At 50.6% G+C, this 222155-nt stretch carries 198 protein-coding genes, 2 tRNA genes, 1 other RNA gene, 1 pseudogene, 2 riboswitches and 2 other annotated features; of the genes and pseudogenes, 32 read left to right on the top strand and 170 right to left on the bottom strand.

The window, feature by feature from the left end; genetic code table 11:
• Nucleotides 1–433: 433 nt before the first annotated feature.
• Nucleotides 434–1795 (bottom strand): alanine/glycine:cation symporter family protein, encoded by a 1362-nt coding sequence (locus LKD71_RS02190; RefSeq protein WP_227614170.1) that lies wholly within the window; start codon nt 1793–1795, stop codon nt 434–436.
• A gap of 121 nt (nt 1796–1916) precedes the next feature.
• Nucleotides 1917–2012: riboswitch (glycine riboswitch) on the bottom strand.
• 706 nt (nt 2013–2718) lie between these two features.
• Between LKD71_RS02190 and trpE the strand changes: the two genes are divergently transcribed.
• The 7 genes and pseudogenes from trpE to trpA all read left to right on the top strand — a co-directional run bounded on the left by trpE (nt 2719) and on the right by trpA (nt 9188).
• Complete coding sequence (trpE, locus tag LKD71_RS02185) at nt 2719–4206, top strand: anthranilate synthase component I (RefSeq protein WP_227614163.1); 1488 nt, start codon at nt 2719–2721, stop codon at nt 4204–4206.
• Nucleotides 4203–4763: pseudogene (locus LKD71_RS02180) on the top strand (anthranilate synthase component II); the annotation flags it as partial. The gene trpE and the pseudogene LKD71_RS02180, both read left to right, overlap by 4 nt.
• A 67-nt stretch (nt 4764–4830) precedes the next feature.
• Nucleotides 4831–5841, top strand: a complete 1011-nt coding sequence (gene trpD / locus LKD71_RS02175) for an anthranilate phosphoribosyltransferase (protein WP_227614162.1) — start codon at nt 4831–4833, stop codon at nt 5839–5841.
• Nucleotides 5838–6623, top strand: a complete 786-nt coding sequence (trpC, locus tag LKD71_RS02170; protein ID WP_227614161.1) for an indole-3-glycerol phosphate synthase TrpC — start codon at nt 5838–5840, stop codon at nt 6621–6623. The genes trpD and trpC overlap by 4 nt, the downstream gene beginning before the upstream one ends.
• 7 nt (nt 6624–6630) lie before the next feature.
• On the top strand, nt 6631–7233 hold the full coding sequence (locus tag LKD71_RS02165; protein ID WP_227614160.1) for a phosphoribosylanthranilate isomerase: 603 nt from the start codon (nt 6631–6633) through the stop codon (nt 7231–7233).
• Nucleotides 7234–7237: 4 nt separating this feature from the next.
• The gene (gene trpB, locus LKD71_RS02160) at nt 7238–8422 is read left to right on the top strand and encodes a tryptophan synthase subunit beta (RefSeq protein WP_178047257.1); all 1185 of its coding nucleotides are present in this window, start codon (nt 7238–7240) and stop codon (nt 8420–8422) included.
• Nucleotides 8415–9188, top strand: coding sequence for a tryptophan synthase subunit alpha (gene trpA / locus LKD71_RS02155; RefSeq protein WP_227614159.1), 774 nt, complete (start codon nt 8415–8417; stop codon nt 9186–9188). Before trpB ends, trpA begins: the two co-directional genes overlap by 8 nt.
• A 24-nt stretch (nt 9189–9212) precedes the next feature.
• Here trpA and LKD71_RS02150 read toward each other — a convergent pair whose 3' ends face one another.
• The 4 genes from LKD71_RS02150 to LKD71_RS02135 all read right to left on the bottom strand — a co-directional run bounded on the left by LKD71_RS02150 (nt 9213) and on the right by LKD71_RS02135 (nt 14134).
• The gene (locus LKD71_RS02150; RefSeq protein ID WP_227614158.1) at nt 9213–10211 is read right to left on the bottom strand and encodes an ABC transporter permease; all 999 of its coding nucleotides are present in this window, start codon (nt 10209–10211) and stop codon (nt 9213–9215) included.
• Nucleotides 10211–11317 (bottom strand): ABC transporter permease, encoded by a 1107-nt coding sequence (locus LKD71_RS02145; protein WP_178047254.1) that lies wholly within the window; start codon nt 11315–11317, stop codon nt 10211–10213. The genes LKD71_RS02150 and LKD71_RS02145 overlap by 1 nt, the downstream gene beginning before the upstream one ends.
• A complete protein-coding gene (locus tag LKD71_RS02140) occupies nt 11307–12812 on the bottom strand; it encodes an ABC transporter ATP-binding protein (RefSeq protein ID WP_227614169.1) in 1506 nt (501 codons plus the stop codon). Before LKD71_RS02140 ends, LKD71_RS02145 begins: the two co-directional genes overlap by 11 nt.
• Nucleotides 12813–12931: 119 nt before the next feature.
• Complete coding sequence (locus LKD71_RS02135) at nt 12932–14134, bottom strand: BMP family ABC transporter substrate-binding protein (protein ID WP_227614157.1); 1203 nt, start codon at nt 14132–14134, stop codon at nt 12932–12934.
• Nucleotides 14135–14255: 121 nt separating this feature from the next.
• Nucleotides 14256–14355: riboswitch (purine riboswitch) on the bottom strand.
• A gap of 218 nt (nt 14356–14573) precedes the next feature.
• Here LKD71_RS02135 and LKD71_RS02130 point away from each other — a divergent pair.
• Nucleotides 14574–15635 (top strand): GGDEF domain-containing protein, encoded by a 1062-nt coding sequence (locus tag LKD71_RS02130; RefSeq protein ID WP_227614156.1) that lies wholly within the window; start codon nt 14574–14576, stop codon nt 15633–15635.
• Nucleotides 15636–15685: 50 nt separating this feature from the next.
• Here LKD71_RS02130 and LKD71_RS02125 read toward each other — a convergent pair whose 3' ends face one another.
• From LKD71_RS02125 to sufC, 9 genes are all read right to left on the bottom strand, one after another.
• Complete coding sequence (locus tag LKD71_RS02125; RefSeq protein WP_227614155.1) at nt 15686–16579, bottom strand: ABC transporter permease; 894 nt, start codon at nt 16577–16579, stop codon at nt 15686–15688.
• Entirely contained in the window at nt 16576–17487 is a 912-nt protein-coding gene (locus tag LKD71_RS02120; protein WP_227614154.1) for an ABC transporter ATP-binding protein, read from the bottom strand. The genes LKD71_RS02125 and LKD71_RS02120 overlap by 4 nt, the downstream gene beginning before the upstream one ends.
• A gap of 11 nt (nt 17488–17498) precedes the next feature.
• Nucleotides 17499–17885, bottom strand: a complete 387-nt coding sequence (locus tag LKD71_RS02115) for a PD-(D/E)XK nuclease domain-containing protein (RefSeq protein WP_331466353.1) — start codon at nt 17883–17885, stop codon at nt 17499–17501.
• Nucleotides 17882–18037, bottom strand: a complete 156-nt coding sequence (locus LKD71_RS02110; protein WP_227614153.1) for a hypothetical protein — start codon at nt 18035–18037, stop codon at nt 17882–17884. Before LKD71_RS02110 ends, LKD71_RS02115 begins: the two co-directional genes overlap by 4 nt.
• Nucleotides 18038–18194: 157 nt before the next feature.
• Complete coding sequence (gene sufU / locus LKD71_RS02105) at nt 18195–18632, bottom strand: Fe-S cluster assembly sulfur transfer protein SufU (protein WP_227614152.1); 438 nt, start codon at nt 18630–18632, stop codon at nt 18195–18197.
• Nucleotides 18622–19833, bottom strand: a complete 1212-nt coding sequence (locus LKD71_RS02100) for a SufS family cysteine desulfurase (RefSeq protein WP_227614151.1) — start codon at nt 19831–19833, stop codon at nt 18622–18624. Before LKD71_RS02100 ends, sufU begins: the two co-directional genes overlap by 11 nt.
• Nucleotides 19820–20863 (bottom strand): SufB/SufD family protein, encoded by a 1044-nt coding sequence (locus tag LKD71_RS02095; RefSeq protein WP_227614150.1) that lies wholly within the window; start codon nt 20861–20863, stop codon nt 19820–19822. The genes LKD71_RS02100 and LKD71_RS02095 overlap by 14 nt, the downstream gene beginning before the upstream one ends.
• A gap of 21 nt (nt 20864–20884) precedes the next feature.
• A complete protein-coding gene (gene sufB, locus LKD71_RS02090; protein WP_227614149.1) occupies nt 20885–22291 on the bottom strand; it encodes a Fe-S cluster assembly protein SufB in 1407 nt (468 codons plus the stop codon).
• A 2-nt stretch (nt 22292–22293) separates the two neighbouring features.
• On the bottom strand, nt 22294–23058 hold the full coding sequence (gene sufC, locus LKD71_RS02085; RefSeq protein ID WP_178046294.1) for a Fe-S cluster assembly ATPase SufC: 765 nt from the start codon (nt 23056–23058) through the stop codon (nt 22294–22296).
• Nucleotides 23059–23286: 228 nt separating this feature from the next.
• On the opposite strand from sufC, the gene LKD71_RS02080 reads away from it, so the two are divergent.
• Nucleotides 23287–24201, top strand: a complete 915-nt coding sequence (locus LKD71_RS02080; protein WP_227614148.1) for a patatin-like phospholipase family protein — start codon at nt 23287–23289, stop codon at nt 24199–24201.
• 80 nt (nt 24202–24281) lie between these two features.
• Here LKD71_RS02080 and LKD71_RS02075 read toward each other — a convergent pair whose 3' ends face one another.
• The 21 genes from LKD71_RS02075 to LKD71_RS01975 form a co-directional block, all read right to left on the bottom strand.
• Nucleotides 24282–26153 (bottom strand): heavy metal translocating P-type ATPase, encoded by a 1872-nt coding sequence (locus tag LKD71_RS02075; RefSeq protein WP_227614147.1) that lies wholly within the window; start codon nt 26151–26153, stop codon nt 24282–24284.
• Nucleotides 26154–26220: 67 nt separating this feature from the next.
• Nucleotides 26221–26439 carry a cation transporter gene (locus LKD71_RS02070; protein WP_178046870.1) on the bottom strand — a complete coding sequence of 73 codons (219 nt, stop codon included), beginning with the start codon at nt 26437–26439 and terminating at the stop codon, nt 26221–26223.
• Between the two features lie 265 nt (nt 26440–26704).
• On the bottom strand, nt 26705–27487 hold the full coding sequence (gene pflA / locus LKD71_RS02065; RefSeq protein WP_331466352.1) for a pyruvate formate-lyase-activating protein: 783 nt from the start codon (nt 27485–27487) through the stop codon (nt 26705–26707).
• On the bottom strand, nt 27453–29705 hold the full coding sequence (gene pflB / locus LKD71_RS02060) for a formate C-acetyltransferase (protein ID WP_227614146.1): 2253 nt from the start codon (nt 29703–29705) through the stop codon (nt 27453–27455). The genes pflA and pflB overlap by 35 nt, the downstream gene beginning before the upstream one ends.
• A gap of 456 nt (nt 29706–30161) precedes the next feature.
• A complete protein-coding gene (locus tag LKD71_RS02055; protein ID WP_227614145.1) occupies nt 30162–31034 on the bottom strand; it encodes a phosphoribosylaminoimidazolesuccinocarboxamide synthase in 873 nt (290 codons plus the stop codon).
• Nucleotides 31035–31183: 149 nt separating this feature from the next.
• Nucleotides 31184–31257 (bottom strand) — tRNA-Met (locus tag LKD71_RS02050).
• A 196-nt stretch (nt 31258–31453) separates the two neighbouring features.
• The gene (locus tag LKD71_RS02045; RefSeq protein ID WP_227614144.1) at nt 31454–32839 is read right to left on the bottom strand and encodes a phosphodiester glycosidase family protein; all 1386 of its coding nucleotides are present in this window, start codon (nt 32837–32839) and stop codon (nt 31454–31456) included.
• An 11-nt stretch (nt 32840–32850) separates the two neighbouring features.
• The gene (locus tag LKD71_RS02040; RefSeq protein ID WP_227614143.1) at nt 32851–33180 is read right to left on the bottom strand and encodes a hypothetical protein; all 330 of its coding nucleotides are present in this window, start codon (nt 33178–33180) and stop codon (nt 32851–32853) included.
• Between the two features lie 106 nt (nt 33181–33286).
• Nucleotides 33287–34573 (bottom strand): bifunctional phosphoribosyl-AMP cyclohydrolase/phosphoribosyl-ATP diphosphatase HisIE, encoded by a 1287-nt coding sequence (gene hisIE, locus LKD71_RS02035; protein WP_227614142.1) that lies wholly within the window; start codon nt 34571–34573, stop codon nt 33287–33289.
• Between the two features lie 2 nt (nt 34574–34575).
• The gene (hisB, locus tag LKD71_RS02030; protein WP_178046965.1) at nt 34576–35163 is read right to left on the bottom strand and encodes an imidazoleglycerol-phosphate dehydratase HisB; all 588 of its coding nucleotides are present in this window, start codon (nt 35161–35163) and stop codon (nt 34576–34578) included.
• A 3-nt stretch (nt 35164–35166) separates the two neighbouring features.
• A complete protein-coding gene (hisD, locus tag LKD71_RS02025; RefSeq protein ID WP_227614141.1) occupies nt 35167–36471 on the bottom strand; it encodes a histidinol dehydrogenase in 1305 nt (434 codons plus the stop codon).
• A 12-nt stretch (nt 36472–36483) separates the two neighbouring features.
• Nucleotides 36484–37119: an ATP phosphoribosyltransferase gene (gene hisG / locus LKD71_RS02020; protein ID WP_178046967.1), complete on the bottom strand. Its 636-nt coding sequence runs from the start codon at nt 37117–37119 to the stop codon at nt 36484–36486.
• 15 nt (nt 37120–37134) lie between these two features.
• Nucleotides 37135–38334, bottom strand: a complete 1200-nt coding sequence (gene hisZ, locus LKD71_RS02015; protein WP_255632912.1) for an ATP phosphoribosyltransferase regulatory subunit — start codon at nt 38332–38334, stop codon at nt 37135–37137.
• 91 nt (nt 38335–38425) lie between these two features.
• On the bottom strand, nt 38426–38968 hold the full coding sequence (locus tag LKD71_RS02010) for a Holliday junction resolvase RecU (RefSeq protein ID WP_178046968.1): 543 nt from the start codon (nt 38966–38968) through the stop codon (nt 38426–38428).
• Complete coding sequence (locus LKD71_RS02005; RefSeq protein WP_178046969.1) at nt 38941–39936, bottom strand: RluA family pseudouridine synthase; 996 nt, start codon at nt 39934–39936, stop codon at nt 38941–38943. The genes LKD71_RS02010 and LKD71_RS02005 overlap by 28 nt, the downstream gene beginning before the upstream one ends.
• 20 nt (nt 39937–39956) lie before the next feature.
• Nucleotides 39957–40526 carry a hypothetical protein gene (locus LKD71_RS02000; RefSeq protein ID WP_178046970.1) on the bottom strand — a complete coding sequence of 190 codons (570 nt, stop codon included), beginning with the start codon at nt 40524–40526 and terminating at the stop codon, nt 39957–39959.
• Between the two features lie 6 nt (nt 40527–40532).
• Entirely contained in the window at nt 40533–42491 is a 1959-nt protein-coding gene (locus tag LKD71_RS01995; protein WP_227614140.1) for a YgiQ family radical SAM protein, read from the bottom strand.
• A 1-nt stretch (nt 42492) separates the two neighbouring features.
• Nucleotides 42493–43230 carry a pseudouridine synthase gene (locus LKD71_RS01990; RefSeq protein ID WP_227614139.1) on the bottom strand — a complete coding sequence of 246 codons (738 nt, stop codon included), beginning with the start codon at nt 43228–43230 and terminating at the stop codon, nt 42493–42495.
• Nucleotides 43227–44573, bottom strand: a complete 1347-nt coding sequence (locus LKD71_RS01985; protein ID WP_227614138.1) for an RsmF rRNA methyltransferase first C-terminal domain-containing protein — start codon at nt 44571–44573, stop codon at nt 43227–43229. Before LKD71_RS01985 ends, LKD71_RS01990 begins: the two co-directional genes overlap by 4 nt.
• 22 nt (nt 44574–44595) lie before the next feature.
• A complete protein-coding gene (locus tag LKD71_RS01980) occupies nt 44596–45396 on the bottom strand; it encodes a GTP pyrophosphokinase (RefSeq protein ID WP_178044642.1) in 801 nt (266 codons plus the stop codon).
• A 90-nt stretch (nt 45397–45486) separates the two neighbouring features.
• A complete protein-coding gene (locus LKD71_RS01975) occupies nt 45487–46308 on the bottom strand; it encodes a M23 family metallopeptidase (protein WP_227614137.1) in 822 nt (273 codons plus the stop codon).
• A gap of 114 nt (nt 46309–46422) precedes the next feature.
• Here LKD71_RS01975 and LKD71_RS01970 point away from each other — a divergent pair, with 114 nt between their 5' ends.
• Nucleotides 46423–47346, top strand: a complete 924-nt coding sequence (locus tag LKD71_RS01970; RefSeq protein WP_227614136.1) for a nucleoside recognition domain-containing protein — start codon at nt 46423–46425, stop codon at nt 47344–47346.
• On the opposite strand, the gene LKD71_RS01965 is transcribed toward LKD71_RS01970, so the two are convergent.
• From LKD71_RS01965 to LKD71_RS01935, 7 genes are all read right to left on the bottom strand, one after another.
• Nucleotides 47343–47963: an ATP synthase subunit B family protein gene (locus tag LKD71_RS01965; RefSeq protein WP_178044644.1), complete on the bottom strand. Its 621-nt coding sequence runs from the start codon at nt 47961–47963 to the stop codon at nt 47343–47345. The two genes, LKD71_RS01970 and LKD71_RS01965, sit on opposite strands and share 4 nt — an antisense overlap.
• Nucleotides 47964–47978: 15 nt before the next feature.
• Nucleotides 47979–48473 (bottom strand): pantetheine-phosphate adenylyltransferase, encoded by a 495-nt coding sequence (coaD, locus tag LKD71_RS01960; RefSeq protein WP_178044645.1) that lies wholly within the window; start codon nt 48471–48473, stop codon nt 47979–47981.
• A complete protein-coding gene (gene rsmD, locus LKD71_RS01955) occupies nt 48470–49039 on the bottom strand; it encodes a 16S rRNA (guanine(966)-N(2))-methyltransferase RsmD (RefSeq protein ID WP_178044646.1) in 570 nt (189 codons plus the stop codon). The genes coaD and rsmD overlap by 4 nt, the downstream gene beginning before the upstream one ends.
• A gap of 157 nt (nt 49040–49196) precedes the next feature.
• Nucleotides 49197–51020: an ABC transporter ATP-binding protein gene (locus LKD71_RS01950; RefSeq protein ID WP_178044647.1), complete on the bottom strand. Its 1824-nt coding sequence runs from the start codon at nt 51018–51020 to the stop codon at nt 49197–49199.
• Nucleotides 51017–52801: an ABC transporter ATP-binding protein gene (locus LKD71_RS01945; protein WP_227614135.1), complete on the bottom strand. Its 1785-nt coding sequence runs from the start codon at nt 52799–52801 to the stop codon at nt 51017–51019. Before LKD71_RS01945 ends, LKD71_RS01950 begins: the two co-directional genes overlap by 4 nt.
• Nucleotides 52802–53215: 414 nt before the next feature.
• Nucleotides 53216–54892 (bottom strand): Na/Pi cotransporter family protein, encoded by a 1677-nt coding sequence (locus LKD71_RS01940; RefSeq protein ID WP_227614167.1) that lies wholly within the window; start codon nt 54890–54892, stop codon nt 53216–53218.
• Nucleotides 54889–55281, bottom strand: a complete 393-nt coding sequence (locus LKD71_RS01935) for a methylglyoxal synthase (RefSeq protein WP_178044649.1) — start codon at nt 55279–55281, stop codon at nt 54889–54891. The genes LKD71_RS01940 and LKD71_RS01935 overlap by 4 nt, the downstream gene beginning before the upstream one ends.
• 296 nt (nt 55282–55577) lie before the next feature.
• Here LKD71_RS01935 and LKD71_RS01930 point away from each other — a divergent pair, with 296 nt between their 5' ends.
• A complete protein-coding gene (locus LKD71_RS01930) occupies nt 55578–55826 on the top strand; it encodes an alpha/beta-type small acid-soluble spore protein (RefSeq protein ID WP_178044650.1) in 249 nt (82 codons plus the stop codon).
• 72 nt (nt 55827–55898) lie between these two features.
• On the opposite strand, the gene LKD71_RS01925 is transcribed toward LKD71_RS01930, so the two are convergent.
• The 4 genes from LKD71_RS01925 to LKD71_RS01910 form a co-directional block, all read right to left on the bottom strand.
• On the bottom strand, nt 55899–56324 hold the full coding sequence (locus LKD71_RS01925) for a DUF6465 family protein (RefSeq protein WP_178044651.1): 426 nt from the start codon (nt 56322–56324) through the stop codon (nt 55899–55901).
• A gap of 129 nt (nt 56325–56453) precedes the next feature.
• On the bottom strand, nt 56454–58508 hold the full coding sequence (gene recG, locus LKD71_RS01920) for an ATP-dependent DNA helicase RecG (RefSeq protein ID WP_178044652.1): 2055 nt from the start codon (nt 58506–58508) through the stop codon (nt 56454–56456).
• 13 nt (nt 58509–58521) lie between these two features.
• On the bottom strand, nt 58522–60183 hold the full coding sequence (locus LKD71_RS01915) for a DAK2 domain-containing protein (protein WP_178044654.1): 1662 nt from the start codon (nt 60181–60183) through the stop codon (nt 58522–58524).
• A gap of 20 nt (nt 60184–60203) precedes the next feature.
• On the bottom strand, nt 60204–60560 hold the full coding sequence (locus LKD71_RS01910; protein ID WP_178045521.1) for an Asp23/Gls24 family envelope stress response protein: 357 nt from the start codon (nt 60558–60560) through the stop codon (nt 60204–60206).
• Nucleotides 60561–60772: 212 nt separating this feature from the next.
• Here LKD71_RS01910 and rpmB point away from each other — a divergent pair, with 212 nt between their 5' ends.
• Nucleotides 60773–60961, top strand: coding sequence for a 50S ribosomal protein L28 (rpmB, locus tag LKD71_RS01905; RefSeq protein WP_178045522.1), 189 nt, complete (start codon nt 60773–60775; stop codon nt 60959–60961).
• 58 nt (nt 60962–61019) lie between these two features.
• On the opposite strand, the gene LKD71_RS01900 is transcribed toward rpmB, so the two are convergent.
• From LKD71_RS01900 to spoIVA, 23 genes are all read right to left on the bottom strand, one after another.
• Nucleotides 61020–61184: a hypothetical protein gene (locus LKD71_RS01900; protein WP_227614134.1), complete on the bottom strand. Its 165-nt coding sequence runs from the start codon at nt 61182–61184 to the stop codon at nt 61020–61022.
• Entirely contained in the window at nt 61169–61414 is a 246-nt protein-coding gene (locus LKD71_RS01895) for a hypothetical protein (RefSeq protein ID WP_227614133.1), read from the bottom strand. Before LKD71_RS01895 ends, LKD71_RS01900 begins: the two co-directional genes overlap by 16 nt.
• A 608-nt stretch (nt 61415–62022) precedes the next feature.
• A complete protein-coding gene (locus LKD71_RS01890; RefSeq protein WP_227614132.1) occupies nt 62023–63969 on the bottom strand; it encodes a DUF2207 domain-containing protein in 1947 nt (648 codons plus the stop codon).
• A 15-nt stretch (nt 63970–63984) separates the two neighbouring features.
• Nucleotides 63985–64122: a hypothetical protein gene (locus LKD71_RS01885; RefSeq protein ID WP_178045526.1), complete on the bottom strand. Its 138-nt coding sequence runs from the start codon at nt 64120–64122 to the stop codon at nt 63985–63987.
• Nucleotides 64123–64249: 127 nt separating this feature from the next.
• Complete coding sequence (locus LKD71_RS01880) at nt 64250–64633, bottom strand: GerW family sporulation protein (RefSeq protein ID WP_178045527.1); 384 nt, start codon at nt 64631–64633, stop codon at nt 64250–64252.
• Between the two features lie 12 nt (nt 64634–64645).
• Complete coding sequence (locus tag LKD71_RS01875; protein WP_227614131.1) at nt 64646–65764, bottom strand: DUF2953 domain-containing protein; 1119 nt, start codon at nt 65762–65764, stop codon at nt 64646–64648.
• A gap of 3 nt (nt 65765–65767) precedes the next feature.
• Nucleotides 65768–66097 (bottom strand): hypothetical protein, encoded by a 330-nt coding sequence (locus tag LKD71_RS01870; protein WP_227614130.1) that lies wholly within the window; start codon nt 66095–66097, stop codon nt 65768–65770.
• Nucleotides 66098–66261: 164 nt separating this feature from the next.
• Nucleotides 66262–66714, bottom strand: a complete 453-nt coding sequence (locus LKD71_RS01865) for an NUDIX hydrolase (RefSeq protein WP_117765684.1) — start codon at nt 66712–66714, stop codon at nt 66262–66264.
• 92 nt (nt 66715–66806) lie between these two features.
• Nucleotides 66807–68363 (bottom strand): peptidoglycan D,D-transpeptidase FtsI family protein, encoded by a 1557-nt coding sequence (locus tag LKD71_RS01860; protein WP_227614129.1) that lies wholly within the window; start codon nt 68361–68363, stop codon nt 66807–66809.
• A complete protein-coding gene (locus LKD71_RS01855; RefSeq protein WP_227614128.1) occupies nt 68317–70017 on the bottom strand; it encodes an FtsW/RodA/SpoVE family cell cycle protein in 1701 nt (566 codons plus the stop codon). The genes LKD71_RS01860 and LKD71_RS01855 overlap by 47 nt, the downstream gene beginning before the upstream one ends.
• 7 nt (nt 70018–70024) lie before the next feature.
• Nucleotides 70025–72373: a peptidase U32 family protein gene (locus LKD71_RS01850; RefSeq protein ID WP_227614127.1), complete on the bottom strand. Its 2349-nt coding sequence runs from the start codon at nt 72371–72373 to the stop codon at nt 70025–70027.
• Nucleotides 72374–72442: 69 nt separating this feature from the next.
• Nucleotides 72443–72853: a cell division protein ZapA gene (gene zapA, locus LKD71_RS01845; protein WP_178046289.1), complete on the bottom strand. Its 411-nt coding sequence runs from the start codon at nt 72851–72853 to the stop codon at nt 72443–72445.
• Nucleotides 72854–72942: 89 nt separating this feature from the next.
• Nucleotides 72943–73935: a Holliday junction branch migration DNA helicase RuvB gene (gene ruvB / locus LKD71_RS01840; RefSeq protein ID WP_178046290.1), complete on the bottom strand. Its 993-nt coding sequence runs from the start codon at nt 73933–73935 to the stop codon at nt 72943–72945.
• 164 nt (nt 73936–74099) lie between these two features.
• Nucleotides 74100–74711 (bottom strand): Holliday junction branch migration protein RuvA, encoded by a 612-nt coding sequence (ruvA, locus tag LKD71_RS01835; protein WP_178046291.1) that lies wholly within the window; start codon nt 74709–74711, stop codon nt 74100–74102.
• Nucleotides 74708–75208 carry a Gx transporter family protein gene (locus LKD71_RS01830; RefSeq protein WP_227614126.1) on the bottom strand — a complete coding sequence of 167 codons (501 nt, stop codon included), beginning with the start codon at nt 75206–75208 and terminating at the stop codon, nt 74708–74710. Before LKD71_RS01830 ends, ruvA begins: the two co-directional genes overlap by 4 nt.
• A gap of 9 nt (nt 75209–75217) precedes the next feature.
• Nucleotides 75218–75589, bottom strand: coding sequence for a NusG domain II-containing protein (locus tag LKD71_RS01825; protein WP_178045326.1), 372 nt, complete (start codon nt 75587–75589; stop codon nt 75218–75220).
• Nucleotides 75590–75629: 40 nt separating this feature from the next.
• A complete protein-coding gene (locus LKD71_RS01820; RefSeq protein WP_227614125.1) occupies nt 75630–76211 on the bottom strand; it encodes a histidine phosphatase family protein in 582 nt (193 codons plus the stop codon).
• Complete coding sequence (locus LKD71_RS01815; protein WP_178045328.1) at nt 76208–76606, bottom strand: bifunctional adenosylcobinamide kinase/adenosylcobinamide-phosphate guanylyltransferase; 399 nt, start codon at nt 76604–76606, stop codon at nt 76208–76210. Before LKD71_RS01815 ends, LKD71_RS01820 begins: the two co-directional genes overlap by 4 nt.
• A gap of 4 nt (nt 76607–76610) precedes the next feature.
• Entirely contained in the window at nt 76611–77372 is a 762-nt protein-coding gene (locus LKD71_RS01810) for an adenosylcobinamide-GDP ribazoletransferase (protein WP_178045329.1), read from the bottom strand.
• Nucleotides 77369–77896, bottom strand: coding sequence for a bifunctional adenosylcobinamide kinase/adenosylcobinamide-phosphate guanylyltransferase (locus LKD71_RS01805; protein WP_227614124.1), 528 nt, complete (start codon nt 77894–77896; stop codon nt 77369–77371). The genes LKD71_RS01810 and LKD71_RS01805 overlap by 4 nt, the downstream gene beginning before the upstream one ends.
• Entirely contained in the window at nt 77897–78946 is a 1050-nt protein-coding gene (gene cobT, locus LKD71_RS01800) for a nicotinate-nucleotide--dimethylbenzimidazole phosphoribosyltransferase (protein WP_227614123.1), read from the bottom strand.
• A gap of 151 nt (nt 78947–79097) precedes the next feature.
• Nucleotides 79098–80483: a VgrG-related protein gene (locus LKD71_RS01795; RefSeq protein WP_227614122.1), complete on the bottom strand. Its 1386-nt coding sequence runs from the start codon at nt 80481–80483 to the stop codon at nt 79098–79100.
• A 208-nt stretch (nt 80484–80691) separates the two neighbouring features.
• A complete protein-coding gene (gene spoIVA, locus LKD71_RS01790) occupies nt 80692–82164 on the bottom strand; it encodes a stage IV sporulation protein A (RefSeq protein ID WP_227614121.1) in 1473 nt (490 codons plus the stop codon).
• A gap of 136 nt (nt 82165–82300) precedes the next feature.
• Here spoIVA and LKD71_RS01785 point away from each other — a divergent pair, with 136 nt between their 5' ends.
• Nucleotides 82301–83998, top strand: coding sequence for a S8 family peptidase (locus LKD71_RS01785; protein WP_227614120.1), 1698 nt, complete (start codon nt 82301–82303; stop codon nt 83996–83998).
• A gap of 58 nt (nt 83999–84056) precedes the next feature.
• Nucleotides 84057–84329: a hypothetical protein gene (locus LKD71_RS01780; RefSeq protein WP_227614119.1), complete on the top strand. Its 273-nt coding sequence runs from the start codon at nt 84057–84059 to the stop codon at nt 84327–84329.
• Nucleotides 84330–84352: 23 nt separating this feature from the next.
• On the opposite strand, the gene LKD71_RS01775 is transcribed toward LKD71_RS01780, so the two are convergent.
• Nucleotides 84353–84496 carry a hypothetical protein gene (locus LKD71_RS01775; RefSeq protein ID WP_227614118.1) on the bottom strand — a complete coding sequence of 48 codons (144 nt, stop codon included), beginning with the start codon at nt 84494–84496 and terminating at the stop codon, nt 84353–84355.
• 118 nt (nt 84497–84614) lie between these two features.
• Between LKD71_RS01775 and LKD71_RS01770 the strand changes: the two genes are divergently transcribed.
• Both LKD71_RS01770 and LKD71_RS01765 read left to right on the top strand, forming a co-directional pair.
• Nucleotides 84615–85079, top strand: a complete 465-nt coding sequence (locus tag LKD71_RS01770) for a hypothetical protein (protein WP_227614117.1) — start codon at nt 84615–84617, stop codon at nt 85077–85079.
• Nucleotides 85057–85341, top strand: a complete 285-nt coding sequence (locus LKD71_RS01765; RefSeq protein ID WP_227614116.1) for a hypothetical protein — start codon at nt 85057–85059, stop codon at nt 85339–85341. Before LKD71_RS01770 ends, LKD71_RS01765 begins: the two co-directional genes overlap by 23 nt.
• Here LKD71_RS01765 and LKD71_RS01760 read toward each other — a convergent pair.
• The 10 genes from LKD71_RS01760 to LKD71_RS01715 form a co-directional block, all read right to left on the bottom strand.
• Complete coding sequence (locus LKD71_RS01760; protein WP_178046882.1) at nt 85338–86132, bottom strand: glycyl-radical enzyme activating protein; 795 nt, start codon at nt 86130–86132, stop codon at nt 85338–85340. The two genes, LKD71_RS01765 and LKD71_RS01760, sit on opposite strands and share 4 nt — an antisense overlap.
• 11 nt (nt 86133–86143) lie before the next feature.
• Entirely contained in the window at nt 86144–88669 is a 2526-nt protein-coding gene (locus LKD71_RS01755) for a glycyl radical protein (protein WP_227614115.1), read from the bottom strand.
• Between the two features lie 80 nt (nt 88670–88749).
• Nucleotides 88750–90003, bottom strand: a complete 1254-nt coding sequence (locus LKD71_RS01750; RefSeq protein WP_227614114.1) for a competence/damage-inducible protein A — start codon at nt 90001–90003, stop codon at nt 88750–88752.
• A 64-nt stretch (nt 90004–90067) separates the two neighbouring features.
• Entirely contained in the window at nt 90068–90604 is a 537-nt protein-coding gene (gene pgsA, locus LKD71_RS01745) for a CDP-diacylglycerol--glycerol-3-phosphate 3-phosphatidyltransferase (RefSeq protein WP_227614166.1), read from the bottom strand.
• A gap of 2 nt (nt 90605–90606) precedes the next feature.
• Nucleotides 90607–91935, bottom strand: coding sequence for a 30S ribosomal protein S12 methylthiotransferase RimO (gene rimO, locus LKD71_RS01740; RefSeq protein ID WP_178044828.1), 1329 nt, complete (start codon nt 91933–91935; stop codon nt 90607–90609).
• Nucleotides 91936–92057: 122 nt separating this feature from the next.
• On the bottom strand, nt 92058–92405 hold the full coding sequence (rpoZ, locus tag LKD71_RS01735) for a DNA-directed RNA polymerase subunit omega (RefSeq protein WP_178044829.1): 348 nt from the start codon (nt 92403–92405) through the stop codon (nt 92058–92060).
• Nucleotides 92406–93050: a guanylate kinase gene (gmk, locus tag LKD71_RS01730; protein ID WP_227614113.1), complete on the bottom strand. Its 645-nt coding sequence runs from the start codon at nt 93048–93050 to the stop codon at nt 92406–92408. It lies immediately after the preceding gene.
• On the bottom strand, nt 93043–93318 hold the full coding sequence (locus LKD71_RS01725; protein WP_178044831.1) for a DUF370 domain-containing protein: 276 nt from the start codon (nt 93316–93318) through the stop codon (nt 93043–93045). The genes gmk and LKD71_RS01725 overlap by 8 nt, the downstream gene beginning before the upstream one ends.
• Nucleotides 93319–93330: 12 nt before the next feature.
• Nucleotides 93331–94209, bottom strand: coding sequence for a YicC/YloC family endoribonuclease (locus tag LKD71_RS01720; protein WP_227614112.1), 879 nt, complete (start codon nt 94207–94209; stop codon nt 93331–93333).
• Nucleotides 94210–94327: 118 nt separating this feature from the next.
• A complete protein-coding gene (locus LKD71_RS01715) occupies nt 94328–94804 on the bottom strand; it encodes a hypothetical protein (RefSeq protein WP_178044833.1) in 477 nt (158 codons plus the stop codon).
• A gap of 291 nt (nt 94805–95095) precedes the next feature.
• Here LKD71_RS01715 and LKD71_RS01710 point away from each other — a divergent pair, with 291 nt between their 5' ends.
• Nucleotides 95096–96832, top strand: coding sequence for an Rqc2 family fibronectin-binding protein (locus LKD71_RS01710; protein ID WP_227614111.1), 1737 nt, complete (start codon nt 95096–95098; stop codon nt 96830–96832).
• Nucleotides 96833–97530: 698 nt separating this feature from the next.
• Here LKD71_RS01710 and LKD71_RS01705 read toward each other — a convergent pair.
• Nucleotides 97531–97869, bottom strand: coding sequence for a cyclic-di-AMP receptor (locus tag LKD71_RS01705; protein WP_227614110.1), 339 nt, complete (start codon nt 97867–97869; stop codon nt 97531–97533).
• A 48-nt stretch (nt 97870–97917) separates the two neighbouring features.
• The gene (gene leuS / locus LKD71_RS01700; RefSeq protein ID WP_227614109.1) at nt 97918–100329 is read right to left on the bottom strand and encodes a leucine--tRNA ligase; all 2412 of its coding nucleotides are present in this window, start codon (nt 100327–100329) and stop codon (nt 97918–97920) included.
• Between the two features lie 160 nt (nt 100330–100489).
• Between leuS and LKD71_RS01695 the strand changes: the two genes are divergently transcribed.
• Nucleotides 100490–101137, top strand: coding sequence for a TIGR01906 family membrane protein (locus LKD71_RS01695; RefSeq protein WP_227614108.1), 648 nt, complete (start codon nt 100490–100492; stop codon nt 101135–101137).
• Between the two features lie 18 nt (nt 101138–101155).
• On the opposite strand, the gene LKD71_RS01690 is transcribed toward LKD71_RS01695, so the two are convergent.
• From LKD71_RS01690 to scfA, 6 genes are all read right to left on the bottom strand, one after another.
• Complete coding sequence (locus LKD71_RS01690) at nt 101156–102640, bottom strand: sensor domain-containing diguanylate cyclase (RefSeq protein ID WP_178046753.1); 1485 nt, start codon at nt 102638–102640, stop codon at nt 101156–101158.
• A gap of 42 nt (nt 102641–102682) precedes the next feature.
• Nucleotides 102683–103798, bottom strand: a complete 1116-nt coding sequence (locus tag LKD71_RS01685) for an AI-2E family transporter (RefSeq protein WP_227614107.1) — start codon at nt 103796–103798, stop codon at nt 102683–102685.
• Nucleotides 103785–105548 (bottom strand): single-stranded-DNA-specific exonuclease RecJ, encoded by a 1764-nt coding sequence (gene recJ, locus LKD71_RS01680; RefSeq protein ID WP_227614106.1) that lies wholly within the window; start codon nt 105546–105548, stop codon nt 103785–103787. Before recJ ends, LKD71_RS01685 begins: the two co-directional genes overlap by 14 nt.
• A gap of 74 nt (nt 105549–105622) precedes the next feature.
• Nucleotides 105623–107773 carry a protein translocase subunit SecD gene (secD, locus tag LKD71_RS01675; RefSeq protein WP_178046999.1) on the bottom strand — a complete coding sequence of 717 codons (2151 nt, stop codon included), beginning with the start codon at nt 107771–107773 and terminating at the stop codon, nt 105623–105625.
• 4 nt (nt 107774–107777) lie between these two features.
• The gene (gene scfB / locus LKD71_RS01670) at nt 107778–109151 is read right to left on the bottom strand and encodes a thioether cross-link-forming SCIFF peptide maturase (RefSeq protein WP_227614105.1); all 1374 of its coding nucleotides are present in this window, start codon (nt 109149–109151) and stop codon (nt 107778–107780) included.
• A gap of 70 nt (nt 109152–109221) precedes the next feature.
• Complete coding sequence (gene scfA / locus LKD71_RS01665; RefSeq protein WP_117765758.1) at nt 109222–109365, bottom strand: six-cysteine ranthipeptide SCIFF; 144 nt, start codon at nt 109363–109365, stop codon at nt 109222–109224.
• Nucleotides 109366–109519: 154 nt separating this feature from the next.
• Here scfA and tig point away from each other — a divergent pair, with 154 nt between their 5' ends.
• Nucleotides 109520–110701 carry a trigger factor gene (tig, locus tag LKD71_RS01660; protein WP_227614104.1) on the top strand — a complete coding sequence of 394 codons (1182 nt, stop codon included), beginning with the start codon at nt 109520–109522 and terminating at the stop codon, nt 110699–110701.
• A gap of 61 nt (nt 110702–110762) precedes the next feature.
• On the opposite strand, the gene LKD71_RS01655 is transcribed toward tig, so the two are convergent.
• Nucleotides 110763–111581: an HAD family hydrolase gene (locus tag LKD71_RS01655; RefSeq protein WP_227614103.1), complete on the bottom strand. Its 819-nt coding sequence runs from the start codon at nt 111579–111581 to the stop codon at nt 110763–110765.
• A gap of 83 nt (nt 111582–111664) precedes the next feature.
• Entirely contained in the window at nt 111665–113752 is a 2088-nt protein-coding gene (locus LKD71_RS01650) for an elongation factor G (protein WP_227614102.1), read from the bottom strand.
• Nucleotides 113753–114081: 329 nt separating this feature from the next.
• On the opposite strand from LKD71_RS01650, the gene aroF reads away from it, so the two are divergent.
• The 3 genes from aroF to aroA are packed head-to-tail and all read left to right on the top strand — an operon-like array spanning nt 114082 to nt 117492.
• On the top strand, nt 114082–115098 hold the full coding sequence (aroF, locus tag LKD71_RS01645; RefSeq protein ID WP_178046688.1) for a 3-deoxy-7-phosphoheptulonate synthase: 1017 nt from the start codon (nt 114082–114084) through the stop codon (nt 115096–115098).
• Nucleotides 115095–116192 carry a prephenate dehydrogenase gene (locus tag LKD71_RS01640; RefSeq protein ID WP_227614101.1) on the top strand — a complete coding sequence of 366 codons (1098 nt, stop codon included), beginning with the start codon at nt 115095–115097 and terminating at the stop codon, nt 116190–116192. The genes aroF and LKD71_RS01640 overlap by 4 nt, the downstream gene beginning before the upstream one ends.
• Nucleotides 116193–116205: 13 nt before the next feature.
• The gene (gene aroA, locus LKD71_RS01635) at nt 116206–117492 is read left to right on the top strand and encodes a 3-phosphoshikimate 1-carboxyvinyltransferase (protein WP_227614100.1); all 1287 of its coding nucleotides are present in this window, start codon (nt 116206–116208) and stop codon (nt 117490–117492) included.
• Nucleotides 117493–117548: 56 nt separating this feature from the next.
• Here the strand turns inward: aroA and LKD71_RS01630 are convergent, their stop codons facing one another.
• The 9 genes from LKD71_RS01630 to ssrS form a co-directional block, all read right to left on the bottom strand.
• Nucleotides 117549–117962, bottom strand: a complete 414-nt coding sequence (locus LKD71_RS01630) for an acyl-CoA thioesterase (RefSeq protein WP_227614099.1) — start codon at nt 117960–117962, stop codon at nt 117549–117551.
• A gap of 79 nt (nt 117963–118041) precedes the next feature.
• Entirely contained in the window at nt 118042–119079 is a 1038-nt protein-coding gene (gene queA / locus LKD71_RS01625; RefSeq protein ID WP_178046878.1) for a tRNA preQ1(34) S-adenosylmethionine ribosyltransferase-isomerase QueA, read from the bottom strand.
• Nucleotides 119076–119696, bottom strand: coding sequence for a histidine phosphatase family protein (locus LKD71_RS01620; RefSeq protein WP_178046877.1), 621 nt, complete (start codon nt 119694–119696; stop codon nt 119076–119078). The genes queA and LKD71_RS01620 overlap by 4 nt, the downstream gene beginning before the upstream one ends.
• Before the next feature lie 11 nt (nt 119697–119707).
• The gene (pheT, locus tag LKD71_RS01615; protein WP_227614098.1) at nt 119708–122125 is read right to left on the bottom strand and encodes a phenylalanine--tRNA ligase subunit beta; all 2418 of its coding nucleotides are present in this window, start codon (nt 122123–122125) and stop codon (nt 119708–119710) included.
• 17 nt (nt 122126–122142) lie between these two features.
• The gene (pheS, locus tag LKD71_RS01610) at nt 122143–123162 is read right to left on the bottom strand and encodes a phenylalanine--tRNA ligase subunit alpha (RefSeq protein WP_178046879.1); all 1020 of its coding nucleotides are present in this window, start codon (nt 123160–123162) and stop codon (nt 122143–122145) included.
• 132 nt (nt 123163–123294) lie between these two features.
• Nucleotides 123295–123522, bottom strand: a binding site (T-box leader).
• A gap of 35 nt (nt 123523–123557) precedes the next feature.
• Complete coding sequence (locus LKD71_RS01605; protein ID WP_227614097.1) at nt 123558–124379, bottom strand: YihY/virulence factor BrkB family protein; 822 nt, start codon at nt 124377–124379, stop codon at nt 123558–123560.
• Nucleotides 124330–125748, bottom strand: a complete 1419-nt coding sequence (locus LKD71_RS01600; RefSeq protein ID WP_227614096.1) for a SpoIID/LytB domain-containing protein — start codon at nt 125746–125748, stop codon at nt 124330–124332. Before LKD71_RS01600 ends, LKD71_RS01605 begins: the two co-directional genes overlap by 50 nt.
• An 84-nt stretch (nt 125749–125832) precedes the next feature.
• Entirely contained in the window at nt 125833–126888 is a 1056-nt protein-coding gene (locus LKD71_RS01595; protein WP_227614095.1) for an aldose epimerase family protein, read from the bottom strand.
• A 255-nt stretch (nt 126889–127143) separates the two neighbouring features.
• Nucleotides 127144–127326, bottom strand: a non-coding RNA gene (ssrS, locus tag LKD71_RS01590) — 6S RNA.
• 157 nt (nt 127327–127483) lie between these two features.
• Between ssrS and LKD71_RS01585 the strand changes: the two genes are divergently transcribed.
• Entirely contained in the window at nt 127484–128851 is a 1368-nt protein-coding gene (locus tag LKD71_RS01585; protein ID WP_227614094.1) for a citrate/2-methylcitrate synthase, read from the top strand.
• A 74-nt stretch (nt 128852–128925) separates the two neighbouring features.
• Here the strand turns inward: LKD71_RS01585 and thrC are convergent, their stop codons facing one another.
• From thrC to LKD71_RS01560, 5 genes are all read right to left on the bottom strand, one after another.
• Nucleotides 128926–130416 (bottom strand): threonine synthase, encoded by a 1491-nt coding sequence (gene thrC, locus LKD71_RS01580; protein ID WP_227614093.1) that lies wholly within the window; start codon nt 130414–130416, stop codon nt 128926–128928.
• 180 nt (nt 130417–130596) lie between these two features.
• Nucleotides 130597–131445, bottom strand: coding sequence for a cell wall hydrolase (locus LKD71_RS01575; protein ID WP_178046824.1), 849 nt, complete (start codon nt 131443–131445; stop codon nt 130597–130599).
• A 426-nt stretch (nt 131446–131871) separates the two neighbouring features.
• Nucleotides 131872–133560, bottom strand: coding sequence for an acyl-CoA dehydratase activase (locus tag LKD71_RS01570; RefSeq protein ID WP_227614092.1), 1689 nt, complete (start codon nt 133558–133560; stop codon nt 131872–131874).
• Nucleotides 133557–134831 carry a 2-hydroxyacyl-CoA dehydratase subunit D gene (locus LKD71_RS01565; RefSeq protein ID WP_227614091.1) on the bottom strand — a complete coding sequence of 425 codons (1275 nt, stop codon included), beginning with the start codon at nt 134829–134831 and terminating at the stop codon, nt 133557–133559. Before LKD71_RS01565 ends, LKD71_RS01570 begins: the two co-directional genes overlap by 4 nt.
• Nucleotides 134832–134982: 151 nt before the next feature.
• Nucleotides 134983–136659 (bottom strand): 2-isopropylmalate synthase, encoded by a 1677-nt coding sequence (locus LKD71_RS01560; protein WP_227614165.1) that lies wholly within the window; start codon nt 136657–136659, stop codon nt 134983–134985.
• A gap of 73 nt (nt 136660–136732) precedes the next feature.
• Nucleotides 136733–137003 (bottom strand) — a binding site (T-box leader).
• 184 nt (nt 137004–137187) lie between these two features.
• Between LKD71_RS01560 and LKD71_RS01555 the strand changes: the two genes are divergently transcribed.
• Nucleotides 137188–138579 carry an MATE family efflux transporter gene (locus LKD71_RS01555; protein WP_227614090.1) on the top strand — a complete coding sequence of 464 codons (1392 nt, stop codon included), beginning with the start codon at nt 137188–137190 and terminating at the stop codon, nt 138577–138579.
• A gap of 230 nt (nt 138580–138809) precedes the next feature.
• Nucleotides 138810–140597, top strand: coding sequence for an aminopeptidase P family protein (locus LKD71_RS01550; protein WP_227614089.1), 1788 nt, complete (start codon nt 138810–138812; stop codon nt 140595–140597).
• Between the two features lie 51 nt (nt 140598–140648).
• Here the strand turns inward: LKD71_RS01550 and LKD71_RS01545 are convergent, their stop codons facing one another.
• The 11 genes from LKD71_RS01545 to LKD71_RS01495 form a co-directional block, all read right to left on the bottom strand.
• Nucleotides 140649–142478, bottom strand: coding sequence for an ABC transporter ATP-binding protein (locus LKD71_RS01545; protein WP_227614088.1), 1830 nt, complete (start codon nt 142476–142478; stop codon nt 140649–140651).
• Nucleotides 142471–144639: an ABC transporter ATP-binding protein gene (locus tag LKD71_RS01540; RefSeq protein ID WP_227614087.1), complete on the bottom strand. Its 2169-nt coding sequence runs from the start codon at nt 144637–144639 to the stop codon at nt 142471–142473. Before LKD71_RS01540 ends, LKD71_RS01545 begins: the two co-directional genes overlap by 8 nt.
• Nucleotides 144615–145115 carry a MarR family winged helix-turn-helix transcriptional regulator gene (locus tag LKD71_RS01535; RefSeq protein ID WP_178046163.1) on the bottom strand — a complete coding sequence of 167 codons (501 nt, stop codon included), beginning with the start codon at nt 145113–145115 and terminating at the stop codon, nt 144615–144617. The genes LKD71_RS01540 and LKD71_RS01535 overlap by 25 nt, the downstream gene beginning before the upstream one ends.
• A 201-nt stretch (nt 145116–145316) precedes the next feature.
• Nucleotides 145317–145390: transfer RNA gene (locus LKD71_RS01530), tRNA-Pro, on the bottom strand.
• Nucleotides 145391–145567: 177 nt separating this feature from the next.
• Nucleotides 145568–146587, bottom strand: a complete 1020-nt coding sequence (ilvC, locus tag LKD71_RS01525; RefSeq protein ID WP_227614086.1) for a ketol-acid reductoisomerase — start codon at nt 146585–146587, stop codon at nt 145568–145570.
• Between the two features lie 93 nt (nt 146588–146680).
• Nucleotides 146681–147178 (bottom strand): acetolactate synthase small subunit, encoded by a 498-nt coding sequence (gene ilvN / locus LKD71_RS01520; protein WP_227614085.1) that lies wholly within the window; start codon nt 147176–147178, stop codon nt 146681–146683.
• A gap of 70 nt (nt 147179–147248) precedes the next feature.
• Nucleotides 147249–147686 (bottom strand): CBS domain-containing protein, encoded by a 438-nt coding sequence (locus LKD71_RS01515; protein ID WP_227614084.1) that lies wholly within the window; start codon nt 147684–147686, stop codon nt 147249–147251.
• 127 nt (nt 147687–147813) lie between these two features.
• On the bottom strand, nt 147814–150624 hold the full coding sequence (locus LKD71_RS01510) for an AAA family ATPase (protein WP_227614083.1): 2811 nt from the start codon (nt 150622–150624) through the stop codon (nt 147814–147816).
• Nucleotides 150621–151784 (bottom strand): exonuclease SbcCD subunit D, encoded by a 1164-nt coding sequence (locus LKD71_RS01505; protein WP_227614082.1) that lies wholly within the window; start codon nt 151782–151784, stop codon nt 150621–150623. Before LKD71_RS01505 ends, LKD71_RS01510 begins: the two co-directional genes overlap by 4 nt.
• 13 nt (nt 151785–151797) lie before the next feature.
• On the bottom strand, nt 151798–152415 hold the full coding sequence (locus tag LKD71_RS01500) for an ABC-2 transporter permease (RefSeq protein ID WP_227614081.1): 618 nt from the start codon (nt 152413–152415) through the stop codon (nt 151798–151800).
• Nucleotides 152412–153260 (bottom strand): ATP-binding cassette domain-containing protein, encoded by an 849-nt coding sequence (locus LKD71_RS01495; RefSeq protein ID WP_227614080.1) that lies wholly within the window; start codon nt 153258–153260, stop codon nt 152412–152414. Before LKD71_RS01495 ends, LKD71_RS01500 begins: the two co-directional genes overlap by 4 nt.
• A gap of 169 nt (nt 153261–153429) precedes the next feature.
• Here LKD71_RS01495 and LKD71_RS01490 point away from each other — a divergent pair, with 169 nt between their 5' ends.
• The 3 genes from LKD71_RS01490 to LKD71_RS01480 are packed head-to-tail and all read left to right on the top strand — an operon-like array spanning nt 153430 to nt 156661.
• Nucleotides 153430–153783 carry a hypothetical protein gene (locus LKD71_RS01490; RefSeq protein ID WP_227614079.1) on the top strand — a complete coding sequence of 118 codons (354 nt, stop codon included), beginning with the start codon at nt 153430–153432 and terminating at the stop codon, nt 153781–153783.
• Nucleotides 153784–153795: 12 nt separating this feature from the next.
• Nucleotides 153796–155199: a vWA domain-containing protein gene (locus LKD71_RS01485; RefSeq protein ID WP_227614078.1), complete on the top strand. Its 1404-nt coding sequence runs from the start codon at nt 153796–153798 to the stop codon at nt 155197–155199.
• Nucleotides 155189–156661, top strand: a complete 1473-nt coding sequence (locus LKD71_RS01480) for an ATP-binding protein (RefSeq protein WP_227614077.1) — start codon at nt 155189–155191, stop codon at nt 156659–156661. The genes LKD71_RS01485 and LKD71_RS01480 overlap by 11 nt, the downstream gene beginning before the upstream one ends.
• A gap of 7 nt (nt 156662–156668) precedes the next feature.
• Here the strand turns inward: LKD71_RS01480 and LKD71_RS01475 are convergent, their stop codons facing one another.
• From LKD71_RS01475 to LKD71_RS01415, 13 genes are all read right to left on the bottom strand, one after another.
• The gene (locus LKD71_RS01475; RefSeq protein ID WP_227614076.1) at nt 156669–157187 is read right to left on the bottom strand and encodes a dCTP deaminase/dUTPase family protein; all 519 of its coding nucleotides are present in this window, start codon (nt 157185–157187) and stop codon (nt 156669–156671) included.
• A 19-nt stretch (nt 157188–157206) separates the two neighbouring features.
• A complete protein-coding gene (nrdG, locus tag LKD71_RS01470) occupies nt 157207–157698 on the bottom strand; it encodes an anaerobic ribonucleoside-triphosphate reductase activating protein (RefSeq protein WP_227614075.1) in 492 nt (163 codons plus the stop codon).
• Nucleotides 157699–157916: 218 nt separating this feature from the next.
• Nucleotides 157917–158690, bottom strand: coding sequence for an ABC transporter ATP-binding protein (locus LKD71_RS01465; protein ID WP_178045843.1), 774 nt, complete (start codon nt 158688–158690; stop codon nt 157917–157919).
• A complete protein-coding gene (locus LKD71_RS01460; RefSeq protein WP_227614074.1) occupies nt 158683–159564 on the bottom strand; it encodes an ABC transporter permease in 882 nt (293 codons plus the stop codon). Before LKD71_RS01460 ends, LKD71_RS01465 begins: the two co-directional genes overlap by 8 nt.
• A gap of 30 nt (nt 159565–159594) precedes the next feature.
• Nucleotides 159595–160593 (bottom strand): ABC transporter substrate-binding protein, encoded by a 999-nt coding sequence (locus LKD71_RS01455; RefSeq protein WP_227614073.1) that lies wholly within the window; start codon nt 160591–160593, stop codon nt 159595–159597.
• Nucleotides 160594–161162: 569 nt separating this feature from the next.
• On the bottom strand, nt 161163–162980 hold the full coding sequence (locus LKD71_RS01450; RefSeq protein ID WP_227614072.1) for an ABC transporter ATP-binding protein: 1818 nt from the start codon (nt 162978–162980) through the stop codon (nt 161163–161165).
• A 66-nt stretch (nt 162981–163046) separates the two neighbouring features.
• Entirely contained in the window at nt 163047–164825 is a 1779-nt protein-coding gene (locus LKD71_RS01445; protein ID WP_227614071.1) for an ABC transporter ATP-binding protein, read from the bottom strand.
• 36 nt (nt 164826–164861) lie between these two features.
• Nucleotides 164862–166625 carry an ABC transporter ATP-binding protein gene (locus tag LKD71_RS01440; protein ID WP_227614070.1) on the bottom strand — a complete coding sequence of 588 codons (1764 nt, stop codon included), beginning with the start codon at nt 166623–166625 and terminating at the stop codon, nt 164862–164864.
• Complete coding sequence (locus tag LKD71_RS01435) at nt 166594–168423, bottom strand: ABC transporter ATP-binding protein (RefSeq protein ID WP_227614069.1); 1830 nt, start codon at nt 168421–168423, stop codon at nt 166594–166596. The genes LKD71_RS01440 and LKD71_RS01435 overlap by 32 nt, the downstream gene beginning before the upstream one ends.
• 81 nt (nt 168424–168504) lie before the next feature.
• A complete protein-coding gene (locus LKD71_RS01430; RefSeq protein WP_178047110.1) occupies nt 168505–169131 on the bottom strand; it encodes an ABC transporter ATP-binding protein in 627 nt (208 codons plus the stop codon).
• 53 nt (nt 169132–169184) lie between these two features.
• A complete protein-coding gene (locus tag LKD71_RS01425) occupies nt 169185–169508 on the bottom strand; it encodes a hypothetical protein (RefSeq protein ID WP_227614068.1) in 324 nt (107 codons plus the stop codon).
• Nucleotides 169509–169782: 274 nt separating this feature from the next.
• The gene (locus LKD71_RS01420; protein WP_227614067.1) at nt 169783–171633 is read right to left on the bottom strand and encodes a helix-turn-helix transcriptional regulator; all 1851 of its coding nucleotides are present in this window, start codon (nt 171631–171633) and stop codon (nt 169783–169785) included.
• Nucleotides 171633–172115 carry an acyl-CoA thioesterase gene (locus LKD71_RS01415; RefSeq protein ID WP_178047107.1) on the bottom strand — a complete coding sequence of 161 codons (483 nt, stop codon included), beginning with the start codon at nt 172113–172115 and terminating at the stop codon, nt 171633–171635. Before LKD71_RS01415 ends, LKD71_RS01420 begins: the two co-directional genes overlap by 1 nt.
• A 127-nt stretch (nt 172116–172242) precedes the next feature.
• On the opposite strand from LKD71_RS01415, the gene LKD71_RS01410 reads away from it, so the two are divergent.
• Together LKD71_RS01410 and LKD71_RS01405 are read left to right on the top strand one after the other, a co-directional pair.
• Nucleotides 172243–173157 carry a LysR family transcriptional regulator gene (locus LKD71_RS01410; protein ID WP_227614066.1) on the top strand — a complete coding sequence of 305 codons (915 nt, stop codon included), beginning with the start codon at nt 172243–172245 and terminating at the stop codon, nt 173155–173157.
• A 123-nt stretch (nt 173158–173280) separates the two neighbouring features.
• Nucleotides 173281–174225, top strand: coding sequence for an AEC family transporter (locus tag LKD71_RS01405; RefSeq protein WP_227614065.1), 945 nt, complete (start codon nt 173281–173283; stop codon nt 174223–174225).
• Between the two features lie 482 nt (nt 174226–174707).
• Here LKD71_RS01405 and LKD71_RS01400 read toward each other — a convergent pair whose 3' ends face one another.
• The 10 genes from LKD71_RS01400 to rsxC all read right to left on the bottom strand — a co-directional run bounded on the left by LKD71_RS01400 (nt 174708) and on the right by rsxC (nt 183943).
• A complete protein-coding gene (locus tag LKD71_RS01400) occupies nt 174708–175718 on the bottom strand; it encodes a GGGtGRT protein (protein ID WP_117765848.1) in 1011 nt (336 codons plus the stop codon).
• Between the two features lie 19 nt (nt 175719–175737).
• A complete protein-coding gene (locus LKD71_RS01395; RefSeq protein ID WP_178047104.1) occupies nt 175738–176430 on the bottom strand; it encodes an iron-sulfur cluster assembly scaffold protein in 693 nt (230 codons plus the stop codon).
• A gap of 250 nt (nt 176431–176680) precedes the next feature.
• On the bottom strand, nt 176681–177565 hold the full coding sequence (locus tag LKD71_RS01390) for a DMT family transporter (protein WP_227614064.1): 885 nt from the start codon (nt 177563–177565) through the stop codon (nt 176681–176683).
• Between the two features lie 18 nt (nt 177566–177583).
• Complete coding sequence (locus tag LKD71_RS01385) at nt 177584–178951, bottom strand: MATE family efflux transporter (protein ID WP_227614063.1); 1368 nt, start codon at nt 178949–178951, stop codon at nt 177584–177586.
• 44 nt (nt 178952–178995) lie between these two features.
• Nucleotides 178996–179787: an RnfABCDGE type electron transport complex subunit B gene (locus tag LKD71_RS01380; RefSeq protein WP_227614062.1), complete on the bottom strand. Its 792-nt coding sequence runs from the start codon at nt 179785–179787 to the stop codon at nt 178996–178998.
• A 15-nt stretch (nt 179788–179802) separates the two neighbouring features.
• The gene (locus tag LKD71_RS01375) at nt 179803–180378 is read right to left on the bottom strand and encodes an electron transport complex protein RnfA (protein ID WP_178045490.1); all 576 of its coding nucleotides are present in this window, start codon (nt 180376–180378) and stop codon (nt 179803–179805) included.
• Nucleotides 180375–181058, bottom strand: coding sequence for an electron transport complex subunit RsxE (gene rsxE / locus LKD71_RS01370; protein WP_178045489.1), 684 nt, complete (start codon nt 181056–181058; stop codon nt 180375–180377). Before rsxE ends, LKD71_RS01375 begins: the two co-directional genes overlap by 4 nt.
• A complete protein-coding gene (locus tag LKD71_RS01365) occupies nt 181051–181671 on the bottom strand; it encodes an RnfABCDGE type electron transport complex subunit G (protein ID WP_227614061.1) in 621 nt (206 codons plus the stop codon). Before LKD71_RS01365 ends, rsxE begins: the two co-directional genes overlap by 8 nt.
• A complete protein-coding gene (locus tag LKD71_RS01360) occupies nt 181668–182615 on the bottom strand; it encodes an RnfABCDGE type electron transport complex subunit D (RefSeq protein WP_227614060.1) in 948 nt (315 codons plus the stop codon). Before LKD71_RS01360 ends, LKD71_RS01365 begins: the two co-directional genes overlap by 4 nt.
• Before the next feature lie 11 nt (nt 182616–182626).
• Entirely contained in the window at nt 182627–183943 is a 1317-nt protein-coding gene (rsxC, locus tag LKD71_RS01355; protein WP_227614059.1) for an electron transport complex subunit RsxC, read from the bottom strand.
• A 243-nt stretch (nt 183944–184186) separates the two neighbouring features.
• On the opposite strand from rsxC, the gene LKD71_RS01350 reads away from it, so the two are divergent.
• Entirely contained in the window at nt 184187–185173 is a 987-nt protein-coding gene (locus LKD71_RS01350) for a ribonuclease H-like domain-containing protein (protein ID WP_227614058.1), read from the top strand.
• Nucleotides 185174–185443: 270 nt separating this feature from the next.
• Here the strand turns inward: LKD71_RS01350 and rpsA are convergent, their stop codons facing one another.
• The 27 genes from rpsA to LKD71_RS01215 form a co-directional block, all read right to left on the bottom strand.
• Nucleotides 185444–186526: a 30S ribosomal protein S1 gene (gene rpsA / locus LKD71_RS01345; RefSeq protein WP_227614057.1), complete on the bottom strand. Its 1083-nt coding sequence runs from the start codon at nt 186524–186526 to the stop codon at nt 185444–185446.
• Nucleotides 186519–187358 (bottom strand): 4-hydroxy-3-methylbut-2-enyl diphosphate reductase, encoded by an 840-nt coding sequence (ispH, locus tag LKD71_RS01340; RefSeq protein WP_227614056.1) that lies wholly within the window; start codon nt 187356–187358, stop codon nt 186519–186521. Before ispH ends, rpsA begins: the two co-directional genes overlap by 8 nt.
• A complete protein-coding gene (gene cmk / locus LKD71_RS01335; protein WP_227614055.1) occupies nt 187355–188026 on the bottom strand; it encodes a (d)CMP kinase in 672 nt (223 codons plus the stop codon). The genes ispH and cmk overlap by 4 nt, the downstream gene beginning before the upstream one ends.
• Before the next feature lie 10 nt (nt 188027–188036).
• Entirely contained in the window at nt 188037–189263 is a 1227-nt protein-coding gene (locus LKD71_RS01330) for a BaiN/RdsA family NAD(P)/FAD-dependent oxidoreductase (protein ID WP_227614054.1), read from the bottom strand.
• Nucleotides 189264–189276: 13 nt separating this feature from the next.
• Complete coding sequence (locus LKD71_RS01325) at nt 189277–190035, bottom strand: MurR/RpiR family transcriptional regulator (RefSeq protein WP_227614053.1); 759 nt, start codon at nt 190033–190035, stop codon at nt 189277–189279.
• A 47-nt stretch (nt 190036–190082) separates the two neighbouring features.
• Nucleotides 190083–190628 carry a hypothetical protein gene (locus LKD71_RS01320; protein WP_227614052.1) on the bottom strand — a complete coding sequence of 182 codons (546 nt, stop codon included), beginning with the start codon at nt 190626–190628 and terminating at the stop codon, nt 190083–190085.
• 137 nt (nt 190629–190765) lie between these two features.
• Nucleotides 190766–192178 (bottom strand): oxaloacetate decarboxylase subunit alpha, encoded by a 1413-nt coding sequence (locus LKD71_RS01315; protein ID WP_227614051.1) that lies wholly within the window; start codon nt 192176–192178, stop codon nt 190766–190768.
• Between the two features lie 68 nt (nt 192179–192246).
• Complete coding sequence (locus LKD71_RS01310; protein ID WP_227614050.1) at nt 192247–193395, bottom strand: sodium ion-translocating decarboxylase subunit beta; 1149 nt, start codon at nt 193393–193395, stop codon at nt 192247–192249.
• A 19-nt stretch (nt 193396–193414) separates the two neighbouring features.
• Nucleotides 193415–193786, bottom strand: coding sequence for a biotin/lipoyl-containing protein (locus LKD71_RS01305; protein ID WP_117765882.1), 372 nt, complete (start codon nt 193784–193786; stop codon nt 193415–193417).
• A gap of 21 nt (nt 193787–193807) precedes the next feature.
• Complete coding sequence (locus LKD71_RS01300; protein WP_227614049.1) at nt 193808–194548, bottom strand: OadG family transporter subunit; 741 nt, start codon at nt 194546–194548, stop codon at nt 193808–193810.
• Between the two features lie 26 nt (nt 194549–194574).
• On the bottom strand, nt 194575–196011 hold the full coding sequence (locus LKD71_RS01295; protein ID WP_178045188.1) for an acyl-CoA carboxylase subunit beta: 1437 nt from the start codon (nt 196009–196011) through the stop codon (nt 194575–194577).
• A 150-nt stretch (nt 196012–196161) separates the two neighbouring features.
• Nucleotides 196162–197361 (bottom strand): D-alanyl-D-alanine carboxypeptidase family protein, encoded by a 1200-nt coding sequence (locus tag LKD71_RS01290; RefSeq protein ID WP_227614048.1) that lies wholly within the window; start codon nt 197359–197361, stop codon nt 196162–196164.
• Nucleotides 197362–197421: 60 nt separating this feature from the next.
• Nucleotides 197422–197991 carry an SMC-Scp complex subunit ScpB gene (scpB, locus tag LKD71_RS01285; RefSeq protein ID WP_227614047.1) on the bottom strand — a complete coding sequence of 190 codons (570 nt, stop codon included), beginning with the start codon at nt 197989–197991 and terminating at the stop codon, nt 197422–197424.
• Nucleotides 197992–198003: 12 nt separating this feature from the next.
• Nucleotides 198004–198792 (bottom strand): segregation and condensation protein A, encoded by a 789-nt coding sequence (locus LKD71_RS01280; protein WP_178045191.1) that lies wholly within the window; start codon nt 198790–198792, stop codon nt 198004–198006.
• 71 nt (nt 198793–198863) lie between these two features.
• A complete protein-coding gene (locus LKD71_RS01275; protein WP_227614046.1) occupies nt 198864–199646 on the bottom strand; it encodes a metallophosphoesterase in 783 nt (260 codons plus the stop codon).
• A 31-nt stretch (nt 199647–199677) separates the two neighbouring features.
• Entirely contained in the window at nt 199678–200880 is a 1203-nt protein-coding gene (locus tag LKD71_RS01270) for a D-alanyl-D-alanine carboxypeptidase family protein (RefSeq protein ID WP_227614045.1), read from the bottom strand.
• Nucleotides 200881–201004: 124 nt separating this feature from the next.
• A complete protein-coding gene (rpsU, locus tag LKD71_RS01265; RefSeq protein WP_004054229.1) occupies nt 201005–201181 on the bottom strand; it encodes a 30S ribosomal protein S21 in 177 nt (58 codons plus the stop codon).
• 137 nt (nt 201182–201318) lie between these two features.
• Nucleotides 201319–203961, bottom strand: a complete 2643-nt coding sequence (alaS, locus tag LKD71_RS01260) for an alanine--tRNA ligase (protein WP_331466347.1) — start codon at nt 203959–203961, stop codon at nt 201319–201321.
• 26 nt (nt 203962–203987) lie between these two features.
• Nucleotides 203988–205220 carry a tyrosine--tRNA ligase gene (gene tyrS, locus LKD71_RS01255; protein WP_178047075.1) on the bottom strand — a complete coding sequence of 411 codons (1233 nt, stop codon included), beginning with the start codon at nt 205218–205220 and terminating at the stop codon, nt 203988–203990.
• Nucleotides 205221–205328: 108 nt separating this feature from the next.
• Nucleotides 205329–205802: a ribonuclease HI gene (gene rnhA / locus LKD71_RS01250; protein ID WP_227614044.1), complete on the bottom strand. Its 474-nt coding sequence runs from the start codon at nt 205800–205802 to the stop codon at nt 205329–205331.
• Nucleotides 205803–207512: a MutS-related protein gene (locus tag LKD71_RS01245; RefSeq protein WP_227614043.1), complete on the bottom strand. Its 1710-nt coding sequence runs from the start codon at nt 207510–207512 to the stop codon at nt 205803–205805.
• A 75-nt stretch (nt 207513–207587) separates the two neighbouring features.
• The gene (locus tag LKD71_RS01240; protein ID WP_178047078.1) at nt 207588–208628 is read right to left on the bottom strand and encodes a 3-deoxy-7-phosphoheptulonate synthase; all 1041 of its coding nucleotides are present in this window, start codon (nt 208626–208628) and stop codon (nt 207588–207590) included.
• A gap of 196 nt (nt 208629–208824) precedes the next feature.
• A complete protein-coding gene (locus LKD71_RS01235) occupies nt 208825–211860 on the bottom strand; it encodes a glycoside hydrolase family 2 TIM barrel-domain containing protein (RefSeq protein WP_227614042.1) in 3036 nt (1011 codons plus the stop codon).
• A 72-nt stretch (nt 211861–211932) separates the two neighbouring features.
• On the bottom strand, nt 211933–212739 hold the full coding sequence (locus LKD71_RS01230) for a carbohydrate ABC transporter permease (RefSeq protein ID WP_227614041.1): 807 nt from the start codon (nt 212737–212739) through the stop codon (nt 211933–211935).
• Nucleotides 212736–213617, bottom strand: a complete 882-nt coding sequence (locus tag LKD71_RS01225; RefSeq protein ID WP_227614040.1) for a carbohydrate ABC transporter permease — start codon at nt 213615–213617, stop codon at nt 212736–212738. Before LKD71_RS01225 ends, LKD71_RS01230 begins: the two co-directional genes overlap by 4 nt.
• A 116-nt stretch (nt 213618–213733) precedes the next feature.
• Nucleotides 213734–215020, bottom strand: coding sequence for an ABC transporter substrate-binding protein (locus LKD71_RS01220; protein ID WP_227614039.1), 1287 nt, complete (start codon nt 215018–215020; stop codon nt 213734–213736).
• Nucleotides 215021–215339: 319 nt separating this feature from the next.
• Nucleotides 215340–216272, bottom strand: a complete 933-nt coding sequence (locus LKD71_RS01215; protein ID WP_227614038.1) for a helix-turn-helix domain-containing protein — start codon at nt 216270–216272, stop codon at nt 215340–215342.
• A gap of 167 nt (nt 216273–216439) precedes the next feature.
• Between LKD71_RS01215 and LKD71_RS01210 the strand changes: the two genes are divergently transcribed.
• A complete protein-coding gene (locus tag LKD71_RS01210) occupies nt 216440–216913 on the top strand; it encodes a precorrin-2 dehydrogenase/sirohydrochlorin ferrochelatase family protein (protein WP_227614037.1) in 474 nt (157 codons plus the stop codon).
• Between the two features lie 46 nt (nt 216914–216959).
• Here the strand turns inward: LKD71_RS01210 and xerD are convergent, their stop codons facing one another.
• From xerD to recA, 5 genes are all read right to left on the bottom strand, one after another.
• The gene (gene xerD / locus LKD71_RS01205) at nt 216960–217844 is read right to left on the bottom strand and encodes a site-specific tyrosine recombinase XerD (RefSeq protein ID WP_178047083.1); all 885 of its coding nucleotides are present in this window, start codon (nt 217842–217844) and stop codon (nt 216960–216962) included.
• Nucleotides 217845–217996: 152 nt separating this feature from the next.
• On the bottom strand, nt 217997–218566 hold the full coding sequence (locus LKD71_RS01200) for a hypothetical protein (protein ID WP_178047084.1): 570 nt from the start codon (nt 218564–218566) through the stop codon (nt 217997–217999).
• A gap of 101 nt (nt 218567–218667) precedes the next feature.
• Complete coding sequence (gene rny, locus LKD71_RS01195) at nt 218668–220224, bottom strand: ribonuclease Y (RefSeq protein WP_227614036.1); 1557 nt, start codon at nt 220222–220224, stop codon at nt 218668–218670.
• Nucleotides 220225–220296: 72 nt separating this feature from the next.
• Complete coding sequence (locus tag LKD71_RS01190) at nt 220297–220920, bottom strand: regulatory protein RecX (RefSeq protein WP_227614035.1); 624 nt, start codon at nt 220918–220920, stop codon at nt 220297–220299.
• The gene (gene recA, locus LKD71_RS01185) at nt 220917–222023 is read right to left on the bottom strand and encodes a recombinase RecA (RefSeq protein ID WP_227614034.1); all 1107 of its coding nucleotides are present in this window, start codon (nt 222021–222023) and stop codon (nt 220917–220919) included. The genes LKD71_RS01190 and recA overlap by 4 nt, the downstream gene beginning before the upstream one ends.
• Between the last annotated feature and the right edge of the window lie 132 nt (nt 222024–222155).

Here is a 222155-nt window from a genome sequence, read left to right as displayed (position 1 = left end):
TTTGAGCAGATATGCTCAGATGTGCAATTCATCTCACCACCTGAAGAGGTGGGAGAATTCTTGCTACATTTGTTAAATTTGCCCCGCTCTTTGAGAGAAAAAACGCTTTTTTGTCCAAAGAGCTAGTGTAATCAGTGCTTCTGGGCGCTATAATTGACTCAAAATAGTCAAAATTGCAGTCATGATTTTTGGGAGCATAAATGACTTAAAACAGATAAAAGAGTAATTGCGGTCATGGTTTTGGAGGGGTATAGATGACCTAAAATAGAAAAAAGGCAATTGCGGTCAATACTCCTGCCAATTTAGCATGACCTAAAACAACTAAAAGGCCGATTACAGTCAATTTTCCTGCCAGACGACCGCATGAAACAAAAGAACTGCCAGACGAAATTTTGCCCCGGGTCCATTTACTGAACCCGGGGCTTTTGTGCTCCTATTTTTTTCTAAACTCCGCCGCTGCTTTCGCCACCACGCCGCTCAGTGCCAGCAAAGCAATCAGGTTCGGAATAACCATCAGGCCATTGAAGAGGTCGGAAAGATTCCAGACCAGCTCCACCTTCAGAAGAGAACCCAGGAAAACGAAGGCCACCACAATGATGGAGAAAGGAAGCACTGCTTTGGCGCCCCAGAGATATTTCACATTCTGGCGGGCGAAGAAGTACCAGCCAATAATCGTGGAAAAGGCGAAAAACAGGAGGCAGACTGCCACAAATTTGGGGCCGAAGCCTTTAAATCCGGTGGCAAAAGCTGCCTGGGCCACGGGAGTTCCTGTGGTGCCCGCATCGATCATCTCATCCAGGACACCGGAAGAAAGAATCACAAGAGCGGTCATGGTAAGTACCACAAAGGTATCGATGAAAACACCGATCATTGCCACTTCACCCTGTTCCTCGGGGTCTTTTACATCGGCGATGGCATGGGCATGCGGAGTGGAACCCATTCCTGCTTCATTGGAAAAGAGACCGCGTGCCACACCATAACGCATAGCCATACGGACCGTCATACCGGCTGCGGAACCTGCCAGTGCCCTGGGACAGAACGCTCCCACAAAAATGGAGGCAACCGCAGAAGGAAGATTGCCGATATTCATGATCAGTACGATCAATGCTCCGCAAAGATACAAAGCTGCCATGACCGGAACCACTTTTTCTGTAAAGGAAGCGATACGGGAAATACCGCCAAGGAAAATGAAGGCTGCCAGCAAAGCCACTACCAGTCCCATCGCCCATCTGGGGATCGCAAAAGCCGTATAGAAGGCATCGCTGATCGAGTTGGACTGTACCATATTTCCCATGAAGCCAAGAGCAAGAATGACTGCCACTGCAAAGAAAACAGCCAGGAAACGACCAAAGCCGCCTTTAAACACATGTGTGATATAATAGACAGGTCCGCCCACTACTTCTCCATTCTCATCTCTCTTTTTGGATTTCTGAGCGAGAACGGCTTCACCGTAGATCGTCGCCATTCCAAAAAAGGCAGCCAGCCACATCCAGAAGATTGCTCCCGGGCCGCCGGACACCAGGGCCGTCGCACAGCCCGCGATATTTCCGGTTCCCACCTGGGCTGCAATCGCTGTGGCCAGAGCCTGGAAAGAACTCATACCGTCTTTTCCCGCTTTCTTTCCCTTTAAGGAAAAACCGCCGAACACACGCATCCAGGCCGTCTTAAAACGCCGGACCTGAACGAACCGGGTACGGATCGTAAAAAAGATCCCCGTACCCACCAGTAAAAAAAGTAACAGGTAGTTCCAGACCACATCACTGATCTGGACAATGACATTGTTGACTGCATCCATCATGATTTTATGTCTCCTTTTCCGCCAGACGTTCCCCGTTCTTCCCATGAAAAAAACCATCCTCCCGTCCGGGGAGCATGGTCCTGAAAAAATAGAAGCCGTACGAACCTGTTTTCGTACTTCTTCTGACTCTGTCCTTTTGCCTGAGAGATTCTGCACAGCAGCTGTGCATTGCACCTTCGGCACTCATTTTCTGAGATTCTCCAGAGACCACTCCGCTTTTAGTCTCTGTTCTCCTGAAAGAACGCCTGAGAGTGTTACTCCTTCGGCTGTACGGCTCTGCACATTTCCTAAAAGCTTCTTCGTCTGTATTCTTATTTTGTGCCCGTGCAGGAAAAACATCCGTCCACACCAGCAACACTTTTTGAATCATACCACGTTCTTGTCTTCCAGTCAACAGAAAAATACAGAAAATACAATCTCTGTTTTTTTGAAAATTTGCTTGACAAATCCGATTTACAGGTATAGAATTTGGACAAATCAAATCAGTTGGTTAGCAATTTAAACCGTTGAAGCGGAGATAAAAACTGTTATGCGCGTCCAGAGAGTCCGGGGAGGTGAGAGCCGGATCGAAATGCAGACTGTTAAATGGACCGCCGAGGGCATGGGGAACGGCAAACGCCAAGTATTCCATGACGTGAAGGTATACGTCAGTTACCGGAGATATGCTGGTATCTCACAAAGGGTATGGTCGAAGAAGATCATAAATCAAGGTGGCACCGCGAGTGGAAAAGAAATGACACCCGTCCTTGACAGAATCGGATATTCTGTCAGGGACTTTTTTTATATCACAGGAAATTCCGCCGGAATTATCTGTGATGCAAAAGCTCTCCGGGCAGGATCGCACTGCGACAGAAATATAAATGCCGTAAACGGACTCCGATACAGCACAAATTTTCAGACATAAGAAGGAGGAAAAAGTCATGTTTCCCACACTGGAAGAAATAAAAAAAATAACCGAGACAACGGACTGTCGGCGGATTCCCGCCTGCAGGGAGATCTACAGCGATGCCTTCACCCCCATCGAGGTGATGCGGACACTCAAGGCTGCCAGTCGCCACTGTTATCTCCTGGAGAGCGCGGAGAACGACCAGAAATGGGGCCGCTACTCTTTCCTGGGCTACGCTCCCACGATGGAGCTGACCTGCATGGACGGGCAGATGACGATCCGGCGGGGCGCTGAAGAAGAAGAACAGACGACAGAGACCTTCACGACCGAACATCCCGGAGACACAATCCGGAAGATCCTCGCTGAATATAAGAGTCCGAAAATCAAAGGCCTGCCTCCTTTCACGGGCGGCCTGGTGGGATATTTCTCCTATGATTATCTCAAATACGCAGAGCCGACGCTCCGTTTTTCCGAGGAAGGAAGTTCCGATTTCCGGGACGTAGACCTGATGCTTTTTGACAAGGTCATCGCCTTTGATCACTATCATCAGAAGATCTGCCTCATCACAGGAGTCAGCACAGACGATCTGGCCGCTTCCTATGAAAAGGCAGAAAAAGAACTGGATGAAATGGAAGCCCTTTTAAAAAGCGGCGCGAAGGCTGTGATCCGTCCTTTGAAGCTGAAAAGCCCCCTGGCCTTCCGCTATTCCAAGGAAACCTACTGCCAGATGGTGGAAAAGGCAAAGCATTACATCCACGAAGGCGATATTTTCCAGGTGGTGCTCTCCGATCCCATGAGCGCCCCAGCAGAGGGAAGCCTCTTTGACACCTACCGGGTACTCCGGACCACCAATCCTTCCCCCTATATGTTCTATTTTTCCAGTGACGACATCGAGGTGGCAGGCGCTTCCCCGGAGACGCTGGCAAACCTGAACGACGGCACACTTCACACCTTCCCCCTGGCCGGCACCCGTCCCAGAGGAAAAAGTGAGGAGGAAGACCAGAACCTTGAGACCGAGCTTTTAAAAGACGAAAAAGAGCTGGCCGAGCACAACATGCTGGTGGATCTCGGAAGAAATGATCTCGGAAGAATCAGCCAGATCGGCTCCGTGGTCGTTGAAGATTACATGTCCGTTCTCCGTTACTCCCACGTCATGCACATCGGCTCCACAGTCCGCGGCACGATCCGCCCGGACAAGGACGCTGTGGACGCTGTGGATGCCATCCTCCCGGCAGGCACCCTCTCCGGTGCGCCGAAGATCCGGGCCTGCCAGATCATCCGGGAACTGGAGGGACAGAAACGGGGCATTTACGGCGGAGCCATCGGATATCTGGATTTCGGCGGAAATCTCGATACCTGTATCGCCATCCGTCTCGCCTATAAGAAAAACGGCCGCGTGGTCGTCCAGTCCGGCGCCGGCATCGTGGCCGACAGCATTCCTGAAAACGAATTTACCGAGTGCTCCAACAAAGCCCGGGCTGTGGTAGCTGCACTTCAGACAGCAGAAGGAGGCCTTCGATGATCTTACTGATTGATAATTACGACAGTTTTTCCTATAACCTTTACCAGCTCATCGGAAGTATCGACCCGGAGATCCAGGTGGTGCGAAACGATAAAATCACGATCGACGAGATACGCTCCCTGGCTCCCAAAGCGCTGATCCTCTCCCCCGGCCCCGGAAGACCGGCGGACGCAGGCATCTGCGAGGAAGCCATCCGCGAGCTGAAAGGCGAGATTCCGATCTTCGGCGTCTGCCTGGGCCATCAGGCCATCTGTGAGGTTTTCGGTGGCACCGTAGGCTATGCGAAAGAGCTCATGCACGGAAAGAGCTCCCTGGTAAAAAAATCCCCGGACAGTCTCCTTTTCCAGAGACTTCCCGAAAAGTTCCAGGCAGCCAGGTACCATTCACTTTCCGCCGAGGCAGCTACGCTCCCGCCGGATCTCAAAGTCACCGCCATCACCGATGACGGGGAGGTCATGGCCGTGGAGCACAGCCTTTATCCCGTGTACGGCGTCCAGTTTCATCCCGAATCCGTCATGACACCGGACGGGAAAATCATCCTGGAGAACTTCCTTGAGGCCGCCGAAACATTTCAATCAAAAAACACTGACTATCATATAGAACAAACAGAAAGGATGGATCAAAATGATCAAAGAGGCAATCATCAAACTTTCCAAAAGACAAGATCTGACTTATAAAGAAGCAGAACAGGTTATGAATGAGATCATGGAAAATGCCGCCAGCGACGTGCAGAAGGCCGCTTATCTCACGGCTCTTTCCATGAAGGGCGAGACCATCGACGAGATCACCGCTTCCGCAGCTGCCATGAGAGCCCACGGAGAAAAACTTCTCCACAACATGGACGTTCTGGAAATCGTAGGTACCGGCGGCGACGGCTCCAACTCCTTCAATATCTCCACCACTTCTGCTCTCGTCATTGCTTCCGGCGGCGTTCCCGTTGCCAAGCATGGCAACCGGGCAGCCTCCTCCAAATCCGGAGCCGCTGACGTTCTCGAAGCCCTCGGCGTAAAGATCGACATTTCCCCGGAGCAGAGCAAACAGCTTCTTACCGATATCAATATCTGTTTCCTTTTCGCCCAGAAATATCATTTTGCCATGAAATATGTAGGTCCGGTAAGAAAAGAACTCGGCATCCGCACAATCTTCAACATCCTTGGCCCCCTCTCCAACCCGGCAGGCGCTAACATGGAGCTCATGGGTGTCTATGAGGAGGAGCTCGTGGAGCCCCTGGCTCAGGTTATGGCAAAGCTCGGCGTGAAACGCGGCATGGTAGTCTTCGGTCAGGACAGGCTGGACGAGATCTCCATGAGCGCTCCCACCGCTGTCTGCGAGATTCGCGACGGCTGGTTCCAGTCCTACGAGATCACCCCGGAACAGTTCGGCTACAAGCGCTGCTCCAAGGATGACCTCACCGGCGGCACACCGGAAGAAAACGCAGCCATCACCCGTTCGATCTTAAGCGGCGAGGAAAAAGGCCCGAAGCGCCAGGCTGTCTGCCTCAACGCCGGAGCCGCCTTCTACATCACAGGCAAGACCGAGACCATGGCAGACGGTATCCGTCTCGCAGAGAAGCTCATCGATGAGGGTGCTGCCATGAAAAAGCTTGAAGAATTTGTAAAGGAGAGCAACCGATGAATATCCTGGAGGAGATCGCCGCAAAAACCACCGAGCGGATTCGGAAAGAAAAGGAAGCGATTCCTCTTTCCACCCTCCGCTCCGCTGCGGAGAAAAGGCGGGCCGGAGCCCCGGAATTTCTCTTTGAGAAAGCTTTAAAAAAGCCCGGCGTCTCCTTTATCTGCGAGGTCAAAAAGGCCTCTCCTTCCAAAGGAATCATCGCTGAAGATTTCCCCTATCTGGACATTGCGAAAAGCTATGAAGCCGCCGGCGCCGATGCCATCTCCTGCCTCACGGAGCCCTTCTATTTTCTCGGAAGGGACGCTTACCTGGAGGAGATCACAGCCAGCGTTTCCATCCCGGTCTTACGGAAGGATTTCACGGTGGATGAATATATGATCTATCAGGCCGCAGCCCACGGCGCTTCCGCCGTCCTTCTCATCTGCTCCATTCTGGAGGATAAAAAGCTTCTGGCCTACCGCCAGCTGGCTGACGAGCTGAAGCTCTCCGCTCTTGTGGAAGCCCATTCGGAGGAAGAAATCTCCCGGGCTGTCAAAGCCGGAGCCCGGATCATCGGCGTCAACAACCGGAACCTCAAGAATTTCCAGGTGGATGTGAGCAACAGCTTAAAGCTCCGCTCCCTGGCCCCGAAGGACTGCCTTTTCGTCTCTGAAAGCGGCATCAAAACCCGCTCTGACATCGAAAAGCTGGAGGCCAACGGAACCGACGCCGTCCTCATCGGAGAGACTCTCATGCGAGCCGCGGACAAAAAAGCCATGCTGGACACGCTGAGAGGAGTTTGAAACGCCTATGACAAAGATTAAAATCTGCGGCCTCAGAAGGCCTGAGGATATCGCTTACGTCAACGAAGCAAAACCGGATTTCGCCGGTTTCATCATCGACGTGCCAAAGAGCAGGAGAAATGTTCCCCGGGAAAAAGTCCGGGAGCTTACCGCTCTCCTCTCCCCTGAGATTCTTCCCGTTGGCGTCTTCGTAAACGCCCCCATGGAGACCATTCTTTCGCTGGTAACTGACGGCACGCTGAAAGCCGTCCAGCTCCACGGACAGGAGTCCCAAAGCTATCTGGAAAAACTGAAAAAACAGGTTGCCGTTCCTCTGATCCGTGCCTTTTCCATCCGGTCCCCGGAAGATCTTACAGAAGCTGAAAAAAGCCCCGCGAACTTTGTCCTTCTGGACAACGGGGCCGGTGGCACTGGAGAAACCTTTGACTGGTCTTTGCTCTCCTCCTTTGACAGGCCATTTTTCCTGGCAGGAGGTTTGAGACTGGAAAACATAACAGAAGCAGTCAGCCGTTTTCACCCCTATGCGCTCGATCTGAGCAGCGGCGTGGAAACAGACGGCTATAAAGATAAAGAAAAAATAATCGCAGCGGTCGCTGCAGTCAGGAGATAAACATATGAGTAATGGACGTTTCGGCATTCATGGCGGGCAGTACATCCCGGAAACCCTCATGAACGCAGTAATCGAACTGGAAGAAGCCTACAACCACTACAAAAACGATCCGGATTTCAACCGGGAGCTCACGACGCTCTTAAACGAGTACGCCGGAAGACCCTCCCGCCTCTACTATGCAAAGCGGATGACCGAGGATCTGGGCGGAGCTAAAATTTACCTCAAGCGTGAGGACTTAAACCACACCGGAGCTCACAAGATCAACAACGTACTGGGCCAGGTCCTTCTCGCCAAGAAAATGGGCAAAACCCGCGTCATCGCTGAGACCGGCGCAGGCCAGCACGGCGTAGCCACCGCCACAGCGGCAGCCCTGATGGATATGGAATGTGAGGTCTTCATGGGCGAGGAAGACACCAGGAGACAGGCTCTGAACGTTTACCGGATGCGCCTTCTCGGAGCCAAGGTCCACGCTGTCTCCTCCGGTACCGGAACCCTCAAAGACGCCGTTTCCGAGACCATGAGAGAATGGACCAGCAGGATCTCCGACACCCATTACGTCTTAGGCTCCTGCATGGGCCCCCATCCCTTCCCGACCATCGTCCGTGACTTCCAGTCCGTCATCTCCAAAGAGATCAAAGAGCAGATCATGGAAAAAGAAGGACGCCTTCCGGATGCTGTGCTCGCCTGCGTGGGCGGCGGTTCCAACGCCATCGGCGCTTTCTATCACTTCATTCCCCATCCGGAGGTACGGCTCATCGGCCTTGAGGCTGCCGGAAGAGGCATCGACACGAAGGAGACCGCAGCCACCATCGGCACTGGTTCTCTCGGCATTTTCCACGGTATGAAGTCCTACTTCTGCCAGGATGAATACGGACAGATTGCTCCCGTTTACTCCATCTCCGCCGGTCTTGACTACCCCGGCATCGGACCGGAGCACGCCCACCTTCACGATATCGGAAGAGCCGAATATCTGGCCATCACCGACGACCAGGCCGTGGACGCTTTTGAGTACCTCTCAAGACTGGAGGGCATCATTCCCGCCATCGAGAGCGCCCACGCCGTTGCTTACGCCCGGGAGCTGGCTCCTACCATGAGAAAAGACCAGATCATTGTCATCAATATCTCCGGCAGAGGAGACAAGGACTGTGCAGCCATCGCACGCTACAGAGGGGAGGATCTTCATGAGTAACATCAGAAAAGCATTTGAGGGCGGCAAGGCCTTCATTCCATTCATCACCTGCGGTGATCCGTCACTGGAAATCACAGAACAGCTCGTTTATGCCATGGAAGAGGCCGGAGCGGATCTCATCGAACTCGGCATTCCTTTTTCCGATCCCACGGCTGAGGGACCGGTGATCCAGGAAGCCAACGTCCGTGCTCTCTCCGGCGGCGTCACCACCGATAAGGTCTTCGATATGGTCCGCAAGATCCGCCGGAAATCCAGCATTCCGATGGTCTTCATGACCTACGCCAATGTGGTCTTCTCCTACGGTACCGACCGTTTCATGAAGACCGCCAAAGAAGTCGGTATGGACGGCCTGATCCTTCCGGATGTGCCCTATGAGGAAAAGGAAGAGTTCGATTCCGTGGCAAAAACTTACGGTCTGGATCTCATCTCCCTCATCGCTCCCACCTCCGAGGACCGGATCTCCATGATTGCAAAAGATGCTTCCGGCTTTGTCTACTGCGTCTCCTCTCTCGGTGTAACGGGTGTCAGAAGTTCCATCACCACCGATATCGGAGCCATGGTAAAGCTGGTGAAAGCTGCCAAGGATATCCCCTGTGCCGTAGGCTTTGGAATTTCTACCCCGGAGCAGGCAAAAAAAATGGCAGACCTCTCCGACGGCGCCATCGTTGGAAGTGCCATCGTCAAGATTTGCGCGAAATACGGAACAAACTGCATTCCCTATGTAAAAGAATATGTTGCATCCATGAAAAAGGCCCTCCGCTCATAAGCGGAGGGTCTCCTCTTTTTTCTCTTATCGTTCTTCCCGGAAATACGACTGTCCCAGAGAGTTGGGTGGCTGATTTTCCCGTTTATTTCTCATACTGGTGAGCACCAGAACCACCAGAGTCACCACATAAGGAATCATCTTATATAACTCCTGAAACTCCATATGATCCATTCCTGTCGGAATGTAGAGATAAAGAATATACAGACCGCCGAAGAAGATGGATGCAAAGATTGATACCACCGGACGCCAGATTGTGAAGATAACCAAGGCAATTGCAAGCCAGCCTCTGTCACCGAAGGCATCGTTGGACCAGACGCCGCTGGCGTAGTCCATCACATAGTAAAGGCCGCCAAGACCTGCGATCATACAGCCCGCACAGGTAGCCATGTATTTGTATTTCGTCACGTTGATGCCCGCTGCGTCTGCGGTTCCGGGGTTCTCTCCCACAGCTCTTAAGTGAAGGCCCACCCGGGTGTACTTCAGCACATAGGCGCAGACCAGAGCGATAATGACGGCCACATAAGCCAGGAAGCCATAGGAAAGGAAGATCTTTCCGAACCAGCCTGAATTTTCCGCGAAGGGAAGGGATTTGCTGAAATAACTGCTGGTGGCAGAAAGGGCAATCGACGGCACATCACTGCCGGAAAGCTTGATGAGAGAACCTCCGAAGAAGTTTCCGAAGCCCACGCCGAAGGTCGTCATCGCAAGACCGGTCACGTTCTGATTAGCCCGCAGGGTAACAGTAAGGAAGCAATAGAGAAGTCCCATACAGAGGGAAGCCAGCAGGCAGCACACAATGGGAATCAGGATTGCCAGAAAAGCATTCATATTTGACGCGTCGCTGACAGACTGCTCATAGAAAAAGGATCCCATAACGCCGCTGATCGCGCCTACATACATGACACCGGGGATTCCCAGGTTCAGGTTTCCGGATTTCTCCGTCATGATCTCGCCGGTACTTCCGAATAGAAGGGGAATTCCCTGTACCACGGCTCTCGGGATAAATGACACAAGATTGATCATCAGTTTTCAGCTCCTTTCTCTGATTTTTTCCGGAATTGAATCTTATAGGAAATGAAGAACTCACAGCCGATGATAAAGAACAGGATGATACCTGTCAAGATATCTCCGTAGGACTGGTTCAGACCGAAGGTCGTGGAAATCTCACTGGCTCCTCTGTTCAGGAAAATAATCAGGAAGCTGGTGAAGGCCATCGTAAAGGGATTGAACTTGGCCATCCAGGAAACCATAACAGCGGTGAAGCCCTGGCCGTTGGCGATCGTGGTCGTGATCGTGTGGTTGATGCCTCCCACGAGGAGCAGACCTACCAGACCGCAGACCGCACCGGAAAGCACCATTGTACGCATGATGACTTTTTCCACCTTGATACCGACATAGCGGGCAGTGTTCTCACTCTCTCCCACTACGGCGATCTCATAGCCGTGTTTGCTGTAGACGAAATAGACGTACAGGAGCACCATCATCACAACCGCAATGATGATCGTCAGAAGATATTTGGAACCGAAAAGGTTCGGCAGCCAGCCGATGTTGGTCTTCTGGTTGATGATACCAATCTTACCGGAACCTTTCGGCATCTCCCAGACGATCGTGAAAAAGGCAACTAGCTGGGTCGCGATGTAGTTCATCATCAGCGTGGACAGCGTCTCGTTGGTATTCCATTTTGCCTTGAAGAAAGCAGGAATCAGACCCCAGATGGCTCCTGCCGCCAGGCTGGTGACAATCATCAGAAGGATAACCAGGGCGTTGGGAAGCTTTCCTGCGAGGCAGATCATGCAGGCTGCTGCCGCAAGACCGCCGATCAGCACCTGTCCCTCACCGCCGATGTTCCAGAAGCGCATCCGGAAGGCCGGGGTCAGAGCCAGAGAGATCAGAAGCAGAATCGCCACATTCTGGAAGGTAATCCAGGTCTTTCTGGCGGTTCCGAAGGCTCCCATGAAAATGGAGACATACACCTGTACCGGGTTGATGCCGGTGAAGATCGTAGTCAGAATACCGCAAACCACCAGCGCCAGCAGAATGGCCAGCAGGCGGATTCTCAAGCCCCGCTGCCAGGGAAGAGCATCCCGTTTTACAATGTGAAACAGAGGTTCTTTGGCTTTACTGTTCATTTTCCGCACCCCCTACGCGGGTCATCATCATACCCACGGTATTTTTATCCGTTGTTCTTCCGTCCACGATACCGCTGACCTCGCCGCCGCAGAGCACAAGAATCCGGTCGGAAAGCTCCAGGAGCACATCCAGGTCCTCACCGACGAAAATGACGGCGGTTCCTTTTTTCTTCTGCTCATTGATGAGGTTGTAGATCGTATGGGAAGAGTTGATATCCAGACCACGGACTGCATAGGCTGTCATGAGCACGGTGGGGCTGGAAGCGATCTCACGGCCAACCAGAACCTTCTGCACGTTTCCGCCGGAAAGCCGTCTTACCGGAGTGGAAAGGCCGGGTGTCACAACTTCGAGCTCATCCACAACGGTCTGAGCCAGTTCCTTCGGTGTCCTACGGTCGGTAAATACGGAGTGGCCCTTCTGGAAGGAACGGAGCATCATATTGTCGGTAAGGTCCATATCTCCCACAAGGCCCATGCCCAGACGGTCCTCCGGAACGAAGGAAAGGGACACGCCCATATCCATGATCTCCCGGGGGTCCCGGCCGACGAGTTCTTCTCTCGTACCGTTTTCTTCTATATAAGTGATGCTTCCCGCAGTGGTGGACTGAAGTCCCGCAATCGCTTCCAGAAGCTCCTTCTGACCACAGCCGGAAATTCCTGCGATACCCAGGATCTCGCCGCTTCTCGCGGTAAAGGAAACGTCTTTCAGTTTCACGATGCCGTCCTCGGTCTTCACGGTCAGACCCTTGACCTCCAGTCTCGGTTTGGGGTTCACAGGCTCCGGACGCTCAATGTTCAGCGTTACCTTGTGACCCACCATCCGGTTGGTCATATCCTCCGCGTTTGTATCCTTCGTGGCAATATCGCCCTCGAAGCAGCCATGACGCAGCACAGCCACACGGTCGGAAAGACTCTCCACCTCATGCATCTTGTGGGTGATGATGATGATGGCTTTTCCGTCGTCTCTCATATTCCGGAGCACTTTAAAAAGCTTCTCTGTCTCCTGCGGGGTCAGTACGGCCGTGGGCTCGTCCAGAATCAGGATATCTGCTCCGCGGTAAAGCACTTTGACGATCTCCACCGTCTGTTTCTGGGAGACGGACATGTTGTAAATCTTCTGGTCCGGGTCCACCTCGAAACCATATTTGTCGCAGATCTCTCGGATCTTCGCGGAAGCCTCCTTCAGATTTAAGCGGCCTTTCATGCCCAGAACGATGTTTTCCGCCGCCGTCAGCACATCGATCAGTTTGAAATGCTGATGCACCATACCGATGCCGCAGGCATAAGCGTCTTTCGGTGAACGAATCACCGTCTCTTTTCCATTGATAAAGATCTGTCCTTCATCCGGAAAATAAATTCCGGAGAGCATATTCATAAGGGTTGTTTTTCCGCTGCCGTTCTCACCCAGCAGTGCAAGGATCTCACCTTTGTAAATCTCAAGGTTTACCTTGTCGCTGGCAACGACCGGACCAAATTTCTTGGTGATATTTTTCATAGTCACCGCAGCTGTTTTGCCCTTCAATCTCTCGTCCTCCTTTCAGTTTTTTCATTGGAAACAAAAGGGCGGTGCCGCGAAAATCGCTGCACCACCCGCTTTCTTTTCTGTCAAAAGAATTAGAACTGTGTATCCAGAAGGGTAATACCGTCGATCTGAACATCGAAATACGGAGCGGAACGGAAGCCCTCTGCGGACTCATGGAAGTATCCGTCAGAAACTGCCTCGTGGTCTCCCTCGTAATCTGCATCGGTATCTACGTCAGCCATGTAGCTGTCCAGAGTCTTGCCGTCTACGGTGAAGGTGGACGTATCAAATACATGGAGAGAACCGTCTACCAGTTTTGCAGAAGCCTCATCAACAGCTTCCTGTGTGCCCTCTGCAACAGATTTACCAAAGTCAGTCAGGACAACAGAACCGGTAGCGATATCGCCGGTCCAGTCAGCGTCGATTGCTTCACCGTTCTGTACGCAGCCCATAGCATACTCGAAATACGGTGCCCAGTTGATTCTGGAAGAAACAAGGAAGGTGTTCGGGCAAGCGCTCTCGGTGCTTCCGTTGTAGGAAACATCCGGAACACCAGCGGTCTCGCAGGCGGTCGGAGCACCCATGGAATCGGCATGCTGGCTGATCAGTACGCAGCCGTCATCGATCAGTTTGTTTGCTCCCTCTTTCTCAGCGGTCTCATCATACCAGGAACCGGTGAAGGTAACCTCCATGGTCACACTCGGGCATACGGAACGAGCGCCCAGGAAGAAGGAAGTATATCCGGAGATAACCTCTGCATAGGTGTAAGCGCCGACATAACCCATTTTTGCCTGGTCCTCGGTGATCTCACCGTTTGCGATCATCTCGTTGAGTTTCATACCAGCGGTGATACCAGCCAGGTAACGTCCCTCATAAATAGAAGCGAAAGCATTGTGGAAGTTGTCAAGTCCTTCCGTATGTGCTTTGGTTCCGGTTGCGTGACAGAACTGTACGTCCGGGAACTCTCTTGCGGCCTCAATGATGTAATCCTCATGGCCGAAGCTGTCTGCAAATACGAAGTTGCAGCCGGCATCTGCCAGCTCGCAGGCAGCGTCATATGCTTCCTGACCCTCGGGAATACCGGTTTTAAATACATACTCGATTCCCATTTTCTCACAGGCTTCCTTTGCGGCGTTGATGAAGTTCAGGTCGTAGGTGGAATTCTCGTCATGCAGGAAAATGAAACCTGCCTTTACGGTTGTACCTTCATCCGCACTGCTGGTCACGCCGACAGATGCGCTGAGAGTAAGCATTACTGCTGCGGTTGCTGCAACCCACTTAACACTCTTTTTCATTGCTTTGTCTCCTTTACTTTCACTTTTTATAGTATTGTTGTGTAAGTACCAGAAGTGTGTGTCCAAATAGTTGCAAATAAAAAGACGCAGACATACGAAGCTGTACATCTGCGGTCTGCGGTCATTTTCTATCGAACCCAATAGTCGCAACTGAACGGCGTGCGGTAGAAACGTCTGAACCTTCTTCACAGACCTATATCGGATAACACTACCATCTGAATTTTAGCAACCTGAAACACATTTGTCAAACGAAATAAGCAGCAAAAAAAGTTTTCAGCATATAGGTCAAAAACTTTCCCATTTTCGACGCTTTATTGGCCAATTCGACAAAGAACTTATTTTAACTATGGATGTTTGCACCGATTTATGGTACACTGAAGAGGACTGATGTTTCCGAAAAACTTCAGCCATTATTTTTTTCGACAAAAGAGGTAGCTTTATGAAAGAGAGGAAAGTTGAAAAAGTCATCAGTGGAATCCTGATTGGTATTCTGATCATCCTCACCATCTTCATGATCGCAGATGTAAAAAAGCTTCAGGGAAATGCCCGGGTTGTAAACTATGCCGGTATCATCCGGGGAGCCACCCAGCGAATGGTAAAGCTGGAGGTCGTGGACGAAGGCAACGATGAACTGATCCAGTATCTGGACGATATTTTCTCAGGTCTCATGCACGGCGGCGGAAAATACAACCTGACTCATCTGGAGGACACCGATTACAACGCAAAACTGAATCGGCTCTACAGCTATTGGGCCAAGCTGAAAGAAGAAGTAACAAAGGTCCGCAAAGAAGGCTACAAAGATACCGATATCATCAGCATGAGCGAAGAATACTTCCAGCTGGCGGACAAGATGGTGGATGCCGCAGAGAACTGCTCCCAGCGCTATGCCACTCAGATCAACCAGATTGAAAAAGCGCTGATCGTCATTATGATCCTCATTGTCGCCCTGCTGATCAAAGAATCCGTCGAGCAGGTCGTCCTCTCCAAAAAGAACAGGGAACTGCGGAAAAAAGCTTATCTGGACCTTCATACCGGTCTTCCGAACAAAAGCCGCTGCGAGGAGCTCCTTCTGGCAAACGACAATCTGACCGAACTTACCACGGTGGCGATCTTCGACCTGAACGGTCTTAAAGAGGTCAACGATACCATTGGTCATCTGGCCGGCGATACACTGATCATGAATTTCGCCAATATTCTCCGCACTTCCATTCCCCAGCAGCATTTCGTCGGAAGATACGGTGGAGATGAGTTTATCGCGATCTTAACCGGTGTCGGCGAGGAGGAAGTGAAAAAGATCCTCCTAGACGTCCGCAAGGAAACAGGCCACTACAATTCCTACAGCAAGCAGCTCCATCTTGAGTATGCTTACGGCTACGCAGTTTCCGATTCCTACAGTGAATGTTGCAGCATGAAGATTCTTCTGGAGCAGGCCGACCGGAAGATGTACAAATGCAAGGCCGAAATGAAAGAACACCACAAAAACTCCCACGGAGAAATCTGAGCAAAAGTTTACCCCCGTTCCACGAGCTGGACGGGGGCTTTTTTTGTCTGTTATTCTTTTTCCTGACAATTGGTCAGGATGAGGTAAACTACCATGAAAACGACGGTGGAAAGGACCATAATAAGCAGCATGGCTTCCGTTGTAACTTTCTTTCCCTGAAAAACGGGATTACAGTCCAGACTATCCGCGATGCCTTTCACTACTTCTTCCGGAAAACCGCTGGCGCGCATCTCTTCAAAAACGCCCCGAAGCATATGATTTTTCAAAAGGGAGGTTCCGTAGGTGCTGGGAATAAAAGAAAGCACCTTCTGAAGGCCTGAGCCGAAATTGGCAATCGGCATATAAGCGCCGCAGAGAAAGCCGTAGCCTGCGCTGACAACGGTTCCCACGGCTGACATCTGGCCCTGGGTCTTCAAGGGATAACAGATGATGCCAGAGAGGCTGCTTCCGAAAAGGACAAGAATCACGATATCGACAAGCAGCCAGAGGACGTCCGTTCCGCTTAAATAGCAGCCCATTCCTTCCATATAGATAAAGCAGCAAATCAGGGCCAGGCCGTTTACCATCAGGGAATTTAGCACTGTAGCAAAGAAATAACCCAGGTAAAGCACCGGCCGTTTCACCGGTGATACGTTGAAATCCTTCCGGGTGCCGTTGGCCCGGTCCTGAATCATGGTCAGATTCACGCAGAAGGTCACAGTCACGCAGCTGACCGCCAGAAGACCTGCTGCCAGCTGGGCTGCCACCGCTCCGTTGATGAGCTTATCCGCGACAGTGAAAGCCGCCGGAAGGGAACTCCGAAACGAATCCTTATAGACATTGGCCAGAAAGGTTCCGTAGAGTACAATGAGGATCAGAGGCGTGATCAGGGCAGAAATCAGCATGCCTTTGTCGCGGAAAAAGAGTTTTCGGTTTCGATTTACCAGTACAAAGATCGTATTCATGCCTTTTCACCTCCCAGAGCTTTTCCTGTCACCGCCAGGAACACGTCGTCCATGCCGCCTTTAACCACCTCATAGTCCCGAAAGAGCTCCTGATGGTCCACGATAAGCTCCGTGGCCTCCGCCGTATTGGAAACCTTGATCTGATAGCCTTCGCGAATCGGCGTGTAGTCCTTTTTCAGGGAGCGGACCTCTTCCTCGGAGACACCGTAAAGGGAGATATAATCCTGCACATACCGGTTTTTCAGCTCATAGGGTGTTCCTTCCGCGGCGATTTTTCCTTTGTCCAGAATAATGACATAGCCTGCGGAGGCCGCCTCCTCCATATAATGGGTCGTGAGGAAAACCGTCATATTTTCCGTCAGCCGGATTTTCTCGATGACGTCCCAGATCAGCTTTCTTGTCTGGGGATCAAGGCCCGTGGTGGGCTCGTCCAGAATCAGAAGCTCCGGTTTATGAAGAAGCGCCCGGGCAATATCGATTCTTCGCCGCTGACCGCCGGAGAGCTTGCCCACCGGCCGGTTTAAAAACTCCCTGAAATCCAGAAGCTCCACCAGTTCCCCGAGCCGTTTTTCAAAGGCTTTTCCCATAATTCCATAGAGCGCCGCCCGGCTTTTCAGATTTTCTTTCACCGTCAGCGGCCGGTCCAGCACGCTATCCTGAAAGACCACACCAAGGAGCCGTTTCGTCTCCTCGCCCTTTCGTTCCACATCCATCTCATGAATCCGGACGCTGCCGCTGTCTTTCTTCAGCTGCCCGCAGATGATGGAGATCGTCGTGCTTTTCCCCGCTCCATTCACCCCCAGAAAAGCGAAGAGCTCCCCTCTCTTCACCCGGAAACTGAGGTCGTCCACGGCTTTTACGTCGCCGAAGGATTTGCTTAGATTCTGTATTGAAATTACGTTTTCCATTCTCTTTCCTCTCAATCTTTTTCAAAAAGCACGCAGCATTTTTTCTTATTGCAGGTAATTCCATATTTTAAGATTGTATGCACTCCGTCAAGCCTCATATTTTCCGCATAATTTTTCTCTTTGATTTGATTCAGCGCCTCATTTCCGCTGGTATTCAGCCAGTAGTTCTTCGGCTCTGCATTTCTGTTGTTTCTGTGCTCTTTACAGTAGCAAATTACATTCCAGGGACAATAAATGTCAACATTTCCAAACCGATATCCGTCATACCATTCTTTTACTGCTTCATAATGCTCATCCTGGCCATAATAATGAAGCATCTCTCTTACTTCCCAATCTGTAAAGCCAAAATATTCATCAAGATCGACGCTCGTCAGAGAATGTACTTTAAAATTATTCAATCCTGCAAAAATACTCTCCTTTGCCACACGAAGACAGCCGGTAAGTACATTTCTTGTAAAAGGAAATTCACGGATTCAGGAATATAATAATAGCTGCCTTCACGAATTTCTCTAAAATCGGATATTCCTACCGGGATCTTGATTTCTCTCATAAACTGCCTCCTAAAATACCAACAAAGGTCCGCGATTCTTTCCTATATGATAACACACCCCAGCCACCTTGTTCAATGAATTATTTTGCATTCCACGCCATCCTGAACGCAAAAACAGCCGGCATCTCGCCGGCTGCTGCATGCAATCATTATCCAATTATTCTTTGATATCTTTCTCACCCAAAAGGTCTTCCATCGTGTGCCAGCCGAGGACAGCGCATTTGACACGGGCGGGCATTTTTGAGATGTCTTCCAGAGACATAGCTTCTTCCAGTGGCTCCAGTTCATCGCCTGTGGCTTCGCCTTTGATCATCCGGGAGAAAAGACTGGCGAGTTTCAAAGCTTCTTCTTTGGAACGGCCGATGACAAGATCCAGCATCATATCCACAGAGGCCTGAGATATGGCACAGCCGCTTCCGACGAACGCGCCGTCCACGATGATGCCGTTTTCTTCTTTAAGCTCCAGGATGATGTCATCACCACAGCTGGGGTTTACGCCCTCCAGCACCAGGTTCGCGTCCTCGAGTTTTTTCTTGTGAGCCGGATGCAGGTTGTGATCCGTCAAAAGTTCATTATAAAAGGTATTACTCTGCATATCCCATCATCCTCCTGATTCCTTTTACCGCCTCGGTGAAGCGGTGAATATCTTCCTCGTCATTGTAAAAAGCAATGCTGGCCCGGGTGGTCACAAAGACGCCCAGATGCTTTAAAAGAGGCTGGGCGCAGTGATGGCCTGCCCGCACATCCACGCCTGCTCCGTCCAGAATCGATGCGATATCGTGGGGATGAACGCCCTCCACGGTAAAGTTTACGATGCCGTTGTGTTCCTTCGGGTCCTGGCTTCCGATAATATTTACATAGGGGATCTTTTTCAGCTCCTCCATGGCCTGGGTGGTCAGGGCCAGTTCCCGCTCCTGCAGGGTGGCAAAGCCAAGAGAGTTGATATACTCGATGGCCGCCTTTAAGGCCCAGGCTCCGGCTCCGTTCACGGTTCCCGCCTCAAATTTGTGAGGGAGCTCCGCGAAGACGGCGCTCTCTCTTGTAACGCTCTCGATCATCTCGCCGCCGGTAAGGAAGGGAGGCATCTCATCCAGAAGCTTCTCCTTTCCGTAAAGGACGCCGATTCCCATGGGAGCCATCAGCTTGTGGCCGGAAAAAGCGAGGAAATCCACGTCCATGGCACAGACGTCGATGGGCAGATGAGGCGCGCTCTGAGCGGCGTCCACCAGCACCACGCCGCCGTTTTTGTGAACCAGGCGGATAATATCCTCCACCGGATTGACCCGGCCGATGACGTTGGAGACATGGGTGATGGCCGCAAATTTCGTGCGCCCCGTGATGACTTTTTCAATGGCCTCTTTCGTATAGCTTCCGTCCATCTCACAGTCCAAGAAAACCAGCTTTGCGCCGGTGACGCGGGCTGCCATCTGCCAGGGAAGCAGGTTGCTGTGATGGGAATCAATGCCCACCAGAAGCTCATCTCCCTCTTTCAGATTATTTAAGGCATAGCTATAAGCCACCAGGTTGATGCTCTCCGTGGTATTCCGGGTAAAAATGATCTCCGAAGACTTTTTCGCATGGAGAAAATCCCGCACGGTTTCCCGGGCCTTCTCGTAGCAGTCCGTGGCATCCATGCCCAGCTGATAGAGGCCTCTTAAGGGGTTGGCATTGTATTTTTCATAAAATTCCCGCTCTGCCTTCAGCACCGCCTCCGGACGCTGGGCTGTCGCCGCATTGTCCAGATATGCGATGGAGCTGTTTCGCAGAAGAGGGAAATCTTCCTTATAACTCTTCATGCTGTTCCTCCAGATATTTTTCCACCTGTTCTCTGACCTCGGGAACCGGAATCTCAGCTGCAATGGCTTCCAGTCTGGCTCCGGCTATCATAGCCTCTGCTGCTTCCTTCGTAAAGCCGCGGCTCATCAGATAAAACAGCGTCTTTTCATCCAGTTCTCCAATGGAAGCTCCATGGTTTCCTTCCACATCCTCCTCCGCACAGAGGATCAGCGGAATCGTCTGATTCACCACGTCGTCGCCGAGAAGCAGAACGTCCTCCTTCTCATTTCCCACGGAACCAGCACAGCCTTTCACGAAATCAATGCTGCCCCGGAAAAGTTTGAAAGCATTGCCGTTTAACACGCCGTTGCTCTCCATGAGACTCTCGGTCTTCCTGCCCAGATGGCGGGCCACATAGTTCATATCGAGATGCTGGCCGGTAAAACCCTGATAGCCGATGTGGGCGGTGAAGGAACTTCCGTCGCCCTTTAAGGTCATCAGCGCTCCGGTATATACCTTTTCCGCGCCCAGCTCCATTTTGACCAGCTCCACAGAGGCTCCTTTTTCCAGAAGGCCTCCGATATCGGTGAGATCCAGCACTTCCGTTCCCAGCATCTGAGGCATTGTAAGCTCCACATGGGAACCTTCCTCGGCATAAATCTTTACCTGCAGGGCAAAGGGTCTGGTCTCCTCTTTTTCGGAATTGGAAAGAAAGGCGACCCTCAGGGTGCTGTCTTTCTCCGCATGAAGGAAATAGCGGTGAAAACTTCCATCCGGCGTGAGATTTACGATCACCGGCGCAGCCGTCATATTTCCTTTCCCGGAAGCGATGACGGCTGCGGCGCTGTTTTCTCCCAGCTGATCCATATCCGGCCCCATACCGGTTTCAATCTCTCTAAAAATGTTCTGCTCTGTCTCATTTTCTTCCCGGAAAACGTTTCCCTCCGGGATCTCCTGCTGCCGGAACGGCTCTACGCTGGAAAGAACGGTCTCGTTCATTTTCAGCCAGTTCCAGGTTCTGGCCGGCAGCCGGTTTACTGTCATATCCATAATCTGCTCCTTTCCCGGCATTTAACCGATGCTTCCCTTCATCTCAAGCTGAATCAGGTTGTTCATTTCCACCGCATACTCCAGCGGCAGCTCCTTCGAAACATTATCCGCAAAGCCGCTGACAATCATCGCCCGGGCATCCTCCTCGGGGATTCCTCTGGACATGAGATAAAAGACCACATCATCATTGATTTTACCGATCTTTGCCTCGTGTCCCACATCGGCGTCCTTCGTGCGGATATCCATGGCCGGGATCGTGTCAGACCGGGAAATATCATCCAGCATCAGGGACTGACAAGAAACAGCCGCCTTGCTCTTCGGCGCCTTCTTGGTGATAACCACAGAGCTTCGGAAGGTGCTGATACCGCCGTCCTTGGAAATAGAACGGGTATTGATATAGGAAGAAGTCTCCGGAGCCGCATGAACTACCTTGGCTCCCGTATCCAGGTTCTGGCCTTTTCCTGCAAAGGTGATACCCGTAAACTCCATCCGAGAACCTTTTCCTTTCAGAATCGTCATGGGGTACAGGTAAGAGGTATGGGAGCCGAAGGAACCGGAAACCCACTCGATCGTGCCGCCCTCTGCAACCGTGGCCCGCTTGGTGTTCAGGTTGTACATGTTTTTAGACCAGTTCTCGATGGTGGAATAGCGAAGCTTTGCATTTTTTCCGACGAAAAGCTCCACGCAGCCGGCATGAAGGTTGGCCACGTTATATTTCGGTGCGGAACAGCCTTCAATGAAATGAAGGCTCGCTCCCTCATCCACGATGATCAGCGTGTGCTCGAACTGGCCTGCTCCCGGCGCATTCAGCCGGAAATAGGACTGCAGCGGAATCTCCACACTGACGCCGGGCGGAACATAGACGAAAGAACCGCCGGACCAGACAGCTCCGTGAAGGGCCGCAAATTTGTGGTCGTTCGGTTTTACCAGCTTCATGAAATGGGTACGGATCATATCCGCATACTCGCCGTGCATCGCGCTCTCCAGGTCCGTGTAGACCACGCCCTGAGCCGCAACCTCCGCTTTTACATTGTGGTAAACCAGCTCGGAATCGTACTGGGCTCCCACGCCTGCCAGGGATTTCCGTTCGGCCTGGGGAATACCAAGCCGCTCAAAGGTATCCTTGATATCTTCCGGCACATCGGACCATTTGGCACTCATTTTCGTATTCGGACGGACATAAGTCACGATCTGATCCATATTCAGGTCGTCGATGGGCGGTCCCCAGTCTGGAATCTTCATGGAATTATAGATCTGCAGGGACTGCAGGCGGAAAAGCTGCATCCAGGCAGGATCATTTTTTTCTTTTGAGATCTGTTCTACGATCTCGGGCGTCAGCCCTTCATCTACCCGGTAGACATCCTTTTCTTCCTTGCGGAAGTCATACATGCTCCGGTCAATATCTTCCACATATGTTTTTTCTTTCACGGTCAGTCATCTCCTCCCGGAACACTGTTCAGAAAGCGCTCGTATCCTTTTTCGTTGATCTCTTCCACCATGGAACCGTCGCCGGTGGCAACAATATGGCCGTTTACCATGACATGGGTGTAATCCACATGCAGGGATTCCAGGATCCTCGTGCTGTGGGTGATGATCAGAAGTGCGCCGTCTCTGTCCTTCTGATACTCTTCCACGCCCTTGGATACCAGACGGACGGCGTCCACATCCAGGCCGGAATCGGTCTCGTCCAGGATTGCAAGGCTCGGACGGAGCATCATCAGCTGCAGGGTCTCGATCTTCTTTTTCTCACCGCCGGAAAAGCCCACATTTAAGCTTCTCTCTGCGTAAGAGTCGTCCAGATCCAGAAATTCCAGATTTTTCTTCAGCTCTTTCTTGAAATCCCAGAGACGGACATAGCCGCCTTTTTTCTGCTGAAGGGCATTTCGGATAAAGTTGGAAACAGAAAGGCCGGGAACCTCAAGTGGCTCCTGGAAGGAAAGGAACATGCCGTCCTTCGCCCGCTTGTCCGCGCTCTCCGCTGTGATATCTTTTCCTTTAAAGGAAATGCTTCCGCCGGTGACTTCGTATTTGGGGTTGCCCATGAGCACATAGCCCAGGGTGGATTTACCGGCTCCGTTGGGGCCCATGAGCACATGGGTTTCTCCCTTTCGCATCTCAAAATTTATATCATGGAGGATCTCTTTTTCCTCCACTCTTGCTGTCAGCTGACTGATCTTAAGAATTGGTTCTGACATAATTTCCTCCGTTTCTGCCGTTTCTCGGGAACAGCTTTTGAATACCTAGTAATTTAATAGGTTTTATTCGTCTGCTATTATAATGCGGTCTTTTCAATTATGCAAGACCATTTTTTCAAAAAATACATGCGGCACTTGAGTTTCGATTTTTTTTGCGTTATGATAGGGGCTGCCCGGGGGATTTTTCTCCGGTTTCCTGACAAAAAGCACAAATGAGGAGTGACAGCTATGAGTAAAAAGAATAAAGTTTTTTCCGGACTGGACCGCCTCCCGAAGGGTCTGGCATCGGAACACCTGACGGAAGGATGTGTCGTTCTGGAGGGTGGTGCTTTCCGCGGTCTCTATACCAGCGGGGTGCTGGATGCCCTGATGGAAGCCGGCATCAATCTCTCCTGTACCGTCGGTGTCTCCGCCGGGGCCCTCAACGGCATGAACTATGTCTCCGGACAGATCGGCCGTTCCGGCCGCCTGAACCTGACTTACCGCCATGACAGCCGCTATGTAGGCCTTAAGGCCATCCGCAAAAACCGCGGTGTCATCGGTTTTGACTTTATCCTGAAAAATGTAAATAAAGAAGATCCTTTAAATGAGGAACGTTTCTTCCGGCCAGACCGCCGTTTCATCGTGGTCGCCACGGACTGTATCACAGGCCGGCCCCGGTACTTTGAAAAAAGCGAGGGCAAAACGATCTTCCAGGCCGTCCGGGCCTCCGCTTCCATGCCCTATGTTTCAAAAATGGTCATGATCAACGGTGTTCCCTATCTGGACGGTGGCTGCAGCGACAAGGTTCCCTTCCGCTGGCCCCTGGATCAGGGCTATCAAAAGGTCATCGTGATCCGTACCCGCCCGATGGATTACCGCAAGAAAGAGAGAAGCGACCATTCTCTCACGGATCGGCTTTATCACGATTATCCCCAGTTTTCCCGGGTTCTGGACGCCAGCAACGCCAATTATAACCGCCAGTGCCGGGAGATGATCGAGCTCGCCGCCAAGAAAAAGATCTATGTCATCGCTCCCTCGCAACCTATAGATATCAGCCGGCTGGAAGGGGATATGGAAAAGCTGGGCGGTTTGTATTTTCTCGGCTATGAGAATGCCAAAAAGCAGCTTCCAGCCATCAGAGAATACCTCGGAATCCAGTAAAAAATCATAGTTTCACGAAACGCAAAAAAGCCCTCCGGCAGGAATCTCTTCCAAACCGGAGGGCTTTTCTTTCTTCTCAATCAGTCTTTGTCAATTTTCAGCGCACGCATGGAGTTCAGGATTGCAATAACGGAAACTCCTACATCGGCGAAAACAGCTTCCCACATGTTTGCCATACCGAGAGCGCCCAGAATCAGGACCAGAGCCTTGACAGCCAGAGCAAAAACGATATTCTGGCGGACGATGCGGAGGGTCTTTCTGGAAATCTTCACGATGGAGGCAATCTTGGTGATATCGTCATCCATCAGAACTATGTCTGCTGCCTCGATGGCCGCATCGGAACCCATACTTCCCATGGCGATACCGATATCGGCACGGCTCAGAACCGGAGCGTCGTTGATACCGTCGCCGACGAAAGCCAAGCGCTCTTTGTCACTCTCTTTATTCAGAAGCTCTTCCACTTTTGCTACCTTGTCGCCGGGAAGAAGCTCTGCATGAACTTCATCGATACCGATCTCGGAGGCCACCTGCTCTGCGGCCTCTTTCCGGTCACCTGTGAGCATGACGCAGCGTTTCACACCGATCTTCTTCATGCTGGCGATGGCCTCCCTGGCTCCCTCTTTGATCCGGTCAGAGATCACGATGGAACCGGCGAAGCTGCCGTTCACAGCCACATAGATCACAGTACCGCGGCTCTTGCAGGTTGTGTAGGAAATGTTCTGCTGTTTCATGAGTTTCTCGTTTCCGAGAAGAACTCTCTTTCCGTCCACCGCTACGGATACGCCGTGACCGGCTACCTCCTCCGCGTCAGAGACACGGTTCATATCGATTGTCTTTCCATAAGCCTCCCGGATGGAGTGTGCAATCGGGTGGTTGGAATAGCCCTCGCCCAAAGCTGCTAGCTCAAGAAGCTCTGCCTCGGTGCCTTTTTCCGGATGGATCTCAGTTACACGGAACTCACCGCGGGTCAGGGTACCGGTTTTATCAAAAACGATCGTGGTCATCTCAGCCACAGCTTCCAGATAGTTGCTGCCCTTTACCAGAACGCCGACCTTGGAAGCAGCTCCGATTCCTCCGAAGAAGCCCATCGGAACAGAAATCACAAGAGCACAGGGGCAGGAAATTACCAGGAAAATGCAGGCTCTCTGGATCCACTCAGCCCAGCCTCCGCCGAGGATCAGGGGTGGAAGGATTGCCAGGATCACAGCGCCGATGGTAACAACCGGCGTATAGTATTTGGCAAATTTGGTGATGAAGTTCTCAACCTTCGCTTTCTTGGAGCTTGCGTTTTCCACCAGCTCGAGGATCTTGGCAACGGTGGAATCGTCAAACTCTTTGGTGGTGCGGACTTTCAGGGTACCACTTCCATTGACACAGCCGCTGATGATCTCATCTCCCACAACGGCCTTTCTCGGTACGGACTCTCCAGTGAGGGCTGCGGTATCGATGAGGGACTCTCCTTCTACAACCACGCCATCCAGGGGGATTCTCTCGCCGGGTTTCACTACAATGATGGTTCCCACTTCCACATCATCCGGATCTACCTGAACCAGCTTGCCGTCGGACTCAATGTTCGCATATTCCGGACAGATATCCATCATAGCTGCGATGGACTGACGGGATTTTCCCACGGCGTAGCTCTGGAAAAGCTCACCCACCTGATAGAACAGCATAACGGCTACGGCCTCGGAGAACTCTCTCACGCCAAAGGCTCCGACGGTGGCTACCATCATCAGAAAGTTCTCATCGAATACCTGGCCATGGAAGATATTTTTCACTGCCTTCAGGATAATGTCATAGCCAATAATGAGATAAGGAACCAGATAAATAATAAGGAGAACAAAAGTATTTACATTCTCCAGTTTTCCCATGTGTTCCAGGACAAAGAGAACCGCGAATATCGCAAAGGTTACAAGAATACGCGTCAGCGTTTTTTTCTGTTTGTCGGTCATTGTTTCAACCTTCCTTTCGTGTATGTTTGAAAGAAAGACCCGGGTCAGCTGCCCGGGTCAATACTGATTACAGAAGAATTTTGCAGTCCGGCTCAACCTTGGCGCAGACAGTAACGACTTCCTTCATGATGTCATCGAACTTGCTGTCATCTGCATCGATGGTCATTTTCTGCATCATGAAATTCACGCTTGCATCGTTGACACCGTCGATTTTCTTGATTGCCTCTTCCATTTTTGCTGCACAGTTTGCGCAGTCGAGATCCTGTAATTTGAATTTTTTCTTCATGAGATATGTCCTCCTTATATTTTACTCCGACACCTGCGAATTGCTCCGCTTACATTTGAAGCCCTGGCGTCTCATATGAACAACTATTCATATATTCATAATATGCCGCATATAAGGATTTGTCAACAGGAAAATATAGAAATACAAAATGTTTTTAAATTCCCTGTATTATCAGATATTTTCACTCCAAAAATCTATTTTTTTCACAAAAATCCCCGGTACAGCAGTTCAAATCCTGCCACACCGGGGCCTGTTATTTCTTATTCTATTTTCTGATCCCGAGGATCCGCTCGGCATTTTCCACCCGCTCTTTTGTGGGAGGTTTGATTCCTTCCAGAGCGTAGGGAATCCCCAGAGCCTCCCATTTGAAAACTCCCAGGGTATGATACGGCAGGACCTCCACTTTTTCCACATTTTTCAGGGTGTGGATAAAATCTGCCAGCCGATGAAGATATTCATCTTTATCGCTTCTCTCCGGCACCAGTACATGACGGATCCAGACAGGCTTGCCCATATCGGAGAGGACTTCCGCCATCCGAAGGATATTCCGGTTCGTCCTTCCTGTGAGGATCTTATGCTGCTCATCGTCGATCTGCTTGATATCCAGCATCACGAGGTCCGTGTACTTCATGAGTTCTTTCCACTTTTCAAACCAGCTTCCTTCCTCCGTAAAGGGAGCGCCGCTGGTATCGAGCGTCGTATGAACTCCTTTTTCCTTAGCCTTTCTGAAAAGCTCCGTGAGAAAATCAATCTGCATCAGCGGTTCTCCGCCGCTGACTGTGATTCCGCCTTTATCCCCCCAGTAATTCCGGTAACGGAGAGCCTTCTCAAGAAGGTCGTCCGCACTGTAAAGGGTTCCCTTTTTCATTTCCCAGGTATCGGGATTATGGCAGAACTGGCAGCGCATGGGACAGCCGCTCAGGAAGATCACATAACGGACTCCCGGGCCGTCCACAGAGCCAAAGCTTTCCAGAGAATGAACATACCCCATATGGTTTTCCATGGATCGCACCTTACATTCTGTCGTGGCAGGTTCTGGAAATAACATCCATCTGCTGCTCTCTGGTCAGGTCGATGAATTTTACAGCGTAACCAGATACACGGATGGTGAAGTTTGCGTACTCCGGTTTCTCCGGATGCTCCATAGCGTCGATGAGCTTCTCGGTACCGAATACGTTTACGTTCAGATGATGAGCACCCTGATTGAAGTAGCCGTCCAGAACGTGAGTCAGGTTGAGAGTACGCTCTTCGTCATCATGGCCCAGTGCGCCCGGGTTGATGGTCTGGGTATTGGAAATACCGTCCAGAGCCAGCTCATACGGCAGTTTTGCAACAGAGTTCAGGGAAGCCAGAAGACCGGTCTTCTCTGCTCCGTAGGAGGGGTTAGCTCCCGGAGAAAGGGGCTCGCCTGCTTTTCTTCCGTCCGGAAGAGAACCGGTAGCTTTTCCGTATACCACGTTGGAGGTGATAGTCAGGATAGAAGTTGTCGGCTCGGAATCACGGTAGGTATGGCAGTATCTCAGCTTATCCATGAAAGTGGAAAGAAGTTTTACTGCGATATCGTCTGCACGGTCATCATCGTTTCCGTAACGCGGGAAATCGCCAACGGTCTCGAAATCAACTACCATGCCCTTCTCATCGCGGATGGTCTTTACTTTTGCGTATTTGATTGCGCTTAAGGAGTCAACCACATGAGAGAAGCCTGCGATACCGGTAGCAAAAGTACGGCGTACATCGGTATCAATGAGGGCCATCTCTGCTGCCTCGTAGTAGTACTTGTCATGCATATAATGGATCATGTTCAGGGTACCTACATAGAGGTGAGCCAGCCAGTCCATCATAGCGTCGTATTTCTCAATGACCTCATCATAATCCAGATACTCGGAAGTGATCGGCTGATATTTCGGTCCTACCTGATCGCCGGTCTTCTCATCAACACCGCCGTTGATTGCGTAGAGCAGGCATTTTGCCAGGTTTGCACGGGCACCGAAGAACTGCATCTCTTTACCGGTCTGAGTTGCGGATACGCAGCAGCAGATGGAGTAGTCGTCACCCCATACCGGACGCATTACATCGTCGTTCTCGTACTGGATGGAGCTGGTCTTCACAGAAATATAAGAAGCAAATTTCTTGAAGTTCTCCGGCAGGTGAGAAGAATAGAGAACGGTCAGGTTCGGCTCCGGAGACGGTCCCATGTTTACGAGAGTATGCAGGAAACGATAGTCGCTCTTTGTTACCATGGAACGGCCGTCCATGCCAAGACCTGCTACTTCCAGGGTTGCCCATACCGGGTCGCCGGAGAACAGCTGGTTGTAGGACTCGATTCTTGCAAATTTAACCATACGGAATTTCATTACCAGATGGTCAACAAGCTCCTGAGCCTCTTTCTCAGTCAGGGTTCCGTTAGCAAGGTCTCTGCTGATGTAGATATCCAGGAAAGTGGAGATACGGCCAACGCTCATAGCTGCACCGTTCTGGGTCTTGATGGCTGCCAGATAGCCGAAGTACAGCCACTGAACTGCCTCTTTAGCATTCTTTGCCGGCTTGGAAATATCGAAGCCGTAAGCCGCTGCCATTTCTTTCATTGCCTTCAGGGCTCTTATCTGTTCCGCAATCTCCTCACGAAGCTGGAAATCACCACGACGCATACCCTGACGGTTGGTGTCATGGAAATCTTTCTGCTTGGACTCGATCAGATAATCAATTCCGTAAAGGGCAACTCTTCTGTAATCGCCTACGATTCTTCCGCGTCCGTAGGTATCCGGAAGACCTGTCAGAATCTTGTTGTGACGGGCTTTCATCATTTCCGGTGTGTAAATATCAAATACAGCCTGATTGTGAGTTTTGTGATACTTAGTGAAGATCTCGTGAAGCTTCGGGCTGGGTTTGTAGCCGTACATCTCACAGGATTTCTCCGCCATCTTGATTCCACCGTAGGGCATGAACGCACGTTTTAAGGGTTTATCTGTCTGAAGACCAACAACCTGCTCCAGATCTTTCATGCTCTCGTCAATATATGCCGGGCCATATGCTGTGATACCGCTGACAACTTCTGTCTCCATATCAAGCACTCCGCCTTTGGCCCTCTCCTCCTTCTGCAACTCCTGAAGTTTTCCCCACAGACGATTTGTTGCGTCCGTCGGTCCTTCCAGGAAGGACTCATCCCCATCGTACGGGGTGTAGTTGTTCTGGATAAAGTCGCGAACATTCACGCCCTCTTTCCACAGTCTTCCAGAAAAACCACTCCACTGTTCAAAATTTGTCATAACAGTCTTACATCCTTTCTTTTTTGCATTTGTTTGTTGAGTACGGGCTTACTATAACAAATACAAAAATTTTCTGCAACAAATTATCGAAAAAAAAACATTGTATCCAGAATTATACAGCTTCCAGCCCGTAGTTTCCTTCTTACCGCCCACAAAAATAGACCCCAAACGTTTTCTCTCCTGCCAGCAGCAAAACAATAATCTTCGCCGCTGCAAAATAGGGCACGATTCCTCCTGCTGATCAGTGTCTGCTAACCTTGTTCCATAGGAGGCGTCCAATAACAGATGAAATTCCTCGATCTGTTTTGCCATTTCTTTATCCTCATTCATAACAGTGTTTCATAACGTTGTTTCAAATATATACATACCTTCGGCATCCATTTGTCAAGTCCGTACGCAAAAAAGACCTCCGTATCCTGTTTTTCACAAGATACGGAGGTCTCTCCTTTTGCTTTCTTATGCGAGCTTCTCGCCGGTGAGCATCTCATAGCCCTGCAGGTATTTCTCAATGGTCTTGTCCACGATCTCCTGCGGCAGGGTCCAGTTGTTGTCCGGGTTGGTTTTCAGCCAGTCGCGGGCGAACTGTTTGTCAAAGGAGGGCTGGCTGTGGCCCGGCTCATAGCCGTCTGCCGGCCAGAAACGGGAGCTGTCCGGAGTCAGCATCTCATCGCCCAGGGTGATGTTTCCGTTCTCATCCAGGCCAAACTCAAATTTGGTGTCTGCGATGATGATGCCTTTGCTCAGAGCGTACTCGGCGCATTTTTTATAGAGGGCAATGGTGTAGTCTTTCAGCTTCTCAGCGTACTCTTTTCCTTTGCCCGGATAATATTTTTCCAGATGATCGATGCTCTGCTCATAGGAAATATTCTCATCATGATCGCCGATCTCCGCTTTCGTGGAGGGGGTGTAGATCGGCTCAGGCAGCTTGTCAGACTCTTTCAGGCCTTCCGGCAGGCGGATGCCGCAGACGGTTCCGTTCTCCTTGTAGCTGGCCCAGCCGCTTCCTGTGATGTAACCACGGACGATACACTCCAGCGGAAGCATTTTCAGTTTCCGGCACATCATGCTGTTGCCGTCGAATTTCTCCTGCTGGAAAAATTCCGGCATATCCTTGACATCAGTGGAAATCATATGATTCGGAAGAATGTCCTTCGTCATATTAAACCAGAATTTGGACATCTGGGTAAGCACGGTGCCCTTCCTGGTCACCACATTGTTCAGAATCACATCGAAGCAGCTGATGCGGTCGGTTGCCACCATGATCAGGCTGTCTCCATTGTCGTAAATCTCTCGTACCTTACCTTCTTTGATCGGTTTCATTTCCTGCATGCTTTTACACCTCATCTGTATGATATTGTGATTGTATTTTTCAACGGCTTTACCGTACCACCAGATCGGTAGTGTTGTCAAGAAGTTTCTCAATGTGGAGATAAAAGAAAAACCTGTAAGGAACTTGTCCTCACAGGTCTTCGATGCAGTAGCGGAAGGGAGATTTGAACTCTCGACACCACGGGTATGAACCGTGTGCTCTAGCCAACTGAGCTATTCCGCCTCAACACTGAAGATTATATCTGATGCTGCGGAATTTGTCAAGAAGTTTTTTCAAAATTTTTTTATTTGGAATTTTTCAAATATTTTCTACACTTGGTTCGTTACTCGCGAAGGTCACATACCCCGTTGCAGACAACGGGGCATGTGACTCTCGCGGTAGTCGCCAAATATCCATGCAAGCATGGCTACTTGGCTCGTTACTCGCGGAAATACAGGAAATCTGCTACCGGGCGCTCGCTTCCGTCGGAGGGGTTGTTCAGCACTCTTCCGCGGTAGGCCAGGGTGGCAGAACCGCCGCCATCCATCTGGTAGGCGTAGACACAGCCGTAGCGCTGGAAAATATTACAGAGTTGATAATGGTCAAGACCTCTGGAGCCTGTGGAGACTTTGCCGGGTCCGTCGGCCACCAGAAGGACGTACTCTCCCCGGCGGATCATGCCAACGGCGCTTCTGGGATAGGGGTTGTTCTGATACTCCTCAAAAGGAGAGATAATATCCTGATTTCTGCCGTTCATGATGAAGGCCGGGCCAAAATCAAAGGTATCATAGACACCATCCGCCACGAGCTGTTCCGCGGAAAGTCCCTGCTTCGGGGTGTACATCGTGCCGTCCCGCTTGATGGCCATGAGGGAATAACTGGTTCCCAGGGCATGATTGTAGATCCGGCCCTTCCGGATCAGCACGGCGTTGAAGGCCGGACGGCCGCTGGCGTCATACCGGCTTCCGTTGATGCCGATAATGCCGTTGTTCCGGGTAAGAGCCGCAGAAGTGGTTTCCAGCGCTCCGCCGTAGGTTCCGTAAGCCATGGAGCTTCTAAGCTGGTCCGTATTTTTCACCTTGATATGGGCTGTCCAGTAGTTCGTACCATACTCCCAGCTCTTTTTGAGATCAACGAAGATCGTAGAGCTCTTATAGACGATCCGGGTAGCCGTGGAAGGGTCTTTCGTATTGTAGCCCTCTCTCATATCCACGACACCGTTTTCTCCGGCCCGGTAATAAAGGCCGTTCCGTTTCACCCAGGTACTTTTCTGAAGGATACCATTCTTGTTAAACTGGTAATTCTTCTTATTGATCGTCGTAAACTGAGTGATACGGACGCCGTTCTTGTCCAAGTAATAGCGCTGATTCCTGTAGGTGATCCAGCCCGTCCGCTTCCGGCCCGCGGCGGTATAGTAATACCATTTTCCCTTAATTTTCCGCCAGCCGCCCTTAAAGCCCTTAATCCAGCGGCCGTCCTCGCCGACAAACTTCTTACCGATCCATTGATTGGTGACAAGAGCGCCGTCCTTTCCTACATAACAGTTCTGCCCGATCCAACTGCTTGTAACCATCCGGCCTCTGCTCTGAAAATAATAGTATTTTCCCTTGTAGAGGAGCCACCGGTTTTTCAGAAGGGTACCATCTTCTTTCTTGAAATAATAGGTATGGGAACCGATCTTCTTCAATCCCTTCACCCTGGTTCCCTTCACATAATAAACGGAGCCTCCGGACTCGCTTCTCCATCCGTTCTTTTCCGCCGCCATGGAATGGTCGGAAAAGAGGAGGCAGAAAGCCAAAGCTGCCAGCACCAGTTGTTTCTTCATTCTCTTTTTCCTCACTTTTTCATATCTTCTGTCGTTTCCTGAAGGAGCACTCCCGAACTTATGGTTTCCTGGAGCTCTTCCGAGGAAAGGCCGAAAACAGACCGGTTCTCCCTTCGTAAAAAAAGAAGTCCCAGAAAAATCAGAAGACAGAGGACGGTGCGAAAATAAAAGCTCCCGCTCCCCGGCATCGTGGCCGGCTCCCGTTCCTCCGCCTCTTCTCTTTCTGCCACCCGGCCCGGCTCGTACCGGCTCTCCAGGCTTTCTCTGTTTTCTCTTGCCGTTTCCCGCATGGAAGAAAGCAGCTCCTCCAGCTTTTTTTCCTGATCGCTCTCCTGCTGCATGCAAAAATCTCCTCTCAGACGGACTTGCTTATGCTTATGCAGCCGAAAATCGCCTTATGCAAAACAACCGCCGAAAACTTTCCGGCGGCTGCCAACTATGTACCTTTTATCTTCTGTGAGCCAGTTCCTCTGTGATATCCTCCCAAGTGACTCCTTTTTCAGCCATGAGCACCATGCAGTGATAGAGGAAATCGGCGATCTCGTACTTGATCTCCTCGGGATTCGGATTCTTCGCCGCGATGACGATCTCGGTACACTCCTCGCCCACTTTTTTCAGGATCTTATCGATACCTTTCTCAAAGAGGTAGTTGGTGTAGGAGCCCTCCTTCGGATGAAGCTTCCGGTCCTCGATGACGCCGTAGACCTCCTCCAGAACCTTTAAGGGGTTCACATGGGGAGATTCCTTCTCCACCAGAGTCCGGTAGAAGCAGCTCCGATTGCCGGTGTGGCAGGCAGCTCCTGTCTGAGCTACCTGAGCCAGCAGGGTGTCATTATCACAGTCGATCATGAGTTTCTTCACATACTGGAAATGGCCGGAAGTCAGTCCCTTGGTCCAGAGTTCCTGACGGCTGCGGCTGTAATAAGTCATACGCCCCGTTACCAGAGTCTCCTCGAAAGCTTCCTGATTCATGTAAGCCACCATGAGAACCTCGAGATTCTTGTGATCCTGAACAACTACGGGAAGTAGGCCGTCCTCGTTGAGCTTCATATCCTCCCATTTCAGGGGGCTTTCAAAGGTATTGACGGAAATGCCCATCTTCTTGGCTTCCTGTTTTACCCTCAGGAAAAGCTCAGCGGGCTCAGCCACGGGTTTTCCCATGATGCCGTCGATGAGGATATCGGAAAGCTCCGGAAGAAGCTCGCCCACCTCTTTCTCAAAATCGCAGAGAACCACCTCGGAAGACAGCGGGGACTTCATCAGTCCGGCTGCTCCCGGAAGGAGAAGAAGCTCGGAGGTGTACTCAGCAATCAGCTCATTGTTCTGCATATATTCCTGAGGCTTGTCGATGGAGATTCCGATTTTGTTTTTGCCGAAGCGCTTGGAAACCTCCTCGGTGAGAGCGATGTTGCTCTCCTTGGAGAAATTTAAAACGGCTTTCTGGCAGCCGGCGTAGAGAAGTTTCTTTACATCCTCCACCCGATTTACATTTCCGCAGCCCATAATCGGAATATCCACCCGACGCTGGATGGCACGGATCATATTTAGGGCTTTCTCGTGTTCCTCGTCTCCCTCAGAGAGGTCAAAGATCACCAGCTCGTCCGCTCCCGCGTGATCGTATTCCTCGGCCAGAATCACCGGAGAGGTCTCAGTGAGAAAGGTCTTACCGGAAAAATCCGTCACTGCTCTGCCGTCTTTCAAAAAAATGCATGCTGCTATTTTTTTCTGTGTCATAATTATAAACTCCCTTTCGTGGAAAGAACTTCTGTTGTCCGGCTTTCCGGGCTCACAGCCATATCCAGGGCCTTTCCAAAGGCCTTAAACATTGCTTCCATCATATGATGATTGTTGCCCGGTGTCAAGACCTTCAGGTGGAGATTCATGGCCGCGGCGTAGGAAACCGCATAGAAAAATTCCTTCGCCATCTCGGTGTCCATGTCCCCGAGGCGCGGCACCGTAAACTCCGCATCCCAGGAAAGATAGGGCCTGCCGCAGAGATCCACGGCGGAGAGCACCAGACACTCGTCCATCGGGAGCAGGAAATGACCATAACGCTTAATTCCGGCCTTGTCTCCCAGAGCCTCGGCGATCGCTTTTCCGAGGACAATTCCGGTGTCCTCGATTGTGTGATGGCAGTCCACCTCGAGATCTCCTGTGACTTTAAGTTTCAGATCAAAAAAGCCGTGTCTTGCAAAGCCAGAAAGCATATGATCGAAAAAGCCGATGCCCGTATCGATCTCATACTTGCCACTTCCGTCCAGATTCAGTTCCAGGGCGATATCCGTCTCCCTGGTCTTTCGATTTACAACCGCTCTTCTCTCCATGATCTATTCCTCGTCCTTCTTCTCAAAACGAACCGCGATGGAATTGGCGTGAGCCGTCAGCTGTTCTGCCTTCGCAAAGCGGATGATATCCTCGTGTACGGCTTCCAGGGCCTCCTTGGAATAATAAACGATGCTGGAACGCTTGATGAAATCATCCACACCTAAGGGTGAGAAGAAACGGGCGGTTCCATTGGTGGGAAGCACATGGTTCGGGCCTGCGAAATAATCGCCCAGAGGCTCGCTGGCGTACTCGCCCAGGAAGATCGCTCCGGCATTTTTCACTTTGGTCATAAGTTCAAAAGGATTCTTTGTCACAATCTCCAGATGCTCGGAAGCAATAGCATTGACAGTGTCTATAGCGTCGTCCATATTGTCGGCGATGAGGATGTGGCCGTAATTTTCCAGGGATTTTTCGAGAATCGCCCTTCTGGAAAGCTCCTTTAAGAAGCCGTCCACCTCCTCGGAAACCTTCGCTGCCAGCTCCTCGCTGGTGGTGATGAGAATCGCGGAAGCCAGCTCGTCATGCTCTGCCTGGGACAGAAGGTCCGCAGCCACAAAACGGGGATTCGCAGTCTCGTCCGCCAGCACCAGGATCTCGCTGGGGCCTGCGATGGAGTCGATGCTCACGAAACCGTAAACGGCCTTTTTCGCAAGAGCCACATAGATGTTTCCGGGGCCCACGATCTTGTCCACCTTCGGGACAGACTCCGTACCGAAAGCCATGGCGGCGATGGCCTGAGCGCCGCCAGCCTTGTAGATCTCATCAACACCGGCCTCCCTTGCGGCCACCAGAGTGGAGGCGCAGACCTTTCCTTCCGGGGAACAGGGGGTGCACATGATGATTTTTTCCACACCGGCTACCTTGGCGGGAACGATGTTCATGAGAACGGAGGAGGGATAGACGGCCTTTCCGCCGGGAACATAGACGCCGACCGTGGCCAGGGCCTGTACCTTCTGGCCCAGAATGATGCCGGAGGGCTGGCTCTCAAACCAGCTCTGTTTCAGCTGTTTCTCATGGTAGGAACGGATGTTGACCAGAGCCTTCCGGATGACGGATAAAAGCTCCGGATCCACTTCCTCGTAGGCCGTCTTGATCTCATCCTCAGTCACACGGATGTTCTCCACCGTGATCTTTGCCCTGTCGAAACGCTCGGTGTAGTCGAACAGCGCCTTGTCGCCCTCTGCCCGGACCGTGTTGACAATCTCCGTCACCCGGCCTTCGTATTCCCCGTAGCAGTTCGGGCTTCTCTTCAGTAATTTCTCCAGAAGGTCTTTTCTGGTTTCCTCGGTAAGCTTTATGGTACGCATGGCATTTTCCTCCTATAATACAGCCTTGATCTCTTTTAACAGCTGGGTGATCCGCTCATTTTCCATCCGCATGCTCACGGGGTTGACCACAACCCGGGCAGACAGGGGGCAGACCTCCTCCAGCACCTGAAGACCATTCTCCCGTAAGGTGGAACCGGTCTCCACGATGTCCACGATGACCTCGGTGAGCCCCACGATGGGAGCCAGCTCGATGGAACCGTTCAGTTTGATGATCTCGACGGTCTGATGTTTCTTATTATAGAAAAAGTCTCTGGCGATGTTGGGGTACTTCGTGGCAACCCGGATGAACTCCTGATGCTTTAAAAGCTCCTCGTTCTCTTTGGGGCCGCAGACGCACATCCGGCATTTTCCGAAGCCCAAGTCCAACACCTCGTAAATTTTCCGCTGTTCCTCGAGGATCGTATCCTCGCCAACGATGCCGATATCGGCAGCTCCGTACTCCACATAGGTGGGCACATCCGGCCCTTTGGCCAGGAAAAATTTGAGCTTGTGTTCCTCGTCGGTAAAAATCAGTTTTCTGGAAGCGGGATCCTTCATCTCCTCGCAAGTGATGCCGGTCTTCTCCAGAAGCTCCAGTGTCTTTTTCGCAAGACGCCCTTTCGTCAGGGCGATGGTCAGATATCTCATGTTCTCCGCTCCTCCTTACATAGCCAGGCTGTCAGAAGCATCAAATTTTCTGACTGCGTAAAAACCGTTTCTCTTTCCGTAGGCCTCGTAGGCTTCCATCGTGTCCTTCTTTTCCATCAGGACCACGCTGCAGCCCTGTTTCCGGAGGTTGTTGGCCTCCATCATGGCAGAAGTGCGGTCTTTTTTCTCATAGATCAGAAGAGTCGGACCCTGCTCCACAGGAACGGCGATTTTCTGTCTTCCAAGGGCGGACAGAAGCTGATCCACCACCACGGCAAAACCGATGGAGGGAGAAGGCTTTCCGAAACAGGCCAGAAGATGGTCGTAGCGGCCGCCCTTTACCACGGCGTCGCCGGTGCCGTAGGTGTAACCCCGGAAAATCACGCCGGTGTAATACTGATATTTATTCAGCATACCGAAATCAAAGGAAATGTATTTCTCCACGCCGTAAATTTTCAGGAGCTCGTAGATCTCCTTCAGGCGTTTGACCGCTGCCAGGGCCTCCTCATTGTCCGTCAGGCTCTCCGCCCGGTCCAGCACCTCGCTGCTGCCGAACATCTCCGGAAGGGTGATGAGAGCCTTTTTCAGCTTCTCATTGAGAGAAAAGCTTTCGAGAAACTCCTCGACTCCGAAGAAGTTTTTCATCGTGATGAGGGAACGGATCTTTGCCTCGTCCTCCTCAGAAAAACCGGCCTCCTTCATCAGGCTCTTGAAAAAACCTACATGGCCCACACTCACCTGAAACTCCTGAAGACCGGCTTTTTTGAGAAGCTCCACGCTCATGGCAATGAGCTCGGCATCCGCCTCGGGACTCTCATCTCCTAGAAGCTCAGCTCCCATCTGGGTGGTCTCCTTTAAATGGCCCTGGTAATTGCCGCCGTTAATAAAGGTGTTTCCCTGGTAGCAGAGGCGGACGGCCTTGTCCTCCTCCCGGAAATATTTGGAAGCGGCCCGGGCGATGGAGGGGGTGAAATCCGGCCGGAGCACGAGGGTATTTCCTTCCCGGTCAAAAAATTTATAGAGTTCCTGGGAAGGTGTGGTTCCCACTTCCCTGCCGAAGACGTCAAAAAATTCAAAGGTAGGTGTCTCCAGATCCCGGTACCCGAAGGAAACCAGCACTTTATGAAGCTCCCGCTCCAGAGACTGTTTTTTCTGACATTCGTCGTTCAGTGTGTCGCGGACACCATCCGGGGTATGAAGTAAGCGATCTATCATTTGAAATTCTCCTTTTTGCATTTTACTTTCACATGGTAAATTGCTACCACGTTAAAATCTGTGGCTATTATACGACCGTTCGTGAGAAAAGTCAATCCCCCGCATCCCGGTCATCAAGATCCTGCTGAATCGCATCCAGATAGGGCACGAGAAAGCCGCCGTGCTGTTTCACCGGATAGCTCACGGCGATCTCCTCAAAACGAAAGCTTTTCCTGCCGCCATTGGCCCCCCGATCCCAGAAGCGGCGCACTTCCCGGTAGGGAAGATAGATGATCTCATTTTTCCCGGTATAAAAAATCAGGAGGAACGAAATTCCTCCCTGATGCTCAAATTCTTCCATGAACGCCACCTGATGGGCGTGGATGTTCTGAAGAGCAAAGGTCTCCGAGGCGCACTCCTTGGCGTCGAAGCAGACCGGAATCCCCTGGACCGCCCCGATGTAGTCTACGGTACTCTTCTGCTCAAAATAGGCCAGCGTGATATGACGATGCTCCTTGTCGATCTTGATGGGAGTGATCGGGGTCGGCACTTTCTGAATCAGCGCCAGCCCCTTTTCCCTGTACATTTCATTTGTCCGGTTGATGAGGTCCTCAAGGACCGAACCTCTTAAGCCTCTGGAGTTCCATGTGGGCATATGCTCATCTCCCTTTTCTCCAGAATCCGCGCAAACTTCTTCGGCAGCGGCGCCGTGAAGGTACGGCCGGAGAGATAACTCAATTCCCCGGTAAGCTCCGGAAACGTGAGGATCGCCGCGTGAAGAAGCTGGTGCGTCAGGTGGTACTCCTCCTTTGCCCGGCCATTCAGGGCGGGATCTCCGTACTTATGGTCCCCCAGAATCGGATGGCCGATGGAGGAGAGATGGGCGCGGATCTGATGGGTCCGGCCCGTCACCAGCAGGACTTTGAGAAGGGTCAGTTCCCCGTCGCTGTCCACCGGCGTGTATTCCGTCTCGATAGGCAGAGAATCTTTGCCAATCGGCTCTTTTTCCACGGTGACGCGGTTGGTGGCCTCATTTTTCACGAGATAGCCCTTGATCCTGGCTTTCTCCTTCACCTGGCCTTTGACCAAGCAGTAATAATATTTATGTAAGGACCGCTCCTTGAAAAGGCGGCTCAGCTCCTGGGCCCCCGCCAGGTCTTTTCCCACAGCCAGGATGCCGCTCGTGTTCCGGTCCAGCCGGTTTACCACCGACGGGCGGAAGGTCCGGAGGGATTCCTCCGTTACGGCTCCGTTGTTCAGCAGATAGCGCTGGGCCTCCTCCACCATGGAGATATCGTCGGCCTCGGCTTTCTGGGAGAGAATCCCCTCGGGCTTGTTCACCAGAAGGATATGCTCGTCCTCGTAAATCACAGAGAGCTTTCCCTGGGCCTTCGGAAGCTGGAGCTCGGAAAATTTCTCGATGGTCTCATCGGAGAAAAAGAGCTTGATCTCATCCCCGGAAACCAGCTTTTCGCTGCCGGCGGCCTTCTTGCCGTTGAGGGTGATGTTCTTTTTCCGCATCATTTTATAGAGAAAACTCTTCGGCGCCTTGTTGAGATACTTTCCCAGGAACTTGTCCAGCCGCTGACCGGCCTCCGCCTGGGTCACGGTAAACTGTTTCATGCTGCTTCCTCCCTCATTTTTTACAGGGCTATGGCTTTTAAGACATCCACAGCCTTCTCGTTCTTTCGCTTCTCGTCTCCGGCAGACTCGGAAGCCGCCATTTCTTTCACCCGAGTCTCAAATTTCCGATAATCCTTAAAAATCTTCACAGTGCGTTTCACGTTGTTTCCCTGAAGGATTTCCGTCAGATGCTTCTCTATGTATTCCGGGTTGGTCTTCGGGTTGGATGAATAGCCGATGACGCTTCCCTGGCCCAGCACCAGAGCGTCCACGGAAGTCGTCTTCTCATAGGCCGTAAACACGCAGTCATAGAGGGCCGGAAGCTCTCCCGCTGCCTTTCTGGTCTTCTCGTAAACGGCCGGGTCCGTCTCCTTCTGAAGAAGCATCATAATCATGCCCACGGCATAGCGGCAGCCCGGCAGGCAGCCCATGATGGCCACAAAAGTAAACATGTTTTCCCGCTTGTGATAGATCGCCAGGCCGATGAAAAAGATCACCACCGGGATCAGAAGCAGAATAAAGGTGATGAAAGAACGGCAGATCTTCTGGGAATGAATGTAGCCGTACTCTCCTTTCTGTACTTTTTTCATCTGTTGTTACTTCCCTTTCTTTTTCTGGGTATTCCGGATCGGGCTGCGGTGCCCTTTTGCTCCGGAACTGTTCTTTCCCTTCGCTCCTCTGAAATCGCCGCCTCCCTGCTGTTTCCCACCGGTTCTTTTTCCACTGGAACCGGAAGCAGCTTTGGCCGGGCGCTCGGAAGGTTTCTCCGGGCGGATCAGACAATGTTTATCGTAACCGATGAGGTCTGTCCGGTGGGCCTTGATCAGGGCTTCTTTTACCAGATCGTAGTTTTTCGGGTTCCGGTACTGGATCAGCGCCCGCTGCATGGCTTTTTCATGGGGGTTCGTCGGCACATAGACCTGTTCCATGGTCCGGGGATCCAGCCCCGTATAGTACATGCAAGTCGAGATCGTGGAGGGCGTCGGGTAGAAATCCTGCACCTGCTCCGGCATGTACCCCAGGTCTCTCAAGTATTCCGCCAGCTTCACGGCCTCCTTCATCGTACAGCCCGGATGGGAGGACATGAGATAGGGCACAAGGAACTGGTTCATGCCGTACTTTTCGTTGAGTTTTTTGTATTTTTCCGTAAATTGCATAAATACCGCGTGTTCCGGCTTGCCCATATAGTGAAGCACCTGGTCGCTCACATGCTCCGGAGCGACTTTCAGCTGGCCGCTGATATGATACTGAACCAGCTCCCGGAAAAAGGTATCGTCTGGATCTGCCAGCACATAGTCGAAACGGATACCGGAACGAATGAAGACTTTTTTCACCTTCGGAAGCTCCCGGAGCTTGTGGAGCAGCTCCAGATAATCCTCATGATTGGCCCGAAGGTTCTTGCAGGGCTTGGGAAACAGGCACTGCCGGTTGGGGCAGACGCCCCTCGTCTCCTGTTTCTGGCAGGCCCGGACCCGAAAATCCGCCGTAGGCCCGCCCACATCGTGGATATAACCCTTGAAATCCGGCTCCTGGGTGAGAAGCTTCGCCTCCTCCACGATGGATTCGTGGCTTCTGGTCTGAATAATCCGCCCCTGATGGAAGGTCAGCGCACAGAAACTGCATCCTCCAAAGCAGCCACGGTTGCTCACGAGAGAAAATTTTATCTCGGAGATCGCCGGAACGCCGCCCAGTTTCTCATAGGAGGGGTGATAGGTCCGCATGTAAGGATAAGCATAAACCTCGTCCATCTCCTCCTGGCTCAAGGGCGCGGCGGGCGGGTTCTGTACCACATAGATCTTGTTGGGATAGGGCTCCACCAGCCGTTTTCCTGTGATGGAATCCGTGTTGCAGTACTGGACATAAAAGCTTTTCGCATAGTTGGTCTTGTCTGCCTGAAGCACCTCAAAGGAGGGCAGAAGCTTGTAATCATAGACGTTTTCCAGGTGCTGGGTCTTATAGACCGTGCCCGGAATGAAACCGATATCGGAGACCGCGATCCCCGCGTCCAGAGCCTCGGCGATGGCCAGAATGCTCCTCTCTCCCATTCCGTAGGAAAGGATATCCGCCCCGGAATCCAGAAGCACAGACCGTTTCAGGCTGTTGCTCCAGTAATCGTAATGAGCCAGACGCCGCAGGCTCGCTTCGATGCCGCCGAGGATGATCGGCGTCTTTTTGTAGGTCCGACGGATCAGGTTGCTGTAGACCGTCAGCGCCCGGTCCGGCCGTTTTCCCATGAGGCCGCCCGGCGTGTAGGCATCGGTCTGCCGCCGCTTTTTCGAGACGGAATAATGATTCACCATCGAATCCATATTTCCCGCCGACACGAGGAAGCCGAGCCTCGGCTCCCCGAAAATCGCAATGCTCTCATCGTTTTTCCAGTCGGGCTGAGAGATGATCCCCACGCTGTAGCCATGGGACTCCAGAAGCCGGCTGATGATGGCGTGGCCGAAGGAAGGATGATCCACATAGGCATCCCCGATAACATAGACAAAATCAAACTGGGTGATGCCTCGCTCTCTCATTTCTTTTTTCGTAATCGGTAAAAATCCACTCATATTATCCTTCTTTCATGCCTGCCTGTGTTTTCAGAAACTGCACTTCCTCTTCTGTCAGAGGACGGTACCCTCCTTTTTCCAGAGTCCCGTCCAACGGAAGCCCTCCAAAGGAGATTCTCTTCAGGTAAGTGACTTCCGCTCCTGCGGCCTCCACCATCCGTTTCACCTGATGGAAACGGCCTTCTCTTAAAGTCAGGAGAAGCTCAACCTCGTTCCCCTCCTGCTTTAAAATCTCCAGTTTTGCGGGAAGGGTGGGCTTGTCGTCCCCGATATCCAGCCCCTCCAGAAAACGCTTTTCCGCCTCCGGAAAAAGTGTCCCCTCCGCCTTCGCGTAATAAGTCTTCTCCACATGACGGCCGGGAGCCAGCAGAAAATGATTCAGCGGGCCGTCGTTGGTGATGAGAAGAAAGCCTTCCGTATCCTTGTCCAGCCGTCCCACGGGAGCCAGCTCCTTCTCCGGAGCCTCCGCGAAATAATCCATGACGGTCTCGGTCCGGCCGTTTCTCGCTGCCGTGATGCAGCCCGCCGGCTTGTGGAACATATACCAGGCAAGGCCCGGCCGGCTCAAGATTTCGCCGTCAAAGCTCACCTCGTCGGTTTCCTCCGAGATCCTGGTCTCCGGTTTTTTCACCGGTTCTCCGTTGACCCGGACCCGTCCTTTTTTCAAATATTCTTTTACCTGGCTTCGCGTTCCCACTCCCGCGTCCGCCAGCCATTTATCCAGTCTTATCTGGCTCATAAAAGCCTCCATCCGGTACAGTATTTGTTTTTCAGTGTTCCTCTGTTCAGTTTTCCGAAGCCCAGAGGATAGCCGTCGTTCAGCACCAGGGTCCAGCCGGAAAAATCGGCCTCTTCCTCTGACACCTCCAGGGTCTCTCCTTTGAGATAACGGATCAGCCGCTCATCCCCGGAGGAAAGATCCAGTTCCTGCCTGAAATCTCCTTTTTTGAGATACATGGCCAGGGCCTGGGAGGGCTCAAAACGCTTTTTTTTCAGTTCTCCCACGGAAAGGCCCGTACGAAGGAACCGCAACCCCTTCACCTCTGGGAAATCCTCCGGCAGAAGGTAAATGTTTTCTTTCCGCACATCCAGCCTGCCCTGGCTTAAAACCGGGCGCTGAAAAAGAGAGGCAAACTCCGAGAGTCCCTCGGGAAGAACGGTGGTACGCCGTCGGTCCTTTTGAGTGTGCTCCGGGGCTTGTCCTTTTTTCCGGAGCAGCGCCGTGAAATGGCCTTCTCCACGGATATCCTGAGGCCAGATCCGAAGCGTTCCCGGGATCAGCCCCTCGCGGAACCACTCCCCCGTGGAAAGCGGAAGGATCTCAAGCTCCTGCTCCGCCTCAAGAAGCTTCTTTAAATTCTCCTCGTTTTCCAGAGGAGAAAAGGTGCAGGTGGAATAGAGGAGCAGCCCTCCCGGTCGGAGCATTTTCACCGCTGTACGAAGAATCTCCTGCTGAATCGGCGCATAGTATTCCGGCCCATGCTCCATCCAGCTTTTTACCATATCTTTGTCTTTCCGGAACATACCTTCCCCTGAACAGGGAGCGTCCACGAGGATCTTATCGAAAAAGCCCTCGAAGTTCCCAAGAAGGCTCTCCGGCGTCTCGCTCGTGACGAGAATATTTCCGGCTCCGAAAAGCTCCAGGTTCTTCAAAAGGCCCTGCGCTCTGGAACGGCTGATATCGTTTGACACCAGAAGCCCCGTCCCCCGAAGCCTTGCAGCCAGCTCTGTGGATTTTCCACCGGGAGCCGCGCAGAGGTCCAGCACCCGGTCTCCCTCCTCGATGGGGAGGCGGGAGGCCGGAACCATGGCGCTGGGCTCCTGGATATAGTAAAGCCCCGCGTAATAATCCGGATGCTTCGTCACGCCCTCCTCCGGATCATAATAAAATCCATTTTCCACCCAGGGAACCGGTGTCAGATGAAAGGGTGTCCGTTTTAAAAATGTTTCCACGGAAATCTTTCCCGTGTTGACCCGAAGGCCGTAAGTTCTGGGCGCGTCAAAACAGTCCAGATAGTTCTGCAGTTCCTCTTCCCCGAGGAGCTGCCGCATGGATTCTATGTAGTCTTCCGGAAGTTTCACTTCGTACTCTCCTTTGTATTCATTAACAGGACTGGGCCCGATAGCCCTCTGCGATCACATCCAGCTGTTTCTGGAACCGCCGCAGCTGATCCAGATCCTCGGCCTTGTAGATCTGGTAAAATTCATCCTGAATCTTGGCGATCTCCCGCTTGTTTGCCAGCTGATAGAGGTTCTGGATCGTATTTAAAATATCCGCCACCAGATTTGCCTGGATCTGGAACGCATTCTGGGCATCCATGATCTCGCTACGCACCTGGGACATCTCCTGATCCAGAACAATGATAGCATCCGCCGCACTGCTCAGTTTTTCCCGGATATGATCCGGAATGTTCTTCTTATATTTATACTGGAGAGAATGTTCGATCGTGGCCCAGAAATTCATGGCCAGAGTCCGGATCTGGATCTCCGCATGAATGCATTTGGGCCCGTTCATGGTCTCCACATTGTACTCAATAATCATATGATAACTGCGGTAGCCGCTGTTTTTCATGTTGTTGACATAGTCTTTTTCTTCGATGACTTTCATATCCGTCCGGGAGCGGATGATCTCCACCACCTTCTGGATGTCTTCCACAAACTGGCAGATAATCCGGATGCCCGCGATATCCTCCAGTTTTTCTTCTATCTCATTGATAGGAATATTCTTTTTCTGCGCTTTATCCAGGATGCTGGAAATCGTCTTGACCCTTCCATGCACCTGCTCGATCGGGGAATACAGCCCCTGCTGACGATGTTCCTGAATCAGATGTTCAAATTTCACAGTGAGCTCTTTCACTGCCAGATCATAAGGATTCAGGATCTCTCTCCATAATTGTATTTCCATATAATCCTCCTTATGTTTGAGAGATGGTTCTCCGGCATTTCCTTGTCATATGCCGAACATGTTCAATATACCATATTTTTCATGATAAATCTATTCTTTTCCTGTTTCTTCCAGATACCGGAGAGGCCAGTAAGGATTCACACTGATCTCCTCCTGATTCTTTCCTTCTATGTAGATTCCGACGTGCAGATGCACATCGAATTTTTCTGTCGTTCCTTCCGGGCCGTAGCCACTGTCTCCCATATAGCCTAAAAGACCGCCGGCCGATACCAGGTCTCCTTCCTGAAAATCCCGGGCGTAGGAAGAGAGATGGGCATAGTAAAAATACCCGCCGCGGAAACTGCGGATTCCGATGCGCCAGCCCCCCAGAGTCAGCCAGCCGATCTTTTCCACCACGCCGTCCGTCATACTGCGGACCGGATAAAAATCCCGCCGGTTCTCCGGCGGCATGAGATCGCAGCCCTCGTGATGCCTCTCCCCTCCGAAGCTCCGCTCAAAAAGCCAGGAATCCTCGTAGGTAGGCTCACAGCTTACCGGAAACTCCTCCAGGTCATCCCAGACCGCGGAGAGGGCATTCTGAAAATCTTTCAATTCCAGCGGCCGGTAAGTCTGAAACACCTCCGCCGCCTTAAGATAGGTCTCCCGATCCCAGACGGTCTTTGGCGGGACCCGGAAATCTCTCCAGGGAAGGAGCACAGAGAGAAGCCGCCCTGGCTCATATCCATCCTCCATGAGCGCATCCAGTGAGGCCAATGCCTCCGGGGAGAATTCCATCTCCCGGAACACGTTGCTTTCCCTTAAGTTTCCGGACAGGTTCATCAGCCGGGCATGGCGAAACAGCTGTCCCCGGAAAATCCCGCAAAAAAGCACGAGCGTCAGCAGAAAAACTGCCTGCTTTCCATTTTTTCCCACAAACTTCCGCCCTTCTCTGCCCTCAGACCAGTTTATGCGGCAACTTCATAAAAAAGAACCTTCTTTTTCCCGCTGCTCCCACATAGGCTGTAAAAAAACGGAAGAGCTTTTTCTATGAAAAAATGGCTTCTGGCGTTTCTCCTTCTTGCCACCCTTCTCTTTCTGCTGCTTTTTCCCGTCCCGGCTCTCGCTGCCTCCAGGCGGGGCTTAAATCTCTGGTTCGGCACCCTCGTTCCCACCCTGCTGCCTTTTCTGATTCTCTCCGGTTTTCTGATCCACACCGGTCTGGTACATATTCCGGCTTCTCTTCTGGCCCCGGTTTTCGGGCGGCTTTTTGGCGTCTCGCCTTTGGGAAGCTATGCCTGCTTCATCGGTTTCCTCTGCGGCTTTCCCATGGGGGCCAAGGTGCTGGCGGATCTCACGCGAAACGGGCGGATGGACCCTGAGGAAGCCTCTTATCTTCTGGGCTTTATTAACAACGTGAGCCCTTCCTTCGTCATCACCTTTCTGGTGACGGAGAGTCTTGAGAGACCGGACCTTCTTCTGCCCACACTGCTTCTTCTCTACGGAACGGCCATCCTCTACGGCCTTTTCACGAGACCCGGACTTTTTCACAGAAAAACTCCTGCCTTTTCAGGCATAAAAAATGCATCCGTTGTCCAAATCCGTTTTGAACTTCTGGATGCCTGTATCTATGACGCGGTAAACACCCTCCTGAAGCTGGGTGGCTATGTGGTTCTCTTTTCCGTGCTGGCAGAAATGACCGCCTGTCTTCCTTTTCTCCCGAAAAAAACAGCGGCTCTTCTCGGCGGAATGCTGGAGATCACCTCAGGGATTTCCGGCGTCGTAAAGACTTTTCCCCTGAAAACTGCTTATCAGTTTCTCATTCCTCTGACAGCCTTCGGAGGCCTGAGCGCTATGGCCCAGACCTCAAGTGTTCTCAAGGGTTCCGGTCTCTCCTTGAAAAAATATGTGTTCTCCAAGGTTGTGACCGCCGCCCTGACTTTTCTCTTTGTCAGCTTTTTCCTCTGGTCTTAGTTTTCCTCGGGCTGCTGCTCGTCGTAAGCGGGAGCTTCTGACTCTTCGGTCTCCGGTGCGCCGTAGTTGGTAGGTGCTGCCTGGGGAGAAAGCTCGCTGCGGTTCTTGCTCACGATATCATAGCAGGACTGGATAGCATTGATGAAGTTGCTGTACTTCGCGCCAGCGCCATCAATCGTGTGGCTCATGATCTTCTCCAGGTTTGCCAGCATATCGTCTGTGTACTGGAGAGCACCCATACGAATGTTGTTGGCGTCGTTGGTGGCATTATCCAGGATCTCCTGAGCCTGCTGGTTTGTACGCTCCAGAAGGTCATTGGCCTGCTCAGTGGCTTCCCGCATGATCTCGCTCTCCGTTACCATGCTCTGGGTCTTCTCTCTGGCCTCGGCAACGATAGCGTCTGCCTTGGACTGAGCGTCGGCAAGGATCGCATCCTTGTTGCTGATGATTTTCTGGTAACGTTTGATCTCGTCGGGAGTCTTCATGCGGAGCTCACGGAGAAGCTCCTCCAGTTCTTCCTTATTTACAACGATCTTGGTGGAAGACAGGGGCTGAAATTTACAGCTGTCCACATATTCTTCAATTTCTTCGATGATCTGCTCAATTCTGCTGCTCATGGCGATATTCTCTCCTTACTTCTGGTTTTTCTTCGACCATATTTTATTATAGATTTTATCAACAACAAAAGGCGGTACAAACTTTGACACGTCTCCGCCGTAAGAAGCTACTTCTTTCACTGTGGAAGAGCTCAAGTATGCGTATTCCAGGCTCGTCGCCAGAAACAGAGTGTCCACCTCTGCGTTCATGATACGGTTGGTCTGGGCCAGCTGAAGCTCATAATCAAAATCGGTAATTGCCCGAAGCCCCCGGACGATAAACCGGGCGCCGCAGTTCTTTGCGAAATCCACAGACAGGCCGGAAAAAGACTCGACCCGTACATTTGGAATATCCTTTGTGGCTTCCAATAGTATATTAACACGTTCTTCCACGGAAAACAACGGTGTTTTGCTGGAGTTATTCAGCACTCCCACCACCAGCTCATCCACCAGAGTGGCGGATCTTCGGATGATGTCCAGATGGCCGAACGTAACCGGGTCAAAGCTGCCCGGGTAAACTGCTCGTCTCATGTATCTGCTCCTTTTGCCCTCTGCAAAAACAGATGGACATTTGTCTTGTATTCTTTTCTCTTTAATACTTCATAGCCAAATTCCTCCAGATAGGAGAAATCTGTCTCCAGAGAAGCCTCCACGATCAGCAGTGTCTCCTCCGTCACAAGCGGGGAATCTTTCAGTCTGGAAAGAACTTCTTTTTCCAGGTCCCGGTTATAGGGCGGATCCATAAAAATCACAGAAAAGCTCTCTCCCCGAACAGCCAGCAGATCCAGCGCTCGGAAAACGTCCATGACAAGGACTTCCCCGTCGGAGGCCAGCCGGGTGAACTTTAAATTTTCCTGGATGCAGGCGGCAGCTTTCCGGCTGCTCTCCACAAAAACGGCTTTCCGCGCTCCGCGGCTCAAGGCCTCGATGCCGATGCCGCCGCTCCCGGAAAAAAGATCCAGAAAGGAAGCACCGTACAGTTCGTCGTTTATCATATTAAATAAGGTCTCCTTGATCCGGTCTGTAGTCGGGCGCGTGTCCAGGCCTTCGATGGTTTTCAGGTGGAGGCTCCGCGCTTTTCCGGCGATCACTCTCATTGGTTCTATTATCCCCTTTGTTAATTTTTCGTTCGCTTTATTATAATGGTTTTTCTATAAACCGTCAAGCTTTTTGAAAATTCTACAGAAAAGACTGTACAAAAAATAAGACAGAAACGGGCGTTTTTTCTCCGTCTCTGTCTTATTGATGTTTTCTTTAGTCGAGGATCTTCTGGGATTCCTCTTCAGTAAACTGCCGACGTACCAGCTGGTAATAATAACCTTTCTGCTCCAGAAGCTCGAGATGTTTTCCCTGCTCGATGATCTTTCCGTCCTTCACCACAAGGATAAGGTCCGCATTGCGGATTGTGGAAAGACGATGGGCAATCAGGAAAGAAGTTCTTCCTTTGAGAATCTTATCTGTAGCCTTCTGAATCAGCTGCTCGGTCTGGGTATCAATGGAGGAAGTGGCCTCATCCAGAACGAAAATTCTGGGGTCTGCCAGAACTGCTCTTGCAAAGGAGATCAGCTGTTTTTCTCCGGTTGATAGCCGGTCGCCGCCCTCTCCCACATCACTCTGATAGCCAAGATCCATCTTTTCCACCACCTGATCCGCATGAACGGCTTTCGCGGCCGCGATGACCTCCTCATCGGTGGCATCCAGTCGTCCGTAGCGGATATTCTCCATGACGCTTCCCGAGAACAGGTGCGGATTCTGAAGCACATAGCCCAGACTGCTGTGGAGCCAGAGCTGGCTCCGCTCCCGGTAATCCTTTCCGTCGATGAGAATCTGGCCTCCTGTCGGCTCAAAGAAGCGGCAGGCCAGGTTTACCAGCGTACTTTTTCCGGCTCCGGTCTCGCCGACAATGGCCACATTGGTTCCTGCCGGAATCTTCAGATTAAAGTGGCTTAAGATTTCCTCCTTGCCGTCGGGATAATGGAAGCTCACATCGCGGAACTCGATATCGCCTTTGATGGGCTCCCAGTTTTCCTTTTTCGGGAAAAAGCTATCTCCGTACTTCTCGATGACCTCCGGGGAATCCACCACCTGGGGCTCTTCGTCCAGAAGGCCGGTGACACGCTCGATGTTGGCCTGGGCGGAAATGAACTCCGCCAGGTTCCTCGCCATCTGCTGAATCGGCTCGAAGATGCCCACTGCATAAGTCGTGAAGGCAGAGAGCGTACCGATCAGCATGGCATTCTCAAAGACCTGAATGCCGCCTCTCGCGAGGACGATGGCCGTCGCCAGAGAGCCGCAGAAAAGCACCAGTGGCAGATAAACGGCGTTGAGCCTTGCCGCCCGTACTGAGGCGCTTCTCATCTCCCCGGTGATCTCCTGAAATTCGCCGTAGGTTTTCTCCTCCACCACCAGAGATTTGGCAGTCTTGGCTCCCATGATACCCTCGTTGTAGGCACTGGTGATTTTTGAATTGATCTTACGCACCTGCCGGTTCCATTTGAGAATCCGGTTCTGGAAGTAAAAAGTCAGAAGGGCGATGGCAGGTACCACCAGCATGATGACCAGCGCCAGTTTCCAGTTCAGGAAAAGCATAGCCACAAAAACACCCAGCACATAGGTGAGAGCCCAGAGAAGATCCACGAAGTTCCAGGCGATGAGACCTGAGATCTTGCCGGTATCGTTCATGACTCTGGAAAGCATATAGCCCACGGGAGTCACATTGTAATAGGAGAAGGACAAGGTCTGCAGGTGGACGAAAAGCGCCCGCTTCAGATCCTTTCCAAGGCCCATCTCGATCCGCATGCTGCCCCGGGTAAAAGCGATAACCGCCGCACCCTGAAGCGCGATGACCACAATATAAAGCACGGTAAAAAAGCCGATGCCCGTAAGTGTGTTTCCCTCAATAAAATGGTTGATGGCATACCGCTGAAACAACGGAAGGATGATATCCACCAGGGAGCAGAACAGGTTCATGACCAGGATCATAATTACCGTTTTTTTGTAGGGTTTGAGAAACGGAAAGATCCGTTTCCAGATGGAGTAATCAAAGGATTTTGTGTATTCTTTTTCTTCCAGTCTCATGCCTTTTTCCCTCCTTCCATGACACGGATGTCGCTGTTCATCTGAATCTCATAAATATCTTTGTAAATGCCTTCCTGGGAAATCAGCTCCTCATGGGTTCCAAGCTCACAGATCTTTCCTTTATCCATAACCAGAATGAGATCGGCCTGCTTTAACGAGTTGATCCGGTGGGAAATAAGAAGCACCGTGGCTTTCTCCATCTCCGCTTTCAGCGCGTGACGGATCTTCGCGTCGGTCTCCGCATCCACAGCGGAAAGGGAATCGTCGAAGACCAGAATCGGCGCTTTCATCATCAGAGTCCGGGCAATGGCCACACGCTGTTTCTGGCCGCCGGACAGAGTCACACCCCGCTCTCCCACAATCGTGTTGTAGCCGTCTGTGAAATGCTCGATGGCCTCATCCACGCAGGCAATCTCTGCTGCATGGTGAATCCGCTCCTCATGGGGCGTTTCCTCTGTGATGGAGATATTTTCCCCGATGCTCCTGGAGAACAGGAAGGGCTCCTGAAGCACCATACCGATATGGGCCCTCAGATACTCTCTCTTAATATCCCGGATATCCACGCCTCCGATCGTGATCCTTCCGTTGCCGGGCGGCAGATCATAGAGCCGGTTCAGAAGATGCATCAGCGTCGATTTTCCGCTGCCGGTGCTTCCCAGGATTCCAAAGGTGCTTCCCGCCGGAATTGTAAAACTCATATCCTCCAGAATCGGATGCTCTTCATCATAGGCGAAGGTTACATGCTCAAAGCAGATATCTCCGTCAAGAGGCGGCTGAAGGGCTTTGCCCTCCTCTTTTTCCTCCTCCGCGTCGAGGATATAGGCCACACGTTCCACGGAAACTCCCGCCTTACTCATATCTGAGAGGATTCTTCCCAGACTTCGGATCGGCCAGGTCAGAGAGGAGTTGTAGGAAACAAAGGCCAGAAACTCGCCCAGCGTCAGCTCCTGATGAACAACCAGTACGGTTCCGGTAACTAAGACCGTCAGGATCTGGATGCCGGTGATAAAATCGCCGGTGGCCCAGTAGGCACTCATGATTCCGCCGAGTTTGATCCAAAGCCCCGCGAACCGCTCGTTTCTCTCATCAAAACGGTCAATCTCAAATTTTTCTCTTCCGAAGGCCCGGACAACCCGGACGCCTGTGAGGTTCTCCTGCACAGTGCTGGAGAGAGCTCCCTCCGCCTCGTCGGCCTTCATGAACCGGTCTCCGATCTTGGAATAAAAGAAACCGGAATAACCCACGATGACCGGGATAAAAGCAGCCGCCACCAGAGAGAGTTTCACGTTCATGGAAAACATGATTCCCAGGTACAGAACCATCAGGAAAACGATTCGGAACACATCCGGCATCTGGTTGCAGACGAAGTTTCGGATCACCTCCACGTCTGAGGTACAGCGTTGGATGATCTCTCCGGTCTGATGACGCACATGCCAGGCGAAGGGCAGCTTCTCGATGTGGTGGAACAGGGTATCACGGATGTTCTTCATGAAATTCTCGGAACCTTTTGCCAGTGTCATCTTGCTGAAATAGTTGAAGATTCCTGACAAAATCGCCGCCACAAGAACGGCCCCTGCCGCCAGAAACAAAAGATGTCTCCCGTAACTGTCTCCGACTCCTGTCAGAATATGATCCACGGCATAGCGGATGATCTGCGGGGTCAGGGCATTACAGGCTGTGAAAAGCACGGAAAACACGAGGCTCAGCACAAACAGATAGAAGCTGCCTTTCAGAAATCGAAAGATCACCTGAAATTTTCCCGGCTTTTTCTCAGTATTCATATCACACTTCCTCCTTTTCTCTTTCTTTTTTGATTTTCCGACTGCAATATTTTTGACATGCGTATGCACATAGAATCCTGCTTTGCAGGATTCTCCGCCGCAGTGCGATCCTGCCCGGAGGGCTTTTTGTGCGACAGGTAATTCCAACGAAATTTCCTGTTACACAAAAAAGGCACCCCTGAAAGTTCAGGGATGCTCTTTGCACTGCTTATTTTGTACGCAATGTCATACGAACGCCGAAAAAGAAAGCGGCAGTCGGAAAATCCTTGAATCCAAGTTGTTGTTACTCGTGATGCTGTTGTTGTAAATCTTTGTAAAGTAATTTCTCATGGTACTGCCTCCTTTCTTTTTTATTCTGTTATTCAGTATATGGGCAATTACTTTGTCTGTCAAGCTATTTTTCAGACAAATTTTCTACTCTTCTGACATTACATAGCCGGCCAGGTTATAAGCATGGTCAGAAATACGCTCCAGATTGCTGATGATATCCAGGAAGACCACACCGTTGGTGGGCTTGCAGAGCTGCTTGGACAGACGCTCGATGTGCTGTTCACGAAGCTCCTCTTCCATGTTATCAACCATATCTTCGTATTTTACTACTTTCTTCGCATCCGAGATATCGGAATGTTCTCTGGCTGACATCGCATAGGCGAAGGAGTTGGTTACGAGACCCATGATGGATTTGAGATCCTGCAGAGCCTGCTCGGAAAATTCGATCTTATCGACTCCCTCTTTTACATCCACCAGCTCGGCGATATTTTCCACATGGTCGCCCACTCGCTCGATGTCGCTGACAGAGTAGAACAGGTTGCTGACCACCACATGCTGATCCTCGGTGAGAGGAAGATTGCTGAGCTTGACGAGATACTCGGTGATGAGTTTTTCCATATTGTTGATGGTTTTCTCCACCTCATAGACCTTGTCGATCTTCTCTTTATCATATGAGAGTGCAGCCTCAAAAGCCCGGTCCATATTTTCTCGGGTGATCCGTCCCATATGGGCAACCTCATGAATGGCATTCTCGATTGCGAAGGCCGGCTCCTTGAAGATACGGGAATCCAGATGCTGCAGAGTAACGGTCTCCTCGTCCTTCTCTTCTTTCTCCTTCTCTGGCTCGTCCTTGATGAAGAAACCGGAAAGCTTTACCAGATAATCGGCAAAGGGGAACATGAGGATTGTCAGCACCACCTTAAATCCGGTGTGGAAGGTAGCGATACCGGCACTGTTGATGCCGTGGGATGCAACCTCCGGGAACATCTTAAACAGGATTGTGAAGATCACGGAAAAGACTGTTACACCGATGACGTTGAACAAAAGGTGAATCATAGCTGCTCTCTTCGCCGTACGGTTGGTACCGATACTGGAAAGAAGGGCTGTGGAACAGGAACCGATATCAGAACCAAAACTGATAAATACGGCTGCACTGATGCCGACCGCTCCGCTTGATGCAGCCAGGGTCTGAAGAATACCAACTGCTGCAGAGGAGCTCTGCATGATAACGGTTACGATAAAACCAAGGCCGATACCCAGAAGCGGGTTCGCACCAAAGAGGGCAAACAGATCCTTGAAGGCCGGAAGCGTCGTGTAGGATTTGGCCGCATCTCCCATGAAATCCAGACCGATAAACAGAAGTCCAAGACCGATGCAGATCTCACCGATGGTCTGCTTTCTTTCCTTCTTGGAAAACATGATAAGAAAAGAGCCGATAGCCACGATCAGGGGCGCATACAGGGACGGGGACAGGGTTTTAAAAGTGTCTCCCAGCTGGCCTAAGGATACGATCCAGGCGGTAATACAGGTACCGATGTTGGCTCCCATGATGGGACCGACTGCCTGGCTTAAGTTCATGAGACCGGCATTGATAAAACCGATGATCATGACGGTGGTCGCTCCGCTGCTCTGGATCACGGCAGTGATCAGGGCTCCTACCAGAACTCCCACGAAACGGTTGTTTGTCAGGATTCCCAGAAGCTTACGCATCTGCTCTCCGGCACATTTCTGCACGCCGCCTGACATGCTGTGTACGCCGAACAGAAACATACCGAGACCGCCGGCAAACATAAACAGATTCTCAAAATCATTGATCGTCATACTTGTTCTCTCCATTCCAGATCGCCGTTTGCCAGACCAAGGATCAGAGATTCCGCCGTAGCTATATTGGTCGCTATGGGAATATTGTAATTATCACAGGCACGACAGATAGCGTCAATGCTGGGTTCCTTGGGGCTGTTCAGAAGCGGATTGTAAAAAAAGATTACCATATCCATCTCATTTCTCGCGATCATCTCCACAAACTGTTTTTCTCCTCCGATGCTCCCCGGCAGAAATTTGTGTACATGAAGCTTTGTCACTTCTTCGATCCGCCTGCCCGTGGTGCCAGTCGCATATAGTTCATGTTTTTCCAAAATTTTCTTGTAGGCAAGGCAGAAGTCTTCCATCAGACTTTTCTTTGAATTATGAGCAAGCAACCCAATATTCATTCTTTTCCCTCCAGACTGAATTTGGCCCGCTGTCATACAGATCGTGTGATCCCGATGCCTTGCAGAAGTTCTGTATTCATCAGGCCATTTGCGTTTATTATATCATAGGTATCTTGAAAATAACAATCATTTTCTCGATTTTTGTAAAAATATGTCAAACAGAGAAAAACAATGCCGCCGGATGAATTTTCCAGTTTAAGTCTGACCATTTTCCATATACTATGACTGCAATCAAAAAATTGCACAACAGGTAATGAAAATCCAAAGAATAATGAAGTACAAGGAGGCGTTTTATCATGGCAAATCGTTCATCTAACACAGCAGCAGTCCCTGAAGCAAAAGGTGCCCTGGACCGTTTCAAAATGGAAGTAGCCGGTGAGCTCGGCGTTCCCTTAACCGACGGATACAACGGAAACCTTACCTCCCGTCAGAATGGTTCTGTCGGTGGCTATATGGTCAAAAAAATGATCGAAGCCCAGGAGCGGCAGATGTCCGGACAGAACGGCATGAGCGGCCAGAGCGGCATGGGCGGCTCCCAGATGTAAGTCTTGCCGGAAAAACAGGCAAAAAAACAGGAGCAGGGGATTTTTCTCCCGCTCCTGTCTTTTTTCGTATGATTACAGTTCTACACTTCCGGTTACGTCGCCGTTTACAACATAGTAAGCTTTGTTTTCTTCGGGTTTCAGATAAACGGTGATGGAGGTGATCGTCTCTACGCCGCTGGCTTTCTTTGCTGTCTCTACGATGTCGGCGCTGTTGAGTTCCTTACCCAGATACTGAAGATATACAGACTCTTTTACAGCAGCTTTTCTCGTTCTCTTGGCGGCGGTCTTCTTTACTTCCTTTTTCACTTCGTCCTTAACCTCTTCCGCTTTGGAAACTGCTTTCTCTGCAACCTTAGCAACGGTCTTTACGGTTTCCTCCACAACAGGCACTGCTGCCTCAGTTGCTTCAACTACCGGTTCTGCTGCTTTCTTTGCGGTTGCTGCAGCTTTCTTGACAGTCTGTTTTGCAGTGGTCTTTACACTTCTTGAACCTTTCATAATGTTCCTCCTCACAAATCCTTTTTGTCCCGATCTCTTCCTTATCAATCTATCCCGTACATCTGTCCGCAAGACCTGAACAAAATCTTTCAACAGGGCAATAATACGCCTATTTCCAGAAAAAGGCAACTATAAATTGAGCATTCCATCCTCCAGATGGGTAGATTTCATCATTTTCTTGAAAAGCGGGCTGTCTTTCGACAGAAATTTGTCACTTTTTTCCATGATAAAAGCTGCCGTATCGCTGGCCTCCTTAAGGATCGCCGCGTCCTGAAAAATGTCTCCCAGCTTGAAATCCAGGATGCCGCTCTGCCGGATGCCGAAAAGATCTCCCGGTCCCCGAAGCTTCAAATCCTCCTCTGCGATGTAAAAACCGTCGTTGGAGCGATTCAGGATTCCCAGGCGCTCCTTTGTCTTCTTTCCGTCGTTTCCGTACATGAGAATACAGTAGGACTGGAAGCCGCCTCTACCCACTCTTCCGCGAAGCTGATGGAGCTGGGCCAGGCCGAAACGCTCGGCATTTTCGATCATCATAACCGTGGCGTTGGGCACGTTGACTCCCACCTCCACCACGGTGGTGGAGACCAGAACCTGGATCTCGTTTTTAAGAAAACGCTCCATGATCTCATTTTTTTCCTTCGGCTTCATCTTGCCGTGGAGATATTCCACCTGAATAAAGGCCGGAAGCCGCTCCCGAAGTCTGGCGGAATACTCGATGACATTCTCGGCCTCCATGGCCTCGCTCTCCTCCACCATGGGACAGATCACATAGGCCTGCCGTCCCTCCTCCACCTGTCTTTTGATGAAGGTGTAGGCTTTTTCCCGGTAGGAAGTATCCACGACGCAGTTCTTGATGGGCAGCCGGTTGGCGGGCAGCTCATTGACGATGGAAATATCCAGATCGCCGTAGAGGATTACCGCCAGGGTCCGGGGAATCGGTGTGGCGCTCATGACGATCGTATGGGGCATGGACCCTTTCTGGCTTAAGGCCTCTCTCTGGCGCACACCGAAACGGTGCTGCTCATCGGTAATGACCACAGCCAGTTTTTTATAATGAACCTTTTCCTGAATCAGGGCGTGAGTGCCCACGATGATATCCACTTCCTGATTTTCGATGCGCTCACAGGCCAGCCGTTTCTGTTTCCCGGTCATGGAGCCTGTGAGAAGTTCCGTACGATAGGGAAGACCCAGAGACTCCACCAGAGAAGTGATGGACTCGTAATGCTGCCTTGCCAGCACCTCCGTCGGGACCATGATCGCGCCCTGGCAGCCATTTTCCGCCGCCAGAAAGAGAGCCAGCTCCGCCAGGATCGTTTTTCCCGAGCCCACGTCTCCCTGGATCAGCCGGGCTGTGACTTCGCTGGAAGTCAGGTCTGCCTCCAGTTCCTTCCAGACCTTCTGCTGGGCCCCGGTCAGAGTGAAGGGAAGGCTTTCGATGATCTTCGGGATCTCTTCCTTTTTTTCCAGAAGAAAAGAAGGCCGGATCTTTTCCCGCCCCTCCTTCAGATTCCGTACAGCCAGGATAAACAGCAGAAACTCATCGAAGACCAGCCGGTGTCTCGCCAGCCGCATGCTGTGGTCGTCTTTCGGGAAATGGATCTCCTCTATGGCGTAATTATATTCCGCCAGATTGTATTTATGACGAATCTCTTCCGGCAGGTATTCTTTTTCCAGTTCCGCCTCGTCCAGCGCCTGGCGGATGGCTTTCTGCAGCATTTTTGTGGTAAGGCCCTCGGATAAAGGATAGACAGGCTGAAGCCTGCCCCGGAGTTTCTCATACTCTTCCATACGAAAAACAGCAGGCTGCTCCAGGAACATCTGCTGTCTTTTTCGTACGATCTTTCCGCGGAATACATAGCGGCTTCCGGACACAAGGCTGGATTTCAGGTAGGGCATGTTGAACCACGTCACCTGAATCGTACCGGTGCCATCCCGGATGACTCCCGTCACCACGGTCAGACGCCGAACCCTGCGAAGATTTAAGGGAGAGACGATCTCCCCGTAGAAAGCTCCCGCGTTTTTGTCATAAATTTCCCCGAGAGGCATGATGGGCTCGTAGCTCTCATAACCTCTCGGGTAATCATGAAGAAGATCTCCTATATCCGAAATGCCCGCCCGCTCAAAGACTGCCCTGGTCTTTTCGCCGATTCCTTTCAGGGAATCAATGGGTGACATCTCATTCATTTCGTTTCCTCGCTTACTCTACAGAGATCACATAATAATAGATGGGCTGGCCGCCGGAGTAGATCTCTACGTCGCAGCCGGAATACAGCTCCATGATCTCATTACCCAGAGCGTTGGCTGTCTCCTCGTCGATATCCGCACCGTAGTAGATGCTGATGAGCTCGGAGTCATCGTCCGCCATGGCTGCCAGCATATCCTTCGTCACATCGGAGAGGTTCTTTCCGACAGAAAGGATGGAGTGATCGCCGATTCCCATGAAGTCGCCCTCGTGGATCTCTTTGTCGTCGATGTGGGTGTCGCGCACCGCATAGGTCACTTCACCGGTCTTCACATGCTGGATCTCCTCCATCATGGAAGCCTCGTTCTCCTCTGGAGTCCGGTCGGGATTGTAATTGATCACAGCTGTGATTCCCTGGGGAACCGTCTTGGTCGGGATCACAAAGATCTTTTTATCTTTCGTCAGTACCTTGGCCTGATTGGCGGCCAGAATAACGTTTTTATTATTCGGGAAAATGAAGACATTCTCTGCATTGACCTTGTCGATCGCACTCAGCATATCCTCGGTGCTGGGGTTCATGGTCTGGCCGCCCTCGATCAGACAGTCCACGCCAAGTCCCTTGAAGATCTCGCCGATACCCTCACCGATGGAAACGGAGATAAAGCCGCACTCTTTCTTCGGCTCCTTCTTCTTCTCTTCCTCTGCCTGCTGGGCAGCAAGCTTCTCTGCGTCCTTGATGAGCTTCTCCTGATGTTCCTCACGCATGTTGTCGATCTTCATACGGGTCAGGGCTCCGTAGGTCAGAGCACGCGAAATTGCTTTGCCAGGGTCGTTTGTATGTACATGGACCTTGACAATATCCTCATCTGCCACCAGTACGATGGAATCGCCGATGGACATCAGAAACTCTTTGAATTCATGCTCAGTCTCCGGGCTCATGGGCTTGTCCAGCATAATGATGAACTCGGTGCAATAACCAAATTTGATCTCTTTCTCTTCCGGCTGTGCCTCGGCTGCTGCCTTGGCGCTCTTCTGCTCTTCTACTGTGTACTCAATCTCTTTTCCCTTGAATACGTCGAGAGCACCCTTCATGACCTGCATCAGGCCCTGTCCGCCGGAATCCACCACTCCTGCTTCTTTCAGCACCGGAAGCATCTCCGGAGTCCGTGCCAGGACTGCGTCGCCCTCTGCCACGATGGCCTCCATCATCTCTTCCAGCTCCATGCCTTCCGTTGCCAGCTCGGAAGCCTTCTCAGCCATGCCTCTGGCTACCGTTAGAATCGTTCCTTCTTTCGGCTTCATAACTGCCTTGTAGGCGGTCTCCACTGCCTTTTCAAAGGCCTCTGCCAGAAGCGGAGCGTCGATCTCGTCATGTTTCTTGATTCCCTTAGTAAAACCACGCAGAAGCTGGGACAGGATAACGCCTGAGTTTCCGCGGGCGCCTCTTAAGGATCCGGAGGAAATTGCCTTGCACAAAGGCTCCATTTCCGGGTTCTCCAGGGAAGCCACCTCTTTCGCGGCGGATGTGATCGTCAGCGTCATGTTTGTACCTGTGTCTCCATCCGGAACCGGGAATACGTTCAGCTCATTGATCCATTCTTTGTTGGCCTCCAGGTTCTTGGCACCGCCCAGAAACATTTTAGCGCAGAGCGCGGCATTTATTGTCTTGATTTCCAAAATCTTGTTCCTCCTTACAATCAGTCAATCGGCCTTACGCCTTCAACGAAAACGTTGATGTCCTTGATCTCCATGCCGGTAAATTCTTCTACCTTATATTTAACATTGCTGAACAGGTTGTCTGCCACAGCGGAGATGCTCACACCATAGGCTACGATTACATGAAAATCCAAAGAAATTTTATTATCCTCCAGCGTGACATTGATGCCATGCTTTAAACTGTCCTTCTTCAAGAGTTTTACCAGGCCGTCCTTCATATTGACCGTCGCCATCCCGACAATGCCGAAGCACTCCACAGCCACACTGCCCGCATAAGTGGCAATGACATCTGTATCAATCAGGATAGAGCCAAACTCTGTATTCATACGTCCCTTCATATCCGTACCTCCTCTTACTTCTGATTTTAAACATACTTGTTTTTTATTATACCCTGTTTTTGCCTAAATGAAAACAGAATTTTTTGTTTTTTAAAATTTTTATCCATTTTTTCATTTTATGCTTGCAAAACGGACAGACTTCTGTTAAAATACCAATTGTTGCAAGTCTGCTGTCAGGATGGCAGGCGAAATTTTTATAAGGAGGTGCAGTCATGGCTAGATGTGCTGTTTGTGATAAGGGTGCTCATTTCGGAATCAAAGTGAGTCATTCTCATAGAAGATCCAATAAAATGTGGAAATCCAACATTAAATCTGTTCGCGTTAAAGCCGCCAACGGTGGGGTTCAGAAAATGTACGTTTGTACTTCCTGCCTGAAATCCGGTAAAGTAGAAAGAGCTTAATCGCTTTTGATTGAATGGATGATGATACCGCTGTTCCGTTTTGGAGCAGCGGTTTTTTTCATACTTTCCTGAGTTTCTTCACCTCCGCTTTATATGTCAGCAGAAAATCTCTGAGAACGTCTTCCTGAATACATTCGTCCACCGTCTGTTCGATGGCAGCTTCCAGCGGCTGATTCTCAGAATATCTGCGTACTTTATCCACAAAGATCATATACTCGCGCATGGTGCGGCTTTTTTCACAAATCTCACCATCCTGGAATAGCTGTCACTGACATAAAAGAGACAACGCAAAGGCATATTTCCATTTTTACTGGACTGCTGCTCATAAAGGAACAATTTTTCATAATCCGTCCCATTCATGGCATTGTAAAGCTCCAGAAGTTTCTCTCTGCTGTTGAAAATCATACGGAATACACGGTCTTTGTAGTGTCTGTTCGCTTTTAATTCGGTCATTCTTTGTCCTCCTCTTGGTTAGGAGCTTTTGTATTTTTCAGAAACTCCACTTTTATTCAGTTGTACCTGTCGCATTGGAAATTTCTAAGGCTGCGAACGCAGCTGAAATACAGAAACGGCAGAGCGCCGTAAAAGAATAATTAGAAGTAAAATGTTTATGTCCATATTAACTTATCTTTTTTCATTTTTCACTATATTTTTGCAATTTTATTTTTTACAAAAGAAAAGCCCAGAGGATATAAACTCTGAGCTTTTTCTTATAACCTTTATTTTTCTTCCTTTTCATCCAAACTGTATTTGCGTTTTTTATGAAGACCAAATACGGAAAACAGCAAAAGAAGAAGATCTAGTGTACTGTATTGCTGATCGTTCCTGTAAGTTCTTATAATCCTTTTGAATTATCTGATCGATCACCTGTAAATCCTGTTTTTCCATGATAACCTGCAAAACATATTCCAGGCATTCTTTCTGCTTGAATACATTTCGCATAAATATATCACTCATGAGCGTAAAATTTTTAATAATGCTTCTGATCTAAAGCATATTTTTGCTTACTTTTATCTTAGCATTGACAAAGTGCCTTTACAAGATACTTGTTATGAAGCCTCCTACCAACTTCCAACTCCGCCGCCTCCACCGGCGCTGTCGGAGGAAGCGCCGGAGCTGTCGGAGGAAGCGCCGGAGCTGTCGGAGGAACCGGAGGTGAAGGAGTCGATTTTTTCGGCAACGGCGCTCTTGTTGTCGATCTGGCAGCGGGGGTAGAAGTCCTCGCTGATCCAGCGGTCCATGTAGCGGGCGGAGAAAGGATCATCCTCGTCCACTTTGTACCAGAAGGGCTGGGTGTTCCGGATGGGCCGGAAGTTTTTCTCCCAGCGGGCCGTGAGACCTAAAGCTACTGCATAAGGGAATATCCGATAATAGTAGTCGGGATCTGAAATGAGGAGGCGCTCCAGTGTACCTTTATCACCTTTCCAGATAAATTTTCTGAGACCGGAAAGCTCCTTCCAGAGAGCATTCCGGTAAGCGGAAAAATGAAAGAGAGAACCGCCGAACAGGGCTGCCGCTGCCCCAAAAGCAAAACCACCGTACATATAAAGATCCGATATGAGGCAATCCACGCCGGTGCAGAACCAGACATCCACCAGAATACAGAACATCAGAAACAGGAAGATCACCCAGCGAAGAAAACCGCCTGCTTCCCCGTCTGAAAAGGCCTCTTCGCCTTTGGCCTTCTGCCGGTTCCTCCAGGCCATGAAGATTACAATGCCCCCAAAGACTCCGAAGACCATATGGTCGCTCAGTGAAACAGCACTGGAGCCGCCGATAAAAATGCCGAAGCTCACAGAGACAAGTATCATCGCTATCCAGTCCAGAAATTTCCGAAGGCCCAGATCTTTTTCCCCGTTAAACTCTTTTTCCAGTTCTTTTAAGGCTTTCCGGAGATATTTTTCAAAACCTTCCGGCAGCTTCTGCGTATAGACTTCTTCCGCTCCATCCCGGAAAAGAGCCTCAAACATCGTCTTCTGATAGGCCGGAGCGGATTCCGGAAGTTCTTTCTTTTTCACGAGACGGATCCCCTCCGTCTTTTTCTTCTTCCGGCCATGAATCTCCACATAATCCTGCTGGGCCCAGTAAAGGATCAGAGAAAGCAGGTCCGTAAAACGCACGGCGCCGCGATAGATTGCCCCTGCTTTGGCGCTGTCCATCTCCTCCGGCGGATAATAAACCACCCGGCCGAACTTCGCACGACTCCGAAAAATCAGGGATAAGATCAGATAAAGAACAGACAAAATGGCTGTCAACGCAAACATCGTCTCCGGAAAAGCGGCTGAAAGCTTGAAAGCATTTTTAAAGTAGCCTCTCGGCAGGTTCGTAAAAACTGTCACCGCCTGGTTCTCTCCGATATTCTCCGCCTGACCGCTGACGCCGTATTCGTTGAGCTCGTAGGAAACTTTCAGCATATTTTTCTTTTCACCCGGGTCTCCGCTGTAGATCAGGAAAGCCTCCAGAGAAGCGTCCGTCAGAGGCTTTTCAAAGGTCAGCCGAAAAGTGAAACGATTGATCGGCACTTCCGTCTCAGACCCAAGAATCGAATAATAGAGGAAATCGCTGTAAGGAATCCGGTCGTCCGGCATCACATAAGTATAGGTGAGCACATAGGTCTTTGCCCCGATCACCGCCTCATCCTCGGAGCCGATCTTGATGACCTCGTCCTCTCCCTGACGGCTGGCGGTAAATTCATCGCCTTTGACCTGAATGTTTCGGATCTTATTTCCGTAACGGAAGATCTTCTCCTCACTCTTGTCCTGTTTTTTGGAAATATCCCGGACTACCGTCATCTCCATGGGAATATTCCGATAAATGCCATGGCGCTCTTCCGTAAAATAGACGCCGATCCGCTCCGTCACATCGATGGTATTGTCCGTGTGAAGGATGGCTTTCACATCGTAATCCGTGATGGTATAGCCGCCCTCGTCCGCCTGCACGCTTCCGCCCAGAGCCAGGAGAATCCAAAACAGGAGTCCCCAAAAGACAGCTTTTCTTTGTACTTTCATGATATTCTCCTTTGTTTATCCGCAGAAAAGACAGTAGCCCACAATCAGCAGAAAAGCAGTCAGAACCACCGCCGAAAAGGTCCCCGGCAGAAAAAATGAAATCAGGATCCCGATTCCGATCCAGAACATCGTGTAGCCGGTTATCCGTTTCATATTCTCGCCCCAAATGCTTCTTTCCTACAGTATATGCAGCTTTTTCCTGAGATTTCATGCTTTGGCAAAAAGAAAACAGCTCCCGGCGCTGCCAGCTTCGGCAGGTTTCAGGCGCTGTCTTTCTTTTTTATTCCTCTGTTTCTGCTTTCTCTGCGGGATCTGTATCGGAACCTGAGGTAAATTTATTGACGAAATCCGGCACCATATCAAGGATCTTGGTCATGCTGTCCTGATTCTTGATGTTCACCAGCTTCGTCGCACCGTCTTTGATGACAAGGACTGCGCTGGGGGTCATTTTTCCGCCGATGCCGCCGCCTCCGCCGCTTTTCACACCTTCTGCCTTGGCTGTAGCTCCCATGCCGAAGGAAACGTCCACCAGCGGAAGGATGATCGTGTCACCCACGGTAATCGCATCTCCCACGACGGTCTTCGTGGTCATAAAACCGTCCATTCCTTTGAAAAGAGAATCTACCGTATTCTGGAAATTGTTCTTTTTACTTTCGTCTGCCATTTTTATCTCCTCCTATTCTTTCAGTCTCTGTCTGAGATGTTTCAAATTTTTATCAAAAAGAAGTTTCAAACCAACATAGGCCAGATGAACCAGCCGGACATGGCCTTTGATCACCAGGTCTCCCTCCAGAACAATCTCTTCTGTCTCAAAGACCGGCTCCAGAGCCAGTTTGGAAAAAGCCAGGGGCCGCAGCACATAGAGAAAACCTGTGAGTTGCCCCGTAATCGCCGGGTCCGGGAGGCCATATTTCAGATAGCCTTTTCCTTTTCGCGGCCGGATATGATGAAGCAGATAAAAAAGATAACTTTTCACGGAACGGATCAGGTTCTGCGTCTCCTCTTCCTGCCAGATCTCAATATAATGGTCGATTTTTGCCTTCAACTCCGCCAGGGAATGAAAAAGCGCTTTGATCCGGTCGAGCTGCTTTTTGAGCAGCTGGCCGATGGCCAGGATGACCGCCCGGAGCTTCTTGAAAAATTCCGGAATCTCGCGGAGCTTTTCGCCCAGGCTCGAGAAAATGGACTTCCGGGGAGCGGTAACTGGCTCAGCTGCAGGTTCCGGTGACGGTGTCGGCTCTGTTCTGGAAACCGTTTTTGATATCGTTTCTGGCACTGGCTCCGGTTTCGGCTGCACGGCTACCGATGTTTCCTGGGATTTTTCAGGTTCAGGCACAGGTACGGATATTTTCTTCTCCGGAATCCGTTCTGGTACGGTTTTTTCCATCTCTGTCTGCTTGGATTCCTGTTTCTTCGACTGATCCGCAGGTTTCTTCCGGGCTTCCTCCGCCTTCGGCTTCGGCACCGCAGCCGATTTCTCTGCCCTGGTTTTCTTAGGCGATGTCTTTTTCACGGGCTTCGGCTTCTTCCCCTTCTTCGGAATCAGCTGAAAGCCTCCTATTTTCACCGCCAGCCCTTTTCCATCCGGCTTCTCATAGAAGATTCTCGCCGTCACCAGATGAAGGAGCCAGCTCACTTTTCCCCTGACAAAGGTATCTTCCTCCGTATGCCGGAAGGCAACCTCATAGCGCAGGGGTACAAACAGAAGAAGCAACAGGGCCAGCAAGAGAAGGAGCAGGACTGCCGCCAACAGGATTCCCACTGCTTTCAGTATAACCAAAATGATATGTAGCATGTCTCACAATCCTTCTTTTTCAAGCTTGTCTTTCAGATATTGCCTCACGTCGGTGCCGCCGGTCTTCCGGATGGTTTCCTCCACAATCCCGACCACCAGATCCACAGCTTCCTCATAACCCACGGCGATACCGACGATCATGGGAAGATTCCTTCTTAATGCTTTCTGTTTCAGAAGATGGGAAGGCAGGATATCAAAGAGATCTTTTCCGTTGGAGGCCAGCGTCACCAGATAGATATTCAGCATTCCAGCGCCGCATTTCAGCTTCCAGATGATCTTCGACTGTTTTTTCGCGGCCTCGGGGCCTACATAAAGCTTTCCATACCATTTCATAGAATCTTCCTTTCGACCCTGCGGTCCTGCCTCCTTTTATGGATCATTTCCATAAATTCCAATCACTATTCCTTATTCTAACAGATTTTCCTGTTTTTTCCACTACTTTTTAAAAGAAAAACTGCCGCACCCGGTCCTACGATCCGGTGCAGCAGTTCCTCCTCTTAAAAATATTTTCTGCTTCCCCAGAGATTCCTCTTTTTCAGGTCCAGATACTCATTATATGCACGTTCCAGTATCTGTTTCTCGTTGGAAAATTTCAGCAGGTGATAGGCTTCATGAAACTTATAATAGCCCGAATCCACAAAATATTCTTCACGTTGTGGTTTGCTGTAATAGCTGTCTGACATCATGAGGTACCAGTGTACATCCTTGGACACCGTGTTTTCCGGCACGTTAAATGTATACTGGCTCTTGCCAACATATTTGATGATCGACGCGTGAACGCCTGTCTCCTCCAGCACCTCCCTCGTTGCTGTGTCCTTATACTCTTCACCAGCCTCTACAGTTCCTTTTGGCAGAACCCAGCCCTCGTACTTGTTCTTGTAACTCTTGTACAGAAGCAGGATTTTGCCCCGAAATATGACCACACCGCCACAGCTCGTTGCCTCAATCATTGCAATTCCTCCTGTTATGCGTTGTGCATGATAAAACTGATTTAAGTATAACTCTTTGCGTTCATTCAGTCAACCCCGGCTTTTCCTCCTCATCAATAGCCGTACTTATTCTGATAATAAGTATCAAAAATATATTTTGCAATCGGAACCGCCGTGCTGCTTCCGGAACCGCCGTCCTCAGCGATGACAGCGATGGCAAGTTCCGGGTTGTCCACATTCGTGTAGCCCACAAACCAGCTATGAGTACCGCGCTCGCCGGAGGCCGTATCATACTCGGCAGAACCTGTCTTTCCTGCTGCCGTATAGGAAGCTCCGGAAAGGGCGCTGGCCGTACCGCTCTGCACCGTGGTGATCATATAATTTCCGATGGTTTCCGCCTCGTCCGCAGACATCACGGTGGCATAGCTGGAAGGTTTGAAGGTTTTCACCTCATCCCCGTCATAGGTAGAAATGCTGTCCACATAGTAGGGTTTCATGAGAGTTCCGCCATTTGCCACAGCTGAGGCCACCAAAGCCATCTGAAGCGGCGTTGCCAAGGTATCGCCCTGACCGATGGCAGTCGTCATCTCCTCACCGTAGGAAGCGTCCTCTGCCAGAGTGAAACGGCTGTCCGCAGAAGCCATGTTGATGGAGAGATCCTTATTGAAACCAAAGGATTCACAGATCTTTTTGAACTCCGCATTATCCAGCTCGGTTCCAATCGTGGCAAAAGCGCCGTTACAGGAATTTTTAAACGCAGTTTCCAGATCTTCCATTCCATGGACGGAACCGCCGTAACAGGTGATGCTCACGTCATCTCTTGTAACCAGACCTTCGCAGTTGAAGACAAAGTTCTGATAATCGTTCGGGTGCTGACGCATGTAAGCCAGCGTCGTAATGATCTTGAAGGTGGACCCCGGCGGGTAAAGTCCCTGCACTGCACGATTCAGAAGCGGACTTCCGGAATTTTCATCATTTAAGGACTCCCAGTCGGCTGAGATAGAAGCCGGGCTGAAATCCGGCTTGGAGACCATGGCCAGAATCCGACCTGTGGAAGGCTCCATAATCACCACTGCTCCCCGGTAATTTCCCAGAGCGTCATAGGCAGCCCGCTGCAGCAATGTACTCAGGCTTAAATTCACGCTGTCTCCCTGAATTTTCACATCCTGGGCCTCGTTTTTGATCTGCTCAAAAAGAGAGGCATGGCAGGAAGTCAGCTCTGTATTATAGGTAGATTCCGTACCGGAGCGGCCGTTGCTGGCATAGCCCACGACATGGGCGAAAACCCGGTCGTAAGGATACTCTCTGGTCTCGCTGCCATCCTCCGCCACATTGGTGGTGGCCAGAATCTCTCCGTCAGAGGAATAAATATTTCCGCGGATCACCATGTTATCTTTGCTGTCCTGTTTCGTATTATAGCTGTTGCTGTTGATGCTCTCCCGGTCCGCGATGTTGAAATAGACCAGATAACCGCAGAGGCTTAAAAACATCAGCACAAAGAAATAGCTGGCCTTCACAAAGACCTTATTCTGCTCTTTTCTGGACTCAGGAGCGCCTTCCGTTTCCTGTTTCTTCTTTTTTCCTTTTTTCTTTTTCCCGGAGGGTTCCTCCGCAGGGGAATCCTCAACGGGATTTTCTTCGTAAGCTGAATTTATGTCTTTCTTTTTCATTGGATTCCTCCTCACTGCCATCTGTCTCCTCATCGTATTCATTCATTCCGTAACCCCGGTCGGGCGCATAAAGATCCGGGCCGGAGTTCTGCGGGTCCGGAAAATTCTCGTCGTAACCCACCTGCTGATAGGGCATGTAACCATTTTCTTGATAAGGATAACCGTTGTCATATCCATTTTCCGGATAGCCATAGCCGTCTCCCTCATAAGGATAGCCGTTTTCGTGGCCGTCCTTCGGATACGGATAGGGATAGCCGTTCTCATCATACCCGTAAGGAGCGTAGCCGTCCGGCCCCGGGTAAAAATTTCCATATTCGTCGTAATATCCGTATTCCCCGTCGGGGTACTCTCCCCGCTCCTCGCGTCGGGAGATGTAGAAGCCCTGAACGATGGCAAACATAATGACCGTACTCATGATGGAACTTCCTCCGTAACTGATAAACGGAAGAGTCACACCGGTGGAGGGGATCATTTTCATGGCTCCGCCCACAGTCAGGAAGACCTGCACGGAAAAGGTACAGCCAAGCCCCAGAGAAGCCAGTCTTGCAAATTTATTTTCCATCTTGAAGGCGATGTTCACGAACATGATAAAGCAGCTCATGTAGATGAGGATCAGGCAGATCGCAAAGAAACCGCCCAGCTCTTCACAGATTGCAGAAAACATAAAATCCTGCTCCACAATCGGAATCATCGTCGGAGAACCCTGGTAAAGGCCCGTTCCAAACCAGCCGCCCGCACCGATAGCGAAAAGGGACTGGGCCACCTGGTAGCCGTCTCCGGTGTAAGAAGCAAAAGGATCCTTCCAGACCTGAACACGGACGCGCACATGGCTGAAAAGAAAATAGGCAGCCACGGAAGCGATAACTCCCGCCGCAATACCAAGGAAGAGATACCGCCAGTCTCTGGTACCCACATAAAGCATGACAAGGTACGTCACAAAGAAGATCAGCGCACTTCCCAGGTCCTTGGAGACCACGAGGATCAGCACATGGGCTCCGGCGATGGCCGTCGTGATGACCACATGCTTAAAGTCGGTCGCTTTCGCCAGAAGGCTTGCCACCGCAAAGACAAAGATGATCTTTACAAACTCAGAAGGCTGGAACGTAAAGCCGCCGATGCTCAGGGACAGCTTGGAACCGTAGCTGAACTTTGCAAAAACCAGCACCACGCCCAAAAGGCCGATACCGCCCAGCGCGTAAATATAGCCCAGTTTATCCAGAAATTTCAGCTTTTTGACCAGGATCGGAATGATCAGGGCCGCCACCGTGGCGATCGCCAGGATCTTGAATTGCTTCATCGACTGGTCGTAAGAGATACGGGTCAGCATGATAAAGCCGATCGTGATCAGCATGCACATGTTGTTGACCAGAAGCTTCGAAGCCCTGGGGTAAAGATTCCGGAAAAGCACCAGCACCGCTCCCAGATAGATCGCCTGGGCTCCGTAAAAATAAAAGAGCGTGGACTCATCCATCTTCAGGTAAAACACCGTGAAGGCGATAAAATGAATGGCGAACATCAGAACATTCTGTCTCAGGAACAGAAATTCCCTCGCGTCCTCATTCTTTTTTTTGAAAATGATATAGCTCTGCAGCGCGTAAAGAGCGATGAGCACCAGCAGAACATACTTAGAAATGTCAATAATCAGTTTTGTCATGATTTTTCTACTCCACTCCCCGTTTAAAATGCCCCCGGGTAAACTCCGGAAGCTTCATAGAAGCAGCTTCCCCGAAAAGGAAGCGCCGGGCGTAAGTTTCGGCGATTTTCTCTGCTTCCTCTGCCGTTTCTGTCGTAAAGGAAAGGCGTATTCCCACAGGAGCCAGCGCGCGGATCTCTTGTTCCTGATCCGAAAGGTCCAGCGGAGCCGTGTTGAAAACGATATTTATGCAGACCGAACAGTCGCTCCAGACAGGAAAAGTCTTACCCTTCCGATCTGTAAGGAAAGTAAATTCTTTCTTTTTATTGCAGTTTCCCGTGGTCCGTTTCACACACTGGGAGGAAAGCATCAGCGCCGCCCTGCCGTAGACTACAAGCTCGCTGCCAGAAAGCCCTCTCCTGGAAAGCTCATGGCTGTTGAGCTCCAGAGGAGCCGTATCCGCCGAAAAGCCCTGTTCTTTTAAGAAAGTACGGGCCTCCTGATTCCAGGAATAAAGGTTCGCGTCCGCGATCAGGACCGCTCCCGGCACCCGTTCCTTCAGATAAGCCAGCTCTTCCAGGTTCCGCACAAGAAAACCATCCGGAAAAGTAAGGTTCCTCTCTGTCTCTTCCGTCTCAAAAAGCGCTCTCTTGTCTGCCCGGAAAAGGGGCGGCATCGCAAGAAAACATTCCTTTCCCTGACCCTGGATGGTTTTCCGAAGGTGAAAAAAGGTTTCCGGCTGCTCCAGAAGAAGATCGCTCTCCAGATAGAAACGCCGGATGCCCGGCTGATTCAGAAGGACCTCTGCCTGACGGGCATCAGAAACCAGTACAGCAAGATACGGCTCTTCTGCTTTTTCCCCGGAAAAACTCTCCGGAACCAGTTTCTCCGGACAACTCCGCCTGGAACTTCCAAGAACCGCCCCCGAGAGCTTCTCGATGCCTTCTCTTCGAAGCTCCTTTAGGGCCTGCACCGGAAGGAAACAGCCTTCCTCCAGCTCGATTTCCAGCTGATCGAAGGTAAATTCTGTGTTTCCGGTCTTTCGGAGCTGCTTCTCGACACTTTCCCGGGTGAGAGCCGACTTCTGAGCCGGTTCTGCTGCCGCCCCGGAAACCTCCGCCGAAAATCCGCCATAATTCAGTGAGAGTATAACAGGTTTTCCAAGGGAGATTCTTAATTTCCCATTAAGTTTTTCCCTATGAAATCCGAAATTCTGATAGGCAGAAAGCTCTGCAAGGAGAGCCGCATTCTGGGTCCGGTGAAGGATTTCCCCGGGAGCGACCCGCATATCCCGGCCTGCTTTCATCTGAAAATCTCTTCCGGACGGAATCTCCGCATTCATCGTGGCGCTCTCCAGAACGTCGCCCTTATGGAGGTCCTCCAGGGCCCGGGCCGTGATGAGATTTTTCCGTACCGCCAGAACTTTGGCCCCTTTCGTGCCGAAATGATTCTGCCGAAACGTACTCATCATGCCTGCATTCCCTTTGGTCTTATAATAGCCTTCCGAAAAACCGCCGCGATTATAGAGATCCATCAGCTCCTCGATATCTCTCTCATCCACCTTATAGTTTTTCTTTCCTTTTTCTTCCAGAAGATCCAGATATTTCCGGTAAATTCTGGTCACGCCGGCCGTGTACTCCGGCCGCTTCATCCGCCCTTCAATCTTCAGGGAATAGACTCCGGCCTCCAGAATCTCCGGCAGGATCTTCAAAGTGCAGATATCCTTGGGGCTTAAGAGATACTCTCCCGCTCCTCTCGGCTCCCTGGAAAAATGCCAGGGCAGGCGGCAGGGCTGGGCACAGCGGCCCCGGTTTCCACTCCGGCCGCCGATCATACTGCTCAAAAGACACTGACCGGAATAGGAGTAACAGAGGGCCCCGTGGACGAAGGACTCAATCTCAAGGTCTGTTTTTTCGTGGATGTTCCGGATCTCCGGAAGGGTCAGCTCCCGGGAAGTCACCACCCGCGTCACGCCGAATTTTTCCAGAATGGCCGCGCCCTCGGCGCTCTGATCCGTCATCTGGGTGCTCGCATGGAGATCCAGCTCTGGAAACTGGCGCTTCAGATAGCGCAATACGCCGAAATCCTGGACAATGGCCGCATCCAGACCGTGCTCATAAAAGGGAGCCAGAAAATCATAGAGGTCTCCCATCTCCTGTTCCTTCAGGAGCGTATTTACTGTCATATACAGTTTTACCCCGTGAAGGTGGCAGAAATCCAGCGCCTCGATCATTTTTCCCGTGTCCGGATTTTCCGCGTAAGCTCTGGCTCCAAACCGGGAACCGCCCATATAGACGGCATCCGCTCCTGCATTGACCGCGGCCACCATACTCTCGAAAGATCCTGCCGGCGCCAGTAATTCCGCTCTTTTTGTCATATCTATCTTCCTCCGCATAAGTAAAAGGAAAGGCTGTCACACGGTATGCGCATGCAACAGCCTCTGCATTTATTTCCTGTTCCGTTCGTCCCTTTCCGTCTGCAGGCGGACAACCTCTTTCTGAAGCTCCGTGTTTTCCTTGCGCGACGCCTCCAGGTCTTTTTCCTGGTTTTCGAGCTGGATCTGGGCATTGATCAGCTCATGCTTGAGATCGTAGAGTTCCTTGTCCTTCTCGGAAAGCTCCTCCTCCACCATCTCGACCTGCTTCTTCGCCTTGAAATAATCATCGGCGATGTTCAGCTCCAGAAGAATGCTCTTATTCTCCTTGGTCTGGTGATTGTAGCCGTCCAGCTTCTTAAACTCCGCGATCTTATTGTTAATATATGTAGCAACCTTCTGCAGGTATTCCTCACTCTCGTACCCGCTCAAGGTAAAAATCTTGCCTGCAATCAGGACCTCCGTTTTATTTTTGGATGACATAAGCCCTTTTTCTTCCTTTCTTGGGTTGATTCTCTCCTACTATTATAAACAAATTCCCTGAGATTACAACATTTTTCGAAAAAAAGATTTTATGCTTCGATACCAAGATGGTGAAAAGCCAGCTCTGTGGCCATCCGCCCCCGCGGGGTCCGGTTCAGAAATCCGTTCTGAATCAGGTAGGGTTCGTAGACATCCTCGATGGTTCCCGAGTCCTCTCCGATGGCCGCCGCCAGGGTATCAAGACCCACGGGGCCGCCGTTGAATTTCTCGATCAGCGTTAGAAGAAGCCGCCGGTCCACCTGATCCAGACCGCAGGTATCTACCTCCAGAAGATCCAGCGCGAAAGAAGCCACTTTCTGATCGATCTTTCCCTCGTACTTGACCTGGGCAAAATCCCGGACCCTTTTTAACAGCCGATTGGCCAGACGGGGCGTTCCTCTGGACCGTTTCGCCAGCTCCAGGGCTCCGGCCTCGTCGATCTCCACATCCAGAAGAGAGGCGGAACGAAGGATGATCGTCTTCAGTTCCTCCACCGTGTAAAATTCCAGATGATGAATCACGCCGAAACGATCTCTTAAGGGAGCCGTCAGAAGACCGGCTCTCGTCGTGGCTCCCACCAGTGTAAATTTCGGAAGATCCAGGCGGATAGAACGGGCCGAGGAACCTTTTCCGATCATGATATCGATGGCAAAATCCTCCATCGCCGGGTAGAGAACCTCCTCCACCTGGCGGTTCAGCCGATGAATCTCATCCACAAAGAGAATATCTCCCTCCTGAAGGTTATTCAGAATCGCCGCCATCTCCCCGGGCTTTTCGATCGCCGGGCCGGAAGTGACCTTCATGTGAACGCCCATCTCGTTAGCGATGATTCCGGCCAGGGTCGTCTTTCCAAGACCCGGAGGGCCATAGAAAAGCACATGATCCAGAGAGTCCCCCCTCTGTTTTGCCGCCTCGATATAGATCTTGAGATTTCCCTTGGCTTTCTCCTGACCCACATAATCACTCAAAAGTTTCGGCCGGAGAGAGCCCTCGTTTTTCTGATCTTCTTCTGTAATATCCGTCGTAATAATTCGTTTCGCCATATGCTTCCTCTATCTATACCATATTTCGTGACAATTCAGAGCACATCTCGATTCCGCTTCGCTTCATCTCGATGTGGCTTCTCGCCAAATAGATTTCCAGTTAAAAGTGCTCGTTCATGCAAGCATGACTCACACTTTCAACCGAAAATCTACTTTGCTCTGAATTAGAACATGTTTTTGAGCGCCGCTTTCAGAATCTCTTCCGTATCCATCTCATCGGAGACAGCTGCCTTCTTCACGGCCCGGAGAGCGTCCGCGTTGGAGTAACCGAGAGCTGTCAGAGCCTCCACTGCCTCCGTTTTGGCATCGTTCATGATGCCGGAACCGGCCGGAACGCTGCCTGCATTCTCCAGCCGTTTGTCAAAGGCTTCCTCCAGGCTGAACTTATCCTTGAGCTCCAGAATCAGCTTCTGGGCCGTCTTCTTGCCGATGCCCGGCGCTTTGGTGATGGTCTTCTCATCCCCGGAGAGAACCGCAAAGCGGATATCGTCGGCGCTCAGGGCCGACAAAATCCCCATAGCCGCTTTGGGACCAATGCCATTGACAGCAAGGAGCAGCTTATAGACCTCAAGGTCGTCGGGCCGCAGGAAGCCATAAAGCTGCATGGCGTCCTCCTTCACCATAAAATAGGTGTGAAACCGGACCTCTTCCCCGTTTGGAGGCAGGGCTGAGAGATCCCTTCCCGTCAGAAAGACCCGAAGGCCGAAACCGTTGACATCCAGAACGGCATAGGTATCCATAGCCTGCACCAGTTCTCCTCTTACATATGAAATCATGCGCTGTATCCTCTCTTCCTGATCCTTTTCAGGATCTCCCCATCCAGAATGCCAATGACGGCTCCTGTCAGGACTCCGGCTCCCAGAAGAACCGGAAAATAATAAAAAAGGCTTAAATTCTGTACCGCCAGGGAAGCCACCAGAAGCTGGCCGAAATTGTGGGCCACGCCTCCCGCCATACTGATTCCCAGAGTTTCAAAGCTCCCCTTTTTATATAGAAGGTTCATAAGCAGAAGGCTCAAAAGCCCTCCCCCCAGACTGTAAAAAATACTGGAAAGATTTCCAAAAAGGAAGCCGGAAAGCAGAATCCGAACCACAGACACCAGGAAAGCCTCCCGAAAGCCGAAGAGTTCCAGCACCGCCAGAACCACCGCATTGGCAAGCCCTAAGCGAATGCCCGGAACGGGCACCGGCAGCGGCACCAGAGACTCCACATAGGAGGCAATCAGAGCCAGCGAAGCCAGAACCCCATAGAAAGCCGGAGATTTTTTGTTCATCTCTTCTCCTTATCCAGCAATGCTGTCCACATTTGAGGCAGCTCCGCTTATCACCCGCACCGTCACCCGGTTGGGAAGACAGGCGATGGTTTCCCCCGTATGGGAGATCTTCCCCTGGTGGATGCAGAGCTTGTCCGGACAATCCGCCCATTTCATAAAGGCTTCTCCGCCGCTGATGGCAAGAATATTCCCCTCCCCAATCGGGATCTCCTGATCCTCGCTTAAGGGATAGGTTCCAAATTCTTCATCTTTCACCAGCACCTGAATAGCCGCTCCCTTTTCCCGGAACACATGCTGACCCAGAAAAAGAACGGCCGCCGCGAGAAACAGCACCGCTCCCAGAAAAAGATCGTTTCTTTTCTTATCGTTATTCTTTATCATAGCACAGGCATTTTTCAAAATCAACCATATGTTCGTTTTTTCACAAAGATTCCAGAACCGTGAGTTCTCTTTTCTCTGGAAAATTCTCCGGAACCTCTAATAAAAAGCCCCGGCCGTTTTTCACCTGCCAGTCATAGAAAGGTTTTTCCGGCACTGCAAAGGCTGAAAGAACGCTCATCAGCGTCCCGCCGTGGGCCACCACAGCGACAGTCTCTCTTTTTTTCGTCAGGGCCTCTTTCATGATCTTCAAAAAGCCCTCCCGGCAGCGTTCCTGAAAAGCCTCCCGGCTCTCTCCTCCCGGAAAAGGCAGGGTTCCTCCGCTGTCCACCCAGGCCTGATAGTCCGGATTTCCATTGAGCTCCAGATAGTTCTTATTCTCGAAATCCCCGAAATCACATTCCCGGAGCAGCGGCTCCTCCCGCTGGGTAAGCGTCGGATAGATAAGACTCGCCGTCTCCCGGCAGCGCTTCATCGGGCTTACATAGACAAGCTCCGCCGCCGGATAGTTTTTCCCCTCCAGCAGACGGATGCCCTCCTCGCAGAGTGGCTCGTCGGTGGTTCCGATATAGCGCCCCTTTAAATTTCCCGCCGTCTTTGAATGACGGATCAGAACAACTCTCATACCTTCTCTCCTTTGATACAGACCGGGATTCCTGCAACGACCCGGTAAACCTCCTCCGCCTGCTCCACAGCCTTACAGAGGATTCGCCCGACCTTCTCCCGGTACAGACGGTCAAAAGCATCTATGGGAACAATGCCATAGCCAAGTTCCGTGGACACAATGACAAGGTCAGGATTTTTCCGGAAAAGCTCCTGCACAAAAGCATCCAGAGCCCCCTCACGCTCTTCTTTCAAAGCCCGGCGGATATAGCTGTGAAAATGGTTCACGGCCTTTCCGGTTAAAAGTTCTTCTTTCGTGCAGGTCTCTCCGTCAAGGAAATCGGTTTCACAGAGTCCCGTTTTCTCCATGGCCGCCTTCTTTTTTCCCTGAAAAGCGCCTCCGACAAATACTTTCATCTTTTCACCCCTTTATAAGGAACACCGCCACGACCGTAAGGGCCATAGCAAGCTCGGACACTGTCAGGAAAAAGCCTGCCAGATCCCCGGTGATTCCCCCAAATTTATTTTTTGACATCCGATAATAATAGAAAAATACCAGTCCTGCTGCGATATCCATGGGCACGCCGTAGACCGGATTCAGATAAATCGCCAGCACGCCGAAAACCAGGATAAAACCAATCATGGTAATGGCCACAGTCCGCTTCACTGCCATCTCAGAAAAGGTGGCGGCAAGACCCGTATTCTTGGCCTTCGGAAAAATCACGACGGCCAGGCCGGAAAGAGCTCTCGACAGCACAAAGGAGAGGGCAAGCACCGGCATCATTTCAAGGCGCACCTCGGACCAGGTTCCCAGAGCCAGAATAAACCAGGCGCCGCCCACGATGATCGCGAAGGCTCCTGTGTGGGAATCCTTGAGAATCTCCAGTTTTTCCTCCATACTCTTATAGGAACTCAAAGCGTCCGCCGTATCCAGAAGACCATCCAGATGAATGCCTCCCGTGATAATAATAGGGATCAAAACCGCCACAGCGGCCCGGAAAAGGCTTCCGGTGCTGTCCCCGGTAAGATAGATCCAAAGATAAAGCAGGCCCCCGATGACCGCGCCGATAACCGGAAAAAAGCACATGGCATAGCGCATGCTCTCCTTCGTCCAGTCCGTACGGGGCATGGGGATCTTGGAATACATGGAAAATGCGATAAAAAAGCTGCGAATCAGATTCATAACCGATACTCTCCTTTTCTCACAAGCGGAAGCCCGTAGACCACCTCATAAAAACCATCCGCTTCCTCCGCCATGCGACAGTTCACCGCGCCGAGGTAAGCCTGATATTTCTTTGTCTCCGGGTCATATTCTAGTCCGTCTGAAAAAATCTCATTCGTCACCACCACCAGATGACGGGCTTTTTTCCGGAGGTGGTGGAGGCCTTCCACCACAGCCTCCACTGTTCCCTCTTTCGCGCCGCTCTCGTCAAACATCTCGTTGGCCACAAGGTTTGACATACACTCGAGAAGCAGGATGGAATCCTCCGGAACTTCAAGTCCGCAAAGATCCGTGTACCGCTCCAGCGTCTCAAAATGCTTGTCCGCCCGCATGGCCCGGTGGCGGCTGATCCGTTTCTTTCCTTCCTCATCAAAGCACATCATGGTGGCAATGTAGATCCGGCGTCCTTCCCCGAGAGACGCCGTCAGTTTCTCGGCAAAAGCGGACTTTCCGCTGCCGCTTCCTCCGGTGACAACAAAAAACATTTACGCCAGAGGCTTGTACTCTTCCACCTGAATATCCTGGAAGGTACTCATTCCGTTGTATACGCCGCAGGCCAGGTCCAGAATGGGGAAAAGGACCACAGCACCAGTGCCTTCGCCCAGGCACATATCGCAGTGCAGTGGAGCAGAAAGGCCCAGAGCCTCCAGAATCAGATGAGCCGCAGGCTCTTTGGAAACGTGGGAAGCCAGCATGTATTCTTTTACCAGGGGGCAGATTCTGGCTGCTGCCAGGGCTGCCACTGCGGAAATAAAGCCATCGATCACGATGGGCACGCCATAGACAGCTCCGCCGATGAAGAGGCCTGCCATACCTGCTATATCAAAACCGCCCACCTTTGAGAGAACGTCCACGCCGTCCGTCGGGTCCGGCTGATTGATCTCGATCGCTTTTTTGATAGCGTTGATCTTCCGTGTCATTCCCTCGGAGGAAAGGCCGGCGCCCCGGCCGGTCATTTTTTCCACCTCTTCGTTCAGGAGAACGGAGGCCACAGCGCTGCTGGTAGTCGTGTTTCCGATACCCATCTCGCCGGTGGCAATCAGGGAATAGCCTTTATTTTTCAGTTCTTCCACCATGGAAATACCGGTCTCCAGAGCCTGCTGGGCCTCCTCGCGGGTCATAGCCGGGCCTTTGGTCATGTTCTTCGTGCCCCAAGCGATCTTCCGGTCGATGACGTGAGTCTCTGCCGCCACGCCGATATCCACGGGAAAAATATCCGCCCCGGCCATGGAACAGAGGATGCTGGCCGTGGCCTTTTTGTTCAGGAAATTGTCTGTCACAATCGCGGTCACTTCCTGACCGGTCTGGGTCACACCTTCCTCCACAACGCCGTTATCCGCACACATGGTCACGAGGGCTTTTTTCTCCAGATGAATATCGGCGCTTCCTGTAATACCGGCGATTTTCACCAGATTGTCCTCCAGCTTTCCAAGACTGTGAAGCGGTTTGGCGATGCTGTCCCAGCGGCGCTTGCAGAGTTCCATCGCCTGCTGATCCGGTTCTTTTATGGCTTTTTTTGCTTCTTCTAATGTCATGTAAGTTCCTCTTTTCTTCTATGTAATCTTTTAAAAATCTGTTATGATTTCGGTCTTCCGTCAGACCTTCCACATCATACCATAAAAGCCGCCCGGATAGCAAGACTCGGGCGAAAAAAAGCCTTCCGGAAGAAACCGGAAGGCTCTTTGTTTATGCTGCTTTTCTCAAAAGGCTCAGCGCCTGTGCATACTCGGAACGGTAGCGGCTGACGTAAGCCGGATACTGTTTCATACGGTAGTAATATAGGAGTCGAAGAAATTCACTGTCGCTGGTGGAATTGCTGATCTTGGCTGCAACGACTGCATTGGCCGCTGAGAGCTGTCCATGCTGGATGGAATAGCTGTACACAGCTCCTTTGACCACATCCGGTCTTTTGCTCATATCAATGCCGTATTTGGAAAGATAACGCTCGGTGATATCATAATATTCCTGCTTCGCGTACTGATCCTGATAGTTGGCAAATTTTACTTTGTTTCTGCTGAAGATCGTATTCCATGCGCGGTAGAAAGCGGTATTGCCCTGGAGCTTGCTCTTCTGGAGAAGGGAAAGACTTGCATAAATCTTAAACTCCCTAAAGAATACCGGATCCTTCTGGTAACAGTACTTTACAAAGGGAAGCAGAGAATACCGGTAATCAAACTGATATTTTCCGCAGGCGTTTCCGTGATCTCCGCCGGTCTGATTATAGCCCTGATAGAAATCATCGCTTCTGCCGGACTCATAGATCGTAAAGAACAGAAACTCATCGGAGAGCCCGTCCTTATTTGTATTGCTACTGTCATCCGCGTCATTGCTTCCGCTGTTGGCATCCGTAATCGTACATTTACCATCGGCACTAAAAGAATAATGTTTGCCGTTGGCATCAAAATCATCGGTGATCATGACACCCTTTTCATCGAAGAAATACTGGCTTCCGTCGATGGTCACAAGACCGGTATCCATAGCTCCATTGGCTCTGGAAGAATCGCTGGTGTTGAAATGATACCGCTTGCCGTTGATCGTCAGCCAGCCGGTGGCTTTGTAGCAGATCTTCGCCCGGAAATAATATGTAGTGCCGTCAATCACATGGAAGCCGCTGACAGCTGCTCCGTCATCGCCAAAATAATAATCCTTATTTTTAATGGTCTGCCAGCCCTTCGTCAGGGTTCCATCTGTTAAGATCGTATTGGTATGCTGAAAATAGTAAAGCTTTCCGTCCAGTCTCCAGAGTCCGCTGCGGATCATATATCCGCCCGCTTTGCGGAAGTATCGCGGCTTTCCGTTCAAAGTTACCCAGCCAGTCACCATCGCTCCGGTCTGCTTGTCCGTGTAGTACCAGTTATGCTTATAGGCAACCAGGCCTCTGGCTTTTTCACCGTTGGCACGATAGCAATACCATTTTCCTCCTTCTCTGACCCAGCCCAGTTTCCTGCGCGTCTGCGTGGTCGCCGTCACTGTGGATACGCTCTTGCTTTTCGCAGCGCTGGCCGTCTGTGGCGTAAAGCACACCGCAGCTGCCATGAAACCGGCCGCAATCATAAGGAATTTTGTTTTCATACTAGTCCCCCTAATAGTTCTTTTCAAAAAAGTATTACAAATCTGTTAACTAGTTGTAGCCATTATACGTCATATCTTAGGATTTGTCAAATTTTTCTTAGGAATTTCTTTCGACGGGGTTCTCCGTACGGGAAGAAAATGCCTCTTTTTCCATGCAAAAAAGCCAGAACCGGCAACTTTTCCCCACTCAGTTCTGGCTTCAGATTTTTTAGATAATAATACAGATCAGTCTTCCCTTGGACTCGTTGACGATGCGTCTCATCGTGTCCTGGAGCTTCTTCTGGCTTTCTTCACCAATAACGGCAAGGCGGGTGCGGATACCGTCCCCCACAAGCTGTTCCACGGATTTTCCGAAGATGTTCGTGTTCCAGATGCCTTCCTCACTTTTGGAATTTTCCCGAATATAGGCGATGAGATCTTCCGCCTGGGCCTCGCTTCCCACGATGGGAGCGATCTCCGTCTCGATATCTGCCCGGATGAGATGAATCGAGGGACTCATGGCCCGGATTTTCACGCCGTATTTGCTTCCCTGATGGATCACCGTGGGCTCGTCGAGAGTGATCTCTGACTGTTCCGGCAGAATCACGCCATAACCGGTACTCTCCACAGACTGAATCGCCGCCTCCACCTTCTCGTAGGCCTTCTTTTTCTCCGCCAGCTCCCGGATCATGGAAATCAGCTGATACTCTCCCTTAAGCTCCACGCCGGCAAGGCCGCTCAGCATGGCGTAATAGTATGTATCATCGACCTCCATACGAATCTTCACAGCTCCCCGAGCAAGAATCACGCCTTCCATGCGGATTCCGCTGATGCAGGGCGCTTCCGTTTTAAAAAGGCTCTCCTCCTTCAGATCCCGGATATGGGTTACTTTGGAGAGAATCTCTCCGGCTTTCTCCAGCAGAGCCTTTTTCACGGGATGCTCCGCCTCCAGAGTCTCTGTCCATTTCGGAATGTAAAACTCCACCCGTACCAGCGGAAATTCATAGAGAATCTTCTTTAAGATCCGCTGAACGTCCTCCACACTCAGCCGTTCCAGGTTGACGGCCATGGCAGCCATTCCGTACTCCTTCTCAAAAAGCTCCACTGTATCCATAGCGGTTTTTCCATAAGGATCTGCGCTGTTGATAAGAGCGATGCAGGGCTTCCCGGTCTTCTGAAGCTCTTCCGCCGTCCGTTTTTCCGCCTCAGGGAAACTCTCCCGCCCCAGTTCCCCAAAAGAACCGTCGGAGGTGATAAGAATCCCGGCCGTGGCGTGATCCCGGATAACCTTCTCGGTCCCCATGGAGGCCGCCTTTTCAAAGGGCATCTCTTCTTCCGCCCAGGGCGTTTTTACCATGCGGGGCTTTTCCTTCTCCGTGATGCCGTCGGCTCCGGTCACAGGAAAGCCCACGCAATCCACCAGCCGGACCTTCAGCTCTGTCTGATCGGGAAGCCTTAAAAGAGCCGCCTCCTTGGGCACAAATTTGGGTTCCACTGTCGTGATTGTCTTTCCTTTGCCGCTGGTGGGCAGTTCGTCTGTGGCAATCTTTTTCTCATTGTCTTTCAGGTTCGGCAGCACCAGAAGCTCCATAAAGTGCCGGACAAAGGTAGACTTTCCGGTACGGACAGGTCCTACCACTCCCAGGAAGATCTCCCCGCCGGTCCGGGCTTTGATGTCTTTATAGAGATGAAATTCTTCCATAAAAATCCCCCCTCGCTATACTGGTAAAGTATATTGCGAAGGGGGCATATTTAGCACCGATAAATTTTAACTTTGACCTTTTGCCATTTTTTCTCCTCCATTTTCATAGGTTTAAAGAAAACGAAAGGGATTTTTTATGCCTGAAATTTCTGTCTCTGAAAAGATCCTTTCGGAAGATTACGCGGATCTCATTCTTCCCGTAACCCTGAGCGGTTCCTACTTTCTCAATGCCTACAGGCAGATGGGAGGCGAACTTCTGGGCGGCAATTACGGAGTGATCCACGTTCCCCTTTCCAGCCTTCCCCGGGACCTGCTGGCCTATGTCGGTTACTACAACATTCCCAAGCTCTACACGCTGCTGGATGAGAGCAGCCTCGAGGCCTCCGGAATCCTCAAAGTCCGCTCCCAGCCCCTTCTCGGTTATACCGGAAAAGACATTATCCTCGGCTTTATCGATACGGGTATCGACTATACCCAGCCGATTTTCCGCCGGTCTGACGGCCGTAGCCGGATCGTCGGTCTCTGGGATCAGACGGACCAGACCGGTACCCCGCCGGAAAATTTAAGTTACGGCTCCGCCTACACCGAGGAGGACTTAAACCGCGCGCTTACCGCAGAAGATCCCCTCTCCGTCGTCCCTTCCGCCGACGAAAACGGCCATGGAACCATTCTCGCGAGCATCGCCTCTGGAAGCGCAGATGTGATCCCGGATTTCTCCGGCGCGGCTCCGAACGCGGATATCGCCGTGGTAAAACTCAAGCCCGCGAAAAAATTTCTCCGGGACTTTCTCCTGATCCGTGAGGATGCCGTCGCCTTCCAGGAAACGGATCTCATGGCCGGCATCCAGTATTTCCTCGGCCTCGCCGACCGGCTGAAAAAGCCCCTGATTCTCTGTATCGGCCTTGGTACCAATCAGGGCTCCCACACCGGCGCTTCCCCTCTCACAAAGGTTTTGAGCGCCTCCGAAGCCATCGATGGTTTCTACAGCGTCATCGCCGCCGGAAATGAGGCGGGACGGAGCCATCACTACGCCGGAACCCTCTCGGGGCCCGGCTCCGTCCAGGCTGTGGAAATCCTCGTGGATAAAGAGGAACGGGGCTTTGTCGTGGAACTCTGGGCCTCGTCACCGGAACTCTACGCCATCTCCATGACCTCTCCATTGGGCGAAACCATCCCCACGATTCCCGCCCGGCTCTCGCAGAATATCACACTTAATTTCACGCTGGAACGGACCCGGGTGGATATCTCCTACGAGATCGTGGAGTCCGCCTCGGGAGATCAGCTGATTTTCATCCGTTTCACCGATCCCACGCCCGGTCTCTGGACGCTCCGGGTGGAAAATCACTTCTATATCAATGGGGACTTTCAGCTCTGGCTTCCGATCACCGGTTTCATCTCCCCCCAGACGGTTTTTCTGGCTCCCGATCCGGACACTACGATTACAGACCCCTCTACCACGCTTCTGCCGATCTCCGTCAGCGCCTACGATGCCGAAAACGGCAGCCTTTACATTCATTCCAGCCGGGGCTATACCCGCTCCGGCGAGATCAAACCGGAGCTCGCCGCCCCCGGCGTAGGGATCTCCGCCGTCGCCAAAAACGGCAGCCTCACCTCCGTCACCGGTACCAGCGCAGCGGCAGCCCTCACGGCCGGGGCAGCCGCTCTCCTGGTCGACTGGCGGCTAGAGGGAAATCCCAGACACCTCATGACCTCCTCGGAACTCAAAAATTTCCTGATCCGCGGCGCCGGCCGTTCCCGGGATCTCACCTACCCCAACCGTTCCTGGGGGTACGGCACCTTAAATGTCTACGGAGTTTTTGAATCTCTTCTGTAACCAAAAACGGGATGTCACATACTATAAAGTGTACTCAAAAAAACGGAGGATCTGGCACATGAGTGATCTCGCTGCTACGAACTGCGGATGTAACTGTGGATGTGACAACAACAATGGCTGTGGACTGGGATTTAACGGAGGAGGCTGCAACTGCATTCTCTGGATCCTGATTCTTTCCTGCCTCTGCGGTAACGGCAATGGTTTCTTCGGAAATAACGGCTGTGGCTGCGGCGGAGACAGCTGCTGGCTCCTGATTCTGATCCTCATCTGCTGCGGCGGATGTGGAAACGGCAACGGATGCAGCTGCAACAACAATGGCTGCGGCTGCTAAATTTTCAAAGAAAGAAAGCCCCTTCACCGGGGCTTTTCTTTTGGTTCTTTTTCTTCTTTCGGCGGTGTTGGGGGCTCCTCCTCCGCCTCTTCCGGAAATTTGAGTCCTTTTCTCCGCATGCATTCTTCATCTATCTCATAAAAGGCATTTCCTTTCAGGACAAGCATTCCTTCTGACCTCCCGTTTTCTGTTATACTTTCAGTTTATGCCTCCGGGACAGATCGGGTCATAGTTTTCCGCTTTTTCGCATAGAATAACCCAGAAGAAAACCGACGAGGAAACGCTGTGGAAAAGGAAAAAGAGCTTTGCATGACACCGGTGGACCTTGCCGCCGGAGGGGAGGAACTGCAGCTGTTAAAAGCCCTGGTTCCCTACCTGGCCCTGGGGCTTCAAAAGCCTTTCGTGCTCCTGATCAAATGCATGGAAATCCGGAATCTGACGGCTTTCTTCAGCCGACCCGCGGAACTCACGGCTCAGAATGCCCGGGCGAATCCCAGCCTTTTTGAGATTCTTCCGGAGATCTCGCCCTATCTCCCCAGTCAGCAGAGGGAACAGTTTTCCCAGATCCTGCCTCTCCTGGAGATGATGCAGCTTTTTTCCTCCATGAACCAGGAGGGAGAGGCTTCGGCTCCTGCGGATCTCTTTTCCTCCCTGCTCTCCCCGGAACAGCAGGCCATATTTTCCATGTTCTCCCAGTCGGAAGCTGAAAAAGGAGGCCCAACGCCAGATGGACAAAAACTGGACCCGTAACCCATCCCTCCAGAGCATCGACCCGGCCAAAATTGAAATGCTCTTAAAGCTCACCGAGCAGGGAAAAGGGAAATCCCAGAAGGATCTCCTTCCTTTCCTTATGACCATCGCCGGTCAGTCAAAGAAAAACGGAATGTCCTTCTCTCCCCAGGAGACGGATGCCATCATCGAAGTCCTGAAAACAGGAAAGTCCCCTGCAGAAGTTCAGAAAATCGAACAACTCAGGGGACTTATGACTACGTTTCTTTCTCAAAAGCATTAACCGCCGATTTTTACCCGGATACCGGCAGACTCGGCCACTTCCTTAAGCATCTCCATATGCTCGTTGGAGGGCGGCACCAGATGAGCCAGTGTATACTCTCGGCCGATACCTGCATATTTGTCCTGACCCAGACGGTGGTAGGGAAGAAGATTCATCTCCTCCACACCCTTTAAGGATCTGGCAAACTGGGCGATGGCGTAAATCTCTTCCGGCGTATCGTTGAAAGTCGGAATCACCGGCACACGGACGATAAGCTTCTGGCCTGCATCTGTGATCTTTCTGGCATTTTCCAGAATTCTCTCGTTGGGCTGGCTGGTAAACATCTTGTGCTTCTTGCTGTCCATATGCTTGATGTCCATGAGATAGAGATCCAGCCAGGGGAGAATTTTCTCCTGGATCGTCTCAAACTTTGCAAAACCCGTGGATTCAATGGCCGTATGGAGGCCGTTCTCTTTCGCCGCACGAAGGAGAGCTCCCGCAAAATCCGGCTGCAGGAGACATTCGCCGCCGGAGAGGGTCAATCCCCCTCCGGAACGGCGGTAATAGGCAGAGTCTTTCATGACTTCTTCCATGACCTCTTCCACGGTCACATCACGGCCCACGGTCTTTTCCTTGCCGCCTTGAACCATGATCTGAATATCACGGATCTGAGACTCGGGATTACAGCACCATTTGCAGCGAAGGGGACAACCCTTCAGGAAAACGATGGTGCGGATGCCTGGACCGTCATGAATCGAATATTTCTGGATATCAAAGATCCTTCCCTGGATCTTTCTGTAATCATCACTCATACTTTTCCTCCTCAGAAGCCCTGGGTCGTACGGTTGATGATGTCATCCTGAAGGGAACGGGACAGGGTGGTAAAGAGAGCACTGTAGCCTGCCACCCGGACTACCAGGTTCTTATAATTTTCCGGATGAGCCTGAGCGTCCAGAAGGGTCTCACGGCTCACTACATTAAACTGCATATGCATACCCTTCTGATCGAAAAAGGAACGGATCAGAGCTATGAATTTCTGAAGGCCTTCCATTCCACTAAGGGCTGAAGGGTGAAATTTCTGGTTAAACAGCGTTCCGTTGGAGGCAATGAAATGATCCAGGTGAGAGACAGAGTTTGCTGTGGCTGTCGGGCCATGCACATCTCTTCCTGCCACCGGTCCCACACCGTCGGCGATGGGAGTATTGGCCAGTCTTCCGTCCGGGGTAGCTCCTGTCTGGGCTCCCAGCGGAACATTGGCGGATACGGGATAAAGGCCTGCCTGGAAACGGCCTCCTCTCGGGTTCCGGTACTGCTCAAGCGGCTTTGTGTAGGTATAAGCCACATCTCTCGCAAATTCGTCGATCTCACAGATATCGTTTCCGTATTTCGGAAGCTCGTCGATCATTTTCAGGAGCTCATCGTAGCGCTTCACGGTCTCTTCCGGAAGTTTCAGGTCACGGAAACCTGCTGCCACAGCGGCGGCAATCTCCGGCGTCACCTGTTTTCCCGCGGCAGCGAGCTGATCTACCACTTCTCTTGTCAGGAAGGTGAGCCGCTCTTTACTGAAACCTCTGCCGAAGTTGTCAGCCAGGGCCCGTTTGTACTCTTCCATGGAAACCTTTTTCTGCTCAAATACCAGCGTCTTGATCGCATAGAGAGCATCAGTGGCGTTGGCAATTCCAAAGCCCTGTGGACCGGTAAAATTGTAGACAGCGCCGCCCTCCTGGAGGGATTTTCCTCTGGCGATACAGTCGTCGATCATGGAGGACTGATAGGGCAGCGGACACCGTCTCGCATGAGCCATATCAATGCTGTTATCCGCATTCACCATCAGGCTGATGAAATAATTCATCTGGGTCTTGTATGCGTCGTAAAACTGATCGAAGCCTGTCATCTCTTCCACCGGCATGGTCTTCGGTCCTACCTGCTCTCCAAAGTCCTCACCGCTGGTAAATACCAATTCCAGAGGACGAAGCATATTAAAGAAGGCGGCGTCATGCCAGCCGTCGGTCTTGCCGGGAGCCTGGGGTTCCACGCAGCCGATGATGTTGTAGCCTCTGGCGTCCTTTAAGGAAACGCCGCGGTTCATGATGGCCGGAATGATGACTTCGTCGTTATAGTAAGCCGGAAGGCCAATACCTGTCCGGGTCAGCTTCGCAGCTTTGAGCAGAAGTTCATCCGGGCTTCCGTTCCACACACGGATAGAAAGAGAAGGAGCCGGAAGATGGACATGCATGGCAGCCTCGATACACATGAAGGAAAGGTCATTTGTCACATCTTCGCCTTCCTCGTTCTGACCGCCTACAATCAGGTTCTGGAACAGGGAATAACCAGCAAAGCCCTCAGCGCTGGCCGCGTCACGGACTTTGTTGAGGTCATTTAATTTCACCCAGATGCAGTCCAGAAGCTCCTGGGCATCCTCATGTGTGATCTTGCCCGCATCCAGATCCTTCTTAAAGTAAGGATACATATACTGGTCAAAACGCCCCGGGGAAATAGAGTGGCCGGAAGACTCGGTCTGAAGAAGCATCTGCACAAACCAGAAGGACTGGCAGGCCTCGTAGAAGCTCTCAGCCGGTTTTGCCGGTACCCGGTCACAGTTGGCTGCAATCGCAAGAAGTTCCTGCTTTCTTACGGGATCCTGACAGCCTGCTGCCTCTTCTCTTGCCAGAACTGCATAGCGGCCTGCATAATGAATGGCAGCCTGACAGCTGATGATCACAGCCTTGAGGAAAGCGGAACGCTCCGCATAATCAGCCTCGCCCACGGTATGGGAAGCCAGCTCGGCTTCTGCCTTTCTCATGATTCCTTCGTAACCGATCTCCAGCACTTCCCAGTATTTCACGGTGAAGTGACCGATGCCGTTATAGAAGTAGTTGCCCGGTGTGAAAATGTTATGCTTCATGGCGAGAAGCGTCTCATCTGTCATAAAGGAGGTAGCGAGATCGCTTGTGGTTTTGCCCTTCCAGTATTTGTAGACCTCGTGAAGCTGCTGCTTCGCCTCCTCGGAAATATGGAAAGGATCGGCTGTTCTGGTGGAGAAGGTGTCAAACTCATCCTCCACCCAGCTGAAGGAATACTCTGGAAAAACCTGGCAGCCTCTGGCCACCCTGGAGTTGCTTCCCACGATCAGCTCCCCCGGCCGGATCGTGATCGGAAGCTTCTCGCAGATCGCCTGAAAGGCTTTTGCTCTTCTTAAAATAATCGGTTCGTCTTCTGTCTCTTTATAGCTCTCTGTCAGAATAACCGCACGGTCTGCCTCAATCTCCGGCATATGATCGTAGAGGTCATCAATCAGTTTTTGGATTCTGGGACGTTTCTCCACATCCCCGTCATAATACTTTCCCACAGATAATACCCTCCGTACCTTCTATAAATTATTTTTCCTGCCCGTAACTGTTCAGTACCTTCACAGTGGCTACTGAATAGTTACTCCTGCCCCTTATCAGCTAAAATACATTCTCTTAAAAGGATCAGTGCATTGGCTGTCGCCTGCTCGCGGATCTTCTGGCGCTCACCTTTGAAGTGGAACTCTTTTACCACAGTCTTGTTGTTATAGCAGCAGCCAATATAGACAAGGCCCACCGGCTTCTCCTCGGTTCCGCCTGTCGGTCCTGCGGTTCCAGTGACGGACACGCAGGCATCAGAGCCGGTAATAAAGGCTCCGTTTTTCGCCATCTCCTTGGCGGTCTTCTCACTGACGGCACCGTACTCCTTCAGCGTGGTCTTTTTCACATCCAGAAGTTTTCTCTTAGCCCGGTTGGAATAAGTGACAAGGCCCTGTTTGAAGACCTCGGAAGCTCCCGGTACATCGGTGATCCGTGCTGCGATCATACCGCCGGTGCAGGACTCGGCAGTGGTCAGCGTCAGGGAACGCTCTTTCAAAAAATGAACGATAACCTCCTCCAGACTCTTGTGCTCATCCATCGTATAGATATGGTCGCCGAAACGTTTGACCAGTTCTTTCAGCATGGGCTTTGCCAGCTTGGCTGCTTCTTTCTCGCTGGCCGCTTTGGCTGTCACACGAAGGTCCACCTGACCGATCTTGGCGTAGGTGGCAATCGTGGGATTGGTCTGATTGTCGATGAGGTCGCGGATTTCATTTTCCACAAAGCTCTCACCCAGGCCGCAGATCCGTACCATCGTGGAGTAGATGATCTCCGGCTGCAGTTTATTCAGATAATCGTATACCTTTCCCTCAAACATCGGGATCAGCTCTCCCGGAGGGCCTGGCAAAAGGATGACGGACTTGCCGTTCTTCTCCATGATGATGCCCGGGGCCGTACCGTTCTCATTGTCCAGAACGATGGCTCCTTCGGGAACCAGGGCCTGCTTCCAGTTGTTGTCGGTGATGACCTTGTACTGGCTGTTCTTAAAATACTCCTCGATCCTCTCTCTGGAATGGGGATCCTCCTTGAGGGGTATGCCCATCACCTCAGCTGCGGTCTCCTTTGTCAGATCGTCCTGTGTAGGGCCAAGACCGCCGGAAAGGATCACCACATCAGAACGATTTAAGGCCGTCTCCAGAGATTCCTTCAGGCGCTCCGCATTGTCGCCCACCACGGACTGATGATACATGGAAAGTCCCAGCAGCGCACATTTCTCGGAAAGATACGCCGCGTTGGTATTCACGATGTTTCCCAGCAGAAGCTCTGTTCCTACACAAATCAGTTCAACTACCATTTTTCCTCCAATCTGTACGAAAAGCTTCCGCTCTTCATACGTTCATTCTTCTGTAAAATGATATTTATTTCTGTTCATTGAGAACAGCACGGTTTTTCCAGATATAATCCACCAGGGAGATCACGGTCAGAACCGTTGCGATGTAGACGAAAGCAGTCTCCAGAACATTGAAAATGCCTCCGAAGCTCGCGATCAGAAGAATGATCATGATCATCTGTGAAATGGTCTTTGCCTTTCCCCACCAGCTCGCCGCGATAACGATGCCGTTATCTACTGCCACCAGACGGAAGCCGCTGATGATGAACTCTCTGGCAATGATGATCAGCACCACTACCGTAGAAATCATCCCGTTGCTCAAAAGGCAGATTAGGGCGGAGCAGACCAGAAGCTTGTCCGCCAGGGGATCCATAAATTTACCAAAGTTTGTTACCTGATTATTTTTTCTCGCCAGATATCCGTCCAAGGTATCGGTAAGACTTGCCACGATGAAGATTGCCAGAGCGATGTAATTGTCATATGCCGTGATATTGCAGAGCATAAAAGCGACAAAGAAAGGAATCAGAAGCACTCTGATGATCGTCAGTGTATTGGGAACATTCATTTTCATTCTGCCAGCTCTCCTATCAAATCATATTCAAGGGCTCCGGTCACCTTCACACGGGCGAAATCGCCGGAAACCAGTGTCTCTGCTGTGTTGATGAAAAGATAACCGTCCACGTTGGGGGCATCCCCGTAAGTGCGGGCCACATAGGCGCTCTCGCCGGAAACCTCGCCCTCCACCATGGCAAGAAGCTCTCTTCCCACCATATTTTCCGCCTTTTCAAAGGCGATGTCCTGCTGAAGCTCCATGATCTCATTGCGCCGTTTCTGTTTGATCTCCTCGGGAATCTGATCCAGCATCTCTGCTGCCGGAGTATCCTCCTCTGGTGAATAAGTGAATACGCCGAGACGTTCAAACTCGACCTCATCCACGAAATCCATGAGTTCCTCGTGCTGCTCCTCCGTCTCCCCCGGGAAACCGGTAATCAGAGTTGTACGAAGGACGATATCCGGGATCTCTTTTCTCAAAGTACCGATGATATCCAAAAGCTCGGCTTTCGTCGTGCGGCGTCCCATACGTCTGAGAATCGTATCGTTGGCGTGCTGGATCGGAAGGTCCAGGTAATGACAGACTTTTTTCTCTTCTTTCATAACCTGGATGAGCTCCGGATAAATCTCCTCGGGATAGCAGTAGAGAATCCTGATCCAGCGGATGCCTTTGATCTTACAGAGCTCCTTAAGAAGCTTATGAAGGCTCTTCTCGCCGTAGAGATCCTTTCCGTAAAGAGTGGTCTCCTGTGCTACCAGAATCAGCTCCTTCACACCCTGCTCCGCCAGCGTCTCCGCCTCCTGAAGGAGGCTCTCCATCGGAACACTCCGGTAATTTCCGCGGACCTTCGGGATGATGCAGTAAGTACAGTGCTTGTCGCAGCCCTCTGCGATCTTTAAGTAAGCGTAATGGCCACCGGTCGTGAGAAGACGCTTGCCCTTCTCGGAAGCAAAACCTTCCAAGGGCTCCAGAATCAGGGATTTTTCGTTTTTCTCCAGGGCTGCCCTGATAGCCGGGATCAGTTTGTCAAAGCTGTTGGTACCCAAAACGGCATCCACCTCTGGGATCTCATCGATGACCTCCTGACGGTAACGCTGGGCTAGGCAGCCTGTAACGATCAGGGCCTTGCATGGACCGTGCTTGCGGTACTCTGCCATTTCCAGAATATTCTGGATACTTTCTTCCTTGGCATCTCCGATGAAACAGCAGGTATTGACGACAATCACGTCCGCCTCTGTCTCGCTGTCCGTCATGGTAAAGTGCTCCTGTTCCAGAAGCCCCAGCATACGCTCGGAATCTACCAGATTCTTGTCACAGCCAAGGGAAATAAACAATATTTTCATAAAAACTCCTTATTGTGTTTTATTCATTGGGATAATTGTACTATTTTTCCAGGAAAAAATCAACCGCCGAAGGAAGAAAAGAGCCCTTACTTTTTACAGCAAGAGCTCTTCTTCTGACTTCCTTATTCCTCTTCTTCCAGCTCCTCCATGGGAACCTCGTCTGTCTGAAGGTCAACGCTAGGTATATCGCTTGCGAGGACTGCTGCCAGAGCTGCCTCTTCGTCCGCCTTATCTCCCTCTTCGTCCTCACCCAGGACTTTCAGTTTGCCGAGAGCCATCTCCTCCACAGCTGTGGACAGGGGCTTTTTGCCCGGAGCGGCGCAGTCGGATTTTGCTCCGTCAATGAGCTGACGTGCTCTCTTTGCGGTGGCAAGAACGATGGAATAACGGCTGTTTACCACGGGGGTATCGCCCTCCTCCACGTCTCCGTTTACTACCTTTATCAACTCTGCATAAGATGGATGTAACATTTATTTTTCTCCTTTCCGAAACTTTTGCAGTTCCTCTCTGATTTTAGCGATTTTCTCTATATTCTGCTGCCGTGTCAGACGGCGGTGTTCACTTCTGATGATCTCATGAAGTTCTTCCACGCAGATATCCAGCTCATCATTGATGAGAAGATAATCATAGGCTTCCACACCCTCTGCTTCCTCGGAAGCGCGGCTCAAGCGGGCCTCGATGACCTCCTGAGTCTCGGTGCCTCTGCCGGTGAGACGGTTTTTCAGCTCATCCCCATTGGGCGGCGTCACAAAAAGAAGAAGGGTATCCGGGCGTTTCTCACGCACCTTCAGCGCTCCCTGGATCTCGATCTCAAGGATCACGTTTTTGCCCTTTTCCAGCTGCTCGTCCACATAGGCCTTCGGCGTTCCGTAATAGTGATCGCAGTATCCGGCATACTCCAGAAAAGCGTCCTCACGGATCATCTTTTCAAACTCTTCATTTGATTTAAAGAAATAGGCCTTGCCCTCTTCCTCGCCCACTCTGGGCTTTCTCGTCGTTGCCGATATGGACAACGCATATTCTTCCCCGTGAAGCTCCAAAAGACGTTTCACAAGGGTTCCCTTGCCAGCTCCGGAAAAACCGGAGAGCACGATCAGAATTCCTTTGTTATTCATCGTCTTCCCCTTTCCATTGCATCTCTTTTGTGCCTGCCGACATGCGGCGGCCTAAGGTATCCGGCTGAAGGGCGGAAAGGATCACATGATCCTCCTCCGTGATCAGCACGGCTTTGGTACGTCTCCCCTGGGTGGCATCGATGACTCTTCCGGCCTCCTTTGCCTTCTGAACCAGGCGCTTCACTGGCGCCGCATCCGGACATACCACAGATACTACTTTTTCCGAGTTCACCAGATTGCCAAACCCGATATTTACAAATGCTGCCACAAATGATCGCCCCTATTCAATGTTCTGGATCTGTTCCCGCACCTTTTCGATCTCGGTCTTCAGATTGATGGCCAGATTGGAGGTCTGAAGATCATTTGCCTTGGAAAGGATGGTGTTGGCCTCCCGGTTCATCTCCTGGGCGATGAAATCAAGCTTCCGCCCGATGCTGCCGCCCTGAATCAGTTCGGCCTTCATGCCCTCGATATGACTTCTCAGGCGGACGGTCTCCTCATCGGTGCAGATCTTGTCGGCATAGAGGATCACCTCAGCGGCCAGCCGGGACTCATCCATCTGACTGTCGGCGAGAAGGCTGTCCACCTTCTCGCGAAGGCGGCTCCGGTACTCCTCCAGAACCTGCGGATAGCGCTTCTCCACCGCATCAACATTGAGAAGCATGCCATCCAGCTTTCCGATGAGGTCATTTTTCAGATTCTCGCCCTCTCTGGTACGGGTCTCCACAAACTGCTTTAAGGCTCCCCGAAGAGCAGTCTCCAGAAGAGCCCAGATCTCATCCTCATCCACCATCTGTTCCTCCATGGAAAAGACCTCCGGGCAGGAGCCCAGGCGGGAAACGGTGACATCGTCCTTCAGGTTAAACTGCTGTGCCATCTGGCGGTAATATTTCAGATACTCGCCGGCGATGTTCTCATTGTATTTCAGAGAGAAGTTATTCTCCGTATCATCCTCGCAGGTAATAAAAACATCCACCTTACCCCGCTGGATGTATTCCTTCATCACGGAGCGGATGGCGGACTCAAAGAAATTAAATTTCTTCGGCATTTTAATGTTTACATCGAAATAGCGGTGGTTCACCGCTTTGATTTCTACTGTAAACTTCCGGTCGCCCTGGACGTGCTCGCAGCGTCCAAAGCCGGTCATGCTTTTGATCATAGATATCGCTCACTTTGCTTTCGTCTTTTTGGCTGACCGCTGTTTTTATCAAACATACGATACTACGCCATCTTCCTATCCATTATAGAAGAAACACAAGTCTCAGTCAACGGAAAAATTATTTTTTCCGGGAATTCTTCTTTAACTCCTCCGGGCTCTTGCGATGTTTTCCCATATTGGCTCCCGGAACTCGTCCGGTCTTTTTCATAATGAAATTCTGAAGCTTGGTAAAAATCACCAGCAGGATAAAGAAAAGGAGCACCGGCGCTACGAACATCAGCACCATGATCAGGACGAAAATAACCTTTTCGCCAGTGGTGGATTCAACTTCCTCTGTGGATGCCTCGCTGGAATTTTCGGATGCGGCGGGTTCCTGTTCAGTTTCTGCGGTAGTTTCCGCTTTGTCTGCGGCCTCTGTGCTTTCCTCAGCGTTTTTCTGAGTAGTTTCCGCCACTTCAGTCTCCGCCGCTGCTACGGTCTCCTCCTGAGCTACGGTTACGGTTTCTGTCTCAGTTGCAAGGCTCGCCGGAGCCGTGCCGATAATCGTCAGCGTTGCCAGAACACCAGCCAGCCAGATTTTCTTTCGTTTTTTCATTTTGCTACACCTCCATTTAATCCATACCTACGAATTGCTTCGCAGCTTTCGCAATTCTGCAAACATTCGAAATCCGCTGATTTACTCCGTAAACCACTACTTTCTCATGTTTGGCGGGTTCCAAGCTCAAAAGTCTTATCGTGCAAGCATGAACGACTTTTTGACCTTTTGACCCTGGCATCATTCATATTGTAGCAAACAATTTCGAAAAATGAAACCCTTTTCTCTTGCGAAGTGTGGGTTTACCTAGTATACTGAAATGTGACGCCATTTTGAAAGGAGTTGTTATCCATGGCCTTAGACGGAATTGTCATTTCCAGTCTTGTAAAAGAATTTAATGAGACCCTCACCGGCGGAAAGATCGCCAAGATCGCCCAGCCGGAAAACGACGAGCTTCTGCTCACCATAAAGAACTTTCGCAACCAGTACCGCCTTCTGATTTCTGCCGGAGCAAGCCTTCCTCTGATCTACCTCACAGGCGACAACAAGCCCAGCCCCATGACGGCCCCGAACTTCTGTATGCTCCTCCGCAAGCACATCGCCAACGGAAAAATCTTAAGGATCTGGCAGCCGGGCCTGGAGCGTATCATCCATTTTGAGATTGAGCACTTAAACGATCTCGGAGACCTCTGCCATAAGGTACTGACCGTGGAGATCATGGGAAAACACAGCAATATCATCTTCTGTGATGACAACAACAAAATCATCGACAGTATTAAACATGTGGGCATTCAGATGAGCTCCGTCCGGGAAGTTCTGCCCGGCAGGGAGTATTTCATTCCTCACACCCAGGATAAGGAAAATCCCCTCACCATCACCGAGGAACGCTTCCGGGAGACAGTTCTCACGAAACCGCTTCCTCTTTCCAAGGCCCTCTATATGACGCTTACCGGCATCAGCCCTCTGATCGCCGAGGAGATCTGTCACCGGGCTTCCCTGGAATCAGACCAGAGCGCCAACTCGTTTTCCGATACGGAGGCCACGCATCTTTATCATACTTTCTCCCGGCTTATGGAAGATGTAAAAAATGGGAACTTCACCCCGACGGTGGTCTATGACGGCCGGGAACCCCTGGAATTTTCAGCCCTTCCGCTGACGCTCTATCAGGACAAGCGCGTGGAAACCTTCGAGAGTATCTCTGCGGTACTGGAAAATTATTACGCGATGAAGAACACCATTACCCGGATCCGGCAGCGTTCTTCCGATCTTCGGCGTATTGTAAACACCGCTCTTGAGCGGAACCGCAAGAAATATGAGCTCCAGCTCCGCCAGCTCAAGGACACCGAGAAACGGGAAAAATTCCGTGTCTACGGCGAGCTCATCAACACCTACGGCTACAATCTGGAGCCCGGCGCCAAAAAGCTGGAGGCTCTGAACTACTATAGCAACGAGATGGTGACGATCCCCCTGGACGACACCCTGACTCCCCAGGAAAATGCCCAGAAAAACTTTGAGAAATATAATAAGATGAAACGGACCTTCGAGGCCCTCTCCACTCTGACCAAAGAGACGAAGGAGGAGATCGATCATCTGGAATCTATCAGTACCTCTCTGGATATTGCACTCTCGGAGGAAGATCTCGTGGAGATTAAGGAGGAGCTCACTGAGTATGGATATATCCGCCGGAAAGGTAATGCTAAGAGGGTTAAGGTGACGTCGAAACCTTTCCATTATATCTCTTCGGATGGTTTCCATATGTATGTAGGGAAAAATAACTTTCAGAATGAGGAGCTGACTTTTAAGTTTGCTGTTGGAAATGACTGGTGGTTCCACGCAAAAGGGTGCCCGGGATCGCATGTGATTGTTAAGACGAATGGGGAGGAGCTTCCGGACCGCACCTTTGAAGAGGCTGCGCGGTTAGCGGCACATTATTCGCAAAACAAAAAAGCCGATAAAGTTGAAATCGACTATGTTGAGAAGAAGCATGTGAAGAAAGTAGCTGGCGCCAAGCCGGGGTTTGTCATTTACCATACGAATTACTCTATGGTGATTGGGACGGATATTTCGGATATTCAGCAGATCTCTTAAGAATTTTTGCTTTTGGAAAGCCTAAAAGAAAAAACGAGGGGGACAGCTCCGAGTCAGCGAGCCCGCCGTCCCCCTCGTAAACTCCCCCTTCTGGGCCCGCTTAGAAAATATGGGGCTTACGTCATACAAGGTATGCGTGAAATGACGGTTATTCGGTGTCTCATAGTAGAAAAAAAGTGTTGCTTCCGGGAGAGATGATCTTGGAGTTTCCGGATGCTCGGTATTTCATAGCAAAAAGCAAATGCAGTTTCCAGGAGAGATGAATACGGAGATTCTGGGTGGTCTGTATCTTATAGTGAAAAACAAGTATAGTTTCTGGTAAAAATGAACATGGAGATTCTGGGTGGTCTGTGTCTCATAGTGAAAAACAAAGACCTTGCAGCAGTCACTATATATCCATACAAACACAGATGCTTAGCTCATTGTTCACAAGGTCAAAAAGCTTACATTAGTTACTACCAACAAGCATTTTATCTTCAACTTCATAATCTACCATCACAAAAAAGAGGCCCACGCCCCACTACTTCCCAGTGTGACATAAGCCTCTTATTTTTTTAATATGAATCCATACCCATCTGTCATTTCACGCATTTCCAGTATGACGTAAGCCCCCTATTTCCTAGCGTGCCCTGGAAAGGGGAGCGCGAGGGGAAAACCAGGACTACGCAACTCCGATGGTTTTCCCCTCGCATATTTTTTTACATCTTCTCAAAGCGTTCCACATTCATCACAAAGATCGTACTACCCCCGACTTCCACATTGATCGGAACCGTATAGTTCAGTCCCGGGGAGATCGGGCCGCTGGGAGCTGCGAGGTTCGTGTATTTCACGGTCTTCCGCTCTCCTGCATATTTCTGGATAATGGAGATCGCCTGATCGACCTTCTCATCTTCCGTACCAATCATCAGCGTCACATGCTTCCGTTTCAAAAAGCCGCCGCTGGTCGCGATCTTCGTCACAAAATAGCCTTTTGCCACCAGCTGTGCGCTGGTCTCCATCTCATCGTCTTTTCCGACAATTGCCATGATCATTTTCATAATGCAGAACCTCCTTTTTAGGTTTGCCCTATTTTACCATAAAAGGGATCACTTAGCAACGATGTTGATGATCTTCTTCGGAACGTAAATCTCTTTGATGATATTTCCGGTGAGCTTGTCACCCAGAGCCTCTTTACCCTTTGCGATCGCATCTTCTTTGGAGATATCGGCCGGGATGGAGATAACAATCTTGGTCTTGCCGTTGATTTGAACAGGAACCTCAACCTCGTCATCCTTCATGGCTTCCTCGTCATGCTCCGGCCAGGTGTTCTTGAAGACAGACTCGGTGTGGCCCAGCTGCTGCCACAGCTCCTCGGAAAGGTGCGGAGCAAAGGGAGCAAGCAGAATCACTGCGGTCTCAAGGGTTTCCTTGTCGATGCCCTCTTTCTTGGCCAGCTCGATCATCTTGTTGTTATACTCCATGAAACCGGAGATAACGGTGTTCAGGCTGAAGCTCTCCAGACGCTGGGTGATGGTATGTACCATGCGGTGACGAAGCTTGATCATCTCCTTGGTAGGCTCTACGGTCTTGTCCTTATTGTCCATTACCAGGCTCCAGAACTTGTTCAGGAAACGGTAAACGCCGTCGATACCGCGGTCATCCCACTCGGCATCCAGCTCGGGCGGTCCCACGAAAAGCTCGTACATACGCAGGGAATCGCAGCCGTAATCGCGTACCAGATCATCCGGGGAAACCACGTTTCCTTTGGATTTACTCATCTTGATACCGTTCTTACCGTTGATCATACCCTGATTGAACAGTTTGTGGAAGGGCTCGTCAAAATCGATCACACCGATATCGTACAGGAATTTGGTGTAGAATCTGGAGTACAGAAGGTGCAGTACCGCATGCTCTACGCCGCCGATATACATATCAACCGGCAGATATTTGTCAGCTTTCTCTTTGGATACCAGCTCTTTGTCGTTGTGGGCATCCACATAACGGAGGAAGTACCAGGAAGAACCTGCCCACTGAGGCATCGTGTTGGTCTCTCTCTTTGCGGGAGCTCCACAGCACGGGCAGGTGGTGTTTACCCACTCGTCGATGGCAGCCAGCGGAGACTCACCGGTTCCGGTCGGCTCGTAGGACTCTACATCCGGCAGACGAAGCGGCAGCTGATCCTCGGGAACAGGCACGTTTCCACAGTGCGGGCAGTGGATGATCGGGATCGGCTCACCCCAGTAACGCTGACGAGAGAATACCCAGTCACGGAGCTTGTAGTTTACGGTCTTGCGGCCGATGCCCATTTTCTCAATGATCATCGGAGCTTCTTTCTTGAGCTCTGCGGACTCTCTTCCGTTCCAGTCGCCGGAATTGATCATAACTCCGGAAGCCTCGGTATAAGCCTCAGTCATATTCTCGATCTCTTTGCCGTCCTTTGCGATAACCTGAATGATCGGGATGTTGAATTTCGTAGCAAAAGCAAAGTCACGGTCATCATGAGCAGGTACGCACATGATAGCGCCGGTACCATAGTCAGCCAGTACATAATCGGACAGCCAGATGGGAACCTTCTTGCCGTTCAGCGGGTTAATCGCATAGGAACCGGTGAAGACGCCGGTCTTCTCCTTATCCTGCATACGGTCTACGTTGGACTTCATGGAAGAATCGAAGATGTATTTCTCTACAGCCTCTCTGGTCTCGTCGGTAGCCAGGCTCTTAGCCAGCGCGTGCTCCGGAGCCAGTACCATGAAGGTAGCGCCGTGAAGGGTGTCCGGTCTGGTGGTGTAAACGGTGATCTTCTCCTCGCGGCCTTCTACCGGGAAATCAACCTCGGCGCCGTAGGATTTTCCGATCCAGTCGGTCTGCATCTTTTTAACCTTTTCCGGCCAGTCCAGCTTGTCCAGATCATCCAGAAGACGCTCTGCATATTTGGTGATGCGGAGCATCCACTGACGAAGGTTTTTCTTGGTAACCGGGGTGCCGCAACGCTCGCAGCAGCCGTTTACTACTTCCTCGTTGGCCAGTCCGGTCTTACAGGAGGGGCACCAGTTGATCGGGAACTCTTTCTCATAGGCCAGGCCTTTTTTGAACATCTGAACGAAGATCCACTGGGTCCATTTATAGAAATCCGGATCTGTGGTGTTCACTTCCATATCCCAGTCATAGATGGCTGCGATCTCGTTGATCTGGCGTTTGATATTTGCGATATTCTTTGCGGTGGAGATGGACGGATGCTGACCGGTCTTGATGGCATAGTTCTCTGCCGGAAGTCCGAATGCGTCCCAGCCCATGGGATGAATCAGATAATAACCCTGGAGCATTTTATAGCGGCTCCACACATCAGAAATTACATATCCTCTCCAATGTCCTACATGCAGTCCGTTTCCTGACGGATACGGGAACATGTCCAGACAGTAATATTTCGGCTTTTTGCCGTCGTTGACGTTTACGGGATGCTCTTCCCAGATCTTACGCCATTTCTGCTCGACGGCACGATGGTTATACGGTGTTGCCATTCCTTTTCCTCCTTGTCCTCTATGGGAACCTTCTTCTCCGCCCTGAAAAATGAGCAGACGGTCTCATAACTAATTATGAATTTTACTCATTTGACTTGCATTTGTCAATAGATGCCCGTATATTCTTATGGTAGAAAAAAATGCAAAGGAGTTTAAATATATGAAATTTTCCACTCTGCGGGATCTCGGGACTGGCTTTTTAGGCTTCCTCTTCTGCCTTTCCCTCAGTGTCGTGCTGATCCTGAACTTCCGTCCCTTATACGTTTACGAGATGAAAAGCGAGAATCTTGCCTCCGTCTCTTCCATGACAGAGGAGGAAATTCTGGAAGAATATGACGCCCTGATCCGTTACAATTCCCTTTTTTACCGGGGAGAACTTACCTTTCCTTCTCTTCCCATGTCCGAGGAGGGACGCATCCATTTCGAGGAAGTCAAAGGGATCTTTGACGGGATTCAGATTCTCCTGATCCTCAGCGCCCTCACCTTTCTTCCCCTGGCCGTTTTCCGGATCTGGAAAAAGCAATTCGGCTTTCTCAGGGTCATTCCCGGAATTTCCGCGATCGTGGCGCTTCTGGCTTTTCTTGTCACCTTCCTTGACTGGGACGCTCTTTTCACCGCTTTCCATCAGCTGATCTTCCGAAACAACTACTGGCTCTTCGATCCGGCTACGGATCCGGTCATTGATCTTCTGCCGGACAGCTATTTCCTTCACTGTCTTATTGGAATTGTAGGGCTTCTTGTTTTCTTCTCCCTGCTCTTCGGCCTTGCTTATCATTTTCTGAAAAAGAAAGCCCAGGCGAACCGCTAAAATCCGCCTGAGCTTTTTTCAGGAATGATAGATATGATAACCGTTTCTTCCGCTTCGCTTTGCCTCATAAAGTGCCTTGTCCGCACAGATATAGACTTCCTTGTAACTCTCCCCGGCATCCGGGAAAAAGGCAATGCCCATACTTGCGGTGATCTTCCGCCCTTTCAGTTCCGGAAAATCAATCTCCAGAAGTTTTTCCTTGAGTTCTTCCGCTTTTCTGGCTGCCAGCTCTTTCTCTGTGATATCCTTCATAAACACCATAAATTCATCGCCGCCGATTCGTCCCAGAATATCGCTTCCGCGAAACGTTTCCCGTAGGATCTTTCCGACCTGTTTGAGAACCTTATCACCCACCGCATGACCGTAGACGTCGTTGATCTCTTTGAAAAGATCCACATCCATCATGAGAAACGCCTGTTTTCCCGTACATTCCTCACTGTCCATCCAGCTCCGCACCTTGTGTTCAAAGGCCCTCCGGTTAAAAATACCGGTAAGCTCATCGTTCTCCGCATAATAGATCAGTGTTTTCTGTCTCCGGCTGTTCATGGAAGCGAGGACCAGAAACAGAATCACCACCGCCAGAATCAGGGCACAGGCCAGAATCAGCTCGTCCTTCTCAATAAAGCTGTAAGGCTCCTGCGCCGCAGCCCGGGGCACCACATAGCAGAGCATCCAGTTATTCATGGAGATGGGGGCATATGTCAGATAATAGGTTACTCCCTCCTCCTGGAAACGTGTGATACCGCTGGCCTGATCTTCAAAATCCGTACGGAGATCATCTGCATTCTTCTTTTCAATGAAATTTACCCGCTGACAGCGCTCATAAAAATTATCTTCGGTACTGATCATAGTCTTTATGGGATTTACGATCTCATCCTCCGAATGATCCAGAGAGATCACCTCGCCGCTGGGAGTCACCAGAAACTGAAAGCCCTTTCCGTCGTAAAGATCCTCAAAAACCAGACTTCCGAGATAGGCCAGATCGTAGGAGCCGCCCAGGACACCCTTCACCTCTCCGCCCTGATAAATGGGAACGCCTAAGATTACCCGCTGTTCCCCGGACAGTTTGCTGACCAGAGGATCGCTTAAGGTTCTCTCTCCTTTCATAGCCTGCTGAAAATAGGCCCGTTCGGAGACATCTTTCTGCTCTCCGGTATCGTAGGTACTGATCCCGTTCTCGTCCACGATGCCGACAGCTTCCAGATAACTCTCCTTCTGAACCGAACGGATCAGATTCATACTGGCATCATCCGTCAGCTCCTCCTGAAGACCGATGTAGGAGGCCAGCCCTTCCATATATTCATACTGTACCTCCAGAACTGACTGGAGATGGAAACACTGTCTTCCTGTATAATTGCTCAGAGAATTTCTCGTATTGGAATTCACATTTTCCCGGATCACGCCGAAGAAAATCAGGATGCTTACTGTCATAACAACAAGAAAGGCAATGACAACAAGGCCATAGTTTCTGTAAACTTCTTTTCCTTCTACCTTTTTTCTCATAGCCGCTCTTCCCCTTTTGATCTACGATTGATATAGGATGCGTTATTTTTCTTCTTTCTTTTCTCTCGTATGAATGTACTCGGAAAACAGCTTATAAGCGGTCGCCGTCAGAGGTACGCCGATGAGCATCCCTAGAATTCCCCAGAGACCGCCGCCTACCGTGACTGCCGCCAGGATCCACATGCCAGGAAGTCCCACGGAACCGCCCACCACTCTGGGGTAGATCAGGTTCCCTTCCAGCTGCTGAAGGATCACCAGAAAACAGATAAACGGGATCACCTGTCCGGGACTCACGGTCAGGATCATGAAGGCTCCCACAAAAGCACCAATGTAAGCGCCAATGATCGGAAGCAGGGCTGTGGCTCCCACCAGCGCTCCTACCATGGGAGCGTAAGGGAACCGGAAAATCAGCATGCCCACCGTACAGAGACTTCCCAGGATAACGGCCTCCGTACACTGGCCCGCGATATAGCTGGTGAAGGTATGATGCGCTACCGCCACCACATGAAACAGCCGTTCATAATTTTTCTCCTGCAAAAAAACTTTCAGGATCCGCTTGGCCTGATCGAGGAGTCTCTCCTTTCCCGAGAGGAGATAAATTCCAAAAATCAGGCTCATGAACAGGCGGACGATACTGCTGCTTAAAAGGCCTACAAGCTCCACTGTAGAGTTCAGGATCTCCGTCAGACTTCCCAGGAACTGATGGATGATCTTCGGCCAGTCGATGGCAAGACTTTCCAGCCAGTCTTTCAGAGCCGGAATCCCGCCGCTGTGGTCTACGGCCCATTCAATCCCTTTTTCCACATAGACCGGGATTCCTTCCCCGAGAAGCAGCACCGCGTTCAATAACTCCGGAGCCACGACACGAATCAGAAGAAAAATAATCCCCAGTACAACAAAAATGGATGCTGCCAGGCAGACCGGCCGCCTGGTTTTTGCCACCCAGGGGGCGTCTTTTTTTGTAAAATAATGTCTTTCCATGGCAGACATGATGATGTTCAGCACATAGGCGATGCCGCAGCCCAGAACCAGCGGCAGGGAGACGCCGCCTACCTGTCCGAAAAATGCCAGAATCTCGTCAAAATAGCAAACCAGCAGAGCCAGTCCCCCGATCAGAACGAGATACAGGACTATTCGCTGCCTTTTACTTTTTTCCACTGGTCTCTCCTTTCCCACGCTGATAATTCTGAATCACAATCTGCAGCGTCTTATTTCCCCGGAACTCGTTCACGGAAGGATAGTAGGTCATGGAAAGGACCACCGAGGACGGCCGTCCCTGCAGAAGAAGCTCCAGCTCCGCAGGGCCGAAATTCTCCCGGATGTAATCCTCAAAACCCGGAATATCCCCGAAATACAGGGCTTCCATTGTACAGCCCGACGCATTCTGCACCAGCATTTTCAGTACGTTCCGGTTTCTTCCTATGATCTGTGCCCGCAGAATTTTCAGATTCCGATCTGCAAAAACGGGCTTTGTATTTGCCTTACCAAAGGGTTCCAGGACAGAAAGCTCACGAATCAGCTTTTCTTTAATATAATCCAACGGCATGGGAACGTCAATCATTATTTTCGGTAGCAGATCATCTTCTGTCAGTTCAGCTGCCTCGTTAATTTCTTTCCGGAAACGCTCCACATTTTCCTCCGGAAGAGAAAGGCCTGCCGCCATCGGATGCCCCCCGAATTTTGTGAAAAGACCGCTGACCTTACACAGCTCCTGAAACATGTTGTAGGCCTCAATCGAACGGCCGGAACCCTTGACGCCTTCCTCCGCTTTTGTGAGTACAAAGACCGGCCGGTTATATTTTTCCCGGATTCTTCCGGCGATGATGCCGGCCAGACTCTCGTGGCAGGTGGGAAGATAGATCACCAGCACTTTGTCCTCTTTCATGGAGGTGCTTTCCATAAGCTCCATGGCCTCCGCCACGCCCTGTTGAGTCATGTCTTTCCGCTCGTCATTGAGACTTTTCAGCTCCTCCGCCAGTATCTTTGCCTGTTCCGGTGTGGATGCCATGAGAAGCTTCAGGGCTCTTTTGGCCGTGTCCAGCCGGCCCGTGGCGTTGATGCAGGGCCCCAGCACAAAGCCGATATGATAGGCGCTGATGGGGCCTTCCGTCAGACCGTTGGCCGCGATCAGCGCCCGGAAGCCCTCGTTTCTCGTATGGTTCAACCGTTTCAGACCTTCTTTTACCAGGATCCTGTTCTCCCCGGTGAGATCCATCACATCACCCACGGTGGCAAAGGCCACGTTTTCCAGCAGAGGATCCCACTCTTCGGCGCTGATTCCATAAGCCTCATAGAGGCACTGGATCAGTTTGAAAGCCACCGCCGCTCCGCAGAGACTTTTATAAGGGTAGGGGCAGTCCGGCTGTTTGGGGTTGATGAGGGCATCCGCCGACGGCAGAACTTCCTGGGGCTCATGATGATCCGTGACGATGACCGTCATTCCGAGTGCTTTCGCCTGGGCAATCTCCTGCACCGCGGCGATGCCGTTATCGCAGGTGATGATCGTGTCCACCTCTGCCTCCGCTGCCAGCTCGATGAGATGCTCATTCAGGCCATAGCCGTCCCGGATCCGGTCCGGGATATCCACATCCACCAAGGCCCCACAGCGTAAGAGGCCTGTCAGCAGAATATAGGAAGCGTTGACACCGTCGATATCATAATCCCCGATGACCCGGATCTTTTTTCCCCCGCGGATCTTTTCCTGAAGGATCCCCACGGACTTATCCATATCCTTCAGAAGATGCGGATCGTGAAGCCAGGTGAGGTCTCCGTAAAGATACTCCCGCATGGCCTCCTCCCCCACGATATCCCGGTTCCGGATCAGCCTCACCGTCACCGGATCGATTCCAAATTCTGCCGCCAGCTTCTGAAAATCCGCCTTTTTGGCGGAAACCATCCATTTTTCCATTGTATACTCCATTTTCTTTCTAAAAAAGGCTGCCCTTTTCAGGACAGCCCTTTCTGCTGTGGTCTTACGACCGATTATGCGTTCTCTTTTTTCTGCTGTCTCTCTTTCATGGTGTACCAGAGAGCTCCGGTGATGCATACAGAAGAATAAGCTCCGCATACCACACCTACCATCAGCGGAAGTGCAAACTCACGGATGGAGGGAACACCCAGGATAAACAGAACAGCTACCATCACGAAAGTCGTGAAGGAAGTGTAGATACTTCTGGTCAGAGTCTGAGTGATACTTGCATTTACTACGTCGTAAACGGAATCCTTCTTGCCCATGGCTTTCAGGTTCTCACGGATACGGTCAAAGATAACAATGGTGGCGTTGATGGAGTAACCAACGATGGTCAGCATGCAGGCGATGAAGGTATTTCCGATGGAAATACGGGACACTGCATAGAACATCAGAACTACCAGCACATCATGTACCAGCGCCAGAACGGCACTTGCTGCAAAACGGATATCTTTGAAACGGAACCAGATGTAGAGCAGCATGCAGATGGTAGCAATGATCACTGCCATAACCGCGTCTTTTCTCATCTCGCTTCCGATCGTAGCGGAAATATTCTCAGATGAAATCAGTGTGGTATCCACATCGAAGTTTTCAGCCAGTTTGTCATTCAGAGAGTTTCTCTCGTCCAGATCCAGAGTTCTGGTCTTGATGATGACCTGATTGGTTCCGGTTACTTTCTGAGTCTGAATGTCTGCGTCGCCAGTTACTTCCTGAACCACCGGTTTTACCTTGGAATCGATATCAACGATGCTCATATCCTCGTTGAAGGTCACATTGGTGGAAGTACCGCCCTTGAACTCCAGGCTGTAGTTCAGAGCGCCGTTTCCGGTTGCGGACTGGATACCCATGGTCACCGGCCCGATAACGATCAGTACGATGGAAATGATGAAGCAGATCTTTCTCCTGCCGAGGAAGTCGATGGGCTTTCTCTCTTTTGCCTCACCATAGTATTTCTTGTCTCTTGCGAAAAGTGCATAAAAAGCAAGGGTCAGATATCTGGAAATCACCAGAGCGCTGAACATGGAAAGCACGATACCCATAGCCAGGGTATAGGCGAAACCTTTTACGCTTCCGGATCCCAAGATACCGAGAACCAGAGCGGCGATCAGAGTCGTAATGTTGCCGTCCACGATGGCGGAAAGAGCTTTGTGGAAACCGGTCTGAATGGAGTTCAATACACTCTTTCCGGCTGCAATCTCCTCACGGATACGGGCGTAAATGATAACGTTCGCATCCACAGCCATACCGATACCGAGGATGATACCTGCGATACCCGGAAGGGTCAGGGTGATATCAAAAGCATTCAGTGTTACCAGCATCAGTGCAGTGTACACCAGAAGAGCGATACCTGCAACCAGACCCGGAAGACGATATACCAGAATCATGAACAGGATTACGATGATCAGGCCGATGGCGCCTGCGATCAGGCTGGTGTGGATGGCCTCCTCACCGAGCTGTGCGCCTACCACCTGGGAACGGAGCTCTTCCAGCTTCAGAGAAAGGGAACCGATACGGATGGAGGAAGCAAGCTTCTCAGCTTCGCTCTGGCCTGCCATACCACTAATGACTGCGCTGCCGTCTGTGATGGCCTCGTTGACTCTCGGGGAACTGATGACCTCACCATCATAAACGATGGAGATCTGTTTTCCAACATTTGCGCTGGTGGCGTCAGCGAAAGCCTTCGCACCCTCGTCGGTCAGGGTCAGCTGTACGACCCACTCTTTGTTTTTCATGCTGTCCTGCTGAACGCCCGCCTCTGCGGAAGCAACCTCAGAACCATCCAGAACAACGGTTCCGTCTGTCAGCTGGAACTCCAGGGAACCGGGTTTACCCAACTCTTCGAGGATTGCGTTGGCATCGGACACGCCGGGGATCTCGATGTTAATACGGTCAGAGCCTTCCTGGTAAACCTGAGCCTCTGTGCTGTAGCTGTCCACACGCTGCTGCAGCTTATAGACCGTGTCGTTCATCTGTTCCTGGGTCGGTGTCTCATCTCCGACTGCCTGGTAGGTAATACTTACACCGCCGGCCAGATCCAGACCGGTATTGATGTTTTTCGCGGAGCCGGTGCCCGTAGGTCCGAATCCAACTGCTGCGGTAAAGGTCAGAAGTCCCAGGAACAGGGCTGTGACGATCACAACAGCGATCGCTTTGTTTTTCTTCATGGCTTTATTCTCCTTTTTCTTCATCCGCCAGGGCGGCTTTGATCATAATCGCGCACTCCACTCTCTTGCGCTCGAGCTCACAGCCGATGTCATAGGCATCGTTGATGGAACCATGGAAGTTATAGGAATTAGCAGCACAGCCTCCGCTGCAATAGAATCTGGCAAAGCATTTCTGACATTTTTCCTTGGCATAGACGTTGCAGCACTTGAATTCGTCCTGAATCTCCGTATGAACGATTCCCGTGTCCACGTTGCCCAGAAGGAATTTCTCGTTTCCGACGAACTGATGGCAGGGATAAAAATCGCCCCAGGGGGTAACTGCCAGATACTCGGTTCCTGAGCCACAGCCGGAAAGCCGCTTGTAGACGCAGGGACCGCCGGAAAGATCGATCATGAAATGGAAGAAATTGAAGCCTCTGCCTTCCTTCTCTCTCTTGATCATCTCTTTCGCCAATTTGTCGTACTCTTCACAGATCTTCGGAATATCCTCCTCGCGGATGGCGTAATCGTCCTCCGGCTGAGCAACCACAGGTTCCATGGAAACCTGCTTGAAGCCGAGATCCGCATAATGCAGGACATCCTCGGAAAAGTCGAGATTGTAATGGGTAAAGGTACCTCTCACATAGTATTTCTGCTGGTTTCTGCTGTCGGAGAATTTCTGGAATTTCGGAACGATCAGATCATAGCTTCCTTTTCCGTTGCGGAAGGGACGCATCTTATCGTGAACTTCCTTTCTTCCGTCCAGACTTAAAACCACATTACCCATCTCACGGTTACAGAACTCCATCACTTCATCGTTGAGGAGCACACCGTTCGTCGTCAGGGTAAAACGGAAATTCTTATTGTGGATCTTCTCCTGCTCACGCCCGTAACGGACAAGATCCTTTACTACCTGCCAGTTCATCAGTGGCTCGCCGCCAAAGAAGTCTACCTCCAGGTTCCGGCGGCTTCCTGAATTGGCAATCAGGAAATCCAGAGCCTTCTTGCCCACCTCAAAGCTCATGAGAGCCCGGCGGCCATGATATTCTCCTTCTTCTGCAAAGCAATACTGACAGGCAAGATTACAGTCATGTGCGATATGTAAACACAGAGCTTTTACCACGGTAGGACGTTTTTTAAAGTCCTCAATAGCCGGACGGTAACGGTCCTCCGTAAAAAGAAGTCCGTTTTCTTTCAGCTCCTGACATTCATCCATGGCAGCCTTGATTTCTTCTTCCGGGTATTTCCCTGCAAGGCTGTCCCGGATGGATGCAGGAGTCTCTCCATCCTGCTCCAGATATGGAATCACGTCATAAACAATATCATCAACCACATGAACCGCGCCGCTGTTTACATCCAGCACAATGTTGTATCCATTATTTTTATACCGATGGACCACGATTCATTTAACCCCTTTCAAGCAATAAGCAGCGAACGTAAGGTCCGCTGCCTATCTCGCGTTTTTCTAATTATTTATTGTTTTCGCAGCTCTGGTTTCCTACTGTACAGGAAGTCTTACATGCGGACTGGCAGGAAGTCTGGCACTCACCGCAGCCACCCTTCTTTAAGGTGTTCTGAAGTCTTTCTGTATTTAAGGTCTTGATGTGTTTCATTTCTCTAGCCTCCTTTTTTCTTAACTTTTGTCATTATATCATAGGTAAATTCATTTTTAAAGTATTTTTTCTTTTTTACATACCTTTTTCACATTTTTGTGTTATACTTAGGTCACTAACAGGGTTTGTAAGAACCCGGAAAGGAATCAGACACATGAAAAAACGCATTTCATATGCCCTCGGAGTTACCTGTGCCACAGCACTCCTTCTCGGAGGCTGCTCTTCTTCCTCCACCTACGGAAAATACATGACCCTCGGCGAGTACAAAGGCCTGGAAGTCAGTAAGATCAAGACAGAGATCACCGATGATGACATCGAGCAGGAAATCTCCTACACCCTGGACGACAGCACCGAGTACAACGAGGTAGACCGTGCAGCTGAGGACGGCGATATGGTCAATATCACCTACAGTTCCACAATGGACGGAGAAGATTTTGACGGCGGCAGCGGCGAAGACGTGGATATCCAGCTTGGCGCCGGCTATCTGGAAGGCGATATTCTCCAGGATGCAGAAAGCCAGATCATCGGCATGAAAGCCGGAGACACCAAAGAGATGGATCTTACAATCCCCGAAGATTACTATTTCGACGATACCCTGGCAGGCCAGTCCATCCAGGTGACCCTCACCGTCAACACCGTTTCCGAGGTGAACCGTCCGGAGCTTACCGATGAGTTTGTAGCTTCCATCTCCGATTTTGACACCGTTGATGCCTACAAGGAAGACCTGAAAAAGACTCTGGAAGCTTCCGCAGAGGAAAACAACGAGTACATGGCCGGCAGCGACGCTCTCACTCAGGTGGTGGAAAACAGTACCTTCAAGGGCTATCCCGATAACCTCTACAATGAGTGCAAAGATCTCTACGATCAGACCAATCAGGCTTATGCCGAGATGCTCGGCCTGGATGTCTCCGATTTCGAGGGCACCGACGAGGAAATCAAAGCCGCTGTGGAGAGCATGGTCTATGAGGATATGGTTGTGACCTCCATCGCCGAGAAAGAAAAAATCACCGTTTCCGACGACGAGTACACTCAGTATGTGGAAAACAACCTGGACACCTACGGCATGAGCAGCGTGGAAGAATTTGAATCCACATATTCCAAAGAGAGCGTCATGGATGAACTTCTCCGGGAAAAGGTTCAGAAATTCCTGCTGGATAACGCGAAGGTCACAGAAGTCAGCGAAGATGAGTATTATCAGGAATACGACGAAGGCGAAACCTATTCCGACGAAGATGTGGTCGATCTCTCCCTGGATGATGAGGCAGAAACGGAAATCGTGGATGCAGACACAGAAGCGGCTACGGAAGCAGCTTCCGAGACCGGTTCCGAGGCATAAAACTTTCTTACCTGAGAAAAGCATAAAAAAATACAGCTCTTGCGGGCTGTATTTTTTATGCTTAAAAGTTATTCAGGAACTCCTGGTTTACCTGGCGCTGGAAAGTACCGCGATAATTCAGAGCGATAAATTTCTCCCAGGCTCCCTGAAGAAATTTTCTCCAGGACTCTTCCTCGTATCTTACCAGAATCGGATAGAACAGGATGCCGTTTCTTCCTGCCGCTTCCAGATCAGAGGGAGCATCGCCGATCATGAGCACATGGTCTTTGTCATAACCGCACTCCAGAAGTTTCTCCACAAGGACGTCTTTCTCTCCGCCCTCCTGGGTGAGAAACTCTTCCACATAGGAATCAAGGCCATTCTCTTCCCAGTCTTTCTGAACCTCCGCGCTTCCGCCGGCAGAAACCACCGCGATATCTGCCATTTTCGCGATCTCACCCAAGACCTCATGCACACCTTCAAAAGCCTGTACCTCGCCGCCATGCATGAAACTCATGGAGCCGTTTACCAGCTCGGACCAGGCCAGCGCTTTTCGCATACACTCATTTCCGGTCTCCTCGTAAGCTTCCTTCAGACTCTCGTCTGAAAGCTCTTCCGCTGTGGAAACCCAGTGAACATAACCGGCCAGGCCTTCCACTCTCTTATAGTTTTCATTGACTTCCTTCAGCATTTTTGCCAGCCCCCGGAAACGGTTTGTTCCCCGATCCAGACTGTAGAGATTGATCTCCCTCCACCGCGCAGTCAGTTCGATCTTATATTTTCCCAGATCCCACACCATCAGCATGCAGGGCGCCAGACATTTGTCATGTTTCAGATCCATCGTGTCCATGACACAGCCGTCAGAATCAATACATACCAGAAATTCTTTTCTTTTTTCCATTCGTTCCTCCCTGAAAACCGGCCCTTCTCCCGAGCCGGAAAACATCCGGTGAGAGTTTTCACCGGATGCCTTCTTTCTATCTCTTACTCTACATTATTATTTACTTTGCTTGCTCTCTCTTCCACTTCCTTCTTCTGAATATCGGAAGGAGCCTGCTCATAACGGGCGAACTCGTAGGAGAAGTCTCCGCTTCCACCGGTCATCGCACGAAGAGTAGTGGAATATCCGTAGAGCTCCATGGTCGGAATATCAGCTTCGATGATCTGATTTCCCTTGTGATCCGGGTTCATACCCAGCACACGACCGCGACGTTTGTTCAGATCACCCATCACATCACCGGTATATTTATCCGGAACGATGACTTTCAGGGAAGAGATCGGCTCAAGGAGTACCGGAGAAGCTTCCATGAAGCCTTTCTTGAAGGCCATGATTGCTGCGGTCTTGAAGGCCATCTCGGAGGAGTCTACCGGATGATAGGAACCATCGTAGAGAACTGCCTTCACACCAACTACCGGATATGCAGCCAGAGGTCCTCTCTGAACAGACTCCTGGATTCCTTTTTCTACTGCCGGGAAGTAGTTCTTCGGAACAGCTCCGCCTACAACCTCCTGCTCAAATACATAGGGAGTATCCAGATCGCCTGAGGGCTCAAAGCGCATCTTTACATGACCGTACTGGCCATGGCCGCCGGACTGTTTCTTATATTTTGCTTCCACATCTGCATTCTTGCGGATCGTCTCGCGGAAAGCTACTTTCGGTTTTACCAGCTCTACCTCAATCTTATATTTGGTGAGGATCTTGCTGATGATAATATCCAGATGCTGGTCGCCCATACCATAGAGCAATGTCTGACGGTTCTCAGAATCGTTGACAGCCTTCATGGTCAGGTCTTCCTGCATGATCTTGGCCAGAGCCTGAGCTACTTTGTCGTCATCGCTCTTGTTCTTTGCGTAGTAGCGTTTGTATGTATAGGGGGTCGGAAGATCCGGTCTGCCGTACTGGATCGGGTTATTCTTGGAAGAAAGGGTATCGCCCGTCTTCGCATCCAGTTTTCCGATAGCTCCGATATCGCCTGCATGAAGCTCCGGAACCTCAACGGTGCGGCTTCCTTCAAACACATACAGTTTGCTGAGTTTTTCCTCTGTCTCTTTGGTCACATTGTAAAGGGCATCATCGTTCTTGATAACACCGGAGCAGACCTTGATGAGAGAATATTTACCGATGAAGGGATCCACAATGGTCTTGAAGATCTGAGCAGACTTCGATTTTGCGAAATCATAATCTGCCTCAAAGACTTCGTTGCTCTTGGTCAGGATACCTGCTTTCTTTCTGTCGTTGGGTTTCGGGAAGTACTGAACCATATCATCCAGGAGGTTCGCGATACCTTTGAGCTGGGTGCTGGAACCTAAGGTTACCGGTACGATGGTTCCGTCGTCCACATCAGCGGTCAGAGCCATGAGAATCTCGGGTACGGAGAACTCTTCTCCGTTGAAATAACGGTCCATAAAGTCTTCGCTGGTCTCAGCCACTGCCTCAAGAAGAAGCTCGCGGTATTTCTCCAGATATTCTTCAGAATAGGAAGGAATCGGGCACTCTTCCTTCTGACCTTTGGGCAGATAACGGCGGCCTTTCTTCTTCACAACGTTTACATAGCCGACAAACTGCTCGTTCTCACGGATCGGAAGATGGATCGGAGCGATCTTCTTTCCATATAATTCAGTCAGATCCTCCACTACCTGACGGAAGCTGGCATTGTCCACATCCATGTTGCTCACATAGAACATTCTCGGAAGTTTATACTTCTCGCAGAGCTCCCAGGCCTTCTGGGTTCCTACTTCCACGCCGTTCTTACCGGAAACCACGATGATGGCTGCGTCTGCTGCGGATGCTGCTTCCTCTGCCTCACCCACAAAATCAAAATAACCTGGTGTATCCAGAATGTTCAGCTTGATGTCTCCCCAGATCACCGGTACTACAGATGTATTGATTGAGAATTTACGTTTGATCTCTTCTTTATCAAAATCGCTGATCGTATTTCCTTCTGCCACGCTGCCCAGGCGGCTGGTGATGCCTCCCATGTATGCCAATGCCTCTACCAGGCTGGTCTTACCGGAACCACCGTGTCCCAGAACCACCACGTTACGAATTCTGTCTGTTGTGTACACTTTCATACGATATTCCTCCAATACTAGTTAGTTTTGTAATGCCTTTTGAAATATTTCCCTTGCTGAAACGGAATATTTCGTGTATGGGTATATTGTACTAAAAAATCAAATAAATTTCAACTACTTTATTCAATTTTAACAAGGAGTTTTTGAAATTTTTTTGGCAAAATGAACTTCTTTTGTGACAGTTCACCCGCGGGTGATATTTTTTGCACTTTAAAGTCATAAAGTATTGACAGGAGAATCCACTGATAGTACAATGAGTGAAGGCTGTGGCGGATGATTTTTTTCTGTTTCACCTGCTGCATAAAAAAGATGAAAAGGATGAAAAATATATGATTATCGTAATGAAACCCCATGCTTCTTCCGAACACGTCCAGGAAGTAAAGCATTTTATTGAAAACAACGGTCTCACCGCACATCTCTCCCAGGGCGAGGAAGTCACGATCATCGGCGTGGTTGGCGACAAGAAAAAACTCTCGGGCAAAAACCTGGAGCTTCTGCCTGACGTGGATCACATCGTTCCCGTCACCGAGAGCTACAAGCTTTCCAACCGGAAATTCCATCCGGAACCCAGCATTGTAAAGGTAGGCAATACCGAGATCGGCCCGAACAATCTCACAATCATGGCAGGCCCCTGTGCCATCGAGTCCGAGGAGCAGCTTATGACCATCGCCAGAGCTGTGAAAAAATCCGGTGCTACGATTCTCCGCGGCGGCGCCTACAAGCCCCGCACTTCCCCCTACTCCTTCCAGGGTCTTGAGGAGGAAGGCCTCCGCTACATGAAAGAAGCCAGCGAGGAGACCGGACTTGCCACAATCTGCGAAGTCATCAGCACTTCCTCCCTTGAGGCAGCTATTAAATATGTAGATATGGTTCAGGTCGGAGCCCGGAATATGCAGAACTTCCAGCTTCTCCGGGAGGTTGGTCGTTCCGGTCATCCGGTTCTCTTAAAGCGAGGTATGGCTGCCACCATCGACGAATGGCTCAATGCCGCAGAGTACATCATGGCTGAGGGAAATCCGAATGTTGTCCTCTGTGAGCGCGGCATCCGCACCTACGAGACTGCCACCAGAAACACCCTCGACATCAGCGCCGTTCCGGTGATCCGTTCCAAATCCCATCTGCCGATTATCGTAGATCCCAGCCACGCCACCGGCGTCCGCGCCTATGTTGCACCCCTCGCAAAATGCGCCATCGCAGCCGGAGCCGACGGTATTATGGTAGAGACCCACAACAATCCGGCCTGCGCCCTCTCCGATGGCCCTCAGTCTCTGACCCTGCCCCAGTTTGATGAGCTGGCAAAAATGCTGGATGCCTATGCGAAGTTAGAGGGAAGGGAGTTCTCATGAGTTCCTTTACGGCCGGTTTTATCGGCCTCGGACTCATCGGCGGCTCCATTGTCAGAGCCATGAAATATTATTATCCGGACTGCCGCATCCTGGCCTTTAACAGGAGCCGTTCCACTCTGGATTATGCCCTGGAGGAAGGCATCATCGACGAGGCCCTTCCTTCCATCAATGAGGCCTTTGCTTCCTGCGATTACATTTTCCTCTGCGCGCCGGTGGAGACCAACGCCTCCTGCCTGCCGCTTTTGAAGCCTTATATTAAGGAAGGAATGATTCTCACCGATGTGGGAAGCACGAAAACGGACATCCACGCGGCTGTGGAAAAAAACGGGCTGAACCGCTTTTTCATCGGAGGCCACCCCATGGCAGGTTCCGAGAAGACCGGCATCAGAAATTCCAAACGCATTCTTCTGGAAAATGCCTACTATATCCTGACCCCAACAAAAGAGGTCGATCCCGCTCTGGTGGAAAAATACAGAGAACTGGTCATTTCCCTGAAGGCCCTTCCGCTGATCTTAAGCTGCGAGGAACACGATCTTTCGACGGCGGCTATCAGCCACCTGCCCCATCTCATCGCCGCTTCCCTGGTGAATCTGGTGAAAAATTCCGATTCTAAGAAGCAGACCATGAAAACCATCGCCGCAGGAGGTTTCAAGGATATCACGCGAATTGCTTCCTCCTCTCCGGAGATGTGGGAACAGATCTGCGCCACCAACCGGGACAACATTCTCATCATGCTGAACCGTTATATCGAAAGTCTTGAGGATATCCGAAAAGAACTGACAGACCGGAACAAAGAGGGAATCCATAATCTTTTCGCCGAGTCTAGGGACTACCGGAATTCGATCTCCGATTCTTCCCAGGGTTCTCTTCCGAAAAGCTATTCCCTCTACTGCGATATGGTGGATGAAGCCGGAGGAATCGCCGCTCTGGCTACCATCCTCGCCACCAACGGCATCAGCATCAAAAACATCGGTATCGTCCACAACCGTGAATTTGAGGAAGCGGTTCTTCATGTGGAATTTTATGAAGAACCTGCCCTGAAAAAAGCGGCGGAGCTTCTCCGGAAATACCGTTACGTCATCTATGAACGTTAGAAAGGGCTGCATTATGAAATTTACAAAATCTGCTCCCCTCTGGGGAGAAATCACCGTTCCCGGCGACAAATCCATCTCCCACCGGGCTGTCATGCTCGGTTCCCTGGCAGAAGGAACCACGGAAGTGACCAATTTTCTGAAAGGAGCGGACTGTATTTCAACCATCCGTGCTTTTCAGGCCATGGGGATTGATATTGAAGAAAAAGAAGATACGCTGCTGATCCACGGAAAAGGTCTTCACGGCCTCCAGGCTCCGAAAGAAACCCTGGATATGGGAAACAGCGGAACCACTACAAGACTCCTCTCCGGTATTCTCGCAGGGCAGACTTTTGAGACCACCCTCACCGGCGACGATTCTCTTAAGAAACGCCCCATGAACCGGATCATCACCCCGCTGTCCCAGATGGGCGCCCAAATCGAGAGTCTTCCCGGAAACGGCTGCCTTCCCCTTCGCATCACCGGAAGCAGCTTAAAAGGAATCCACTATGAGACGCCGATGAAATCCGCCCAGGTAAAATCCGCCGTTTTGCTGGCTGGTCTCTATGCGGATGGTCCCACCAGCGTGACGGAGTCCGCTCTCACCAGAAACCACACGGAACTCATGCTCCGTTATTTCGGTGCCGAAATCACCACAGAGGGTACCACCTCAACGATCCAGCCCGAACCGCATCTGATCGGCCAGAAAGTAGAAGTGCCGGGAGATATCTCTTCCGCTGCCTATTTCATCGCCGCCGCTCTTCTGGTTCCGGATTCCCAGGTACTGATCCGCAATGTGGGCGTCAACCACAGCCGCGACGGTATTCTCCGGGCTGTTCATGCCATGGGCGGAGATATCCGCCTGCGGAACCGCAGGAAAGAGCATGCGGAACCGGTAGCCGATATTCTGGTAAAATCCGGTCCCTTAAAGGCCGCTGTTATTGGCGGAGATCTGATTCCTGCTCTCATCGATGAGATTCCGGTGCTGGCTGTTCTTGCCTGTTTCGCAGAAGGAACGACCGTCATCAAGGATGCTCAGGAGCTGAAAGTCAAAGAATCCAACCGCATCGACACTGTTGTTTCCAATCTGAAAGCCATGGGCGCTCATGTGGAAGCCACCGACGACGGCATGATCATCGAGGGCGGTCATCCTCTCCATGGCGCTCTGATTCACAGCCACCTGGACCATCGCATCGCCATGTCCTTCGCCATCGCCGGCCTGGCCGCTGAGGGCGAGACGGAGATTAAGCACGCTGAGTGTGTGAATATCAGTTATCCGGGATTCTATGAAGATCTGAAGAGTTTGCAGATGGAGGAAGAATAAAAAGAGTCAAAAAAGAATGCCAGCAAGTGATTTTGCTCACCCACCGGCATTCTTTTTTATAAAGCTTCCATCATTTGTTCAAAAATTTTATGCATTTCCGGCTTTTTCCGCTTCAGAGACAGGGGCTTGCCGTCCCGGTCCAGAAAACAGTGCGCCGTCTCCCCGGTGCAGCGAAGCTCTCCTGTCGCAACATCCGTCACCTCGTAAGCGATGGAAAGTTTGATCCCGTTATAAGCCTTGATCCTCATTCGGATCTTCACCCGCTCCCCGTACCTGGTCATGCTCCGATAGACCGCATGGGCTTCCAGCACCGGGCTGATCACGCCCTCCGCCTCCATCACATCATACCCCATCCCGGCCTTCTCCAGCACATCCGACCGCGCCTCCTCAAACCAGCGGATATAATTGGAATGATGCACAATCCCCATCTGATCGGTCTCGTAATATTGTACCTTATGCGTGTATTCCACTGTTTGGTTCCTTTCTATTCTGAAAATCCCCCCAGGCAGCCCATTTCCAGGCGGCCCAGAGGGAAATTTATCGTTTTTCTTATTCTACATCTTCCGTTATAAACATCGCATCCCCAAAAGAGAAGAACCGGTATTTATCCTTCACAGCCTCCTCGTAGGCTGCCATGATGTGTTCTTTTCCGGCCAGGGCGGAGACCAGCATGATAAGGGTGGACTCCGGGAGGTGGAAGTTGGTAATCAGGCGGTCTACGATCTTGAACCGGTAACCGGGATAGATGAAAATATCGGTCCAGCCGCTTCCGGCTTTCAGAATGCCGTCCTCTGTGGAGGCGGACTCCAGCGTACGGAGGCTCGTAGTTCCGACGGAAATGATCTTTCCGCCTTTTTTCTTTGTCTCATTGATGAGAGCGGCCTGATCCTCCTCCACCACATAGAACTCCGAGTGCATATGGTGCTGGGTCACATCCTCCACCTTCACGGGGCGGAAAGTTCCAAGACCCACATGAAGAGTGACATGAGCGATATTGACGCCCTTGGCCCTGATCTCCTCCAGAAGCTCCGGCGTGAAATGAAGGCCTGCTGTGGGAGCAGCCGCGGAGCCGTCATGCTTTGCATAAACGGTCTGGTAACGGTTCTTGTCCTTCAGCTGATGGGTGATATAGGGCGGCAGGGGCATCTGGCCCAGTTTGTCCAGAATCTCCTCGAAAATGCCCTCGTAGGTAAACTGAATCAGACGATTTCCTTCCTCCACGATGTCCACGACTTCTCCTATGAGAAGACCTTCACCGAAAGAAATCTTCGTGCCGATCTTTGCCTTTTTTCCAGGTTTCACCAGCGTCTCCCAGATATTGTTCTCTTTCCGTTTCAGAAGGAGCACCTCGATCTTGGCGTCGGTTCCCACCTTTGCTCCGTAAAGTCTTGCCGGGATCACCTTCGTATCGTTGATGACCAGGCAGTCCCCGGGATTTAAATAATTGACGATTTCCTTAAAAATATGATGCTGAATCTTTCCCGTTTTCTTATCCAATACCATCAGTCTGGACGCGGAACGGTCTTCCAGGGGATCCTGGGCGATGAGTTCCTGGGGCAGATCATAGTAAAAATCTGATGTTTTCATTTTTCCTCCAAAAACGTACGGTTTTCATAAATCAGAGAAGGCTGTCCATTTTCCACATGGATCAGGGCCACACTGCAGTTTTTCGGAACGCCGCCATGCCAGAAATCAGCCAGCTCAAAACTCCGGATGCTGTTTAAGATTCCCCGGGTGGCGCAGCCGTGGCTGGATACCAGAACAGTTTTGTCCTGAAGCTCCGGCCGGTGCATGATATCCTCCATAAAAGCTTTTGTCCGGGCCCCCAGTTCCTCCAGGCTTTCCCCGTTTGGCGGTGTCTGGTAGTGCTCCGGATGCTCAAAAAAATCATTGAAATTCGGGTCCGGAATGCTGTAATTATCTTTTCCGCAGGTCAGCCCCTCATAATCGCCGAAGCTGATCTCCTGAATTCTGGGCTCCTCGATGACGGGAACTTTCCGGTCTCCTAGGAAAAGCTCCGCCGTCTCTCTGGCCCTTTTCAGCGGGCTGGTAAAGACCACGTCAAAATGTACCTTCTGAAAAGCCTTACCGGTCTCTATGGCCATTTCTCTTCCAATTTCATTTAAGTCAGTGTCAGAACGACCCTGGAGCCGTCTTTCAACGTTCCAGGGTGTCTGACCATGTCGAATCACATAGATATTCATTTTTATTTTCCTTACTGACGAAGCTCGATTCCCATGGAAGAAAGACCGTTCAGGATCTTCTTCATGGCTGTATTGATCTCGCTCTCCTCCAGGGTCTTGTCTTTTGCACGGAATACCACGGAATAAGCCATGGATTTATAACCGGCCTTGATCTGGGAACCTTCATATACATCGAAGAGCTGATAGCTCTCGAGAATCTTGCCGCCGCGCTGTACGATCATATCCTCGATATCGCCTGCCAGAATCTCGTGAGGAACCACCATGCTCAGGTCTCTGGTAACTGCCGGGAAACGGGCAATACCGGTGAATTTCCGGTCGAAATCTGCATATTTCACAACAACAGGCATGTCAAGAACTGCCACATAGGTCTTGTCGCCGATACCGTAGTTGTCTGCTACCTGGGGATGAATCTCACCGAGATAACCCATCACCTCACCGTTGTAGATGATGTTTGCCTGACGGCCCGGATGCAGGAAGGTCTTGCCTGCCTTGGGATCATAACTGATCTTGCCGCGGATGCCTGCTTTGGAGAAGAACTCCTCTACCACACCCTTCATCACATAGAAGTCACCCTCGCCGTACATACCCATGGTGAACTGTACCCGCTCGTCCGGAAGTTCGGTCAGCGGAAGTGTCTTCGGAAGGTAGACCTTTGCCAGCTCATAGAGACGGACATTTTTATTTCTGTGATTATAGTTGAAAGCCAGGGAAGAAAGCATGCCGTTCAGGGGCAGGGTTCTCATCACGCTGAAATCCTCACCCAGAGGGTTGGAAATCACAATCGGTTTCCGAAGCTCGCTGTCTTCCGGAATCAGGAGTTTATCAAATACCTTCGGGCTCTCGAAGGAGTAGTTCATGCTCTCGGAGAAACCGGAGAACTCAGCCACATCTCTTGCGATACCCTCGATCCGCACCTCGAACGGAAGCTTACCAAGGGTAGACTCTCCTTTCGGCAGGGTGGTCGGGATGTTGTCATAGCCGTAGAAACGGGCAACCTCCTCAGCCAGATCAGCCATGCGGAACAGGTCATGACGGAAGGTCGGTGCAATGACCTCTCTCTTCTCAGCGTCATAACCGAGATCAATCTTCTTGAAGTAAGAAAGCATATCCTCCTCGGAAACATCGGTTCCCAGAAGGGCGTTGATGCGCTCCGGCTGGAACGGAATGCGAACCGGCTCTTTTTTCTTCGTGTAAACGTCTACCATGCCGCCAACTACCTCACCCGCGCCCAGCTCCTCGATCAGCTGGCAGGCACGGTTGATGGCATCCTCCGCATTGTTGGGATCCAGGCCCTTCTCGAACTTACCGGAAGCGTCCGTACGGAGACCGATGCGTTTTGCAGAGAGACGGATGTTGGTGCCATCGAAGCAGGCTGCCTCAAACATCATGGTCTTGACGTCGTCTGTGATCATGGAGTTTTCTCCACCCATGATACCTGCGATACCAACAGCTTTCTCACCGTCGCAGATCATCAGCACGTTCTCATCCATGGTGCGCTCCTGACCATCCAGGGTTACGAATTTCTCGTCAGCTCCGGCCCGGCGGACAACGATCTCATGGCCTGCCAGGGTGTCATAATCATAAGCGTGCATCGGCTGGCCGTACTCTTCCATCACATAGTTGGTGATATCAACGATGTTGTTGATCGGACGGATTCCGTTGGAAGCCAGTCTTCTCTGCATCCATACGGGAGAGGGAGCGATCTTGATATTTTTTACGACTCTCGCGCAGTAACGCGGGCAGAGGTCGGTATCCTTTACGGTAACTTTCACATAGTCGTGAACGTCCTCGCTGTTTCCGGTAGCGGTGACAACGGGCGGTTTGAACTCTTTGTGGAAGGTAGCTGCTGCCTCACGGGCAATACCGATGACGCTGTAGCAGTCCACACGGTTGGAAGTGATCTCATACTCGAAAACCACGTCATCCAGGCCAAGAGCCTTGACTGCGCTCTCTCCTACCACTGCATCCTCCGGAAAAATGTAGATGCCGTACTCCGGAGCTTCCGGATACATATCTCTGCTGGAACCCAGTTCCTCGATGGAGCACATCATACCGTCGGACTCGATACCGCGGAGTTTTCCTTTTTTGATGGGGATGCCGCCCGGAGTCTTCTTTCCGTCATGGCCTCCTGCCACACGGCCGCCGTCCAGCACAACCGGAACCTTGTCGCCCACATGAACGTTAGGAGCGCCGGTAACGATCTGAATCGTCTTCTCGCCGATATTTACCTGGCAGATGATGAGCTTATCCGCATCCGGATGACGCTCGATGGAAAGGATCTGTCCGATGACGATCTTGTCCAGGTCTGCGTCCAGTTTTTCAAAAGTTTCCACTTTGGTACCGGTCAGTGTCATGGCGTCGGTGTATTCCTGCGCTGTCACGTCCAGCCCCGGTACATATGCCTTAATCCAGGAAAGTGATGTATTCATTTTTTCTTCTCCTCCTATCAGAACTGTTTCAGGAAACGGATGTCGTTTTCGTACAGCAGTCTCATGTCGTCAATCTCATATTTCAGAAGTGCGATACGCTCCAGACCTACGCCGAAAGCAAAGCCGGTGTATTCTTCAGGATCGATACCGCACATTTCAAATACATGGGGATGAACCATACCGCAGCCGAGGATCTCAATCCAGCCGCTGCCCTTGCAGAAACGGCAGCCGGTTCCGCCGCATTTGAAGCAGGTCACATCCATCTCGGCGCTGGGCTCCGTGAAGGGGAAGTGATGGGGACGGAATTTCGTCTTGGTCTCCGGTCCGAAAAGCTCTTTCGCGAACTCTGCCAGAGTACCTTTAAGGTCTGCAAAGGTGATGCCTTTGTCTACAACCAGGCCCTCGATCTGATGGAAGGAAGGAGAATGGGTAGCGTCCACCTCATCGGAACGGTAAACACGTCCCGGGGAAAGCATACGGATCGGAAGCTTGCCCTGCTCCATGACACGGGCCTGTACCGGAGAAGTCTGGGTACGAAGCACGATGTCCTTATTTATATAGAAGGTATCCTGCTCATCCTTTGCCGGATGGTTTGCCGGAATGTTCAGTTTCTCGAAGTTGTAAAGGTCGTACTCCACCTCGGGGCCGTCCATAATCTCATAGCCCATGCCGACGAAAATCCGCTCAACCTCTTCGAGCGCGATATTGTTGGGATGACGATGACCCATATTGATCTTCTTGGCCGGGAGAGTTACGTCGATGACCTCTCTCTTCATCTGCTCTTCCCTGGCTTTTTCCTCGAGTTTCTTTTTGGTCTCCTCCAGAGCTTTCTCAATGGAAGCACGGGTATCGTTTACCAGCTGGCCTACAACCGGGCGCTCCTCCTGTGCCACATCCTTCATACCTTTCAAAACAGCAGTCAGCTGTCCCTTTTTTCCAAGAAATGCCACCCGGACATCGTTGAGCTTGTCCAGATTGCCGGAATCCTGAATCTGCTTGATTGCCTCTTCTCTGATGGCCTTCAACTGTTCTCTCATCATGATGAATCTCTCCTTTATTTTTTCTGGGGTTTACCACAAGCGGGATCCAAAGTCAAAAGTCTTATCGTGCAGGCACGAACAATTTTTTGAACTTTCTGCCCTGGTATAATAAAAAGGCTCCATCCCTGTAAAAGGGACGAAGCCATAAAAGTTCCGCGGTACCACCCGATTTCCCGCCAAATAGGCAGGCGCTTGAAATGCTTAACGCGCATGAAACGTCTCTCCCTACTGTCGCTTCAGGAGAAAAGCTCCGGTGTGAAATTCGGATCGTTCAAAGAACCTGGAAAAGCTTTCAGCCGCTGACTCTTCCTCTCTGCTGGAAATGAATCTCCTACTTGTCACCATCATAGCCTGTAACACTGCAAACATTCTATCTCGCCGGATTGGTTTTGTCAAGACCTCTTCCCAGTTTTTTCTTCGATGACCACATTGAGCATAGCTCCGAAAAAGATCAGCCACATGCAGAAATAGAGCCACAGCATCAGCATGACCACGGTGGTCAGGCTTCCGTAAATACTCACAGCATCGGAACGAAGCTCCAGATAAATGGAAAACGCATAGGAAAAAAGGGACCAGCTCAAGGCTGTCACCGCTGCTCCCGGAAGCTGGCTTCGGAATTTTCTCGGCTGGTTGGGCAGAAACGTATACATGGCTGCCATGAGAAGGCTTAAGGCGATGACCGTGCCCGCCGTACGGAGCCAGATCAGCATCCCCGAAAACTTTCGCAGGAAAGTCAGTCGGTCAATCAGCACATCATGAACTGCATTTCCGAATACAAAAAGCACCAGCGCCAGCACAATCGAGAGAACAAGAATCACCACATAAAATCCGGAACGGATCCGGCGGAAAAGATAATTTCTTGTTTCTTCCAGCCCGTTGACGGAGTTGAGTCCGTTCGTGATAGCCAGAACCCCTCTGCCGCAGGCCCAGACCGCCGCGATCACACTGAGCGACATTACGGTCGTCGATTTCACATAAATCTCCGAAACAATATCTTCCAGAAATCTCTGGAACGAAACCGGAAAAATCTGCATCAGAAGCTCCATGGCATCAGTTTTTGTCACCGTCGTATACTGGAGCAGAGTCAGAAGGAGCATGATAAAGGGAATAAAACCCATGATAAGATAAAATGCCGACTGAGCGGCATAGGCATCCACCCGGGCTTTACTGATCCTTTTTAATAAAGCTCTGATCTCCTGTATCCAACGCATCATGAAGTTCGATCTCCCCATAGTAATATTTTAAAATCTCTAAAAAGGTCTTTCCTTTCTCTGCCATTCCCCTGGCTCCGTTCTGACTTAAGCCCCGGCCATGGCCGTAACCGCCGCCGATGAGCTCGTAACCCAGAAGTTTTTCCCCCTCATAGGAGGGCACCAGATAGAAAAAGGCGCTCGGAAGCATCCCGAGTTCCGGAGCTGCTTTCCCGTTTTTCAAATTCACCTGAAGTCCTGACGGGTTTAAAAATTTCCGGATGGCATACTCGCCGTCCACTTCTGCATTTCCCGCACTGCCCCGGATTGTCAAAGCAGAAAGACAGCCAGAACTCTCCCGCTTCTCCGGAATCAGTTCCGTCACGGTCCCGATCTCCCCGTATCCGTTTTCCGCCGCCAGCTCCGCCAGCCGTTCCACAGGAAAATAGACATTCCAGCGGTACCAGGGCTCGTCTTTTTCATAGTCTCCCTCATGCTTTACAGAAAGAAAGGCGGCAAAAACCGGTTCCAGGGAAAGATCCTGATCGAGCTGCAGGCCGCAGGAGGTCGAATAATAGAGGGCATCCACCAGTTTTCCATCTTTCGCCATCACCAGGCCTTTGGTCTCTTCGGCCGCCTGCCGGGATCTGTCGTTTTCAGGCTGGCTGTTATAGACCTGATAGGAGACGCTGTCATCCACGTCCGCAGGGATATCCTCCTCCATCCGGTGATTTTCCATCTGCTTCACCGCATAGGTACGGGCACAGACCGCCTGGGCCTTCAGTGCCTCCAGAGGATAAGAGGAAGGCATTTCGCTGGGAATCACCTTCCGGATATAGCTCTCCAGCGGCAGTTCATTGATGAGAAGGAAACCTTCTTTTCTCCGAAGAATCGTAAGACTCCCCTCAAAAACAGGATCTTCGTATCCCCGTTTGAGTCCCAAAACAGAAAAACAGCCCTCCCCGTCTTTTCCGGTGAGCATCACGCTCTCTCCCGTTTTCAGGGAAGCTTCTGCCGAAAAGAAAAGTTCCTCCTCTTTTTCCAGCGGCTTTTCTTCCCCTTTTTCCAAAAGCAGCCCTTTCTCCTTGCAAAGGATCCGGAGCTCCTCATGAGAAAGCTCTGCAAAATCATCCGACCGGATCAGTACGCGGATCCGGCCGGTCTCTTTTTTCACTTCTGTCTGCTTTTCTGTTTCCTCGGTTTCTGTCTCAATGATCGTCTCAACAGCCGTTTCCGGCGGCTCTTTTTCTGTCTCCGTTTTCCGGACAAGCTCCTGCTCTTCGGTTTCCCCCAGATAGACGGTCCGTGAGATCCGCTCCAGTCTTCCGAAAAAAGCGGCACTTAAAAGTGAAACTGTCAGAAATGCACCTTTTTTCCATGCCTGTCTCCCCAAAACCGGTACTCCTTTCCAGTCAAAGCAGTTGATCCGCCCTGTCTTTTACATGTATATCCGGTTTTGATGAAAACATGCTCCTGATTATTCTGCGTGGAATTTATAAATGGTCACGGTATCGTAGACCTCTCCTGCCTTCAGGATGGGGCTTACGAAATTCTCATGATGGATCGCATCCGGGCAGTACTGGGTCTCCATGGCAAGACCGCTTCTCTTTACATAGACGGCGCCGTTCTTTCCTGCAGGACCTCCTGCCAGGAAGTTTCCGGAATAAACCTGCATCGCCGGAAGATCCGTGAAGACCTCCATAACTCGGCCGCTCTCCGCTTCCTTAACCTCTGCCACCCTGCGAAGTTTTCCGTCGTAATGGTTCAGCACGAAGTTGTGGTCATAGCCGGAACCGATCTTCATCTGCTCGTAGGGATCGGCGATATCCTTACCCAACTCTTTTGCCGTACGGAAATCCAGCGGAGTTTCCTCCACGGAACGGATCTCGCCGGTGGGGATCAGATCCTCGCGCACCGGAGTGAAGCTGTCCGCGTCGATCCATACGAGATGATCCTCCACGGTTTTTCCGCTGTCCTGACCATGCAGATTGAAATAGCTGTGGTTCGTCATATTGATCAGGGAATCCTGGTCACAGGTACCATTGTAATGAATTTTCAGCTCATTTTCTTCTGTGAGAGTGTAGGTGACAGTCACCTCAAAGGTTCCTGGAAAGCCCTGGTCCATATTCGGGCTCACGAGATGGAAACGCACGCTGTTCTCCTCCTCCAGAAGCTCCATATCCCACATCCGGCGGCTGTAGCATCTGGGACCGCTGTGGCAGACGTTCTCGCCTTCATTTTTTTCCATGAAGTATTCTTTTCCATTGATGGAAAATTCTGCATGATCCACACGGTTTCCGCATCTTCCGACGGTAGCTCCGAGATACGCGTCTCCTTTTTCATAATCCAGCACATCGTCATAGCCCAGAGCCACGTCCTCCGTGTGTCCGTCCTTATCCGGCACATTGACGCTCACCAGCGTAGCGCCGTAGTCCAGAACCTCAATAGACATGCCTTTCTGATTGGAGACTGTGACCAGATGCACCACTTCCCCATTAGAAGTTTTTCCAAATACGCTTTTTGTCATTCCCATAACTGAAAAATCCCCTTTCTCATGAAGTAACTATTCAGCCCCCATCTCGATTCCGCTTCGCTTCATCTCGATGTGGCTGTTCGCCAAATAGATTTTCAGCCAAAAGTGTTCGTTCATGCAAGCATGACTCACACTTTTATCTAAAAATCTGCTTGGCTCTGAATAGTTACATTCTAGCATATTTTCCAGCTTATGTACATCAGAATATAAAAAACCGCACAAGGCTTTTATGCCTCATGCGGTAACTTTTCTTTAAAATATCCCAAAATGCCGTTTCCCGTATTTTGAGTCCTAGCAGAGCTAGGTGGGCAACCGCAGGTAGAATCTCTGTCTTCCATTCCATAATGACGGCATGACATCAAAGGTACCGATATAGGAATCCCATGACAAAAAAATGTAGGTTCAAAATAAAGGGATTGTCGCACATCTCAGGATATGCACTTAGTATACTCCAGACTTGGTTTAAATGCAACTAGAAATTCAAATTGGTAAAAATTTCACACAAAAAGAACTTTTTATGGTATGATATCTCTAAAATGATGTCTACGAATTGCTCCGCTGCAAAGCAGCTCCAAAATGTAAGGAGGTACACAGTATGAACGAACAGAACACTTACTCAGAAATCACCCCCGAAATTTTAAACCTCGCAAAGAGATGCGCCAGCATTGACCGCATCGACGAGGAGCTTTACCGAAAGTATGAAGTCAAGCGAGGGCTACGCGATATCAGCGGAAAAGGCGTTCTCGCCGGATTGACGGATATTTCCGAAATCATCTCCTACACCATCGAGGATAACGACATGATCCCCTGCGAGGGCCGTCTTTTCTACCGCGGCTACAACATTCAGGATCTGGTTGGCGGCCTGATCCGGGACAAGCGGTTCGGCTATGAGGAGATCGCCTATCTTCTGCTCTCCGGCTCCCTTCCCGATGAAAAAGAGCTGGCCGATTTTTCCCGCCTCATCGGAGAGTACCGGACCCTCCCGACAAGTTTCGTACGGGACATTATCTTAAAAGCCCCCAGCCAGGATATGATGAATACACTGGCCAGAAGCGTCCTCACTCTTTATGCCTACGACAACCGGGCGGACGATACCTCCCTTCCCAACGTGCTGCGCCAGTGCATCCAGCTCATCGCTCTTTTCCCGGTCTTGAGCGTCTACGGCTATCAGGCCTACAGCCATTACCATGACGGAAACAGCCTTTTCATCCATCCCCCGGTGCCCGGCCTTTCCACGGCGGAGAATATCCTTCACATTCTCCGGCCCGACAGCAAATATACGGAGCTGGAAGCCCGGATTCTGGATCTTGTGCTGATCCTTCACATGGAGCACGGCGGCGGAAATAACTCCACCTTCACCACCCATGTGGTCACTTCCTCCGGAACGGACACCTACTCTTCCATGGCCGCCTCCCTCGGCTCCTTAAAAGGCCCCAAACACGGCGGCGCCAACATCAAAGTTGTCCGCATGTTTGAGGATATGAAAAAAGTCGTGAAGGACTGGACCGACGAGGAGGAGATTTCCGCCTACTTAAGGGCTCTCTTAAACCGGGAAGCTTTCGATCATCAAGGTCTGATCTACGGAATGGGTCACGCCGTCTACTCCATCTCCGACCCCCGTGCCAATATTCTCAAATCCTTCGTCCACAGCCTGGCTTCCGAAAAAGGCCGCGAGGAAGAATTTGGTCTCTACTCCAATGTGGAGCGCCTGGCTCCTGTCATCATCGGCGAGGAGCGGAAAATCTACAAAGGCGTCAGCGCCAACGTGGATTTCTACAGCGGCTTCGTCTACAGTATGCTGGATCTGCCGCCCGAGCTTTTCACTCCCATGTTCGCCGTGGCCCGCGTGGCCGGCTGGAGCGCACACCGCATCGAAGAGCTGGCCAACAACGGTAAGATCATCCGTCCCGCTTACAAAAGCGTTGCCAAACGGCAGCCCTATGTTCCTCTGACGGACCGGTAAAAAAGCAAAAAGAAACAGCATTCTCTCCGCAGTTACAAAAGCGTAAGGAATGCTGTTTCTTTTTGTGATGAAACTTATTTTACATTCAAAATCTTTTTCACGATGGACTTCATCTCGTCTTTTTCCACAACGGTGTCATGAAGAACCGGTGCGGTACGAAGTTCCTCCACCGCTTTCGGAACGGCAGTTCCGGAAATTCTGGAGAGTTCGTCCACAAGACCGAAATCATCCAGAACATCATATTTCTTATCGATGGCGTCCATGACGCTTCTGGCAAATTTGTAGGGGCTCGCCGTAGAAGCGATGACAGTCACAGCCTCATCCCCGGTCTCCTGCCGGTATTTCCGGTAAACGGCGGAAGCCACTGCCGTATGGGTATCAATGACGTAATCCGCCTCTTTATAAAGCCGGGCGATCTCAGCGGCCGTCTCCTCCTCAGAAGCATAATTGCCATAGAAATCAGTAAGCTTTTCCTTCATCTCCGGGGAGATCGTATAGACGCCCTTCTCTGAGAGCTCCTTCATAAAAGCGGCATCCTTCGCATCATCCGCTCCGGCGATCTTGTAAATCAGCCGCTCCAGATTGCTGGAAATCAGGATATCCATGGAAGGAGAGGTGGTGAGAACAAACTCCCGGTTCCGGTCATAGGAGCCTGTACGGAAGAAGTCGTAGAGCACCTTGTTCTCATTGGAAGCACAGATGAGCTTTCCGATGGGCACGCCCATCTCTTTCGCATAATAGGCAGCCAAGATATTTCCAAAGTTTCCTGTGGGAACCACCACGTTCATGGCCTCGCCCTTTTTCAGGGTTCCGGCTCCGTAGAGCTTTGCGTAGGCGTAAACATAATAGACGATCTGGGGCACCAGCCGACCGATGTTGATGGAGTTCGCGGAGGAGAAACGGAAGCCCGCTTCCTTCAGTTCCTCATTGAGAGCTTTATCACCAAAAAGTTTCTTCACGCCGGTCTGGGCATCGTCGAAGTTTCCGTGAATACCCACCACATAGGTGTTGGCTCCCTTCTGCGTTACCATCTGTTTTTCCTGTACGGGACTCACGCCGTTCTTCGGATAGAAAACAATGATCCGGGTTCCTGGCACATCCGCAAAGCCTGCAAGAGCTGCTTTTCCGGTGTCTCCGGAGGTGGCCGTGAGGATTACGATCTCGCCTTTGGCCTGATTTTTCTTCGCCGCCGTGGTCATCAGGTGGGGAAGAATGGAAAGAGCCATATCCTTAAAGGCGATGGTCGCTCCATGGAACAGCTCCAGGTAATAGGCCTCCCCGGCTTTTTTCAGAGGAGCGATGGCCTTCGTATCGAATTTCTCATCGTAGGCCGCCGCGATACAATCCTTCAGTTCCTTTTCCGAAAAATCTGTCAGGAAACGACTCATGACTTCATAAGCGGTCTCCTGATAGCTCATATCCTTTAAAACATCCATATCCACCGAAAGCGCCGGGATATAAGAAGGAACATATAAACCTCCATCCTGTGCCAGACCCTGTAAGATTGCCTGGGACGCCGTCACTTTCTCTGCCTTGTCTCTTGTACTGCTGTAGAAAAGCTCCATCTCATTCTCTCCTCTTCCTGATCGCACTTTTTTGCGCGTTACTTTATCGCTGGAACTTACTATAGCACACTTTCTCCGGTTGTACAACCAAAAATCTTTCCCGGACGTATTTTTGTACGCCACAGAAAAACCGGACAGGATTTTCTCCTGCCCGGTCTCTCGGTACGTCATTCCCTTATCTTAAAATGTAAAATACTCATGACCGCCGTAAGAAAACAGAGGTTTCAGCTCGCTGTCGAACCATTCGACGCTGCTGCTGTCTGAACTCTGGCGGGCCATGAAAAAGAGGGCGCCCTGGGAATAATCCTCCCCTTCCAGGGCCTGGTCCACGGCCTGAATCGTATCTTCCGTGATCTCCACGCTGTAGATCCGCCCGTCCTCCACAGGGGAAAACTGTGCCGATCCGCCAGCGTACTGGAACACCACATCATAGATACTGTCCGGGAAACGTTCATCGTTTACCCGGTTCAGAACGACATTGGCAATGAGAACCTTGCTCTTTAAATCGCCGCCTGTGGCTTCCGCTTCCACAATCCGAAGGAGGGCGTCATAGTCCTGCTTTGGCATCTGGTTGTTCCGGATCTCCATGAGTCCGTAATAGCCAACTCCGCTGACCTTCTTCAGCTCCTCGGCCATCTTCTGGCGGTTCAGCGCGCCTTTTTCCACGCGCGACGTGCCTACAAGCGTGTTCTCATAACCGTTCTGGACGCTGACAGAGGAAATTTCCCGGGCGTATGTCTCCATACAGCCCACACTGTCAACGATCCCCATGAGTCCGGCCTTCACTTCCTCAGAAGAATCCGCTCCCGCTTCCTCTTCCTGAACCGAACTCTGTACTGCATAAACCCTGTTCTTACCTCCCCCGGAGAAATTGCCGGCACAAAATACCATCACGGCCAGCACCACGCCGAAAGAAACGATCACCGCACATTCCCGGTAGCGGCGTTTCGTCATCCTGACAGCGCGGACGAGTGTGCGCGTAAACAAGCAAGCCAATTCCTGAAGCAGCGCACAAATCCAACTCATCATAGCCTCTTCCTCCATATTTTTTTCAATATAAGGGGTTCCGTACGGGACTCCTTTTTTTGATATTCCAGATTATAGAGAAAAAAACTGTGCGTGTCAAGCGGTATTTCACATTTTTGTAACATATTTCAGAGGCATTTTTAAGCCTTTGCCTTATTTTATGCACTTTTTATGATTTTTATTGAATTTACAGCGTTTTTTTCATTGGTTCTGACTATTCATATTTTTCAAAAACAGCAATTTCCCCAAAGAAAAATTTCGACTTTCATCGACTTTTTCTTTTATTTCCGCGTTTTCTGGCAGTTTATGACATTTGTTACGCAAGAAATATATGTTGTAACATTTTTGAAATATTATGTCAAATTTTCGATTTTCGAGCGGATTTTTGCTCCCGTAAGCAGTGTTTCTGTGCGTCTCACAAAGACAGATTCAGTCTTTTTTCTGAAGATCTTCCAGGCCTAAGAGAGCGGCTCCGAGGGCTCCTACGATCTCCGGCTCCTCACAGATATAGAGGGAAGCGCCCAGTTTTTCTTCCACCGCCTTGACCACGCCCGGATTTTTTGCCACGCCTCCGGTCATCATATACCCTTCCTCCAGACCCACGCGTTTCATGAGGGAAACAGCCTTGTTGGCGATGGCCTTGTGGATGCCGTGGGCGATATCCGGCTTCTCTTTGTTTCTGGCAATCAGGGAGATGACCTCCGATTCCGCAAAGACAGAGCACATGCTGCTGATCGTGATATCTTCTTTCCACTGGAGAGAAATGGGCCCCAGCTCGTCGATGCCGATCTCCAGGGTCCGGGCCATCATCTCCAGGAAACGACCGGTGCCGGCGGCGCATTTGTCGTTCATGACAAAGTCCGTCACCTCCCCGCTGTCGCTCAAATGGATGGCTTTGCTGTCCTGGCCGCCAATATCCAGGATCGTGTGAACCGAGGGATTAAAATAATGGGCTCCCCGGCCATGGCAGGTGATCTCTGTGATATTTTCATCCGCAAAATCAATGCTGACGCGGCCGTACCCCGTGGAGACCACAAGATCCAGATTTTCCTTCGCAAGTCCAGCTTTTTCAAGAACTTCCTGAAAAATCCGCTCCGCGCTCTCCCCGCTCTTTGCCCCTGTGCGGATCACATGGGAGGCCAGAATTTCCTCCTTCTCATTGATGATCACCGCGTTGGTCGATGTGGAACCGCTGTCAATACCAAGTACATACATATGTCCGTCCTCCATACTCTTTTTCCGTCCTGTCACTTTTTTACCCTCCGTATCCAGAGACTCCAGAAAAGCCTCCACCCGGGTCCGGATCTGACCCTCGCACTGCTTGGTGGCGTCGGTCTCCACCAGAAGCAGAGGCACGCCAATCCGCTCTTTTAACCAGGCATACTCATATCCGAAATTATCGCAGAATTTTACCGTATGGTAGATAATTCCATCCAGCTCGTCTTTGAAACCTTCCAGATAATTTTCCCGGTTCACGGCTTTTTGCATCCGCATGCAGGGAATCTGATTCAAAAGAGACTCCGCATAGGAGAAAAGAACCTGCTCCTTTTTTGCTCCCAATTTCCGCTGGATGCCGGTGCAGGTGAGGTCAAAAAGCACCTCCGCCTCATGATTTTCCAGCAGGTTGATGACTCCCGCGCTGGCTCTGGCTCCCATCAGGCCGATTTTCTTCTTTTTCTTTTCCGGCGTTTTTTTCAGTTTCTCCGCCTCTTTTTTCCGCTCCAGCAGGTTGAAAAGCGCATCCTCCTGAAAGGTTTTGCCGCTGAACTCCTCGTAGGCCGCAATCATCCGGCGAAGAGATTTCTCATAGACCTTCACGGAAAGACCCGTGACCTTCCGGGGCACATCGCAGATATAGATAAATTTGTTCGGAAACTGTTCCTTCAGATTGTCATAGAGCCGCCGCATGCTGTCGCAGCAGGTGGTGAGTACCAGGCCTTCGTAGACGTCATTTCCCATGACCTCCTCCAGCACGGCCTTTGCAAAGGAGCAGACGTTGGGATGCATCAGGGTATCCGCCTGGTTAAAATTTGTCACCTGGGGCTGGATTCTGCCGGTCTCCGTTCCCATAGCCTCGAAAATTTCCAGAGGGGCATATTTACAGACATATCCGATCATTCTTTTTCCTCCTCCTGATCCAGTAATTCTAGAAAAGCTTCCAGCCGGGTCTTGATCTGGCCGTCATGGCTGTTCCGGCGGTCCATGGCGTCTCCGTCCAGGATCAGCATGGGAACGCCCCGTTTTCGCATCTCTTCTTTCAGGAGCATAACACCTCCCGCAGACTGCTTGCAGCCCCAGTGACAGAAATGAATGACCGCATCGGCATGAAGTTCCTCCACCAGTTCAGCAACTCTCTTGATTTTCCGCTCATACGGGCCGTTGTACAGGTTATTCAGCATTTTTCTCGCCAGAGCATTCAGAGGATGCGCCGTGTCCAGATCCTCCATATAATCGAGGTTCATCTCGCAGGCTTTGAGATAATACTTCTCCTGATAATTGAAATAGCCCTTGAGGGTCTCCTGGTAATAGGGCATCAGATGCACCCAGAGGACGCCTTTTCCGTGGAAATCCGGATAACTGTCGATGTCCTTCTCCAACTTCTGGAAAAATTCCAGACACTCTTCTGAACCGATGTTCAGATGGGTGGCAAAGAGCATATATAAATGAAGGGTCATCGTGTTGGGATAGTATTTCCGGCTCTGCTTTTTCAGGAAGGAGCGATAAAGCCGCTTAGACTCATTTTCCCGCTCCAGAGTTCGATTCAGCTCCTCCGGATCCAGTTTTCTGCCGGTGCGCTCCTCCAGCACCCCGATGAGCTCCTTCAACTGCTCCACCACATAGTTCTCCGCGTCCTCGGAATACTCGTCTGGAATATCCAGCACGAAAGAGGGAACCTGATGCTTTTCCTCCAGATAACGGAAGGTATTGACGTTTCCGTCGCAGATCATGGAGGTGGTCACGGAAAGCAGGGCCTTCGGCACCACCCCCGCATCCACGCCGCCGATGAAATTTTTATGATAAGAGCAGAGCGTAGCGGCGATTCCCACGCTCTCAGCCTGGTCGATAAAGTAATCCTCCACCGTGAAACCGGAGAAAAACGAGGAGAGGCACTCCATGGAAATAGAACTCAAGCCAAAGCACTGAAGAAGCTCCACCGGAGCGAAAATATTGGTCCACACGGTCTTTTCCGGATGCTCCAGGGCAGAAAGCACGCTCTTTAAGGCCAGCTGATTCAACCTCGTGTAGGCCTTCGGCATCCCCTTATCCGGCAGAAGCCCATGGCGGAGCACCTCCTCCTTCAGCCCCAGGCGAATCAGTTTCCGCGCCCTCTCCGGGCGCTCCGGGGTCGTATTTTTGATAAAGTCACCATACTTTTTGATTACATCCAAAATTCTGTCATTCCTTTCGCTGTACTTAATCCTAGTCCGTTTACACCCGCCCATTTTACCCTATTCTGTTCGTTTTTGCAATCCAAAGACAGAGAAACCGCCGGCAAAAACCGGCGGTTGAAGGTGTTTCTTCTATATATAATAGGTGAGTTTACTCTGCTGCTTCTTCATTCAGCATATTGTTGATCGCAGTCACCAGAGCATCAATGGAAGCCACGATGATATCCTGATTTACACCTGCGCCCCAGAAATCTTTGCCGTCCTTGTCGTTGATGCCGACATAGGCGATGGCTTTGGAACTGGAGCTCTTCTCAAGGGCGTGCTCCTGGTAGGTCTGCAGGGTATAGTCCAGACGGAACTGCTTTTTCAATGCGTTGCTGACTGCATCCAGACGACCGTTTCCGGAAGCGATGGCTTTCTTCTCCACGCCGTTCTGAAGGACCGTTACCTCGGCGATGATGCCGTTATGCTGTTTGAAGTGTGCCTCTGTCACCTGGAACGGAGTGGTAACACCCTCGAATTTCTTCTTGAAGATCTCGAAGATCTCGGAAGGTTTGAGCTCTTTGTGCATATGGTCGGAAACGTCCTTGGTGGCGTAGCCCATAGCCTCGCGCATCTTGGCCGGCAGATTCAGGCCGAAATTCTGCTCCAGAATATAGCCGATGCCGCCCTTTCCGGACTGACTGTTGATACGGATAACGTCTGCCTCGTACTCTCTTCCGATATCCTTTGGATCCAGCGGAAGATAGGGAACAGTCCATTTTCCGGTGTGCTGATGCTCGTCCCAGATCTTCATGCCCTTGGCAATGGCATCCTGATGGGAACCGGAGAAGGCTGCAAATACAAGAGCTCCGCTGTAGGGGCTTCTCATATCGATGTGCATGCCGGTGTACTCCTCGTACTCTGCAGAAATCTTCGGCATATCGGAGAAATCCAGCTCCGGATCAATGCCCTGGGAATACATATTCATGGCCAATGTCACGATATCCACGTTACCAGTACGCTCGCCGTTTCCAAAAAGGGTTCCCTCGATACGATCAGCGCCTGCAAGAATTCCCATCTCGGCATCGCTGATGCCGCAGCCGCGGTCGTTGTGGGGATGCAGGGAAACGATAACGTTGTCTCTGTATTTCAGGTTTTTGCTCATATACTCTACCTGGCTGGCATAAACGTGAGGCATGGAGTGCTCCACGGTGCTGGGCAGGTTGATGATGACTTTATGATCCGGGGTTGGCTGCCATACGTCCAGAACGGCATTGCAGACCTCCAGAGCGTACTCCATCTCTGTACCGGTGAAGCTCTCCGGGCTGTACTCGAAGGAATAGTTTCCGTCGGACTCCTCGGTCAGTTTTTTCAGAAGCTCTGCGCCGTCCACAGCGATTTTCAGGATCTCTTCTTTAGATTTTTTGAATACCTGCTCACGCTGAGCCACGGAAGTGGAATTGTATACATGAACAACGGCTTTCTTCACGCCCTGAAGAGCCTCAAAGGTTTTCCGGATGATGTGCTCTCTGGCCTGGGTCAGTACCTGGATGGTCACATCGTCGGGGATCATATTTTTCTCAATCAGGGTTCTTAAGAACAGGTACTCTGTCTCGGAAGCTGCCGGGAAACCAACCTCAATCTCTTTGAAACCGATACGAACCAGGAGTTTGAAAAATTCCAGCTTCTGTTCCAGAGACATCGGCACGATGAGGGCCTGGTTTCCGTCGCGCAGGTCCACGCTGCACCAGATCGGCGCTTTCTCAATGTGATCTTTTTTTGCCCAGTCCATGCAGTCTACCGGGGGCATAAAATACTGGCGGGTGTACTTTTCAACATTTTTCATTCCCATTTTTTCATTCTCCTTACTGAATTTCTCTTATAGTTTGTTGACAAAACAAAAAAGCCTTCCATCTCTACTCAGAGACGAAAGACCTATCATCTGCCTTACGCGGTACCACTCTTTTTCATGGAGGAACTCCATGCACTCATCAGATACGAGACAACAAGCGCTGTCTTTATATCCTGCCCGTATAACGGCCGGGAATCCGTCTGCGTCTACTTTTTTCATTGGAAAATTTGGGGCAGCCGCTCTGAGGCGAGTTCCGCTCTTCCCTTCCGCTGCCTTCCACCAGCCGGCAACTCTCTGTGATCCAGTGGGAACGTACTATTCCTCTTCATCGCATTTTCGTCTATCAACTTGAAACTACTTTACCATCTGAAAGGAAAAATGTCAAGGGGATAACCATTGAATTTCTCTTCTTTTTCTGATATAGTGGTGATGCCGTACAAAGCGCATATTGTATCTGCATGGTATCACCTTTGCATAATCAGCCAGCATTTTTACATTAAGAGAAAGAAGGACAGGCACAACATGAAAACAGGAAACGACCTGGGACGGGACAGCGTTCCTTCTCTGGTTCTGAAACTGGCCATTCCCACGATGGTAGCCCAGTTTGTAAACGTACTTTACAGCATCATCGACCGCATGTACATCGGGCACATTCCGGAATACGGAGATCTGGCCCTGGCGGGAGCCGGCATCTGCGGTCCCATCGTCACCCTCCTTTCCTCCTTCGGTACCCTGGTGGGGCTGGGAGGTTCCATCCAGATGTCCATCCGCATGGGAGAGAGAAATATGAAAAAAGCCCGGCAGATCCTTTCCAACTCGCTTCTTCTACTGACGCTTTTTTCCGCAGTCCTCACAGTGCTGTTTCTTATGATAAAAGGACAGCTGCTCCGCTGGTTCGGCGCCAGTGACCAGACCTTCGCCTACGCGAATACCTACCTTACGATCTATACCATCGGCACCTTTTTTGCCCTCATGGCCGTCGGGCTCAACTACTTCATCAACTGTCAGGGCTTCCCGGTCATCGGTATGACCACGGTGCTCATCGGAACGGTCTGCAACATTATCCTGGATCCGGTGTTCATCTTCGGCCTGAATATGGGAATCGCCGGAGCCGCCGTGGCCACGGTCATTTCCCAGTTTCTTTCCTGCAGCTTTGCCCTGGCCTTTCTGGCTTTTTCCAAAAAGGTTCCCATCGGCATCAGTTTCGGCCAGTACAGTGGAAAGGTCATGGAAAAAATCCTTGCTATCGGTTTTTCCCCGTTCCTGATTCTGGCCTCCGATAACGTGCTTCTCATCGCCACCAACACGGTGCTCCAGAAATACGGCGGCAGCCAGGGAGATTTCCTCATCACCACCGCCACAATCGTTCAGAGCTATATGCTCCTCATTACCTCACCGATGCTGGGAATCAGCGGCGGCACTCAGGCCCTCATCAGCTTCAACTACGGAGCAGCCAACACGAAGCGGGTCCGGGATGCGGAGAAATACAGCCTGCTCCTCTGTTTTGCCTTTACTACCGTTATGTTTATCGTGACCCGCTTTCTGCCGGTGCATTTTATCCGTCTTTTTACTTCCAACGCGGAGATCTCCCGGCTCTCTGTCTGGGCCATCGGCGTTTTCACTTTCGCCATCATCCCGTTAAGCCTTCAGTATGTGCTGGTGGACGGCCTCACCGCCATGGAGCGGACCAAGACAGCCCTCTCGCTCTCCCTTTTCCGGAAAAGCTTCTATGTAGTGCTGGTCTTTATCCTGCCCCTGATCCGAAAGGAAGCCACGACAGTCTTCTATGCCCAGCCCATCGCGGATCTCACTGCCTCCACCGTTTCCACCATCGTCTTTTTGCTGGTGTTCCGGAAACATATGGAGCGGAGAGAGGCAGTCTTCCGGGAAAGCAGCAAAGGAACAGCCATTTAACTTTCAGAATGTTCCAGGTTCTGCATTATAACGTCTCGAAAATAACTGGACCTTTCACGCAGGATACAGATTCGAGTGTGCTGTTAAAAAACGCAGGCGTAGCGGGCTACGCTGAGGCTTTTTCAACTGTGCAATCGGATTTGCAGACAAATCAATGATCTGGTTATTTCGAAAACGCTATACTGCCCAGGCCCCGACATCATATATTAAAGAAAAGAGGTTATTGTATCATGAAAGCAAAAGAAAAGATCGCGGCCCTTCAGGCCCTAATGAAAAAAGAAGGGATCGACGGCTATCTCATCCCCTCTTCCGATCCTCACATGAGCGAATATCTGCCTGACCACTACGCAGCCAGAAGCTGGTTCTCCGGCTTCAACGGTTCCGCCGGAACCCTGGCTGTCACTTCCGAAAAAGCTGCTCTCTGGGCCGACGGCCGCTATTTTATCCAGGCAGAGCATCAGCTGGAGGGAAGCGGCATCGAGCTTATGAAGATCGGCGAGCCCGGCGTTCCTACTGTGGAAAAATGGCTGGCTGATGAGCTTCCCGAGAAAGGAACCATGGGCATCGACGGCGTTATCACCAGCACCGCTTTTGCCGAAGAGCTGAAAAAAGCTTTTTCCGAAAAAGAAATTTCTTTGAAGAATGCAGACCTCATCGCTCCAATCTGGACCGAGGAACGTCCCGCCGCTCCCGCCACCAAGGCCTGGATCCTGGACGCTGCCTACGCCGGAAAAACTCCTTCCGAGAAGCTTGCCACTCTTCGTGAGAGCCTGAAGGAGGAAGGTGTCAACGCTTACCTTGCCACAAAGCTGGAAAGCTCCGCCTGGCTTTTGAATCTCCGGGCAGATGACATCCTTTTCACTCCCTTCGCCCTCTGCTTTACCCTGGTGCTTCCGGACAGCGCTACCGTCTTCATCAACAAAGACCGGGTTCCCGCTGACGTACAGGAATATCTGGAAAAAGAAGGCTTCGCTATCGCTCCCTACGAGGAGACAGCAGCCGCTCTCCGTTCCATCAAGACTCCCGTCACCTTCATCATCGAGAAAACTTCCCTCAGCTATGCCCTCTATCAGGCCATGGAGGAAAATACCAACATTATGGTAAAAGAAGGCAAAGAGCCCATCGTTTATCTCAAAGGCGTCAAGAGCGAGACTGAGATCAAAAATCTGAAGATCGCCCACAGAAAAGACGGCGTTGCCATGGTCCGTTTTGCCATCGACCTTGAGGGCCGCATGGCAAGAAAAGAGACCGTAACCGAGTGCGATGTGGATGCCATGATGCGCCACTACCGCCTGGAGCAGGAGGCTTCCCTCGGCGAGTCCTTCGGAACCATCGCCGCTTACGGCCCCAACGCAGCTATGATGCACTATCATCCCACTCCTGAAAACTGCGCTACCCTTAAGCCCGAAGGCTTCCTTCTCGTAGACTGTGGCGGCCACTATATGGAGGGTACTACAGACATCACCCGTACCTACGCTCTCGGCGAGCCCACCGAGGAGGAGAAGGATTACTTCACCCTCGTACTCCGCTCACATATCGATATGGCAAAGGTCGTATTTAAGGAAAAAATGCCAGGCATCGCTCTGGATCTCGCCGCCCGTGAGCCGTTCTGGGAGAGAGGTCTGGATTACCGTTGCGGAACCGGCCACGGCGTCGGCTTCGTCGGAACCGTTCATGAAGGTCCCCAGGCCCTCAACGGCAGATGCCAGGTTCCCTTCGTTCCCGGCATGACCGTCACCGACGAGCCCGGTATCTACGAGACCGACAAGATCGGTATCCGTATCGAGAACGAACTTCTCTGCAAAGAAGCCATGGAAACCGAGTACGGTAAATTCTACTGCTTCGAGCCCATCACCTACTGCCCCATCGACCGGAAAGCCATCGATCCGAAGAAACTTTCCCCGGCAGAGCTCTCCTGGCTGAACCAGTACCACTCTACCGTCTATGAGACCCTTTCTCCCTATCTTACCAACAGCGAGAACGAGTGGCTGAAGAAGGCCTGCGCTCCGATTGCCTAAAATAAAAAGACTTTCCTTCCGGTTTTATTTCCGGTTGGAAAGTCTCTTTTTTTATGCCGTTTTCGCGAACTGACTGTTATAAAGGTCTGCGTAGAAGCCTTTCTTCGCCATCAGTTCTTCGTGATTGCCCTGCTCGATGATGTTTCCATCCTTCAGAACCAGGATCAGATCGGAATCGCGGATCGTAGAAAGACGATGGGCGATGACGAAGCTCGTTCTGCCTTTCATCAGGTTATCCATGGCCTTCTGGATCTGAATTTCCGTTCTCGTATCGACGGAGCTCGTGGCCTCATCCAGAATCAGGATCGGATTGTCCGCCAGAATGGCCCGGGCAATCGTCAGAAGCTGTTTCTGGCCCTGAGAAATATTGCTGGTCTCCTCATTGAGGACCATCTGATAGCCGCCGGGAAGCGTCCGGATAAAGCTGTCCGCATGGGCTGCCTTCGCCGCCGCGATGACTTCCTCATCAGTGGCATCCAGTTTTCCGTAACGGATGTTCTCCATGATCGTGCCGTTGAAAAGCCAGGTATCCTGCAATACCATACCGAAAAGCTCTCTTAAATCTCCCCGGTTGAAGTTCCGGACATCGTGGCCGTCCACTTTGATGGAACCGTTGTTGACATCGTAGAAACGCATCAGCAGTTTAACCAGCGTGGTTTTTCCGGCTCCGGTGGGACCTACGATGGCCACCTTCTGGCCCTGATGAACCTCGGCAGAGAAATCATGAATGATGATCTGCTCCGGATCATAACCGAAGCTGATATGCTCAAAGCTTACCTCACCCTCCGGATTCTGCAGTCTCACCGGATTTTCCACGGTCTGTTCCTCTTCTTTTTCCTCCAGGAACTCAAAGACACGCTCGGAAGCCGCCGCCGTGGACTGGAGCATATTTGTCACCTGGGCGATCTGCTGAACCGGTTGGGTAAAGCTCTTGATATACTGGATAAAGGACTGAATCTGACCGACTTCAATGGCACCGCTGATGACCTGCCAGCCGCCCACCAGAGCCACCATCACATAACCGATATTGCCCACGAACTGCATGACGGGCATCATCATACCGGAGAAAAACTGGGATTTCCAGGCGGACTGGTAAAGCTTTTCGTTGGTCTCCCGGAAGGTCTTTGTCACGGTCTCCTCCTTATTGAAGACTCTGACGATGTTATGGCCGCCGTAGATCTCCTCCACCTGACCGTTGACATTTCCGAGAAATTCCTGCTGCTGCTGGAAATATTTCTGGGAATGTTTCATAACCACGCTGAGAATAGCCATGGATACCGGCAGGATCAGCACCGCCAGAACCGTCATCAGAACGCTGATCCGAAGCATCATGATGAAAACGCCGATCAGTGTGGTGACAGACGTAATGAGCTGCGTCACACTCTGGTTCAGGCTCTGCTGGAGGGTATCAATATCGTTTGTCACCCGGGAAAGCACCTCTCCTGTGGTACGGCTCTCAAAATATTTTAGGGGCATCCGGTGAATCTTCTCGGAAATATCTTTTCTGAGATTATAGCTCACATCGTTGGAGATTCCCGTCATGATAAAGCCCTGAATGAAGTTCAGGCAAGCGCTCAGAAGATACAGCCCCGCCAGAAAGAGAAGGATCTCTCCCACTTTTCCAAAATCAATGCTTCCTGTTCCATTTACCCTCGCCACCAGGCCGTTGAAAATCTCTGTGGTGGCGTCGCCGAGGATCGTTGGTCCCCAGATGGAAAACACCGTGCTGGCCACCGCGAAGACCATCATCAGAAGAAAACGGAATTTGTAACGTTTCATATAATTCAGCAGTTTTTTCATGCTGGCGTAAAAATCCTTGGCTTTTTCGCCGGACATTCTTCCTCTGCCCATCCGGCCCATGCCGCCTCTTTGATTACTCATGATCCAATTCCTCCTTTGAAAGCTGAGATGCCGCGATCTGATGGTAAACTTCGCAGGATTTTAACAGTTCTTTGTGGGTGCCGATACCGGCGATCCGTCCCTCATCCAGAACGATGATCTGCTCTGCATGGAGAATCGTGCTGATACGCTGGGCCACAATGATCGTGGTCGCGTCCGCAGTCTCCTCTTTTAAGGCCTTTCGAAGGGCCGCATCAGTCTTATAGTCCAGAGCAGAGAAGCTGTCATCAAAAATGTAAATCTCCGGCTTTCCGGCGATGGCGCGGGCAATGGAGAGACGCTGCTTCTGGCCACCTGAAACGTTGGTACCGCCCTGGGCGATCGGAGAATCGTACTGCTCCTCTTTTTCCTCGATGAAATCGCTGGCCTGGGCGATATCAGCTGCCTTATGAATATCGGCATCGCTCATAGCGTCGTTGCTGTAGGCAATATTGGAGGCGATGGTTCCTGAGAAAAGGACTCCTTTCTGGGGTACATAGCCCAGTTTGCTGTGAAGCGTATGCTGACTCATCTTCCGCACATCCACGCCGTCCACAAGGATCTCGCCCTCGGTCACATCATAAAAACGCGGAATCAGGTTCACCACAGTGGATTTACCGCAGCCCGTACTTCCGATGATGGCTGTGGTCTCGCCGGGACGCGCCGTGAAATCGATGTCATGAAGCACCGGATCTTCCGCTCCCGGATAGGTAAAGGATACATGATGGAACTCCACCACGCCTTTTTTCTCCGGGATCTCCTTCTCTTCTTTTTCCGGATCCCGAAGAACCACCTCGGTCTCCAGAATCTCATTGATTCGGCCAGCAGAAACAGAGGCACGGGGCAGCATAATGGACATCATCGTGATCATCAGGAAGGACATAATGATCATCATCGTATACTGGATATAAGCCATCATATCGCCCACCTGCATGGTTCCCGCATCGATGCCCTTGCAGCCGGTCCAGACGATGAGCACGGTAATCTCATTCATAACCAGCATCATGATCGGCATCATGAAAGTCATACAACGGTTTACAAAGAGGTTCGTGCTGATAAAGTCTTTATTGGCCTTGTCAAAACGCTGCTCCTCGTGTTTTTCCCGGCTGAAGGCCCGGATGACCGGGATTCCCTGAAGGATTTCTCTCGTCACCAGGTTCAGGCGGTCGATGAGGTCCTGCAGTTTTTTAAACCGCGGAAGGGTGATGGCAAAAAGCACAGCCACCACGCCCAGCACCAGAACAACGGCCAGAAGAATGACCCAGGCCATGCTCCTGCTGGTCTCCAGCGCATGGATCACACCGCCGATTCCCAGGATCGGCGCATAGAGAACCATCCGGAAAAACAGCATCAGCACCATCTGCACCTGCTGAATATCGTTGGTGCTTCTGGTGATCAGGGAAGCCGTGGAGAAATGCTCGAATTCCTTATTGGAAAAAGAAACCACCTTTGTAAAGACACCCTCGCGGAGCGTTCTGGCGGTTCCCGCTGCCAGACGGCAGGAAAGGAAGGCTACAGCGACGGAGATCACCATGATCAGAAGGGCAAAGCCCAGCATCTTTAAGCCTGCCATCAGAAGATAATGCTTCTGGAAGGCGTCGAGATCGATGCCCTGCTCCTCATATTCCGCTTTCACAAAAGCAATGGAACCCTGGGTGATCAGCGTGTCCGGCATGGCATCCATTTTCTCGTACATACTCTCCTTGGTGGCAGCGAGCTGTTCCTCCGGAAGATTTTTCAGAATCTCAAAGGGATCGCTTCCTTCCGGAAACTGCATGGCCCCGTCGCCTCCAAGACCAAGCTCGGAGGAACCGGAAGTCAAAGCGTAGACCGCCAGCATGGGCTTCCCGAGAACCTGATTCAGCTCTTCTCTCGTCTTCTTACTGATTTTATTCAGAGACCAGATCCCGTTTTCTTCTGTATAATTGGCTTTCACCAGCTCCTGGTCTTCCTGATCCATAAACAAAAACAGCCGTTCCATCGAATCACTGCTGATCGTATCCGCCACCGCGTCCTCAATACCGCTCTGCTGGATTCCCACATTGACGATATTCGAAGTATAGGTCGGAAGGGACAGATCACAGTTAGCCTGAATCACCAGGAGAACGATGATCAGCAAAATGACTCCTGTGTATTTCTTTATATATTTTGCAAGCTTAAACATGTTGTCCTCTCACTTTCCTGTTCTGCCGTTTCACTGCCGGAAGTCTCATCCAGCATTCGCAGAACATTTTCTTTTACCTTTTCCAAAACTCCCTGGTAGACCGCAAGCTCCTCCTCGGACACCCCTTCAAAAAAGCCTTTCACCGCTTTCTGAAAGAGTTCCACGGTTTTCTTGCTGGTCTCCCGGCCCAGCTCTGTGATGTAGACCCGCTGAACCCGCTGATCCTGCTCATCACTTTTCCTGTTCACAAGACCGGCCTGCTCCATCCGCTGGAGCATGACAGTAAGGCTCGCCGGTTTGACACAAAGTCCTTTGGCGATTTCCGCCTGCTTCCTGCCGTCATGAAAATAAACATACATCAAAAGGCGTGGATCACCCCTATATAACTTCTTTTCGTTGAGCTGATTTCTGAGATAACGAAACTGGTACTTCTGATTTTCCATCTCCAGGTGTTTCAGCTCCACCCTGTCGCTCATCTATTCTTCCTCCTCTCCTGGTTTTGTTCTGACGGTTTTTGTCGTTTATTAGATATCTAATGTTTTGATGTCTAATGTTCTATAGAATAGCACAGGTGATGGGAGAATTCAATAAAGAAAGTATAAAATATCAACAAAACCTGTTTTTGAACGCACGAAAAAAGCCCCTACCACTAATCATCAGTGATAAGAGCTTCATAGTCGGAGTAACAGGATTTGAACCTGCGACCTCTCGGCCCCCAGCCGAGCGCGCTACCAAGCTACGCCATACTCCGTTAAGTTATGTCCTCTTGACATTCCTTATTATAGCTCACCTTCTCAGAAAATGCAAGTACTTTTTTCAAATTTTTTTAAAAGTTTCTTCAACTAAAAAAATTATAGAGTAGAAAAAACCGGACCGCCGTAAAATGGCGATCCGGTATGATCTTCTATGTAGGAAACACGACTGTGGATTAGTTGTCCAGCAGTTTCTCCTCGCCGTTCCAGCTGTACAGCTTACGGATCTCCTCGCCGACTTTCTCAGAGGGATGCTCGGAAGCTTTCTTTCTCATAGCCTTGAAGTGAACCTGACGGCCAGCCGGGCTCATATCCAGCAGGAAGTCTTTTGCGAAGGTACCATCCTGGATATCGGACAGGATTTTCTTCATGGTCTTCTTAGTCTCCTCGGTGACGATCTTCGGTCCGGTGATGTAATCGCCGTACTCAGCGGTGTTGGAGATGGAGTATCTCATTCCGGCGAAACCAGACTGGTAAATCAGATCTACGATCAGTTTCATCTCGTGGATACACTCGAAGTATGCGTTTCTCGGATCGTAACCAGCCTCGCACAGAGTCTCGAAACCAGCCTGCATCAGAGCTACAACGCCGCCGCAGAGAACTGCCTGCTCACCAAAGAGGTCGGTCTCAGTCTCTGTACGGAAGGTAGTCTCCAGAAGACCTGCTCTTGCGCCGCCGATAGCAAGGCCGTAAGCCAGTGCCAGATCTTTTGCTTTTCCGGTGTAATCCTGCTCAACAGCGATCAGGCAGGGAGTTCCTTTGCCAGCCTGGTATTCACTTCTTACAGTGTGGCCCGGAGCCTTCGGTGCGATCATGGTAACGTCAACGTATTTCGGCGGTACGATGCAACCAAAATGAATGTTGAAGCCATGAGCGAACATCAGCATGTTGCCCTCTTCCAGGTTCGGCTCGATATCTTTCTTATACATATCAGCCTGTTTCTCATCGTTGATCAGGATCATGATGATATCAGCTTTTTTTGCTGCCTCTGCAGCGGTATATACTTTAAATCCCTGTGCCTCAGCTTTTGCCCAGGATTTACTTCCCTCGTAAAGACCTACGATCACGTTGCAGCCGGAATCCTTCAGGTTCTCAGCATGTGCATGTCCCTGGCTGCCATAACCGATAATGGCGATGGTCTTTCCTTCCAGTAAAGAGAGATTACAATCTTCCTGATAGTAGATTTTAGATGCCATGGTTCTATTCCTCCATATTGTATAAAGATTTATTATATGTTGTATCTATCTGCATTCCGATCCTGCCGGGATAACAAATGGAGCAACCGATCATTACAGGTACCGGATGTCATCGGCACCTCTGGAAAGACCTGTGATACCGGTTCTTGCCAGCTCCAGGATCTCATTGCCTTCCAGCATTTTCAGGAAAGCCTCCAGCTTGTTTTGGTTTCCTGTCAGCTCAATGATCAGGGAATCCAGGGCCACATCCACGATATTCGCGCGGAAAATATTGGCGATGGCTATAATGTCTTGACGGTTCGTAGCATCTGCCCGTACCTTGACGAGTACCAGCTCACGCTCCACGCAGTCCCCTTCCTCCAGAGTCTTGATATCTGCCACATCCACAAGCTTCGCCAGCTGCTTTGTGATCTGATCCAGGATCTGCCGGTCTCCCTTGACCACTACAGTCATACGGGAATATCTGGGATCCGCCGTCTCTCCGACAGTCAGACTGTCAATATTATAGCCTCTCCTGCTGAAAAGACCAGCGATCCGGCTCAGTACGCCGGAGGTATTGTCCACGAGCAGGGATAACACACGTTTTTTCATGGATTTTTCACCTCGTAATGATTTATCAGTATTCTAGCAACTATTCTTTCCTTTGTCAAGTTGCAATTCGTTAAAGTGATACCTCGTCCCCGCCGTGTTTTTCGGCTTCTTTACAGCGGTCATAGCAGTAGGCGATGATATCTTTTCTCCGGATGATGCCGATGAAGATCTTATTGTCATCGATGACCGGAACAAAATTCTGGTTCATGGAGGTCAAAATCAGATCCTCAATTTCGCAGTCCACATTCACCGGCTCATTGTGCCAGCGTCTCTTGATGCTCTTCAAGGGAATCTTCTCCGTTTCCTTCAGGTCGATGATATTGTGATCTTTGATATACCAGAGGAAATCCCCCTCCGTCATGGTCCCCACATAACAGCCGTTCCGGTCGATGATGGGAATCGCGCTGTAGCGGTAATGCTCCATCTTTTCCAGGGCCTGGCGGAGAGAATAGTCTTCATAAAGGTAAGCCACTTCGCTTTTCGGTGTTATAAAAAACAATACATTCATAGTTATGCCTCATTCTTTTATGTAATTACACGGATTGTTCCGTGCTTTGCACTCTCACAATCCGTAATCAGTATTATACAAAAGCCGCCGAAACACGTCAATAAATTTGGGCATTTTAATCAAAATTTCACAGAATATTTAAAGAAATATGGCTTCCTTCCCGGTCTTTTCGGATGACAAGTTTCCGGTCCAGCTGCTTTTTCAGCTCCTCCACATGGGAGATGATGCCCACCTGCCGCTCCTCTCCTGCCAGCTCCTGGAGCACCCGGATGGCCTGTTCCCGGGATTCCTCATCCAGAGAACCAAAGCCCTCGTCGATGAACATCGCGTCCAGCCTTACCTTTCCGGCAGTCCGCTGGACGATATCCGCCATGCCAAGAGCCATGGCCAGAGCCGCCATGAAAGACTCGCCACCGGAGAGGGTCCGCACATCCCGGACGGAATCCGTCACACAGCTGTAGATGTCCAGATCCAGCCCCACCTCGCCCTGGAGTTTCAGATCGCTGATATCCCGGCATTTGAGGTAAAATTTCCGGTCCGTCATGACCTCCAGCCGCCGGTTGGCCTCATGGATGATGGCCTGGAAATACCGTCTCTGGACATAGGTCTGGAAATCCAGCCCTGCGGCCTGGCGGCGTTTTCCGTTGGCGGTCCTGTCAAGCCGCCCCACCATACCGTAGGTTTCCGTCAGTTCCTCCCGTTTTTTCAGAAGAACTGCGATCTCTTTTGCGGCGGCCTCATTTTTCCGGTAAAGATGGTCCAGCTCCCGCTCTTCCTCCTCCAGAGATTCTTTCCGTTCTTTCAACTCTGAAAGAGTCTCCGGCAGGATTCCCTTCTTCTCCTCCGCTTCCAGAGCCTCTCTCAACCGGTTCTGCTCTTCCTTTTCGCTCTCCAGAGCTCCAAAGTGCCGGTTTCGTTCCTCCAGAAGCTGATCCAGAGCAGCTTTCGAGCGGTTTGCCTCCGTTTTCAGCGTCCGCTTTTCCTGATCAAGAGCCTGATAAACGGCCTCGGCTTTTCGTTTTTCCGGATAAGGAAGGCGGCTCCTCTTGAGTTCCAGCTCCTTTCGGGCAAGCTCACAGGAAACCCGGGCCTTCTCAAGCTCCGCCCTGGTTTTCTCCAGCTTTTCTTCCAGAACGGCAGTTTCACTCTCCAGAACCTTCAGTCGCTCTTTTCCTGCCTCCCAGCGCTTCTTTTTCTTAAGAAGATCCTCCCGCCATTTCTTAAGAGCCTTACTCTCATCGTCAAGAACCTGTTCTTTTTCCCGGCGTTTTTCCTGGTCTTCCTTTTTCCAGGAGAGAGCCTCCGTGAACCAGCGGGCGCTCTCCTCCTGAAGATGGGCATTTTCCACCTGGAAACGCTGTTTCTCCGCCACGAAACCTTCCTTCAGACGGTTCAGCTCCTGCTGGAGACTCTCCGCCCGCTCCTTCGCCGCATCGACCTTTTCCTGGGTCACATCCTGATGAACTGCTTTCGCCGGGGACGGATGCTCACGGGAACCGCAGACCGGACAGGGTTCTCCCTCTTTCAGCTGACCTGCGATCAGGCCTACCTGCTCCGCCAGGAAACAGGTGTAGAGCTTGTTATACTCCTCCGCCTGCTTTTTGTAGAGGGCCAGCCCCTGCTCTGCGGCCGCTTTTTTCTTCCGCAAAGAAGTTTCCAGGCCCAGAAGCAGCTCCTGCTGCTCCTGAAGGCCCGTGCAGGCCTCCCGCGCAAGGCTCAGCTCCCGCAGGCGTTTTTCCAGATCGGGGATCTCTTTTTCCGTCCCTTCCAGGGACTCCTGCACTTTTTTGAGTTCTTCCGTCTCTTCTTTTCCGGCTTTTCGCTTTTCCTGCCAGAAATCACTGGCACTTTCCAGCTTTTTCCGGTCCGCCTCCGCCTTTTTAAGCCTTCCTTCGAGATTTTCCAGCTCCTGATAGTCCGGAAGGAGACTCTGAATCCGAAGAAGCTCCGCTTCCACCTGGGCGCCTCTGGTTTCCAGCGCCTTCGCCGCCTCCTCCGCTGCTTTTCGGAGCTCCTGTTCCTGCAGCTTTTTTTCCAGAATCCAGCTTTCATGGGCCGCCATCCGTTCCCCGCAGTTTATCTTCCGGCTCTGAAGCTCCTGATAAAGTTCTTTTTTCCCAATTTCATCCTGCACCGTCTTTTTTTGCTCTTTGAGAAGGGCCAGTTTTTCCGAAAAATCCTGCTGCACCGCTTCGATGGTCACCTGGGCGTTCTCCCCCCAGCGCTCCTCGTTTTCCGTCAATTTCTGAAGTTCCTCCGCTTCAGTGCTTTCCGGCAGAGCAGAAAGGGCGGCAAATTCCCGGAGACAGTCCTTCCGATTCTCCGAAAGCTCCTCCTCCAGGTTTCCCGCCGCTTCCCGGAGTTTCGCCTGAATCCTGCCATAGATCCGGGTATTGAAAATTTTCCCGAAAATCTCTTTTCGTTCCTTGGACGGGGCCAGGAGAAGCCTCAGAAAATCGCCCTGGGCAATCATGGCGATCTGAAGGAACTGGCTGGCATCCAGGCCTACGATCTCGGCGATCTTTTTATTCGTCTCCGGAATCTTTCCTTTAAAAATACTGCCGTCGGGAAGGGTCAGCTCCACGCCCGCGCCCTCCCGGGTCAGGGCATAGATGCCGTCCTTGTTTTTTCGCCGGCTTTTCCGCTGGTAGGCCGGATTTCTCCGTACCGTGTAGCGGTCTTTTCCGGCCAGAAACGTAAATTCCACATAGGTCGACGTCTCATCGGAGGCATACTGGCTCCGCATCATCTCGCCGTCCCTCTTTCCGCCGCTGGTCTCGTCAAAAAGACAGAACGTAATGGCGTCAAAAAGCGTGGTCTTTCCCGCTCCGGTGTCCCCGGTGATGAGAAAAATGCCGCTTCCGATGGCTTCAAAATCCACGACCTCCGTCCCGCCGTAGGAACCGAAGGCAGATAAGGTCAGTTTCAACGGCTTCATATCTCTTCCCTCGCTTTCTCCAGAATCCGACTCATGAATGCCTCCTCCTTCTCATCCAGAGGAACGCCCTGAACTTCCTCATAGAAGGTCCGAAATACCGACAGCGGATCCTCCACTTTCAGGTCTTTCTCCGTCTCCTCCATAAAGTTTCTGGTCCTGCGGTTCTCAATCCGGTATTCCAGCAGGTATTCGTATGCCTTCTGGAGCCGTTCGCCCGGCCGGTAAAGCTCCTCTTCGTCCGTGAGAGTCACACTGACAAAATCGCAGGCGCCCTCCTCTTCCGCTTTTTTCAGCACTTCTTCCAGCGTGCCCTTCACCCGGCGCACATCTCGTAGCGGATGAAGGGGCAGTGTTTCGATGAGGGGTTCGCTTCCTTTTTCTCCCAAAGTCACCATTGTGATGGATTTCTCCTGATACTCCTCACTGAGGGAATACTTGAGCGGCGTCCCGCAGTAACGGATGTGGGGTACTTTCACCTTCTGCGGGCCGTGGATATGGCCCAGAGCCACATAGTCAAAATTTTCTACGAGGGAAACGTCCACGCTGTCCAGGCCTCCTACATTCAGGGAAACCTGCTCGGAATCTGAGGTCTCGGGACTTGTGCTGCCGTTTTTATAAAACTGGTGGGAAAGGAGCACATTCCTACCGGAAAAATCAATCGCTTCCCGTTCCAGGATCCGCCGAATCGCCGTCTCATAGTCGCTGATCTCTTCCCCCGGAAACAGCGAGCGTACATAGGCCGGTTTTAAAAAGGGAAGAAGGTAGAAATGAACCGGACCAAATTCGTCGGTGAGAGTCACTTTTTTCAGATATTCTCCTTCTTTTTCCGGAGCGGAAACCGCGATATGAATCTGATGCTTTTCAAGGAAACCGCTGGCATAGTTCAGCCTCTCCGCCGAGTCGTGGTTTCCCGCGATGAGAAGCACCGGAATCCGGGGCGTGATGTCGGAAAGCTCCGTGAGGAACTCATCCAGCACCGTATAGGCCTCCCCGGAGGGAATCGAGCGGTCAAAAACATCCCCCGCAATCAGAATCGCATCCGGATGATACTCTTTTGCCCGTTCCGTGATCTCATGCAGAACCGCCCGTTGATCGGGAAGCAGACTGTAGGAATAGAGCTGTTTACCGATATGAAGATCAGAAATATGAAAAAAACGCATGCTTTTCCTCCTTTTAATAGGCTTTTTTTTCACAGATATTCATGGAAAAGACCATCGACACCAGGAAAAGCCAGAAGGAAGCGGCGGCTCCGCCCCAGAGCACCTCCCCGGAGAAGACGATCCTCCAGGCCTCGGAATTTTCTCCCGTGATCCTTGTAAAAATGGCCACGGCCGCGATGGCAAGCCCCGCTAGGAACAGGTAGCCCAGTTTTGCCTTTCCTATGCCGACCTTGTAGATCAGCGGCAGTTCAAAGGCTGCAAAGAGAAGACCCACGATGAGAATCACCGGAAGCACATCCAGAAAATCTCTCGTATTGGTTCCGCCAACGAGATTGAAAATCAGGTTGATGAGGATGCCCGCCAGAAGACCCAAAACGGAAAACAGATATTTTTCCGCGGTCTGTACCTTTCTGGAGACGGGCAGAAGCACGCCATAACCTGCCCATTTTGCCTGCTCCTCCAGGCCCAGCAGCGTTATCACCGCCATGGAGGGATAGAGGCAGCTCAAAAGGGAGAAGAAAAACACGTTTTCCTCCACCACGCCAAAGAGAGCAAAGATCACGGTAAAGCCCAAAAACATCTTTCCTTTTTTCCGAAGCATCAGAAAATCCTTATATAACAGTGCCTTCATCGTCTCACCGCCTCCTTTGTCAGATACTGCATGATGTTTTCCAGGGAAGGAGCTTCCAGAAGAAGCGTTTCTTCCATGCCCTCAGGCAGAAGACTCTTCTCAAAAAGCAGGCTGCCGCCAGTCTCCGTACGGCAGATGCCTCTCCAGGCGCTCCGCGGAATTTTCTCCAGCTCCTCATCGGAGGCCGTAAGAAAGCCATAGCGCTTTTTCAAGGTTTCCTTTTCTTCCGCAAAGATCAGTTTTCCTTTGTAAAGAAAAGCCAGATCATCGGATATTGCCTCCGCCTCCGCTGTTTTTTCCATGAAAAGCAGAACGGCCTGGCCGTCTTTTTTTGCAAAATCCTGAAACAGGCTCAGAGCCAGCTCTTTGTCCTCGAGCTCCAGGCCAGCCGTGGGCTCATCCAGGATCAGAAGCTTCGGCTCATGGGCCAGGGCAGAAAGAATCCGTACCTTCTGCTCCGCTCCCCGGGTAAGTTCCCGCAACGGCCTCGTAAGAGAGAGGGAAAACCGGTCTGCCAGTTCAAAAAAGTAAGACTCCTGCCAGTTTTTATAACACCCCTTCAGGATCCGGCTGATCTCTTTCGCGTTCAGGCAGTCCGGGAAACCGCCCTCCGCAGGAACAAACCCGCAGTGTTCCAGCACCTCTCCTTTCTCAAAAAATATCACGTTTCCCTCGTCCATCCGGAGCTGTCCGGTCAAAAGCTTAAAAAGCGTCGTCTTTCCCGCGCCGTAAGCTCCCATAACGCTCATAAGTCTTCCGGCTTCTAGAGAAAAGCTCACCGGCTCCAGCTTAAAATCTTTGTATTTTTTCGTAATTCCTTCGATTTCCAGTATTTTTTCGCCCATATCGGCTCCTTTCCATCTCGCGCATTTGTTCGTGTATAGACAAGCATAAACAGTATCCCTCCCCTTGTCAACCGACATTTTTTCCAGCGGCAGACCTTTCTTCCGCAAAATCACCCTTTACCGGAAGCTCCCGTTTGTGATAGGATAAGAGCAGACAAAGGAGGGTATTATGCAGCAGGCAGACGAAACATTTTTAACGACAACCCAGGAGCCCCGAAAGCTCTCCATCGCCATCTCCCGGTATTTTTCCGGTGAGCTGACGGAGCCTGATCTCAAAGAACGGTATGAAAAATTTTTGCGGCAGCGGAGCCGGGCGGCCATGCTCCAGATCATCAAAGACGGCTCGTTCCAGGAAATGGTAAAACTGGCGGAGGGCGGTTTTCTCACCCATGCCCTTTACCAGGAGGCCATCCTCAAAACCGCCGACGCCGGCCGAACCGAAATGACCGTCTATCTACTCCGGCAGCGGGAACGGCTGGACCCGGAGGAGGAAACAAAAGATCCTTTTGCTCTCGATTTCTAAGGAGGCAGTCCATTGAAAACTCTTGAACAGCAGATTCTTTCCTGCATGACCGTCCGGCTGACAGAGCAGTTCCCGGCTCTTGCTCCGGCCTTTTCTCTTCTCTCTTTTCAGGAAAGTGAAAATATGGGAACTGACGGCAGCTGCTTCTATTATGAGAAAACGGCGCTTCGGAACGCTTTTCTTGAAAACCGGCTGGATTTTCTCTTTCTCCACAGCCTCACCCATATGCTTTTTCTCCATTTTCTCCCAGAGGCTTCCGTGGAACAGGAGGTCTGGAATCTGGCGGCTGATCTTGCCGCCTCTTATTTTGTGGATACTTATCTGCTCACAGAAAGCCCCGAAGCGACGGAGCGGCAGAAAATCTATGTCAAACTGCCGCCGGGAGCTCGAAGCGCCGAAAAGTTTTACTCTTTCCTGGCGGGGCTACCAGCTGAAGAAAGGCAAGGCTTTCTTGCCTGCCAGGCGGATGACCACAGCCGCTGGTTTTCCAAGGGAGACGATGTTTTTGGCTCTTTTACGGGGTCTGGTGGCACAGAGGCTTCCGATCTTTTTCCGGGAACACCTTCTGACAGTGGTAACAGTTCTGGTTCTAGCGGCACTTCCAGCCCGGATTTTCCCCAGAAGACGGCTTCTTCTGCCCGTACGGAGCAGCTTCAGCGGATTTGGAAAACACTGGAGCTTCTCTCTCTTTCCGCTCTCACTCCCTCTCCCCGGAAAAAGAGCCGCCGCGGCGCAGCTCCCGGGAGCCGCATCGAATGGCTTCTGCTGGAGAAAAAGGGGAGCTACGATTTCCGCCGCTATCTAAGACGCTTCACCATCACCCGGGAGGAGACAAAGGCAGATCTTGACAGTTTTGACTACATTCCCTACTGTTACGGTCTTTCCCGTCCGGAAAAGCTTCTCTTTCTGGAGCCTCTCGAATACCGGGACTCCACGAAAATCCAGGATCTGGTCATCGCCATCGATACCTCCGGCTCCTGTTCCCTTGAGACCGTCAGCCGTTTTCTCTCCGAAACCCTGGTGATCCTTTCTTCCAGCGAGAACTTTTTTAAGAAGATGAACGTCCACCTGATCCAGTGCGACTCCGCCATCCAGTCCCACACCGTCATCCATTCCGCGGAAGAATGGATGGAAAATTCCCGGAAAATCCGTATTCTCGGCCGGGGCGGCACGGATTTCACTCCTGTTTTTTCCTATGTAAAAGAGCTTCAGGAAAAGAAGGAACTCACCCATCTGAAGGGTCTTCTCTATTTCACCGACGGGGACGGGATCTATCCGACCAGCCCGCCGCCCTATGAGACCGCTTTCGTTTTCACAGATTTTTCCTTTCTGAATTATCCGGTCCCAGCTTTTATCACAAAACTCTGCCTGGAAACAAACCAGGCCGGAAACGAGGTTTTTCAATATGAACATTAAAGACGCAAAAGAGGAGATCCGGCGCACGCTCCGCGCCTATACCGCTCCCGAGGGCTATCGAATTCCCAGAGTCCGCCAACGCCCGATTCTGCTCATCGGACCGCCGGGCATCGGAAAGACGGCCATCGTCGAACAGGTGGCAGAGGAATGTCAGGCGGGCTTCGTCTCCTACACAATGACCCACCACACCCGGCAGAGCGCCATCGGTCTTCCCTTCCTCAAGGAAAAAGATTACGAAGGAAAGCATTTTTCCATCACGGAATACACGATGAGCGAGATCATCGCCTCAATTTATCAGTATATGGAGGACAGCGGACACAAAACCGGCATTCTTTTTATCGATGAGATCAACTGCGTCTCCGAGACCCTCACCCCGGTCATGCTCCAGTTCCTCCAAAATAAGACTTTCGGCAATCATCCGGTACCAGAGGGGTGGCTCATCGTGGCTGCCGGAAACCCGCCGGAATACAATCAGTCCGTACGGGAGTTTGATATCGTGACCATGGACCGTGTCAAATATATGGAGATCGAGGCGGAGCTCTCCGTCTGGCAGGACTACGCCAGACGCGCCAACATTCATCCGGCTGTCAGCTCCTATCTGGCCCTCCATCCGGAGCATTTTTATTGCATGGAGAGCAATGCCGACGGCAAACATTTCGTCACCGCCCGGGGCTGGGAGGATCTCTCCTGCATCCTTTATTCCTACGAATCCCTGAAGGAACCCGTGACCGAGCTTCTTTTCGGCGAATATCTCCGGAAAGAAGCCATCGCCCGGAGTTTTTCTCTCTACTACCGCTGGTATGAGAAGGAGAAAAAGGATCCGCGGCTGGCTGATTTTCTCACCGGAAAGCTTACGGATCCATCTTTGAAAGAAAGCCTCAGCAACGCCCCGCTGGAGGAACGCTTCGCCGCTGCTTCCCTCATCGCCTCCTTTCTGAAAAATCGTTTTGAAAGCTGGTCTGAGAAAAAGGAAGAGCTGCTCAAATACCGGGAGCTTTTCTCTGACTGGCATCGCCAGGAGTCTGGTCTTTCCGATTTTCTGAAAAAACGGCTGGAAAGTCTGGTCATCCGCAGGAAAAACGCCCTGATCTCCATTCCTGACGCCCTCTGGGAACAAAAGCTTCTGGAAGGACTGGAGGATTTCGCCCTCTCCCTGCCGCAGGAGACCCAGGAAGAAAATGTACGCAGTTTCTATGCTGAAAAACGGGCGGCTTTTCAGAAAACGGAAGAAACTTTGGCAGAGTCTGTCCGTCTGGCCTGCTCTCTTCTGGAACCCGACAATTTTGCCGATCCGCCTTACCTTTATCTCATCACAGAGCTTTCCAAAAACCCTCTCTCCGCTTCCTTCCTCGGCTCTCATCTGGTGGAAGCCTACTTAAACGCTTCGTCCGGGCTTCTGGTCTCCGACCGCGAGGCGGCATTAAAAAAGGCCGTCCGGGAACTTTCCCCGAACAGCCTCTGATTTTCTTTTATTTCTGGCCGGTGGTACTTCCGAAACCTCCGTTTCGGATCTCCACCGCGTCGTCATCCACGGTAATGCCGTATTCTACAAAAATTCCCTGCATAAAGCCAGTGCCTTTCTCGATGCAGACTACTTTTCCTTCCTTGGAATCGTTGGTCAGCTTCGCGAAGATATGGCCCTCGTTATCGGAATAAAAATAGTCGCTGTCAATGATGCCCACGGTGTTATTGAGCTGCAGACGGAACTTAAAGCCCAGACCGCTTCTGGGATAAAGCTTCAGCACCCAGCCCTCTTCCATCTCTGCGCGGATGCCGGTGGGAATTTTCACAGTCTCACCCGGTTTGAGAATTATATTGAAGGGAGTGTAGAAATCATAACCCGCAGAACCTCTGGTGGCCCGTTTCGGAAGCTTCAGTTCCTCATAGACTGCCTTAATCTCCTCTTCTTTTGCCTCCGGGAACTCTCCCTTCCAGGCCTTCTCGAACTCATCAAAGCTTACTTTATGGAATTTAGCAATTTTCTTCATCTATTGATCCTCCTCATTTTCAGCTGTTGTGCAATACTACCTGTCCTCTGCGGAGAGAATCCTGCACATCGATCACCCGCTGGTTGGAGCTGCCTTTCCAGTGAAGCTGCGTGTCGCGTTTGTCGCACTCATACTCACCGTCCACAAGCACATCCACATATTTCATGACTTCATAACTTTTTACCGTCTCCCAGAGACTGCCCGTATACATCCAGATCGTCTTCTCCGGAAACTTTTCCCGGATCTCTTTCGCCAGAGCCGTGATCTCCATACGGTTTCCCGGATAGAGCGGATCTCCGCCGCTAAAGGTAACGCCGGAAATATAGCTTTTCTCCAGCTGATCGAAGAGTTCCTGTTTTGCTGCCTGGTCAAAAGGAAGTCCCCCATTGGGATCCCAGGTCACCGGATTCTGACATTCCTTACAGCAGTGGTTGCACCCTGCCACCCAGAGGACCACCCGAAGGCCATCCCCGTTGAGCATATCATCCCTGGTAATATTGTGGTATCTCATGTTGTTGTCGCCCCGTTTCATCTATATCAGTACAGTGACAGGCAATTGTAACTGCCTGGTCGCTCCTGCACCAGATTTAGTATTTTTCATTTTATTTTTACACCATATGGTGCGCTGTTCACTATAGTAACATCTCAGGGCGGGGGAGTCAAGCCTTGTTTGCAAAAAAGAAACGGCTTCCAAAACTTTCGCTTCAGAAGCCGTCTGCCTGTTTTTTATCAGTTTCCGCACTCAATGCTGATCTCATTGAAGAGATCCAGCACATCGTCCACTTTCATCGCTTTCTTTTCTTCGCCTTTTTTGTCCAGGATGATTTTTCCCTGGTGCATCATGAGGATACGGGTTCCATATTCGATGGCATAGCGAAGATTGTGCGTCACCATCATGGAGGTGAGTTTTTTCTCCCGGACCAGCTGGTCGGTGAGGCGCATGTTGATATCTGCCGTCTTCGGGTCCAGAGCCGCCGTGTGCTCATCCAGGATCAGGAAATCAATCGGTGTCATCGTGGACATGAAGAGGGACATGGCCTGCCTCTGACCACCGGAAAGAGAACCGACCTTCACATGGAGCTTGTCCTCCAGTCCCAGGTTCAGCGGCCGGAGCATCTCTTTGTAATGCTCTTCCCGTTTCTTCTGAACACCGAGTCCCAGGCCGTAGCGTTTGCCCTTGTTGTCTGCCAGAGCCAGATTTTCCAGGATCGTCATGCTGGGACAGGTTCCCATCGCAGGATTCTGAAAAACACGGCCGATCTTGCTCATTCTCCGGTACTCTTTCTGTCCGGTGATATTTTCTCCGTTGATGGTAATACTTCCGGAATCCACAGGGATACTTCCGCAGATCAGATTTAAAAGAGAGGTCTTTCCGGAACCGTTACTTCCTACAATGGCTACAAATTCGCCATCCTCCACAGTCAGGTTCAGATCCTGAAATAGACACATTTCATTGACCGTACCCGGATTGTAATATTTATAAATGTGTTTCATCTCAAGCATGGATATTCACCTTCTTCTTTCGCTCCATTCCCAGAACCAGAATAATCAGGAACAGGGCTGCGGTAATAAATTTGAGATCTGTGGAGGCAAAGCCCAGGTTGATGGCCAGGGCCACGCAGGCTTTGTAAATCACAGAACCAATCACGACACTGGTTGTCACCCGAAGGAAAGTAATCCTTCTGAAAAGACTTGTACCGATGATAACGCTGGCAAGACCGATGACCATGGTTCCTGTTCCCATGGAAACATCGAAGAAGCGCTGTTCCTGTGCGAAAATGCAGCCGCTCAGGGATACCAGACCGTTGGCAATGGCAAGACCGATGATCTTTACCTTGCCCTTATCCACACTCAGGGAAGTGATGATCTTGTCGTTGTCTCCTACTGCCCGAAGAAGCATGCCCGCTTTCGTCTCCAGATACCAGTCAAGGATGTATTTGCAGGCGAAGGTGATAATGACGATCACCACTACATTTTTAAAAGGAAGAATGGCTTCCGGCATACTTTTGACCAGATCATTTTCAAAGATCGTAACCTTATTATATATAGGAAGGTTTGCTCTTCCCGCGATCCTTAAGTTTACGGTGTAAAGAGCCGTCATCATGATGATTCCGGAAAGAAGATCTCTGACCTTCAGCTTTACATGAATGAGACCGGTAAGGGTTCCCACCACTGCTCCTACCAGGAAGCAGATCGGCAGTGTCAGCACCGGATTGAAATCCTTACTGATAAGTACCGCCGCAATGGCTGCTCCCATCGGGAAACTGCCGTCCACCGTCAGATCCGGAAAATCCAAAATCTTATAGGTGATATAAATTCCCAGGGCCATGATGGCGTAAATCATTCCCTGCTCCAGTACACTGATCAAAAGTGTCATAATGCTTGAACCTCTCCAATTCTTTTGTCTTTACTCTACTGTGATGGTCTCGTAAATCTCTGCTGCTTCACCCAGAACATCATCAGAAATTGTGAAATCGATGTTGCCTGCTGCCTCGGTGTTTACATAAACATTGCCGCCCTCGCAGATCTCAAAGGGAGTCTCTGCTGCGGTTGCCTCGCCCTTCAGGACTTTGGCTGCCATCTCGCCGGTCTGTTTTCCAAGAGCTACATAGTCGATGCCGACAGCTGCCACACAGCCGTTTTTCACCTGCTCTACCTCAGAACCGAATACCGGGATCTTCGCGTCGTTTGCTGCTGCCAGGACAGTCTGAAGAGCGGAAACAACGGTGTTGTCTGTCAGGTTGGAGATGCAGTCTACCTTGGAAGCCAGATCTTTGGCTGCCATTTCCACATCGGCGATGGTGTTGATACCGGTATCTACGATCTCAAAACCGTACTCTTCTGCATGGTCCTTGTACTCCTGAATCGTGCTGACGGAGTTTGCTTCGCTGGTGGTGTAAAGGATACCGATCTTCTTTGCATCCGGCATCAGCTCACGGATCAGAGCCATCTGCTCTGTTACCGGCAGTTTGTCGGAGGTACCGGTGATATTTCCCACATTGGTTCCGTCTTCATTGACAAGGCCTGCGCCGGCCGGATCGGATACTGCGGTGTAGATCACGGGAATGTCTGCATCCATAGCACTGTTGTAAGCACTCATGGCACTCGGTGTTGCGATTGCACAGATCAGATCCACTTTCTTATTTACGAAGCTGTCAGCGATGGTCGCTGCATTTCCGGTGTCTGCCTGAGCGTTCTGATATTCAATCGTGAGGTTTTTGCCCTCCTCATAACCTGCTTCTTTTAAACCTTCCAGAAAACCTTCCCGGCAGTTGTCCAGAGAACCGTGCTCTGCGAACTGGCTGATACCGATGGTCACGGACTCCTCGTCTGCCATTGCCGGAACTGCCATTGCTGCTGCCATTGTCATTGCTGCCATTACCATTGCCATTACTTTTCTTCTCATCTTTCATTCTCCTTTTCCATACTGTGTTTTTTTGTAAATGTCTTACTGTTCGTCAAAGATACACCGGTGTCGGAAAGAAAATGAGAGAGCTCAGGGCCGGAAGCGATCTTCTGTATAAAAAGAAAACCGCCTCAGATCAGATCATCCTGATTTGAGGCGGTAATAAAATCTTATTATCGCGGTACCACTCAACTTAGCTGTGCTTTCACACATGCCCTCTCTCGCACGCACTATCATACGCTCCGGATTGATAACGGGTTCGGTTCCCGGCTGCTCCTACTCTGTAACTTCATTTCAGGCCGCCCTCGAAAGTCCATTCAGCAAATCAGTCCATACTGCAATCTCACCATCTGCAGCTCTCTTTGATCTTCCAAGATGCTTACTACTCTTTCTCATCGGTTTGCTCTTTGTTGTGGTAAAGTCTAACACTAAATATCCGACTTGTCAAGCCTGTTTTTTTATTTTTTTCATACCATTTTCGGGAAAGGGGAGTTTTCTTTATATTTTTGGAGCAAATCATGCTATTGTCAGGTAATATTGAGTTTTTCACACTCTTTTATTGAACATTATCACCTGTCATACCACTGGGACTGCACCTCATAGAGCCGGGCGAACTCCCCTTTCAGTTTCATCAGTTCGTCGAAAGTGCCATCCTCTTCTATTTTTCCGTTTTTAAAGACGATGATCCGGTCTGCAAGCTTGGCGACAGAGATCCGGTGAGTGACGTAGATGACGGTTTTATCCTTTGCCAGGGAATTGTATTTCTTGAAAATTTCGGTTTCTGCCAGAGGATCCAGATTGCTGGTGGGCTCGTCCAGAACGATCAGATCGCGGTTCCGGTAGGCGGCCCGGGCGATCGCGAGCTTCTGCCACTGGCCTCCGGAGAGATCCGTTCCTCCCACATATTTTCCCAGAAGTCTGTTTTCCAGGCTCGCAAGTCCCGAAAAAGCAAGGGCCTTCTGCACAGTCTTTTCCTCATACGGGCGATGTGTTTCTCCAAGGAATACGTTTTCATAGAGCGTAAACGTTTCATAATGCGTCGGGTCCTGGACAACCACGCTCTGGGCGTCAAAATGAGACTCCGGATGGAGATCTTCCATCCGTTTCCCATTCAGAAGAAGCCTTCCCTCAGACGGACTCAGCATACCCGTGAGAAGCTTTACAAAGGTTGATTTTCCTGCGCCGTTTTCTCCGACAAAGGCCACCTTCTCGCCAGGATGCAGGGTAAAATCCACACCCTTCAGCGTATATCGTCCCGTCAACGGATAGCGGTATTTCACACCTTTTGCCTCTGCCCTATGGAGCAACACTTTCTCCGGTTCCCGGGAAGCATCCTCCTTAAGATCCATCAGGTCAAAAAACTGCGCCGCCCGGTTTTTCTGTGCCTGAAAGCTTCCAAAGGCCCGGATCAGCTGGGCAGAATCCGTAATCAGCGTCCCGGTCATCGCAAAAACCGCGCTCATGGCTCCCAGAGAAAGCTTTCCCTGGGCCAGCAGAAGAATTGCCAGAACCATACCGCCCACATGGGCCAGATTGTAAAAAAGAGAATTTACGATCTGTAATAACGCACGGTTCCGAATCAGTTTTTTCTGGCGAATCACATAGGCATCCGCCCGCTCTTTCCATTTTCCGTAAAAGAAATCATGAAGCCCCAGTGTTTTGATCTCTTTTTCCGCCGGAGAAAGCAGAAGCTCCTCAAAATATTCGGTTTCCCGCTGAAGCTCCGTACTCTCTTTCACAAAGCGAAACTGCAGCTTTTCCCCCAGAGAAACGCTGTAAAGGGTCGGAAGAGGCGCCAGAAGCACAAGAATGCTCAGCAAGGGATGATAAAGATAGAGCGCAGCCGCAATCGTCAGCACAGAAATCACCTTTGCGACCACCACATAACCGCTGATCATCACTTTCCGGTTGATTCCGTTCCAGCTGTCCCCGGCAAAATCAAAGACCTGGCGCATCCGGTCTTTCATCACAGGCGCCTCTAAATACTCTGGCGAAACAGAATTGACTTTTTTCAGCAGATGTACCTTGAAAAGCTCCTGCTGCCGATTGGCCTGAATCATATCCAGCTGCTCGAAATCTCCGCCACCTTCCGGCGCAAGATAGCTCTCCAGAAGGTCCGCTGCAAAAGAGATTCCCCAGTAAAGCACGAGCATGAGCGCCGCTTCTGTCACACGGTTCCCGGCATTTTCCACCACGGAAATATACCGTCCCCAGATTTCCGCAATGAGCGGTCTTAAGAAAGAAAGCAGAACAAAAAGTCCCAGATAGATGCAGCTGATCCCTTTTGTTGCGCGAAAAACATAGAGAAACAGGCGAAGCAAATGATGAAAAGACGGCTTCTGCTCTTTCTGGATCTCCCGTTCTTTTTCTGCTGTGCGATCATTCATGGGGATTCACCTCCTTCTAGTACAGTGAAAATTAAGTTTCTGATACATTGACGCCGGATGATTTCTTCATATGTACCACTGCTTCTGGGCCTTCCACATATCTGCATAGATACCGCCCCGCTCCAGCAGCTCCTCATGCGTTCCCGTATCCACAACCCGGCCTTCTGAAATCACCAGAATACGGTCTGTGATCCTGGTAGAACCAAGACGATGGGTGATAAAAAGCGAGGTTTTGTTCTCTGCAAGCTTCGCAAATTCACTGTAAAGTTCACTTTCCGCCATGGGGTCCAGCTGGCTCGTGGGCTCATCCAGAATCAAAACAGGTCTGTCGCCCATCAGGGCTCTGGCCAGCGCAATCCGCTGCCACTGACCTCCGGAGAGATCTACGCCGCCCTCAAAATCCCGGTTCAGCATGGTATCTTCCCCTTTTGGCAGGCGTTCCAGAAAAGGCAGCACATTTCCTTTCTGCATCGCCTCTCTCACCGTCTCCCTGTCAGAAAGCTGCTCCACATCACCGATTCCCACGTTTTCCCTTAACGAGATACTGTACCGTGTAAAGTCCTGAAAAACCGTTCCGAATATTTTTTCCCGGGCTTCCCTCGCGTAAGCCTGCAGAGGCTTTCCTCCAATCAGAATCCGTCCGCTGTCCGGTTCAAAAAGCCCGAGCAGAAGCTTAATCATGGTCGTTTTTCCTTCCCCGTTCATTCCCACAATGGAAATCTTCTCTCCGGCCCTGATCTCAAAGCTCATATGGGACAGCACCTGCCTGTCTGTCCCGGGGTATGTAAAACAGACATCCTCAAAGGCAATGGAACAGTCTTTGGGGACTTCCTTCACTTCCCCATAGGTTTCTTCCGAAAGGTTGAAAAACCTGTCATAATATTCATAGGCCTTTATGTGATAGCCCATGTTTGCAACGATATTCGTGTAACAGGAAAGATTTTCCGCCAGCGTCGTAAATATGGCCCCCGCCAGGGCCACAAACGTCGGAAACGAAAGCTCCCCTGTCTGATAGATCCACAAAAGAAGGCCTGCATTTATCAGCTGACCGACTCTGGAAATATTTCTCTCTGTAAAATGATGGCGGAGATTCTGGAAATAATAGCGTTCATATTCCCGGTTTCTGCCGCCAAGCCGCTTCTGAAACGTACGAATCAGGAAATCCGAAGACTGGTTTAAGCGATTTTCCCGAATTGTTTTCGGCTCGCAGAGCATTTTTTCCAGCTTCTCATACTGGATCTCTTTTTCCCAGTAAGTTTCCATCTCCTCATAGATGTTGAAGGAGTTTTTAAAGCACAGCACACGTTCCAGCACAATGGGAGCCAGGAGCGTGAGCAGAAACCACCAGCGGATTTTTAAGAAAAGGATCAAAGTTCCGGCAGTAGCCACCGTCGCCGTCAGCGCATTGCAGAAATATTTTGGAAAAAGATGCAGGGCCGCTGTTTCCGCCCGGCCGTAGGCCTTGTCTATGATCTCTCTGGATTCTTTGTTTTCGTAATGCTCATAGCGCAGCTTTTTCAGTTTCTGCAGCATCCTTCCCTTGTAGGCAGACCGGAAAATCAGCTCCGTCCGGGGCTCCACATAGACCTGCTGCAAAAGATTCAGAAGATCCGGCAACACCGCGCTCACGATAAAAACCACCATGGCCGGAACAATCGCCGAAAATGCCAGCTCTCTCCTGGCAATCGAAAGCCCGTCTGTCATCAGCCGCTCACTCGCCAGGACAAAAACCGGCGGAAGAACACCGGAAAGTATTGCTAAAGCAAACGCCAGAGGCACCAGAAACGGATTTGTGGATGATAGAATGGTAAAAAGATCTTTGTAGGCTGATTGGATTCGGTTCATTTTTGAGGATTCCTCCGTACTTAGCTTTCCGCTTTTTCATATCGCATTCTGCGCCAGAAACAGTTTTGCATAGCCACCATTAAGCTTCATCAGTTCGTTATGTTTTCCATTTTCGGTGATTCTTCCGTCTTCCATGTAAAAAATCTGGTCGCAGGGAACGACGGAGGTCAGTCTGTGCGATACAAAGATGATCGTCTTATCTTTCAGATATTTATGGACTAATTCATAAAATCTCTTCTCAAACAGCACATCGATCGCGCTGGTGGGCTCATCCATCACAAGAATTTCCCGGTCTGCATAGATGGTCCTTGCCAGAACAAGTCTTTGCAGCTGACCGCCGGACAGAAGTTTGCCGTTTTCTCCAAATTCCTGCCCGATTTTCTGATAGAGATCCGGAAGCTCCTGCAAAAGCTCCACTTTTTCCAATGCGTCCCGCACCCGTTTTTTATCCGGCTGACGGCTCATGGCAACATTTTCCGCCACAGAGGCTTCATAGATGCTGAAATCCTGAAACATTGCAGAAAAACAGTTCCTGTACTCATCGACTGCGATCTCCTGCACGGTTCTTCCGTTGTATTTCATCTCCCCCGCATCCGGCTCATACAGGCGGAGCAGCAGTTTGATCAGCGTTGTTTTTCCGGAACCATTTCTTCCTACCACAGCCACTTTCTCACCTTTATGGATGCATAAATCAATATTTTGCAGCACTTGCTTTTCAGGAGAATAGCCAAAACACACCTGTTTCATCTCAAGCTCCCGGAAAGGAATTTTATTCCACTTTTTCTCCAGATTCTTCTCCGTTTCCTGAGGCAGCTGCTCAAACCGCCGAAAACGTTCAATGAAAAGTCCATTCTGCCGGAAAACTGCAATCTCATCTGATAAATCCCCCAGGCGCATCTGAAGTGAAGCGCTGCCGTTGATGATCGCCAGAAAATCTGCCGCCGCTATATTTTTCAGCACCAGTATCCGGATCGTCAGATAAAAGGGAACAAGAAAATCCATACAGACCGCTTCACAGAAAATCCGCTTCCATGCAGAAAGTCTGCCGATTTCACCTCCAGACTGCCGAATCAGAAGTTCCCTGCTTTTCATAAGCGTATGATAACGCCTCATTACCACATCCCGAATCCCCGTAAGCCTCCCCTCCCGGGCATATTCCGGAAGAAACAGAATCCGTTCGTAAGCATTTTCTTCTTTTCCTTTTTCTTTCAGCTTCCAGTCATATGCCACCTGAAGCTGAACCAGCTTCTGATTGATCGCATAATTGACTGCCAGCGACAGGCAGCCAATCACCGGCGCAATGACGTCAATCGTCAGGGAATAACCGATGATACTGACAAAAACTGCTGCATACTCCAGAAGACGCAGCGTATTTTCCAAAACAGAAACCATCCGGTCCTTACACTCCTCGTTGACCAGTGTGATCATCGTATAAAACTCCTCGGAATCATACACCCTGATATCCAGCGATCTCGTCTTTTCAAACACTTTATGCTGCAAAACACCGGTCAGTTTTTCCTGATAAACCGGAACCTTTTTGCAGTTGAAAACAGCTTCCGCCCAGAAGCTCACTGCCACAATCAGAAAGCTTCCAGCCGTAAAGCATAAAATTTCCCTTATGCTCCGTTTCTGCTCCACGCAGGATACGATATAAGAGAGAAAATATACGCTCAGAAAAACCGACCGAACACCGCCCACCACCCGGAGTACCCCTGCTGTGAGAAGATACTGAGGTGTGGTACGCAGCGTTAAATGCAAAAAGTACCCATTATTCCGAACACTTTTCCAAAATTCTTTCATCTTCTTTCCCCCGCATTTCAGAAAGCCCTGCTCCATATAACTCCTGATGAGCCATATACATGTTCCAGTATACTCCCTGCTGCTCAATCAACTGATTATGGCTACCGCTTTCAACGATCGTACCTTCTTTCATTACCAGAATCCGATCCACTAGCCGCGTTGTCGCCAGACGGTGAGAAATAATCAGAACCGTCCGGTCTTCGGCAGCCTGAAGCAGAAGACGGTCGATTTCACGTTCTGTGATCGGGTCCAGCGCACTCGTGGGCTCATCCAAAATCAAAAACGGAAAATCATTCGCAACCACCCGCGCCAGCGCCAGCCTCTGCATCTGCCCTCCGGATAAAAGCAGTCCCTCATCCGAAAATTCATGCGTCATCTGCCTGTCCAGATCCGGAATTTTTTCCTTCAATCCCATTTTTTCAAGGGATTTCCATAAAATATCGTCTGAGACAGGACCATTTACGCAAAGATTTTCCCGTACCGATAACGGATAGATCTGAAAATCCTGGCTCACAACTCCAAAAAAGCGATTTAAGTCTCTTCTGCTATATGTAGAGAGGCTGCTGCCATTTAAAACTACGCTTCCTTCCTGACAGGGAAAAAGATTCACCAAGAGAGAGGCCAGCGTCGTCTTTCCTGCTCCGTTTTCGCCTACAACCGCTATTTTTTCACCAGAATGAATCTCCAGACAGACATCATGCAGCGCTTTTTTCCCACTCGCATACTGATAGCCCGCATTCTGACATTCCAGCACCCAGGAATCATTTTTTCCGGAGATTTTTCCTGTTTTTACTGCCGTATCTTCTGTTTTCTCTTCCTGAGCCGCCAGAAATTCTTCATAATCCTGCACATACCGGAGAAAGCTCCCGATTTCCACAAACTGATCCAGCAGCATTTCCACATCCCAGCCCAGAATTGCCACCGACTGGGCAATTCCAACAAAATCACCCACCAGCATCTGTGCGCCTAATAAAATGCGAACCGCCACATAAGCAATCGGAAAGAGAACGATCACCGCATCGCCGATACAGGCTTCCAGAAAAGAAAACAGCGCAAGTTTCCCGCCAAATCTCTTCTGCTCTCTGATGATTTCTTCCGTTCCTTCCTCGTAAATTCCTTCTACCAGGTCGGATTCCGCATACATTCTGAGATCCTTTGCATACTTTGGAAGATAAAAAATCCTTCTCGCATACTCTTTTTTCCGTTCCGCCTCTGTCGTCGCATGGTTGAAGGTATATTTTATCTTCTCTCCAATGCTTCCCGCCAGAAACGAATAGACGAGTGAAAACAGACAAAACAGAATTGCTCCCAAATCCACCTTCACAAGATACACAAGCACAAGGCCCAATGCAAAACAGAGGCCACAGGCAGCCCCGGAAGTCTGCGCAACCCCTGCCATTTTCACAGCTGTATTGTCCAATACCTGGCGATATTGATTCAGAAACTTCGGATCACAGAACGCTTCATAACCTGCGCTTCTGGCCGCACGGAAGATGTTTTCATTCACATTTTCCTTCAGTTTTGTCTCAAAATTGACAAAATATACCTGTTTCAAATGATTATCCAAATGGTAAAACACAATCTCCACGCAGGCCATAAACAGCAGCAAAGCCACGATCCGTAAGACCGACTGGCCATTTTCTATATATGCCAGCAGCGTACGCAGAAAATATACACTGTAAAAAACATTAAAAAACTGTTTCAAAAGATTGTAAACGATCGTGTAAAGAAAATAAAAACGATCGACAGACCAGACTGTTTTGTAAGTCAGCATGGCGGTATTCCATCTCTTTTTCATTTGCAAATATCCCTCTCCGCAATACTATTATTTCTCAAACAGATCGTATCATAAAAAGCATGAAAAGTTTAATCCTACAATTTATATACCATATAGCATGATTTTTCCAGTCAGCGGAATATGAATGTTCAGACCACGAAGTACTTCACCTAACGCATTTTCATAGGAAAAATGAAGGTTTTCTATTTCTATTCCTTCTGGAAGTACCGTTAGCACTTCTTTTTCCGCGGATTCCTGATCCCTGTAAAAAACAGAAATCCGTTCCTCCAGATTTCTTAAAACGTGAAGCTGTGTCACCATATATTTCAGATCCGAAATGAGTTCGTTATATTCGTAAAAATAGCCAAGCATCACAACCAGAGCTCCAGCATTCAGCGCTCCTTTCGCCACACCCAGCGCCCCGCAGAGCAAAAGAACGATTCTGCAAAGAGGATCTAACGCTTCCATAAGTGTCTCAGTTACCGTCTCCAGCCCAGTAACCGCAAGCACTCCTACAATACAGTAAGTTCCATAAGACAAAAGCTGACTCAAAAACTCATACAGCGCCATTTCTCCGTTTGAGGCATAAAGGACTCTTTGCCGATTCTGCGGTAACGGACATAGAGTTTCTCCAGTCTGTTTAGCCACTGTTTGTTGTAAAATAAAAATGTAGAAAGTTGCAAAACAAAAATGTAGGTGATTGCAGCTACATTTTGTAGGTAATTGCAAAGCATCAGAATCCTAGGAACAGGCGGCGCCGGATGGTAGCTCCTAAGTTGGATCTAATGCAAAAATCCATTGCAGACATACAGATAATCAATTACCCTTGTCTTTGTTGTAAGCCAAAACATCAAAGATAAGGAGAAAGGAAACAGCAGATCTCGCTTATCAGTAAATGAAATCAAATTGTCTATTCTTTTTTCAAAAGACAGATATTCATAACCTTTTTCAAAAGAAACCGGAGGCTGTGATATTACAATACTTCCATCCACTCCTGTTTTAAACAATTTCCCCAAAAATTCTTCTGTTTTACATATTTTATGCCACATATGAACATGCCCATCAATAACCTTTCTTCTCACTCCTTCCATTTTATACGAAGCCATTGCTTGTTCTCTTGTTTTTATTGGTCAAATAGTATCATATAAAGTCAAAAAAGTTTATGACGTTTTATGCAAATTTTATTTTCGCGAAACGTCATAACTTTTTCAGTTTTTTACCATACACTTATGTTATCAAAAATTATTTTGAAGGAGGTTTCTGCAATGAAACATTTTAAACGTCAACTATTATCTACTCTACTTATAACAACGATACTTATCCGTATTCCTCTATCTTTGTCATTCCCTAATATTCCGGATGCACTCATAAAACCATCTCCTACTTCAGAAATTGGCCATCCCAACGGAGGACGTCATTAAATTGATTTCTATCTGGAAACTTCATTAACTGTATGTGAGATATTACATCATGGTATAAATAGTCCATCTTATATAGCTTTAGCAAGAAAATACCATTTTTGAAATAGTGTACATATCGCTCATCTCTTTTTTGCTCCCAGGCATCTCCAAGCGTAATCAAACTTCGCCCTAAAGAGGCTCCCAGTCCAGCCTTTATGTCTATTTTTATTGACTCGATCGAAAGACTGATTGCTTCCTCTAGATCTCCATTTTCACCAGTCATACATAAAGCCAGATTATTTTTTGAAACGCCCCAATCTAAAATGTGAAACACCGGCCTAACACAGGTCATGCTGAATTGTTTCACCTGTCTTCGATAAATAAATATGGATTTATCTTTCTGTTGATTATCAAAATAAATCAATGCCATCTGGCTTAAAATGCGAAACTCTTCAGTCGAAAGAACAAATTCACATTCCTCTTCCGGGTCAGATTTTACCGTCATCTGGTAGAGGAGTCTTAATCTTTCAAGGCATTCGTTCCAGTCAGCTGTTTTCTCCACATAATCAATATTCACCTGTTCTGCCTGAACATACTGCTGATTCACTGGAGAATTCATATCCAGGCATGTTTTTATCTTCCCCAATACTTCCTTCGCATTTTCATGCTTTTCCTGATGGATATACTTCGACAACTCCTGCTCCAGCTCTATGGTTTCGTACTGTTCCGTTACCATCGCCATATTGACCCGGACGCAGCCGCGGCCCATCTTTTCCATCATCTGCTGCAGCTTTCTGCTCTGGGGCGTCTGGCGGCCGTTTTCCACCCGCGCCAGCGTTTCCTGGGCGCAGATATCTTCACTCAATTTTTCCTGCGTCATACCTACGGCAGTCCGCGTTTTCCGGATCATCTCCGCATCGATATAGAAACGGCGGATCACATGATCGAAAAGGCGGTATTTTTCAAAGGAAATCCCATACTCCTGCTCGGTTTCCAGAAGGCTCTGGCGCATACGATCCAGAAGCTGGGCCTGAAGTTTCTCTTCCGGAACACCGCTTTTTCTCAGAAGCTTTCCGCAAAGTTCCAACAGTTCCGGCATGTAGAGAAGCTTTCCCTCGTCCCGCAAGAGTTCCAGTGCCTCCTCGGCGAGGCTTCTCACAGTGGTGATTTTTTCCTCCGGTGCATGCTCTCCATATAAGAGCACGGCATAGGGAAAAATTTTTGACCGGTCCATCCGGTTCGTTTTCTGTTCGCAGATGCAGCGAAGAAGCCGTTTCAGTTCTTCAAAATCTCTGCTGGCAGTTCTCGATTTCCGGGAAACTTCCCAGCGAAAAAGAAGGAGCTTCCCTTCTTCTGCACTGAAGCAGCGCTCCTTCTTCATCTCCTCCTCCGAAAGCAACGTTTCCCCTATGGCCTGATCCAGCAGTTTCAGAATCTCGTCCGGATCTTCTTCCCTGATCCAGGCAACCTGGGCACGCTCCTGCAGAATATACTGTCTGTGCAGGGAACCTTCCGCAAGTTTTTCTTTTTCATACAGATTCAACAGGTTTTCCGCCTCGCTTAACCTCCCGTGCAGGATGGCTTCCTGAATGTCCTGCCGCCGTTCATAGATTCTGTAAATACTGAGGGGCATTACATACTCCAGCCGCTCCACGGATTTTCCCAGCCGCCCCATCAGGCGGTCCAGCAGAAAGAAATCCGGCTCAAGTTCTTCCCGCTCTATGCGGGCATACCTGGAGACGGAACAGAGTCCGCTGCATAAAAGGCCCTGCGAAAAACCGGCCTCTTTACGCAGGCGCCGCAAAAGACCTCCAAGCTCATTCTTTTTCATCAGAACCCCTCCAGCCGTCTCTGTTTCCGCAGCTGGTACCGTTTCTCTCCTGCCTCCCATTCGGCTTTTTCGCTCTCGGTCTCTACGATGAGGCCGGGAACAGGGACGGCTTTGCCTTCTTCGTCGATGGCTACCATGACCACATAGGCCCGGTTGATGACGTGGCGCATGCCGTCCAGGGTCTCCACATAGGTGTCCACCCGGACTTCCATGGAGCTTCTGCCCACATGGGTGATTTTACCGATGAGAACGACGGTATCATTCAGGAAAGCCGCTTTCTTAAAGTTCAGATTGTCGATGGAGGCCGTCGTGATCCGGCACTCGGAATGGCGGGTCGCCACGATTCCTGCCAGCTCGTCGATCCACATGAGCAGCTGGCCACCGAAAAGCCGGCCATAACCGTTAATGTGCCGGTGCATCAGAAGATAAGTCTGTTCTGTGAGGGAATCCTCCACTCGTTTCATTTTTTTCAAAGTAATCATCCTTTCTATTAAAAACTGATACTTGCCATATCAAAATTTTATGCTAAAATAGATAATAGTGCAAGCCTCCCGGTTTTTTGACAAAACAAGAGATAAGAAACCGGTATATGACAAAGGAGCTTTTATTATGTCTGTAAATTTTGAGTATTACAAGATTTTTTATTATGTCGCCAAATATAAAAGTATCACCCAGGCGGCGTCTCTGCTTTATTCCAGCCAGCCTTCCATTTCCCGGATGATCAAGATCCTGGAGCAGGAGCTGGGCTGTACGCTTTTCATCCGTACCCGGAAGGGCGTGGCCCTGACTCCGGAAGGGGAAGAACTTTTCGACCATGTGGCCCCTGCCTGTGAGGAGCTTTTCGTGGGGGAAGAACTGCTCTCCCGCTCTTACGGCCTTCAGGGTGATACGATCCGCATCGGCGCCAGCGAGACGGCTCTTCGCTGTTTTCTCTTTGATAATCTGGAGCTTTTCTATGCGGAGCATCCTGCCATCAAGCTGAAAATCTACAATCACACGGCCTCCGAGGCTCTGGAAAACCTGAAAAACGGTAACGTGGATCTGGCCGTTGTCTCCACACCGCTGGAACTCGTTCCTCCCATGCGGATGACCCGTCTCCTGCCGATTCAGGAAATCTGCATCTGCGGTCCCCGCTATCAGCATCTTCTGGACCATGCCATCGAGCTGGAAGAACTGGTACGCTATCCCCTTATCACTCTCGCCAAAGGAACCCGTACGCGGGCTTTTTATGAGAACTTTTTTGAACGCCACGGCCAGATTCTGAATCCGGATATCGAGGTGGAAACCTCCGATCTCGTTCTTCCCGGCGTCCGCGCCAATCTGGGAATCGGCTTTATCCCGGAAACCTTCGCCCATGTGCCTCTGGAGCGCGAGGAAGTCTTCCAGCTGAAGCTGAAGGAAGACATACCGGAACGCTATGTCTGCCTCGTGGAAGATACCTCCAAGCAACCCGGGCTGGCTGCAAGGCTTCTGATCAAATATCTGACCGCCCATGGCAGCAGTGATTCCTCAAATACCCCTTAATTGTCTTTTTTCGCACTACTTTTACTATAACAGACTTTTTTCTTTTTTTCCATCCCCTCTCTGGTCAATCTTTTCCGAAAGTGCTACAATGGAGAAGATTGTCAAAACGAGAGGAGTGTTTTTGTGGATAATCTAATTTTCTGTCTGAATGCCACCATCCCTATTTTTCTTACCCTGCTTCTGGGTGCTTTTTTCCGAAAGGTCGGTCTTTTTACACCGGATTTTGTCAAGCAGGTAAACCGTTTCGTCTTCCAGGGCGCTCTCCCGGTGCTCCTTTTTCAGGATCTGGGGACCTCAGATTTTGCCGGGCTCTGGGATGGAAAATTTGTTCTGTTCTGTTTCCTGGCTACGTTTTTCAGTATCGTCATCAGCATTGTGATTTCCTTTTTCTTAAAGGACGGTTCCCTGAAAGGGGAATTTGTCCAGGCTTCCTATCGGAGCAGCGCCGCTCTTTTCGGCATTGCTTTCGTGGAAAATGTCTACGGAGACTCCGGTATGGCCCCGCTGATGATTCTCGGTACCGTTCCTCTTTACAATATCATGGCTGTGATTGTGCTTTCTTTCTTAAAGCCCGGCGTCAAGTCCATTGATCGTCCGCTGCTGAAGAAAACCATTAAGGGCATCCTCACAAATCCCATTATCCTGGGCATTGTGGCCGGTTCTCTCTGGTCTCTCTCCGGCCTTACCATGCCGCTTATCATGGAAAAGACCGTACATAACGTGGCTGTCCTGGCTACGCCTTTAGGTCTTATGGCCATGGGAGCTTCCTTCGATGGAAAAAAAGCTGTCGCAAGTCTCAAGCCCGCCATCCTGGCCAGTTTTAACAAGCTGGTGCTTTTCGCAGCCATCTTCCTGCCTCTGGCTGTTCTGCTGAAATTCCGCGGAAGTGAGCTCCTCTCCATCCTCGTGATGCTGGGCTCTCCCACCACCATCAGCTGCTACATCATGGCCAAAAATATGGACCATGACGGAGCCCTTACCTCTAACACGGTCCTCATCACCACCCTGGCCAGCGCCTTTACCATGACGGGGTGGCTGTATGTGCTGAAGGTGGTGGGATTGATATAGAAAACAAACAAAAATCACATTTTTGCAATTTTACTTTTTTCAAAATGTCATTGACAAACATAAAAAAATCTACTATACTGAAATTGTAACGAATGCGACAATAATGCTGGAGAAAAACGAAAACCCCAGGAGTGTGCGAGACTCTTGGGGTTTTCTATGCTCTTTTATGTAAGGCGGCTTAGACCTTCAGGCTACTGCCTTTTCTTTCTGTCCAGCCATTTGCAGATATAATAGCTGACTATACCTGCCAGGACAGAAACTACGAAAGCAACAATAATTTCTACCATTTATCATCACCTCCTTTCTGCTGGAGGTTCGGCAGCTTTTATAGTATATCATATATACATTTGCAATTCTACTAATTACATTAAAATTCTTATCGTATATTTTTGCTGTTTATAAAATTGCATAAATGTTTGCACAAAAAAAGTACCGTGGCGATTAAACCACGGTACTTTTTTTATCTTAATTGTCAGTTCAGATTAGAATTTTCCCTGAGAAGCTGCCTCTTCGATGGATACAGCAACTGCAACGGTCATACCAACCATCGGGTTGTTACCAGCACCGATCAGACCCATCATCTCAACGTGAGCCGGAACGGAGGAGGAACCTGCGAACTGTGCATCGGAGTGCATACGGCCAAGAGTATCGGTCATACCATAGGAAGCCGGGCCTGCTGCCATGTTATCCGGATGCAGGGTACGTCCTGTACCACCACCGGAAGCAACGGAGAAGTATTTCTTACCAGCTTCGATACGCTCTTTCTTGTAGGTACCTGCTACCGGATGCTGGAAACGGGTCGGGTTGGTGGAGTTTCCGGTGATGGAAACGTCAACGTTCTCTTTCCACATGATAGCAACGCCCTCACGAACGTCGTTAGCGCCGTAGCAGTTTACTTTTGCACGGGGACCATCAGAGTAAGCCTTGCGGAATACCTCTTTCAGCTCGCCGGTGTAGTAATCGTACTCAGTCTCAACATAGGTGAAACCGTTGATACGGGCGATGATCTGAGCAGCATCTTTTCCAAGACCGTTCAGGATAACGCGGAGCGGTTTCTGACGTACACGGTTAGCTTTGGTAGCGATACCGATAGCGCCCTCTGCTGCTGCAAAGGACTCGTGGCCTGCCAGGAATGCGAAGCACTCGGTATCCTCCTCCAGAAGCATTTTACCAAGGTTACCATGTCCAAGACCTACTTTACGCTGGTCAGCAACGGAACCCGGGATACAGAAAGCCTGAAGGCCCTCTCCGATAGCTGCTGCAGCCTCGGAAGCCTTGCGGCAGTTCTTTTTGATAGCGATCGCTGCGCCTACGATATATGCCCAGCATGCATTCTCAAAGCAGATCGGCTGAATGCCTTTGATCTGATCGTAAACGTTCAGACCGGCATCTTTGGTGATCTTCTCAGCCTCTTCGATAGAAGAGATGCCGTAGCTGTTCAGGACAGCGTTGATTTTATCAATACGTCTTTCATATGATTCAAATAAAGCCATGATCTATATTCCTCCTCGATTACTCTTTTCTCGGGTCAATGATTTTAACAGCATCTGCGATACGGCCATACTGACCTTTTGCTTTCTCGTAAGCAGTGTTGGGGTCATCGCCCTTTTTGATGAAGTCGGTCATTTTGCCGAGGTTTACAAACTGGTAACCGATGATGCAGCCCTCTTCGTCCAGGCCGATTCCGGTAACATAACCCTCTGCCATCTCCAGATAACGCGGGCCTTTTTTCAGAGTACCGTACATGGTACCAACCTGAGAACGAAGTCCTTTACCAAGGTCCTCAAGACCTGCTCCAACCGGAAGTCCTTCTTCGGAGAATGCACTCTGGGTACGTCCGTAAACGATCTGCAGGAAGAGCTCTCTCATAGCAGTATTGATAGCGTCACATACAAGGTCGGTGTTCAGCGCCTCCATGACGGTTCTTCCCGGAAGAACCTCAGCAGCCATTGCTGCGGAATGGGTCATACCGGAACATCCGATAGTCTCAACCAGAGCCTCCTGGATGATGCCCTCTTTAACGTTCAGAGTCAATTTGCATGCACCCTGCTGCGGAGCACACCAGCCGACACCGTGAGTCAGACCGGAAATGTCTTTGACATCTTTGGCTTTTACCCATTTTGCTTCTTCGGGGATGGGAGCTGCGCCGTGATTAACACCCTGTGCAACTGTACACATCTGTTCTACTTCCTGTGAATAAATCATTATAAGACTCCTTTCAAGTTAAATACTTTACCAGCAGCGACAGCAAAACCTTGAGCAGTGGTTTCAGCTGCAGGCGATCCGCCCTGCTGCCTGTTCTATGTATGCCGGGTCAGATGAACCCACGCCATACCTGATTGTATTTTCTCATAAATCGTAGAAAAAATCCAGTATATTTTTCAACTTTTTTCACTGCTTTTTTCGTAAATTTGTCAGAAAAAGACTGCCCCCGGCCAGGAGACAGTCTTCCTTCTCAGTTCTTATCCGGCAGCTGGGCCAGAATGATGGCCGCAAACATGACCACGCAGCCCAAAAGTTCCCGTCCGGAGAGCTGCTGCTTTAAGAGCACCCAGCCCGCCAGCACGGAAATCACAGATTCCAGACTCAGAATCAGAGAAGCCACCGTGGGGTCCATATTCTTCTGGCCGATGACCTGCAGGGTATACCCGACTCCGCTGGAAAAAATGCCCGCGTAGAGAATGGGCAGCCAGGCAGAACAGATCGCCCCCAGCTCCGGCTTCTCAAAGAGAAACATGGGAATGGCGGACAACACGCCGCAGACCAGAAACTGGATGCAGGAAAGCTTTACCCCGTCCACCTTCGGCGAAAAATGATCGATGACCAGAATGTGGATGGCAAATACCAGCGCGCAGAGAAGCACCAGGGCATCTCCTTTTCCCAGGGAAAGCTTCTCCGTCATGCAGAGAAGATAAAGACCAGCCACCGCCAGAAACACGCTGATCCAGACCTTTATGCCCGCTCTTCTTTTCAGGAAAATTCCCAGGATTGGCACCAGCACAATGTACATGGCCGTGATAAAACCGGCCTTTCCGACGGTGGTATAGTTGATTCCGATCTGCTGGAGGTTGCTGGCGATACAGAGAACAGTTCCGCAGAGGATTCCGCCAATGAGCAGAGTCTTCGGGTTATCCTCTATTTTCTTCTCTTTCGGTTCTCTCTTGCCCAGGAAAAAAATGCAAGGCAGTAAAGTCAGGCCTCCGATGACATTTCGTACCGCATTAAAAGTAAACGGCTCCACAGAATAATCCTTAGCCTTACTCTGGGCCACAAAAGCCACGCCCCAGATAAAAGCCGCCAGGAATAAAAGCAGGGGGCTCTTGATGTCTGTCTTTTTCATTTTTAGTCTCTCCTCGTGTCAGATCTCGTCCCTCGTAATATTTTTCAGCCACTTCATACTGCGGTAATGCTTGATAACCCAGGGCCATTTCACAAACTCATCGGTGCAGAGCAGGAAATAAACAACCATGGGCGGAAGCTTCAGCACGAAAGCCGCGAAGAAGCCCAGAGGCACGGCGTAAACCCACATATCGATGATGTCGCAGATAAAACCGAACCGGCTGTCGCCGCCCGCCCGGAAAACTCCGGCGATCAGCGTCGTATTCACAGCTCCGCCCATGATGTAGTACACATTGATGAGAAGCATGATTTTCAGATAACCCATAGCCGTCTCGTTGAAGGTGGCAAAATGGATCACAAAGGGCGATACGATGAGGATGATCACACCGCCGATGATTCCGGTGAACACCGTCAGCTTCAGCGTCTTTCTGGCATCTTCCTTGGCCTCCTCGATCTCGTTGGCGCCGATTCTCTTACCGATGTAGATGCCGCCTGCGCTGGCGATGGCAAAGCAGAATACCGTACTGAAGTTACGCACAACCACAACCAGGGAGTTGGCAGCCACCACGTCGCTTCCCATATGGCCCATGATGACGGAATACATGGAAAAAGCCACGCTCCAGATCACGTCATTTCCCAGGGCCGGCAGAGAGAGCCGCACAAAATCCTTCAAAAGAACGCCGCTCTTCTCAAACATCAGTCGGAACTGAAGCTTCACATCCTTGGAAAAAGCGGAAACCACCAGGCTGGCAATCAGCTGCACTGCACGGGAGGTGGAGGTTGCAAGAGCCACTCCTCTGATGCCCATTTTCGGAGCGCCAAAAAGGCCGAAAACGAAAACGGCATTCAGAATGATATTCAAAAGCAGTGCCGTCACGTTCAGAAGCATACTGATCCGCACGCGCTCAATACTTCTCAGGACGGAAAGGTAGATCTCAGAGACACCCCAGCACAGGTAACTGATACTGATGATCCGAAGGTACTGTCCTCCCAGGCAGATCAGCTCCTGATCCTCAGTAAAAAGCCTCATCATGGTCTCCGGTATAGCCGCCGCAGGTACCGCAAAGAGAATGGAAAAGCCCAGAGCAAAGCGAAGGGCGATACCCTCCACTTTCGCGATGGCCCGAAGGTCTTTCTTTCCCCAGTACTGAGCGCAGAGCATGGTGGAGCCTGTGCCCAGACCGTAAAAGATCATATAGAGCACGTTGGTGTACTGAACCGCCAGGGAAGAGGCGGACACGGCGGACTGGCCCACCGAGTTCAGCATGATGACGTCTGCCGAGCTTACGGCGGCACTGAAAAGGTTCTGAATGATGATTGGAATAGCCAGGGCGAGAATTGCTTTGTAACTTTCCCACCTGTTCTTTTGTCTGATTCTTGTACTCATGATAATTCTGTCATCCTTCTATTGTGTTATAAAATTGAAATATTTCAGATCCGGTGAATGATATTCCGCGGACAGGCCTCGATGCAGGCTCCGCAGCCCGTACATTTCTCCGGATCGATGTGCGCCAGGCTCTCTTCCACCCGGATCGCACTCTGCGGGCAGGTCCGCTCGCATTTCTTACAGCCGATACAGCCGGCCTCGCAGGCTGCCATGACGGCTTTTCCTTTTTCCCTTGAGGAACAGACGACGGCTGTTTTCTGCTCATAGGAAATCATCTCGATGAGATGCTTCGGACAGTGAAGAGCACACTGGCCGCAGCCCCGACATTTCTCCCGATCTACCACTGCCACGCCGTCGATGACCTGAATGGCCCCGAAAGCACAAGCTTTCATGCAGTTTCCAAAGCCTAAGCAGCCACCGTGACAGGCCTTCGGGCCGCCGGACGGAACAAAGGCCAGCATCTCGCAGTCTTTGACTCCGCAGTAATCGTAATTTTGTTTTGACTTCCCGCAGGTACCTGCACAACGGACGAAAGCCGTCATCCGCTTTGTCTTTTCCACCTCTTTTCCCAGAATCTCCGCGATCTTTGCCGCGGCGGCATCTCCGCCGACCGGGCAGGCATTTACCGGAGCTTCCCCGGAAGCGATAGCACCAGCACAGGCGTCACAGCCCGCGAAACCGCAGCCGCCGCAGTTATTTCCCGGCAGAGCTTCCCGCACTGCCGCCTTTTTCTCATCCACTTCCACATGGAAAAACCGGTCGGAAAACCCGAGAAACAGGCCGAGAAGAAGTCCCGTTCCTCCTACCAGAGTCGTTGCAATGATAATTCCAGACATTTCTTCTCCCCCTTCCTATTTAAGCCCTGAAAAGCCGAAAAATGCAATGGCCATCAGGCAGGCTGTCAGAAGCACGATGGGCGTACCCTTGAAGGACTCCGGAATATCGTTGTCCTCGATTTTTTCCCGGATACCAGCCATGAGCACGATGGCAATGAAGAAACCGGCCGCCGTGGCAAAGCCGTAAACCACGCCTTCGAGAATGCTGTAATTTCTCTGAACGTTGATCAGAGCCACGCCGAGAACGGCACAGTTGGTGGTGATCAGGGGCAGGTAGACGCCCAGGGCTTCATAGAGAGCATGGCTGTATTTTTTCAGCGCCATCTCCACGAACTGGACCAGAGCCGCAATAATCAGGATAAAAACAATCGTCTGGAGATACTCCACGTTCAACGGCACCAGAATAAAACGGTAAAGAACTCCCGTAATTAAGGAAGAAAGAGTGATGACAAAGACGACTGCCGCTCCCATTCCTGCGGCCGTGCCTGTCTTTTTCGACACGCCTAAGAAGGCGCAGATTCCGAGGAACTGACTCAGCACTACGTTGTTGATAAAGGCGGCTCCCACGCCGATCATAAACAGTTCTTTCATGCGTTTTTCCCTCCTTTACAGCTTTCCTGACAGGAAGCACATTCGCCGGTGCAGCCGCTTCCGATCTTCGTCTCGATGCCTTTTTTCTCAAGGGAACGTTTTACCCGGTTCTGAAGGGCCACCAGAAGGGTGAGCACCAGAAAAGCGCCGGGAGCCAGGATAAAGATCGTGACCGGCTCGTAGGCGGAGGGCATCACCTGAAAGCCAAAAATCTTACCGGAACCGATGAGCTCCCGAACGATACCGATAGCAGTGAGACCCACGGTAAAGCCAAGTCCCATGCCCAGTCCATCAAAAAAGGAGGGAATTACAGGATTTTTCGAAGCGTAGGCCTCTGCTCTGCCCAGGATGATGCAGTTTACGACGATCAGCGGGATATAGATACCGAGAGAATCGTAAAGGTTCGGCAGATACGCCTGGAGAAGAAACTGAACGATCGTCACGAAGGAGGCCACAATCACGATGTAGGCCGGCATCCGGACGCCGTCGGGAATCACTTTCCGAAGGGCTGAGATCATCACGTTGGAAAGGGCCAGAATCACCGTTGTGGTGAGGCCCATGCCGATACCGTTCACAGCAAGCGTCGTCACCGCCAGAGTGGGACACATGCCCAGCATCAGCACAAAGGTGGGATTTTCTTTTACAAGGCCGTTATACAGCCGTTCTGCTGCTTTATTCATGGATCACGCCTCCTTTCACAAGACCCTCGCTGAAATAAGCGAGCCCCGCATTGACGCCGTTTGTCATGGCCCGGGTCGTAATGGTCGCCCCGCTGATGGCATCGATCTCGTCATCAGCCGTCGCTCCCGTCTTTGTGTAGGAAAAATTCTCCACCTTTCGTCCGGCAAACTGGCCGTAGAAGCTCTCCTCCGTGGCCCGCATGCCGAGACCGGCAGTCTCGCTAATGGAAAGGATCTTGATTCCGTTCACGGTACCGTCCTTTAAGATTCCCATGGAAAAAGAGATATTTCCGCCGTAGCCTTCCGTGCTGGTAAGATTCAGAACAGCGCCAAGTACCTCGCCTTTTTCATCCTCTGCCAGGGACACCTCGTCTACCTTGTCCGCAGAAAAACCGGCGGACGCGAGAAGCTCCAAAGCTGCCTCCGCATCAAAATCCGTCCAGGCCTCAAAGCTTTCCGCCTCGGGAAAAACGGCCTTGCAGGCTTCTTCCTTCGTCTTTTTCTCCTGGGCCTCGATCGGTTCCTTCGTAATCTCATGGACAGCGCCGAGAGCCAAGCCAGCCGTCAGCGTGATCGCCATAAGGATCAGTGCGTTTTTTATGATCTCCTTCATGCCTTTTTCCCCCTTTTCCAGAATGGCTCTCTTCCGAAAGCGGTGGGCTCCGTCACTTTCTCAATGACAGGCACCAGAAGGTTTCCGATGATAATCGCATAGGAAACGCCCTCCGCCGCGCTTCCGAGATACCGGAAAATGGCCGTCAGAATGCCAAGGGCGATGCCGTAAACGATCTGTCCGCTTTTTGTAATCGGAGAAGTCACATAATCCGTCGCCATAAAGAAGGCTCCGAGCATCAGGCCACCTCCGCAGAGCTCTGCGAGAAGAAAGCCAAAGTCCAGGCCGTGACCGCCAAAAAGCAGGGTACAGACGGCAAAGGACAGGATGTAGGAACCCGGAATCCGAAGGTCGATGACCTCAAACCAGAGAAGCACAATGGCTCCGATAAGAATAGCGATCACAGAAGTCTCGCCGATGGTTCCCGCCGTCTTTCCAAGAAACATATCCAGAACCTGTACAGATTCTCCTGCCTTCAAAGCTGCCAGAGGGGTGGCGCTTGAAACTCCATCCCAGGTGAAATCCGTCATTCTTCCCGCAAAGGAAATCAGAAGAAAGCATCTTCCTGCCAGAGCCGGGTTCATAAAGTTCTGCCCCAGGCCGCCGAAAAGCTGTTTGACAAAAAGGATCGCAAACACATTTCCGATGACCGGCAGCCAGAGGGGCACCGTCGAGGGCAGGTTCAGTCCCAGAAGAAGACCCGTCACCGCTGCGCTGAAATCGCCGATGGTGATTTTTTTGTGCATCAGTTTCTCATAAAGATACTCCGTCAGGACCGCCGACACCACAGAAACTGCCAGAACTGCCAGTGAACGGAGGCCAAAATTCACGACTCCGAAAAAGGCAGAGGGCAGAAGGGCACTCAGCACCAGGAGCATGATGTTGTCTGTTTTCATCCTCGCACGCACATGGGGATTGGAGGACACTTTTAATAACTCACTCATTTTTCTTCCTCCTATTTCTTTTTCTTCTTTCCGAGAACGATTTTTCGCATGGATTTGATGTACTGGGTCAGCGGTCTTCTCGCCGGACAGACGTAGCTGCAGCAGCCGCACTCGCAGCACTCGAGACCGTTATGCTGCTCGAACCACTCTTCCCGGTGATGAACGGAAGCATCCGCAAGCCTCGAGGGAACCAGCTGCTCCGGACAGGCCTCCACACAGCGGCCGCAGTTGATGCAGGCCGTCTCCTCATAGCGGGAAACCTCATCCTTCGTCATACAGAGAAGGGCAGAGGAGGTTTTCGTCACCGGCACGTCCAGACTGTAGAGTCCAAAGCCCATCATCGGGCCGCCGGAAATGATCTTCTCCGGCTCCGTGGTAAAACCGCCGGCCGCCTCCAGAAGTTCGCGGTAGCAGGTTCCCGTACAGACGGAAAAGTTTCTTGGATTCTGGACCGCATCCCCCGTCACCGTCACAATCCGGTGCATCAGAGGCCGCCCCTGAACCACCGCCCGGTAAAGAGAAACCACGGTATCGCAGTTATCCACCACACATCCTAAGTCCGCGGGAAGCATGGAGGAATTGAGTTTTCTTCCGGTCACAGCATAGATCAGCATCCGTTCTGCTCCCTGAGGATACTTTGTTTTCAGCGGAACCACCTGAATGTTTGAATCTTTGGCCGCCTCTTCCAGATACTCGATGGCATCTTTCTTGTTGTCCTCCACGGCGATCACGCCTTTAGCCTGTGGGAAAATCTGAAGCAAAACTTTCATGCCGCCCACCAGAAGCTCGGGATTTTCGATCATCCTTCGATAATCGGAAGTCAGATAGGGTTCACATTCCGCGCAGTTGGCGATGACATAGTCAATCTTCTCCGGTTCCTTCGGTGAAAGCTTCACATGGGTGGGGAAACCTGCGCCGCCCATTCCCACAATACCGGCTTCTTTTACGATCTCCAGAATCTCTTTCGGCGTCATCTGTTCCAGCGGTTTCCGCTCCGGCCAGACGATCTCCTCATATTTGCCGTCATTTTCGATGACAATACAGTCTGCCAGATTTCCAGTGACTGTGAGATGCTTCTCAACGCCTTTCACGGTTCCTGATACTGACGCATGAATGGGCGCAGAGACAAAACCCCCGGCCTCCGCAATCTTCTGGCCCACCAGCACATGCTCGCCTTTTTCCACAATGGGCACCGCCGGCGCTCCGATGTGCTGGGACAAGGGATAGACCAGGTCTCCTTTGGGAAGGATGCTGCTGATGGCCTTGTCCTTTGACAGTTCTTTGCCATCATAGGGGTGAATGCCCCCTTTGAAGGTATGTCCAAACATTCTTTTTCCCTCCTCCTTTTATTCTTTTTTAAAATGTGCGATAATCGTAACCTTTCAGTAGCCACTATCCCGCGAGGTGTTTTGGCATGAATATGCCAAAATCCCGAGAGTTGCACGCAAAAATCCCCTCGCCGAAAATATTGAACAGTTACGAAGAATCTTTCAAACCGCTACACAGAATTTATGGTATACTTACAGGTAGGGCCACTTGCCCGCCAAACATGTATTACAAAGGAGTTTTCTATGATCCTTCAGAATTTTACTTTTCCAAGAGCCATCGCGCTCCTGGATGAAATCCCATACCCGCCGGAAAAGATCGCCTTTCTGGATCTTGAAACCAAAGCCTACGGCCGGAAAAACAGCCACATCCTCTATCTGGGCCTGATCTTTCTGGAAAATAGCACCTGGCAGGTCCGCCAGTGGCTGCCCGAAGAGCCCGAGGAAGAAAAAACCATGCTTCAGGAAGTGCTCTCTCTTCTTCCGTGCTTTTCCTGTCTCATCCATTATAATGGAAACAGCTTCGACCTCCCTGTTCTCACCAAACGCTGCAGCGCCCTAAATCTTCCTCTGGACCTTTCCCAGATGGAAAGTGTGGATCTCTACCGGGCTTTCGCTCCCTTAAAGAAGCTTCTCGGCTTTCCGCATCTGGACCAGCGCTCCCTGGAAAACTTCCTCGGGCTGGAACGGACCGGCATTTTCATCAACGACCTGCTCCAGCTTCCCGGTCTTCTCCCACTCTTTTCCTATCTCGCCCTTCTGGAGGGCGGTTTCAGCGTTACCAGTGCTTCCCTCAAGGGCGGCGACTCCGAAGAACCCGCCCTCTCCATCCAGGCAGAGCTTCTGAAACCCGTTCCAAAGCCTTTCTCCCTCCATCTTCCCACAGGCTATCTCTCCTGTGAGGAAAAGGAATTCGGCTTTCTGATGTACGGAATCCGGGATACCCTCAAATATTTCTATCCGGATTACCAGAATTATTACTATCTTCCGGAAGAAGATATGGTTATCCACAAAAGCATAGCGGACTCCGTGGATCCGTCCTACCGGAAAAAGGCCACAAAAAACACCTGTTATACAAAAAAAGCAGGAATCTTTCTTCCCCAGAGTTCCCCCTGGTTCCATCCGGCCTTCTATCGGGACCGAAAAGATAAAACCTGCTATCTTCTCATGGATGACAGACTGCTCCAGCAGCCGCAGCTGCTTCATGACTGCGTCTTTCATTCCCTAGTATAACGTTTCGAAAATAACTGAACCATTCACGCAGGATGCAGATTCGAGTGTGCTGTTGAAAAAACGCAGGCGTAGCGGGCTACGCTGAGGCTTTTTCAACTGTGCAATCGGATTTGCAGACAAGTCAATATAGCAGATACTTAATTTTCACTGTACTGGAACAGCTTCGAAATCTCTCATCTCTGTTTACAAAAAAGCGGATGCTAAAATGCATCCGCTTTCTTTGTCTTTGCTCAGCTTGTCGGACTTTTGAAAATGTCCTCTCGATTTTCTTTACTCTTCCTCAGCATCCTCTGCCGGTGCTTTGGACTGAAGAGCCTTCATGCTCAGGCTGATCTTCTTGTCTTCGCCATTGAAATCAACGACTTTTGCAGTGATCTCCTGACCTACACTCAGAACATCGGAGGGTTTCTCTACATGCTCCTGAGAGATCTGAGATACATGAAGCAGAGCGTCTACGCCCGGCTCCAGCTCAACGAATGCACCGAAGTCAGTCATTCTTGCAACACGACCGGTTACAACGTTGCCTGCTGCGTATTTCTCAGCAGCGGTCAGCCACGGGTTCTGATCAGCAAATTTCAGGCTCAGAGCGATCTTGTCGCCGCTGATGTCTTTAATCAGGACTTTCAGTTTCTCGCCAACTTTGAAGGTCTTCTTCGGGTTCTCTACGCGGCCCCAGGACATCTCAGAGATATGAAGCAGTCCGTCAGCTCCGCCCAGATCGATGAATGCACCGAAATCGGTTACATTCTTAATAGTTCCCTCAACTACATCGCCAACATGGATTCTCTCGAAGAGAGCTTTCTGCATCTCGGCTTTTTTAGCAACCAGAAGCTGCTTGCGGTCACCGATGATTCTTCTTCTTCTCGGATTGAACTCGCTGATAACGAACTCGATCTCCTGACCAGCATATTTCTGAAGGTTTTTCTCATAAGTATCGGATACCAGGCTTGCCGGGATGAAGACTCTTGCCTCATCTACGACTACGCTTAAGCCGCCGTCAAGAACCTGTGCTACCGGAGCGGTAAGAACTTCGTGATTCTCGAAAGCTTCCTCAAGACGTTTGTTGCCCTTCTCAGCTGCCAGACGTTTGTAAGTGAGAAGGACCTGTCCCTCACCGTCATTTACCTTCAGGACTTTAGCTTCCATGGTGTCGCCAACATGAACAGCTTCTTTTAAATCGATGCTGGAATCATTGGTATACTCACTCTTGGTGATGATACCATCAGCTTTGTAACCAATATTCAGAATAATCTCGTCATCTTTGACATCGATTACGGTACCTTCGACTACCTCTCCATTATGAATTGTTTTGAAAGACTCATCCAGCATTTGTTCAAAGCTCATTTCAGACATTGTTTTGAACCTCCTCAATAATATTATTTGGGGTTGATGCCCCTGCGGTAATACCTACGCAACTAACGGATTGTAGTGAATGCACATCCAAATCATCTAGTGTCTGTATATAGTAAGTATTTTCACATTCTTGTTTGCATATTTCAAATAACTTCTGGGTGTTGCTGCTCTGCCTGCCGCCAATGACAATCATTGCATCCACCTCTTTTGCAATCCGACGGGCTTCTGTCTGGCGCTCCTCGGTCGCATTGCAGATCGTATTTAAAACATGTATATCATAACCCTTTTTTTCAAGAATTTCAACTAAATTATTAAATTTCTTGTAATTAAATGTCGTCTGAGACACGACACAAAGCTTTTTTTCTCCATTGTAGGAAAAATTCTCAGCTTCTTTTTCTGATTCCAGCACAAAAGCTTCGGTGGAGCACCAGCCTTTGATTCCTTCCACTTCCGGATGGTTGCCGTTTCCGATGATGATGATATTTTTTCCTGCTTCGCTCTCTTTTTGGACGATATTATGGATTTTCAGGACAAAGGGACAGGTGGCATCCACCAGATGAAGTCCGTTTTTCTCAATGATCTCATAAATGTCCCGGGACACGCCGTGGGATCGGATGATCACGGTCCCTTTCGTGACTGTCTCAAGTTCTTCCGGAGAATTGAGGACAGAGACGCCTTTTTTCTCCAGATCATGGACCACCTCTTCGTTGTGAATGATGGGTCCGTAGGTGTAAATGGGGCCAACGCCCTTCTCCACCTCTTCATAAACCGTATTTACGGCCCGCTTCACGCCAAAGCAAAAGCCTGCGGTCTTCGCGCGGATCACTTTCATGCTTCCTTACGCTCCCGATACAGTTTCTTGATGGCCTCGACCACCTCATCAATATTCATATGGGATGTATCCAGGTAAACGGCATCCTCCGCCTGTTTTAAAGGAGCGATAGCACGGGTCATATCCTGGTAATCCCTCTTTTCGATCTCTTCCTTGATCGCAGAGAAATCTTTCTTCTCGCCCTTCTCCTGTAATTCCTTATAGCGGCGCTCTGCTCTGGTCTCCACGCTGGCCGTGAGATAAATCTTCAGCTCAGCTTCAGGCAGAACGTTGGTGCCGATGTCTCTTCCGTCCATCAGGACGTCATGGGCCTTCGCCAGATCTCTCTGAAGATCCAGAAGAGCTGCCCGAACCGCCGGTATGGCCGAAACCCTGGACGCCATGTTGCCGACAGCCTCTGCCCGGAGACGACTTGTCACATTTTTACCATTTACCAGTACTTGCTGCTCTCCGTTTTCGTAGGCAATTGATACCTTTACACTCTTTACGGCCTCTCCCACTTTCTCTGTGTCCTCCGGAGAGATCCCCTCATCCACAAGAAAGACTGCCAAGGCACGGTAAAGAGCTCCTGTATCTACATAGATAAAGGAGAGCTCCTGGGCCGTCCGGCGTGCAATGGTGCTTTTGCCAGCGCCGGCCGGTCCGTCAATCGCAATGTTGAATCCCATTGATAACCTCCTAAACTCCTTTTCCGGCTGCATAGGCGGTGGACCAGGCAATCTGAAGATTAAAGCCTCCGGTAAGAGCATCCAGATCCAAGACCTCACCTGCGAAAAACAGTCCGGATACCAGCTTGGATTCCATGGTCGAAGGATTGACCTCCTTCACACAGATTCCGCCTCTGGTAATAATAGCTTCATTATAATCTCTGAGTCCGGTTACGGTCAACCTAAAATTTTTAATTTTTTCTACAAATTGCAATCTTTCTGCCTTTTCTATGGCATTTACCTGTTTTTCAGGCTCAATTCCTGATCTTTCCACCATAATCGGGATGAGTTTCGACGGGAAAAGGCCTCCCAAAACGTTTTTGAACTGTTTATTTTTCTCCCTGGAAAAATCTCTTAAGAGCCGGTCGTCCAGCTGTTCCGGCGTAAGGGCCGGCTTGAGATCGATGGAAAGAGTCAGCTCCTGCCCTCGGAATTTCTTCGGGATCTGGCTGCTGGCGCTCAGGATCAGCGGTCCTGTCACGCCGAAATGGGTGAACATCATCTCGCCAAAATCCTCATAAAAACATTTCTTTCCGGCAGAAAAGGAAACGCGGACATTTTTGAGCGACAGGCCCTGGAGCCGCTTACAGTCCTCCTCTTTCACATTCATCGGAACCAGAGCAGGGGAAAGCTCCGTGATCTTATGGCCCAGCTTTTCTGCAAAGCGGTAGCCGTCGCCCGTGGAGCCCGTGCTGGCATAGGAAAGACCGCCGGTAGCCAAAATCACCACATCTCCCATTTCCTTCGTTCCGTCCGAAAAAAGAAGGCCTGTCACCTTATTTTCTTCCGTGAGAATTTCTTTTACTTCTATATTTAAATGTACCTGAACGCCCAGCGCACGCATCTTTCTCGTGAGTGCTCCGATCACGTCAGAAGAATGATCGGACAGAGGAAAGACTCTCTCCCCCCGCTCCACCTTGGTCTTCGTGCCGTTCTCCTCGAAGAAGGCAATCGCATCCTGATTGGTGAAGCCATAGAACGAACTGTAGAGAAATTTGCTGTTGCTGCAGACGTTGTTGAAAAGTTCCTCCATCTCGCACGCATTCGTGAGATTGCAACGGCCCTTTCCTGTGATGTACAGCTTTTTTCCGCATTTTTCATTTTTTTCAAACAGATGGACCTCGTGGCCTTCCTCCGCCGCTGAGATCGCCGCAAACATTCCGGCAGCTCCGCCGCCGATAACCAGAACTTTTTTCATCTTTTTCTCCTTCTCATACCCTGCTTCCCTGGTGGAAGATCTCGATCTCTCCGCCGGAAAGGTCCATCTCGTCTCTGCCGTAAATCTGATAATCGTCATAAAGCTGATCCAGAGTCTCAATGGACTGCTTTAAGGAATCCTGATTTTTGAGGCAGAGAGCCACGATCAGCGCATTGATCACGCTCAACGGAGCCGTCAGGGAGTCCACCACTGACGCCATCTCGCTTCTTGCAATGAGATTGCAGGAAGAATAGAGATTCAGCGGCGAATGAATGCTGTCTGTAATGGAAATCACCCCGGCGCTCCGGCTGTTGGCCAGCTCCATGGCCTTCACGGTCCGCATGGAATATTTCGGAAAGCTGATGCCGATCAGAACATCGCCTGCCCCGATCCGCATCAGCTGCTCAAAAATTTCGCTGGCACTGTTGGTCCGTACCACATGGACCTCATCAAATAACATATTGAGGTAAAAGCCCAGGAAATCTGCCAGGGGCTCGCAGCTTCGGATTCCTACGATGTAGATTTTTTTCGCATTCTGGATCAGCTCCGCCGCCATAGAAAAGGTATCCTTATCCAGGCTTTCCATCGTCCCTCTGATGTTCTCCATATCCGACTGAAGGATCTCCGTCAGCACCTCTTTTTCGGGTATCTCCGCGAATTTTTCCTTCATATGGAACATCTTTTTCATGCGTTCGGAAAAGCCCAGGGCTTCCGTATTCTCCTTATGCCCTTTCAGCCCCATTTTTTCCAGCAGTTCCTGAAATGTACTCATGTCACTTTTTCCTCATCTTTCCACTCTTTTTCTTTTGTCAGTGAAGCTCATGCCAGACAGCATATGCGGTTGCCACAACAACGATCACGATCAGAACTCCTGCAAAAATGTTTATTCCCATATGTATAACCTCCGGTCATTTTTTCATAAAACAATTGGTTCTTTTCTGTTTTATGACCGGATTTATCCTTCTGTCCGTCCTGCCTGTGTATATAGCGGATCACTGCCTCTTTCAGGGAAATACAGGCCTCCGCCTGCTCCCCTGTCATGCGGATAAAACGAAGCCTCAGGAGAAAATAGAGCACACACAAAAACTCCAGCGTAAAGGTAAGCGTTCCGCTCTCCTTCTCCTCCGCATGGCGTCTCATTCCGGGAAACAGCCGGAGCATCAGCGAACGGACTCCGGAGAGTTCCTCCACATTTACCTGCTCCGTCACAGAAAACCGTTCGCTCCTCCATGTAACGACAGAGGCGGCGCTCCCGCTCTCCGTCCCGCCATTTTCCATTCCCATACTGAGATAAAGGGCCGAAAACAGTACAAAAAAGACGACCAGCAAAGCTGTGGCCTTTCTTCTCTTTCCTGTCATTGACATGGAGCTCACCTCCTTTTCCTGTTTCCCGAATCGATACCTCTATGATAACAAAATCCCGCTCTCTTGTAAACACCAGATTGGCAGAAAAAAAGACCAGCTGCAGTTTCCTACAACTGGTCTTTCATCAGTCATTTTTATTATACGGGATAAGCCTTATCCTTGGTGTCTGCCTTGGTCGGATCCACTTTGGTCTGCTGAGCTTCTCTGTATTTGAAGAAGTCAGTAGCTACCTGCGGGAACAGAGCGTAGGACAGAACGTCCTCCGGCTGCTCTTTGTACTGAGCCATCTCTTTTTCCAGAGTCTCGAGTTCCGGTTTCAGAAGGTCTGCCGGACGGCAGGTGATAACTTCTGCATCGCCGATGCACTTCTTCTGTACTTCTTTGTTGAAGGGTTTTACGGTCTTTCCGTACTTACCACAGAGAACATCCTTTGTCTCCTTGGTAACCATCTTGTAACGCTCGCCCATGATGACATTGAATACAGCCTGTGTACCAACGATCTGAGAGGACGGAGTAACCAGAGGCGGCTCACCGAGGTCTTTTCTTACTCTCGGAACTTCCTCAAGCACATCGTAGAACTTGTCCTCTGCGTGCTGCTCTTTCAGCTGACTGGTCAGGTTGGAAAGCATTCCGCCCGGTACCTGATACAGCAGAGTCTTGATGTTTACGCCCAGGTTCTTCGGATTCAGAAGGCCGCTGTCCAGAGCCTCGTCACGGATCGGACGGAAGTAGTCAGCGATCTCAGCCAGAAGCTTCTGGTCCAGACCGGAATCATAGGGAGTACCCTTGAAGGTCTCAACCATAACCTCGGTTGCAGGCTGGGAAGTACCCAGTGCAAACGGGGAAATAGCGGTATCGATCACATCAACACCAGCCTCTACGGCTTTCATGTAAGTCATGGAAGCAACACCGGAAGTATAGTGAGAATGCAACTGGATCGGGATCTTAACGGTCTCTTTCAGTGCTTTCACAAGATCGGTTGCGGTATACGGAAGGAGCAGGCCTGCCATATCCTTGATACAGATGGAGTTTGCACCCATCTCCTCGATCTCTTTTGCTGTCTTGGTCCAGTAGTCCAAAGTGTAAGCATCACCCAGGGTATAGGACAGGGCTACCTGTGCATGTCCGTTCTCTTTGTTGGCAGCCTTTACTGCAGTCTCCAGGTTACGGAGATCGTTCAGACAGTCAAAGATACGGATGATATCAATACCGTTTGCGATGGATTTCTGTACAAAATACTCTACCACATCATCTGCGTAGGGACGATAACCCAGAATGTTCTGTCCACGGAACAGCATCTGCAGTTTGGTGTGTTTGAAGCCATCACGGAATTTACGAAGTCTCTCCCATGGATCTTCGTGAAGGAAACGAAGAGATGCATCAAAAGTAGCGCCGCCCCAGCACTCTACGGAATGGTAGCCTACTTTATCCATTGTTTCTACGATGGGAAGCATCTGCTCTGTGGTCATTCTGGTGGCGATCAGAGACTGATGGGCATCACGCAGAATGGTCTCAGTAATTTTAATCGGTTTTTTTTCGATTTCAGACATTACTAAACCTCCATTTATTGCAGCTGTCCGGATTTTTACGTCTCCCGGACAGCATCAGTGTTTTATTATTATACTCCAAAGATAGCCATGAAGGTACCTGCTGCTACAGCAGTACCGATAACACCTGCTACGTTGGGCCCCATTGCATGCATCAGAAGGAAGTTGGTCGGATCAGCCTCCGCACCTACTTTCTGAGATACTCGTGCTGCCATGGGAACGGCAGATACGCCGGCAGAACCGATCAGCGGATTGATCTTTCCATGGGTCAGCTTGCACATAACCTTTCCGAGAAGAACACCGCCTGCGGTACCGAAAGCGAAGGCAACCAGACCAAGGACAACGATCTTCAGGGTATCCAGGTTCAGGAAAGCCTCTGCGCTGGTGGATGCTCCTACGGAAGTACCCAGCAGGATAACGACGATATACATCAGAGCGTTGGAAGCGGTCTCGGTCAGCTGTTTTACAACGCCGGACTCACGGAACAGGTTACCAAGCATCAGCATACCAACCAGGGGAGCGGTGGTCGGAAGGATCAGGCAGACAACGATGGTGATCACAACCGGGAAGAGGATCTTCTCCAGTTTGGATACCGGACGGAGCTGCTCCATCTTGATCTTCCGCTCTTTCTCGGTGGTCAGAGCTTTCATGATAGGCGGCTGGATGATCGGCACCAGGGACATATAGGAATAAGCGGCCACAGCGATGGGTCCCATCAGAGCGGTCTGTCCCAGTTTACCTGCCAGGAAAATGGAGGTCGGGCCGTCAGCACCACCGATGATGGAGATGGCTGCTGCTGCTGCTCCATTGAAGCCCAGGAAGATTGCCAGGAAATAAGCAACGTAAATACCGAGCTGTGCTGCTGCTCCCAGAAGGAAACTCTTCGGGTTTGCGATCAGGGGACCGAAGTCTGTCATCGCTCCTACGCCCATGAAGATCAGGGACGGCAGGATACTCCACTCATCCAGGATATAGAATACATGGAAAAGGCCCGGCGCTCCGTTTGAAGCTTCTTCCGCACTGTACATGATGTCAGGATAAATATTTACCAGAAGCATACCAAATGCGATGGGTACCAGCAAAAGGGGCTCAAAGCCCTTGCGGATTGCCAGATACAGGAAAACGCACGCAACCAGTATCATCAGGTAGTTACCCCATGTCAGGTTAAAAAATGCCGTCTGATGGATCAGATTCGACAATGTATCAGCTACATATGACATGTTTCTACCTCCAATTTGATTAGTTCAGTGTTGCCAGGGTGCTGCCGTTCTCTACTGCGTCGCCTGCTGCTACTTCAATGCTTGCTACGGTGCCGTCCTGCGGAGCGACAACCGGGATCTCCATTTTCATTGCCTCTACGATCACGATGCTGTCACCGGCTTTTACAGCCTGTCCGACAGATGCTTCGATCTTTACGACTTTACCCGGAACAGAAGCGGTTACTTTTACAGAACCTGCTCCTGCGGAAGCCTTCGGTGCTGCTTTCGGAGCAGCCTTGGGAGCAGCCTTCGGTGCTGCTTTCGGAGCGGCTGCCGGAGCAGCGGTTCCGTTACCCTCTTCAACGGTTACGTCATATGCGGTTCCATTAACGGTGATTGTATAAGTTTTCATTTGAATTCTTCCTCCTATTGCTTATGCTCTTTTCCACTTATTGGTTTTTGATCTCTTGATCGAGCGGACAACAAAACCGTCGGTGCTGGTGCTTCCCTCGTATGCGGCGATGGCTGCTGCGATAACTGCCACCAGTTCTCCGTCATCGGCAAGCTCTTCTTCCGGCTCCTCCTCGACAACTGCGGGTGCAGGAGCGGGAGCAAGTGCTGCCGGAGCTGCGGGCTTGTTTTTCTCTGTCAGCTTGCTGATATGCTTGAACTGGCTGATCAGGAAGCTTAAGAAGATCAGCATCAGGAATACGATACCAAGACCCATCAGAGTATTCAGACCGGCCTGCTCCATCTTCTCACCCATGGTGTAGTTGATGTTGAAAGCCATACTCTCGGATGTGTTGGTCTTGGAGTTGACAATCAGCTCCACATCTGCTGTCTTGTTCTCGTAGGTGACATCGGAATTGATGATTACATTATTTCCATCGGTGGTAACAGTCTGATCGCCGACTTCCACATAGGCACCCAGCTCATCCTTGGCATTGTCCCAGGAAGTCAGGGCTGCTGTAACAAAATCATCATCCTGATCCAGATAGTTCTGAATCTCTTCATCGGAAAGTCCCGCAATCTGTTCAATCACTTTTACAGCGCCAGATTTGTAGGAAGCCACCTGATCCTCGGTCAGCACTTTATCCTTTGCGGCAAAAACAGTCACGCAGGACAGGCATACCATGCACACAACCAGTGCAAGGCTCAGTAAGCTTTTTTTCATTTTTTCCTTCATATTATCCACCTCTCTTAAACCGTGCCGTGTTTCTTGCCGGGGCGGTCTTCTCTCTTTGTGAATAACATTTCAAAGGCTCCGATCAGATACTTTCTGGTATCCTTCGCGTCGATGATCGTATCAACATAGCCTCTCTTTGCTGCGGAAAGAGCACTGGACTGAAGTGCTGCGTACTCAGCTGCCTTCTCGTTGATTACAGCTGCATCCTCGCCGTCATACATGATCTTGGCTGCGGATCTTGCATCCATCATACCGATCTCTGCATTCTCCCAGGCATAGGTCATATCTGCGCCCAGAGCTTTGCTGTTCATGATGGTGTAAACGCTTCCGAATGCTTTGCCGGTGATCACGTTTACCTTGGCAACAGTAGCGTCAGCGAAAGCATAGGTAAGCTCTGCTGCTGCGTTGGCGATGCATCTCTCGGAATGCAGATCTGCCTTGAAACCGGTGAGATTGGTCAGAGTCAGAACCGGGATCTCGAAAGCGTCACAGAATTTCACGAATTTTGCAGCCTTTCTTGCTCCTCTTGCGGTCAGGACATCTGCGTATTTCTCAGCCACATTGCCATCCTCGTCGTAGCTCTCGGTACGGTTTCCAACTACGCCGACCGTCATGCCGTTCAGACGGATGAAACCGGTTGCCATCTCTTTGGCGTAAGCAGCCTTGGTCTCTACGAATACATGGTCGTCGCCGATCTCGGAACAGATCACAGCGGGATCTCCAACTGCATTCTCAAGAGTCTCGGAAGCACGGTTCAGATCGTCGGTGCATTCCTCGTAGGACATGTCATCCTCGTTGTTGGACGGAAGCATGGATACCAGCTCACGGATACCAGCGTAGATCTCATCCTCGCTGCCGGTGAAGTCTACAAGTCCTGCGTCCTCACTCTGGAATTTAGCGGAAGCGGTGTCACATTTGGACTCGTGGTTGCCATCCAGTGCGTTGGGGGAGTTTACGAAAAGTTTTGCTTTCTTGGACTCCATGAAAGTGAAGTCGGTCAGTGCCGGAACCAGTGCCAGTCCGCCGCCGCAGGTGCCGAATACAGCTGTGATCTGCGGAATTACACCAGAGGCAAGGGTCTGTTTCAGGTAGATCTCACCGAAAGCGTTCAGCGCATCGGTAGCTTCCTGAAGACGGATACCGGCGCAGTCGATCAGACCGATAACCGGAGCTCCCATTTTCATTGCCATATCATACAGGGCAGTGATCTTCTTTGCGTGCATTTCACCGATGGTACCGCCTAAAACGGATGCGTCCTGGCTGTAAACGTAAACCAGATTTCCGTCGATGACACCATATCCGGTAACAACGCCATCTCCTGGGGTCTCTTTTTCATGCATGTTGAAATCTGTTGATCTGGCTGTAACGTATCCACCGATTTCAACAAAACTGTTCTCATCAAGCAGAGCGTTGATACGTGTGCTTGCCAAGCTTTGTGATGTGTTACTCATTCTTAGCCCTCCATTTGTAAAAGATTTACTATGAAAACTGTTGAAATTAAATTTTCAGCCGATTATAATTTTAGCCTGTTTCGGACAAAATAGCAAGCCTTTTGTCATATTTTTATCTCTTCTTATTATTATACCTTCCGGCCTATCTGTTTATAATTCCAGATATTGTTCAAAAATTTTCAAGAAGCACCAGGAAAAATCCTTTTTTTTAACGGTTTTGCCCGCTGTTATCGGACAGACGGCGATCTCTTCCCCATTCAGTAAGAGAACTGCCTTTCCTTCCTCCTCGCCGGCAGCCACCGGAGCTGCAAGACTCCTGGGCAGAGTCACCTGTAGTTTCACTTCATCTTTCCCGGAAAGCAGAAGCTGGAGGCTCTTTTCCCCGGATAAAAGAAGGGGCACCTCTGCCGTCTCATCGATCCCCTGGCCCGGCAGGATTCCCTCCTCCACCGCTACCTCACCGAAATTCTCCGGAAACGTCAGCGTATCGTACTGATAGGCAGACAAGCCATAGGAAAACAGTGCCCTGGCATCGCTCCATTTATAAGTCTTATTGTTCGGCCAGCCGCAGGCCAGAAGGGCAATGACGAAAGTACGTTCTCCATCTTTCAGCGCCCCCACATAACAGTAGCCGGCCTTCCCCGTAAAGCCTGTTTTTCCCGTCAGGGCCCCATCCATCATGGAAAGAAAGGCATTGTGGTTGACGCAGGAATAACTCCTGTTCCCGGCAAGGTTGAAAAAGGTCTTCTCCCCCGTCCGCGTAATCTTCAGGAACTCTTCCCGTTTCGGGGATTCCTGAATACAGTAGCGGAGAATCCGTGCCAGATCGGCAGCTGTGGTCTCGTGGGCTCCCTCCGCATCCTCCCAGTCAAGACCGTTCGGCGAGACAAAATGCGTCTCCCTGCAGCCGATCTCCTTCGCCTTTTCGTTCATCGCCTTCGCAAAGGCCGCCGTGCTCCCGGAAATCGCCTCTGCCACGGCCACCGCCGTATCGTTGTGGCTCTCCAGCATCAGGGAATAGAGGAGATCCCCCAGATGAAAATTCTCGCCTTCTGCCGCCCCCAGATGGACCTCCGGCTGTTTTACCGCCTCCTCCGAAAAAACAACTTCCTGTTCCGGCTCGCCTTTTTCCAGGGCCAGGATGCAGGTGAGGATCTTCGTGGTGCTCGCATTGGCCAGTTTTTCCTCCCCGTTTTTGTCAAAAAGAATACGCCCGGAATCCGCATCCATCAGGACCGCAGACCGGGCATAAAGCGTTCCCGGCTCCTCCATTTCCTCTGCCCGCACAAAGCAGGGCAGAATCACGAGAAACAAAAGCCAGAACAGCAGATATTTTTTTATTTTTTTCATCGACACAGCTCCTTCGGCAGCTTCTTTCAAAACTATATGCCCGAAAAAGCAGCGGTATGCTCACACGTTGAGGCGAAGTTCCACCTCTTCCTCGGCCTCCGCCTTGAAGTCCTCCACCTGAACCGGGTTGATGGCCGGCAGCTCCTCCAGGGATTGCACGCCGAAATTCCGCAGGAATTCCTCCGTGGTACCAAAAAGAATGGGCCGCCCCGGAGCGTCCAGCCGCCCAAGTTCCCGGATCAGATTGTACTCAATGAGCTTATTGATCGCGTGGTCGCACTTGACTCCGCGGATCTTCTCAATCTCGATCTTTGTCACCGGCTGTTTGTAGGCCACGATGGAAAGCGTCTCCATGGCCACGTCGGAAAGCGCCGGTTTCTTCGGATGCTTCGCGATCCGGATGAGATCGTCATAGTATTCTTTTTTCGTACAGAGCTGAAAGGAATGATCCAGCTCGATGATCTGGATACCTCTCTCCTTCTTCTGATAATCCTTCATCATTTTCCGGATGGTCTCCAGCGTGGTCTCCGGATCCTCCCCGATGGCCTCGGCAATCCGGTTCAGCTCCACCGCGTCCCCCATTGTAAAAAGGATAGCTTCAATGGCCGCTTTTCGCTTTTTCTCTTCCAAAAGTGTCTCTCCTTATGTAAAATCTGACTCGAAGGTCCGGCCCGGCGTGTCGTCCGCGTCCTCTCTCCAGTCAATCAGAATATCGTCAAAGGTATGTTCCTGGACAATGGAGATTTTTCCCATCTTCATGAGCTCCAGAATCACAAGAAAGGTGATTACCATCTGCATTTTCGTATGCCCGGCCCCAAGAAGCTCCCGGAAGCTTACATGACGTTTCCGCTTGATGCAGCTCTCCACATAGATCCATTTTTCATCCATGTCCACTTCTTCTTTTTCCAGCGTTCCGAAGGTGCTTCGGATGGGGTCGATCCGGTCGTTCTGCCGCTTCATGATGGCCTTGAACAGGCTGTGAAGCTTCGAGAGCGTCACGCCCTCCAGAAGCTCCGCCGGATCAATTTCCGGCCGGTAAGCCCGGACCTCAGCGGGAATCGTCGGCTCCTTGTACATCACATAGGCCGCGTCCGCCTGCATATCCCGAAGCTCGTAGGACATATATTTGTAGAGCTTGTACTCCAGAAGCTGTTCCACCAGCTCCTGACGGGGATCCTCCTCCTCGCCTTCCTCGTTGATCTCTTTTGGAAGGAGCATTTTAGACTTGATGGCCAGAAGGGTGGCCGCCATCAGAAGGAACTCGCTCATCACATTCAGATCCTGCCGCTGCATTTCATGGATGTACTCCATGTACTGAGCGGTAATCTCCACGATGGGAATGTCATAAATATTTACTTTGTTTTTGTCAATCAGATGCAGAAGAAGATCCAAAGGACCCTCAAATGCCTCCAGTTTTACGGGAATTCCCATCTTTCCAGTTTCCTCTCCGCTTTCTTGTATCGGGTACTATTCTACCTCATAAAGGTGGTTTTTGTAAAGGCTCAGCCGTGCCAGATCAGTATTGGAAGCTCCGCCGGATTGAAAAACCGCGGCGAGATCGTGTGGTCTCCCAGGCCTGCGCTGACACAGAGCGTGTGCCCCTCCTCCTCAAAAACACCTCTGTCATACTTCGGAAAAAGCTGGAACTGGGGGCTGATGACGCCGCCGATCCCCGGAATCCGTATATAACCGCCGTGAAGATGGCCGGAAAACGTAAGATCTGCTCCCCATTCCTTATAAACAGAGAAAAACATCGGGTTGTGGGCCAGAAGCACGGTCTCAGTTTCCGGATCTTTCTCCCCCAGATGACTTTTCAACTCTTCCAGGGAAGGTATTTTCCGGTTGAAACGGCTGAAATAAGAGATCTCCGCCTCATAACCGGCGATCATCAGTTTCCTGCCATTTTTCTCAAAGGGTACAGACTTATTATTCAGAACCTCCACGCCGTTTTTCCAGAGCCCGTAGATAAAATGCTTGTAAACCGGCCGGAAATCCTCCGTCGCCTCATAGCGGCTCTCGTGGTTTCCGTTGCTGAAAAACACCGGATATTTCGCTGTGAGCTCCTTAAAAAACGCGAAGGTCTTCCTGTTGATGCCGGGCTTTCCCACAATCATATCGCCACTCACGACCACCAGATCCGGATCTGCCTCATAAATCGCCTCCAGAAGGCCTTCCTGGTTTTCCCCGTAAAAGCAGCCGTGAAGATCGCTTAAATGAGCGAACGTCAGCGCCGCTTTCCCCGTATCTTTTCCCGTCTCATAGCGGACGGTCCGAAAACTCTTCATGTACCTTATGCCCCCTTTTCTTTATTATGTATCAGATACTCTGGTATCTTTCCCAGAGTTTTTTCAGATAATCCAAAAATTCCGCCTTTTCCACTGATTCTCCTGCGAGGATAGGCACTTCCCCCAGGATCTCTCCGTTCAGGCGGTAGACCACTTTTCCCACAGCCTCCCCTTTTTCGATAGGAGCTGTAAGTTCCTCCTCAAGAAGGACTTCCTTTTCTATCGCCGAAAAATCCACGCCTTTTGTGTCGAGATACCGGAAGCCTTCCTGATATTTGCAGGGAACCGTCTCCGTAACGCCGCCCCGGACCTTTGTCTCCGGGAGCGCATCCCGGTTCTCATCCACATAGAGGCGGCAGCTGCCGAAACCGTAGTTCAGAAGCTCCGCCGCATTCCGGAATCTCGTCTTGGAGTCCGGACCGGCCATGATGACGCTGATGAGCCGGATGCCGTTCCGCTCCGCCGTGGCGGAAATACAAAAAAGCGCCTTGCTGGTACTTCCGGTCTTGAGACCGTCGCAGCCGTCATAGCTTCTTAAAAGCTTGTTGGTATTGGTCAGGCCGAACTCGCTGCTGCCCCGGGCCGTCATGTGGGTGATGTTTTCCATCCAGATCTTCGTATAGTCAAAAACTTCCGGATATTTCGTGATCAGCTCCTGGGACATGAGGGCAATATCCCTCGGCGTCGTGTAGTGGTCCTCCGAATCCGTGAGACCGCAGCAGTCCGTGAAATGGGTGTTTTTCATGCCCAGCTCCGCCGCCTTCTGATTCATCTGGTTCACAAACTCGCCCTCGCTCCCCGCCACATATTCCGCCATGGCCACCGCCGAATCGTTACCTGAGGCCACCATGATACATTTAAGCAGGGTCTCCACGGTCTGCTTCTCTCCCTCTTCCAGAAAGACCTGGGAGCCGCCCATGGATTTGGCGTGGGCGCTGGTGACGACCTCGTCGGTAAGCTGAATCTTTCCTTTTTCAAGGTTCTCAAAGATCAGAAGGGCCGTCATGATCTTCGTCACGCTCGCAGGGCTCCGCCTGGTGTCCGCATCCTTCTCATAAATCACCGTCCCGGTAGAAGCCTCCATGAGAAAAGCTCCCGGAGATTCGATGGCAAGGCTGTTGCTCTGCTCCTCCGCCCCGTAGACCCGAAGACCCACATTCCCGAAAATCAGGGAAATTCCCAGCCAGAGCACCAGCCCATAAACCGCACAGCCTGTTCGTTTTCTTTTTTTCATACCTTTCCTGCCTTCTTTCCGCCTGTATATCACAATATAAGAAACTCAGGAAAAGTTTATGCCTGTTTTATGACACGAAAAAAGCCTCTGAGCGAATCAACTCAGAGGCTTTTGCCTGCACAGATTAGTTATACTTACGTTTCCGGGCAGCTTCAGATTTCTTTTTACGTCTTACGCTCGGTTTCTCGTAATGCTCTCTCTTACGAATCTCCTGCTGAATACCAGCCTTCGCGCAGTTTCTCTTAAAACGACGTAAAGCGCTGTCCAGTGTCTCGTTTTCTTTTACGATTACATTTGACATTGTCTCACACCTAACCTCCCTCCAGTTGTAAATTGTGCATCATAATACAACTGTCTGGGTATTTTAATTGCACTGATAAGAATTATACCACATTTTTTTCATCCGTCAACTACTTTTTTCTGGTTTTTCGGATTTTTTTAGTGGATCTGCTCTCCCAGAAGTTCAGCTGCTGCTTTCAGAGCCTCATCGATCATCTCCGGTTTCTTTCCGCCGGCCTGAGCCATGTTCGGACGTCCGCCGCCGCCGCCGCCAACGATGGCAGCCATGCCTTTGATGAGGTTTCCTGCGTGAGCGCCCTGTTTCATAGCGCCGTCAGTTGCCATGGCCAGAAGGCTTACCTTGCCGTCTTTGTCGGAAGCAAGGACAACCACGCCCTCGCCCAGCTTCTCTTTCAGCTGGTCGCCCAGGTCACGGAGACCGTTCATATCCACGTCAGCCAGTTTTGCTGCGAGAAGTTTCACGCCTTTAATCTCCTGTACCTGATCCATAACATCGCCCAGAGCATCCTTTGCAAGCTTGCTCTTCAGAGCCTCATTCTCGCTGTGGAGTGCTTTCACCTCGCCCTGGAGATGAGCAATCTTGTTCTCCAGCTCAGCCGGAGTGGTCTTTAAGAGGGCGCTGGCACGGTTCAGACGATCCTCCAGCTCCTGATAATATGCGAAAACTCCGTCGCCGGTCAGGGCCTCGATACGGCGTACGCCTGCTGCAATTCCTGTCTCGGAAACGATCTTGAAGACGCTGATCACGCCGGTATTTGCTACATGGGTACCTCCGCAGAGCTCTTTGGAGAAGTCTCCCATGGATACGACTCTTACATTCTCGCCGTATTTCTCACCAAAGAGGGCCATAGCGCCTGTCTTCTTGGCAGACTCCACATCCATGACCTCGGTGACAACCGGAAGATTTGCCTGGATCTCTTTATTTACCAGAGCCTCTACCTTCTCGATCTCTTCCTTGGTCATCGGCTGGAAATGAGCGAAGTCAAAACGCAGTCTGTCCGGAGTTACGAGAGAACCTTTCTGCTCTACATGAGAACCGAGAACGGTCTTCAGTGCTTTCTGGAGCAGATGGGTGGCGCTGTGGTTTTTGCTGGTGTTGGCGCGGGCTGCTGCGTCAACGGAAAGAGTCACCTCGTCGCCGACCTTGAACATGCCTTTTACCACATGGCCCACATGGCCGATCTTGCCGCCCAGCAGTTTGATTGTGTCTTCCACAACAAACTCTGCGCCATCGCCGATACGGATCACACCGATATCGCCGGTCTGTCCGCCCATGGTAGCATAGAACGGAGTCTCGTCCACGAAAATGGTTCCGTGTTCGCCATCGGAAATTGCCTCTGTCACCTCGGTATCTGTAGTCAGAACAGAGATTTTGGAGTTGTGCTCCAGATGATCGTAGCCTGCGAAAGTGCTGGTGATCTTCGGATCGATCTCGTCATATACCGTAGCGTCAGCTCCCATATAGTTGGTGGTCTGACGGGCATTTCTTGCTTTGGTACGCTGCTCTTCCATTGCTGCACGGAAGCCTTCCTCGTCCACGCCGCAGCCTTTCTCCTCGAGGATCTCTTTGGTCAGATCCAGCGGGAAGCCGTAGGTATCGTAGAGAGTGAACGCGTCTTTTCCATCGAGAGTGGTCTTTCCTTCCTCCTTCATGGAAGCTTCCAGATTGGAAAGGATGCTTAAGCCCTGGTCGATGGTCTTATTGAATTTCTCCTCTTCCTGGCTCAGCACCTTGAAGATGAAGTTCTTCTTCTCCTCGAGTTCCGGATATCCGTCTTTGCTGTCCTCGATCACGGTAGCGGAAAGCTCTGCCAGGAACTGTTTGTCGATGCCGAGCAATCTTCCGTGACGGGCAGCGCGACGGATCAGACGGCGAAGTACATAGCCTCTTCCCTCATTGGTGGGCATGATACCGTCGGAGATCATGAAGGTAGCGGAACGGATATGGTCGGTAATCAGACGGATAGAAACATCCTTCTTCGGATCGGTCTCATAAGTTACGCCGGCCAGAGCGCAGACTTTATTTCTCAGATTCTGGATCGTATCCACATCGAAAATGGAATCCACATCCTGAACGACAACAGCCAGACGCTCCAGACCCATACCGGTATCGATGTTCTTCTGGATCAGGTCGGTGTAATGACCCTCGCCGTCGTTGTTGAACTGGCTGAATACGTTGTTCCATACTTCCATGTAACGGTCGCAGTCACAGCCTACGGTACAGCCCGGTTTGCCACAGCCGTATTTTTCTCCGCGGTCATAGTAGATCTCAGAACAGGGGCCGCAGGGACCTGCGCCGTGCTCCCAGAAGTTGTCCTCTTTTCCGAAACGGAAGATACGCTCCGGAGCGATGCCGATCTCTTTGTTCCAGATATCGAAAGCCTCATCGTCATCCTGGTAGATGGAGGGATAGAGACGGTCCGGATCCAGGCCTACGACCTGAGTCAGGAACTCCCAGCTCCATGCGATGGCTTCATGTTTGAAATAATCGCCGAAGGAGAAGTTACCCAGCATCTCAAAGAAGGTGCCGTGACGGGCAGTCTTACCTACGTTCTCAATATCGCCCGTACGGATACATTTCTGACAGGTGGTCACTCTGCGTCTCGGCGGGATCTCAGCTCCTGTGAAGTAGGGTTTGAGGGGAGCCATTCCTGAGTTGATCAGAAGCAGGCTCTTGTCGTTATGGGGTACAAGAGAGAAACTTTTCATTGCCAGATGTCCTTTGCTCTCGAAGAACTCCAGGAACATCCGGCGAAGTTCGTTTACGCCGTATTTTTTCACAATAAATCCTCCATTCAAACGCTGTATTACTCAGCGGCTTTTATCTGATGAAATCCTTTTTTACCTTTTTTGATAACCAGAGCGCCCTCTTCATCGAAGTCTGCAGTAGTAAATACCCGGGCGAAATCGGTGATCTTCTCATCGTTTACGGTTACGCCGCCCTGCTGGATCAGACGACGTCCCTCGGAACGGTTCTTAGCCAGTTTGGTGTCAACCAGAAGAGTGATCAGGTCTTTTCCTTCCTCCAGCTCTGCCTTCGGATAGGTAGTAGTGGGCATGTCTGCGCTCTTAGTGCCGTGAACGAAAATGCTCTTGGCTGCTACCTGCGCCTTCTCTGCCTCTTCCTGGCCGTGAACGATCTTGGTGGTCTCATAGGCCAGAACCTCTTTGGCCTTGTTGATGTCCGCACCCTCAAGAGCGCCGAGCCTGCGTACGTCTTCCATCGGAAGGAAGGTCAGGAGACCTAAGCACTCCTCAACTTTTACATCCTCGATGTTTCTCCAGTACTGATAAAACTCGTAAGGAGAGGTCTTGTTCGGATCCAGCCAGAGCGCACCCTTCATGGTTTTGCCCATCTTGATGCCCTCGCTGGTAGTCAGCAGTTTGAAGGTCAGACCGAAGGCCGGTTTCTGCTCTTTTCTTCTGATCAGCTCCACGCCACCGATGATGTTAGACCACTGGTCGTTTCCGCCCATCTCCAGCTGACAGTTATACAGCTGATTCAGTTTCCAGAAATCGTAGGACTGCATAATCATATAGTTGAACTCGAAGAAGGTAAGTCCTCTCTCCATTCTCTGTTTGTAGCACTCTGCGGTAAGCATACGGTTTACGGAAAAATGCACGCCCACCTCGCGGAGCAGCTGAACGTAGTTCAGATCCAGCAGCCAGTCTGCATTGTTGGCAACGATGGCTTTTCCATCAGAGAAATCAATAAAATGGGACAGCTGCTCGTGGAAACGCTCTGCATTGTGCTCGATAGTCTCCCGGGTCAGCATGGAACGCATGTCGGATTTACCGCTCGGGTCGCCGATCATGGTGGTACCGCCGCCTAACAGGGCGATGGGACGATGGCCGGCGTTCTGCATGTGTTTCATGGCCATAATGGTCAGGAAATGGCCGGCTGTCAGGCTGTCTGCCGTGGCATCAAAACCAATATAGAAGGTAACTTTTTCCTTTCCCAGAAGATCGCGGACCTCTGCGTGAGTCTCCTGCTCCAGGAAGCCTCTCTCCTTCAGAATATCGTAAACATTTGTTGACATGAACTTACTCCTCCTAGCCTTTTTTCGTTTTTGAAAAAGGATTTTTATTCACAATACCTACTAATATAGCATATGGCCAGCGTTTTTTCAACTAGGCCGCCGCAATTTTTATACCCCCTGATCCACGATCCGGTTGTCGCCGTCCGCCGCCTGGGTGGCCAGAGCATCACAGCGCTCGTTTTCCGGGTGGCCCGCATGGCCTTTTACCCAGATGAACGTAACCTGATGGGGTTCCTTCGCCGCCAGGAGGCGTTTCCAGAGATCCACATTTTTCACTGGCTCTTTTTTCCCTCGGGTCCAGCCTTTTTTGATCCAGCCGTCGATCCAGTGCTCGTTGAAGGCCTTGATGAGATACTGGGAGTCGGAATAAAGCTCCACCTCGCAGGGCTTTTTCAGGGCTTCCAGGCCCACGATCGCCGCCATAAGTTCCATCCGGTTGTTGGTGGTCCGGACATAGCCCTGGCTGAACTCTCTTTCGTGTAAGGCTCCTTTCGGATCCACATACTTTAAAACGGCTCCGTAGCCGCCCGGCCCGTCGGGATTTCCTCTCGCGGAGCCGTCTGTATAGATTCTTACCAGCATTTACGCTTCCTCCTGTCTCCATTCGCCTGTCTCAAGAAAATGATCTGCCATGTTCTGCGCCTTCTCGATCAGCTTCGGATCGTATCCCATAACGCCAAGAAGCTTGATGGCGTTTCGGGAAACCGCTCTTCCCTTGAAAAGGCGATAATTAAAGAGCACATCATTGTCCCGGACTTCTTCTTCAAAATGATAATTGTCATATCCCTTTTCCAGGATATGGGTGAGTTCGATATCGTGAGTGGCCGCAAAGCAGAGGATATCCTCCCTCTCCATGCTCTCGAGAATTTCCGACGAGGCCGCGATCCGCTCTACGGTGTTGGTGCCCCTTAAGACCTCATCCACAAAGCAAAGGATCGGTATTTTCCCATCTGCCGCATTGAGAATCCGCTTCAGAGACTTGATCTCCACGATGAAATAACTCTCTTTTCCTGCCAGATCGTCCCGGAGGGCCATGGAAGTGCAGATCCGGAAAAAATTGCCCTTCCAGGAGTCCGCCATACAGGTATCGATAGTCTGGGCAAGAATCGCATTGACGGCCACCGTCTTTAAAAACGTGGATTTTCCGGAGGCGTTGGAGCCTGTGAGCAGGACGCCGCGCTCTGCTGTGATGGAATTTTTCACCGGATCGGGAATCAGCGGATGAAATACATTTTCACAGGAAAGAGAAGTCCGGCCGCCTTTCTTAAGCTCCGGAATACAATAGCTTCCTTCTGCCAGCGTCCGGAAAGAGGCCAGCGCCGTGGCGCACTCGAGGGCTCCCACCGCGTCGATGAGACCTTCCAGATCATCCATATGAGCCGCCAGCTCCCGGATCACCGTGTTGAACTCAATGAGATCCAGATGGAACGTATAATTGATATAGTCAAAAAATACTTTCGTCAGCTCTCCATTCTCTCCGGCATTTCCACCCACCACGAAATGGGTACTCCGTTTCAGTTTCCGGAGGAGTTTTCCCGCCTGAACGATCTTTTCCTGATAATTTTTCAGCTCCGGCGCATCTATTTTCCCGAAAGATTCTGATTCTTTCAAAATCTGGATGAGACAGCTGCAGGACCGGAGAAAAGGCTCTATGCGCTTCTTTTTCCTATAATAATAGTACCAGCTTCCGAACATCACTGCCAGGAAAAGGAGCACGCCAAAGGCCGCATTGATAAAAATACTGCCAAAAGAAACAACCACAGCGATGATCCAGACAAATTCCGGCCAGACCGCTTCGGGTTTCAGCTCCGCCAGATTGTAGATATAATCAAACATGGACTGACTTCCGGTCTTTCCGATTCTGGCAAAGCGGTACTCCATCTTTTCCCGTGCCTCCGGGTGTGTCCGGAAATACTCGATGAGGCGGTTGCGCTCCTTTAAGGTCTCTTCCTCCATGGCGGGCATCCGCAGAAGGCAGTAGAGATAGCTCTCTCCGATGCAGGACCAGGTGTGATTGAGAAGCATGAAAATCCGGTCCATATCCAGGTCATTCCAGGTGATGTCGTCGATGACCGGCAGGCCTTCTTTTTTCCGGTGAACATAATAATGGGAAATAGCGTCAAACTCTTCCATGGAGTATTCCCGTTCCGGCCACTGACCGTAAGTTTTCCGGATTTTCCCGAAAACCCGTTTTCTGCTCTTACAGGTCTCCCAGACCGCGAAGGCCGCAAAGGCGATAAAACCCAGAATCAAAAGAAACGCTATAGTCCGGTTATCACTGTTTACATTCATAAGAAATCCCCCTTTCTTGCAGAGAAAAAGAAGCCATGCCTTTTTCATGAAGACACGGCTTCCGGTTTGTTCCGTTTATTTCTCGCACATCTTGTAGATCGTGTGGATCAGCTGCTCGGATTCCGGCCAGCCAAGGCAGGGATCGGTGATCGATTTTCCATAAATATGCTCTCCCTGACCGATTTTCTGATTTCCGGGCTCGATATAGCTTTCGATCATAACACCCTTGACCAGAGTTTTCAGTTCCTCATTGACATTTCTGCTGTGAAGCACTTCTTTGACGATACGGACCTGCTCGGCGTACTGCTTGTTGGAGTTGGAATGGTTGGCATCCACGATCACTGCCGGATTTTCCAGCTTACGCTCCTTATAAAGCTCCAGAAGAAGCTTCAGATCCTCGTAATGATAGTTGGGGATGCAGTTGCCGTGCTTGTTCACTGCGCCACGCAAAATGGTATGTGTCAAGGGATTTCCGGTAGTCTTCACTTCCCAGTCACGGTAAATGAACGTATGTCCATGCTGTGCCGCAACTACGGAGTTCAACATGACGGAAAGGTCGCCACTGGTGGGATTCTTCATTCCTGCGGGGATATCCATGCCGCTGACCACCAGACGGTGCTGCTGGTTCTCCACGGAACGGGCTCCGATGGCCACATAGGAAAGGATATCAGAAAGGTAACGCCAGTTTTCCGGATAGAGCATCTCATCTGCTGCGGTGAGTCCGGTCTCCTCAATGGCGCGCATATGCAGTTTACGGATAGCCACCAGACCTGCCAGCACGTCCGGTTTTTTCTCAGGGTCCGGCTGATGGAGAAGGCCTTTGTAACCCTCGCCGGTGGTTCTCGGTTTATTGGTATAGATACGCGGGATCAGAAGCAGACGGTCGCCCACCTGATCCTGGACTTTCGCCAGTCTTCCCACATAATCACATACGGAATCTTCATTGTCTGCGGAGCAGGGGCCGATGATCACCAGAAATCGGTCGGACTTCCCTGTAAATATATCTTTGATCTCCTGATCTCTCTGTGCCTTCACACGGGCAATCTTCTCTGTGATCGGATACTGAAGTCGAATTTCTTCCGGAGTGGGAAGTTTTGTCACAAATTCAAAGCTCATAATCATTCTCCTCTTTATCTAAAGTATGATATCCAGGAACGACAGTTAGCGTTTTAAAACCTGATGTATCATTTCTAATAACTATACGTCTTTTTATACATTCCTGCAAGGATTTTTTTGCTTTTGAGAAAAAACTGCCCCACTAAAAAAGCAGGACCGGGAGTTCTGTTCTTCCCGGTCCTGCTGCCTATTCTGTTCAGATCCCTTTGAATGTGAAGGTAAATGTCATCTTCTCGCTCGTATCCAGAAGGTATTCCGGATGGGTCTTTGCTCCCCAGCTGTCATCACCGCCGATGCCCATCTGCTGTTTGGACACTCTCACAACCGTGTAGTGTACCTCGGGCAGTTCATAGGGATGCATGGCATTTTCCACCTCATGGGGGGTATACGGCAGAGCAGAAAATTCCATTCCATCTCCGGTAAATTCCATACCTCTGCCTCTTCGGTCGGTGACGGTAGCCCAGCGCACGCCTACCTTGTTTCCGCACTCCTGCGGAACCAGGTATTTCGCCATATTGTCAGCCACCAGATTCTTGTAAACGCCGAGTTTCGCTCCGCGCATACGGTCCACATAGGTCTCAGACGGTCCCATTCCGTACCAGGCCACATGATCGTAATCGGCATTGAACTTAAACATCACGCCAAACTCCGGCATATCGCCCAGTTCCTTCACCGGATCGTAGGAAAGGGTGGTCTGGATGCTTCCATCGCCGAAGACACGGTAGGTCAGCTCGCACTCTGCCGCCGGCGTTGTGGGCATTACATAGGTGAAGGTGATCTCCGCCCAGTCCTCGGTCACTTCGATCTTCGGAGCCTTTCCTCCCGGATAATGACCTCCGGTAGGATATTTGTGGGAGAGATAAAGGGATGCGATCTTCCACTGTGCATACCGCATGGGCATCAGGTTTCCGCAGTCGTTATCGGTAGGCGCTCTCCAGAAGTTGGGCTTCGGAATCATCTCGATCATCTCCACGCCGCCGTAACGGTAGGAAACTAGGCCGCCGTTGAGATAAGAGAACAACACGTCGAAATTCTCGCCCTTCACGCCAAAATCATGAAGAGACCGAACCACACGGAATTTCGGCTGCTTCTTCGGCTCCTCTTTGGCTTCCGCTGTGTAAACTGCCTGACCGAAGGCAACCTCATGGCCTCTCTCCGCCCAGATCGTATCCTCTTTGAGACGGAAAGAAACGGTGATCACATACTCTCCCGGAAGGGTCTGCTCTTTCACCGGAAGCTCGTAGGTTTCCTCGGAAAGGGGAGCCACATGGGCTTCCAGGGCTTTCTTCTCCAGAAGTTTTCCCTCTTTTTCTACCGTTACAACGCAGTCGAAGGAATCGGTATTCACAAAAAGATTCTTATTGATGACGCGAACGTTCTTTTTGTCCACGACAGCAGAAATATTCTGGTAATTGAACTTCACTTCCTGCATCTTCGGAGACTCATCCCGCTCACCGCCGTAAACAATACCGTTTCCGCTGAAGTTATAGTCCGTGGGACGCTCGCCGAAATCACCGCCGTAAGCCTGAAACTCTTTTCCGTACCGGTCTTTCTTATAGATGGACTGGTCGATGTAGTCCCAGATGAAACCGCCCTGATAGGAGGGTTCCGTATCTGTCAGATCTGTATATTTATGCATGCCGCCGCAGGAATTTCCCATAGCATGGGTGTACTCACAGCAGATGAAAGGCTTGCTTCTGTCATTTTCCAGGAATTTCTTGATATCTTCCGCGGAGGTGTACATCTGGCTTTCCATATCGCTGGTATCGTTGAAACGGCGGTCATTGAAGACGCCCTCATAATGAACCAGACGGGTCGGATCCAGTTTCCGGAAGAGTTCAGACATCTTATAGATGACCTCTCCGCCGAAGGATTCGTTTCCGCAGGACCAGATCAGGATAGCCGGATGGTTCTTATCCCGCTGATAAGTGGAATTGATGCGGTCCATAAGCAGGCCTTCCCATTCCGGTTTGTTGTCCGGAACCACGCCGGTGTAGTCTTTGCTTTCTCCCACGGTGTCCCAGCTTCCATGGGTTTCCATATTGTTCTCAGCAATCATATAGATACCAAACTCATCGCAGAGCTCGTAAATTCCCACAGCATCCGGGTAATGGCAGGTACGGATCGCATTGATGTTGTTCCGTTTCATCGTGGTCAGGTCTTTGATAAGTTCCTCTCTGGAAACATTCCGTCCGGTCCTGGAGCTGAATTCATGACGGTTCACGCCCTTGAAGACAATTCGTTTTCCATTCAGAGTCATAATGGAATCCTTCATCTCGAAACGGCGGAAGCCAACTCTCTGAGGAATCACTTCCGTGATCTTTCCTTCTGTATCCATAACCTCGATAAGCAGGTCGTAAAGATGGGGTTCCTCTGCGCTCCAGAGCAGCGGATTTTCCATCTTCATCACATAGGCTTTTCCGCTCTCCAGCGCATCCTCAAGAGTTGCCTCCTCTTTTCCTTCTCTGGAAAGAGTGAAACGAACCTTTCCGGCAGCTGTGGCTTTCAGCTCCACGGTGAGATCTGCCTTCGTAAAGGTATCGTCCAGAAACGTACGGATCGTCAGATCCTCCACATGGACCTCCGGAATCGCATAGAGATAAACGTCACGGTAGATACCGGAGAACCGGAAGAAATCCTGATCCTCACACCAGCTTCCGCTGGTCCATTTGAAGACCTGGGCCGCCAGCTTGTTCTCTCCCTCTTTCAGATACGGAGTCAGTTCAAACTCGGACGGGGTGAAGCTGTCCTCGCTGTAACCCACGAATTTTCCGTTGAGCCAGAGGGCCAGGCCGCTCTCCGCTCCCTGGAATGAGACGAAGATTTTCTTTCCCTTCATGGAAGACGGTACTTCAAAATATTTTACATAGCTTGCCACCGGATTGAACTCCTCTGGAATCTCGCCGGGTTTTACCTCTTCTCTGCCCTCCCAGGGGTACTGGACGTTGGCATACTGCGGTTTATCATAGCCTTCCATCTGTATATGGGCCGGCACGCGAATGTCGCCCCAGACTTTACAGCAGTAGTCTTCCTTCTCAAAACCAGGAATCGTACTCCTGTAATTTTTCGCATAATGGAATTTCCAGAGGCCGTTCAGACTGTAACGGAGCTCCTCTTTTTCCTGCTCCATCGCCGCCAGAGAAGTGAAATAACGGTGATCGGAATGGGCAGCTACCCGATTCTCGCTGAAATAAGTCGGGTCTTTTACTTTTTCGTAGTGAAATTCACTCATTTGTTATAACCTCCTTATCATTACAAAAGAGGCGGATATCTTTTGCAATACCCGCCTTTTTTCTTTTTCTTTTTATTTGACTGCGCCTGTGATACCTTCCGCAAAGCTCTTCTGGAAGAAGAAGAAAATGATAACGGTCGGAATCGTACAGATCAGTACGCCGAGCATCAGCATACCATAATCAACCACATATCCGCTCAGCAGGTTGGCAACCAGCATAGGCATGGTAATGGAGCTGTTGGTCTGCAGAATAACCTTCGGCCACATATAGTTGTTCCATGCGTTCATGAAAGTGATGATCAGAGCTGCTGCGTATGTAGATTTCATAGTCGGAATGAACATACGGAAAAAGATTCCAATCTCACTCAGACCATCCAGCCGGGCCGCTTCTATGATATCATGTGGGAAAGACCTGGATGCCTGACGGAACATCATGATCATGAAGGGGGTCGAGATGGACGGAAGCATGAAAGCCGCCATCGTGTTGACCATCTTCAGCTTGGAAAACATCCGGAACAGCGGGATCATGATCGCTGCAAAAGGAACCATCATAGCTGTCAGCAGAATAGCAAATACTATATCTTTTCCTTTGTCATGATAGATTTCAAAACCGTAACCGGCCAGGGAGCAGACCAGCAGACAGATCAGTGTCAGCACGGTCGCATTCCGGAAGGAATTCCAGAGTGCACGGGAAAGATCCTGATTCGCGATCAGTGTCTTAAAATTCTCTACAAGATAAGTACCCGGAATCAGTTTTCCTCTGGATACATCCACGCTCTTGTTTGTAGCCGCACACGCCATGTAGTACAGCGGGAAAACGGAAAGCAACGAACAAATGGTCAGAAAAATATACATTGCCGCTTTTTTGCCTTTATTCATCGTTCATCACCTACTTTCATCTGGATCAGGGCCAGGACAGCCACCATTACAAGGATCACGATGGACATTGCTGCCGCATAACCGAAGTTCGGGCTCTGTACAAAGGATGTATTATAAATATAATGGGACATGGTCATCGTTGATTTACCAGGTCCGCCGTTGGTCAGGTTCAAAGACTCATCAAACAGCTGCAGGGTACCATTGGTAGAAGTAATGGTCGTCAAAAGGATCGTCGGTTTCAGCAGCGGGATCGTGATCTTGAAAAGGATCTGACGTGGAGAAGCGCCGTCAATTCTGGCTGCCTCATAGACGGAGTACTCGATGTTCTGAAGGCCTGACAGATAGAATACCATGTTATAGCCGGTCCATCTCCAGATCAGGGCAATGATAATTACCGCTCTTGCTGTCCACGCATTGGAAAACCACATGATCGGGGTTGCTCCGACAGCACGAAGAACTGTATTTACAAAACCGTCATTTGCAAACAGGGAACGGAAAATCATGGAGTAGGATACCAGAGAAGTCGCACAGGGAAGAAAAATACAGGTTCTCCAGAGTCCCTTGAAACGAAGATCTTTGTTATTCAGGATCGATGCCAGGATCAAAGCCAGTGTCAGCATGATCGGCACCTGAATGATCAGATAAAAGAATGTATTGAACAGTGTCCCTTTAAATGTCGGGTCTTTCAGGATTCGTGCGTAGTTTGAAAAACCGTTGAACTTCAGATTGACGCCCAGTCCGCTTTTCAGCGACAGGATAAACGCCTGGATCATCGGATAGAAGCTTGTCCAGCAGATCAGAACCACACCAATGGAGAGAAACGCCCAGCCTGTCAGGTTATGCCTTCTTTCCAATGTCATTTTTCTCTTTTTTTGCATGAAGCATACCTTCCCTTCTTTATATGGAAAAAGGTCTGCCTGCTGTTCTGCCTTGAACAACAGTCACAGACCTTTTCCATTTATCTTACCTTACTGTTTCTTTTTCAGCGGAAACATTAAGCACCCATGGTGAATTCCAGAGTTTCCTGTGCGGTCTGGAGTTCAGAATCCACATCTGCACCAGTCTGGGTAATGTTGGAAAGTGCGATACCTACCGCATCACGGGCGTCATAGTAGAATGCGCCGGTGGTGTTGGACGGAGTCTTGGTTGCGAAATCAACAATCTTAGTATAGATCGTATCGCCGCCGTAGAAGTCAACCGGTACGTTGTATGCGTCAGATTCTCCAGCCGGAGCCCAGGTTGCCAGAGCGCCCTTGGAAATGATGTCATCATAAAGCTCTGTGCTGCCTGCAAAGGTGGAATTCAGGAAATCAACAGCCAGGTCGGTCTTTGCGCAGTTGGAAGAGATTGCCCAGGAGGAACCACCGTTGTTGGAGTAGTTGGTAGCGCTATCTACATCATCCAGTCTCGGCATATTTGTGATTGCCCATTTACCGGACTGATCCTCTGCTGCCTGAATGGAAGCCAGGATCCAGCATCCGTTGAAGGTGCTTGCTACGGTGGAGCTGTTCAGAGAAGAAATATACTGATCCCAGTCGGTAACCTCTACCAGAGTACCATCTGCAACCATCTGTGCATAGATCTCAACACATTTTTTCAGAACCTCATTGTCAGCAATATTGCCTGTTCCGTCTTCGTTAAAGAGGGAAGCTCCACAGGACTGAAGCATCATCATGATCACATCCGGGGAACCTGCCTGAGCGGTCAGCATCGGAAGACCGGTCTTTTCAAGAACCACCTTTGCCTTTTCCATGTAATCAGACCAAGTAATGTCTGTAAAATCATCTACGGTATAACCAGCCTGCTCGATCAAATCTGTACGAACTGCATTCACAACTGCACCATTGTCAAACGGAACACCGTAATTTACGCCATCCAGTGTGGAATAAGCAACCTTTGCCTCAGAGAACTGAGAGAAATCGATTCCGGAATCGGTCAGATCGGTGAAAACGTCCGGGTAGAACGTTGCATATTTCTGGAAGGAGTTATCCTGCATCAGGAAGATGTCCGGAAGAGTACTCAGGTCACCTGCATTCACTGCTGTGGTGATCTTTGCCTCGATCGCATCGGATTTGATCTCTGTAACCTCTACTTTAAAGCCCTCATGGTCTTTTGCATAGATTTCTGCTGCTTTGTTGATTGCATAGATGTTAAAGTTCGGATCCCAAGTCCATACGGTCAGTGTGTTGTCATCCTCGCTTGCAGCCGCCGGAAGAACAGCCCCCATAGAAAGTACCATTGCGCCTGCCAGCATACATGCCATTGCCTTTTTCAGTTTCATACTACACATCCTCCTTTAATTTTTTGTACATTTTCACCAGTTCTCAACTTTTTTCGATTCAAAGTTATTGAACATTTTGTATAATTTTGAATCCTTCTTTCTGGTGAATATGTGACTATTTTACTCTATATCTTTTTTCTATGGGAAGCATTTTCGACCAAAAACAATTCATTTTTTATCTTTTTTTCATTTTTAATCCCTTTGTTTTAGATATTATGCATAATAAAAAGCCCTCCTGTTTTTCTTACAGGAGAGCTTTTTGCCCAAAGAAATGTCGAAAACGCAGGCTTTTTGCCATATTTTTTCCAGTAAAACTCTTTTAAAAGAGGATGCTGCGTTCTCTCCCCTTGCTTTTTCGCCAGACATGTGGCGAAGTGCCCAGAAAACGGGTAAAGTTTCTGTTAAATGTGGACATGGAAACAAAGCCGGTCTTCATGGCAATCTCCTCCAGGGATGAGGCTGTTCCGTTCATCAGGCGGCAGGCCTCCCGGATTCGTACTTTATTGACATATTCCATGGGAGTCAGCTGCATGTTTTTCAAGAAAAATCTGCGAAAATGCGTCTCGCTGAGGCCGCAGACCGCCGCCAGATCCCCCACCCGAAGCTGTTCTGCATAATGTTCCTCCACATAACGGAGCGCCGCTTCCACCTGGGTGATCTCTTCCTTCCAGATCTGTTTTCCGACGACTGGCAATTCCTCTCCGGGAAGCAGAGAATCCTCATCGTTCAGCCGGGCCGCTTCCATAAGGAAAGCCAGAAGATAGCCTTTTACGCTCTCCTGATAAAATTCGCTCTTCTCCTTCATCTCTCGGAAAATCTCCTGAACGAGATCACCGAGAGCCGGATTTTTTCCATGGGTCAGAAATCTTGCGCCACTGTTGATTCTCCTGCTGATCTCCTCTGCCAGGCGGCTTCGTCCCGGATAAAGATCCGTCAGAAAGCGCTCCACATCAATAAAAAGAAATTCCCAAGAATTGATCCCGCCCTGATCTCCAAAGGTCGAGTGAGGGCAGTTTTTCGGGATCATCGTAAAGGTCTGGGGAAAATAGGGATAATCTCCGTTCTCCAGCTTGATGACACCCTCCCCTTTATAACAGTAACCCACCTCCAGATGGTTATGGAAATGAAGGCTTTCTCCTTCCGAACCATATTTCCGGTTCCACTCTTCCCCGAAAAGAGCCAGCACATAGCTGTCTCTGGGGATCTCATAATATCGGAAAAAAATTTTATCTGTTCGTTTTTTTCTGGTCATATTCTCTCTCCCTGATTTGATATATCTTTTCCCAATCCTATCATACCAGTTCTTTCGTCATTTTTGAATCCTTTTTTTAATTTTTCTGTCCTTTTCTTCCATAATGTGATAAGATAAAAGAATCCGTCCGTACAGACGAGCACAGGCTCAAAGGAGGAATAACATTTATGACAGATGAAGCCAGACCCTATTTTCCCATGTTTGTGGACATTTCTCATAAAAAAGTCGTCGTCGTGGGCGCAGGCACCATCGCCAAACGCCGGATCCGCACACTGGTGGATTTCACCGAAAATCTGACCGTCATCGCTCCCGAAGTCAATCCGGAGCTTCTGGAACTCCAGTCTCAGGGAAAGATCCTGATCCTGAAAAAACAGTACCAGAGAGAGGACATCTACGATGCTGATCTGGTCATCGCCGCCACGAACGATCATCAGACCAACGAGGATATTTACAGCGTCTGCAAATGCATGGGAATCACCGTCAACGTCTGCAGCGATAAGAACAAATGCGATTTCTATTTTCCCGGCATTGTCCGGAAAGACAATCTCGTAGTAGGAATCACCGCCAGCGGAAACAACCACAAAGCGGCCCGGGAGACTTCCGACCGGATACGGGAGCTTTTAAACCAGCCAGAACAGTAAAAAAGACGAATCCACGGATTTTATCTCCGGCCGGATTCGTCTTTTTTCATCCTCTGGGATGGGCTTTCGCATATACATTTTTCACATGGTTCACGCTGAGATTCAAATAAGTCTGGGTCGTGGCGATATCCGCATGCCCCATCATCTCCTGGACTGCTTTCAGGTCTGCCCCGTTCTGCACCAGATGGGCCGCAAAAGAATGGCGGATCGTGTGCGGCGTGATATCCGTCTCAATGCCGGCCTTTGCCGCGTACTGCTTGATGAGCTTCCAGAAGCCCTGACGGCTCATGAGATTTCCCGAACAGTTCACAAAGAGAAGGTCGCTTATCGTCCCTTTTAAAAGTTCCTCCCGGGCATCCTTAAGATAGGTTTCGAGAGCCGCCTGGGCCTTGGGCCCGTAGGGAATCACGCGTTCCTTCTCTCCATCCCTGCAGATCACATAGGAGAGGCGCTGGTTCAGATCCGTCACCTTCAGGGTGATGAGCTCCGTCACCCGCATTCCCGTGGCATAGAGAAGCTCCAGCATGGCCTTGTCGCGGATTCCTTTCGCTGTCCCCGGGTCCGGCTGCTCCAGAAGGCTTTCAACCTCCTCCACAGAAAGGATCTCCGGAGCCTTCCGGTCGATATGAGGTGCACGGATCTGGCTAGTGGGATCGTTAAGCCTCCGGTTACTGTCACAAACATAATGAAAAAAAGACTTCATAGAAGCCACATTTCTGGAAACCGTGGCTGTGGAAAAACCTTCCCGTTCCAGAAAAAGAATATAGGAATTTAAAGAGGTGGCTGTCACATCCTCCGGTGTATGAACGCCCTTTGCATCCAGAAAAGCAGCCAGTCTTTTCAAATCTCTTTCATAAGAACTCATGGTACTTTTTGACGCATTTTTTACCTGCATCAGATAAGTCATGAATCCAGGAATCAGTCTCTCCATAAAATTTATGCCTCCGCTTCTTTCTCAGACGTTAATTATAGTCGATTTCTGTCAAAATTCCAATGGCAGTTTCTACAAAAATGGTTTTCTCCTTCGAACCACCAGATATCGTTTTTCTTAAGATTTTCTGAACTAAATCTTGCGTTTTTCTTTCAAATCAGATAAAAAAGAAGCCGGAGATTCCAGAGACTCACAAAGCTTTCCGTCAAAATACCCAAAAAGAAAAAAACCGTCCCGGTCATAAGCTTTCTCCCCGGAAAAGCCAGCCAGTTAGCAAAATTCCACTTCCAGTCCGCCAGACCCTGAAACATGACAAGAGCCCCGGCCACATAGAAAAGCCCCTGGGGAATCGTGAGAAGAAGCCCCACTCCGAGGCCGAAAAAGCCGAATTTCAGCACGGAAAGACTCACAACCACACCGAAGGCAAACCCAAGCCAGCCGCCCGCCAGGAGCATAACAGGCTCCGCCGCCCCCAGAAGAAGGATCCCCGGAAAAAGCGCCGCCCACTTCATCCGTTTCCCCAGAAAGGAACCGAAAAGCCGTCTTCCCTCCAGATTTTTGTATTTCAGCCGCCGCAGATAAAAATCGCTGATGAGGCCAGCCTTCTGAAGATAATACTCTCTCCCGCACCAGCTCACCAGAAGGGCTGCAAAAAAGCCCAGCAGAAAGGCAAGAGTGAAACGCAGTGTCAGCTTCTCCTCCGGGTAGCGCATCCTGTTCATAAACTCACCTTTTCAAAAAAGTCCTGTCTATCTCTATGCGCCGCCGGCTTTTTCCATGAAAAAAGGCAGCGGACTTTTCATCCACTGCCTTATAAAATCTTTTATTTTGCGTAATCTACCACGCGGGATTCACGAATAACACTGACCTTGATCTGTCCCGGATATTCCAGCTCAGCTTCGATCTGTTTGGAAATATCGCGGGCAAGCAATACCATATCGGCATCGCTGACCTGTTCGGGCACAACCATGATCCGAATCTCTCTACCTGCCTGAATAGCAAAAGATTTGTCTACTCCCTTGAAGGAGTTTGTAATATCCTCTAACTGTTTTAATCGATTGGTATAAGTCTCCAGAGTCTCTCTTCTGGCACCCGGACGGGCGGCAGAAATGGTATCTGCAGCCTGTACGATGCAGGCAATCAGAGATTCCGGTTCTACATCGCCGTGATGAGCTTCCACTGCGTTGATAACCACTCTGGACTCTTTATACTTCTTACAAAGATCAGCACCGATCTGAATATGGGAGCCTTCCATTTCATGGTCGATGGACTTACCGATATCATGCAGAAGACCTGCACGTTTCGCAAGACGAACATCTACGCCGATCTCTCCTGCCAGAAGACCTGACAGCTGAGCAACCTCAATGGAATGCTTCAGCGCGTTCTGACCATAACTGGTACGGAACTTCATGCGGCCCAGCAGACGAACAAGTTCCGGATGGATACCGTGTACTCCGACTTCGAGAGTAGCGGCTTCTCCTTCCTCGCGGATCATGTTCTCCACTTCTTTCTGGGCTTTCTCCACCATCTCCTCGATTCTGGCCGGATGAATACGTCCGTCCACAATGAGCTTCTCCAGAGCGATTCTTGCAACCTCTCTGCGGATGGGATCGAAGCTGGAAAGAATGACGGCTTCCGGTGTATCGTCGATAATGAGATCCACACCGGTCATGGTCTCAAGGGTACGGATATTTCTTCCCTCGCGACCGATGATACGACCTTTCATCTCATCATTGGGAAGCTGTACCACAGAGATTGTCGTCTCGGATACATGATCAGCCGCACATTTCTGAATGGCATTGACCACATATTCCTTTGCTTTCTTGCCTGCGTCTTCCTTTGCTCTGGCTTCCAGCTCTTTATAGAGCTTCGCCGTGTCATGCTTGACTTCGTCTTCAACAGTTTTTAAAAGATACTCTTTTGCTTGTTCGGAGGTCAGACCGGAGATTCGTTCCAGTTCCTGCACACGTTCTTCACTAAGCCGCTCAATCTCGCTGCTCTTCTTACGCAGTTCTTCTTCTTTGGCTGTTAAACCTGCTTCCCGCTTCTCGATGGCATCTGCTTTCTTGTCCACTGTTTCTTCTTTGGAAAGAACACGCTTCTCATACCTCTGAAGTTCGGATCTTCTCTCCCGGGTTTCTTTCTCGAGATCGTTTTTCGTCTTTAAAGACTCTTCCTTTACTTCGAGTAATGCTTCGCGCTTCTTTGTCTCGGCAGTTTTCAGAGCGTCATCTATTATTTTCCTAGCTCTCTCTTCCGCACTTCCGATCTTGGCTTCCACCGTCTTCTTGTGATTGGAAATGGAGACAAAGTAGGTAATAGGAACAGCTACCACAAGAGTGATGAGCACAGCTATAACCGCTATTACTGCACCTGGCACAGGAGCACCTCCTTATTAAATTTTCATTGTACAAATACAACACATAAATTGTATACTGTTTTGTGCAAATTGTCAAGAGTATTCATTCTGCATTTCACTGCCGCTTTGAAGGACTTTTCGCACGCCTGAGGAGGAAAATCCCTTCCGCATCAGGAAGGCGTAAAGCTTCTGTTTTTCGGCCGGAGTGCAATCTGAGGGGTCTGTTTTTTTCTTCTTCACCCACTTGCGGATGAGTTCCTCCTCGTCCGGTCCCTCCTGGTTTTCAAGGGCTTCCTGGATCACATCCCGGGGAACCCCTCGCTGGGTCAGCTTCTGCTTTAACTGCAGCGTGCTCAGACTCTCCCCGTGGGTCCTGATATAGCTCTCCGCATAGCGGACATCGTCGAGATAGTGGAGATTCTCAAGCCAGAGAATGACCCGATCGATGAGTTCCTCGGGATAGAAATTCTGCTTCAGCTTCGTCCGAAGCTGGTATTCCGTCCGATCCATACTCTTTAAAAGATAAAGACAGCGCATGCGGATGCGTTTCCAGAGAATCTCATCCATGATCTCACGGTAGACCGCCTCCGGAAGCTCCTGGTCTTTCTCTATATGACAGCCGGACAGCTCACCTCTGTAAAGCACAAAGGCGGGCTGTCCGTCCAGATAGACCTTTCGTTTTCCGCTTCCGCAGTTCTCGATTTCGGTCACAATCATTCTTCTGTCTCTCCGTCAAAGAAGTTCTCCGGAGCTTCCTCGCTGCTTTCCTCCGCCGGGGCTGCCCCCGGAATCTCCACTACATCGCCCTGGAGGCCATAATGCTCGCGGACAGCAGTCTCGATTTCTGCCATCACATCGGGATGCTCTTTCAAGTAAAGCTTGGCGTTCTCACGGCCCTGACCGATCTTGGCATCGTTGTAAGCATACCAGGCACCGCTCTTATTGACAATCCCTAAGTTTGCCGCCAGATCCAGGATATCACCCTCCCGGGAGATTCCCTTACCGAACATGATATCGAACTCTGCTTCTTTGAAGGGCGGAGCAATCTTATTCTTCACCACACGGACACGGGTACGGTTTCCGACTACCTCGCCTCCCTGCTTCAGGGACTCGATCCGGCGTACATCCAGACGGATGGAGGAATAGAATTTCAGTGCTCGGCCGCCGGTGGTGGTCTCCGGATTTCCGAACATCACGCCCACCTTCTCACGAAGCTGGTTGATGAAAATCACCGTACAGTTGGACTTGCTGATGATACCGGTCAGCTTTCTCAAAGCCTGAGACATCAGTCTCGCCTGAAGACCCACATGGCTGTCTCCCATATCGCCCTCGATCTCTGCCTTCGGCACCAGAGCCGCTACAGAGTCCACGATGATGATATCCACAGCGCCGGAACGGACCATGGTCTCTGCAATCTCGAGGCCCTGCTCACCGTTGTCCGGCTGAGAGATATAGAGGTTGTCAATATCAACACCGATGTTCTTCGCATAGACGGGATCCAGTGCATGCTCCGCGTCGATGAAGCCTGCGATACCGCCTCTCTTCTGAACTTCTGCTACCATATGAAGAGCTACGGTAGTCTTACCACTGGACTCCGGTCCGTAGATCTCGATCACACGGCCTTTGGGGATACCGCCCAGTCCCAATGCAATATCAAGGCTTAAGGAACCCGTCGGAACGGTCTCCACGTTCATGCTGGCTCCGTCACCCAGCTTCATCACTGCGCCCTTACCGTAATCCTTCTCCAGTTTCACGATGGCGGCTTCCAGTGCTTTTAACTTCTCTTCTCTGTTTAATGCTTTCTCATCCTGTTGTGCCATTTTCTTCTCCTTTACAGATCTATCTCACGCGAACGTTTGTCTATAGCAATTCTGCAAACATTCGAAATCCGCTGATTTACTGCGTAAATCGCTGCTGTCTACGCTCCGCTTCGGTCGGTGCAAAACGAACAT

It is taken from the genome of Fusicatenibacter faecihominis (assembly GCF_020686945.1).
In the GTDB taxonomy this organism is placed as follows: domain Bacteria; phylum Bacillota; class Clostridia; order Lachnospirales; family Lachnospiraceae; genus Limivivens; species Limivivens faecihominis.
The sequence above is the reverse complement of the archived record's forward strand: the minus strand, read 5'-3'. Positions and strand labels throughout refer to the sequence as shown.

Coding starts and splice junctions, on each gene's coding strand:
- ispH (WP_227614056.1), bottom strand. CDS start 187,358: ATGAAAGTGATCCGCGCGAAGACCGCAGGCTTTTGCTTTGGCGTGAAG.
- LKD71_RS01900 (WP_227614134.1), bottom strand. CDS start 61,184: ATGCGCGAGTATATGATCTTTGTGGATAAAGTACGCAGATATTCTGAG.
- LKD71_RS01965 (WP_178044644.1), bottom strand. CDS start 47,963: ATGAGCAGCAGAATTGAGCAGATCATCGAAGAAATTGAAGAATATGTG.
- rpsU (WP_004054229.1), bottom strand. CDS start 201,181: ATGTCAAATGTAATCGTAAAAGAAAACGAGACACTGGACAGCGCTTTA.
- LKD71_RS02125 (WP_227614155.1), bottom strand. CDS start 16,579: ATGAATACGATCTTTGTACTGGTAAATCGAAACCGAAAACTCTTTTTC.
- LKD71_RS02070 (WP_178046870.1), bottom strand. CDS start 26,439: ATGAAGAAAAAATTCAAATTACAGGATCTCGACTGCGCAAACTGTGCA.
- LKD71_RS01765 (WP_227614116.1), top strand. CDS start 85,057: ATGGACAAAAACTGGACCCGTAACCCATCCCTCCAGAGCATCGACCCG.
- pheS (WP_178046879.1), bottom strand. CDS start 123,162: ATGAGAGAACAGTTGAAGGCCATCAGAGAAGAGGCAATCAAGCAGATT.
- LKD71_RS01425 (WP_227614068.1), bottom strand. CDS start 169,508: ATGGCTTCGTATAAAATGGAAGGAGTGAGAAGAAAGGTTATTGATGGG.
- LKD71_RS01395 (WP_178047104.1), bottom strand. CDS start 176,430: ATGATTTATTCACAGGAAGTAGAACAGATGTGTACAGTTGCACAGGGT.
- trpC (WP_227614161.1), top strand. CDS start 5,838: ATGAATATCCTGGAGGAGATCGCCGCAAAAACCACCGAGCGGATTCGG.
- LKD71_RS01720 (WP_227614112.1), bottom strand. CDS start 94,209: ATGATCAAAAGCATGACCGGCTTTGGACGCTGCGAGCACGTCCAGGGC.
- LKD71_RS01290 (WP_227614048.1), bottom strand. CDS start 197,361: ATGAAAAAAATAAAAAAATATCTGCTGTTCTGGCTTTTGTTTCTCGTG.
- ruvA (WP_178046291.1), bottom strand. CDS start 74,711: ATGATTTCATATGTAAGAGGAGAACTGGTGCAGGCTATGGATACCTAT.
- LKD71_RS01980 (WP_178044642.1), bottom strand. CDS start 45,396: ATGGAAATACAATTATGGAGAGAGATCCTGAATCCTTATGATCTGGCA.
- rimO (WP_178044828.1), bottom strand. CDS start 91,935: ATGAAAATATTGTTTATTTCCCTTGGCTGTGACAAGAATCTGGTAGAT.
- LKD71_RS01440 (WP_227614070.1), bottom strand. CDS start 166,625: ATGAAAGAATTTTGGAAAAGTGTTCGGAATAATGGGTACTTTTTGCAT.
- LKD71_RS01400 (WP_117765848.1), bottom strand. CDS start 175,718: ATGGCTTTATTTGAATCATATGAAAGACGTATTGATAAAATCAACGCT.
- LKD71_RS02145 (WP_178047254.1), bottom strand. CDS start 11,317: ATGAACAGTAAAGCCAAAGAACCTCTGTTTCACATTGTAAAACGGGAT.
- LKD71_RS01360 (WP_227614060.1), bottom strand. CDS start 182,615: ATGAGTGAGTTATTAAAAGTGTCCTCCAATCCCCATGTGCGTGCGAGG.
- ilvC (WP_227614086.1), bottom strand. CDS start 146,587: ATGGCATCTAAAATCTACTATCAGGAAGATTGTAATCTCTCTTTACTG.
- LKD71_RS01225 (WP_227614040.1), bottom strand. CDS start 213,617: ATGCAAAAAAAGAGAAAAATGACATTGGAAAGAAGGCATAACCTGACA.
- LKD71_RS01760 (WP_178046882.1), bottom strand. CDS start 86,132: ATGAGTGATGATTACAGAAAGATCCAGGGAAGGATCTTTGATATCCAG.
- LKD71_RS01330 (WP_227614054.1), bottom strand. CDS start 189,263: ATGAAAAAAGTTCTGGTTATCGGCGGCGGAGCTGCCGGAATGTTTGCG.
- LKD71_RS01490 (WP_227614079.1), top strand. CDS start 153,430: ATGCAGCAGGCAGACGAAACATTTTTAACGACAACCCAGGAGCCCCGA.
- sufC (WP_178046294.1), bottom strand. CDS start 23,058: ATGTCAGAACCAATTCTTAAGATCAGTCAGCTGACAGCAAGAGTGGAG.
- LKD71_RS02135 (WP_227614157.1), bottom strand. CDS start 14,134: ATGAAAAAGAGTGTTAAGTGGGTTGCAGCAACCGCAGCAGTAATGCTT.
- hisB (WP_178046965.1), bottom strand. CDS start 35,163: ATGGAGAGAAGAGCGGTTGTAAATCGAAAGACCAGGGAGACGGATATC.
- LKD71_RS01950 (WP_178044647.1), bottom strand. CDS start 51,020: ATGAGACTGGAAGAAAAAGAATACACAAAATCCTTTGATTACTCCATC.
- LKD71_RS01780 (WP_227614119.1), top strand. CDS start 84,057: ATGAGTGATCTCGCTGCTACGAACTGCGGATGTAACTGTGGATGTGAC.
- LKD71_RS01695 (WP_227614108.1), top strand. CDS start 100,490: ATGAAATTTTCCACTCTGCGGGATCTCGGGACTGGCTTTTTAGGCTTC.
- LKD71_RS01415 (WP_178047107.1), bottom strand. CDS start 172,115: ATGATTACTTTGAAAAAAATGAAACGAGTGGAGGATTCCCTCACAGAA.
- LKD71_RS02165 (WP_227614160.1), top strand. CDS start 6,631: ATGACAAAGATTAAAATCTGCGGCCTCAGAAGGCCTGAGGATATCGCT.
- ilvN (WP_227614085.1), bottom strand. CDS start 147,178: ATGAAAAAACGTGTGTTATCCCTGCTCGTGGACAATACCTCCGGCGTA.
- LKD71_RS01820 (WP_227614125.1), bottom strand. CDS start 76,211: ATGAGAGTTGTTCTGATCCGTCATTCAAAGACGGCGGGAAATTTAAAG.
- rnhA (WP_227614044.1), bottom strand. CDS start 205,802: ATGCTGGTAAGAATCTATACAGACGGCTCCGCGAGAGGAAATCCCGAC.
- hisZ (WP_255632912.1), bottom strand. CDS start 38,334: ATGATAGATCGCTTACTTCATACCCCGGATGGTGTCCGCGACACACTG.
- LKD71_RS01305 (WP_117765882.1), bottom strand. CDS start 193,786: ATGAAAACTTATACAATCACCGTTAATGGAACCGCATATGACGTAACC.
- LKD71_RS01945 (WP_227614135.1), bottom strand. CDS start 52,801: ATGAATACTGAGAAAAAGCCGGGAAAATTTCAGGTGATCTTTCGATTT.
- LKD71_RS02140 (WP_227614169.1), bottom strand. CDS start 12,812: ATGAAAAATATCACCAAGAAATTTGGTCCGGTCGTTGCCAGCGACAAG.
- LKD71_RS02045 (WP_227614144.1), bottom strand. CDS start 32,839: ATGAAGAAACAACTGGTGCTGGCAGCTTTGGCTTTCTGCCTCCTCTTT.
- LKD71_RS02055 (WP_227614145.1), bottom strand. CDS start 31,034: ATGCAGGAAATGAAACCGATCAAAGAAGGTAAGGTACGAGAGATTTAC.
- LKD71_RS01190 (WP_227614035.1), bottom strand. CDS start 220,920: ATGATTGTGACCGAAATCGAGAACTGCGGAAGCGGAAAACGAAAGGTC.
- recJ (WP_227614106.1), bottom strand. CDS start 105,548: ATGGAAAAATGGATGGTTTCCGCCAAAAAGGCGGATTTTCAGAAGCTG.
- LKD71_RS02100 (WP_227614151.1), bottom strand. CDS start 19,833: ATGAAGAGTTATAAGGAAGATTTCCCTCTTCTGCGAAACAGCTCCATC.
- LKD71_RS01775 (WP_227614118.1), bottom strand. CDS start 84,496: ATGCTTGTCCTGAAAGGAAATGCCTTTTATGAGATAGATGAAGAATGC.
- queA (WP_178046878.1), bottom strand. CDS start 119,079: ATGAAAACATCAGATTTTTACTATGATCTGCCCCAGGAACTCATCGCC.
- LKD71_RS01455 (WP_227614073.1), bottom strand. CDS start 160,593: ATGAGAAGAAAAGTAATGGCAATGGTAATGGCAGCAATGACAATGGCA.
- LKD71_RS01230 (WP_227614041.1), bottom strand. CDS start 212,739: ATGAATAAAGGCAAAAAAGCGGCAATGTATATTTTTCTGACCATTTGT.
- LKD71_RS01805 (WP_227614124.1), bottom strand. CDS start 77,896: ATGTTTTTTGTTGTCACCGGAGGAAGCGGCAGCGGAAAGTCCGCTTTT.
- rsmD (WP_178044646.1), bottom strand. CDS start 49,039: ATGAGAGTGATCGCCGGAAAAGCGCGGAGCCTCCACCTGAAAACCATC.
- LKD71_RS01560 (WP_227614165.1), bottom strand. CDS start 136,659: ATGAAAAATGTTGAAAAGTACACCCGCCAGTATTTTATGCCCCCGGTA.
- LKD71_RS02190 (WP_227614170.1), bottom strand. CDS start 1,795: ATGGATGCAGTCAACAATGTCATTGTCCAGATCAGTGATGTGGTCTGG.
- LKD71_RS01795 (WP_227614122.1), bottom strand. CDS start 80,483: ATGAAAACAAAATTCCTTATGATTGCGGCCGGTTTCATGGCAGCTGCG.
- LKD71_RS01215 (WP_227614038.1), bottom strand. CDS start 216,272: ATGACCAGAAAAAAACGAACAGATAAAATTTTTTTCCGATATTATGAG.
- LKD71_RS01605 (WP_227614097.1), bottom strand. CDS start 124,379: ATGATGCGTTGGATACAGGAGATCAGAGCTTTATTAAAAAGGATCAGT.
- LKD71_RS01505 (WP_227614082.1), bottom strand. CDS start 151,784: ATGCGTTTTTTTCATATTTCTGATCTTCATATCGGTAAACAGCTCTAT.
- pflA (WP_331466352.1), bottom strand. CDS start 27,487: ATGTTATTTCCAGAACCTGCCACGACAGAATGTAAGGTGCGATCCATG.
- LKD71_RS01895 (WP_227614133.1), bottom strand. CDS start 61,414: ATGACCGAATTAAAAGCGAACAGACACTACAAAGACCGTGTATTCCGT.
- LKD71_RS02075 (WP_227614147.1), bottom strand. CDS start 26,153: ATGACCGACAAACAGAAAAAAACGCTGACGCGTATTCTTGTAACCTTT.
- LKD71_RS01585 (WP_227614094.1), top strand. CDS start 127,484: ATGAACGAACAGAACACTTACTCAGAAATCACCCCCGAAATTTTAAAC.
- coaD (WP_178044645.1), bottom strand. CDS start 48,473: ATGAGACGAGCAGTTTACCCGGGCAGCTTTGACCCGGTTACGTTCGGC.
- LKD71_RS02120 (WP_227614154.1), bottom strand. CDS start 17,487: ATGGAAAACGTAATTTCAATACAGAATCTAAGCAAATCCTTCGGCGAC.
- LKD71_RS01875 (WP_227614131.1), bottom strand. CDS start 65,764: ATGCTACATATCATTTTGGTTATACTGAAAGCAGTGGGAATCCTGTTG.
- hisIE (WP_227614142.1), bottom strand. CDS start 34,573: ATGACACAGAAAAAAATAGCAGCATGCATTTTTTTGAAAGACGGCAGA.
- LKD71_RS01815 (WP_178045328.1), bottom strand. CDS start 76,606: ATGAAAGTATTTGTCGGAGGCGCTTTTCAGGGAAAAAAGAAGGCGGCC.
- LKD71_RS01445 (WP_227614071.1), bottom strand. CDS start 164,825: ATGAACCGAATCCAATCAGCCTACAAAGATCTTTTTACCATTCTATCA.
- LKD71_RS01870 (WP_227614130.1), bottom strand. CDS start 66,097: ATGAAATGGTATGGAAAGCTTTATGTAGGCCCCGAGGCCGCGAAAAAA.
- LKD71_RS01200 (WP_178047084.1), bottom strand. CDS start 218,566: ATGAACAGGATGCGCTACCCGGAGGAGAAGCTGACACTGCGTTTCACT.
- LKD71_RS01715 (WP_178044833.1), bottom strand. CDS start 94,804: ATGAAAAAACGAAAGAAAATCTGGCTGGCTGGTGTTCTGGCAACGCTG.
- pheT (WP_227614098.1), bottom strand. CDS start 122,125: ATGAATACATCACTTTCCTGGATTAAGGCATATGTACCGGGGCTGGAC.
- LKD71_RS01500 (WP_227614081.1), bottom strand. CDS start 152,415: ATGAAGGCACTGTTATATAAGGATTTTCTGATGCTTCGGAAAAAAGGA.
- LKD71_RS01280 (WP_178045191.1), bottom strand. CDS start 198,792: ATGGGAATTCCCGTAAAACTGGAGGCATTTGAGGGTCCTTTGGATCTT.
- LKD71_RS01310 (WP_227614050.1), bottom strand. CDS start 193,395: ATGTCATATGTAGCTGATACATTGTCGAATCTGATCCATCAGACGGCA.
- LKD71_RS01315 (WP_227614051.1), bottom strand. CDS start 192,178: ATGTCTGAAATCGAAAAAAAACCGATTAAAATTACTGAGACCATTCTG.
- LKD71_RS01380 (WP_227614062.1), bottom strand. CDS start 179,787: ATGTCTGGAATTATCATTGCAACGACTCTGGTAGGAGGAACGGGACTT.
- thrC (WP_227614093.1), bottom strand. CDS start 130,416: ATGGAGCTTTTCTACAGCAGTACAAGAGACAAGGCAGAGAAAGTGACG.
- LKD71_RS01245 (WP_227614043.1), bottom strand. CDS start 207,512: ATGAATGTAAACAGTGATAACCGGACTATAGCGTTTCTTTTGATTCTG.
- LKD71_RS01575 (WP_178046824.1), bottom strand. CDS start 131,445: ATGATGAGTTGGATTTGTGCGCTGCTTCAGGAATTGGCTTGCTTGTTT.
- LKD71_RS01295 (WP_178045188.1), bottom strand. CDS start 196,011: ATGAGTAACACATCACAAAGCTTGGCAAGCACACGTATCAACGCTCTG.
- rpoZ (WP_178044829.1), bottom strand. CDS start 92,405: ATGTTACATCCATCTTATGCAGAGTTGATAAAGGTAGTAAACGGAGAC.
- aroF (WP_178046688.1), top strand. CDS start 114,082: ATGATTATCGTAATGAAACCCCATGCTTCTTCCGAACACGTCCAGGAA.
- hisG (WP_178046967.1), bottom strand. CDS start 37,119: ATGAGATATCTGACCATCGCCCTGACGAAAGGGCGTCTTGCGAAAAAG.
- LKD71_RS01390 (WP_227614064.1), bottom strand. CDS start 177,565: ATGAAAAAGACAGACATCAAGAGCCCCCTGCTTTTATTCCTGGCGGCT.
- LKD71_RS01515 (WP_227614084.1), bottom strand. CDS start 147,686: ATGAATGTATTGTTTTTTATAACACCGAAAAGCGAAGTGGCTTACCTT.
- LKD71_RS02080 (WP_227614148.1), top strand. CDS start 23,287: ATGAGTAAAAAGAATAAAGTTTTTTCCGGACTGGACCGCCTCCCGAAG.
- LKD71_RS01940 (WP_227614167.1), bottom strand. CDS start 54,892: ATGACGATCAATGATTTTGAGAATCTGTTTATGTTTGCCGGCGGTCTC.
- LKD71_RS01810 (WP_178045329.1), bottom strand. CDS start 77,372: ATGAATCTGATTCGCAGCTTTTTTATCGCATTTTCCATGTATTCCAAG.
- gmk (WP_227614113.1), bottom strand. CDS start 93,050: ATGAATAACAAAGGAATTCTGATCGTGCTCTCCGGTTTTTCCGGAGCT.
- LKD71_RS01990 (WP_227614139.1), bottom strand. CDS start 43,230: ATGAGCCAGATAAGACTGGATAAATGGCTGGCGGACGCGGGAGTGGGA.
- LKD71_RS01910 (WP_178045521.1), bottom strand. CDS start 60,560: ATGAAGGGACGTATGAATACAGAGTTTGGCTCTATCCTGATTGATACA.
- LKD71_RS01275 (WP_227614046.1), bottom strand. CDS start 199,646: ATGAAGAGTTTTCGGACCGTCCGCTATGAGACGGGAAAAGATACGGGG.
- LKD71_RS01365 (WP_227614061.1), bottom strand. CDS start 181,671: ATGAAGGAGATCATAAAAAACGCACTGATCCTTATGGCGATCACGCTG.
- LKD71_RS01865 (WP_117765684.1), bottom strand. CDS start 66,714: ATGATTGAGGCAACGAGCTGTGGCGGTGTGGTCATATTTCGGGGCAAA.
- rsxE (WP_178045489.1), bottom strand. CDS start 181,058: ATGAATAAAGCAGCAGAACGGCTGTATAACGGCCTTGTAAAAGAAAAT.
- LKD71_RS01420 (WP_227614067.1), bottom strand. CDS start 171,633: ATGAAAAAGAATGAGCTTGGAGGTCTTTTGCGGCGCCTGCGTAAAGAG.
- LKD71_RS02095 (WP_227614150.1), bottom strand. CDS start 20,863: ATGGATATGACAGTAAACCGGCTGCCGGCCAGAACCTGGAACTGGCTG.
- LKD71_RS01375 (WP_178045490.1), bottom strand. CDS start 180,378: ATGAAAGAACTGTTTATGATCGGCGTGGGAGCCGCCTTTATCAACAAC.
- LKD71_RS01550 (WP_227614089.1), top strand. CDS start 138,810: ATGAAAGCAAAAGAAAAGATCGCGGCCCTTCAGGCCCTAATGAAAAAA.
- LKD71_RS01220 (WP_227614039.1), bottom strand. CDS start 215,020: ATGAAACTGAAAAAGGCAATGGCATGTATGCTGGCAGGCGCAATGGTA.
- LKD71_RS01885 (WP_178045526.1), bottom strand. CDS start 64,122: ATGAAACGGATAACCGGCTACACGATGTTCTGGATCGGAATCGGGATC.
- LKD71_RS01785 (WP_227614120.1), top strand. CDS start 82,301: ATGCCTGAAATTTCTGTCTCTGAAAAGATCCTTTCGGAAGATTACGCG.
- LKD71_RS01890 (WP_227614132.1), bottom strand. CDS start 63,969: ATGAAAGTACAAAGAAAAGCTGTCTTTTGGGGACTCCTGTTTTGGATT.
- LKD71_RS01465 (WP_178045843.1), bottom strand. CDS start 158,690: ATGCTTGAGATGAAACACATTTATAAATATTACAATCCGGGTACGGTC.
- rpmB (WP_178045522.1), top strand. CDS start 60,773: ATGGCTAGATGTGCTGTTTGTGATAAGGGTGCTCATTTCGGAATCAAA.
- LKD71_RS01570 (WP_227614092.1), bottom strand. CDS start 133,560: ATGATCGGATATGTCTGTAAATATGCCCCTCTGGAAATTTTCGAGGCT.
- LKD71_RS01860 (WP_227614129.1), bottom strand. CDS start 68,363: ATGAAAAAGAAAGACATAAATTCAGCTTACGAAGAAAATCCCGTTGAG.
- LKD71_RS01640 (WP_227614101.1), top strand. CDS start 115,095: ATGAGTTCCTTTACGGCCGGTTTTATCGGCCTCGGACTCATCGGCGGC.
- LKD71_RS01535 (WP_178046163.1), bottom strand. CDS start 145,115: ATGAGCGACAGGGTGGAGCTGAAACACCTGGAGATGGAAAATCAGAAG.
- LKD71_RS01620 (WP_178046877.1), bottom strand. CDS start 119,696: ATGAATATCTATGTGATTCGACATGGTCAGACACCCTGGAACGTTGAA.
- LKD71_RS02110 (WP_227614153.1), bottom strand. CDS start 18,037: ATGAGAGAAATCAAGATCCCGGTAGGAATATCCGATTTTAGAGAAATT.
- LKD71_RS01555 (WP_227614090.1), top strand. CDS start 137,188: ATGAAAACAGGAAACGACCTGGGACGGGACAGCGTTCCTTCTCTGGTT.
- leuS (WP_227614109.1), bottom strand. CDS start 100,329: ATGGCAACACCGTATAACCATCGTGCCGTCGAGCAGAAATGGCGTAAG.
- LKD71_RS01475 (WP_227614076.1), bottom strand. CDS start 157,187: ATGAAGAAAATTGCTAAATTCCATAAAGTAAGCTTTGATGAGTTCGAG.
- LKD71_RS01385 (WP_227614063.1), bottom strand. CDS start 178,951: ATGAGTACAAGAATCAGACAAAAGAACAGGTGGGAAAGTTACAAAGCA.
- LKD71_RS01855 (WP_227614128.1), bottom strand. CDS start 70,017: ATGACAAAACTGATTATTGACATTTCTAAGTATGTTCTGCTGGTGCTC.
- LKD71_RS02040 (WP_227614143.1), bottom strand. CDS start 33,180: ATGCAGCAGGAGAGCGATCAGGAAAAAAAGCTGGAGGAGCTGCTTTCT.
- ruvB (WP_178046290.1), bottom strand. CDS start 73,935: ATGGCGAAACGAATTATTACGACGGATATTACAGAAGAAGATCAGAAA.
- LKD71_RS01495 (WP_227614080.1), bottom strand. CDS start 153,260: ATGGGCGAAAAAATACTGGAAATCGAAGGAATTACGAAAAAATACAAA.
- tyrS (WP_178047075.1), bottom strand. CDS start 205,220: ATGTCAACAAATGTTTACGATATTCTGAAGGAGAGAGGCTTCCTGGAG.
- zapA (WP_178046289.1), bottom strand. CDS start 72,853: ATGTCATCCAAAAATAAAACGGAGGTCCTGATTGCAGGCAAGATTTTT.
- pflB (WP_227614146.1), bottom strand. CDS start 29,705: ATGACAAATTTTGAACAGTGGAGTGGTTTTTCTGGAAGACTGTGGAAA.
- LKD71_RS02150 (WP_227614158.1), bottom strand. CDS start 10,211: ATGATCAATCTTGTGTCATTTATCCCGAGAGCCGTGGTACAGGGAATT.
- recG (WP_178044652.1), bottom strand. CDS start 58,508: ATGAATGAGATGTCACCCATTGATTCCCTGAAAGGAATCGGCGAAAAG.
- LKD71_RS02130 (WP_227614156.1), top strand. CDS start 14,574: ATGAAAGAGAGGAAAGTTGAAAAAGTCATCAGTGGAATCCTGATTGGT.
- LKD71_RS01510 (WP_227614083.1), bottom strand. CDS start 150,624: ATGAAGCCGTTGAAACTGACCTTATCTGCCTTCGGTTCCTACGGCGGG.
- LKD71_RS01460 (WP_227614074.1), bottom strand. CDS start 159,564: ATGACACTTTTGATCAGTGTACTGGAGCAGGGAATGATTTACGCCATC.
- LKD71_RS01750 (WP_227614114.1), bottom strand. CDS start 90,003: ATGGTAGTTGAACTGATTTGTGTAGGAACAGAGCTTCTGCTGGGAAAC.
- aroA (WP_227614100.1), top strand. CDS start 116,206: ATGAAATTTACAAAATCTGCTCCCCTCTGGGGAGAAATCACCGTTCCC.
- LKD71_RS01320 (WP_227614052.1), bottom strand. CDS start 190,628: ATGTCAATGACAGGAAAGAGAAGAAAGGCCACAGCTTTGCTGGTCGTC.
- LKD71_RS01850 (WP_227614127.1), bottom strand. CDS start 72,373: ATGACAAAAAGAGCGGAATTACTGGCGCCGGCAGGATCTTTCGAGAGT.
- trpA (WP_227614159.1), top strand. CDS start 8,415: ATGAGTAACATCAGAAAAGCATTTGAGGGCGGCAAGGCCTTCATTCCA.
- LKD71_RS01595 (WP_227614095.1), bottom strand. CDS start 126,888: ATGGGAATGACAAAAAGCGTATTTGGAAAAACTTCTAATGGGGAAGTG.
- tig (WP_227614104.1), top strand. CDS start 109,520: ATGAAAAAACGCATTTCATATGCCCTCGGAGTTACCTGTGCCACAGCA.
- LKD71_RS01210 (WP_227614037.1), top strand. CDS start 216,440: ATGACAGATGAAGCCAGACCCTATTTTCCCATGTTTGTGGACATTTCT.
- trpD (WP_227614162.1), top strand. CDS start 4,831: ATGATCAAAGAGGCAATCATCAAACTTTCCAAAAGACAAGATCTGACT.
- recA (WP_227614034.1), bottom strand. CDS start 222,023: ATGGCACAACAGGATGAGAAAGCATTAAACAGAGAAGAGAAGTTAAAA.
- LKD71_RS01300 (WP_227614049.1), bottom strand. CDS start 194,548: ATGAAAAAAAGCTTACTGAGCCTTGCACTGGTTGTGTGCATGGTATGC.
- pgsA (WP_227614166.1), bottom strand. CDS start 90,604: ATGAATGTTCCCAATACACTGACGATCATCAGAGTGCTTCTGATTCCT.
- LKD71_RS02005 (WP_178046969.1), bottom strand. CDS start 39,936: ATGAAACAGTTTACCGTGACCCAGGCGGAGGCCGGTCAGCGGCTGGAC.
- LKD71_RS01435 (WP_227614069.1), bottom strand. CDS start 168,423: ATGAAAAAGAGATGGAATACCGCCATGCTGACTTACAAAACAGTCTGG.
- LKD71_RS01410 (WP_227614066.1), top strand. CDS start 172,243: ATGTCTGTAAATTTTGAGTATTACAAGATTTTTTATTATGTCGCCAAA.
- LKD71_RS01545 (WP_227614088.1), bottom strand. CDS start 142,478: ATGAGTAATCAAAGAGGCGGCATGGGCCGGATGGGCAGAGGAAGAATG.
- LKD71_RS01650 (WP_227614102.1), bottom strand. CDS start 113,752: ATGAAAGTGTACACAACAGACAGAATTCGTAACGTGGTGGTTCTGGGA.
- LKD71_RS01690 (WP_178046753.1), bottom strand. CDS start 102,640: ATGAGAAAAAAGGTAGAAGGAAAAGAAGTTTACAGAAACTATGGCCTT.
- spoIVA (WP_227614121.1), bottom strand. CDS start 82,164: ATGGAAGAATTTCATCTCTATAAAGACATCAAAGCCCGGACCGGCGGG.
- trpE (WP_227614163.1), top strand. CDS start 2,719: ATGTTTCCCACACTGGAAGAAATAAAAAAAATAACCGAGACAACGGAC.
- xerD (WP_178047083.1), bottom strand. CDS start 217,844: ATGGAGAGACTGATTCCTGGATTCATGACTTATCTGATGCAGGTAAAA.
- secD (WP_178046999.1), bottom strand. CDS start 107,773: ATGAAGAAAAACAAAGCGATCGCTGTTGTGATCGTCACAGCCCTGTTC.
- sufU (WP_227614152.1), bottom strand. CDS start 18,632: ATGCAGAGTAATACCTTTTATAATGAACTTTTGACGGATCACAACCTG.
- LKD71_RS01930 (WP_178044650.1), top strand. CDS start 55,578: ATGGCAAATCGTTCATCTAACACAGCAGCAGTCCCTGAAGCAAAAGGT.
- nrdG (WP_227614075.1), bottom strand. CDS start 157,698: ATGAGATACCACAATATTACCAGGGATGATATGCTCAACGGGGATGGC.
- LKD71_RS01540 (WP_227614087.1), bottom strand. CDS start 144,639: ATGTTTAAGCTTGCAAAATATATAAAGAAATACACAGGAGTCATTTTG.
- rpsA (WP_227614057.1), bottom strand. CDS start 186,526: ATGTCTGAAATGAGCTTTGAACAAATGCTGGATGAGTCTTTCAAAACA.
- LKD71_RS01925 (WP_178044651.1), bottom strand. CDS start 56,324: ATGAAAGGTTCAAGAAGTGTAAAGACCACTGCAAAACAGACTGTCAAG.
- trpB (WP_178047257.1), top strand. CDS start 7,238: ATGAGTAATGGACGTTTCGGCATTCATGGCGGGCAGTACATCCCGGAA.
- LKD71_RS01705 (WP_227614110.1), bottom strand. CDS start 97,869: ATGAAAATGATCATGGCAATTGTCGGAAAAGACGATGAGATGGAGACC.
- LKD71_RS01350 (WP_227614058.1), top strand. CDS start 184,187: ATGATCCTTCAGAATTTTACTTTTCCAAGAGCCATCGCGCTCCTGGAT.
- LKD71_RS01995 (WP_227614140.1), bottom strand. CDS start 42,491: ATGAGTGGATTTTTACCGATTACGAAAAAAGAAATGAGAGAGCGAGGC.
- LKD71_RS02010 (WP_178046968.1), bottom strand. CDS start 38,968: ATGCCCACATGGAACTCCAGAGGCTTAAGAGGTTCGGTCCTTGAGGAC.
- LKD71_RS01880 (WP_178045527.1), bottom strand. CDS start 64,633: ATGGCAGACGAAAGTAAAAAGAACAATTTCCAGAATACGGTAGATTCT.
- LKD71_RS01480 (WP_227614077.1), top strand. CDS start 155,189: ATGAACATTAAAGACGCAAAAGAGGAGATCCGGCGCACGCTCCGCGCC.
- scfA (WP_117765758.1), bottom strand. CDS start 109,365: ATGAAACACATCAAGACCTTAAATACAGAAAGACTTCAGAACACCTTA.
- LKD71_RS01935 (WP_178044649.1), bottom strand. CDS start 55,281: ATGAATATTGGGTTGCTTGCTCATAATTCAAAGAAAAGTCTGATGGAA.
- LKD71_RS01825 (WP_178045326.1), bottom strand. CDS start 75,589: ATGATAAAGAATAACGATAAGAAAAGAAACGATCTTTTTCTGGGAGCG.
- LKD71_RS01710 (WP_227614111.1), top strand. CDS start 95,096: ATGGCCTTAGACGGAATTGTCATTTCCAGTCTTGTAAAAGAATTTAAT.
- cmk (WP_227614055.1), bottom strand. CDS start 188,026: ATGGGATTCAACATTGCGATTGACGGACCGGCCGGCGCTGGCAAAAGC.
- LKD71_RS01240 (WP_178047078.1), bottom strand. CDS start 208,628: ATGAGCTTTGAATTTGTGACAAAACTTCCCACTCCGGAAGAAATTCGA.
- cobT (WP_227614123.1), bottom strand. CDS start 78,946: ATGACATTAGAAGAAGCAAAAAAAGCCATAAAAGAACCGGATCAGCAG.
- LKD71_RS01970 (WP_227614136.1), top strand. CDS start 46,423: ATGAAAAAATGGCTTCTGGCGTTTCTCCTTCTTGCCACCCTTCTCTTT.
- LKD71_RS02000 (WP_178046970.1), bottom strand. CDS start 40,526: ATGAAAAAAGTACAGAAAGGAGAGTACGGCTACATTCATTCCCAGAAG.
- rsxC (WP_227614059.1), bottom strand. CDS start 183,943: ATGTTTGGACATACCTTCAAAGGGGGCATTCACCCCTATGATGGCAAA.
- LKD71_RS01270 (WP_227614045.1), bottom strand. CDS start 200,880: ATGAAAAAAAGAAAACGAACAGGCTGTGCGGTTTATGGGCTGGTGCTC.
- LKD71_RS01235 (WP_227614042.1), bottom strand. CDS start 211,860: ATGAGTGAATTTCACTACGAAAAAGTAAAAGACCCGACTTATTTCAGC.
- LKD71_RS01450 (WP_227614072.1), bottom strand. CDS start 162,980: ATGAATGATCGCACAGCAGAAAAAGAACGGGAGATCCAGAAAGAGCAG.
- hisD (WP_227614141.1), bottom strand. CDS start 36,471: ATGCGTACCATAAAGCTTACCGAGGAAACCAGAAAAGACCTTCTGGAG.
- LKD71_RS01655 (WP_227614103.1), bottom strand. CDS start 111,581: ATGGAAAAAAGAAAAGAATTTCTGGTATGTATTGATTCTGACGGCTGT.
- LKD71_RS01830 (WP_227614126.1), bottom strand. CDS start 75,208: ATGAACAAAAAATCTCCGGCTTTCTATGGGGTTCTGGCTTCGCTGGCT.
- LKD71_RS01325 (WP_227614053.1), bottom strand. CDS start 190,035: ATGAGTACATTTCAGGAACTGCTGGAAAAAATGGGGCTGAAAGGGCAT.